The sequence below is a fragment of the Streptomyces sp. C1-1 genome (assembly GCF_050214755.1).
GTDB lineage: Bacteria > Actinomycetota > Actinomycetes > Streptomycetales > Streptomycetaceae > Streptomyces.
The window spans coordinates 4,588,923-4,817,564 of sequence record NZ_CP189826.1; the positions used below are offsets into that span (position 1 = coordinate 4,588,923).

Annotated in this window: 202 protein-coding genes, 1 tRNA gene, 3 rRNA genes and 3 pseudogenes (2 of these 209 running past the window's edge); 77 read left to right on the plus strand and 132 right to left on the minus strand. The window is 70.4% G+C overall.

Going from position 1 to position 228,642, the window contains the following annotated elements; all coding sequences use genetic code 11:
* On the plus strand, positions 1 to 1,138 hold the 3' portion of the coding sequence (argS, locus tag ACQF4J_RS20950; protein ID WP_351582642.1) for an arginine--tRNA ligase. Its footprint begins 623 nt before the window's first position; only the last 1,138 of its 1,761 coding nucleotides appear in the window; its start codon lies off the left edge, out of view; it ends in the stop codon at positions 1,136 to 1,138.
* Between the two features lie 20 nt (positions 1,139 to 1,158).
* Here the strand turns inward: argS and ACQF4J_RS20955 are convergent, their stop codons facing one another.
* Positions 1,159 to 1,566, minus strand: a complete 408-nt coding sequence (locus tag ACQF4J_RS20955; protein WP_351582644.1) for an ATP-binding protein — start codon at positions 1,564 to 1,566, stop codon at positions 1,159 to 1,161.
* Positions 1,567 to 1,679: 113 nt separating this feature from the next.
* Here ACQF4J_RS20955 and ACQF4J_RS20960 point away from each other — a divergent pair, with 113 nt between their 5' ends.
* Both ACQF4J_RS20960 and ACQF4J_RS20965 read left to right on the plus strand, forming a co-directional pair.
* A complete protein-coding gene (locus tag ACQF4J_RS20960; protein WP_427166470.1) occupies positions 1,680 to 2,507 on the plus strand; it encodes a helix-turn-helix domain-containing protein in 828 nt (275 codons plus the stop codon).
* Complete coding sequence (locus tag ACQF4J_RS20965; protein WP_427166471.1) at positions 2,504 to 2,686, plus strand: DUF397 domain-containing protein; 183 nt, start codon at positions 2,504 to 2,506, stop codon at positions 2,684 to 2,686. The genes ACQF4J_RS20960 and ACQF4J_RS20965 overlap by 4 nt, the downstream gene beginning before the upstream one ends.
* Here the strand turns inward: ACQF4J_RS20965 and ACQF4J_RS20970 are convergent.
* The gene (locus ACQF4J_RS20970; RefSeq protein ID WP_427166473.1) at positions 2,670 to 3,488 is read right to left on the minus strand and encodes a class I SAM-dependent methyltransferase; all 819 of its coding nucleotides are present in this window, start codon (positions 3,486 to 3,488) and stop codon (positions 2,670 to 2,672) included. The genes ACQF4J_RS20965 and ACQF4J_RS20970 overlap by 17 nt on opposite strands.
* A gap of 95 nt (positions 3,489 to 3,583) precedes the next feature.
* On the opposite strand from ACQF4J_RS20970, the gene ACQF4J_RS20975 reads away from it, so the two are divergent.
* Both ACQF4J_RS20975 and ACQF4J_RS20980 read left to right on the plus strand, forming a co-directional pair.
* Positions 3,584 to 4,174, plus strand: coding sequence for a TetR/AcrR family transcriptional regulator (locus ACQF4J_RS20975; RefSeq protein WP_427166475.1), 591 nt, complete (start codon positions 3,584 to 3,586; stop codon positions 4,172 to 4,174).
* Positions 4,175 to 4,231: 57 nt separating this feature from the next.
* Complete coding sequence (locus ACQF4J_RS20980) at positions 4,232 to 4,999, plus strand: DUF4253 domain-containing protein (RefSeq protein WP_351582657.1); 768 nt, start codon at positions 4,232 to 4,234, stop codon at positions 4,997 to 4,999.
* A gap of 9 nt (positions 5,000 to 5,008) precedes the next feature.
* Here ACQF4J_RS20980 and ACQF4J_RS20985 read toward each other — a convergent pair whose 3' ends face one another.
* The 3 genes from ACQF4J_RS20985 to ACQF4J_RS20995 all read right to left on the minus strand — a co-directional run bounded on the left by ACQF4J_RS20985 (position 5,009) and on the right by ACQF4J_RS20995 (position 8,120).
* A complete protein-coding gene (locus ACQF4J_RS20985; protein ID WP_351806210.1) occupies positions 5,009 to 5,857 on the minus strand; it encodes an arylamine N-acetyltransferase family protein in 849 nt (282 codons plus the stop codon).
* A 44-nt stretch (positions 5,858 to 5,901) separates the two neighbouring features.
* Positions 5,902 to 7,107, minus strand: a complete 1,206-nt coding sequence (locus ACQF4J_RS20990) for a PLP-dependent aminotransferase family protein (RefSeq protein ID WP_427166477.1) — start codon at positions 7,105 to 7,107, stop codon at positions 5,902 to 5,904.
* 110 nt (positions 7,108 to 7,217) lie between these two features.
* Positions 7,218 to 8,120, minus strand: coding sequence for an SAM-dependent methyltransferase (locus ACQF4J_RS20995; protein ID WP_351582663.1), 903 nt, complete (start codon positions 8,118 to 8,120; stop codon positions 7,218 to 7,220).
* Positions 8,121 to 8,339: 219 nt separating this feature from the next.
* Here ACQF4J_RS20995 and ACQF4J_RS21000 point away from each other — a divergent pair, with 219 nt between their 5' ends.
* Complete coding sequence (locus ACQF4J_RS21000) at positions 8,340 to 8,627, plus strand: hypothetical protein (protein WP_351582664.1); 288 nt, start codon at positions 8,340 to 8,342, stop codon at positions 8,625 to 8,627.
* On the opposite strand, the gene ACQF4J_RS21005 is transcribed toward ACQF4J_RS21000, so the two are convergent.
* The 7 genes from ACQF4J_RS21005 to ACQF4J_RS21035 form a co-directional block, all read right to left on the minus strand.
* On the minus strand, positions 8,628 to 8,999 hold the full coding sequence (locus ACQF4J_RS21005; RefSeq protein ID WP_351582666.1) for a DUF805 domain-containing protein: 372 nt from the start codon (positions 8,997 to 8,999) through the stop codon (positions 8,628 to 8,630).
* Positions 9,000 to 9,289: 290 nt separating this feature from the next.
* On the minus strand, positions 9,290 to 10,282 hold the full coding sequence (gene hemB, locus ACQF4J_RS21010; protein ID WP_427166479.1) for a porphobilinogen synthase: 993 nt from the start codon (positions 10,280 to 10,282) through the stop codon (positions 9,290 to 9,292).
* A gap of 145 nt (positions 10,283 to 10,427) precedes the next feature.
* Entirely contained in the window at positions 10,428 to 12,134 is a 1,707-nt protein-coding gene (locus tag ACQF4J_RS21015; RefSeq protein ID WP_351582670.1) for a bifunctional uroporphyrinogen-III C-methyltransferase/uroporphyrinogen-III synthase, read from the minus strand.
* Complete coding sequence (gene hemC / locus ACQF4J_RS21020) at positions 12,131 to 13,090, minus strand: hydroxymethylbilane synthase (protein ID WP_351582675.1); 960 nt, start codon at positions 13,088 to 13,090, stop codon at positions 12,131 to 12,133. Before hemC ends, ACQF4J_RS21015 begins: the two co-directional genes overlap by 4 nt.
* Positions 13,087 to 14,856 (minus strand): glutamyl-tRNA reductase, encoded by a 1,770-nt coding sequence (locus ACQF4J_RS21025; RefSeq protein ID WP_427166481.1) that lies wholly within the window; start codon positions 14,854 to 14,856, stop codon positions 13,087 to 13,089. Before ACQF4J_RS21025 ends, hemC begins: the two co-directional genes overlap by 4 nt.
* Positions 14,853 to 15,617 carry a redox-sensing transcriptional repressor Rex gene (locus ACQF4J_RS21030; RefSeq protein ID WP_351582678.1) on the minus strand — a complete coding sequence of 255 codons (765 nt, stop codon included), beginning with the start codon at positions 15,615 to 15,617 and terminating at the stop codon, positions 14,853 to 14,855. The genes ACQF4J_RS21025 and ACQF4J_RS21030 overlap by 4 nt, the downstream gene beginning before the upstream one ends.
* A 255-nt stretch (positions 15,618 to 15,872) precedes the next feature.
* A complete protein-coding gene (locus ACQF4J_RS21035; protein WP_351806204.1) occupies positions 15,873 to 16,145 on the minus strand; it encodes a glutaredoxin family protein in 273 nt (90 codons plus the stop codon).
* Between the two features lie 115 nt (positions 16,146 to 16,260).
* Between ACQF4J_RS21035 and ACQF4J_RS21040 the strand changes: the two genes are divergently transcribed.
* The 3 genes from ACQF4J_RS21040 (at position 16,261) to ACQF4J_RS21050 (ending at position 19,792) form a co-directional block, all read left to right on the plus strand.
* Positions 16,261 to 17,187 (plus strand): HAD family hydrolase, encoded by a 927-nt coding sequence (locus ACQF4J_RS21040; RefSeq protein ID WP_427166482.1) that lies wholly within the window; start codon positions 16,261 to 16,263, stop codon positions 17,185 to 17,187.
* Positions 17,188 to 17,571: 384 nt separating this feature from the next.
* Complete coding sequence (locus ACQF4J_RS21045) at positions 17,572 to 18,351, plus strand: ECF subfamily RNA polymerase sigma factor, BldN family (protein WP_351582684.1); 780 nt, start codon at positions 17,572 to 17,574, stop codon at positions 18,349 to 18,351.
* 235 nt (positions 18,352 to 18,586) lie between these two features.
* Complete coding sequence (locus tag ACQF4J_RS21050; protein ID WP_351582686.1) at positions 18,587 to 19,792, plus strand: DUF5667 domain-containing protein; 1,206 nt, start codon at positions 18,587 to 18,589, stop codon at positions 19,790 to 19,792.
* A 61-nt stretch (positions 19,793 to 19,853) separates the two neighbouring features.
* Here the strand turns inward: ACQF4J_RS21050 and ACQF4J_RS21055 are convergent.
* The 13 genes and pseudogenes from ACQF4J_RS21055 to ACQF4J_RS21115 all read right to left on the minus strand — a co-directional run.
* Positions 19,854 to 20,014 (minus strand): annotated as a pseudogene (locus tag ACQF4J_RS21055) (glycerol acyltransferase); the annotation flags it as partial.
* Between the two features lie 91 nt (positions 20,015 to 20,105).
* On the minus strand, positions 20,106 to 21,158 hold the full coding sequence (locus ACQF4J_RS21060) for a lysophospholipid acyltransferase family protein (protein WP_351806202.1): 1,053 nt from the start codon (positions 21,156 to 21,158) through the stop codon (positions 20,106 to 20,108).
* 14 nt (positions 21,159 to 21,172) lie between these two features.
* Positions 21,173 to 22,234 carry an NAD-dependent epimerase/dehydratase family protein gene (locus ACQF4J_RS21065; protein WP_351582688.1) on the minus strand — a complete coding sequence of 354 codons (1,062 nt, stop codon included), beginning with the start codon at positions 22,232 to 22,234 and terminating at the stop codon, positions 21,173 to 21,175.
* A gap of 236 nt (positions 22,235 to 22,470) precedes the next feature.
* Complete coding sequence (locus ACQF4J_RS21070) at positions 22,471 to 22,569, minus strand: 30S ribosomal protein bS22 (RefSeq protein ID WP_003948845.1); 99 nt, start codon at positions 22,567 to 22,569, stop codon at positions 22,471 to 22,473.
* 168 nt (positions 22,570 to 22,737) lie between these two features.
* Complete coding sequence (locus tag ACQF4J_RS21075) at positions 22,738 to 22,947, minus strand: helix-turn-helix domain-containing protein (RefSeq protein WP_016437488.1); 210 nt, start codon at positions 22,945 to 22,947, stop codon at positions 22,738 to 22,740.
* Positions 22,948 to 23,076: 129 nt separating this feature from the next.
* Positions 23,077 to 23,892, minus strand: coding sequence for a phosphatase (locus ACQF4J_RS21080; protein WP_351582690.1), 816 nt, complete (start codon positions 23,890 to 23,892; stop codon positions 23,077 to 23,079).
* 83 nt (positions 23,893 to 23,975) lie between these two features.
* A complete protein-coding gene (locus ACQF4J_RS21085) occupies positions 23,976 to 25,148 on the minus strand; it encodes an acetoin utilization protein AcuC (RefSeq protein ID WP_351582692.1) in 1,173 nt (390 codons plus the stop codon).
* Entirely contained in the window at positions 25,117 to 26,316 is a 1,200-nt protein-coding gene (locus tag ACQF4J_RS21090) for an MFS transporter (protein ID WP_351582693.1), read from the minus strand. Before ACQF4J_RS21090 ends, ACQF4J_RS21085 begins: the two co-directional genes overlap by 32 nt.
* 81 nt (positions 26,317 to 26,397) lie before the next feature.
* The gene (locus ACQF4J_RS21095; RefSeq protein WP_351806196.1) at positions 26,398 to 27,099 is read right to left on the minus strand and encodes a VC0807 family protein; all 702 of its coding nucleotides are present in this window, start codon (positions 27,097 to 27,099) and stop codon (positions 26,398 to 26,400) included.
* Between the two features lie 69 nt (positions 27,100 to 27,168).
* Positions 27,169 to 27,813: an HAD family hydrolase gene (locus ACQF4J_RS21100; RefSeq protein WP_351582697.1), complete on the minus strand. Its 645-nt coding sequence runs from the start codon at positions 27,811 to 27,813 to the stop codon at positions 27,169 to 27,171.
* A 60-nt stretch (positions 27,814 to 27,873) separates the two neighbouring features.
* Positions 27,874 to 27,990: ribosomal RNA gene (gene rrf, locus ACQF4J_RS21105) — 5S ribosomal RNA — on the minus strand.
* 70 nt (positions 27,991 to 28,060) lie between these two features.
* Positions 28,061 to 31,182, minus strand: a 23S ribosomal RNA gene (locus ACQF4J_RS21110).
* 302 nt (positions 31,183 to 31,484) lie between these two features.
* Positions 31,485 to 33,009, minus strand: a 16S ribosomal RNA gene (locus tag ACQF4J_RS21115).
* Together the 16S, 23S and 5S rRNA genes form the textbook arrangement of a ribosomal RNA operon.
* 756 nt (positions 33,010 to 33,765) lie before the next feature.
* Here ACQF4J_RS21115 and trpS point away from each other — a divergent pair.
* A complete protein-coding gene (trpS, locus tag ACQF4J_RS21120) occupies positions 33,766 to 34,812 on the plus strand; it encodes a tryptophan--tRNA ligase (protein ID WP_351574178.1) in 1,047 nt (348 codons plus the stop codon).
* Here the strand turns inward: trpS and ACQF4J_RS21125 are convergent.
* Positions 34,731 to 35,765, minus strand: coding sequence for a GlxA family transcriptional regulator (locus tag ACQF4J_RS21125; RefSeq protein ID WP_351801215.1), 1,035 nt, complete (start codon positions 35,763 to 35,765; stop codon positions 34,731 to 34,733). The two genes, trpS and ACQF4J_RS21125, sit on opposite strands and share 82 nt — an antisense overlap.
* Before the next feature lie 75 nt (positions 35,766 to 35,840).
* On the opposite strand from ACQF4J_RS21125, the gene ACQF4J_RS21130 reads away from it, so the two are divergent.
* On the plus strand, positions 35,841 to 36,428 hold the full coding sequence (locus ACQF4J_RS21130; RefSeq protein ID WP_351574163.1) for a cysteine hydrolase family protein: 588 nt from the start codon (positions 35,841 to 35,843) through the stop codon (positions 36,426 to 36,428).
* Positions 36,429 to 36,456: 28 nt separating this feature from the next.
* On the opposite strand, the gene proC is transcribed toward ACQF4J_RS21130, so the two are convergent.
* From proC to ACQF4J_RS21165, 7 genes are all read right to left on the minus strand, one after another.
* Complete coding sequence (proC, locus tag ACQF4J_RS21135) at positions 36,457 to 37,269, minus strand: pyrroline-5-carboxylate reductase (protein WP_351574159.1); 813 nt, start codon at positions 37,267 to 37,269, stop codon at positions 36,457 to 36,459.
* Between the two features lie 72 nt (positions 37,270 to 37,341).
* Complete coding sequence (locus ACQF4J_RS21140) at positions 37,342 to 38,079, minus strand: ABC transporter permease (protein ID WP_058923970.1); 738 nt, start codon at positions 38,077 to 38,079, stop codon at positions 37,342 to 37,344.
* Positions 38,076 to 38,888, minus strand: a complete 813-nt coding sequence (locus ACQF4J_RS21145) for an ABC transporter ATP-binding protein (protein ID WP_351574153.1) — start codon at positions 38,886 to 38,888, stop codon at positions 38,076 to 38,078. The genes ACQF4J_RS21140 and ACQF4J_RS21145 overlap by 4 nt, the downstream gene beginning before the upstream one ends.
* A complete protein-coding gene (locus tag ACQF4J_RS21150) occupies positions 38,885 to 39,742 on the minus strand; it encodes a class I SAM-dependent methyltransferase (protein ID WP_427166488.1) in 858 nt (285 codons plus the stop codon). The genes ACQF4J_RS21145 and ACQF4J_RS21150 overlap by 4 nt, the downstream gene beginning before the upstream one ends.
* A gap of 271 nt (positions 39,743 to 40,013) precedes the next feature.
* Positions 40,014 to 40,517: an EamA/RhaT family transporter gene (locus tag ACQF4J_RS21155; protein ID WP_427166489.1), complete on the minus strand. Its 504-nt coding sequence runs from the start codon at positions 40,515 to 40,517 to the stop codon at positions 40,014 to 40,016.
* Positions 40,518 to 40,560: 43 nt separating this feature from the next.
* Entirely contained in the window at positions 40,561 to 40,848 is a 288-nt protein-coding gene (locus ACQF4J_RS21160) for an SH3 domain-containing protein (RefSeq protein ID WP_351574201.1), read from the minus strand.
* 84 nt (positions 40,849 to 40,932) lie between these two features.
* The gene (locus ACQF4J_RS21165; protein ID WP_351574144.1) at positions 40,933 to 41,256 is read right to left on the minus strand and encodes an SH3 domain-containing protein; all 324 of its coding nucleotides are present in this window, start codon (positions 41,254 to 41,256) and stop codon (positions 40,933 to 40,935) included.
* A 182-nt stretch (positions 41,257 to 41,438) separates the two neighbouring features.
* Between ACQF4J_RS21165 and ACQF4J_RS21170 the strand changes: the two genes are divergently transcribed.
* Complete coding sequence (locus ACQF4J_RS21170; RefSeq protein WP_427166491.1) at positions 41,439 to 43,547, plus strand: serine/threonine-protein kinase; 2,109 nt, start codon at positions 41,439 to 41,441, stop codon at positions 43,545 to 43,547.
* A gap of 82 nt (positions 43,548 to 43,629) precedes the next feature.
* Here ACQF4J_RS21170 and ilvD read toward each other — a convergent pair whose 3' ends face one another.
* From ilvD to ACQF4J_RS21190, 4 genes are all read right to left on the minus strand, one after another.
* The gene (ilvD, locus tag ACQF4J_RS21175; RefSeq protein WP_351574138.1) at positions 43,630 to 45,483 is read right to left on the minus strand and encodes a dihydroxy-acid dehydratase; all 1,854 of its coding nucleotides are present in this window, start codon (positions 45,481 to 45,483) and stop codon (positions 43,630 to 43,632) included.
* A 177-nt stretch (positions 45,484 to 45,660) separates the two neighbouring features.
* Positions 45,661 to 46,272, minus strand: coding sequence for a TetR/AcrR family transcriptional regulator (locus ACQF4J_RS21180; RefSeq protein WP_351574135.1), 612 nt, complete (start codon positions 46,270 to 46,272; stop codon positions 45,661 to 45,663).
* A complete protein-coding gene (locus ACQF4J_RS21185) occupies positions 46,269 to 47,090 on the minus strand; it encodes a sugar phosphate isomerase/epimerase family protein (RefSeq protein WP_142154288.1) in 822 nt (273 codons plus the stop codon). Before ACQF4J_RS21185 ends, ACQF4J_RS21180 begins: the two co-directional genes overlap by 4 nt.
* Positions 47,091 to 47,211: 121 nt before the next feature.
* Positions 47,212 to 48,144, minus strand: coding sequence for a Ppx/GppA phosphatase family protein (locus ACQF4J_RS21190; RefSeq protein WP_351574129.1), 933 nt, complete (start codon positions 48,142 to 48,144; stop codon positions 47,212 to 47,214).
* 71 nt (positions 48,145 to 48,215) lie between these two features.
* On the opposite strand from ACQF4J_RS21190, the gene ACQF4J_RS21195 reads away from it, so the two are divergent.
* Positions 48,216 to 49,097, plus strand: coding sequence for a hypothetical protein (locus ACQF4J_RS21195; protein ID WP_427166494.1), 882 nt, complete (start codon positions 48,216 to 48,218; stop codon positions 49,095 to 49,097).
* Positions 49,098 to 49,148: 51 nt separating this feature from the next.
* On the opposite strand, the gene ACQF4J_RS21200 is transcribed toward ACQF4J_RS21195, so the two are convergent.
* Complete coding sequence (locus ACQF4J_RS21200; protein WP_351574123.1) at positions 49,149 to 50,846, minus strand: BACON domain-containing protein; 1,698 nt, start codon at positions 50,844 to 50,846, stop codon at positions 49,149 to 49,151.
* A gap of 218 nt (positions 50,847 to 51,064) precedes the next feature.
* On the opposite strand from ACQF4J_RS21200, the gene radA reads away from it, so the two are divergent.
* Together radA and disA are read left to right on the plus strand one after the other, a co-directional pair.
* Positions 51,065 to 52,474 carry a DNA repair protein RadA gene (radA, locus tag ACQF4J_RS21205; RefSeq protein ID WP_351574120.1) on the plus strand — a complete coding sequence of 470 codons (1,410 nt, stop codon included), beginning with the start codon at positions 51,065 to 51,067 and terminating at the stop codon, positions 52,472 to 52,474.
* Between the two features lie 80 nt (positions 52,475 to 52,554).
* The gene (gene disA / locus ACQF4J_RS21210) at positions 52,555 to 53,679 is read left to right on the plus strand and encodes a DNA integrity scanning diadenylate cyclase DisA (RefSeq protein ID WP_351574117.1); all 1,125 of its coding nucleotides are present in this window, start codon (positions 52,555 to 52,557) and stop codon (positions 53,677 to 53,679) included.
* Between the two features lie 12 nt (positions 53,680 to 53,691).
* On the opposite strand, the gene ACQF4J_RS21215 is transcribed toward disA, so the two are convergent.
* Positions 53,692 to 54,522, minus strand: coding sequence for a hypothetical protein (locus ACQF4J_RS21215; protein ID WP_351574115.1), 831 nt, complete (start codon positions 54,520 to 54,522; stop codon positions 53,692 to 53,694).
* 160 nt (positions 54,523 to 54,682) lie between these two features.
* On the opposite strand from ACQF4J_RS21215, the gene ACQF4J_RS21220 reads away from it, so the two are divergent.
* From ACQF4J_RS21220 to cseC, 5 genes are all read left to right on the plus strand, one after another.
* Positions 54,683 to 55,651, plus strand: a complete 969-nt coding sequence (locus ACQF4J_RS21220) for an A/G-specific adenine glycosylase (protein ID WP_351574113.1) — start codon at positions 54,683 to 54,685, stop codon at positions 55,649 to 55,651.
* A gap of 226 nt (positions 55,652 to 55,877) precedes the next feature.
* The gene (locus ACQF4J_RS21225) at positions 55,878 to 56,417 is read left to right on the plus strand and encodes a SigE family RNA polymerase sigma factor (RefSeq protein WP_142154274.1); all 540 of its coding nucleotides are present in this window, start codon (positions 55,878 to 55,880) and stop codon (positions 56,415 to 56,417) included.
* Positions 56,405 to 57,058, plus strand: coding sequence for a hypothetical protein (locus tag ACQF4J_RS21230; protein WP_351574111.1), 654 nt, complete (start codon positions 56,405 to 56,407; stop codon positions 57,056 to 57,058). Before ACQF4J_RS21225 ends, ACQF4J_RS21230 begins: the two co-directional genes overlap by 13 nt.
* A gap of 110 nt (positions 57,059 to 57,168) precedes the next feature.
* Positions 57,169 to 57,873, plus strand: coding sequence for a two-component system response regulator CseB (cseB, locus tag ACQF4J_RS21235; protein ID WP_427166496.1), 705 nt, complete (start codon positions 57,169 to 57,171; stop codon positions 57,871 to 57,873).
* A gap of 18 nt (positions 57,874 to 57,891) precedes the next feature.
* The gene (gene cseC, locus ACQF4J_RS21240; protein ID WP_351574106.1) at positions 57,892 to 59,229 is read left to right on the plus strand and encodes a two-component system sensor histidine kinase CseC; all 1,338 of its coding nucleotides are present in this window, start codon (positions 57,892 to 57,894) and stop codon (positions 59,227 to 59,229) included.
* 14 nt (positions 59,230 to 59,243) lie between these two features.
* On the opposite strand, the gene ACQF4J_RS21245 is transcribed toward cseC, so the two are convergent.
* The 4 genes from ACQF4J_RS21245 to ACQF4J_RS21260 form a co-directional block, all read right to left on the minus strand.
* The gene (locus ACQF4J_RS21245) at positions 59,244 to 60,095 is read right to left on the minus strand and encodes a class I SAM-dependent methyltransferase (protein WP_427166499.1); all 852 of its coding nucleotides are present in this window, start codon (positions 60,093 to 60,095) and stop codon (positions 59,244 to 59,246) included.
* Entirely contained in the window at positions 60,092 to 60,526 is a 435-nt protein-coding gene (locus ACQF4J_RS21250; protein WP_351574103.1) for a VOC family protein, read from the minus strand. Before ACQF4J_RS21250 ends, ACQF4J_RS21245 begins: the two co-directional genes overlap by 4 nt.
* A gap of 59 nt (positions 60,527 to 60,585) precedes the next feature.
* A complete protein-coding gene (locus tag ACQF4J_RS21255) occupies positions 60,586 to 61,005 on the minus strand; it encodes a helix-turn-helix transcriptional regulator (protein WP_427166501.1) in 420 nt (139 codons plus the stop codon).
* 170 nt (positions 61,006 to 61,175) lie between these two features.
* Positions 61,176 to 62,753 carry an MDR family MFS transporter gene (locus ACQF4J_RS21260; protein WP_351574100.1) on the minus strand — a complete coding sequence of 526 codons (1,578 nt, stop codon included), beginning with the start codon at positions 62,751 to 62,753 and terminating at the stop codon, positions 61,176 to 61,178.
* A 170-nt stretch (positions 62,754 to 62,923) separates the two neighbouring features.
* Between ACQF4J_RS21260 and ACQF4J_RS21265 the strand changes: the two genes are divergently transcribed.
* Positions 62,924 to 63,523, plus strand: coding sequence for a TetR/AcrR family transcriptional regulator (locus ACQF4J_RS21265; RefSeq protein ID WP_351574097.1), 600 nt, complete (start codon positions 62,924 to 62,926; stop codon positions 63,521 to 63,523).
* A gap of 4 nt (positions 63,524 to 63,527) precedes the next feature.
* Here the strand turns inward: ACQF4J_RS21265 and ACQF4J_RS21270 are convergent, their stop codons facing one another.
* The gene (locus ACQF4J_RS21270) at positions 63,528 to 64,286 is read right to left on the minus strand and encodes a M23 family metallopeptidase (RefSeq protein WP_351574094.1); all 759 of its coding nucleotides are present in this window, start codon (positions 64,284 to 64,286) and stop codon (positions 63,528 to 63,530) included.
* 360 nt (positions 64,287 to 64,646) lie between these two features.
* On the opposite strand from ACQF4J_RS21270, the gene ACQF4J_RS21275 reads away from it, so the two are divergent.
* Complete coding sequence (locus ACQF4J_RS21275; protein WP_351574091.1) at positions 64,647 to 65,246, plus strand: HAD family acid phosphatase; 600 nt, start codon at positions 64,647 to 64,649, stop codon at positions 65,244 to 65,246.
* 75 nt (positions 65,247 to 65,321) lie between these two features.
* Here ACQF4J_RS21275 and ACQF4J_RS21280 read toward each other — a convergent pair whose 3' ends face one another.
* On the minus strand, positions 65,322 to 67,847 hold the full coding sequence (locus ACQF4J_RS21280) for an ATP-dependent Clp protease ATP-binding subunit (protein WP_351574088.1): 2,526 nt from the start codon (positions 67,845 to 67,847) through the stop codon (positions 65,322 to 65,324).
* 430 nt (positions 67,848 to 68,277) lie between these two features.
* Between ACQF4J_RS21280 and ACQF4J_RS21285 the strand changes: the two genes are divergently transcribed.
* Entirely contained in the window at positions 68,278 to 68,901 is a 624-nt protein-coding gene (locus ACQF4J_RS21285) for an SCO3374 family protein (protein ID WP_351801233.1), read from the plus strand.
* Here the strand turns inward: ACQF4J_RS21285 and ACQF4J_RS21290 are convergent.
* The 10 genes from ACQF4J_RS21290 to ACQF4J_RS21335 all read right to left on the minus strand — a co-directional run bounded on the left by ACQF4J_RS21290 (position 68,880) and on the right by ACQF4J_RS21335 (position 77,192).
* Complete coding sequence (locus ACQF4J_RS21290; protein ID WP_030959275.1) at positions 68,880 to 69,215, minus strand: histone-like nucleoid-structuring protein Lsr2; 336 nt, start codon at positions 69,213 to 69,215, stop codon at positions 68,880 to 68,882. The two genes, ACQF4J_RS21285 and ACQF4J_RS21290, sit on opposite strands and share 22 nt — an antisense overlap.
* Positions 69,216 to 69,454: 239 nt before the next feature.
* A complete protein-coding gene (locus ACQF4J_RS21295) occupies positions 69,455 to 70,006 on the minus strand; it encodes an amino-acid N-acetyltransferase (protein ID WP_351574083.1) in 552 nt (183 codons plus the stop codon).
* Between the two features lie 9 nt (positions 70,007 to 70,015).
* Complete coding sequence (locus ACQF4J_RS21300; RefSeq protein WP_351574195.1) at positions 70,016 to 70,420, minus strand: BlaI/MecI/CopY family transcriptional regulator; 405 nt, start codon at positions 70,418 to 70,420, stop codon at positions 70,016 to 70,018.
* Positions 70,421 to 70,567: 147 nt separating this feature from the next.
* Positions 70,568 to 70,747, minus strand: coding sequence for a hypothetical protein (locus tag ACQF4J_RS21305; protein WP_351574080.1), 180 nt, complete (start codon positions 70,745 to 70,747; stop codon positions 70,568 to 70,570).
* Between the two features lie 71 nt (positions 70,748 to 70,818).
* On the minus strand, positions 70,819 to 71,505 hold the full coding sequence (locus ACQF4J_RS21310) for a hypothetical protein (protein WP_427168603.1): 687 nt from the start codon (positions 71,503 to 71,505) through the stop codon (positions 70,819 to 70,821).
* Positions 71,506 to 71,705: 200 nt separating this feature from the next.
* A complete protein-coding gene (locus ACQF4J_RS21315; protein WP_351574078.1) occupies positions 71,706 to 72,503 on the minus strand; it encodes a type III pantothenate kinase in 798 nt (265 codons plus the stop codon).
* A 9-nt stretch (positions 72,504 to 72,512) separates the two neighbouring features.
* Positions 72,513 to 73,496, minus strand: a complete 984-nt coding sequence (gene nadC / locus ACQF4J_RS21320) for a carboxylating nicotinate-nucleotide diphosphorylase (protein WP_351801235.1) — start codon at positions 73,494 to 73,496, stop codon at positions 72,513 to 72,515.
* Positions 73,497 to 73,501: 5 nt separating this feature from the next.
* Complete coding sequence (locus tag ACQF4J_RS21325; protein ID WP_351801237.1) at positions 73,502 to 75,235, minus strand: L-aspartate oxidase; 1,734 nt, start codon at positions 75,233 to 75,235, stop codon at positions 73,502 to 73,504.
* Positions 75,232 to 76,266, minus strand: a complete 1,035-nt coding sequence (gene panC, locus ACQF4J_RS21330; RefSeq protein ID WP_351574069.1) for a pantoate--beta-alanine ligase — start codon at positions 76,264 to 76,266, stop codon at positions 75,232 to 75,234. Before panC ends, ACQF4J_RS21325 begins: the two co-directional genes overlap by 4 nt.
* Positions 76,263 to 77,192, minus strand: coding sequence for a Rossmann-like and DUF2520 domain-containing protein (locus tag ACQF4J_RS21335; RefSeq protein WP_351574066.1), 930 nt, complete (start codon positions 77,190 to 77,192; stop codon positions 76,263 to 76,265). The genes panC and ACQF4J_RS21335 overlap by 4 nt, the downstream gene beginning before the upstream one ends.
* A 186-nt stretch (positions 77,193 to 77,378) precedes the next feature.
* Between ACQF4J_RS21335 and ACQF4J_RS21340 the strand changes: the two genes are divergently transcribed.
* Positions 77,379 to 78,719 carry a threonine aldolase family protein gene (locus ACQF4J_RS21340; RefSeq protein WP_427166506.1) on the plus strand — a complete coding sequence of 447 codons (1,341 nt, stop codon included), beginning with the start codon at positions 77,379 to 77,381 and terminating at the stop codon, positions 78,717 to 78,719.
* On the opposite strand, the gene ACQF4J_RS21345 is transcribed toward ACQF4J_RS21340, so the two are convergent.
* Positions 78,709 to 78,924 carry a hypothetical protein gene (locus ACQF4J_RS21345; RefSeq protein WP_351574060.1) on the minus strand — a complete coding sequence of 72 codons (216 nt, stop codon included), beginning with the start codon at positions 78,922 to 78,924 and terminating at the stop codon, positions 78,709 to 78,711. The two genes, ACQF4J_RS21340 and ACQF4J_RS21345, sit on opposite strands and share 11 nt — an antisense overlap.
* A gap of 157 nt (positions 78,925 to 79,081) precedes the next feature.
* On the opposite strand from ACQF4J_RS21345, the gene ACQF4J_RS21350 reads away from it, so the two are divergent.
* Entirely contained in the window at positions 79,082 to 80,182 is a 1,101-nt protein-coding gene (locus ACQF4J_RS21350; protein WP_351801241.1) for a DUF5937 family protein, read from the plus strand.
* A 30-nt stretch (positions 80,183 to 80,212) separates the two neighbouring features.
* Here the strand turns inward: ACQF4J_RS21350 and ACQF4J_RS21355 are convergent, their stop codons facing one another.
* From ACQF4J_RS21355 to ACQF4J_RS21365, 3 genes are all read right to left on the minus strand, one after another.
* Positions 80,213 to 80,845, minus strand: coding sequence for an AAA family ATPase (locus ACQF4J_RS21355; protein ID WP_351574054.1), 633 nt, complete (start codon positions 80,843 to 80,845; stop codon positions 80,213 to 80,215).
* A gap of 49 nt (positions 80,846 to 80,894) precedes the next feature.
* Positions 80,895 to 81,566, minus strand: a complete 672-nt coding sequence (locus ACQF4J_RS21360; RefSeq protein WP_427166509.1) for a response regulator — start codon at positions 81,564 to 81,566, stop codon at positions 80,895 to 80,897.
* A gap of 75 nt (positions 81,567 to 81,641) precedes the next feature.
* Positions 81,642 to 82,844, minus strand: coding sequence for a sensor histidine kinase (locus tag ACQF4J_RS21365; protein WP_351574049.1), 1,203 nt, complete (start codon positions 82,842 to 82,844; stop codon positions 81,642 to 81,644).
* A gap of 118 nt (positions 82,845 to 82,962) precedes the next feature.
* On the opposite strand from ACQF4J_RS21365, the gene ACQF4J_RS21370 reads away from it, so the two are divergent.
* On the plus strand, positions 82,963 to 84,042 hold the full coding sequence (locus tag ACQF4J_RS21370) for an SAM-dependent methyltransferase (protein WP_427166510.1): 1,080 nt from the start codon (positions 82,963 to 82,965) through the stop codon (positions 84,040 to 84,042).
* A gap of 74 nt (positions 84,043 to 84,116) precedes the next feature.
* Here ACQF4J_RS21370 and ACQF4J_RS21375 read toward each other — a convergent pair whose 3' ends face one another.
* On the minus strand, positions 84,117 to 85,268 hold the full coding sequence (locus ACQF4J_RS21375; protein ID WP_351801247.1) for an NADH-quinone oxidoreductase subunit D: 1,152 nt from the start codon (positions 85,266 to 85,268) through the stop codon (positions 84,117 to 84,119).
* 31 nt (positions 85,269 to 85,299) lie between these two features.
* Between ACQF4J_RS21375 and ACQF4J_RS21380 the strand changes: the two genes are divergently transcribed.
* Positions 85,300 to 85,812 (plus strand): PH domain-containing protein, encoded by a 513-nt coding sequence (locus tag ACQF4J_RS21380; protein ID WP_351574039.1) that lies wholly within the window; start codon positions 85,300 to 85,302, stop codon positions 85,810 to 85,812.
* Positions 85,809 to 87,143, plus strand: a complete 1,335-nt coding sequence (locus tag ACQF4J_RS21385) for a PH domain-containing protein (protein WP_427166512.1) — start codon at positions 85,809 to 85,811, stop codon at positions 87,141 to 87,143. The genes ACQF4J_RS21380 and ACQF4J_RS21385 overlap by 4 nt, the downstream gene beginning before the upstream one ends.
* Before the next feature lie 56 nt (positions 87,144 to 87,199).
* Here ACQF4J_RS21385 and ACQF4J_RS21390 read toward each other — a convergent pair whose 3' ends face one another.
* Together ACQF4J_RS21390 and ACQF4J_RS21395 are read right to left on the minus strand one after the other, a co-directional pair.
* Entirely contained in the window at positions 87,200 to 88,675 is a 1,476-nt protein-coding gene (locus ACQF4J_RS21390; RefSeq protein WP_427166513.1) for a hypothetical protein, read from the minus strand.
* 143 nt (positions 88,676 to 88,818) lie between these two features.
* Positions 88,819 to 89,946: an alpha/beta hydrolase gene (locus ACQF4J_RS21395; RefSeq protein WP_351574030.1), complete on the minus strand. Its 1,128-nt coding sequence runs from the start codon at positions 89,944 to 89,946 to the stop codon at positions 88,819 to 88,821.
* 224 nt (positions 89,947 to 90,170) lie between these two features.
* Between ACQF4J_RS21395 and ACQF4J_RS21400 the strand changes: the two genes are divergently transcribed.
* From ACQF4J_RS21400 to ACQF4J_RS21425, 6 genes are all read left to right on the plus strand, one after another.
* The gene (locus tag ACQF4J_RS21400; protein WP_351574027.1) at positions 90,171 to 91,982 is read left to right on the plus strand and encodes a phosphatidylglycerol lysyltransferase domain-containing protein; all 1,812 of its coding nucleotides are present in this window, start codon (positions 90,171 to 90,173) and stop codon (positions 91,980 to 91,982) included.
* A gap of 201 nt (positions 91,983 to 92,183) precedes the next feature.
* Positions 92,184 to 93,095 (plus strand): dihydropteroate synthase, encoded by a 912-nt coding sequence (gene folP, locus ACQF4J_RS21405; RefSeq protein WP_427166515.1) that lies wholly within the window; start codon positions 92,184 to 92,186, stop codon positions 93,093 to 93,095.
* The gene (locus tag ACQF4J_RS21410) at positions 93,092 to 93,595 is read left to right on the plus strand and encodes a nuclear transport factor 2 family protein (protein ID WP_427166517.1); all 504 of its coding nucleotides are present in this window, start codon (positions 93,092 to 93,094) and stop codon (positions 93,593 to 93,595) included. Before folP ends, ACQF4J_RS21410 begins: the two co-directional genes overlap by 4 nt.
* A gap of 292 nt (positions 93,596 to 93,887) precedes the next feature.
* A complete protein-coding gene (gene folB, locus ACQF4J_RS21415; protein ID WP_058924022.1) occupies positions 93,888 to 94,247 on the plus strand; it encodes a dihydroneopterin aldolase in 360 nt (119 codons plus the stop codon).
* Complete coding sequence (gene folK, locus ACQF4J_RS21420; protein ID WP_351574018.1) at positions 94,244 to 94,855, plus strand: 2-amino-4-hydroxy-6-hydroxymethyldihydropteridine diphosphokinase; 612 nt, start codon at positions 94,244 to 94,246, stop codon at positions 94,853 to 94,855. Before folB ends, folK begins: the two co-directional genes overlap by 4 nt.
* Before the next feature lie 105 nt (positions 94,856 to 94,960).
* On the plus strand, positions 94,961 to 95,446 hold the full coding sequence (locus tag ACQF4J_RS21425; RefSeq protein WP_351574015.1) for a DUF3180 domain-containing protein: 486 nt from the start codon (positions 94,961 to 94,963) through the stop codon (positions 95,444 to 95,446).
* 44 nt (positions 95,447 to 95,490) lie between these two features.
* Here ACQF4J_RS21425 and folE read toward each other — a convergent pair whose 3' ends face one another.
* The 6 genes from folE to dacB all read right to left on the minus strand — a co-directional run bounded on the left by folE (position 95,491) and on the right by dacB (position 103,308).
* Positions 95,491 to 96,096 (minus strand): GTP cyclohydrolase I FolE, encoded by a 606-nt coding sequence (folE, locus tag ACQF4J_RS21430; protein WP_351574012.1) that lies wholly within the window; start codon positions 96,094 to 96,096, stop codon positions 95,491 to 95,493.
* 140 nt (positions 96,097 to 96,236) lie between these two features.
* Positions 96,237 to 98,276 (minus strand): ATP-dependent zinc metalloprotease FtsH, encoded by a 2,040-nt coding sequence (gene ftsH / locus ACQF4J_RS21435; RefSeq protein ID WP_351574009.1) that lies wholly within the window; start codon positions 98,274 to 98,276, stop codon positions 96,237 to 96,239.
* Between the two features lie 195 nt (positions 98,277 to 98,471).
* The gene (gene hpt / locus ACQF4J_RS21440; protein WP_067240779.1) at positions 98,472 to 99,032 is read right to left on the minus strand and encodes a hypoxanthine phosphoribosyltransferase; all 561 of its coding nucleotides are present in this window, start codon (positions 99,030 to 99,032) and stop codon (positions 98,472 to 98,474) included.
* A gap of 69 nt (positions 99,033 to 99,101) precedes the next feature.
* Positions 99,102 to 100,193, minus strand: coding sequence for a tRNA lysidine(34) synthetase TilS (tilS, locus tag ACQF4J_RS21445; protein ID WP_351574006.1), 1,092 nt, complete (start codon positions 100,191 to 100,193; stop codon positions 99,102 to 99,104).
* A 192-nt stretch (positions 100,194 to 100,385) separates the two neighbouring features.
* The gene (locus ACQF4J_RS21450) at positions 100,386 to 101,510 is read right to left on the minus strand and encodes a zinc-dependent metalloprotease (protein ID WP_351574003.1); all 1,125 of its coding nucleotides are present in this window, start codon (positions 101,508 to 101,510) and stop codon (positions 100,386 to 100,388) included.
* Positions 101,511 to 101,622: 112 nt separating this feature from the next.
* A complete protein-coding gene (gene dacB / locus ACQF4J_RS21455) occupies positions 101,623 to 103,308 on the minus strand; it encodes a D-alanyl-D-alanine carboxypeptidase/D-alanyl-D-alanine endopeptidase (RefSeq protein ID WP_351574000.1) in 1,686 nt (561 codons plus the stop codon).
* A 79-nt stretch (positions 103,309 to 103,387) separates the two neighbouring features.
* Between dacB and ACQF4J_RS21460 the strand changes: the two genes are divergently transcribed.
* Both ACQF4J_RS21460 and ACQF4J_RS21465 read left to right on the plus strand, forming a co-directional pair.
* The gene (locus ACQF4J_RS21460; protein WP_064731883.1) at positions 103,388 to 103,879 is read left to right on the plus strand and encodes an inorganic diphosphatase; all 492 of its coding nucleotides are present in this window, start codon (positions 103,388 to 103,390) and stop codon (positions 103,877 to 103,879) included.
* 106 nt (positions 103,880 to 103,985) lie between these two features.
* Positions 103,986 to 105,647 (plus strand): threonine/serine ThrE exporter family protein, encoded by a 1,662-nt coding sequence (locus ACQF4J_RS21465; protein WP_351573996.1) that lies wholly within the window; start codon positions 103,986 to 103,988, stop codon positions 105,645 to 105,647.
* An 18-nt stretch (positions 105,648 to 105,665) separates the two neighbouring features.
* On the opposite strand, the gene ACQF4J_RS21470 is transcribed toward ACQF4J_RS21465, so the two are convergent.
* Positions 105,666 to 106,616 (minus strand): DedA family protein, encoded by a 951-nt coding sequence (locus tag ACQF4J_RS21470; RefSeq protein WP_427166521.1) that lies wholly within the window; start codon positions 106,614 to 106,616, stop codon positions 105,666 to 105,668.
* A gap of 142 nt (positions 106,617 to 106,758) precedes the next feature.
* Between ACQF4J_RS21470 and ACQF4J_RS21475 the strand changes: the two genes are divergently transcribed.
* Positions 106,759 to 107,124, plus strand: coding sequence for a YbjQ family protein (locus ACQF4J_RS21475; RefSeq protein ID WP_351573990.1), 366 nt, complete (start codon positions 106,759 to 106,761; stop codon positions 107,122 to 107,124).
* Positions 107,125 to 107,145: 21 nt separating this feature from the next.
* On the opposite strand, the gene ACQF4J_RS21480 is transcribed toward ACQF4J_RS21475, so the two are convergent.
* Complete coding sequence (locus ACQF4J_RS21480) at positions 107,146 to 107,928, minus strand: MerR family transcriptional regulator (protein WP_427166523.1); 783 nt, start codon at positions 107,926 to 107,928, stop codon at positions 107,146 to 107,148.
* 167 nt (positions 107,929 to 108,095) lie between these two features.
* Between ACQF4J_RS21480 and ACQF4J_RS21485 the strand changes: the two genes are divergently transcribed.
* Entirely contained in the window at positions 108,096 to 109,496 is a 1,401-nt protein-coding gene (locus ACQF4J_RS21485; protein WP_351573984.1) for a glutamate decarboxylase, read from the plus strand.
* A 36-nt stretch (positions 109,497 to 109,532) separates the two neighbouring features.
* On the opposite strand, the gene ACQF4J_RS21490 is transcribed toward ACQF4J_RS21485, so the two are convergent.
* The 6 genes from ACQF4J_RS21490 to ACQF4J_RS21515 all read right to left on the minus strand — a co-directional run bounded on the left by ACQF4J_RS21490 (position 109,533) and on the right by ACQF4J_RS21515 (position 115,122).
* Complete coding sequence (locus ACQF4J_RS21490; RefSeq protein ID WP_427166525.1) at positions 109,533 to 110,294, minus strand: ABC transporter permease; 762 nt, start codon at positions 110,292 to 110,294, stop codon at positions 109,533 to 109,535.
* Complete coding sequence (locus tag ACQF4J_RS21495) at positions 110,291 to 111,253, minus strand: ATP-binding cassette domain-containing protein (protein WP_351574188.1); 963 nt, start codon at positions 111,251 to 111,253, stop codon at positions 110,291 to 110,293. The genes ACQF4J_RS21490 and ACQF4J_RS21495 overlap by 4 nt, the downstream gene beginning before the upstream one ends.
* A 116-nt stretch (positions 111,254 to 111,369) precedes the next feature.
* A complete protein-coding gene (locus tag ACQF4J_RS21500) occupies positions 111,370 to 112,011 on the minus strand; it encodes a PadR family transcriptional regulator (RefSeq protein ID WP_351573978.1) in 642 nt (213 codons plus the stop codon).
* 25 nt (positions 112,012 to 112,036) lie between these two features.
* Positions 112,037 to 112,585: a DinB family protein gene (locus ACQF4J_RS21505; RefSeq protein WP_351573975.1), complete on the minus strand. Its 549-nt coding sequence runs from the start codon at positions 112,583 to 112,585 to the stop codon at positions 112,037 to 112,039.
* A 117-nt stretch (positions 112,586 to 112,702) separates the two neighbouring features.
* Positions 112,703 to 114,163 (minus strand): aldehyde dehydrogenase family protein, encoded by a 1,461-nt coding sequence (locus ACQF4J_RS21510; protein ID WP_351573972.1) that lies wholly within the window; start codon positions 114,161 to 114,163, stop codon positions 112,703 to 112,705.
* A gap of 134 nt (positions 114,164 to 114,297) precedes the next feature.
* On the minus strand, positions 114,298 to 115,122 hold the full coding sequence (locus ACQF4J_RS21515) for a helix-turn-helix domain-containing protein (RefSeq protein ID WP_351574185.1): 825 nt from the start codon (positions 115,120 to 115,122) through the stop codon (positions 114,298 to 114,300).
* Positions 115,123 to 115,483: 361 nt separating this feature from the next.
* Here ACQF4J_RS21515 and ACQF4J_RS21520 point away from each other — a divergent pair, with 361 nt between their 5' ends.
* On the plus strand, positions 115,484 to 115,975 hold the full coding sequence (locus ACQF4J_RS21520) for an ATP-binding protein (protein ID WP_351573969.1): 492 nt from the start codon (positions 115,484 to 115,486) through the stop codon (positions 115,973 to 115,975).
* A gap of 77 nt (positions 115,976 to 116,052) precedes the next feature.
* On the opposite strand, the gene ACQF4J_RS21525 is transcribed toward ACQF4J_RS21520, so the two are convergent.
* The 4 genes from ACQF4J_RS21525 to ACQF4J_RS21540 all read right to left on the minus strand — a co-directional run bounded on the left by ACQF4J_RS21525 (position 116,053) and on the right by ACQF4J_RS21540 (position 117,643).
* Entirely contained in the window at positions 116,053 to 116,268 is a 216-nt protein-coding gene (locus tag ACQF4J_RS21525; RefSeq protein WP_142154697.1) for a DUF397 domain-containing protein, read from the minus strand.
* A gap of 172 nt (positions 116,269 to 116,440) precedes the next feature.
* Positions 116,441 to 116,911, minus strand: coding sequence for an SRPBCC family protein (locus ACQF4J_RS21530; RefSeq protein ID WP_351573966.1), 471 nt, complete (start codon positions 116,909 to 116,911; stop codon positions 116,441 to 116,443).
* Entirely contained in the window at positions 116,908 to 117,261 is a 354-nt protein-coding gene (locus ACQF4J_RS21535; protein ID WP_351573963.1) for an ArsR/SmtB family transcription factor, read from the minus strand. The genes ACQF4J_RS21530 and ACQF4J_RS21535 overlap by 4 nt, the downstream gene beginning before the upstream one ends.
* A 10-nt stretch (positions 117,262 to 117,271) precedes the next feature.
* Positions 117,272 to 117,643 (minus strand): VOC family protein, encoded by a 372-nt coding sequence (locus ACQF4J_RS21540; protein ID WP_351573960.1) that lies wholly within the window; start codon positions 117,641 to 117,643, stop codon positions 117,272 to 117,274.
* A 353-nt stretch (positions 117,644 to 117,996) separates the two neighbouring features.
* On the opposite strand from ACQF4J_RS21540, the gene ACQF4J_RS21545 reads away from it, so the two are divergent.
* Both ACQF4J_RS21545 and ACQF4J_RS21550 read left to right on the plus strand, forming a co-directional pair.
* The gene (locus ACQF4J_RS21545) at positions 117,997 to 118,521 is read left to right on the plus strand and encodes a hypothetical protein (protein WP_351573957.1); all 525 of its coding nucleotides are present in this window, start codon (positions 117,997 to 117,999) and stop codon (positions 118,519 to 118,521) included.
* Between the two features lie 39 nt (positions 118,522 to 118,560).
* Complete coding sequence (locus ACQF4J_RS21550) at positions 118,561 to 119,064, plus strand: DUF4232 domain-containing protein (protein WP_351573954.1); 504 nt, start codon at positions 118,561 to 118,563, stop codon at positions 119,062 to 119,064.
* A gap of 9 nt (positions 119,065 to 119,073) precedes the next feature.
* Here ACQF4J_RS21550 and ACQF4J_RS21555 read toward each other — a convergent pair whose 3' ends face one another.
* Both ACQF4J_RS21555 and ACQF4J_RS21560 read right to left on the minus strand, forming a co-directional pair.
* On the minus strand, positions 119,074 to 120,195 hold the full coding sequence (locus ACQF4J_RS21555) for a DUF2786 domain-containing protein (protein ID WP_351573952.1): 1,122 nt from the start codon (positions 120,193 to 120,195) through the stop codon (positions 119,074 to 119,076).
* The gene (locus ACQF4J_RS21560) at positions 120,192 to 120,518 is read right to left on the minus strand and encodes a hypothetical protein (RefSeq protein WP_351573949.1); all 327 of its coding nucleotides are present in this window, start codon (positions 120,516 to 120,518) and stop codon (positions 120,192 to 120,194) included. Before ACQF4J_RS21560 ends, ACQF4J_RS21555 begins: the two co-directional genes overlap by 4 nt.
* Before the next feature lie 115 nt (positions 120,519 to 120,633).
* Here ACQF4J_RS21560 and ACQF4J_RS21565 point away from each other — a divergent pair, with 115 nt between their 5' ends.
* Genes ACQF4J_RS21565 through ACQF4J_RS21575 form a run of 3 tightly spaced genes read left to right on the plus strand, consistent with a single transcriptional unit; the run spans position 120,634 to position 123,762 of the window.
* Positions 120,634 to 121,257 (plus strand): LysE family translocator, encoded by a 624-nt coding sequence (locus ACQF4J_RS21565; RefSeq protein ID WP_351573946.1) that lies wholly within the window; start codon positions 120,634 to 120,636, stop codon positions 121,255 to 121,257.
* A gap of 31 nt (positions 121,258 to 121,288) precedes the next feature.
* Positions 121,289 to 122,023 (plus strand): Clp protease N-terminal domain-containing protein, encoded by a 735-nt coding sequence (locus ACQF4J_RS21570; RefSeq protein ID WP_351573943.1) that lies wholly within the window; start codon positions 121,289 to 121,291, stop codon positions 122,021 to 122,023.
* 35 nt (positions 122,024 to 122,058) lie between these two features.
* The gene (locus ACQF4J_RS21575; protein ID WP_427166529.1) at positions 122,059 to 123,762 is read left to right on the plus strand and encodes a bifunctional 3'-5' exonuclease/DNA polymerase; all 1,704 of its coding nucleotides are present in this window, start codon (positions 122,059 to 122,061) and stop codon (positions 123,760 to 123,762) included.
* Positions 123,763 to 123,793: 31 nt separating this feature from the next.
* On the opposite strand, the gene ACQF4J_RS21580 is transcribed toward ACQF4J_RS21575, so the two are convergent.
* From ACQF4J_RS21580 to ACQF4J_RS21595, 4 genes and pseudogenes are all read right to left on the minus strand, one after another.
* Positions 123,794 to 127,141, minus strand: a complete 3,348-nt coding sequence (locus ACQF4J_RS21580) for a BTAD domain-containing putative transcriptional regulator (RefSeq protein ID WP_427166531.1) — start codon at positions 127,139 to 127,141, stop codon at positions 123,794 to 123,796.
* Positions 127,142 to 127,544: 403 nt separating this feature from the next.
* A complete protein-coding gene (locus ACQF4J_RS21585) occupies positions 127,545 to 128,447 on the minus strand; it encodes a glycosyltransferase family 2 protein (RefSeq protein ID WP_351573934.1) in 903 nt (300 codons plus the stop codon).
* Between the two features lie 165 nt (positions 128,448 to 128,612).
* Entirely contained in the window at positions 128,613 to 129,041 is a 429-nt protein-coding gene (locus tag ACQF4J_RS21590; RefSeq protein WP_427166533.1) for a DUF3052 domain-containing protein, read from the minus strand.
* Positions 129,042 to 129,212: 171 nt separating this feature from the next.
* Positions 129,213 to 129,340: pseudogene (locus ACQF4J_RS21595) on the minus strand (IS5/IS1182 family transposase); the annotation flags it as partial.
* Between the two features lie 143 nt (positions 129,341 to 129,483).
* Here ACQF4J_RS21595 and ACQF4J_RS21600 point away from each other — a divergent pair.
* Positions 129,484 to 130,791 carry a nucleotide sugar dehydrogenase gene (locus ACQF4J_RS21600; protein ID WP_427166535.1) on the plus strand — a complete coding sequence of 436 codons (1,308 nt, stop codon included), beginning with the start codon at positions 129,484 to 129,486 and terminating at the stop codon, positions 130,789 to 130,791.
* Here the strand turns inward: ACQF4J_RS21600 and wecB are convergent.
* The 6 genes from wecB to ACQF4J_RS21630 all read right to left on the minus strand — a co-directional run bounded on the left by wecB (position 130,779) and on the right by ACQF4J_RS21630 (position 136,921).
* Positions 130,779 to 131,879, minus strand: a complete 1,101-nt coding sequence (wecB, locus tag ACQF4J_RS21605) for a non-hydrolyzing UDP-N-acetylglucosamine 2-epimerase (protein ID WP_351573926.1) — start codon at positions 131,877 to 131,879, stop codon at positions 130,779 to 130,781. The two genes, ACQF4J_RS21600 and wecB, sit on opposite strands and share 13 nt — an antisense overlap.
* Entirely contained in the window at positions 131,876 to 132,529 is a 654-nt protein-coding gene (locus tag ACQF4J_RS21610) for an acyltransferase (RefSeq protein WP_351801478.1), read from the minus strand. Before ACQF4J_RS21610 ends, wecB begins: the two co-directional genes overlap by 4 nt.
* Before the next feature lie 88 nt (positions 132,530 to 132,617).
* Positions 132,618 to 133,610 (minus strand): Gfo/Idh/MocA family protein, encoded by a 993-nt coding sequence (locus tag ACQF4J_RS21615; protein ID WP_427166536.1) that lies wholly within the window; start codon positions 133,608 to 133,610, stop codon positions 132,618 to 132,620.
* Positions 133,611 to 133,651: 41 nt separating this feature from the next.
* Entirely contained in the window at positions 133,652 to 134,749 is a 1,098-nt protein-coding gene (locus ACQF4J_RS21620) for a DegT/DnrJ/EryC1/StrS family aminotransferase (protein ID WP_351573920.1), read from the minus strand.
* Between the two features lie 160 nt (positions 134,750 to 134,909).
* Positions 134,910 to 135,443 (minus strand): low molecular weight phosphatase family protein, encoded by a 534-nt coding sequence (locus tag ACQF4J_RS21625; protein WP_351573917.1) that lies wholly within the window; start codon positions 135,441 to 135,443, stop codon positions 134,910 to 134,912.
* Positions 135,440 to 136,921, minus strand: a complete 1,482-nt coding sequence (locus ACQF4J_RS21630; RefSeq protein ID WP_427166539.1) for a polysaccharide biosynthesis tyrosine autokinase — start codon at positions 136,919 to 136,921, stop codon at positions 135,440 to 135,442. The genes ACQF4J_RS21625 and ACQF4J_RS21630 overlap by 4 nt, the downstream gene beginning before the upstream one ends.
* 307 nt (positions 136,922 to 137,228) lie before the next feature.
* Here ACQF4J_RS21630 and ACQF4J_RS21635 point away from each other — a divergent pair, with 307 nt between their 5' ends.
* Positions 137,229 to 137,903 carry a hypothetical protein gene (locus ACQF4J_RS21635; protein WP_427166541.1) on the plus strand — a complete coding sequence of 225 codons (675 nt, stop codon included), beginning with the start codon at positions 137,229 to 137,231 and terminating at the stop codon, positions 137,901 to 137,903.
* 608 nt (positions 137,904 to 138,511) lie between these two features.
* Here the strand turns inward: ACQF4J_RS21635 and ACQF4J_RS21640 are convergent.
* The 4 genes from ACQF4J_RS21640 to ACQF4J_RS21655 all read right to left on the minus strand — a co-directional run bounded on the left by ACQF4J_RS21640 (position 138,512) and on the right by ACQF4J_RS21655 (position 144,579).
* Positions 138,512 to 139,672 carry a glycosyltransferase family 4 protein gene (locus ACQF4J_RS21640; RefSeq protein WP_427166542.1) on the minus strand — a complete coding sequence of 387 codons (1,161 nt, stop codon included), beginning with the start codon at positions 139,670 to 139,672 and terminating at the stop codon, positions 138,512 to 138,514.
* Positions 139,673 to 139,694: 22 nt separating this feature from the next.
* Positions 139,695 to 140,513, minus strand: a complete 819-nt coding sequence (locus ACQF4J_RS21645; protein ID WP_351579216.1) for a D-glucuronyl C5-epimerase family protein — start codon at positions 140,511 to 140,513, stop codon at positions 139,695 to 139,697.
* Positions 140,514 to 140,665: 152 nt separating this feature from the next.
* A complete protein-coding gene (locus ACQF4J_RS21650; RefSeq protein ID WP_351579219.1) occupies positions 140,666 to 141,889 on the minus strand; it encodes a glycosyltransferase family 4 protein in 1,224 nt (407 codons plus the stop codon).
* A complete protein-coding gene (locus ACQF4J_RS21655) occupies positions 141,886 to 144,579 on the minus strand; it encodes an O-antigen ligase family protein (RefSeq protein ID WP_427166545.1) in 2,694 nt (897 codons plus the stop codon). The genes ACQF4J_RS21650 and ACQF4J_RS21655 overlap by 4 nt, the downstream gene beginning before the upstream one ends.
* Before the next feature lie 741 nt (positions 144,580 to 145,320).
* Between ACQF4J_RS21655 and ACQF4J_RS21660 the strand changes: the two genes are divergently transcribed.
* Together ACQF4J_RS21660 and ACQF4J_RS21665 are read left to right on the plus strand one after the other, a co-directional pair.
* Positions 145,321 to 146,628, plus strand: coding sequence for a glycosyltransferase family 4 protein (locus ACQF4J_RS21660; protein WP_351801277.1), 1,308 nt, complete (start codon positions 145,321 to 145,323; stop codon positions 146,626 to 146,628).
* Positions 146,625 to 147,242, plus strand: a complete 618-nt coding sequence (locus ACQF4J_RS21665; protein ID WP_351801279.1) for an acetyltransferase — start codon at positions 146,625 to 146,627, stop codon at positions 147,240 to 147,242. The genes ACQF4J_RS21660 and ACQF4J_RS21665 overlap by 4 nt, the downstream gene beginning before the upstream one ends.
* Before the next feature lie 135 nt (positions 147,243 to 147,377).
* Here ACQF4J_RS21665 and ACQF4J_RS21670 read toward each other — a convergent pair whose 3' ends face one another.
* The 10 genes from ACQF4J_RS21670 to ACQF4J_RS21715 form a co-directional block, all read right to left on the minus strand.
* Positions 147,378 to 148,541 carry a DegT/DnrJ/EryC1/StrS family aminotransferase gene (locus ACQF4J_RS21670; protein ID WP_351801281.1) on the minus strand — a complete coding sequence of 388 codons (1,164 nt, stop codon included), beginning with the start codon at positions 148,539 to 148,541 and terminating at the stop codon, positions 147,378 to 147,380.
* Positions 148,534 to 149,250, minus strand: coding sequence for a sugar transferase (locus ACQF4J_RS21675; protein WP_351801283.1), 717 nt, complete (start codon positions 149,248 to 149,250; stop codon positions 148,534 to 148,536). The genes ACQF4J_RS21670 and ACQF4J_RS21675 overlap by 8 nt, the downstream gene beginning before the upstream one ends.
* On the minus strand, positions 149,247 to 151,022 hold the full coding sequence (locus tag ACQF4J_RS21680; protein WP_351801285.1) for an SDR family NAD(P)-dependent oxidoreductase: 1,776 nt from the start codon (positions 151,020 to 151,022) through the stop codon (positions 149,247 to 149,249). The genes ACQF4J_RS21675 and ACQF4J_RS21680 overlap by 4 nt, the downstream gene beginning before the upstream one ends.
* 408 nt (positions 151,023 to 151,430) lie before the next feature.
* The gene (locus tag ACQF4J_RS21685) at positions 151,431 to 153,125 is read right to left on the minus strand and encodes a DUF4012 domain-containing protein (protein ID WP_351579238.1); all 1,695 of its coding nucleotides are present in this window, start codon (positions 153,123 to 153,125) and stop codon (positions 151,431 to 151,433) included.
* A 374-nt stretch (positions 153,126 to 153,499) separates the two neighbouring features.
* Positions 153,500 to 155,044 carry a GGDEF domain-containing protein gene (locus tag ACQF4J_RS21690; RefSeq protein ID WP_351801289.1) on the minus strand — a complete coding sequence of 515 codons (1,545 nt, stop codon included), beginning with the start codon at positions 155,042 to 155,044 and terminating at the stop codon, positions 153,500 to 153,502.
* Between the two features lie 4 nt (positions 155,045 to 155,048).
* Positions 155,049 to 157,838, minus strand: a complete 2,790-nt coding sequence (locus ACQF4J_RS21695) for a response regulator (protein WP_351579244.1) — start codon at positions 157,836 to 157,838, stop codon at positions 155,049 to 155,051.
* A 357-nt stretch (positions 157,839 to 158,195) separates the two neighbouring features.
* Positions 158,196 to 159,683, minus strand: a complete 1,488-nt coding sequence (locus tag ACQF4J_RS21700) for a glycosyltransferase family 2 protein (protein WP_351579247.1) — start codon at positions 159,681 to 159,683, stop codon at positions 158,196 to 158,198.
* Positions 159,680 to 160,780 (minus strand): HEAT repeat domain-containing protein, encoded by a 1,101-nt coding sequence (locus ACQF4J_RS21705; RefSeq protein WP_427166549.1) that lies wholly within the window; start codon positions 160,778 to 160,780, stop codon positions 159,680 to 159,682. Before ACQF4J_RS21705 ends, ACQF4J_RS21700 begins: the two co-directional genes overlap by 4 nt.
* Positions 160,777 to 161,151 carry a response regulator transcription factor gene (locus ACQF4J_RS21710; protein WP_351579252.1) on the minus strand — a complete coding sequence of 125 codons (375 nt, stop codon included), beginning with the start codon at positions 161,149 to 161,151 and terminating at the stop codon, positions 160,777 to 160,779. Before ACQF4J_RS21710 ends, ACQF4J_RS21705 begins: the two co-directional genes overlap by 4 nt.
* A gap of 166 nt (positions 161,152 to 161,317) precedes the next feature.
* Positions 161,318 to 162,508, minus strand: a complete 1,191-nt coding sequence (locus ACQF4J_RS21715) for an MFS transporter (RefSeq protein ID WP_351579255.1) — start codon at positions 162,506 to 162,508, stop codon at positions 161,318 to 161,320.
* 375 nt (positions 162,509 to 162,883) lie between these two features.
* On the opposite strand from ACQF4J_RS21715, the gene ACQF4J_RS21720 reads away from it, so the two are divergent.
* From ACQF4J_RS21720 to ACQF4J_RS21730, 3 genes are all read left to right on the plus strand, one after another.
* Positions 162,884 to 166,060, plus strand: a complete 3,177-nt coding sequence (locus tag ACQF4J_RS21720; RefSeq protein WP_351579257.1) for a putative bifunctional diguanylate cyclase/phosphodiesterase — start codon at positions 162,884 to 162,886, stop codon at positions 166,058 to 166,060.
* A 72-nt stretch (positions 166,061 to 166,132) separates the two neighbouring features.
* Positions 166,133 to 169,426, plus strand: a complete 3,294-nt coding sequence (locus ACQF4J_RS21725) for an amino acid adenylation domain-containing protein (protein WP_427166552.1) — start codon at positions 166,133 to 166,135, stop codon at positions 169,424 to 169,426.
* Entirely contained in the window at positions 169,423 to 170,211 is a 789-nt protein-coding gene (locus ACQF4J_RS21730) for a leucyl/phenylalanyl-tRNA--protein transferase (protein ID WP_351579263.1), read from the plus strand. Before ACQF4J_RS21725 ends, ACQF4J_RS21730 begins: the two co-directional genes overlap by 4 nt.
* Positions 170,212 to 170,599: 388 nt before the next feature.
* Here ACQF4J_RS21730 and ACQF4J_RS21735 read toward each other — a convergent pair whose 3' ends face one another.
* A complete protein-coding gene (locus ACQF4J_RS21735) occupies positions 170,600 to 171,655 on the minus strand; it encodes a DUF3883 domain-containing protein (RefSeq protein WP_427166553.1) in 1,056 nt (351 codons plus the stop codon).
* Between the two features lie 379 nt (positions 171,656 to 172,034).
* Between ACQF4J_RS21735 and ACQF4J_RS21740 the strand changes: the two genes are divergently transcribed.
* Positions 172,035 to 173,252 carry a hypothetical protein gene (locus ACQF4J_RS21740; RefSeq protein WP_427166555.1) on the plus strand — a complete coding sequence of 406 codons (1,218 nt, stop codon included), beginning with the start codon at positions 172,035 to 172,037 and terminating at the stop codon, positions 173,250 to 173,252.
* A 635-nt stretch (positions 173,253 to 173,887) separates the two neighbouring features.
* Positions 173,888 to 174,577, plus strand: coding sequence for a hypothetical protein (locus tag ACQF4J_RS21745; RefSeq protein ID WP_427166557.1), 690 nt, complete (start codon positions 173,888 to 173,890; stop codon positions 174,575 to 174,577).
* A gap of 320 nt (positions 174,578 to 174,897) precedes the next feature.
* Here the strand turns inward: ACQF4J_RS21745 and ACQF4J_RS21750 are convergent, their stop codons facing one another.
* On the minus strand, positions 174,898 to 175,707 hold the full coding sequence (locus tag ACQF4J_RS21750; RefSeq protein WP_427166559.1) for a class I SAM-dependent methyltransferase: 810 nt from the start codon (positions 175,705 to 175,707) through the stop codon (positions 174,898 to 174,900).
* 56 nt (positions 175,708 to 175,763) lie between these two features.
* Between ACQF4J_RS21750 and ACQF4J_RS21755 the strand changes: the two genes are divergently transcribed.
* The 14 genes from ACQF4J_RS21755 (at position 175,764) to ACQF4J_RS21820 (ending at position 186,684) form a co-directional block, all read left to right on the plus strand.
* The gene (locus ACQF4J_RS21755; protein ID WP_427166560.1) at positions 175,764 to 176,480 is read left to right on the plus strand and encodes a GntR family transcriptional regulator; all 717 of its coding nucleotides are present in this window, start codon (positions 175,764 to 175,766) and stop codon (positions 176,478 to 176,480) included.
* 398 nt (positions 176,481 to 176,878) lie between these two features.
* Entirely contained in the window at positions 176,879 to 177,259 is a 381-nt protein-coding gene (locus tag ACQF4J_RS21760; RefSeq protein WP_427166562.1) for a RapZ C-terminal domain-containing protein, read from the plus strand.
* Positions 177,260 to 177,343: 84 nt separating this feature from the next.
* A complete protein-coding gene (locus tag ACQF4J_RS21765) occupies positions 177,344 to 177,523 on the plus strand; it encodes a hypothetical protein (RefSeq protein ID WP_427166564.1) in 180 nt (59 codons plus the stop codon).
* 184 nt (positions 177,524 to 177,707) lie between these two features.
* Positions 177,708 to 177,971, plus strand: a complete 264-nt coding sequence (locus ACQF4J_RS21770; RefSeq protein WP_427166566.1) for a DUF6284 family protein — start codon at positions 177,708 to 177,710, stop codon at positions 177,969 to 177,971.
* Positions 177,968 to 178,858, plus strand: coding sequence for a DUF2637 domain-containing protein (locus ACQF4J_RS21775; protein ID WP_427166567.1), 891 nt, complete (start codon positions 177,968 to 177,970; stop codon positions 178,856 to 178,858). Before ACQF4J_RS21770 ends, ACQF4J_RS21775 begins: the two co-directional genes overlap by 4 nt.
* Positions 178,858 to 179,229: an RRQRL motif-containing zinc-binding protein gene (locus tag ACQF4J_RS21780; RefSeq protein ID WP_427166569.1), complete on the plus strand. Its 372-nt coding sequence runs from the start codon at positions 178,858 to 178,860 to the stop codon at positions 179,227 to 179,229. The genes ACQF4J_RS21775 and ACQF4J_RS21780 overlap by 1 nt, the downstream gene beginning before the upstream one ends.
* Positions 179,199 to 179,564, plus strand: a complete 366-nt coding sequence (locus ACQF4J_RS21785; protein WP_427166571.1) for a DUF6251 family protein — start codon at positions 179,199 to 179,201, stop codon at positions 179,562 to 179,564. Before ACQF4J_RS21780 ends, ACQF4J_RS21785 begins: the two co-directional genes overlap by 31 nt.
* A gap of 265 nt (positions 179,565 to 179,829) precedes the next feature.
* Positions 179,830 to 181,617 carry a MarR family transcriptional regulator gene (locus ACQF4J_RS21790; RefSeq protein WP_427166573.1) on the plus strand — a complete coding sequence of 596 codons (1,788 nt, stop codon included), beginning with the start codon at positions 179,830 to 179,832 and terminating at the stop codon, positions 181,615 to 181,617.
* Positions 181,618 to 181,713: 96 nt separating this feature from the next.
* Positions 181,714 to 182,439, plus strand: coding sequence for a DNA methylase (locus tag ACQF4J_RS21795; RefSeq protein ID WP_427166575.1), 726 nt, complete (start codon positions 181,714 to 181,716; stop codon positions 182,437 to 182,439).
* Entirely contained in the window at positions 182,436 to 183,353 is a 918-nt protein-coding gene (locus ACQF4J_RS21800) for a bifunctional DNA primase/polymerase (RefSeq protein ID WP_427166576.1), read from the plus strand. The genes ACQF4J_RS21795 and ACQF4J_RS21800 overlap by 4 nt, the downstream gene beginning before the upstream one ends.
* Positions 183,350 to 183,703 (plus strand): hypothetical protein, encoded by a 354-nt coding sequence (locus ACQF4J_RS21805; protein ID WP_427166577.1) that lies wholly within the window; start codon positions 183,350 to 183,352, stop codon positions 183,701 to 183,703. Before ACQF4J_RS21800 ends, ACQF4J_RS21805 begins: the two co-directional genes overlap by 4 nt.
* Complete coding sequence (locus ACQF4J_RS21810; RefSeq protein ID WP_427166578.1) at positions 183,700 to 184,860, plus strand: DUF3631 domain-containing protein; 1,161 nt, start codon at positions 183,700 to 183,702, stop codon at positions 184,858 to 184,860. Before ACQF4J_RS21805 ends, ACQF4J_RS21810 begins: the two co-directional genes overlap by 4 nt.
* 171 nt (positions 184,861 to 185,031) lie before the next feature.
* Positions 185,032 to 185,235 carry a helix-turn-helix domain-containing protein gene (locus ACQF4J_RS21815; protein WP_362997180.1) on the plus strand — a complete coding sequence of 68 codons (204 nt, stop codon included), beginning with the start codon at positions 185,032 to 185,034 and terminating at the stop codon, positions 185,233 to 185,235.
* A 63-nt stretch (positions 185,236 to 185,298) separates the two neighbouring features.
* Complete coding sequence (locus ACQF4J_RS21820) at positions 185,299 to 186,684, plus strand: tyrosine-type recombinase/integrase (RefSeq protein ID WP_427166579.1); 1,386 nt, start codon at positions 185,299 to 185,301, stop codon at positions 186,682 to 186,684.
* 45 nt (positions 186,685 to 186,729) lie between these two features.
* On the opposite strand, the gene ACQF4J_RS21825 is transcribed toward ACQF4J_RS21820, so the two are convergent.
* The 11 genes from ACQF4J_RS21825 to bldG all read right to left on the minus strand — a co-directional run bounded on the left by ACQF4J_RS21825 (position 186,730) and on the right by bldG (position 203,167).
* Positions 186,730 to 186,803: transfer RNA gene (locus ACQF4J_RS21825), tRNA-Thr, on the minus strand.
* A gap of 108 nt (positions 186,804 to 186,911) precedes the next feature.
* Complete coding sequence (locus ACQF4J_RS21830) at positions 186,912 to 188,495, minus strand: alpha/beta hydrolase (protein ID WP_427166580.1); 1,584 nt, start codon at positions 188,493 to 188,495, stop codon at positions 186,912 to 186,914.
* 104 nt (positions 188,496 to 188,599) lie between these two features.
* A complete protein-coding gene (locus ACQF4J_RS21835; protein WP_427166582.1) occupies positions 188,600 to 189,805 on the minus strand; it encodes a DNA polymerase III subunit delta' in 1,206 nt (401 codons plus the stop codon).
* A 141-nt stretch (positions 189,806 to 189,946) separates the two neighbouring features.
* A complete protein-coding gene (gene tmk, locus ACQF4J_RS21840) occupies positions 189,947 to 193,246 on the minus strand; it encodes a dTMP kinase (RefSeq protein WP_427166584.1) in 3,300 nt (1,099 codons plus the stop codon).
* Between the two features lie 135 nt (positions 193,247 to 193,381).
* A complete protein-coding gene (gene topA / locus ACQF4J_RS21845; protein WP_351579276.1) occupies positions 193,382 to 196,207 on the minus strand; it encodes a type I DNA topoisomerase in 2,826 nt (941 codons plus the stop codon).
* 245 nt (positions 196,208 to 196,452) lie between these two features.
* A complete protein-coding gene (locus tag ACQF4J_RS21850) occupies positions 196,453 to 196,650 on the minus strand; it encodes a hypothetical protein (protein WP_351579279.1) in 198 nt (65 codons plus the stop codon).
* 508 nt (positions 196,651 to 197,158) lie between these two features.
* Entirely contained in the window at positions 197,159 to 198,676 is a 1,518-nt protein-coding gene (locus ACQF4J_RS21855; protein WP_351579282.1) for a class I SAM-dependent methyltransferase, read from the minus strand.
* A gap of 43 nt (positions 198,677 to 198,719) precedes the next feature.
* Entirely contained in the window at positions 198,720 to 199,313 is a 594-nt protein-coding gene (locus ACQF4J_RS21860) for a small secreted protein (RefSeq protein ID WP_351579285.1), read from the minus strand.
* A 230-nt stretch (positions 199,314 to 199,543) separates the two neighbouring features.
* Positions 199,544 to 201,952, minus strand: coding sequence for a sodium-translocating pyrophosphatase (locus ACQF4J_RS21865; RefSeq protein WP_351579288.1), 2,409 nt, complete (start codon positions 201,950 to 201,952; stop codon positions 199,544 to 199,546).
* Between the two features lie 324 nt (positions 201,953 to 202,276).
* Positions 202,277 to 202,708: an ATP-binding protein gene (locus ACQF4J_RS21870; RefSeq protein ID WP_351579291.1), complete on the minus strand. Its 432-nt coding sequence runs from the start codon at positions 202,706 to 202,708 to the stop codon at positions 202,277 to 202,279.
* A gap of 117 nt (positions 202,709 to 202,825) precedes the next feature.
* Positions 202,826 to 203,167 (minus strand): anti-sigma factor antagonist BldG, encoded by a 342-nt coding sequence (gene bldG, locus ACQF4J_RS21875; RefSeq protein WP_003975386.1) that lies wholly within the window; start codon positions 203,165 to 203,167, stop codon positions 202,826 to 202,828.
* Positions 203,168 to 203,246: 79 nt separating this feature from the next.
* Between bldG and ACQF4J_RS21880 the strand changes: the two genes are divergently transcribed.
* Entirely contained in the window at positions 203,247 to 205,844 is a 2,598-nt protein-coding gene (locus tag ACQF4J_RS21880; protein ID WP_351579294.1) for a DEAD/DEAH box helicase, read from the plus strand.
* Between the two features lie 40 nt (positions 205,845 to 205,884).
* Here ACQF4J_RS21880 and ACQF4J_RS21885 read toward each other — a convergent pair.
* The 7 genes and pseudogenes from ACQF4J_RS21885 to ssd form a co-directional block, all read right to left on the minus strand.
* Positions 205,885 to 206,163 (minus strand): annotated as a pseudogene (locus ACQF4J_RS21885) (Rv3654c family TadE-like protein); the annotation flags it as partial.
* On the minus strand, positions 206,160 to 206,525 hold the full coding sequence (locus tag ACQF4J_RS21890) for a TadE family type IV pilus minor pilin (RefSeq protein WP_351579297.1): 366 nt from the start codon (positions 206,523 to 206,525) through the stop codon (positions 206,160 to 206,162). The pseudogene ACQF4J_RS21885 and the gene ACQF4J_RS21890, both read right to left, overlap by 4 nt.
* The gene (locus ACQF4J_RS21895; protein WP_142154126.1) at positions 206,512 to 206,721 is read right to left on the minus strand and encodes a DUF4244 domain-containing protein; all 210 of its coding nucleotides are present in this window, start codon (positions 206,719 to 206,721) and stop codon (positions 206,512 to 206,514) included. Before ACQF4J_RS21895 ends, ACQF4J_RS21890 begins: the two co-directional genes overlap by 14 nt.
* An 87-nt stretch (positions 206,722 to 206,808) precedes the next feature.
* Positions 206,809 to 207,600, minus strand: a complete 792-nt coding sequence (locus ACQF4J_RS21900; protein ID WP_351579313.1) for a type II secretion system F family protein — start codon at positions 207,598 to 207,600, stop codon at positions 206,809 to 206,811.
* 23 nt (positions 207,601 to 207,623) lie between these two features.
* Positions 207,624 to 208,496 (minus strand): type II secretion system F family protein, encoded by an 873-nt coding sequence (locus ACQF4J_RS21905; protein WP_427166588.1) that lies wholly within the window; start codon positions 208,494 to 208,496, stop codon positions 207,624 to 207,626.
* Positions 208,497 to 208,533: 37 nt separating this feature from the next.
* Complete coding sequence (locus tag ACQF4J_RS21910; RefSeq protein WP_427166590.1) at positions 208,534 to 209,733, minus strand: TadA family conjugal transfer-associated ATPase; 1,200 nt, start codon at positions 209,731 to 209,733, stop codon at positions 208,534 to 208,536.
* The gene (ssd, locus tag ACQF4J_RS21915; protein WP_351579307.1) at positions 209,730 to 210,842 is read right to left on the minus strand and encodes a septum site-determining protein Ssd; all 1,113 of its coding nucleotides are present in this window, start codon (positions 210,840 to 210,842) and stop codon (positions 209,730 to 209,732) included. Before ssd ends, ACQF4J_RS21910 begins: the two co-directional genes overlap by 4 nt.
* A 574-nt stretch (positions 210,843 to 211,416) precedes the next feature.
* Here ssd and ACQF4J_RS21920 point away from each other — a divergent pair.
* Entirely contained in the window at positions 211,417 to 212,250 is an 834-nt protein-coding gene (locus ACQF4J_RS21920; RefSeq protein WP_351801336.1) for an HAD family hydrolase, read from the plus strand.
* A gap of 337 nt (positions 212,251 to 212,587) precedes the next feature.
* Here the strand turns inward: ACQF4J_RS21920 and ACQF4J_RS21925 are convergent, their stop codons facing one another.
* Entirely contained in the window at positions 212,588 to 213,412 is an 825-nt protein-coding gene (locus ACQF4J_RS21925; protein ID WP_351571104.1) for an oxidoreductase, read from the minus strand.
* 101 nt (positions 213,413 to 213,513) lie between these two features.
* Here ACQF4J_RS21925 and ACQF4J_RS21930 point away from each other — a divergent pair, with 101 nt between their 5' ends.
* Positions 213,514 to 214,494: an ATP-binding protein gene (locus ACQF4J_RS21930; protein WP_351571101.1), complete on the plus strand. Its 981-nt coding sequence runs from the start codon at positions 213,514 to 213,516 to the stop codon at positions 214,492 to 214,494.
* Between the two features lie 6 nt (positions 214,495 to 214,500).
* On the opposite strand, the gene ACQF4J_RS21935 is transcribed toward ACQF4J_RS21930, so the two are convergent.
* Positions 214,501 to 215,772, minus strand: a complete 1,272-nt coding sequence (locus ACQF4J_RS21935; protein WP_351571098.1) for a hypothetical protein — start codon at positions 215,770 to 215,772, stop codon at positions 214,501 to 214,503.
* 334 nt (positions 215,773 to 216,106) lie between these two features.
* On the opposite strand from ACQF4J_RS21935, the gene ACQF4J_RS21940 reads away from it, so the two are divergent.
* The 6 genes from ACQF4J_RS21940 (at position 216,107) to ACQF4J_RS21965 (ending at position 224,084) form a co-directional block, all read left to right on the plus strand.
* Positions 216,107 to 218,500, plus strand: a complete 2,394-nt coding sequence (locus tag ACQF4J_RS21940) for a bifunctional SulP family inorganic anion transporter/carbonic anhydrase (protein ID WP_427166592.1) — start codon at positions 216,107 to 216,109, stop codon at positions 218,498 to 218,500.
* A 228-nt stretch (positions 218,501 to 218,728) separates the two neighbouring features.
* Complete coding sequence (gene acs, locus ACQF4J_RS21945) at positions 218,729 to 220,684, plus strand: acetate--CoA ligase (protein WP_351571092.1); 1,956 nt, start codon at positions 218,729 to 218,731, stop codon at positions 220,682 to 220,684.
* Between the two features lie 145 nt (positions 220,685 to 220,829).
* Positions 220,830 to 222,266 carry a Na+/H+ antiporter NhaA gene (gene nhaA / locus ACQF4J_RS21950; protein WP_351571089.1) on the plus strand — a complete coding sequence of 479 codons (1,437 nt, stop codon included), beginning with the start codon at positions 220,830 to 220,832 and terminating at the stop codon, positions 222,264 to 222,266.
* Positions 222,267 to 222,329: 63 nt separating this feature from the next.
* Entirely contained in the window at positions 222,330 to 222,824 is a 495-nt protein-coding gene (locus ACQF4J_RS21955; protein ID WP_351571086.1) for a phage holin family protein, read from the plus strand.
* Positions 222,821 to 223,774 (plus strand): alpha/beta fold hydrolase, encoded by a 954-nt coding sequence (locus tag ACQF4J_RS21960; RefSeq protein WP_351571083.1) that lies wholly within the window; start codon positions 222,821 to 222,823, stop codon positions 223,772 to 223,774. The genes ACQF4J_RS21955 and ACQF4J_RS21960 overlap by 4 nt, the downstream gene beginning before the upstream one ends.
* A gap of 127 nt (positions 223,775 to 223,901) precedes the next feature.
* Positions 223,902 to 224,084: a hypothetical protein gene (locus ACQF4J_RS21965; protein WP_351571080.1), complete on the plus strand. Its 183-nt coding sequence runs from the start codon at positions 223,902 to 223,904 to the stop codon at positions 224,082 to 224,084.
* A 33-nt stretch (positions 224,085 to 224,117) separates the two neighbouring features.
* On the opposite strand, the gene ACQF4J_RS21970 is transcribed toward ACQF4J_RS21965, so the two are convergent.
* The 3 genes from ACQF4J_RS21970 to nth form a co-directional block, all read right to left on the minus strand.
* Positions 224,118 to 225,317, minus strand: coding sequence for a MarP family serine protease (locus tag ACQF4J_RS21970; RefSeq protein WP_351571077.1), 1,200 nt, complete (start codon positions 225,315 to 225,317; stop codon positions 224,118 to 224,120).
* 13 nt (positions 225,318 to 225,330) lie between these two features.
* A complete protein-coding gene (locus ACQF4J_RS21975; RefSeq protein WP_351801342.1) occupies positions 225,331 to 226,026 on the minus strand; it encodes an NUDIX hydrolase in 696 nt (231 codons plus the stop codon).
* A gap of 124 nt (positions 226,027 to 226,150) precedes the next feature.
* Positions 226,151 to 227,155, minus strand: a complete 1,005-nt coding sequence (nth, locus tag ACQF4J_RS21980; RefSeq protein ID WP_427166594.1) for an endonuclease III — start codon at positions 227,153 to 227,155, stop codon at positions 226,151 to 226,153.
* Between the two features lie 426 nt (positions 227,156 to 227,581).
* On the opposite strand from nth, the gene ACQF4J_RS21985 reads away from it, so the two are divergent.
* Positions 227,582 to 228,256, plus strand: coding sequence for a Crp/Fnr family transcriptional regulator (locus tag ACQF4J_RS21985; protein ID WP_058924095.1), 675 nt, complete (start codon positions 227,582 to 227,584; stop codon positions 228,254 to 228,256).
* 142 nt (positions 228,257 to 228,398) lie between these two features.
* Here the strand turns inward: ACQF4J_RS21985 and ACQF4J_RS21990 are convergent, their stop codons facing one another.
* Positions 228,399 to 228,642: the end of an MBL fold metallo-hydrolase gene (locus ACQF4J_RS21990; protein ID WP_351571068.1), read on the minus strand. 587 nt of this gene lie beyond the right edge of the window; 244 of the gene's 831 nt are visible here — the last part of the coding sequence; the start codon falls outside the window, past its right edge; its stop codon occupies positions 228,399 to 228,401.

Below are 228,642 nucleotides of genomic sequence, written 5' to 3' on the forward strand. Positions count from 1 at the left end.
TGCCGTCTTCGACGCGGACGAGGAGTTCAAGGAGCGGGCGCGCAAGCGTGTCGTCGCCCTGCAGTCCGGCGACAAGGAGACGCTCGAGCTGTGGCAGCAGTTCGTGGACGAGTCGAAGGTCTACTTCTACTCCGTCTTCGAGAAGCTGGACATGGAGATCCGCGACGAGGAGATCGTCGGCGAGTCCGCGTACAACGACGGCATGCCGGAGACCGCCCGCCTCCTGGAGGAGATGGGTGTCGCGGTGCGCTCCGAGGGCGCGCTCGTCGTGTTCTTCGAGGACATCCGGGGCAAGGACGACCAGCCGGTGCCGCTGATCGTGCAGAAGGCGGACGGCGGCTTCGGCTACGCGGCCTCCGACCTGACGGCGATCCGCAACCGGGTCACCGACCTGCACGCCACCTCGCTCCTGTACGTCGTGGACGTGCGGCAGTCGCTGCACTTCAAGATGGTCTTCGAGGCGGCCCGGCGGGCCGGCTGGCTGACCGACGACGTCACCGCGCACAACATGGGCTACGGCACGGTGCTCGGCGCGGACGGCAAGCCGTTCAAGACGCGTGAGGGCGAGACCGTACGGCTGGAGGACCTGCTGGACGAGGCGGTGCAGCGGGCCGCCGAGGTCGTCCGGGAGAAGGCGCAGGACCTCACCGAGGACGAGATCCAGGAGCGGGCCGCGCAGGTCGGCATCGGCGCGGTGAAGTACGCGGACCTGTCCACGTCCCCCAACCGGGACTACAAGTTCGACCTGGACCAGATGGTCTCGCTGAACGGCGACACGTCCGTCTACCTCCAGTACGCGTACGCCCGTATCCAGTCGATCCTGCGCAAGGCGGGCGAGACGAAGCCGGCCGCGCACCCGGAGCTGGAACTGACGGCGGCGGAGCGGGCGTTGGGCCTGCACCTGGACGCGTTCGGCGACACGGTCTTCGAGGCGGCGGCGGAGTACGCCCCGCACAAGCTGGCGGCGTACCTGTACCAGCTGGCGTCCCTCTACACGTCGTTCTACGACAAGTGCCCGGTCCTCAAGGCCGACACCCCGGCGCAGGTCGAGAACCGTCTGTTCCTGTGCGACATGACGGCCCGCACCCTGCACCAGGGCATGGCCCTGCTGGGCATCAGGACGCCCGAGCGCCTCTGACGGCAGGAGCGGGCATCGGGTTAGCACAGGAACTCGCACCACACCGCCTTGCCCAACTCCCGCTCCCGCACGCCCCACTTGTCGCTCAGTGCCGCGACCAGCAGGAGTCCGCGGCCGCCCTCGGCTCCGGTGTCCCCGTCGTCCACGACGCGGGGCACACCGGGGCCGCTGTCGTGCACCTCGACGCCCAGCACCCGCCCGTCGTAGCGCAGGAGCAGCCGCGAGTGGCGGCCGGGCGGGACGCCGTGCAGCAGGGCGTTGGTCACCAGTTCGCTCACGCAGAGCAGTACGTCGTCGGCGCGGTCCGTCCCGGCGAGACCCCAGCCGGCGAGGGTCTCGGCCGTGAACCGCCGCGCGGCCTGCACGGATCGACGCTCGCGGCGCAGGAACCGCTCGCGCAGGCAGGGGAGTTGAGTCCTGTCGTTCACAGGACGAGAGTCGCGGAGAGTGACTAGCGTTGATCACTCGGTGAACCCGTACAGATTTTTTGTACGGGCTCGCACCGGGTGACGTACGCGTGTCGAGGGGGATGGAGACCTGCATGAGCGCCAGGAGGCCGCCGCGGCCGAAGAACCTCACGTCCATGAAGATGCTGGGCAAGCAGCTCGGCGCCGCGCGTCGCGCCGCGGGTCTCACCCAGAGCGCCCTCGCCGAACTCGTCAGGGTCGACGAGGAGACGATCGCGTCGATCGAGCAGGGCAGACGGGCCCTGAAGCCGGACCTGGCCACGGTGCTGGACGACGTCCTCCAGACCAAGGGGACCCTGCCGGCGGGCGTGGCCAACCTGCCGGAGATCGACCAGTTCCCGATGTGGGCGGAGCTGTACATGGAGCATGAGCGGGAGGCGATCGCGCTGTCCTGGTACGACAACGCGGTCGTCCCCGGCCTGCTGCAGACCGAGGCCCACGTCCGCGCCGTCCTGCGCAACCGCGTCCCCGCGTATGACGAGGACGAGATCGAGACGAGCACGGCCGCCCGTCTCAAGCGTCAGGAGATCCTGCACCGCAGGAACCCGCCGACGCTGAGCTTCATCGTCTGGGAGCCGGTGCTGCACATGCGCATCGGTGAGCCGGAAGTGCGGCGGGAACAGCTGCGGCATCTACGCTCTGTCGCCGAACTGCCCTGCGTGGCTCTGCAGTTCCTGCCACTGAGCAGTCCGTCTCACGCGGGGATGAATGGCCCTTTCACCCTGCTCGAAACGCCGGACCACCAGCACCTCGCGTACACCGAATCGCAGCGCGGCAGCCAGTGGGTTTCTGACGCGGATGAGGTCTCCAGGCTGGCGCGCAAGTATGCGATGCTGCGGACACAGGCCCTGACCACACAGGACTCCGGGGACCTGCTCGACCGCCTGCTAGGAGAGCAATGAGCGCCGAAGCACTTCAGTGGTTCAAGTCGTCCTACAGCGGCGACGAAGGCGGCCAGTGCCTCGAAGTCGCCCCCACCCCCCACACCATCCACGTCCGCGACTCCAAGAACCCCGCGGACACGGGCCCCGTCCTCCACGTCACCCCGGCCGCCTGGGCCGCCTTCACCGCGAGCAGGTGACGAGCGCCAGCGTCGCGTACGGCATCGTGACCGTGCCGCCACGGGCGTCGATGGCGGTGCCCACCGCGTCGAGGATCTCGGCCAGTTGGTCGGGACGGAGGCGGGTGAACGCGCCCTGGGTGGGCAGGACGTCCAGCCAGGCGTCACGGGTGTAGGTGAACTCCCAGTCGTACCGCCACTGTTCGGGCTCACCGAACCCACCGTCCGCCGCCCGGATGGCGTCGGCGGCCCGGCTGAGGAAGACCTGGTAGCCGTCGATCATGGACCGGGTGAGGATCGCCCGGAAGTCGAACGGGGAGTCCGGCATGACGCGTTCGGCGGCGTCGGCGACGGCTTCCGCGAGGTCGGGCGGGGTCTCGGCGACGTTCCAGAACGGGACCAGCAGGCCGCCCGGCCGCAGCACCCGCGCCGCCTTGCCCGCGCCCGCGGCGAGGTCGACCCAGTGCCAGGCGGTCGCGGCGGCGACGACGTCGAAGCGCCGCTCACCGGGCTCCCAGTCCTCGAACGTCGCCACCTCCGTGTCCGTGCCGAGCCGTCGCGCCAACTCGGCCATCCGCGGGTCGGGTTCGACACCGAGGACCGTGCACCCGGCCGCCTGGAACTGCCGGGCGGCGATGCCGGTTCCGCAGCCGACGTCGAGGAGGTCGGGGCCGGGGGCGGTGGCGGCGATGCGGGCGATCAGGGCCTCGGGGTAGCGGGGGCGGGCCCGGTCGTAGCGCTCGGCGTCCGTGCCGAAGGACTCGGCGATGTCGCGGCTGCGGTGGGGCTCGGGCGTGCCCTCGGGAACAGCTAAAGTGGGCATGCGCCCACTATGTGTGGGCGGTCGCCCACTCGTCAATGGGCACCCGCCCACTCGTCATCGGGCGCCCGCCCGCCCGCTTCGTACGAGAGGACCGCATGCCGACCGGAGTGGCCATCCGCGACCCCCGCCAGCAGCTCTTCGACGCCGCCGAGCGCATCCTGCTGCGGGACGGCCCCGGAGGGCTGACCAGCAGGGCGGTGACCGCGGAGGCGGGGTGCGCCAAGGGGGTGCTGCACCGGCACTTCGCGGACTTCGACGCGTTCCTGGCGGAGCTGGTGCTCGGGCGTATCGGACGGCTGGACGCGGTGGCCGAGGGGCTGCGGGCCGCCGCCGGGACCGGCTCCGTCACCGACCACCTCACCGGGGCCCTGGCCGAGGTGTTCGACGCGGTCGGGGTGGCCGTCGTGAGCCTGGTCATCGCCCGTGACGAGCTGCGTGCCCGGCTGAGGGCGGCCGGTTGCGCGGCCGGCATCCCGCTGCTGACGGAGGCGGCCGCGATGCTCGCCGCCTACCTCGCCGCCGAAAGCGACCTGGGCCGTCTCGCGCCCGGCGCCGACCCGGCCGTGCTCGCCCCCACACTGCTCGGCGCGGCGCATTTGCTGTACGCGGACCGGGAGAGCCCCGCGCCGGACGCCTCGGCCGTCCGCGCGGTGGTGACGACCGTGATGGCCGCCGCGCTGCGCTGACGGTTCAGTAGGCGGTCGGTGCGGCCGTTGTCAGTGCCGGCCCCTACAGTCTCCGGCATGGCGACACTCCCCAACCCGCTCCCCCGGCTCGACGCCCTCGGCCTCGAACTCCCGCCCGGCCGGCTGGTCGACGAGACCGACGCGGGGCCCTGGCACGAACCCCTGCTGTGGCTCGCGGACGAGCAGGCGGCGCCCGGCGGCTGGGACGCGGTGCGGCACACGGCGCCGGCGGCCGGTCTGCTGCCCGTGCTCGTGGAGGCCGGTGGTGACCTCGGGGGGCCGCGGGACTGGGAGTTGGCGCCCGGCGAGGTCTCCTACCCCGGGGACCACGATCCGCAGGACGTGCTGGCGGAGCTCTGGGAGGAGTGCGCGGCGGACGGCGAGGAGTGGCCGGGCCTGGCACCCGCCGCGGACGTCACCGCCCCCGACGCCGCCGCCTCCGCGCTCGCGGACGCCGTGGCCGCGGGCGGCACCGGCTCGTTCAAGGAACCCCGTCTCGCCCTCGTCCCGGCCCGCCGCAGCGCGGACATCCCCGCGGCGATCGGCTGGACGGGCCCGGCGAACCACGACGATGACGTGGCCCGGCTGTGCGCGGTGCTCCGCTCCTGGGAGGACCGCTACGGCGCACGGGTCGTCGCCCTAGGCTTCGCCCATCTGCTGGTCTCCGTCGCCGCGCCGCCCACCACGCTCGCCGAGGCGGAGGCCCTGGCCGCCGAGCACTTCGCGTTCTGCCCGGACAACGTCCTCCAGGGCCCCGGCACCCTCACCGCATACGCCGAACAGCAGCTCCTCGGCCGGCCGTCCTGGCACTTCTGGTGGGACTGACCGGCCGGCTCACCCGAGCAGCGCCGTCCCGTCGGGCACGACGATCCCGAACTCCTCCTCCAGCAGCCGCCGGGCCTCGTCCTCGTCCGTCAACTCCCGCTCGCGCACGGCACCGTCGGCCCGCGTCTCGGTCAGCACCCGGCCGTGCAGCAGGAGATGCCGCTCCGCGCTCACGCTCTGCACGTACAGCCGCTGCGTGAACGGCGAGCGCGGGTTGGTGCCGATGTGCCAGTTGACGACCTCGAAGTCGGCGTGCTCGAACGGCTCCAGGGTGAACGCGTACTGTGCCTGCCAGGGCCCGTCTGACGCGACGCCGCCCTTTGCCTCGCCGTACGCCTGGAGCACCCACAGCTCCAGCGGCCCCGGATGCTCCACGGTCACCAGCCGGTGCCGTCGCCCGGCGCCCTCGAACTCCGTTCCGGCGACCAGCGGCACCGGCTCCAGCAGCGCCCCGATCGCCCCGAACCCCACGTCGGCCAGATACGGCCCCGGCCGACCCGGCACCTCCACCAGCAGCGCCATATGCGTACGCGGCCGGCTCCCTACCCGGTCCGCGCCCACGACCACCCGCGCCGCCAGCCGGGTCACCCCGAACCCCAGCGCCTCCAGCGCGGCGGCGAACAGGGTGTTGTGCTCATAGCAGTAACCCCCACGCGGGCCGGCCACCAGCTTGGCCGTCAGATCGCCGAGTTCCAGCGAGGGCGCCCTCCGCCGCAGGGCATCGAGATTCTCGAACGGAATCCCCCGCAGATGCGCGAGATGCACCCCGCGCAAGGTCCCCGGATCGGCCCGCGACTCCCCCTCCCACCCGATCCTCCGAAGGTAGCCATCAAGATCGAACTTCCCCGAACACACCATGCCCCGACCCTACGAACAGCCGCCCGGCGAGGCGAAGGAACCCGTCAGACCGCCCGCAGCCCCTCCCCCAGCCTCCTCAGGCCCTCGCCGATCTCCCGCGGGGTCTGGGTCACGAAGCACAGGCGGAGGGTCGTGGGGTCGGGGGTGCCGGCGTAGAAGGGGGCTCCGGGCACGTAGGCGACGTCGTGGCGGACCACCTGGGGCAGCAGGGCCGTCGTGTCGTACGGCTCCGGGAGCCGGGCCCACAGGAACATGCCGCCCTCGGGGCGGGACCACGTCGAGCCGACCGGCAGCGCGTCCGCCAGGCCCGCCAGCATCGCGTCCCGCCGCTCGCGGTAGACCCCGGCGACCCGGGCGACATGCGCGTCCAGATCCCGCTCGGCCAGATACCTGGCCGCGGCGAGCTGGTTGACGGTCGGAGTGTGCAGGTCGGCCGCCTGCTTGGCGACCGCGCAGGCCCGGCGCAGCCCCGCGGGCGCCCGCAGCCAGCCCAGGCGCAGGCCGGGCGCCATGACCTTGGAGAAGGAGCCGAGCAGCACGACCCGCTCGGCGGCCCCCTCGTAGGAGGCGATCCACGGTGCCCGCTCACCCTCGAAGCGGAGTTCGCCGTACGGGTCGTCCTCGACGATCCACAACCCGCACCGCTCCGCCACCTCGGCGATCGCGGCCCGGCGGCCGGCGGGCATGGTGCGACCGGTCGGATTCTGGAAGGTGGGGACGGTGTAGAGCAGCTTCGGGCGTTCGCGCAGGACCAGTTCCTCCAGCGCCACGGGGTCCACGCCCTGCTCGTCGCCGGGCACCGGCACGATCCGGGCACCGGCGAGCCCGAAGGCCTGAAGTGCCGCGAGATAGCAGGGGCTTTCCACCAGGACCGTGTCGCCGGGCTCCAGCAGGGCGGCCGCGAGCAGCGACAGTGCCTGCTGGGACCCCGTGGTGACGAGGACGTCGTCGGCGTCCGTGGGCAGCCCGCGTGCCGACATACGGCCGGCCAGCGCCGCCCGCAGCAGCGGTTCGCCCTCGGTCGTGGAGTACTGCAGCGCCCGCCCGGCGTCATCGGCCAGCACCGCCCGGAACGCCTCCGCGATCCCCTCCGCGTCGAACAGCTCCGGCGCCGGCAGTCCGCCCGCGAAGTTGATCACCTCGGGGCGGGCGGTGACGGCGAGGATGTCCCGTACCGGCGAACCGCCGACCGTCCGGGCCCGCGCGGCGAGCGGCGGAAGCGGGACGGAGACGGGTGGGACGACGGTCATGATGCGGCTCCCTCTGCCAAGTTTCGTGACCGCAGCTTAGGAAGAAAGATGCCCTCTACACCCGGTGTTCCGCGATCCGGACGCCCTTGCCCGCCCCGGGGCTCGCCGACTCAGGCCTTGCGGCCGCTCGCCCCGTACACGTTGATGTCGTCGTCCGTCACGTCGTTGATGTCGCGGTAGCGGATCTTCTCGATGTCGTCGAGGGAGTCGAAGTACGCCGCCTCCACGGCCGGCGGGGCGGGCGCCGGGCCCGGGTGCCAGCGGTGGACGGGGACGACGCCCGGCTCGTCCAGGGTGACCCCCGAGGCCTCGTCGAAGAACCGCTCGACCTCGGTCCGGGAGCGGAACACGAAGGTGAACCCGCGCTCGGTGTAGGTCCGCTGGACCGCCCGGGCCGGCTCGGGGTGCATCTCGTCGGTGAGGTGACTGAGCACCAGGTGGCTGCCGGCCGGCAACGCCTCCATCAGCTCACGCACCAGCGGGTAGGCCTCCGCGTCCTCGACGAAGTGCAGGATCGCCACCAGCAGCAGCGCGACCGGCTCACCGAAGTCGATTGTCTTGGCGGCCTGTTCGAGGATCTCGTCCGGCCGGCGCAGGTCCGCGTCGACGTAGTCGGTACGGCCCTCGGGGCTGCTGGTGAGCAGCGCGCGGGCGTGCGCCAGGACCACCGGGTCGTTGTCGACGTACACGATCCGGGACTCGGGGGCGATGTCCTGGGCGATCTGGTGGACGTTCTCCGCGGTGGGCAGCCCGGTGCCGATGTCGAGGAACTGCCGGATGCCCTGCTCGCCCGCCAGCCGGGTCACCGCCCGGCGCATGAAGTCGCGGTTGTGCCGTACGTCGAGGTAGCCGCGCGGGTTGGCGGCGAGCGCCGCGGCGGCCGCGGCGCGGTCGACCGGGTAGTTGTCCTTGCCGCCGAGGAAGACGTCGTAGACGCGGGCGGGATGCGCCTTGGTGGTGTCGATACGTCCTCTGAGCAGCGCGGGGTCCTGACTCAACGCGTCACCGGGCACGGGCGTCTCCCTGAAGAGTAGGGGCGGTCGTCAACAAGCTAACTCCCGAGCGGAGTTGATGGTGCCCGACCGCACGACTCACGGCAACGGGTCGCGGGACGAGCCGGGGAAGGGCCCGGAAGCCGTCCCACGACACCCCCGCGGGACACCGCGTCCCCGCAGGTCAGAGGTGGTCCCACGGGATCGCCGTCCCGAATCCCGCGCGAGGTGTGGCGCCGCATGGAGATCACCGCTCAGGCTGGACACCGCCGGCCCCGGCACCCCCAGCACCCCCACGGAAAGGCCCGCACCGCCATGTCCGCCCGAGCCTCCCGCATCCGCCGTCTGCTCGCCGCCGCCGTCCTCGCGCTCGTCGCGCTCGGAGCGACGGGATGCAAGGACGGCACAGGAGTGCGCGACGAGGGCCCGGCGACCAGTCACGCGCAGCAACTGCGGCATCCGGTCCCCGGGCACGCGAAGAGGCCGCCCGGTCGGGAACACCGACCGGACGGCCTCGAGGCGCGGTGATCAGCCCGCATACGCGACGGGCGCTTCCTTCGGGTTCGGGCCGTACTGGTTCGGGCCCGGCTGGCTGTCGAGGCAGGTGAAGACCAGCAGCACGATGCCGCCGACGGCCGGGACGAGGCCGATCAGCAGCCACCAGCCGGAGCGGCCCGTGTCGTGCAGACGACGGACGCCGACGGCGAGGCTGGGCAGCAGGATGCCGAGGTAGAAGATGCCGAGGAGGGCGAAGAGGGCCGGGGTCTTCGACGCGGCGGCGATGCCGGCCAGAACCACGTAGATGATGCCGACGAACAGCGCGTACATCCAGTATTCCTTGCGGCGCGAGCGCCCGCTGAACACGGCGTACTTCTTCAGTGCCTCGATGAACCAGCTCACTTGTGTCCCCCAGGGATCGACGTTCGGACCATCCGGAACGGATCAGGTCAGGCGCAGAAGGTAGGGACACTGACGAGAACTCGTCAATTCGGTACGCGGACGCACCGGTTGAGCACTTTTCGGACAGATGCACTGCGGATCGGTTCCAGAATCCCCGCAGACCGGGGGAAAACGCGGGAAGGGGGACGCCAGTTCACGAATCCGAGTTGCTACCGTTGCCGAACCGAATGCGTTCCGATGCCGGTCGGTGGCCGATTCGAGGCCTGACGTATCCCCTTCCGTAGCCCGGATCAGTGCAACCTTTGCGCCACTTCGGTCGCCCAGTACGTGAGGATGTTCTGCGCGCCGGCCCGCTTGATGCCGGTGAGGGCCTCCAGGATGGCCCGGTCCCGGTCGATCCAGCCCTTCTCGGCGGCGGCCTCGATCATCGAGTACTCACCGGAGATCTGGTACGCGGCCACCGGCACGTCCACCGAGTCGGCGACCCGCGCCAGGATGTCCAGGTAGGGCCCGGCGGGCTTGACCATCACCATGTCGGCGCCCTCCTCCAGGTCCAGCGCCAGCTCCCGCAGCGACTCCCGCGCGTTGGCGGGGTCCTGCTGATACGTCTTCCGGTCCCCCCGCAGCGAGGAGCCCACGGCCTCACGGAACGGCCCGTAGAACGCGGAGGCGTACTTGGCGGTGTAGGCGAGGATCGCCACGTCCTCCCGCCCGATCTGGTCGAGCGCGTCCCGGACGACCCCGATCTGCCCGTCCATCATCCCGCTGGGGCCCACGACATGGGCGCCGGCGTCCGCCTGCACCTGGGCCATCTCGGCGTACCGCTCGAGCGTCGCGTCGTTGTCCACGCGGCCCTGCTCGTCGAGCACCCCGCAGTGACCGTGATCCGTCGTCTCGTCGAGGCACAGGTCGGACATGACGAGCAGGTCGTCACCGACCTCGGCCCGCACGTCCCGGATGGCGACCTGCAGAATTCCGTCGGGGTCGGTGCCCGGAGTACCGAGGGCGTCCTTCTTCGACCCCTCCGGCACCCCGAAGAGCATGATCCCCGAGATCCCGGCCTCCACGGCCTCGGCGGCCGCCTTCTTCAGACTGTCCCGGGTGTGCTGCACGACCCCGGGCATCGCCGCGATCGGCACGGGCTCGCTCACGCCCTCGCGCACGAACGCCGGGAGGATGAAGTCCGCCGGGTGCAGCCGCGTCTCGGCGACCATACGGCGCATGGCGGGGGTGGTGCGCAGCCGCCGCGGACGCGTACCGGGAAAGGATCCGTACTTCGTCATACCTCTACGCTACGCCCGGCCCAGGGGCCCCTTTGCCGACGGAACGTCGGCGGCATTTGAGCCCGTCCGGCGTTCGAGGACGAGGCCCGAAGGGCCGAAGCGGGGGTCTGGGGGCGCAGCCCCCAGGACCGCACCCCCACCGACCTCACGTGGTCGTCCGACGCCGCCGCGCCCCCGGCCGCCGCTCACTCGGCCGCGTCACCGCGTCACCGCTCTCCACCGCCGCGGCCCGCCGCCGCAGCCCGAAGTCGGCCAACGCCTCCGCCAGCTTGTGCACGGACGGCTCGGGAGCCATCACGTCCACCCGCAGCCCGTGCTCCTCGGCGGTCTTCGCCGTGGCGGGCCCGATGCACGCGATGACGGTCACGTTGTGCGGCTTCCCGGCGATCCCCACCAGGTTCCGCACGGTCGACGACGAGGTGAACAGAACGGCGTCGAAGCCACCGCCCTTGATCGCCTCCCGCGTCTCCGCCGGCGGCGGCGAGGCCCGCACGGTCCGATAGGCCGTGACGTCGTCGACCTCCCAGCCCAGCTCGATGAGCCCGGCGACGAGGGTCTCCGTGGCGATGTCCGCCCGTGGCAGGAACACCCGGTCGATCGGGTCGAAGACGGGGTCGTACGGCGGCCAGTCCTCCAGGAGCCCCGCGGCGGACTGCTCCCCCGACGGCACCAGGTCCGGCTTCACGCCGAAGGCGACCAGCGCCCTGGCGGTCTGTTCGCCCACCGCGGCGACCTTGATCCCCGCGAAGGCGCGCGCGTCGAGCCCGTACTCCTCGAACTTCTCCCGCACGGCCTTGACCGCGTTGACCGACGTGAAGGCGATCCACTCGTACCGCCCGGTGACGAGCCCCTTCACGGCCCGCTCCATCTGCTGGGGCGTGCGCGGCGGCTCCACGGCGATCGTCGGGACCTCGTGCGGCACGGCCCCGTAGGACCGCAGCTGGTCGGAGAGCGACGCCGCCTGCTCCTTCGTACGCGGCACGAGGACCTTCCAGCCGAACAGCGGCTTGTTCTCGAACCACGACAGCTGGTCGCGCTGGGCGGCGGCGGAACGCTCGCCGACCACGACTATCACCGGCCGGCCGCCGTCCGGCGAGGGCAGCACCTTCGCCTGCTTCAGCGTCTGCGCGATGGTGCCCAGGGTCGCCGTCCAGGTCCGCTGCCGCGTGGTCGTACCGGCCACCGTCACGGTCATCGGGGTGTCGGGCTTGCGTCCGGCGGACACCAGTTCGCCGGCGGCCGCGCCCACGGAGTCCAGCGTCGTCGAGACGACCACCGTCCCGTCGGAGGCACCGACCTCGCTCCAGCACCGGTCGGAGGCGGTACGGGCGTCCACGAACCGCACGTCCGCGCCCTCGGCGTCGCGCAGCGGGACACCGGCGTACGCGGGCACGCCCACGGCCGCTGCGACACCCGGCACGACCTCGAAGGGCACACCGGCGCGGGCGCAGGCGAGCATCTCCTCGGCGGCGTAAGCGTCCAGGCCAGGGTCCCCGGACACCGCACGGACGACCCGCCTGCCGCCCCGCGCGGCCTCCATGACAAGATGTGCGGCATCCCGTACCGCGGGGGCCCCAGCGGTTGTTGACGCACCGTCAACAACCGCCAGCTGAGGTGTGCCCGTGCCCGGAACGAGGTCCGACGAAGGACCCCCGTCCGTGTGCACCTCGGTGACGCCGTGTCGGGCGTGCTGGCGCACCACGTCGAGCACGTCGCCCTCGGCGACGAGGACGTCCGCGGTCGCGAGCGCCTCCACGGCGCGCAGAGTCAGCAGTCCCGGATCCCCGGGTCCGGCGCCCAGGAAGGTGACGTGCCCGTGATCGAGGCCGGCGGGAAGGGTGGTGGGGCTCACTGTGCTCGCTCCCCCATCAGACCGGCCGCGCCCTGGGCAAGCATCTCGGCAGCGAGTTCGCGACCGAGCGCCATTGCCTGGTCGTACGTCTCGGGCACGGGACCGGTGGTGGACAGCTGCACCGTGCGCGAGCCGTCGGTCGTGCCGACTATCCCGCGCAGGCGCATTTCGTTGACAATCTGCCCGTCGGCCAGAAGGTCGGCCAGCGCGCCCACCGGGGCGCTGCAGCCGGCCTCCAGGGCGGCGAGCAGTGACCGCTCGGCGGTCACGGCGGCCCGGGTGAACGGGTCGTCGAGCGCGCCGAGCGCGGCGATCAGGTCCGCGTTGTCCGCGGCGCACTCGATCGCCAGTGCCCCCTGGCCGGGGGCGGGCAGAACCGTGTCGACCGACAGGAAGTCGGTCACCTCGTCGATGCGGCCGATGCGGTTGAGGCCGGCGGCGGCCAGCACCACGGCGTCCAGTTCACCGTCCCGCACGTATCCGATGCGGGTGTCGACGTTCCCCCGTATCGGCACCGTCCGTATGTCGAGCCCGTGGCTGCGCGCGTACGAGTTCAGCTGGGCCATCCGCCGCGGCGAGCCGGTCCCGATCCGCGCCCCGCGGGGCAGGTCGGTGAACTTCAGCGCGTCCCGGGCGACGATGACGTCCCTGGGGTCCTCGCGCTCCGGTACGGCGGCGAGCGCCAGCCCCTCGGGCTGCGCGGTGGGCAGGTCCTTGAGCGAATGAACCGCGAAGTCGACCTCACCCCTGAGCAGCGCGTCCCGCAGCGCGGTGACGAAGACTCCCGTGCCGCCGATCTGCGCGAGGTGCTCGCGCGAGGTGTCGCCGTAGGTGGTGATCTCGACGAGCTCGACGGGCCGGCCGGTCACCTGGCTCACGGCGTCCGCGACTTGCCCGGACTGGGCCATGGCGAGTCTGCTCCGCCTGGTCCCGAGCCTCAGTGCCTTGCTACTCATGCTGGCCCTCGGTTCTTGCTGTTCTCAGAGTCGTTGTCGGCCCGGGAGACGGCGGCCACCGTCTCCTGGTCGAGGTCGAACAGGGTGCGCAGGGCATCCGCGTACCCCGCGCCGCCCGGTTCGGCGGCGAGTTGCTTGACGCGCACGGTCGGCGCGTGGAGCAGTTTGTCCACGACGCGCTTGACGGTCTGCGTGATCTCGGCGCGGTGCTTGTCGTCGAGGCCGGGCAGCCGCCCCTCCAGCCGTGCGATCTCACCGGCCACCACGTCGGCGGCCATGGTCCGCAGGGCCACGACGGTGGGCGTGATGTGCGCGGCCCTGAGCGCCGCCCCGAAGGCGGCGACCTCGTCGGCCACGATCCGTCGCACCTGGTCGACGTCGGCGGCCATCGGCGCGTCCGCGGAGGCCTCGGCGAGGGACTCGATGTCGACCAGCCGCACCCCGGTCAGGCGGTGCACGGCCGCGTCGACGTCCCGCGGCATGGCGAGGTCGAGCACGAAGAGCACGGGCGCGGGCCGTGGGGCCTCGGCGACGGGCTCGGGCTTACGGCGCTCGGGGATGCGGCCGACGGTGACGGCGAGGGCCGCGAGCGCGGCGATGGCCTCGGCCTCCTCGGCGGGGTCGAGCACGGTGGCCGGCCCGGTCGCCTGCGGCCCCGGCGCGTTGTCCACCCACGCCGCGTGCTGCTCCAGTTCGGCCGCGGGCATCCCGGCGACGGCAGCCTCACCGAGCATGGAGAAACCGGGGGCGGCCTGCACGGCGGGGAGGTCGAGCGGACAGTTCTCGTCGGCGGCCACACCCGCCGACCCACGGGAGTTCGTGCCGCCCGGGGCGGCTGCCGACCCGCGGAGGGGCGGCACCTCACCGGCGCCGAGTCGCGCGTCCGACCCCCGGCCGGCGGCAACCTCCGGCGCGCCGTCACCGACACGGCCCCGCACCGCCGTCGCCACGGTCTCAGCGGTCAGAACCAGCCCCGTGGCCCCCGTGCAGGAGACGACGACATCGGTACGTGTCAGCTCGCCCGGCACCGCGTTCATCGGTACCGCCCGGGCCAGCACGTCCGTATCGTCGCCGTCGGCGAGTATCTGCGCGAGCCGCTCCGCCCGCTCCCCGGTCCGGTTGGCGACCACGACCTCCGCCACACCGGCCCGCGCGAGCGTCGCGGCGGCCAGCGAGGACATCGAACCGGCGCCGATGACCAGCGCCCGCTTGCCCCGCGCCCAGTCCTGGACGTCCGCGCCGAAGGCCAGCTGCTGCAGCCCGAAGGTGACCAGCGACTGCCCGGCCCGGTCGATCCCGGTCTCGGAGTGGGCCCGCTTGCCGACCCGCAGCGCCTGCTGGAAGAGGTCGTTCAGCAGCCGCCCGGCGGTGTGCAGGTCCTGCGCCTTGCCCAGCGAGTCCTTTATCTGCCCGAGGATCTGCCCCTCGCCGACGACCATGGAGTCGAGCCCGCAGGCCACGGAGAACAGGTGGTGAACCGCCCGGTCCTCGTAGTGGACGTACAGATAGGGCGTGAGCTCCTCCAGCCCCACCCCGCTGTGCTGGGCGAGAAGCGTGGACAGCTCGGCGACACCGGCGTGGAACTTGTCGACGTCGGCGTACAGCTCGATGCGGTTGCAGGTGGCCAGCACCGCGGCCTCGGTGGCCGGTTCGGCGGCGACCGTGTCCTGCAACAGCTTGACCTGGGCGTCCGGGTGCAGCGCCGCCCGCTCCAGGACGCTGACCGGCGCACTGCGGTGGCTCAGCCCGACGACGAGGAGACTCATGCCGGCATCACGGCGGGGACGTCCCCGTCTGGCCCCTGGTCGGCGGACTGCTTGCGGGCGGCGGCGGCCGGGTGCGCGCCGTCACCGGCAGCGCCCTCCTCGCCGGCCTTGCGCTGCTCGTGGAAGGCGAGGATCTGCAGCTCGATCGACAGATCCACCTTGCGTACGTCGACCCCGTCCGGGACGGACAGCACGGTCGGCGCGAAGTTCAGGATGGAGGTGACGCCGGCCGCGACGAGCCGGTCGCAGACCTGCTGGGCGGCGCCGGCGGGGGTGGCGATCACGCCGATGCTCACGCCGTTGTCCTCGATGATCTTCTCGAGGTCGTCGGTGTGCTGCACGGGGATGCCCGCGACCGGCTTGCCCGCCATGGCCGGGTCGGCGTCGATGAGCGCGGCCACCCGGAAGCCACGGGAGGCGAACCCGCCGTAGTTGGCGAGCGCGGCGCCGAGGTTACCGATACCGACGATGACGACCGGCCAGTCCTGGGTGAGCCCCAGCTCGCGCGAGATCTGGTAGACGAGGTACTCGACGTCGTAGCCGACGCCCCTGGTGCCGTACGACCCCAGGTAGGAGAAGTCCTTGCGCAGCTTGGCGGAGTTGACCCCCGCGGCGGCCGCGAGCTCCTCGGAGGAGACCGTGGGTACCGAGCGCTCCGACAGTGCGGTCAGCGCTCGGAGGTACAGCGGAAGCCTGGCGACGGTGGCCTCGGGAATCCCTCGGCTACGGGTCGCCGGTCGGTGAGTTCGGCCAGTTGCCACGGTGCTCCTGCGGGTAGAGCGGGGCTGCAGGCGGTCACACGTTCCTGGACCGCCCCGTCGAATGCAGGCTATGTCTTTGTGAACGCGTGCACAAAGATGGTGTCCGATTTGCCCGGCCAACGTGACCGGGGTCACGCGCCCCCGGCGCACCGGCGCGGAACCGGCGCACGCACACACCCGTTCCTCTTTTCTTGGGGGCAAGACCGCACACGCTCCTCTTCGAATCCCCGCCCCCGAGACCAGACGCCTTCGATCCTAAGCGAGCGCCTTGCGCAGCCGCGTCTCGTCGACGCGCCAGAAGGTGTGCTGGGCGCCGTCGATCAGGACGACCGGAATCTGCTCCCAGTACTGGTCATGGAGTTGTGGATCGAGCGCGATGTCCTTCTCCTCCCACGTCACACCGAGCTCGCTGCACACCTTCTCCACCACAACTTGTGCGTCATCACACAGATGACAACCCTCCTTCCGGACCAGGGTGACCACTCGCTCCTGCGGGTCCGGCGCCTTCCGCCGAAAAATGGGACTCATACGAGCCATTGTGGCGGCGCCGGATCGCTTGTTTAACGGCCAGGCCGCCCAGAGTTCACAACCTCCAAACCTCTCGACTCCGAAGTCACCGAACAAACTGGCTATGCTCACGGGCATGGCCGCTCTAGGATGGCTCACTCCCCGTAGGCGCTCCTCCACGGCGCGGAGCGTGTTGGCAGGCGAGGCCTCGGCCGAGGCCGCCCGCAAGTCGTCGCAGGACTCGGAGACCCCCGACCTCGCCGTCGAGGAACCGGAGTTCCCGGTGCTGGGGGACGACAAGGCAGCCGCCTTCTTCGACCTGGACAACACCGTCATGCAGGGTGCCGCCCTCTTCCACTTCGGCCGCGGGCTCTACAAGCGCAAGTTCTTCGAGACCCGCGACCTCGCCAAGTTCGCCTGGCAGCAGGCATGGTTCAGGCTGGCCGGCGTCGAGGACCCGGAACACATGCAGGAGGCCCGCGACTCGGCACTGTCGATCGTCAAGGGCCACCGCGTCGCCGAACTGAAGTCCATCGGCGAGGAGATCTACGACGAGTACATGGCCGAGCGCATCTGGCCGGGCACCCGCGCCCTCGCGCAGGCCCACCTGGACGCGGGTCAGAAGGTCTGGCTGGTCACGGCCGCCCCGGTGGAGATCGCGCAGGTGATCGCCCGCCGTCTGGGCCTGACCGGCGCCCTCGGCACGGTCGCCGAATCGGTCGACGGCGTCTACACGGGCAAGCTGGTCGGCGAACCCCTGCACGGCCCGGCGAAGGCGGAGGCGGTCCGCGCGCTGGCGGGGGCGGAGGGCCTGGACCTCTCGCGCTGCGCGGCGTACAGCGACAGCCACAACGACATCCCGATGCTGTCCCTGGTCGGCCACCCGTACGCCATCAACCCCGACACCAAGCTCCGCAAGCACGCCCGCAGTCTGGACTGGCGTCTGCGGGACTACCGCACGGGCCGCAAGGCCGCGAAGGTGGGCATCCCGGCGGCGGCGGGCGTGGGCGCGGTGGCCGGCGGCACCGCCGCGGCGATCGCCATCACCCGACGGCGCCGCTGAGTTCACCCGCACCACTGTCGAAAAGAGGGGCGTCGCGTGTGCGACGCCCCTCTTTCGTTTTGCGGACCGTCCGCACAAACAAGCCAATCCGCAGGTCATCCCCCCACAGGCCGCTGTCCAGTCGCATTGGCTGCACACGGCCACAACACGCCCCGTTCCCAGCCGTAAGCCGAACCTTTTCGATCAACAAACGGTCACTCTCTGGTACTTGATCGTGCGCCAATCGGTTACGGAAGCGACGTAATCGATGATTTGAGCAACTCGGTGTAGCAGCGCCTGTACGAAGCGTTATTCTCCTCAGACGCAATCCGGTACCCCTCCGTCGCTACGACGGGTGAACGGTCCCGTACTGCACGTGATGGAAGCTCTGCCTCTGGGAGTCCCGTGTACCCACACGTCGGGGTTGACGCCTCGGGCCTGGCTACGCTGCGCGCAACGGTCCACAACCTGTTGCGCGACTTCGTCCCCACCGCGTACGCCGTCCCCGCCCTCGCGGGCGCCGCGACCGCGCCGGTCGGCCCGTGCTACGCACTGGCCGACGGCGGCGCGGCGGTCGGCAGACGAGGCCGCACGGCCGCCGCCGGCACCACCGCCCGCCGCCCCGCCGCGGACAGCGACAGCGCCCGGATGATGGACCTGGTCGAGCGCGCCCAGGCCGGCGAGGCCGACGCCTTCGGGCGCCTGTACGACCAGTACAGCGACACCGTCTACCGGTACATCTATTACCGCGTGGGCGGGAAGGCCACCGCCGAGGACCTCACCAGCGAGACGTTCCTGCGCGCCCTGCGCCGCATCGGCACGTTCACCTGGCAGGGCCGCGACTTCGGCGCCTGGCTGGTCACGATCGCCCGCAACCTGGTCGCCGACCACTTCAAGTCGAGCCGCTTCCGGCTGGAGGTGACCACCGGCGAGATGCTCGACGCCAACGAGGTCGAGCGCTCCCCGGAGGACTCCGTCCTGGAGTCCCTCTCCAACGCCGCCCTGCTCGAGGCCGTCCGCCGGCTCAACCCGCAGCAGCAGGAGTGCGTGACCCTGCGCTTCCTGCAGGGCCTCTCGGTCGCCGAGACGGCCCGCGTGATGGGCAAGAACGAGGGCGCGATCAAGACCCTGCAATACCGGGCCGTGCGGACCCTCGCCCGGCTCCTGCCGGACGACGCCCGCTGACCCCCGACACGTTCCGCGACGCCCAACTCACGTTCAGTGAAAGTCCGTTGACTTCCCGATCCGATCATCCGTCGTCCGTAACCCAAGTGCCGCGCCGCTCGTTGTGCGGGATGCAGGCTCCCTGTGGTCACTCCCTGGCCGACTCCGATCACTCGATCGTGTGGTCGCCGTCGGGGCGTGCAACCCTCAGGACCCCCTGGGGAGTCGACCGTCATGACGAGAGGAGGTGCCGCCAGTGATCGCGAACGTATCGGCGCACCGGCGGGCGAACGCCTTCGCCCAGGCCCTGGACGAGCAGCCCGACCGGGACACGGCGGCTCAGCAGTCCGATCCACCCCCACCGGCGGCGGCACGGACGGAGCAGGCCGAGCTGCTGGCCCTGGTGGTCGACCTCGGCGAGCTGCCCAAGCCGGAGCTGGACCCCGAGGTCAAGGTCGTCCAGCGGGCTCAGCTGGTGGCCGCCTTCGAGGCCATGCTGCAGGGCGCTGGTGGCGAGGCGGCGGATCCTTCGGTACCCGAGCAGCGCTCGCATCGCTCCCGGGGCACCCACCGCGCGAGCGGGCTGGGCAAGCTGCGCCCCCGGTCCAGGCTGACCAAGGGGCTCGCCGCGGGCGGGCTCGGCGTCGGCGTCGCCGCGGGAGCCTTCGGCGGAGTCGCCGCGGCCAGCTCGGACGCCCTGCCCGGAGACTCGCTCTACGGCCTCAAGCGCGGCATCGAGGACTTCAAGCTCAATTACCTCACCGAGGGCGCGGACCAGCAGGGCCAGGCCTATCTCGACCTCGCCTCGACCCGGCTGAACGAGGCACGCCGGCTGATGGACCGCGGCCGCGGCGGCCACCTCGACCACGAGTCGGTCGGCGAGATCCGTCGCGCCCTGTCCGGCATGCAGCACGACGCCTCCGAAGGCCACCGACTGCTGCACGAGGCGTACGAGAGCGACCCGCATTCCCTCGGCCCCATCCAGGCCCTCTCCGCCTTCTCCCGATCGCACCGCGAGGTCTGGGGCGCACTGCGCGACAAGCTCCCGGTTCAGCTCGGCGACGTCAGCGACGAGGTGTCCTCGGTCTTCGACGCCATAGACGAGGAGGTCGCCCCGCTGCAGTCCCTGCTCCCGCAGCCACCCGCTCGGGGCGGCGACGGCAGGCGAGGCGGTTCGAGCACGGCGTCCACGGGCCCCGGCCACGGCTCGCACTCGCCGGGCACCGGGAAGGGCTCCACGGACAGCGGCCGCTCCAGCAGCCCCAGCGGCTCGGCCACCACCGGCAGCGACGGCCTGATCGGCGGCAACACCGGCGGTCTGCTCGACCCGCCCAAGTCCAGCGGCACCGCCTCCCCGTCGGCGAGCGGTTCCCCCAGCGCCAACCCGGACGTGACCATCCCGCCCCTGCTCCCGGGCCTCCTGCCCGGCCTGGGCATCGAGGGCGACAACCAGAACTCCTAGGCGGTACGACGGTGGGGGCGCCCTTCCCTGGAAGGGCGCCCCCACCGTCGTACCGGAGCACTCAGAAGAACACCGACCGGCGCTGCACGAGCAGCTTGTAGAGCGTGTGCTGGATCTGCTCCCTGACCTGTTGGTGGGCAGGGGGATCGCACCCAGCGGGCCCAGCCACGGGAAGGTCGGCGTCAGCGGGACGTACGGGAACCCCAGGAGGCGAGCCAGCGACCCATCCACATGGCCGCACTCGCACCGCTCCGCGGGCTTCGCACGGCTGCGCCGGACTCCGTCCGTCGAGGCTCCAGACCGCGACCTCGCCTCAGAAGAACACCGACCGGCGCTGCACGAGCAGCTTGTAGAGCGTGTGCTGGATCTGTTCCCTGACCTGGTCGGTCAGGTTGAACATCAGCATCGGGTCCTCCGCCGCCTCCGGCGGGTAGCCATCGGTCGGAATCGGCTCGCCGAACTGGATCGTCCACTTGGTGGGCAGGGGAATCATGCCCAGCGGGCCCAGCCACGGGAAGGTCGGCGTCAGCGGGACGTACGGGAACCCCAGGAGGCGAGCCAGCGTCTTCGCGTTGCCGATCATCGGGTAGATCTCCTCAGCGCCCACGATCGAGCACGGGATGATCGGGGCGCCCTTGCGCAGGGCCGTCGAGACGAACCCGCCGCGCCCGAAGCGCTGGAGCTTGTAGCGCTCGGAGAAGGGCTTGCCGATGCCCTTGAAGCCCTCCGGCATCACACCGACCAACTCGCCCTGGCCGAGGAGGCGTTCGGCGTCCTCCGCGCAGGCCAGGGTGTGACCGAGCTTGCGGGCCAGCTCGTTGACGACCGGCAGCATGAAGACCAGGTCGGCGGCGAGCAGCCGCAGGTGCCGGTCGGCGGGATGGTTGTCGTGGACGGCGACCTGCAGCATCAGGCCGTCCATCGGCAGGGTGCCCGAGTGGTTGGCGACGATCAGCGCGCCGCCGTCCTTCGGGATGTTCTCGACGCCCTTCACCTCGACCCGGAAGTACTTCTCGTACACCGGCCGCAGCAGGGACATCAGGACCTGGTCGGTCAGCTCCTCGTCGTACCCGAAGTCGTCGACCTCGTAGTCGCCGGTGAGCCGGCGGCGCAGGAAGTCGAGCCCGTGCGCGATGCGCCGCTCCAGGCCGCCCTCGTCCCGTGGCCTCTCGGGCTGCTGTTCCTCACGCGTCACGGGAACATCATCCTGCGTCGGGGCCCTGCCGGGCAGGGGCTGGACCTCTCCGACCTGCGCGGGTTCCGCGGTCTTGCGCCGGCTCCCCGCGCCCCGGCGGCGCGGCGGCCGCTGTACGGCGCTCCCGCGGGAGCGGTCGTCGTCGAACGGAATGACCTTGGCATCCGCCATCGTTGATGCGCTCCTCAGTTGGCGCTTTGCGTCGGGGGGTGGCCACCGCCCGGGACGGGCAGTGCGGCGATCCGGTCGACGACCCCCGCGAGGGCCTCCGGCGGCAGGAGTCCGGGTCCGTGGCTGCGGGCGAAGTCGGCGAAGGTCTCCGCCGTGGTGTACTTCGGCCGGAAGCCGAGTGTCTCGCGCATCTGGTCCGTCGCCACGACCCGGCCGTGTGTCAGCAGCCGGATCTGCTCGGGCGAGAAGTCGGTCACTCCCAGGGTACGCACCAGCGAGCCGGCCCAGGTGACGGCCGGCAGCAGCAGGGGCACGGTGGGCTTGCCGAGCCGCCGCGAGCACTGCGACAGCAGCAGGACGCCGTCGCCGGCGATGTTGAAGGTGCCGCTGTTGAGCGTGCCCCGCTCCGGTTCGTGCGCGGCGATCCGCAGCACCTCCATCACGTCGTCCTCGTGCACGAACTGCAGCCGGGGGTCGTAGCCGAACACGGTCGGCAGCACCGGCAGCGCGAAGTAGGAGGCGAGCGGGGTGTCGGCGGCCGGGCCGAGGATGTTGGCGAAGCGCAGCACGCAGACGGCCACGTCGGGCCGCCGGCGGGCGAAGCCCCGGACGTATCCCTCGACCTCGACCGTGTCCTTCGCGAAGCCGCCGGAGGGCAGCGACTTGGGCGGGGTCGTCTCGGTGAAGACGGCCGGGTCGCGGGGCGCTGAGCCGTACACGTTCGTACTGGACTTCACCACCAGGCGTTTGACCGTCGGCGACTTCTGGCAGGCACCGAGCAGCTGCATGGTGCCGATGACGTTGGTCTCCTTGACCGTGGCCCTGCTGCCGCTGCCCAGCGCCATGGCCGTCACATCCAGGTGTACGACCGTGTCGGTGCCCGTCTCGGCGAGCACGCGCGCGATGGTGGGCTGCCGGATGTCGGCCTGGATGAAGTCTGCGCCCCCGAGATGGTGCTCGGGGGGAACCGCGTCCACGGCGACGACCCGGTCCACCCGCGGGTCACGCTGGATCCGTCGGACGAACCGACCCCCCAGCCTGCGGGCCACTCCGGTCACGAGCACGACCTTGCCCAAGATCAGCGCCTTCCTTCCAGCACATCCGGTAGTCGTAGCCTGCCGCGTTCCCCGTGTGTGGCCAACTTAGCGGGTCGATGTTGCGCTGTGATGACCGCCCAATGCATGAAGTAACCACATCCACAGACGTACCGATCGGACCAGGCCATGTGAACGTCCGCGAATCGAGAACGCATGTGGCCCCCCACCGGATGCGGTGGGGGGCCACATGACCACGCTAATGACGCCGCGTCGCCTTACTTCTTGTTGCGACGCTGAACGCGCGTGCGCTTGAGCAGCTTGCGGTGCTTCTTCTTGGCCATCCGCTTGCGCCGCTTCTTGATAACAGAGCCCACGACTACCCTCGCTCACTTCTCATCACTCGGTGTTTGGGCGCCATGGGCCCACACGACCTACGAGGGGCTAGCCTACCCGTCCGAGCGCTGAGGTCGTAATCGAGGTGTCAACGAGGGGTCCGGGGAGCTCCCTGAGTGCCCTGAGGATCTCCGTCGGACCCGTCGTCGTCAGGCGGTTTCCACCCCCACGTAGCTCTCGCGGAGGTACTCGTGAACCGCGTTCTCGGGGACGCGGAAGGACCGCCCCACCCTGATCGCGGGCAGATGACCACTGTGCACCAAGCGGTACACGGTCATCTTCGACACTCGCATCACCGAGGCGACCTCCGCCACGGTAAGGAACTGAACCTCGCTCAGAGGCCTCTGTTCAGCAGCCATGACACACCTGAACCTTCCGCACTCGACGGCCACCGGCTTCCCCTTCCGGTGACTCTTCGTCGCTGCGTGCTCACTCCCCAATGTAGGGGCGGGTGATGCGAGTGGGGAAGAGGTGCACCCATCGGCGGCCTACTGTGACAGACACGCTCGATTGAGTACGTAGCGGGTAAGCGGCCGGTAGTAATCAGACCGCACAGCGTCATCAAGTGGAACGACGACGGACACGACCCCCTCAGCCTCCCCCACAAAGAGCGCGGGGTCATCCGTATCTGCCAGACCAATGGCCTCAAACCCCAGCTGACCTGCCCCGCAGACCCAGCCGTGATCCCCGATGACGAGCTCGGGCAGCGGTCCGCCGGCCTCGGCGGCCGCGGCCAGGGCGAGGCGAACCGGCATCGGTGAATGCGTGTGCGCGCCGGTCGCACAACCGGGGCGGGGCGTCCCGGGTTCCCGGACGAACGCGACTCGCCGTACGTACTCAAGGTTGTACGTGCGTAGACCGAACCGGGTCGTTATGTCGACACAGCGACCATGCGCCGGTGTGAGGACGGTACATCCCGCCGCCGACAGCGCGTCCGCCAAGGCGGCGTAGAAGCCGAGCAGTCGGTGCGGGTGTCCGGTGCCGAGGAGCACAGGGGCGCTGCGCTGGGCCGCAGCCGCCAGACGTTCGGCGAACGCATCCAGAGCGGTCAATGTCAGTTCAGGATCGATCACGTCGTTGCCTGAGACATGATGCGGATCGGCCGAAACACCGCACTTTCGCGCCATCAATTCAATCAAATCACGCTGTTTCCATGTCCATTTGGGATCGATTCCGATCAGCACCCGGGGGTCGCGAGCCGCGAAGAGCCGGTAGCTCCGCAGGCTCTCCTCGCGCGAGGTGGCCACCGGCCCGGCGAGGCGGGCAGCCAGCAGATGAGCGCGCAGGGCTCCGGTGCTCAACACGCTTGCGATGGTGGCGGACCGGCCCGGCCACGGCCACCCGAACAGGGAAACAGCGCACAGTTGGCGTAACGGCCCTCGCGGCCCTACGCCAGCAGGCCCCGCAGCGGGAACACCGCCCGCCGGGTCGCCAGCACCGCCTGGTCGAGCCGGTCCGCGGGGTCGTATCCCGCCTCCCACTCGGCGAAGGACACCGGCCACCGCCCGTCCGTCATCCGCCCCGGCGCCAACTGCCGCGTCCGCGCGAAGACCTCCTGCCGCCAGCTCTCGGGGATCACCGTCTCCGGCGCGATCTCACGTCCCGCCGCGATCCCCACCAGATGCGTCCAGGACCGCGGCACGACCTCGACCACCGCGTATCCGCCACCGCCCAGCGCGACCCACTTCCCGTCGGCGTGGCGGTGCGCCAGGTCGTGACAGGCGACCTGCACCGCCCGCTGCGCGTCCAGCGACACGGCGAGGTGCGCCAGCGGGTCCTCGAAGTGCGTGTCGGCCCCGTGCTGCGTCACCAGCACCTGCGGCCGGAAGTCCGCGAGCAGTTCCGGCACCACGGCGTGGAACGCCCGCAGCCACCCCGCGTCCCCTGTCCCGGCGGGCAGCGCCACGTTCACGGCCGACCCCTCCGCCGAGTCGGCCCCCGTCTCCTCCGGCCACCCGGTCTGCGGGAACAGCGTCCGCGGATGCTCGTGCAACGAGATCGTCAGGACCCTCGGGTCCTCCCAGAACGCCGCCTGCACGCCGTCCCCGTGATGCACGTCCACATCGACGTACGCGACCCGCTCGGCCCCCAGCTCCAGCAGCCGCGCGATCGCGAGCGAGGCGTCGTTGTAGATGCAGAACCCGGAGGCGCCGCCCGGCATCGCGTGGTGCAGCCCGCCCGTGAAGTTCACGGCGTGCAGCGCCTCCCCGCGCCACACCGCCTCGGCCGCCCCCACGGACTGCCCGGCGATCGTCGCGGACACCTCGTGCATACCGGCGAAGGCGGGATCGTCCATGGTCCCGATCCCGTACCCCCCGTCCGCCGCGCCGGGGTCCACCGAGGCCGCCTTCACGGCGTCGATGTAGTCCTCCCGGTGGACGAGCCGCAGCGTCGACTCCCCGGCGGGCTTCGCCGCCACCACCTCGACGTCCTTGTCCAGCCCGAAGGCATCGACGAGATGCTTGGTCAGGGCGAGCCGGACCGGATCCATCGGATGGTCCGGACCGAAGTCATAGCCCGTTACTGCCTCATCCCACATCAGCTGTGCGCGGCCGCTCATGCTCGCCACCGTATCGGTCCGGCCGAGGTGCGAACGAGCGGGCGTACACGAGGGTCACCAGCACCAACACCATCGGTACGAGCATCGCCCAGCGGTAGCTCCACGTGTCGCCCAGCGCCCCCACCAGCGGCGAGCCGATCAGGAACCCCACGTAGTTGAAGACGTTGAGCCGCGCCACGGCCGCGTCGGACGCCCCCGGGAACAGCCGCCCGGCCGCCGCGAACGTCTGCGGCACCAGCACACACAGTCCCAGCCCCAGCAGCGTGAACCCGAGCATCCCGACCCACGCCCCCGGCGCCACGGCCACCACGGCGAACCCCGCGGCCGCCACCACCGCCCCCAGCCGCACGACCGCGACGGCCCCGAACCGCCGTACCCCCGCGTCCCCCAGCGTCCGGCCCAGCAGCGTGGTCACCATGTAGACGTTGTACGGCACGGTCGACAGCTGCTCCGAGCTCCCGAGCACGTCCTTCAGGTACTTCGCGCTCCAGTTGGAGACGGTCGAGTCCCCGATGTACGCGAAGGTCATCACCAGGCACAGCGGCAGCAGCAGCTTGAAGACGACGGACTGCGTCTCACCGCCCGACGCGTCCTCCGCGTCGGAGGCGGTGCCCGCGTCGACGTACCACCGGCTGCCGACCAGGACGGCGGGCAGCAGCACCGCGACGACCGGCAGATACGACACCCACAGCGCGAGATGCCAGTGCGCGCCCACCCAGGCCAGCGAGGCCCCCACGATCCCGCCGAGGCTGAACGCGGCGTGGAAGCTGAGCATGATGCTGCGCCCGTACGACCGCTGCAGGCTCACCCCGAGCATGTTCATCGAGGCGTCCAGCCCGCCCACGGCCAGCCCGAAGGCGGCCAGCGCGATCCCCAGCTCGGCCAGCCGGTCTCCCGACCCGACGCCGATCAGCGCCAGCATCACCACCGGCTGCAGACACCTCAGCAGCACACTGGGCCGTATCCGCTTCACCAGCTGCTCGGTCGTCACGCTGCCGACGCCGGCCAGGATGGGCACGGCCGCCAGGAAAGCGGGCAGCAGGGCGTCGGAGACGCCGTACCGGTCCTGGATGGCCGGGATACGGGTCACCAGAAGGGCGAAGGTGGCGCCCTGGACGAAGAAACTGAACGCCAAAGAGGCCCTGCCGCGCCGCAGCACATCTGTCATGGCGGCGAGCGTAGGGCCCCTGGCTACCTGTGGGTAGATCCAGCCAAAGATGAATTTTCCTCAGCTTTGCCTGCGGTGCTGTCAGGCGGCGACCGCGACCTCGCCCCGCACCGGCTGAGCGGTCGCGTTCACCTCGGCGGTGAGCATCCTCGCCATGGGCTCGGCGGCGGCCTTGCGGCTGACGAAGAGGGCCAGCGTGATCGCCCCGGCGAGGACGACCGACCCGAGCCAGACCATGGTGTCGACGGGCACGGTGTACGCCCCCACGATCCGCGCCGCGCACTCCGCGAGCAGTGCCACGCCCCACACCCCGGAGAAGACCCGCTCCGACCGCCGGAACGCGGCCGAGCCGACCGCCAACCGCTCCCAGGCGGCCTCCCTCGCCGCGTCACCTCGCGTCAGGAAGGGCTTGAACGCCTCCGTCATCATCGGCCGGCCCATCGCCACGGATACCAGGACGGCGATCCCGATCACGCTGCTGACGCCACTGTCCTTGGCGAGCATCAGCCGCGGGTCGCCCGAGAGGAAGCTCAGCGCCAACGACACCACGTTGACCACGAGGATGAGCGCGGCGAGCGAGTTCGCCTTCCGCTCCTTGACGGCGCTCCACACGGTGCGCACGGCCGGCACCACGCTGCTCAGTGCCAGCGCGGCGAAGGTGCCGGTACCGAAGGCCTCCTTGAAGAGGTAGTAGGACCCGACGGGCACCGCCACGTCCACGATCAGCGGCCCGAAGGTGCTCTGCTTGCTCGCCTTGCCGGTGGTGCTCGTCTTCGTCGTCATGCGTTCAGCTTCGCGGACGGCACCCGCACGGCAGTAGAAACGATCGTCCGGGGCTCGGCATGACATTTGTCAGCCGAGCAGCCCCGCCAACTCACCCATGTCGTCGAAGAGTCGGGTGGCCCGGGCGAGCTTGCCGGCCGGCGTCATCGCGGTGAAGCCGTACACGTCCATCCCGGCCGCCACGGCCGCCCGCACGCCCAGCGGACTGTCCTCGACGACCACACACCGCTCGGGTGCGACACCCATCCGCTCGGCGGCGTACAGGAACAGATCGGGAGCCGGCTTGCCCCGCCCCACGTCCTCGGAGCTGAAGATCCGCTCCTCCCCGAACCACCGGTCCAGCCCGGTCGTCCGATGCCCCACCCGAATCCGCGCATGGCTCCCGGACGAGGCCACGCAGTACGGCACCCCGTCCGCCGCCAACTTCTCCAGCACCTCGCCGACGCCCGCCACGGGCTTCAACTCCCGCTCGAAGGCCGCGAAGACGCGCGCGTGGAACACGTCGTCGAAGTCCGCGGGCAGCGCCTGCCCCGTCCGCTCCAGGACCAGCTCATGAACCCGGTGCATGGCCGAGCCCATGTAGTCCCGTATGGAGTCCTCGTACGACGTCGGGTGCCCAAGCTCGGTCAGGTAGGCGGCAAGGAGCCGGTTGGAAATGGGCTCGCTGTCGACGAGCACGCCGTCGTTGTCGAAGATGACGAGGTCATAGCGCATGGAGTCACTGTAAACGCAGAAAACCCCGCACCTGAAAGGTGCGGGGTTTTCCCACAATTTGTTCGGCGGCGTCCTACTCTCCCACAGGGTCCCCCCTGCAGTACCATCGGCGCTGTAAGGCTTAGCTTCCGGGTTCGGAATGTAACCGGGCGTTTCCCTCACGCTATAACCACCGAAACACTATGAAGTTAGACCGGAAAAAAACACGGTCGTTGCCTCAGAACTAACACAGTGGACGCGAGCAACTGAGGACAAGCCCTCGGCCTATTAGTACCGGTCACCTCCACACGTTACCGTGCTTCCAGATCCGGCCTATCAACCCAGTCGTCTACTGGGAGCCTTACCCCATCAAGTGGGTGGGAGTCCTCATCTCGAAGCAGGCTTCCCGCTTAGATGCTTTCAGCGGTTATCCCTCCCGAACGTAGCCAACCAGCCATGCCCTTGGCAGGACAACTGGCACACCAGAGGTTCGTCCGTCCCGGTCCTCTCGTACTAGGGACAGCCCTTCTCAAGACTCCTACGCGCACAGCGGATAGGGACCGAACTGTCTCACGACGTTCTAAACCCAGCTCGCGTACCGCTTTAATGGGCGAACAGCCCAACCCTTGGGACCGACTCCAGCCCCAGGATGCGACGAGCCGACATCGAGGTGCCAAACCATCCCGTCGATATGGACTCTTGGGGAAGATCAGCCTGTTATCCCCGGGGTACCTTTTATCCGTTGAGCGACGGCGCTTCCACAAGCCACCGCCGGATCACTAGTCCCGACTTTCGTCCCTGCTCGACCCGTCGGTCTCACAGTCAAGCTCCCTTGTGCACTTACACTCAACACCTGATTGCCAACCAGGCTGAGGGAACCTTTGGGCGCCTCCGTTACTCTTTAGGAGGCAACCGCCCCAGTTAAACTACCCATCAGACACTGTCCCTGATCCGGATCACGGACCCAGGTTAGACATCCAGCACGACCAGACTGGTATTTCAACGACGACTCACCGCGAACTGGCGTCCGCGTTTCAAAGTCTCCCAGCTATCCTACACAAGCCGAACCGAACACCAATATCAAACTGTAGTAAAGGTCCCGGGGTCTTTCCGTCCTGCTGCGCGAAACGAGCATCTTTACTCGTAGTGCAATTTCACCGGGCCTATGGTTGAGACAGTCGAGAAGTCGTTACGCCATTCGTGCAGGTCGGAACTTACCCGACAAGGAATTTCGCTACCTTAGGATGGTTATAGTTACCACCGCCGTTTACTGGCGCTTAAGTTCTCAGCTTCGCCCCACCGAAATGGAGCTAACCGGTCCCCTTAACGTTCCAGCACCGGGCAGGCGTCAGTCCGTATACATCGCCTTACGGCTTCGCACGGACCTGTGTTTTTAGTAAACAGTCGCTTCTCGCTGGTCTCTGCGGCCACCCCCAGCTCACCGTGTAAAACGGATCACCGAGTGTGGCCCCCCTTCTCCCGAAGTTACGGGGGCATTTTGCCGAGTTCCTTAACCATAGTTCACCCGAACGCCTCGGTATTCTCTACCTGACCACCTGAGTCGGTTTAGGGTACGGGCCGCCATGAAACTCGCTAGAGGCTTTTCTCGACAGCATAGGATCATCCACTTCACCACAATCGGCTCGGCATCAGGTCTCAGACACATGAGCGGCGGATTTGCCTACCACTCGTCCTACACCCTTACCCCGGGACAACCACCGCCCGGGATGGACTACCTTCCTGCGTCACCCCATCACTCACCTACTACCAGCTCGGGTCACCGGCTCCACCACTCCGACCTCGTCCGAAGACTCAGCCGGCGGCTTCACGGGCTTAGCATCACTGGATTCAATGTTTGACGCTTCACAGCGGGTACCGGAATATCAACCGGTTATCCATCGACTACGCCTGTCGGCCTCGCCTTAGGTCCCGACTTACCCTGGGCAGATCAGCTTGACCCAGGAACCCTTAGTCAATCGGCGCAAACGTTTCTCACGTTTGTATCGCTACTCATGCCTGCATTCTCACTCGTGAACCGTCCACAACTACCTTCCGGTGCTGCTTCACCCGGCACACGACGCTCCCCTACCCATCACAGCGGGCGTTGGCCCTCATGCTGCAATGACACGACTTCGGCGGTACGCTTGAGCCCCGCTACATTGTCGGCGCGGAATCACTAGACCAGTGAGCTATTACGCACTCTTTCAAGGGTGGCTGCTTCTAAGCCAACCTCCTGGTTGTCTCTGCGACTCCACATCCTTTCCCACTTAGCGTACGCTTAGGGGCCTTAGTCGATGCTCTGGGCTGTTTCCCTCTCGACCATGGAGCTTATCCCCCACAGTCTCACTGCCGTGCTCTCACTTACCGGCATTCGGAGTTTGGCTAAGGTCAGTAACCCGGTAGGGCCCATCGCCTATCCAGTGCTCTACCTCCGGCAAGAAACACACGACGCTGCACCTAAATGCATTTCGGGGAGAACCAGCTATCACGGAGTTTGATTGGCCTTTCACCCCTAACCACAGGTCATCCCCCAGGTTTTCAACCCTGGTGGGTTCGGTCCTCCACGAAGTCTTACCTCCGCTTCAACCTGCCCATGGCTAGATCACTCCGCTTCGGGTCTTGAGCGTGCTACTAAAACGCCCTGTTCGGACTCGCTTTCGCTACGGCTACCCCACCCGGGTTAACCTCGCAACACACCGCAAACTCGCAGGCTCATTCTTCAAAAGGCACGCAGTCACGAGATGGAAGCAAGCTTCCATCCGACGCTCCCACGGCTTGTAGGCACACGGTTTCAGGTACTATTTCACTCCGCTCCCGCGGTACTTTTCACCATTCCCTCACGGTACTATCCGCTATCGGTCACCAGGGAATATTTAGGCTTAGCGGGTGGTCCCGCCAGATTCACACGGGATTTCTCGGGCCCCGTGCTACTTGGGTGTCTCTCAAACGAGCCGCTGACGTTTCGACTACGGGGGTCTTACCCTCTACGCCGGACCTTTCGCATGTCCTTCGCCTACATCAACGGTTTCTGACTCGTCCTGCCGCCGGCAGACGACAGAAGAGAGATCCCACAACCCCCACGACGCAACCCCTGCCGGGTCTCACACGTCGTAGGTTTGGCCTCATCCGGTTTCGCTCGCCACTACTCCCGGAATCACGGTTGTTTTCTCTTCCTGCGGGTACTGAGATGTTTCACTTCCCCGCGTTCCCTCCACTTGCCCTATGTGTTCAGGCAAGGGTGACAGCCCATGACGACTGCCGGGTTTCCCCATTCGGACACCCCCGGATCAAAGCCTGGTTGACGACTCCCCGGGGCCTATCGTGGCCTCCCACGTCCTTCATCGGTTCCTGGTGCCAAGGCATCCACCGTGCGCCCTTAAAAACTTGGCCACAGATGCTCGCGTCCACTGTGCAGTTCTCAAACAACGACCAGCCACCCATCACCCTGCTCCGAAGAACAAGTTCACTGGGGCCGGCGACTGAGGAAAAACCATTCCCTCAGACACCCAACAGCGTGCCCGGCCGGCTCCCGCCCGGAGATCATGCGTTCCACGCTCTTGCGAGCAGTACTAGCAGCCTCCGACCCAGAACCCGGCCGAATAGTCAACGTTCCACCCATGAGCAACCAGCATCAGACGTTCGCCGATGTACTGGCCTCTGACCGAGCGAACTCGGTAAGAAGTGCTCCTTAGAAAGGAGGTGATCCAGCCGCACCTTCCGGTACGGCTACCTTGTTACGACTTCGTCCCAATCGCCAGTCCCACCTTCGACAGCTCCCTCCCACAAGGGGTTGGGCCACCGGCTTCGGGTGTTACCGACTTTCGTGACGTGACGGGCGGTGTGTACAAGGCCCGGGAACGTATTCACCGCAGCAATGCTGATCTGCGATTACTAGCGACTCCGACTTCATGGGGTCGAGTTGCAGACCCCAATCCGAACTGAGACCGGCTTTTTGAGATTCGCTCCACCTCACGGTATCGCAGCTCATTGTACCGGCCATTGTAGCACGTGTGCAGCCCAAGACATAAGGGGCATGATGACTTGACGTCGTCCCCACCTTCCTCCGAGTTGACCCCGGCGGTCTCCCGTGAGTCCCCAGCACCACAAGGGCCTGCTGGCAACACGGGACAAGGGTTGCGCTCGTTGCGGGACTTAACCCAACATCTCACGACACGAGCTGACGACAGCCATGCACCACCTGTACACCGACCACAAGGGGGCGCCCATCTCTGGACGTTTCCGGTGTATGTCAAGCCTTGGTAAGGTTCTTCGCGTTGCGTCGAATTAAGCCACATGCTCCGCCGCTTGTGCGGGCCCCCGTCAATTCCTTTGAGTTTTAGCCTTGCGGCCGTACTCCCCAGGCGGGGAACTTAATGCGTTAGCTGCGGCACCGACGACGTGGAATGTCGCCAACACCTAGTTCCCACCGTTTACGGCGTGGACTACCAGGGTATCTAATCCTGTTCGCTCCCCACGCTTTCGCTCCTCAGCGTCAGTAATGGCCCAGAGATCCGCCTTCGCCACCGGTGTTCCTCCTGATATCTGCGCATTTCACCGCTACACCAGGAATTCCGATCTCCCCTACCACACTCTAGCTAGCCCGTATCGACTGCAGACCCGAGGTTAAGCCTCGGGCTTTCACAATCGACGTGACAAGCCGCCTACGAGCTCTTTACGCCCAATAATTCCGGACAACGCTTGCGCCCTACGTATTACCGCGGCTGCTGGCACGTAGTTAGCCGGCGCTTCTTCTGCAGGTACCGTCACTTTCGCTTCTTCCCTGCTGAAAGAGGTTTACAACCCGAAGGCCGTCATCCCTCACGCGGCGTCGCTGCATCAGGCTTTCGCCCATTGTGCAATATTCCCCACTGCTGCCTCCCGTAGGAGTCTGGGCCGTGTCTCAGTCCCAGTGTGGCCGGTCGCCCTCTCAGGCCGGCTACCCGTCGTCGCCTTGGTGAGCCATTACCTCACCAACAAGCTGATAGGCCGCGGGCTCATCCTTCACCGCCGGAGCTTTTAACCCTCACAGATGCCTGCGAGAGTGTTATCCGGTATTAGACCCCGTTTCCAGGGCTTGTCCCAGAGTGAAGGGCAGATTGCCCACGTGTTACTCACCCGTTCGCCACTAATCCCCACCGAAGTGGTTCATCGTTCGACTTGCATGTGTTAAGCACGCCGCCAGCGTTCGTCCTGAGCCAGGATCAAACTCTCCGTGAATGTTTTCCCGTATATCGGGATGAACACCACGAGAGCGGAACAGTCGAGCGGAATAGGCCCGACCGTTCACAGCGTCCTCGCTGTGTTTTCTTCAAAGGAACCTCGCCACCAGGAAATCCCGGTGTCGGGGTATCAACATATCTGGCGTTGACTTTTGGCACGCTGTTGAGTTCTCAAGGAACGGTCGCTTCCTTTGTACTCACCCTCTCGGGCTTTCCTCCGGGCGCTTCCCTTCGGTCTTGCGTTTCCGACTCTATCAGATCCTTTCGGCGTCTGATTCCCAGTCAGAGGGGGTTGTCTTCCCGGCTGTTGGGCCGTTCCGACGAGTGAGACTTTAGCGGATTCCCGGCCCCCGCGCTAATCGGCGGCCTGCGTCCTTCGAACGCGGATTCCTCATTTCGCGAATACGCACGCCAATAAAGCGACGGCAGCCTGATCGACTGCAGTCGAGTAGTGGTTGGTACTGCGGAATGGCTGTCCGGGGACCGACCGGAGTCGGCTCTCACGTCGGACAACTCGAAGAACCCTACGGACCCGCCCGGGGCGTGTCAACTTGCGGACAGACCGCGTCCCGGAGGCGTACGCTCGGGGCCATGACTACGCGTACGTGCACCCATCAGTGGTGGGCCGCCTGACGGCGGCCGTACTCACGTATGCACAACGGCCGCCGCTTCGGCGGCCGTTCTCGTTTCTCCCTCCAGAGCTCCGGAGGGCCGGCCGCCGGAGCGGCGGCCCGACCGGAGAAGGAGTGGAGAGATGACACGGGTCTTCAGCGGGATTCAACCGACCGGGCACCTGACGCTGGGGAACTACCTGGGGGCCATGCGGCGCTGGGCCGAGGTCGACCAGCATCAGGCCGACGCACTGTTCTGTGTGGTCGATCTGCACGCGCTGACCATGGACCATGATCCGGCGCGGGTGCGCAGACTCAGTCGGCAGGCCGCGACCCTGCTGCTCGCCTCGGGGCTGGACCCCGAGCTGTGCACGCTCTTCGTACAGAGTCATGTCGACGAGCACGCGCGGCTGTCGTACCTGCTGGAGTGCGTGGCGACCGACGGTGAGATGCGGCGGATGATCCAGTACAAGGAGAAGGCCGCGAAGGAGGCCGCCCGGGGCAGAAGCGTGCGGGTGTCGCTGCTGACGTATCCGGTGCTGATGGCGGCGGACATCCTCGCGTACGGGACGGACGAGGTACCGGTGGGTGAGGACCAGGCGCAGCACGTGGAGCTGGCGCGGGATCTGGCGGTGCGGTTCAACCAGCGCTACGGGCACACGTTCCCGGTGCCGCGGGCGACGCTGCCGGCGGTGGCCGCGCGGGTGATGAACCTGCAGGAGCCGACGCGGAAGATGGGGAAGTCGGACGAGTCGGGGCTGGGGGTCGTCTATCTGCTCGACGAGCCGGACGCCGTACGGAAGAAGGTCATGCGGGCCGTGACCGACAGTGGGCGGGACGTCGTCTACGACCCCGAGGAGCGGCCGGGGCTCGCGAACCTGCTGGAGGTCCTCGCCGCTTGCACGGGCGGAGACCCGGAGGCCCTGAGCGGTGCGTACGAGTCGTACGGCGCTCTGAAGAAGGACACCGCGGAGGCCGTGGTCGAGGTACTGAGGCCCCTGCAGGCCAGGCACCGGGAGCTGTGCGCCGATCCCGGGCATGTGGAGGAGGTGCTCCGGGCCGGTGCCGGGAGGGCTCGGGCGATGGCCCGGCCGACGGTGGATGCCGCCTATCGCGCGATCGGGTTGCTGCCTGCCGTCGCCGAGGGGGCGGAGGCGGATGCCGGTGCGGTGCTGAACGCGGTGCGGTAGGCGCGCGGGCTGGTGGCGAGGCGCGACGCGAAGTGCTGGCGCATCGTGACCTCGCTGCCGAAGCCGGCGCGGCGGGCGACCTCGGGCATGGGCAGGTCGGTGCGTTCGAGGAGTCTCTGGGCGGCGGCGATGCGCTGGTCGAGGAGCCAGCGCAGGGGGGTCGTTCCCGTTTCCGCGGTGAAGTGGCGGGCGAAGCTGCGCGGCGACATGCCGGCATGGGCGGCCAGGTCGGCGACCGTGAGCGGTTCGTGGAGGTGGCGCAGGGCGTGTTCGCGTACGGCGGCGAGGGTGTCGGCGTCGCGGTCGGCGCGGGGTGTGGGGTGCTCGATGAACTGTGCCTGGGTGCCGGTGCGGAACGGGGCGGTGACCATCGAGCGGGCGATGGTGGCCGCCGCTTCGGCGCCGTGGGAGCGGCGTACGAGGTGGAGGCAGAGGTCGATGCCGGCCGCGGTGCCGGCCGCGGTCCAGATGTTGTCGTCCTCGATGAACAGGGCGTCGGGGACGACGGTGACGTGGGGGTGGTGGGCGCGCAGGAGGTCGACGAGGTTCCAGTGGGTGATGGCGCGGCGGCCGTCGAGGAGTCCTGCCTGGGCGAGGGTGAAGGCTCCGCCGCAGAGGGCGGCGATGGTGGTGCCGCGGGCGTGGGCGCGGCGGAGGGCGTCGAGGACCGGGGTGGGTGCGGGGGTGAGGTGGTCGTCGAGGCCGGGGACGACGATCAGGTCGGCTCGGGGCAGCCAGTCGAGGGTGCGGTCGGGCAGTAGGGCCATGCCGCCGCGCATCGGGATGGGGGTGGTGCTGTCGGTGGCGACTCGGCGCAGGTCGAAGGCGGGGGCGCCGCGGTCGGTGCGGTCGGTGCCCCAGACCTCGGTGATGACGGAGACGTCGAAGGCACGGATGCCGGGGAAGGCGAGGAGGGCGACGCGGTGGGCGGGGGCGTCCGGGGCACTGGCCATGGATGGCAGTAAACCATCGATCGCTGTCTTTTCACCTGCTGGGACGCGGGGGCCGGCGGCGGCAGGATCGTGGGCATGGAGATCGCGGAGAACGCAGCACTGGTGGTCGTGGACGTGCAGAAGGGCTTCGACGAGGCCGGCTTCTGGGGGCCTCGGAACAACCCGGAGGCCGATGACAACATCGCGGCGCTGATCGACGTATGGCAGTCGACGGGGCGGCCGGTCGTGTTCGTGCGGCACGACTCCTCGAAGCCGGAGTCGCCGCTGCGGCCCGGATACGAGGGCAACGAGCTGAAGGAGTACGTCGAGGAGAGGAGGGGGAGGGGGGCCGGGCCCGAGCTGTTCCTGACGAAGACCGTGAACTCGGCGTTCCTCGGGACGCCGGATCTGGGTGCCTGGCTGCGGGAGGCGGGGATCTCGCAGTTCGTGCTCGCCGGCATCCAGACGAACATGTGCGTGGAGACGACGGCTCGGATGGGCGGGAATCTCGGGTACGAGGTGGTGGTCGCGTACGACGCGACGTACACCTTCGATCTGGAGGGGCCGTTCGGCTGGCGGCGCAGTGCGGAGGAGCTGGCGCAGGCGTCGGCGGTGTCCTTGCACGGGGGCGGGTTCGCGCGGGTGGTGAACACGAAGGAGCTGGTGGACACGGCGGCGGTGTGAACTGCCGCCCCCGGCGGGCCGGTCGGGGTCAGTCCTTCTTGCCGGAGGCGAGTTCGCGGCTGCGGTCGCGGGCGGCCTCGAGGGCGGCGATGAGGGCGGCGCGCACGCCGTGGTTCTCGAGTTCGCGGATGGCGTTGATGGTCGTGCCCGCGGGTGAGGTGACGTTCTCGCGGAGCTTGACCGGGTGTTCGCCGCTGTCGCGGAGCATGGTCGCGGCGCCGATCGCGGACTGCACGATCAGGTCGTGGGCCTTGTCGCGGGGCAGGCCGAGCAGGATGCCGGCGTCCGTCATGGCCTCGACCAGGTAGAAGAAGTAGGCCGGGCCGGAGCCGGAGAGGGCGGTGCAGGCGTCCTGCTGGGACTCGGGGACGCGCAGGGTCTTGCCGACGGCGCCGAAGATCTCCTCGGCGTGGGCGAGGTGTGCGGCGGTGGCGTGGGTGCCGCCGGAGATGACGGACATGGCCTCGTCGACGAGGGCGGGGGTGTTCGTCATGACGCGGACGACGGGGGTTCCGGCGGCCAGGCGCTCCTCGAAGAAGGAGGTGGGGATGCCGGCGGCGCCGCTGATGATCAGGCGGTCGGCGGGGACGTGCGGGGCGAGCTCGTCGAGGAGGGTGCCCATGTCCTGCGGCTTGACGGTGAGGATCAGGGTGTCGGCGGTCTTGGCGGCTTCCGGGTTGGTGACCGGGGTGACTCCGTAGCGGGTGCGGAGTTCTTCGGCCCGCTCCGGGCGGCGGGCGGTGACCAGGAGGTCGGCCGGGGCCCAGCCGCCGCGGATCATCCCGCTGAGCAGAGCTTCGCCGATCTTGCCGGTGCCGAGGACTGCGACTTTCTGGCTCATGGGGTCATCCTCGCACCGGCGGTGCGGGGCCGGGGCGGCTGTCCGGCTGGCGGAACGCCGCCGCGCGGGCCGCTATGCGGTGCGCCTCCTGAGGGTGGCCGCGCCGAGACCGAGGACCAGAAGGGCGCATCCGGCGACGATGAGGGCGTCGCGTACGAAGGCGGTCGTCATGTCGGTGTGCCTGAGGACCTCGTTCATGCCGTCGACGGCGTAGGACATGGGCAGGACGTTCGAGATGCCCTCCAGGACGGGCTGCATCTTCTCCCGCGGGGTGAGCAGGCCGCAGAGGACCAGCTGAGGGAAGATCACGGCCGGCATGAACTGGACCGCCTGGAACTCGGAGGCGGCGAAGGCGGAGACGAACAGGCCGAGGGCGGTGCCGAGGAGGGCGTCGAGGAGCGCCACCAGGAGCAGCAGCCATGGCGAGCCGATGACGTCCAGGCCGAGGAACCACAGGGCCAGGCCGGTGGCGATGGCGGACTGGACGATGGCGAGGGCACCGAAGGCGAGGGCGTAGCCGGCGATCAGGTCGCCCTTGGCCAGGGGCATCGCCAGGAGGCGTTCGAGGGTGCCGGAGGTGCGTTCGCGCAGGGTGGCGATGGAGGTCACCAGGAACATGGTGATCAGCGGGAAGATGCCGAGCAGTGAGGCGCCGATGTTGTCGAAGACCTGTGGGCTGCCGTCGTAGACGAAGCGGAGCAGGAAGAGCATCAGGCAGGGCACCACGAGCAGCAGGGCGATGGTCCGGGGGTCGTGGCGCAGCTGGCGCAGGACGCGGGCGGCCGTGGCGAGGGTGCGGGAGGCGTTCATCGGACGGTCTCCTTGCGGGTGCCGGTCGCGGCCGCCTGGTCGACGAGGTGGAGGAAGGCGGCTTCGACGGTGTCGGTACGGGTGCTGCTGCGCAGGGCCTCGGGGGTGTCGTCGGCGAGGATCTCGCCGTCGCGCATCAGCAGCAGGCGGTGGCAGCGCTCGGCCTCGTCCATGACGTGGGAGGAGACGAGGAGGGTGGCGCCGCGCTCGTCGGCGATGCGGTGGAAGAGGTTCCACAGGTCGCGGCGCAGCACCGGGTCGAGGCCGACGGTCGGTTCGTCGAGGACCAGGAGTTCCGGGGTGCCGAGGAGGGCCACGGCGAGGGAGACGCGGCTGCGCTGGCCGCCGGAGAGGTTGCCGGCGAGGGCGTCGGCGTGCGAGGTGAGGTCGACGTCGGCGATGGCGCGGGTGACGTTGTCGTGGCGGCGCTCGGCGGCGGCGCGGCCGGGGTCGAGGATCGCCGCGAAGTAGTGGAGGTTCTGGCGGATGGTCAGGTCGTCGTAGACGGACGGGTCCTGGGTGACGTAGCCGATGCGGGAGCGGAGTGCGGCGTCGCCCGCGGGGCGGCCGAGGACTTCCAGGGTGCCGGTGACCTTGGCCTGGGTGCCGACGATCGAGCGCATCAGGGTGGTCTTGCCGCAGCCGGAGGGGCCGAGCAGGCCGGTGATCTGGCCGTGCGGCACGGTGAAACGGAGGTCGCGGAGGACCTGGCGTGCGCCTCGGACGACGCTCAGCGCCTCGGCCCGGACGGCGGGTTCCTCCGGGGCGGGCTCCGGGGGGTCGGTGCGCGCCGACTCGTAATTCATCATGTGCTGAATAATCCTCTCGGCCGCGTTTCGGCGTCAAGGGCTGAACGGCCCATGGCCCGCTGATTCGTGCCGGAGCCCGGGGTCGGGGAGGCGACGATCAGCAGGACGTCGTACGTCTCCTCGACCGTGCCGTCGGGGAAGGACCGCAGCAGGTGCGCGCGCTCCTGCGCGAGGAAGGCGGCCGTCGCCTCCGCGCCCTGCACCAGGAAGATCGAGTGGCTGCCGATGTTGGCCAGGTGGGTGTCGACGGAGACCGTGCGGCTCCAGCGGACGACGCGGTGGGCGTGGGCGGGGACCTCGTCGACGCCCTCGAAGGCGAGTGCCGTGCGGACGGTGGCCGCTCCCTGCTTGTTGCCGTACTCGCCGCGGAAGTGGTGCCGGATGCGGTCGGACTGCTCGGCGATCCACGGGACGTCGGACGCGTCCTGGTTCCACCACATCGCCAGCGCACCGCCGGGCCGCAGTACGCGCCGCGCCTCGGCCAGCGAGCGGGCCGGCCGCGTCCAGTGCCAGGCCTGGGCGTAGGTGACGAAGTCGACCGAGTCGTCCGCCAGCGGGAGGGCGTCGCCGTCGCCCAGGACGAGCGGAACGCCGGGCAGGGCGCGGCGGAACTCCGCCCCCATCCCCTCGCCCGGCTCCACGGCGATCACCTCGGCGCCACGGGCACGCAGCAGGCCGGTCGCGATGCCGGTCCCGGCACCCACGTCCGCGACCCGGGCGCCGTCGAGGGAACGGCCCGCCAGGTCCTCGATCGCGTCGAGGAGGGCGGGTGGATAGGAGGGCCGGTTGGCGGCGTACTGGGCCGCGGCGGCGTCGAAGGAGCGGGCACGGGCGGTGCGGGAGGGAGCCGTCATACGGCCATGGTGGCCCTCGCCGGGGGCGGGGGCGGGGGCGGCGGGATTTCGGTGTGCCGGGTTCTCGGGCTGGCGGGGTCTCGGCGTGCGGGCTTCTCGGGCTGGCGGGGTCTCGGCGTGCGGGGTTCTCGGGCTGGTGGGGTCTCGGCGTGCGGGTTTCTCGGCGTGCGGGCTTCTCGGGCTGGCGGGGTCTCGGCGTGCCGGGCCGTGGGCGTGCCGGGTCGTGGGCGTGCCGGGGGCTCGGCGTGCCGGCCCGCGGCGGCCGGGGCCGTCAGGAGCGGCGGCGCTTCTTGGACGGGTCGCCGGTGCGGCGGGTGCTGCGCTTCTCGTGCCGCTCGCGCGCCGCCTCGTACTCCTGCCGGTGGAGCTTCTCGCCGGGGGCCTCGGTGAGGGAGCGGAAGAAGTAGGCGAGGAGCGAGCCGACGAAGCCGATGGCCAGCAGGCCGCGCAGGGAGGCCTGGCGGTCGGGGTCGGGTCGGCGGGAGAAGGAGTCCCAGGTGTTGCGGAAGGCCAGCGCGCTGCACACGGCGAACATGACGACGACCAGGACCATCACGAAGACGCCGGTGTCGGCGATCCGCAGCCCCTGGAAGGCGAAGCGCAGGACCAGGCAGGAGGCGACGGCGGCGACGAGCGAGCCGACGGCCGCGGCGGCGCGGCGCAGGGGATAGCCGTTGTCGTGGTCCACCCAGGTGGTACCGAAGAAGCGCAGGGGCTCGGGCCGGGGGCCTCCGGTGGAGCCCGCCTTGTCCTGGGTGCCGGGTTCGTCGCTCACGGGACGATTATGGCGGTGGGGCGGGGGCGGGCTCCGGCCGGGCCTAGGAGCAGCGCGGTGCCACGTATCCGTCGCTGCCGGTGTTCACGTACGTGTCCGAGATGTACTCGCCGTTGTCGATGTTGTCCCAGATATCGGAGGTGCCGTAGTAGCCCGAGACCGTGGTGCCGGGCCGCTGGCAGAAGATCGGGACCGAGGCGCCCACGGGCAGGACGCGGACGATGGAGTAGCCGGTGCCCGGACCACTGCGGACGTTGACGCGGGTGTCCGGTGCGATCGGGTAGTACCGCACGGTGGCCGCCGCGGGGGTGGCCAGCGCTCCCATCGTCATGAGCAGGGCCCCGGTGGCCGCCGTGAGCAGGACGGACCGACGGCTCTTGGAGATCATGGACATCCTCCGGGTCGTGGTGTTCGGTCAGCCGCCGCAGCGGGGGCGGATGTAACCGTCGCTGCCGGTGAGGACGTAGGCGTCCGAGATGAACTCGTCGCTTCCGATGCAGTCCCAGATGCTGCTCGTGCCGTACGGGCCGGTGACGGACGTACCGGGAGACTGACAGAGGATGGCGACGCGCGAACCCTCCGGCAGAACACGGACGATGGGGTAGCTGGTACCCGGGCCGCTGCGGACGTTGAGGCGGACACCCGGTGCGATCGCATACGTCGTGGACGCCGCCGCGGCCATCGTCGACACGGCCTCCTCCTCGCCGCCCTCGACCTCTTCCACGTGGTCAACAGACATGAAAAACCTCCCCCGTTGCTCCCCATGACATCCATGGGGCCCCATTGATTCCCCTGAATCGCGCCATGAAACACACATACGCGACTCGCACGCGGAAGCTAGCACGCCGCCTCTGTCTCGTACGACCCATCGACTAGGCTCCGTGCGTCGCGCGCGCGGACGTACAGCACGGGGGTGGTTCCATGGCGCCACAGCACGACACCGGAGCGGGCGCGGAAGCGGAACTTCCCGACTACGCCGGTCACTACCGCCTGGAGTCCTGCCTCGGCTCGGGCGGCATGGGTGTGGTGCACCTGGCGCGGAGCACCTCCGGCATGAAGGTGGCGGTGAAGGTCGTCCATGCCGAGTTCGCCAAGGACCCCGAGTTCAGGGGGCGGTTCCGGCAGGAGGTGGCCGCGGCTCGGCGGGTCAGCGGGGCCTTCACCGCGCCCGTTGTCGACGCGGATCCGGAGGCCGAACGGCCCTGGATGGCCACCCTGTTCATCCCCGGGTCCACTCTCTCCGATCATGTGAAGCGGAACGGGCCCATGGACGCTGCTCAGTTGCGCCGGCTGATGGCGGGGCTGGCCGAGGCACTGCGCGACATCCACCGGGTGGGCGTCGTGCACCGGGACCTGAAGCCCAGCAATGTGCTACTCGCCGACGACGGTCCGAAGGTCATCGACTTCGGCATTTCTCGGCCAAAGGACAGCGAACTGCGGACCGAGACGGGGAAGTTGATCGGGACGCCGCCGTTCATGGCGCCCGAGCAGTTCCGGCGTCCGCGGGAGGTCGGCCCGGCGGCGGACGTCTTCGCACTGGGGTCGGTGATGGTGCACGCGGCGACGGGGCGCGGGCCGTTCGACTCCGACAGCCCGTACATCGTCGCCTACCAGGTGGTGCACGACGAGCCCGACCTGGCGGGCGTACCGGCGAATCTCGCGCCGCTGGTGCTGCGGTGCCTGGCCAAGGAACCCGAGGACCGGCCCACACCCGACGAGTTGATGCGGGAACTGCGGTCGGTGGCGGCCTCGTACGACACGCAGGCGTTCATACCGGCGCAGCGGTCGGCGGACCCGTCCGCGCCGCCCGCGCAGGACGCGGAGGAGCGGCAGGCGGAACCGGTGAGGGGGCGCCGTCGCAGGCGGGCCGTCCTCGTGGGCCTGGCGCTGGCTCTCGTCGTCGGTGGCGGGCTCGCCTGGACGCAGTTGCCGGACGACGGCAAGGCCGCCGCGCACCGGAAAGCCGCCGCTGCTCCCTCCGCCTCCCCGGAGCCCAAGTCCTGGGCGACGAAGCCGGCCCGTAAGGCGAGCGGCGTGCCCAAGTGCACCTTCGGCGTGCGGAAACTGCTGTGTGTCCAGCACGGACTGGTCTCCGCCCTCGGTCCGGCCGACGGCAGCGTGCTCTGGCGGCGCAGCCTGCCCCTGAGCGGCCCCTCCCTCCCGGCGCCGGTCGTCTCGGGTGGGCTGGTGCAGGTGCTGGCCGGTGGCGGGAAGCGTGTGGAGGCGCTCGATCCGTCGTCCGGCAGGACTCGGTGGAGTCTGGACGTCTCGGCCTACCGCGGCATTCGCTACGCGGGCGGCATGCTGCTGCTGAGCGGCGCCGACGGCAAGGTGACCGGCGTGGACAGCGCCTCGGGAGCGACGCGGTGGAGCCGGCGGATACCCGGGCTGAGCGAGCCGTACTTCCTGTCATTCCCCGGGAGTCCGCTGGCCATCGCCACGACGGTGACCGGGGACGGGACGAGGACGCGCGTCACCGCGGTCGACGCCACGACGGGAGACGTCCGCTGGGACGCGCTGCTCGACGGCAGTCTGACCCCTGTCGGCATCACGGGAGGCAGCGTCGTGTTCCTGTCCGTCGACCGGACGAGCGCCGCGTCGGACACCGTCATCCGTTACAACCCGGAGACGAAGGTGTCCCGTCGGGTGGCGCTGCGGGTTCCGCTCGGACAGGCGGGAGCCACCGTTCACAAGAACCTGGTCTTCGTCCTGGGCACCGGGGGTTCCCTGACGGTCGTCGACACCGGCGCCGGCAAGCAGCTGTGGTCTCTCGAAACCGCCGTGAGCCGGGGCTCGGCACCGGTCACCGACGGCCGACGGGTCTATTTCACCGCCGCCGACGGGCGACTGCTCGCCGTGGACGCCGCCGGGGGACGGCTCCTCGGACAGACCTCACCGCGGCTCGGCACGGACACGGCCGCTTTCACAGCCACCTTGCCCTCGCCCCAGATCTCCGGCCCCCACATCTACGCCTCCGCCCCCGACGGCACCGTCTTCTCCGTCGACTCCCGGAATCCCGCCGCCTGGTAGCGCGGGCGCCTCCGGCGCGGCGGGACGCGAAGGGGCCGCCCCCGTGGTGGAGGCGGCCCCTGAGTCGGGTTCGGGCAGGGGGTCAGCCCAGCTTGGACACGTCCCGCACCGCGCCCTTGTCCGCGCTGGTCGCCATCGCCGCGTAGGCCCGCAGCGCCGCCGACACCTTCCGCTCCCGCGACTTCGGCGCGTACGTGCCGCCCAGCGCCGCGTCCCGTCGCGCGAGCTCGGCCTCGTCGACCAGGAGCTCGATCGTGCGGTTCGGGATGTCGATGCGGATGCGGTCGCCGTCCTCGACGAGCGCGATCGTGCCGCCGGACGCGGCCTCCGGGGAGGCGTGGCCGATGGACAGGCCCGACGTGCCGCCCGAGAAGCGGCCGTCGGTGATCAGGGCGCAGGTCTTGCCGAGGCCGCGGCCCTTGAGGAAGGAGGTGGGGTAGAGCATCTCCTGCATGCCGGGGCCGCCCTTGGGGCCCTCGTAACGGATGACGACCACGTCGCCGTCCGTGACCTGCTTGTTGAGGATCTTCTCGACCGCTTCCTCCTGCGACTCGCAGACGACCGCCGGGCCCTCGAAGGTCCAGATCGACTCGTCGACGCCGGCCGTCTTGACCACGCAGCCGTCCACCGCCAGGTTGCCCTTGAGGACCGCCAGGCCGCCGTCCTTGGAGTACGCGTGCTCGGCGGAGCGGATGCAGCCCTCCGCCGCGTCCTCGTCCAGCGCCTCCCAGCGCTCGGACTGGGAGAAGGCCTCGGCGGAGCGGACGCAGCCGGGGGCCGCGTGCCACAGTTCGACCGCCTCGGGCGAGGGGGAACCGCCGCGCACGTCCCAGGTCTTCAGCCAGTCCGCGAGGGACGGGCTGTGGACCGAGTGGACGTCCTCGTTGAGCAGGCCGGCGCGGTGCAGCTCGCCGAGCAGGGCCGGGATGCCGCCGGCGCGGTGCACGTCCTCCATGTAGTACGTGCGGTTCTTCGCGACGTTCGGGGCCACCTTCGCCAGGCACGGCACCCGGCGCGAGACCTCGTTGATCTCCTCGAGGCCGAACGGGACGCCGGCCTCCTGGGCGGCGGCCAGCAGGTGCAGGATCGTGTTGGTCGAGCCGCCCATCGCGATGTCCAGGGCCATCGCGTTCTCGAAGGCGGAGAAGGTCGCGATCGAGCGGGGCAGGACCGTGTCGTCGTCCTGCTCGTAGTAGCGGCGGGTGATGTCCATGACCGTCCGCGCGGCGGCGACGTAGAGCTGCTTGCGCGCGGTGTGGGTCGCCAGCACCGAGCCGTTGCCGGGCAGGGAGAGGCCGATGGCCTCCGTCAGGCAGTTCATCGAGTTGGCGGTGAACATGCCGGAACAGCTGCCGCAGGTCGGACAGGCGTTCTCCTCGATACGGAGGATGTCCTCGTCCGAGATCTTGTCGTTCACGGCGTCGGAGATCGCATCGACCAGGTCGAGGGTGCGGACGGTGCCGTCGACGAGGGTCGCGCGGCCGGCCTCCATCGGTCCGCCGGAGACGAAGACCGTCGGGATGTTCAGGCGCAGCGCCGCGTTCAGCATGCCCGGCGTGATCTTGTCGCAGTTGGAGATGCAGACCAACGCGTCGGCGCAGTGCGCCTCGACCATGTACTCGACGGAGTCCGCGATCAGGTCGCGGGAGGGCAGCGAGTACAGCATGCCGCCGTGGCCCATCGCGATGCCGTCGTCGACGGCGATGGTGTTGAACTCGCGCGGGATGCCGCCCGCCTCGACGATCGCCTCGCTGACGATCCGGCCGACCGGCTGCAGGTGGGTGTGGCCGGGGACGAACTCGGTGAAGGAGTTGGCGACGGCGATGATCGGCTTGCGGCCGATGTCCGCACCGGGTACACCGGAGGCGCGCATAAGGGCGCGGGCGCCCGCCATGTTGCGGCCGTGGGTGACTGTGCGGGACCTCAGCTCGGGCATCGTCGCTCGCTCCTTCAGACAGATAGGGCTGCTACCGAGACTACGCCGGTCATCCAGGGGTCGGGACGCGGTGTCCGGAATGCGGGACGATCGTCTCGTAGGGCCGCGCCGCCGCCGTAGGGACTCGGTCGGGCTCGGTGGTCTTCGTCCTGGCGACCGCACCGCCGCCGTTGGGGCTCAGTACCCGGTGAGGTGTCCCTGCACCACCGGCGCCACCCGCGCGATCACCTGCTCGATGTCCGCCGAGGCCAGCGGCTCCAGCTTGATCACGTACCGCATCATCGCGCACCCCACCAGCTGCGCGGCCGCCAGCTCGGCGCGCAGCTCCGCGTCCGGCGCGTCCAGCTGGGCGGCGACGCGGCGCATCAGCTGGGAGGCGATCAGGCGGCGGAAGACGGTGGCGGCGGTCTCGTTGTTGACGGCGGAGCGCAGGATCGCCAGCAGGGGCGTACGGGTGGCGGGGTTCTCCCAGACGCCGAAGACGAAGCGGGTCAGGCGCTCGCCGACGCCGTCGAGCGGTCCGTCGGCCACCGCCTCGGGCGCGTTCAGCGCGGGCGCGAAGGCGACCTCGATGGCCGCCGCGAAGATCTGTTCCTTGGTGCCGAAGTAGTGGTGCACCAGCGCCGAGTCCACGCCGGCCGCCTTCGCGATCCCCCGTACGGACGTCTTGTCGTATCCGCGTTCGGAGAACTCCTCGCGGGCCACGGTCAGGATGCGGTCCCGGGTGCCGGCGGACTCCGTGCGGGTTCGCCGGCCCCGGCGCCGGGAGGTGACCTCGGGTCCGGTCACGGCCGGGGCACCCGCACCGCGGACGCGAGGTGGAGGCGGGTGAAGGCCAGGGCCTCCGCCAGGTCGGCCTCGCGCTCGGCGCCGGACATCGCACGACGGGTGTTGACCTCGATGACGACATGGCCGTCGAAGCCGGTCCGGGCGAGACGTTCCAGCAGCTCGGCGCAGGGCTGGGAGCCGCGGCCGGGCACCAGGTGCTCGTCCTTCGCCGAACCCTTGCCGTCCGCGAGGTGCACATGGCCGAGGCGGTCGCCCATCCGGTCGACCATCTGCAGCGCGTCGGAGCGGGCCGTCGCACTGTGGCTGAGGTCGATCGTGAAGTGGCGGTAGTCCTCCTTGGTCACGTCCCAGTCGGGGGCGTACGCCAGCATCTCTCGGTCGCGGTAGCGCCAGGGGTACATGTTCTCGACGGCGAACCGCACGTCGGTCTCGTTCGCCATGCGCCAGATCCCGGTGACGAAGTCACGGGCGTACTGGCGCTGCCAGCGGAAGGGCGGGTGGACGACGACCGTGCTCGCGCCCAGCTTCTCCGCCGCCGCCTGGGCGCGCTGGAGCTTGACCCAGGGGTCGGTGGACCACACGCGCTGCGTGATGAGCAGACAAGGGGCGTGCACCGCCAGGATCGGGATCTGGTGGTAGTCGCTGAGTCTGCGCAGCGCCTCCATGTCCTGGCTGACCGGGTCCGTCCACACCATGACCTCGACACCGTCGTACCCGAGGCGCGCGGCGATCTCGAAGGCCGTCGCCGTGGACTCCGGGTACACGGAGGCCGTGGACAGCGCGACCTTCGCATCCGGGATGCACACTGGCTCCGCCATGCCGACAGGTTACGGGGTGCGGTGGGCGGGGTGCGGGGCACCTATTCGCCGTTGTGGCGTTCACCACGGGCGCGTGCGGGTGTTTTGTGGCGTGTCGCGCGGTTCCCCGCGCCCCCGCCTCCTACTCCGACCCCATGTGATCGAGCCGACGCAGGATCACGCCCTCCCGCAGCGCCCAGGGGCAGATCTCCAGGCACTCCACGCCGAACAGGTCCATCGCACCCTCGGCGACCAGGGCACCCGCGAGCAGCTGGCCCGCCCGGCCCTCCGACACGCCGGGCAGTTCGGCCCGCCGGGCCGTCGTCATTTCCGCCAGTTTCGGGACCCAGGCCTCCAGGGTCTCCCGCTTCAGTTCACGCTGGACGTAGAGACCCTCCGTCGACCTGGCCGCGCCGGCGAGACGGGCCAGCTGCTTGAAGGTCTTCGACGTCCCCACGACGTGGTCGGGGGCGCCGAAGCGGCTGAACTCGCCGACGGTACGGGCGATCTGGGCGCGCACATGGCGGCGCAGGGCCCTTATCGGCTCCGGGCCGGGCGGGTCGCCGGGCAGCCAGGCCGCGGTGAGGCGGCCGGCGCCCAGCGGGAGGGAGACGGCGGCGTCCGGCTCCTCGTCCATGCCGTAGGCGATCTCCAGGGAGCCGCCGCCGATGTCGAGGACGAGCAGCTTGCCCGCGGACCAGCCGAACCAGCGGCGGGCCGCGAGGAAGGTGAGCCGGGCCTCCTCCGCGCCGGTGAGGACCCCCAGCTCGACGCCGGTCTCGGCCTTCACGCGCGCGAGGACGTCGTCGGCGTTGCCGGCCTCGCGGACGGCGGAGGTCGCGAAGGGCAGCATCTCCTCGACGCCCTTGTCCTCGGCGGCCTGCAGGCACTCGTGGATCACGGCGACCAGCTTCTCGATGCCCTCGGGGCCGATCGCCCCGCTGTCGTCGAGGAGTTGGGCAAGGCGCAGCTCCGTCTTGTGCGAGTGCGCGGGCAGCGGTCGCGCGCCAGGGTGCGCATCCACCACCAGCAGATGCACCGTGTTCGAACCCACGTCGAGGACACCGAGTCTCATGTACGGAACGCTACTGCCAGCGGGGCCGTACTCCGTCCTCGGTGGGGCTGCGGGAGCCTTAGGCTGGTCCTGTGCCAAAGACGAAAAAGGCAAAGGACGACAAGTCGGCGGCGGCAGCCACAGCCGCCGAGGGTCCTTTGCGGGCGAAGTCACAGAAGCCGAAGACTCCGAAGCCGGTGAAGATGTCGAAGAAAGCCCGGGAAGCCGACGAGAAGGGCCTCGACTTCGCGCGCGCGTGGGTGGAGTTCCCTGATCCGGCGGACGACGAACAGGTCTTCCGGTGCGATCTGACATGGCTGACCTCTCGCTGGAACTGCATCTTCGGCAGCGGCTGTCAGGGCATCCAGGCGGGCCGCGCGGACGACGGGTGCTGCACGCTGGGCGCCCACTTCTCCGACGAGGACGACGAGAAGCGCGTCGCCGAGCACGTGGCGAGGCTCACGCCGGACATCTGGCAGCACCATGCCGAGGGCACGGCGCAGGGCTGGATCTCCGAGGACGAGGACGGCGACCGCCAGACCCGCCCGTACCAGGGCTCCTGCATCTTCCAGAACCGGCCCGGGTTCGCGGGCGGCGCGGGCTGCTCGCTGCACATCCTCGCTCTTCGGGAGGGCCGCGAGCCGCTGGAGACCAAGCCGGACGTCTGCTGGCAGCTTCCGGTCCGGCGTACCTACGACTGGATCGACCGCCCCGACGACACCCGGGTCCTGCAGGTCTCCATCGGCGAGTACGACCGCCGGGGCTGGGGTCCGGGCGGCCACGACCTGCACTGGTGGTGCACGTCGGCGACCTCGGCGCACGGCGCGGGCGAGCCCGTGTACGTGTCCTACCGGGCGGAGCTGACCGAGCTGATGGGCAAGGCCGGCTACGACCGTCTCGTCGAGCTGTGCGAGCAGCGGCTGGCCTCGCAGCTGCCGTTGCTGGCACCGCACCCCGCCGACCCGGCGGGGTGAGCGGCCCGTCCGGGGGGTTGGGAAGCTGACTCGCCTGGCGGCCACCGAGGGCTACGACGTGGACGGGCTCGGTGTGCCGCTGTCGCCCGGCGGCGGCGTCGAGCCGCCCGGGTCGGAGGGGGCGGAGTCTGTGGGCGTGGGGTCGGGGGACGACGGCGGGTCGCTCGGGGTCGAGGGCGCCGAACCGGTCGGGTCGGGGTCGGACGGAGGCGGCGGGTCGGCCGGACCGGTGGGGCCGGGGTCGGAGGGGCCGGACGGGTCCGAGGGGCTGGGCGCGGTGCCGTAGCCGTCGATGGAGACGACGGCGCCTGCCGGTGAGATCGCCACCCGTGCGCTCCAGTGGCCGGACGGCTCGCGCAGATGGTCGACGTACACCTTGATCGTGAACGTCTCGCCCGGCGCGAGGGTCCCCGAGGACCTGCTGAAGTAGAGCCAGGAGGCGCCGGTGGTCGCCGACCAGCTCACCGGTGCGGACCCGGTCGCGGCGAGGGTGACGAGGGTGGTGTCGCCGCTGTTGCGGGCAGACACCTGCAGACGGCCGGCGCCCTTCCCGCCGGCCCCGGCGACGCCGATGACCTCGACGGAGACGTCCGTCCTGGCGGCCTTGCCGAAGCGGCCGTCGGGCTTGGCGCTGGCGTTCCCGGCGTTCTCGTAGCCGCCGGCCGCCTCGCCGCCGAGGGTGTCGGCGCCGTGCGCCTCACTCGCGCTGGCGGACCGGCCGTCCGTGCCCTCCCCCACCGGGGCGGCCCGGTAGGCGGCCCAGAGCGCCAGGACCGGGGCCGCCACGACGGTGGCCACGACCGTCGTCGTCACGGCACGCGCGCGAAGCCGGTCGCGGCGGGCGGCCCGGTCCTTGGGGTCCATGGGGAAGCCGCGCCGGTCGAAGCGGGGCAGGGTGGCGCCACGCGTGCGTGCGTGATGTGCCAGCGCGACGTGCAGGGCCGCGCGGGGCGCCTCCAGCACCGGCAGTTCGGCCGGAGTGACCATCGCGCCGGGCCACCTCCCCGGGATCGCGCGCTCGGCGGCGCGCCGGCAGACCGGGCAGTCGTCGACGTGCCGGACGAGTTCCTTGCGCACCGCCGAGCTGAGCACCAGCTGGTGGTCACCGGCGAGCCGGGCCACCGCCGGGCAGCCGCCGGTCTCCACGACCGCGAGGGCCGCGCGCGTGCGCTCGACCTCGCAGGCGGCGGAGGCGAGCAGTTCACGGGCGGCGGCGAGGTCCAGGCCGAGTACGGCGGCGACCTCGTGGGCGGCGAGGTGGTGGCGCACGGCGAGTTCGAGGGCCTCGCGCTGCTCCGGGGTGGTTCCGGCCGCCTCCGGCCAGGCGAGCTGTGCGAGTTGGCCCCGGCGCCGCTCCTGGACCTCCTCGCAGACGGGTGGGCCCGGGGGCGGCTTCTCGCCGCCGTGTCTGCCCGCCGCGTGCGTGCCCTGACGTTTCTGCTTGGCCTCGGCGAGCTTGCGCAGGCACGCCCAGCGGGCCAGGGCGTACAGCCAGGCCCGGCGGTCACCGGCCGCCTCCGGGCCGCCGCGCTTCTCGGCGAGCGCGAGGACGTCGCCGAGGGCCTCGGTGGCACTGTCGTGGTCGCACAGCACGGACAGGCAGTAGGTGAAGAGCCCGTCCAGATACGGCTCGTAGCGCGCGGGCGGTCGCTGCGCCAAGGTACGCGCGGCGGTGCGGTCACGCGCCTCTCGGCGCGCCCGGTGTGCGCCGGTGGTGCGGGTCGAGGTCTCCGGACTGCTGCTCATCATCCGTGGAAGGTAGGCGCCCGGGAGCAGGCACTTCTGCCCTCTTGAGCACATTTACTCCGTACGGGTGAAACGATCCCTCAATCGAGTACAGGAACCTTTCGTTCCATGGCCGGTTCGAGGCTGAGTGGCCGATTCATGGGGGGCGCCTTCCGCGAGGCCGGCCGGTGCTCCGGGGACGCGCCCGCCCGTTGTCAGTGCGGCGAGCTACGGTTCTCGGCATGGCTGCCCGTACCAAGACCACCAAGGACCGGCCCTCCTACCGCTGCACCGAGTGCGGCTGGCAGACGGCCAAGTGGCTCGGTCGCTGCCCCGAGTGCCAGGCGTGGGGGACGATCGAGGAGTACGGCGCGCCCGCGGTCCGTACGACGACACCCGGCCGCGTCACCACCTCCGCCGTGCCCATCGGTCAGGTCGACGGCCGCCAGGCCACCGCCCGCTCGACCGGCGTGCCCGAGCTGGACCGCGTGCTCGGCGGCGGTCTGGTGCCCGGCGCCGTCGTGCTGCTCGCGGGCGAGCCCGGCGTCGGCAAGTCGACGCTCCTGCTCGACGTGGCGGCCAAGTCGGCCAGTGACGAACACCGCACCCTCTACGTCACGGGCGAGGAGTCGGCGAGCCAGGTCCGCCTGCGCGCCGACCGCATCAAGGCCCTCGACGACCACCTCTACCTCGCCGCCGAGACCGACCTCGCCGCCGTTCTCGGCCACCTGGACGCGGTGAAGCCGTCCCTCCTCATCCTGGACTCGGTGCAGACGGTCGCCTCCCCCGAGATCGACGGCGCGCCCGGCGGCATGGCACAGGTCCGCGAGGTCGCGGGCGCCCTCATCCGCGCCTCGAAGGAGCGCGGCATGTCCACCCTCCTCGTGGGCCATGTCACCAAGGACGGGGCGATCGCCGGCCCCCGCCTCCTGGAGCACCTCGTGGACGTCGTCCTGTCCTTCGAGGGCGACCGCCACGCCCGCCTCCGCCTGGTCCGGGGCGTCAAGAACCGCTACGGCGCCACCGACGAGGTCGGCTGCTTCGAACTGCACGACGAGGGCATCACGGGCCTCGCCGACCCAAGCGGACTTTTCCTGACACGACGTGACGAACCGGTGCCTGGCACCTGTCTGACGGTGACCCTGGAGGGCCGCCGCCCCCTGGTGGCCGAAGTCCAGGCGCTCACGGTCGACTCGCAGATCCCCTCACCCCGCCGCACCACCTCCGGTCTCGAGACGTCCCGCGTCTCGATGATGCTGGCGGTCCTGGAGCAGCGCGGCCGCATCAGCGCGCTCGGCAAGCGGGACATCTACTCCGCGACGGTCGGCGGCGTGAAGCTCTCCGAGCCCGCCGCCGACCTCGCCATCGCCCTCGCCCTGGCCTCCGCCGCCAGCGACACCCCGCTGCCGAAGAACCTGGTCGCGATCGGCGAAGTCGGCCTCGCGGGCGAGGTCAGACGGGTCACGGGCGTCCAGCGCCGGCTCTCCGAGGCACACCGTCTGGGCTTCACGCACGCGCTCGTTCCGGGCGATCCCGGCAAGATCCCCGCCGGCATGAAGGTCCTGGAAGTCGCCGACATAGGAGACGCTCTGCGGGTCCTTCCGCGCTCGCGTCGGCGAGAGGCCCCACGGGAGGAGGAGGACCGCCGGTAGACTTTGCCCAGGTCTCGCCCGTCCGTACGACCGAATGTGCGACACGGGGGCGCCCCAGAACCTGCGACCGGAGGAGTGCAGTGGCAGCCAACGACCGGGCGGCAGCTCCCGGAAAGTCCGGCGGGAGTTCCGGTGCCGATGGCCTGATGCGCGCCTCGCTGAGCGCGGTGGCACCCGGCACGGCGATGCGTGACGGCTTGGAGCGCGTGCTCCGCGGCAACACCGGCGGACTCATTGTGCTCGGCTTCGACAAGACCGTCGAAGCCATGTGCACAGGCGGTTTCGTGCTGGACGTCGAGTTCGCGGCCACGCGCCTGCGCGAGCTGTGCAAGCTGGACGGCGGCATCGTGCTCTCCTCCGACCTGTCCAAGATCCTCAGGGCGGGCGTCCAGTTCGTACCGGACGCGACGATCCCCACCGAGGAGACGGGCACCCGCCACCGCACCGCCGACCGCATCTCCAAGCAGGTCGGCTACCCGGTGGTCTCCGTCTCCCAGTCGATGCGCCTGATCGCCCTCTACGTCGACGGCCAGCGCCGGGTCCTGGAGGACTCCGCGGCGATCCTCTCCCGCGCCAACCAGGCCCTGGCGACCCTGGAGCGCTACAAGCTCCGCCTGGACGAGGTGGCCGGCACGCTCTCGGCCCTCGAGATCGAGGACCTCGTCACCGTCCGGGACGTCTCCGCGGTGGCCCAGCGCCTGGAGATGGTCCGCCGCATCGCCACCGAAATCGCCGAATACGTGGTCGAACTGGGCACCGACGGCCGTCTCCTCGCCCTCCAGCTGGACGAGTTGATCGCCGGCGTCGAACCCGAGCGCGAGCTGGTGGTCCGCGACTACGTCCCCGAACCGACGGCCAAGCGCTCCCGCACCGTCGACGAGGCCCTCTACGAACTCGACGCCCTCACCCACGCCGAGCTCCTCGAGCTCACCACGGTGGCCAGGGCGTTGGGCTACACGGGTTCTCCGGAGTCCCTGGACTCGGCGGTCTCCCCGCGCGGCTTCCGGCTGCTGGCCAAGGTCCCCCGGCTCCCCGGCGCGATCATCGACCGCCTGGTGGAGCACTTCGGCGGCCTGCAGAAGCTGCTCGCCGCGAGCGTGGACGACCTCCAGACGGTGGACGGCGTGGGCGAGGCCCGCGCACGCAGCGTCCGCGAGGGCCTGTCCCGCCTGGCCGAGAGCTCGATCCTGGAACGCTACGTCTGACCGGGGTCTTCCCTAGTCGTTCTTCAGCACGAAGGACGTCTGCGTCTTGCCGTACCCCGGCGCGGCCAGTTCCACCAGGTAGGTCCCGGCCCCGGCCGAGCCCGCCGGAGGCGTCGCGCACTGCGGGGCGCTCGGCTTGCGGTCCCACTTCACGATGTAGGTGATGCTGCTCCCGGCGGGCGCCCGGAACAGCAGACTGCCCGCGGTCTTGGGACAGTCCGCCGAGGACCAGTAGTCATCGGCGCTGTCGGTCGACTTGGAGATCGCCAACACCGCGCTCTTGGGCCCGAGATCGACCTTGCAGTCGCCGGAGGCGGAGTTCTTGGCGGTCACCAGCAGCGTGACGGTGTCGCCGGGGCTGTAGGAGTTGTGCAGACTGCGCACACTCAACTTCACGGCACTGGCGGTGCAGTTGGGCAATGTGGACCCGGCGGGCACGGTGTCGCCCTGCCCGACCCCACTCCCGGAACCACCACCGCTCGTACCGCCCGCGCCCGAGGAGCCACCCGCCCCCGACCCGGAGCCGGTTCCGTCACCGCCGGAGCCAGAACTCCCCGCGGAGCCCGACCCCCCGGCATCCGAACCGGAGCCACCGCCGCTGGACTCGTCGCGCCCGCCCGGGGCTTGGCTGATCGCGGGCCCCGAACCGGACGGCCCCGCACTGATGGTGGGCGCGGGAGTCTTGCCGTTCGCCCCGTCGTCCTTCTTGCCGCCCCCGCCGCCCGAGGTCACGATCCACGTGATCAGCAGCGCCAACAGGGCCAGCACGGACAGCAGTACGACCCTCCGGCGCCAGTAGATGGTGGAGGGAAGCGGCCCGACAGGATTGCGCAGAGATCCCACGGCGCAAACTGTACGAGAGATCGGCGCCTTCTCTTGCCGTACCCGCCGCCACTGCCGCAACTTTTCCGGATCATCATCCCGGAGACGAACCCCGACCCACCACACGGCCCCGGCGCCACACCGGCCAAACCGCCACAGGCCATGGCAGGATCGAAAGGCCATGACTGCGCTCACGAACATCTCCGCGGCCACCGCCGAGCCCCCCACCCCCGCGACCGCCATCCTCGAGACCGCCACCCCGGAGACGGCCGTCGCCCCCACGGCGCTCCACTCCCCCGTCATCGACTGGTTCACCGACAACGCCCGCGACCTGCCCTGGCGCCGCCCCGAGGCCGGCCCCTGGGGCGTGATGGTCAGCGAGTTCATGCTCCAGCAGACCCCGGTCAACCGTGTCCTGCCGGTCTACGAACAGTGGCTGTCCCGCTGGCCCCGCCCCGCCGACCTCGCCGAGGAGCCCCCGGGCGAGGCCGTCCGCGCCTGGGGCCGCCTCGGCTACCCGCGCCGCGCCCTGCGGCTGCACGGCGCCGCGGTCGCCATAGCGGAACGCCACGGCGGCGACGTACCCACCGACCACGCGCAGCTCCTCGCCCTGCCCGGCATCGGCGAGTACACGGCCGCGGCGGTCGCCTCCTTCGCGTACGGCCAGCGCCACCCGGTCCTCGACACCAACGTCCGCCGTGTCTTCGCCCGAGCCGTCACCGGCGTCCAGTACCCGCCGAACGCCACCACCGCCGCCGAACGCAGGCTCGCCCGCGCCCTGTTGCCCGAGGACGAGCACACCGCCTCCCGCTGGGCGGCGGCCTCCATGGAACTCGGCGCGCTCGTCTGCACCGCCAAGAACGAGTCCTGCCACCGCTGCCCCATCGCCGCGCAGTGCGCCTGGCGCCTGGCGGGCAAGCCCGAGCACGACGGCCCGCCGCGCCGCGGCCAGACCTACGCCGGCACCGATCGCCAGGTCCGCGGCAAGCTCCTCGCCGTACTCCGGGAAGCCCACGCGCCCGTCCCGCAGTCGGCGCTGGACCGGGTGTGGCACGAGCCGGTGCAGCGGGCGCGCGCGCTGGACGGACTCGTCGCGGACGGGCTCGTGGAGCCCCTTCCCGGTGGTTTGTATCGGCTGCCGTTGACGTAGACCGCCGAAACATCACAGGCGCCACAGAGCCAAATCACCCCAAACAGCCGCCAACTGGTGTGCTGCTTTACCCCGTTCCTACGTCCGTTACACAACCGACGTACAGCTGATTGCCAGCCGAGGGCTGCCGCGCACAGCGCCGTGACAACGCCTCCGTAGCTTCATTCCCACGGAACGGACCGACGGCGAGGGGCCGACGGAAACGGGGATCAGGAGGCGGTTCGACATGGCGCAGGGCGAGGTGCTCGAGTTCGAGGAGTATGTCCGCACCCGGCAGGACGCGCTGCTGCGCAGCGCGCGCCGGCTGGTCCCGGACCCGACGGACGCCCAGGACCTCCTCCAGACGGCGCTGGTGCGGACGTACGGCCGCTGGGACGGGATCGCGGACAAGCGCCTCGCGGACGCCTACCTGCGCCGAGTCATGATCAACACGCGTACCGAGTGGTGGCGGGCGCGCAAGCTGGAGGAAGTCCCGACCGAGCAGCTGCCGGACGCGAGCGTCGACGACTCCACCGAGCAGCACGCGGACCGCGCGCTCCTCATGGACATCATGAAAGTTCTGGCACCGAAGCAGCGAAGCGTCGTGGTGCTGCGACACTGGGAGCAGATGTCCACGGAGGAGACGGCCGCCGCCCTCGGCATGTCGGCCGGCACGGTCAAGAGCACGCTGCACCGGGCGCTCGCCCGGCTCCGCGAGGAGCTGGAGAGCCGCGACCTGGACGCACGGGCGCTGGAGCATGAGGAGCGGGAGCGTTGCGCGGTCTGACCCCCGCCGGGCCCGAACCGGGCCGGGGGAACCTGCAGGCGGCGTGTACGGCGGTGGCCGTGCTCGCCGCCGTCGGCCTTTTGGCGTCCGCCTGCGCCACCGGCGGCACCGGCGCCCGTGACGAGGGCCCGGCGCACACGGATTCCGTCGCGGGCGCCGCCGCCACGCCCTCGTCCAGCCCCTCCCCGTCGAAGACCGCCAAGCAGGTGGACGCGGTCAAGCTCGTCAAGGACGACCCCGCGGTCTCGGTGGAGGTCAAGCGCGAGCTGAAACCGTGCGTGGCAGACGAGTACCCGGTCGACGTGTCGTACGGGGACCTGACCGGAGGTCCGGCCGACGACGTCGTCGTCAACGTGCTGACCTGCGGGGACGCTGTGGGAGTGGGCTCGTACGTGTATCGCGCGCAGGGCGGCCGGTACGAGAATGTGTTCCAGGCCGAGGAACCCCCGGTCTACGCGGAGATCGACCGCGGCGACCTGGTGGTGACCAAGCAGGTGTACGAGAAGGGTGACCCGGTGTCGAGCCCGTCCGGCGAGGTCGTGACGACGTACAGCTGGACCGCGGGCCGCTTCACCGAGCGGTTCCACACGCGCAACGACTACAGCAAGGCGGTCGGAGGCGGCGCGTCACCCTCGTCGTAGGGTCGGCCTCGTCACGAGGACGAGTGAACCGATCGGCCCCTGCGGAACGATTCATCTGCAGCAGGCCGTACACCTCCACCACGACCGAGACCAGAACTGAGAGCACCGGGATGGCAGACCAGACCCATGTCCTGTTCGTCGAGGACGACGACGTCATCCGCGAGGCCACCCAGCTCGCCCTGGAGCGGGACGGCTTCGCGGTCACCGCGATGCCCGACGGACTGTCGGGTCTGGAGGCGTTTCGCGCGAACCGCCCGGACATCGCGTTGTTGGACGTCATGGTGCCCGGCCTCGACGGGGTCAGCCTGTGCCGTCGTATCCGCGACGAGTCGACCGTGCCGGTGATCATGCTGTCGGCGCGCGCCGACTCGATCGACGTGGTCCTCGGCCTGGAGGCGGGCGCCGACGACTACGTGACGAAGCCGTTCGACGGCGCCGTACTGGTGGCGCGCATCCGCGCGGTGCTACGGCGCTTCGGCCACGCCGGCGGTGGCGAGAAGCCCGGCGAGGGCGCCGACGGGGTGTCCGGCGGGGTGCTGACCTTCGGCGAACTGGAGATCGACACCGAGGGCATGGAGGTGCGCCGGGCCGGGCAGCCGGTGGCGCTCACCCCGACCGAGATGCGGCTGCTCCTGGAGTTCTCCTCCGCGCCGGGCACGGTCCTGTCGCGCGACAAGCTGCTGGAGCGCGTGTGGGACTACGGCTGGGGCGGGGACACCCGCGTGGTCGACGTCCATGTGCAGCGGCTGCGTACGAAGATCGGCCAGGACCGGATCGAGACGGTCCGCGGCTTCGGCTACAAGTTGAAGGCCTGAGCGGGGACGGCGACGGACATGCGGGGGACCTTCCGAAGCCCGGGGACACACGACGCGGGCGGTATCCGTACCGGCCTGCGCTGGAAACTCAGCGCCGCCATCGCGCTGGTCGGCGCGCTGATCGCGATCACGCTGAGCCTGGTCGTGCACAACGCGGCCCGGGTGTCGATGCTGGACAACGCGCGCGACCTCGCCGACGAACGGCTGAAGATCGCCCAGCGCAACTACGAACTGTCCGGTCGGCTGAACTTCCCCAGCCTCCAGCGCGACGACCCGAACCTGCCGAGGGCGCTGCGGGAGAAGGTCGACGAGGACCGGCGGGCGACGTACGTCACCGAGCGGCCCAACGGCGTGCCGGACATCTGGGCCGCCGTCCCCGTCAAGGACGGCCATGTGCTGTCCCTGCACACGGGGTTCACCGACCGCAGCACGGACATCCTCAAGGACCTCGACCAGGCGCTGGTCATCGGGTCCATCGCGGTCGTCCTCGGCGGCAGCGCGCTCGGCGTGCTCATCGGCGGCCAGCTGTCGCGCCGGCTGCGCAAGGCGGCGGCCGCGGCGAACCAGGTCGCCAAGGGCGAGACGGACGTGCGCGTGCGGGCCGCTATCGGCGGCGTGGTCCGGGACGAGACCGACGACCTGGCCAGCGCCGTGGACGCCATGGCGGACGCGCTGCAGCAGCGCCTGGAGGCGGAGCGCCGGGTCACGGCGGACATCGCACACGAACTGCGCACGCCGGTGACGGGCCTGCTTACGGCGGCCGAGCTGCTGCCGCCCGGCCGTCCCACCGAGCTGGTCCTGGACCGCGCGAAGGCCATGCGCACCCTCGTCGAGGACGTCCTGGAGGTGGCCCGCCTGGACGGGGCCTCCGAGCGGGCCGAGCTGCAGGACCTGCTGCTGGGTGAGTTCGTCACCCGGCGGGTGGCGGCGAAGGACCCGGACATCGAGGTGCGGGTGGTGCACGAGTCGATGGTCACGACCGACCCGCGCCGCCTGGAGCGCGTCCTGTTCAACCTGCTCGCCAACGCCGCCCGGCACGGCAAGCCGCCGATCCAGGTGAGCGTCGAGGGCCGGGTGATCCGCGTCCGCGACCACGGGCCCGGATTCCCCGCAGACCTGCTGGCCGACGGCCCGAGCCGCTTCCGTACCGGCAGCAGCGACCGGTCGGGCCACGGGCACGGTCTCGGCCTGACGATCGCGGCCGGCCAGGCGCGGGTCCTGGGCGCCCGCCTGACCTTCCGCAACGTCCGCCCGGCCGGGGCCCCGGACCACGTGCCGGCGGAGGGCGCGGTGGCGGTCCTGTGGCTGCCGGAACACGCGCCGACCAACACGGGCAGCTACCCGATGCTGCCGTAGCCACTGCCGTGTCCTCAGACGGTGGCGACCAGCAGCTCCTCCCCGCGCGAGGGCCGCAGCCCGTCCGTGCGGTCGGCGAAGTACCGCTTCTCCAGGTCCGCCGCCGACACATGGCGGACCTCCTGGAAGCCCGCCTCGCGGGCCAGGGCGAGTATCCGTCCGGGCCGGTAGAAGCTGAGGAAGGGGGTGCCCGCCGCGCGGGCGCCCTCCATCGCCACCCGCAGCTGCGCCCGCTGCTCCGGCTCCACGTCCTCGACGGGCCGCAGGAACGTGGTGACCAGCGTCGACCCGGCGGCAAGGCTCGCCACGAGCCGGAAGGTGGTCTCGACGGCTTCCTGACTGAGGTACATCGTGACGCCGGCGGAGGCCACCAGCGCCGGTCGCGCCGGGTCGAGTCCGGCCGCGAGCAGCCGACCCCACCAGTCCCCCTCGAAGTCGACCGGCACGAACCGCAGCCGGTCGGGCACGTCGAGGCCGAGCTCGGCGAGTCGTCGCCGCTTCCACGCCTGCGGCCCGGCCCGATCGACCTCGAACACCCGAAGCCCGCCGACGGCGACGTCCGCCCGCCGCTGGGCGAACGTGTCCAGCCCGGCGCCGAGGACGACGTACTGACCCACCCCGTCCTGCGCCCGCTCCTCGACCAGGTCCTCGACGAACCGGGCGCGGGCGACGATGGACGCCCGGGTACGGCGCGTCGCGTCGACGTCCATGTCGGGCCGCTCCCGCCACCCCTCCCCCGGGTCCGCGATCCGCAGCCCGACCTCGTCCTCGACGACGTGCGGCGGCGCGTCGGCCCGCAGGTGCAGGGCCCGCCACAGGGCGACCCGCACTGCGGTGTGCTCGGGCCCCGGCTCCTCGGCGCTCACCCGAAGTCCTTGGAGAAGTCCAGCTCCTCGCTGCGCTCGGTCAGCGAGTACCAGTTGCCGTTGTCGTCGCGGAAGATCGCCTCGATGCCGTACGGCCGCTCCTGCGGTGCCTGCAGGAACTCGACACCTCGTGCCCTGAAGGTCTCGTAGTCGCCGCGGCAGTCGTCGGTACGGAACGCGCCGGCCCCCAGCACGCCCTTGCTGACGAGCTTCTTCAGCGCCGCGGCGGACTCGGGGTCGAGTCCGGGCCCGTCGAGGCTCATCAGGGTGAGTTCGAGGTCGGGCTGGTCCTTCGCCGCGACCGTGACCCACTTCATCTCGCCCATGGAGACCTCGCTGCGGACCTCGAAGTCCAGTTTCTCGGTGAAGAAGGCCTTGGTGCGCTGCTGGTCGAACGTCCACACGGTGCTGATGCCGAGACCGAGGATCATGACTGTGCTCTCCCTGTTCGGTGCCGTCGTCCTGGCTGTCACCGTAGGCAGGGCGGGGTTCAGGGCGCTTCTTCGGAGTTGCTCTCCCTGCGCGGGAACCCGCCGGCCCACAGCATCACGTAGCAGCCGGGTATGAGCGCGGCTCCGCGGCCGACGTGCTCGGCGCGGTACTCGCTCGGAGTCAGGCCGGTGCGGGTCTTGAAGCGGGCCGAGAACGTCCCGAGGCTGCTGAAGCCGACGAGGTGGCAGATCTCGGTCACGCTCAGGTCCGCGCTGCGCAGCATCTCCTCGGCGCGCTCGATCCGGCGATGCGTCAGGTACTGCCGGGGTGTGTCGCCGTAGGCCTCCTTGAAGGCCCGCAGGAAGTGGAAGCGGGAGTATCCGGCGTGGGCGGCGACGGCGCCGAGGTCCAGCCCTGGATCGGCCCAGTCCCGGTCCATGGCGTCCTTGGCCAGCCTGAGCTGCCGCATCTTGTCCATACCGTGATGGTGGCACGCGGCACTGACAGCGGCCCGTGGCCTGCGGCGGACATGGCGAAGGCGGCCCGTGCCAGGCCGCGGATGTGGCGCAGGCGGCCCGTGCCCGGCCGCCGACATGACGAAGGCCCCCGGGGCGGACACCTGCCGGGGGCCTTCGAGTCACTGCGGGATCAGACGGCCTCGACGACCGGCGGCTGCACCGCCGCGTCCTGAGTCGAACCCTCGCTCTTCGGTCCGGTGCCGCGCAGCGCGACCTCCTTGACGAACACCGCGGCGATCAGGGCGACCACGGCCACCACCGAGCCGAGCAGGAACGCCGAGTGGACACCGGCGGACACCGCGTGCTGGTACGCCTCGCGCGCCGCCGCCGGCAGCTTGGCCAGGCTCTTGGCGTCCAGCGACGCCGACTTCTCGGTGATCTTCGAGCCCAGTGCTCCGGCCCGCTCGGCCATCACGTGCTGGACGCGGTTGTTGAACAGGGCGCCCATGATCGCAACGCCGAAGGAGGAGCCGAGCGTACGGAACAGGGTGGTCGAGGAGGACGCGACGCCCATGTCCTTCATCTCGACGCTGTTCTGCGCGACCAGCATGGTGATCTGCATCAGGCAGCCCATGCCCAGGCCGACGACCGCCATGAACACGCCGGAGGTGAACCGCGTGGTGCCGGTGTCCATGGTGGACAGCAGGTACAGCCCGACGATCATCAGGGCGCTGCCGACGACCGGGAACAGCTTGTACCGGCCGGTGTTCGTGGTCACCCGGCCGGCGACCATCGAGGTCACCAGCATCGCGCCCAGCATCGGCAGCAGCAGCAGACCGGAGTTCGTGGCGGAGGCGCCCTGCACGGACTGCTGGTACAGCGGCAGGTACAGGGTGGCGCCGAACATCACGAAGCCCGTGATGAAGCCGATGACCGACATGAGGGTGAAGTTGCGGCTGCGGAAGATGTGCAGCGGCACCACCGGCTCGGTGGCCTTGGTCTGCCAGAACACGAACCCGATCAGCGCGGCCACGCCGATGCCGATCAGCTCCATGATCCGCGCGGAGGTCCAGGCGTACTGCGAACCGCCCCAGGTGGTGACCAGGACGATCGAGGTGATGCCGACGGTCAGCAGGATCACGCCGAGGTAGTCGATGCCGGCCTGGGCCCGCTTCTTCGGCAGGTGCAGCACCGCGCTGATCAGGCCGAGGGCGACCACGCCGAGCGGCAGGTTGATGTAGAACGCCCAGCGCCAGCCCCAGTTGTCGGTGATGGTGCCGCCGACCAGCGGTCCGCCGATCATGGCGATGGCCATGACACCGGCCATCATGCCCTGGTACTTGCCCCGCTCCCGGGGCGGGATCAGGTCGCCGATGATCGCCATGACGCCGACCATCAGACCGCCGGCGCCGAGGCCCTGCACGGCGCGGAATCCGATCAGCTGGCCCATGTTCTGTGCCATGCCGCTGAGCGCCGAGCCGATCAGGAAGATCACGATCGATGTCATGAACGTGGTCTTGCGGCCGAACATGTCGCCGAGCTTGCCCCATACCGGGGTGGCCGCCGCGGTGGCCAGCGTGTACGCCGTCACCACCCACGACAGGTGCTCGAGGCCGCCGAGCTCGCCCACGATCGTCGGCATCGCGGTGCCCACGATCATGTTGTCCAGCATCGCGAGCATCATGGTGATCATGAGCGCGAGCAGCACGACGCGCACGCTCTTCGGCTGTTTGTCCGGCTCGGTCTCTACCGTCTGTGTGTCCGCCATCGATCCCACTCCCCTACAGTCCTGCACACTTCCTCCCGGGCGGGCACTTACTTGCCGCCCGGCTAGTTGACTAGACTGAGGAAGAAAGTAGACCCGTAACTAGCCGGGCGTCAAGTAAGTTTTCTAGTCGGGCGGCAAGTAAGTTCGCAGGGGGCGTGAGGAGCGCGACAATGGGCGGCACGATGGACGGCACCAAGCGGCAGCGCCGCGGAAACACTCGCCAGCGCATCCAGGACGTGGCGCTCGAACTCTTCGCGGAACAGGGCTACGAGAAGACCTCGCTGCGCGAGATCGCCGAGAGCCTGGACGTCACCAAGGCGGCGCTCTACTACCACTTCAAGACGAAGGAAGAGATCCTCGTCAGCATCTTCGAGGACCTGTCCCAGCCGATCGAGGAACTGATCGAATGGGGAAAGCTCCAGCCGCACACGCTGGAGACCAAGCAGGAGATCATCCGCCGCTACAACGAGGCCCTGTCCGAGGCCCTCCCGCTCTTCCGCTTCATGCAGGAGAACCAGGCGACGGTGAAGGAACTGCGCATCGGCGAGATGTTCCGCAACCGCATGATGGGCATGCGCGACATCCTCATCGACCCGGACGCCGCCCTCGTCGACCAGGTCCGCTGCATCAGCGCGGTGTTCGCGATGCACGCCGGGATGTTCGCCCTCAACGACCTGCCGGGCACCGACGAGGAGAAGCGCGAGGCGGTCCTGGAGGTGGCGACGGCCCTGGTGGTACAGGCCCACCAGGGCATGCACGCCGCGGACTGACGGCTCAGACGCCCAGGCCCTTGGAGCGCAGGAAGGCCACCGGGTCGATCGCCGACCCGTAGTTGGGGGTCTTGCGGATCTCGAAGTGCAGGTGCGGCCCGCTGGAGTTGCCGGTGTTGCCGGACAGCGCGATGTGCTGGCCGGTCCGGACGACCTGGCCGACCCTGACGTCGATCCGCGAGAGGTGGGCGTACTGCGAGTACGTGCCGTTGCCGTGCCGGATGACGATGGCGTTGCCGTACGCCGGGCCGTCACCGGCGCCGTTCGAACCGGCCTTGACCACGGTGCCGCCGTGCGCGGCGAAGACCTCGGTGCCGCTGGGAACGGCGAAGTCCTGGCCGCTGTGGGTGGACTGCCACATGCCACCGGCCTGGGCGAACTTCGCGGAGAGGGTGTACTTCCGGACCGGGTGGACCCAGGAGGCGGCCTTCTTCGCGGCCGCCTCGGCCGCCGCCTTCTTCTTCGCGGCGGCCTTCTTGGCGGCCGCCTTGGCAGCCGCCTTCTTCGCGGCCGCCGCCTTGGCCTTCGCGGCCGCGGTGGCCTTGGCGGCCTTGGCCTGGGCCGCCGCCTGCGCCTCGACGGCGCTCGCCACGCCGGAGACCGAGGCGGAAGCGGAGGCGGAGGTGCCGGCGGAGGTGGCGTCGGCGGCGACCGCGACCCCGGCACCCAGCACGGCCGACATGCCGAAGCCGGCGGCCAGGACGGCCGCACGGGTGCGCAGGGCGGACGTACGGGAAGAACGGGACGTGACACGCGGGGACATCGAGACCTCAGGGGATCGGGGGCAGAGAAAAGCCATCCGGCGCGCAAGCGGCCGCCGGATGGGCAGATCCTTGGTAACCCGAGCCCCCATCAATCCCAAAATGGGACATCTACGACGCACTCTAGTATTTGAGAGCGAAACTTGATGTTCTACGACGAAAAACGCCCCGACACGGCACTATCGGCCGTAGTACCGGCCCGGCCCCCTGTGCGGCATGTCACCGGCTCCGAAAGTATCGGTCGCCCCATGTGACGTACATCTCTGGCCACTTACCGGTCGGTAACCCTACGGTTCCCCTCGCGCCACCCTTGCACCCGAACATGCACAGGACAACGACATACGGACGCGAGAGGACCCCCCATGACACGCCGACGCCCCTGGGCTCGCCGCACAGCCGTCATCACCGTCTCCGCCTCGGCCCTGGTGGGGCTGGCCGCCCCCGCGAACGCGGCGACGAGCACCGGGAGCGTCGACTACGCCACCTGGCAGAAGGACTGCCAGACCGTGATGGACCAGGCCCTCCCGTACCTCAAGGAGCGCATCGCCTCCGCCGGGGCCGGCGAGAAGCAGGCGATCGTCTTCGACATCGACAACACCACCCTGGAGACCGACTTCGGCTTCAGCTGGCCGCAGCCGGCCAACAAGCCCGTCCTGAACGTCGCCCAGTACGCCCAGCAGCACGGCGTCTCCCTGTTCTTCGTCACCGCCCGCCCCGGCATCATCTACCTGCCCACCGAGTACAACCTCGAGCACGACGGCTACCAGGTGTCCGGCCTCTACGTCCGCGGCCTCTTCGACCTCTTCAAGGACGTCGCCGCCTACAAGACCGCCCAGCGCGTCGACATCGAGAACAAGGGCTACGACATCATCGCCAACATCGGCAACAGCGCGACCGACCTGTCGGGCGGCCACGCCGACAAGACCTTCAAGCTGCCGGACTACGACGGCCAGTTGTCCTGACCTCGCCTTCCCGCAGACATGCGAAAGGGGCCGGTGCTCGAAAGCACCGGCCCCTTTCTGGCGTCGCCGTGAGGCTTACGCCTCCTTGCTCAGGTTCGGACCCGGTCCACCGGCGGCCTGCTCGATCGGCGGGACGTCCGGCAGGGCCGACTTCTCCTCGCCGCGGAAGGTGAAGGTCTTGGTCTCGCCCTCGCCCTCCGTGTCGACGACCACGATGTGGCCGGGACGCAGCTCGCCGAAGAGGATCTTCTCCGAGAGGGTGTCCTCGATCTCGCGCTGGATGGTCCGGCGCAGCGGCCGGGCGCCCAGCACGGGGTCGTAACCCTTCTGGGAGAGCAGCTCCTTGGCGGACTGGGAGAGCTCGATGCCCATGTCCCGGTCCTTCAGGCGCTCGTCCACCTTGCCGACCATCAGGTCGACGATCGCGAGGATGTCCTCCTGCGTCAGCTGCGGGAAGACGACGACATCGTCGACGCGGTTGAGGAACTCGGGGCGGAAGTGCTGCTTGAGCTCGTCCGACACCTTGTTCTTCATGCGCTCGTAGTTGGACTTCGTGTCACCCGAGGCCGCGAAGCCCAGGTTGAAGCCCTTCGAGATGTCCCGCGTGCCGAGGTTGGTCGTCATGATGATGACCGTGTTCTTGAAGTCCACGACCCGGCCCTGGGAGTCGGTCAGACGACCGTCCTCCAGGATCTGCAGCAGCGAGTTGAAGATGTCCGGGTGGGCCTTCTCGACCTCGTCGAACAGGACGACGGAGAACGGCTTGCGGCGGACCTTCTCGGTCAGCTGACCGCCCTCTTCGTAGCCCACGTAGCCGGGGGGCGAACCGAACAGCCGGGAGACCGTGTGCTTCTCGCTGAACTCCGACATGTCGAGGGAGATCAGCGCGTCCTCGTCACCGAAGAGGAACTCGGCGAGCGCCTTGGACAGCTCGGTCTTACCGACACCGGACGGGCCGGCGAAGATGAACGAACCACCGGGACGCTTCGGGTCCTTCAGACCCGCACGCGTACGACGGATCGCCTTCGACAGCGCCTTGACGGCGTCCTTCTGACCGATGACCCGCTTGTGGAGCTCGTCCTCCATGCGCAGCAGGCGGCTCGACTCCTCCTCGGTCAGCTTGAAGACCGGGATGCCGGTGGCGGTCGCGAGGACCTCGGCGATCAGCTCGCCGTCGACCTCGGCGACGACGTCCATGTCGCCGGCCTTCCACTCCTTCTCGCGCTTGGCCTTGGCGGCGAGGAGCTGCTTCTCCTTGTCGCGCAGGGAGGCGGCCTTCTCGAAGTCCTGCGAGTCGATCGCGGACTCCTTGTCGCGGCGCACGCCCGCGATCTTCTCGTCGAACTCACGCAGGTCCGGCGGAGCGGTCATCCGGCGGATGCGCATCCGGGAACCGGCCTCGTCGATCAGGTCGATCGCCTTGTCGGGGAGGAAGCGGTCCGAGATGTAGCGGTCGGCCAGGGTGGCCGCCTGGACCAGCGCCTCGTCCGTGATGGAGACGCGGTGGTGGGCCTCGTACCGGTCGCGCAGACCCTTGAGGATCTCGATCGTGTGCGGCAGGGACGGCTCGGCGACCTGGATGGGCTGGAAGCGGCGCTCGAGGGCCGCGTCCTTCTCCAGGTGCTTGCGGTACTCGTCCAGCGTGGTCGCACCGATGGTCTGCAGCTCGCCACGGGCCAGCATCGGCTTCAGGATCGAAGCGGCGTCGATGGCGCCCTCGGCGGCACCCGCACCGACCAGCGTGTGCAGCTCGTCGATGAACAGGATGATGTCGCCGCGGGTGCGGATCTCCTTGAGCACCTTCTTCAGGCGCTCCTCGAAGTCACCGCGGTAGCGGGAGCCGGCGACCAGCGCGCCGAGGTCCAGGGTGTAGAGGTGCTTGTCCTTGAGGGTCTCGGGCACCTCGCCCTTGACGATGGCCTGGGCGAGGCCCTCGACGACGGCGGTCTTGCCGACGCCGGGCTCACCGATCAGCACCGGGTTGTTCTTGGTACGGCGGGACAGCACCTGCATGACCCGCTCGATCTCCTTCTCGCGCCCGATGACCGGGTCGAGCTTGGACTCACGAGCGGCCTGGGTGAGGTTCCGGCCGAACTGGTCGAGGACCAGGGACGTCGAGGGCGTGCCCTCGGCAGGCCCGCCGGCGGTGGCGGTCTCCTTGCCCTGGTAACCGGAGAGCAGCTGGATGACCTGCTGCCGCACCCGGTTGAGGTCTGCGCCCAGCTTGACCAGGACCTGGGCGGCGACGCCCTCGCCCTCACGGATCAGGCCGAGCAGGATGTGCTCCGTGCCGATGTAGTTGTGGCCCAGCTGAAGGGCCTCGCGGAGCGACAGCTCCAGGACCTTCTTGGCACGGGGGGTGAAGGGGATGTGCCCGGACGGGGCCTGCTGGCCCTGACCGATGATCTCCTCCACCTGCTGGCGGACCGCCTCGAGCGAAATCCCGAGGCTCTCAAGGGCCTTGGCGGCGACACCCTCACCCTCGTGGATCAGGCCCAGGAGGATGTGCTCGGTGCCGATGTAGTTGTGGTTGAGCATCCGGGCTTCTTCCTGAGCCAGGACGACAACCCGCCGCGCGCGGTCGGTGAACCTCTCGAACATCGTTAATCGCTCCTCAGAGCGGTCAGGCAGTGGGGGGAACTTCCCCTCCCTGTCCTTCCGCAGCTTAGTCCCGCAAGCGGGGACCGCTCATTCCAACTGCCGACACCGTCGATGGCCTCCTGACCCCGAACGCCGACATCTGCTCCAACCCGATGGTGCGAGACGATGTTCCCGCAGGCCAGGCAGTTACCCCACTCGCCAGTACGCCGATGGCGAACGTGAGACCACCTTGCCTGCGTGTCGCCCCCTCCCACTAGGGATGTCTTACCCGCTGGGACTGACACTCCATGCCGCGCGCCCCCCGTCCCTCCGCTATGGGCGAACAACCTTGCGCCACCCCGCACCCCCGCACGCCCCCTTTTCCGGAACTCTGTGCATTCGCAAGAACACCCAGCGTAACTCGGCGGCACTTCGCACGGTTGCCATTGGCATGGTTGGCAGCGACCCCCCGGTCTCCACGGATCTCACCGTCCCACTTCCCCGCCGGCCTCTCGAGGCGGGCTCGCGAATCCGCGAGTGGTACGAGAACGAATTGGAGTGGCCGACGGTGCCCGGGCGGCCGGGTGCTCCGCTGCGGCTCTCCGTGGGCGAGCGCTTCGACGTCCTGGACGTGCCGGCGGAAGCGGGCCGTGCGGGTCTGCGCCATCTCGCGCCGTGCTCTCCGGTGGCCCTGCAGGGCGAGCGGATGCGGCTGCTGGTGGCGCCGGGCAGCGCGGAGGAGCTGCCGGGGCTGCTGGACTGGCTGGAGTGGAGCGGGCTGGTGCCCGATCTGAGGGCGATCGGCGAGGGCGGCGCCATGGACGCGCCGTCACCGCCGGACCGCGGGGACACCCTGCAGGGGGCCGCCGTATGGCTGCGGCCCCCCGAACCGGGGCGTGCGGTCGAGGCCTCGCTGCCGATGCTGTCGGCCGCGGGGGGCTTCGGTGGCGCCCCCGATCTCGTACGACTCGTGGACACGGTGGCAGCGCACTGCCACCGGTTGTGGCTGCGGCGCGTGTGCGCCCAGCCTTCGGCCGTTGCCTCGGCCAGTGATCAGGCGTTGGCCTTCTCGTAGGCCTCGCGGATGGACGCGGGAACACGGCCGCGGTCGTTGACCTCGTATCCGTTCTCCTTCGCCCATGCCCGGATCTGCGCGGTGTCCTGGCTGCCACCGGAAGCGGCACGCGCCTTTCCGCGCCCACCCGAAGCACGGCCTCCGGTACGACGACCGCCCTTCACGTAAGGGTCGAGAAGGCCGCGGAGCTTGTCCGCATTCGCCGTCGTGAGATCGATCTCGTACGTCTTGCCGTCCAACGCGAACGTAACGGTCTCGTCCGCCTCGCCGCCGTCGAGGTCGTCGACAAGAAGGACCTGAACCTTCTGTGCCACCGGATTTCCTTTCATCCATAACTTGAGGGCCTGGGGTCTGCGGCGTCCGCCGTTTCGCCGTCCCCTGTTATATGCAGTACTGCAGTACGTCGGAAAGCAAACCGCTTTTCCGGGAAAAACACAAACCCCTCGACAGCGGGACTGCCGGTCAGGCACGGTCAGGGAACATGCGCGTTTCGGACATAGGGAACGTGGGCAAGGTGAGCGGCCGAATACTTCCGGTGATCGGCGATCGGTGATCACAGATGCAGAAGCATCCGGCTGTTGCCCAAGGTGTTGGGTTTCACCCGTTCGAGACCGAGGAACTCCGCCACGCCCTCGTCATAGGAACGCAGCAGCTCCGCGTAGACATCGGTGTCCACGGGCGTCTCACCGATCTCGACGAAGCCGTGCTTGCCGAAGAAGTCCACTTCGAAGGTGAGGCAGAAAACGCGGCGAACACCCAGCCAGCGCGCGGTGTGCAGCAACTTCTCCAGCAACTGATGTCCGACACCGGCGCCCTTCAGACCCGGCTTCACCGCGAGAGTACGTACTTCCGCGAGGTCTTCCCACATGACGTGCAGGGCACCGCAGCCGACGACCTCCGCGTTGTCGTCCCGTTCGGCGACCCAGAACTCCTGGATGTCCTCGTAAAGCGTGACCGTCGCTTTGTCGAGCAGGATGCGGTCACGAACGTACGCGTCGAGGAGACGACGCACGGCCGCGACATCGCCGGTACGCGCCCGGCGGACGGTGATGGCTTTAGCGCTGACTTCAGGACCTTCGAGACCTTCGGGGCTCTCTGCTGACATGAGCGGACGCTATCGCCCGCCGTCGCCGGGTGCGGAGCCGGGGTTCTCCTGTCCGGTCGGCTCTTCCGGTCCTTGGACGATCCGCACCGCGTCTCGCAGGGCATGTCGCTGTTCCTCGCTCATCATCCCGAAGAACGCGACGAGAGCGGCCGCGGGGTTGTCGCTCTGGGACCACGCGTCGTTCATCAGCGCGGCCGCGTACGCGGCCCGTGTGGACACGGCCTCATATCGATAGGCCCGGCCTTCCGCTTCGCGGCGCACCCAGCCCTTCTGATGGAGATTGTCCAAAACGGTCATCACCGTGGTGTACGCGATGGACCGTTCCTGCTGAAGGTCTTCCAGGACTTCTCGAACGGTGACCGGGCGGTTCCACTTCCACACCCGCGTCATGACCGCGTCTTCGAGTTCTCCCAATGGGCGAGGCACAGCTCGCACAATAGTGGCAGAACTCGACATTCGCGTGCCGGACGTGCAGTTTCACTGGCAAACGGGAACAAAAAGGGCGTACGACTCGGATGCCGAGCCGTACGCCGGTGCCTGGCGCCGGGGAGCGGGCCCGCGTCAGCCCTCGGTCTTCGCGGCCTCCTGCCGCACTCCCTCGGTGCGCGCGAGCGCGGCGTCGACGGCCGCGTCCTCCTTGGCCTTGTTGGCCCCGCCCTGGGTCTTCACGATCACCCTGATCACGCCGATGAAGAACACGGCCATCACGACCGGGGGCACGAGCGCGGAGACGTAGTCCATGCCTCCAGAGTAGCCAGGGGGCGACGGACGGCCGGGGCGGGGGCGGGTGTCGGCCGTTCGGCCGCTCCCCCTCAGCCCGCGGCGAGCTGCGGTGACGGGGTCGCCGAGGTGGGGGGCGGGGTCGGCCTGCGGCGCGGGAAGACCTCGCCGGGGGTGGGGATCGGGCGGCCCGGCTTGGGATCGGCCGGGGCGGGAGCGGGGGCGGGGGCGGGCCTGGGGGGCGCCGGCTTCTCCGCGGGCTTCTTCTCGGGCTTTCGCTCGGGATCCGGGCCCGATTCGCCGCCGGAGTCCGTCCCGGCGCCGTCCAGGGCGCCCGAGAGGCCCCCCGGGAGCGCCGTGAGGCGCGTGCGGGAGGCGGGGACGGCCGGGGCCGCCGTACGGGCCGTGGCGCGCGCCAGACGGGCGCGCACGTCCTGCTCCGCGAGCGTCTGGCAGCGCCCCAGCAGAGCGGCGGCGACGGGGTTGCCCCGCAGCGCCCTGAGCGCGGCGAGGTCGTCGGGGCCCGGCCGGTACCCGGTCCCCAGTGTCTCCTCCAGCAGCGCGAGATAGCCGACGGCGGTTCCGGGCAGGGCGGCGCGGTAGCGGGCGAGGTCGGCCACCAGGAAGGCCCGCAGCCGGGCACCCTCGCGCATCGCCTCGTCGAGGGACTCGGCGAGGCGGAGGCAGTCCTGGACGTCCTCGGCCGAGGCGGGGCTGGGGTGGAGGGCGAGGGCGAGGGCGCGGCGGAGCACACGCAGCTCCTCCACGCCGAACGCCATGCCGCCTCGGGATCCGTATGGCGTGGGCATGCGGCGACGATACGCGCTAATCAGACAAATTCGACATAACGGGACGGTGTGGCGCACCCGAGCCACCCGGTTGCCCCGCGCAGACGGCGGAGCCGACCCGTCCGCGCCGCGGACACCCGCGCACGCGCCGGGACCGGACGCGTCCTCGCGCGGCCGGCCCCGGTCCGTGCTCACATCCGCGACACGTTCCGCTCGTAGACCAGGCGCAGGCCGACCAGCGTCAGCCACGGCTCGTGCTCGTCGATCACGGACGACTCCCCGAGCACCATCGGCGCCAGTCCGCCCGTCGCGATCACCGTCACCTCGTCCGGGTCGTCCGCGAGCTCGCGCGCCATCCGGCTCACCACTCCGTCGACCTGGCCGGCGAACCCGTAGACGATGCCGGACTGCATCGCCTCGACCGTGTTCTTGCCGATCACGCTGCGGGGCCGCGCCACCTCGATCTTGCGCAGCTGCGCGCCCCGGACGCCGAGCGCCTCGACGGAGATCTCGATACCGGGGGCGATGACCCCGCCGACGTACTCCCCGCGCGCGGAGACCGCGTCGAAGGTCGTCGCCGTGCCGAAGTCGACGACGATCGCCGGGCCGCCGTAGAGCTCGACGGCCGCGACGGCGTTGATGATCCGGTCGGCGCCGACCTCCTTGGGGTTGTCGGTGAGGATCGGCACGCCCGTCTTGACGCCGGGCTCGACGAGCACGGCGGGCACGTCCCCGTAGTAGCGCCGGGTCACCTCGCGCAGTTCGTGCAGCACGGAGGGGACGGTCGCGCAGATGGCGATGCCGTCGATGCCGTCGCCCAGCTCGTCGCCGAGCAGCGGGTGCATCCCCATCAGGCCCTGCAGCAGCACCGCCAGTTCGTCCGCCGTGCGGCGCGCGTCCGTGGAGATGCGCCAGTGCTCGACGATGTCCTCCCCGTCGAAGAGGCCCAGGACGGTGTGGGTGTTGCCCACGTCGATCGTCAGCAGCATGGCCTGTACCTACTCCGCCGCTCGCAGGTCGAGACCGATGTCCAGGATCGGGGAGGAGTGGGTGAGCGCGCCCACGGCGAGGTAGTCCACGCCGGTGTCCGCGTACGCGCGCGCGTTGTCCAGGGCGAGCCGTCCCGAGGCCTCCAGCGCGGCCCGGCCGTGCACGAGGGCGACGGCCTCCTCGCACTCGCCGGGCGTGAAGTTGTCGAGCAGGATCAGGTCGGCCCCCGCGTCGACGGCCTCGCGCAGCTGGTGCAGCGTGTCGACCTCGACCTCGATCGGCAGGTCCGGGAAGGCCTCCCGCACGGCCTTGAAGGCCTGCGCGACACCGCCGGCGGCGACCACGTGGTTGTCCTTGACCAGCGCCGCGTCGGACAGCGACATCCGGTGGTTGACGCCGCCGCCGCAGCGGACGGCGAACTTCTCCAGGGACCTGAGCCCCGGCGTCGTCTTGCGGGTGTCGCGGACCCGGGCCTTCGTGCCCTCCAGCACGTCCGCCCACGCGCGCGTGGCGGTCGCGATACCGGACAGGCGGCACAGGAGGTTGAGCGCGCTGCGCTCGGCGGTGAGGAGGTCACGCGTGCGCGTGGTGACCGACAGCAGCTTCTGCCCGGCCTCCACCCGCTCGCCGTCCTCCACGTGCCGCTCGACCTCGAACTCGTCCGTGCACACCACCGACAGCACCGCTTCGGCGACCCTGAGGCCGGCGGCGACGCCCGCCTCGCGCGCGGTGAAGTCGCCGGTGGCGACGGCGTCCTCTGAGATGGTCGCGACGGTGGTCGCGTCCACGCCGTGGTCGAGGTCCTCCTGGATGGCGACGTTGGCGATGTCCTCGACCTCCACGGGGTCGAGACCGGCGTCGGCCAGGAGCTGGGCGAGCGCGGGGTCGAGCCCGCACTCCAGGTATTCCGCGTCGGCGTCGGCGCCGGCGCCACAGGCGCAGCCGTCGCCGCAGCCGCCGTTCGACGCGAGGGGGAGGTCGGGGGTGCTCACTTCTGTCACTGCTCCTGAAGGGGCTGCCGGGGCTGCCGAGTCGGCCGGGTAGGGGGGAAGTCTGGGCTATCGGTGGTGTGTACGGCGAGTGTGCGGTCCGGATTCAGCCGTACGACGATGTGCCGGCGCCATGCCGTGTCGTCGCGCTCGGCGTGGTCCTCGCGCCAGTGGCAGCCCCGCGTCTCCTCGCGCAGGCGAGCCGCGGTGACCAGGACGCGGGCCACGCACAGGAGGTTGGTGGCCTCCCAGGTGTCGACGCCGGGCTCGGAGGTCTTGCCGTTCTCGTCGAGGGCGTCGCGGGCGTCCGCGTGCAGCCGCTGGAGCTGGTCGGCGGCCTTCTCCAGGGACTGCGCCGAGCGCAGGACGCCCGCTCCGTCGGTCATGATCCGCTGGATCGCGAAACGGTCCTCGGGGGCGAGGAGCGGGTGCGCGGGCCTGTCCGGGTGCTCGACCGGTTCGGGCACGCGCGCGTGGAGGCCGTCGGCCGCCTGCGCCGCCGCGATGTCGGCCACGATGCGCTCGGCGTAGACGAGGCCCTCCAGGAGGGAGTTGGACGCCAGCCGGTTGGCGCCGTGCACGCCGGTGCAGGCGACCTCGCCGCACGCGTACAGGCCCGGGACGGTGGTGCGGCCGTGGGAGTCCGTGCGGACGCCGCCGGAGGCGTAGTGCGCGGCCGGGGCGATCGGGATGGGCTCGGTGACCGGGTCGATGCCGTTCGCGCGGCAGGCGGCGAGGATCGTCGGGAAGCGGTGCTCCCACATGTCGGCGCCGAAGTGCCGGGCGTCGAGGAACATGTGCTCGGCGTCCTGCTCCTGCATGCGGCGCATGATGCCCTTGGCGACGATGTCCCGGGGCGCGAGCTCGGCCAGTTCGTGCTGTCCGACCATGAACCGCACGCCGTCGGCGTCGACCAGGTGGGCGCCCTCGCCGCGTACGGCCTCGGAGACCAGCGGCTGCTGGCCCTCGGCGTCCGGGCCGAGGAACAGCACGGTCGGGTGGAACTGCACGAACTCCAGGTCGGAGACCTCGGCGCCGGCGCGCAGGGCGAGCGCCACGCCGTCACCGGTGGACACCGAGGGGTTGGTGGTGGCGGAGAACACCTGTCCCATGCCGCCGGTCGCGAGGACGACCGCGGGGGCGTGCACGGCGCCCACGCCGTCGTGCTGGCCCTCGCCCATGACGTGCAGGCTCACGCCGGCCGTACGGCCGTCGGCGTCCGTGAGCAGGTCCAGCACGAGCGCGTTCTCGACCGTGCGCAGCCCACGCGCGCGTACCGCCTCCACGAGCGCCCGGGAGATCTCGGCGCCGGTCGCGTCACCGCCCGCGTGCGCGATACGGCGACGGTGGTGGCCGCCCTCGCGGGTGAGCTGCAGATCGCCCTCTTCGGACTCGTCGAAGTGCGCGCCGGTCGCGATGAGGCGGCGCACGGCGTCGGGGCCCTCGGTGACGAGGATGCGCACGGCCTCCTCGTCGCACAGGCCGGCGCCGGCCACCAGGGTGTCGTCCAGGTGCTGTTCGGGGGTGTCGCCCTCGCCGAGGGCCGCTGCGACGCCGCCCTGCGCCCAGCGGGTGGAGCCGTCGTCGAGGCGGGCCTTGGTGACCACGACCGTGTTCAGACCGGCGGCCTCGCAGCGCAGCGCGGCGGTCAGGCCGGCCACCCCGGAGCCGACGACCACGACGTCGGCGGAGATGGCCCAGCCCGGGGCGGGCGCGTGCAGTCGTATGCCTGTGGTGGTCACGAGGCGGCTCCGAAGGTGAGAGGGAGGTTGTCGATCAGCCGGGTCGTCCCGACCCGGGCGGCGACGGCGAGCACCGCCTCGCCGGTGAAGTCATCCCCGATCTCGGTGAAGTCGGCGGGGTCGACCAGGGCGAGGTAGTCCAGCCGGAGCGGCGGCAAGAGGCGCGCGGCGTCGTCGAGGACCTGACGGGCGGCGGCGCGTACGGCGGAGGGGGCGCCGTGGAAGCTGTGGCGCGAGGCGTCCTCGCCGAGGGCGGTGGCGGGACGGGACTTGGCGACGGCGTGCGCGTCGGCGGCCGCGCGGGACTCCCCCAGGGCGCTGAGCGCTTCGGCCCGCGCGTGGGTGGCGGGTGCCGCCAGCGCCCGCGCGCGCAGCGCCTCCTGTGCCGCGTGCCGGTCGCGGCCGGCGAACAGCGCGCGGGAGAGATTGAGCGCCGTGCGCCGTTCCGCGGGCGAGAGATAGCGGTTGCGGCTGGAGAGGGCGAGGCCGTCCTCCTCGCGCACCGTGGGAACGCCGACGATCTCGACGCCGAAGTTCAGGTCGCGTGCCATGCGGCGGATCAGGGCGAGCTGCTGGGCGTCCTTCTGCCCGTACAGGGCGACGTCCGGGCGGGTGAGGTGCAGCAGCTTGGCGACGACGGTGAGCATGCCGTCGAAGTGGCCGGGGCGGGAGGCGCCCTCCAAGCGCTCGCCCATCGGGCCGGCGCTGACGCGGACTTGGGGTTCGCCGCCCGGGTAGACCTCGTCCACGGAGGGCGCGAACACGACGTCCGCGCCGGACAGCCCGGCGAGCTTCACGTCGGCGTCCAGGGTGCGCGGATAGCGGTCGAGGTCCTCGCCCGCGCCGAACTGCAGGGGGTTGACGAAGACGGTGACGACGACCTCGCCGTCCGGGCCGGCGATCTCGCGCGCGGTGCGGATCAGGGTGGCGTGTCCCTCGTGCAGGGCGCCCATGGTCATCACGACGGCGCGACGGCCGGTACGCGCGCGTGCGTGGAGTTCTTCGGCGGTGCGCAGCAGGGTGGTGGTCATCGGGCGTCTCCCTCGGCGCCGTCGGTCCCGGTGGCGAGTACCCCGAGGAGGTCCTCGGCGAGTTCCGGCTTGAGCAGGCCGTGGGCGAGTGCCCGGTCGGCGGTCGCGCGGGCCATCGCCAGATAGCCGGCGACGGTCTGCGGGGCGTACTTGCGCAGCTCCGTGACATGGGCGGCGACCGTGCCGGCGTCCCCGCGGGCGACCGGGCCGGTCAGGGCCGCGTCGCCGGAGCGCAGGGCGTTGTCGAGGGCGGCGCCGAGCAGCGGGCCGAGCATCCGGTCGGGGGCCGAGACCCCTGCCTCGCGCAGCAGCTCCATGGACTGCGCGACCAGCGTGACCAGGTGGTTGGCACCCAGGGCGAGCGCCGCGTGGTACAGCGGGCGCATCTCCTCGGCGATCCACTCCGGCTCGCCGCCCATCTCGATGACGAGGGCCTCGGCGGCCAGTCGCAGCTCCTGGGGCGCGGTGACCCCGAAGGAGCATCCGGCGAGCCGCTGTACGTCCACGGGGGTGCCGGTGAACGTCATCGCCGGGTGCAGGGCCAGCGGCAGCGCGCCCGCGCGCAGGGCCGGGTCGAGCACCTTCGCGCCGTAGCGCCCCGAGGTGTGCACGAGCAGCTGCCCGGGCCGGACGGCGCCGGTCTCGGCGAGGCCCTCGACCAGGCCGGGCAGGGCGTCGTCCGGCACGGTCAGCAGAACCAGGTCGGCGCGCCGCAGCACTTCGGCGGGCGGGACGAGGGGCACGTCGGGCAGCATCTCGGCGGCACGCCTGCGGGAGGCGTCGGAGACGCCGGAGACGGCGACCGGGCGGTGTCCGGCGAGCTGGAGGGACGCGGCGAGTGCGGGGCCCACACGACCGGCGCCGACGACGCCGACGGTGAGCCGCGCGGGGCGGTCCCTGGGGTCTGGCTGTTGGCTTGTACTCACGCGACGGCGGCCTTCCCGTTCCAGTCCGCTCCGGGTACCGGACGATTTCTCGTCATGTTAACGCGATCGGTTCGAGGGGCGTCCGGTTGTCCACAGGCTGTGGGTTATCGCACGTTGTTCGCACGGCCCGAACGCCGGGGGAAATCCGGGTGCTCGCGCGGAGTGGGGCGGGGCATGATCCGAGCCATGAGCGATGCGGTGGAGCGGGACGGGCAGGCGGAAGAGCCCGTGCCCGAGGAGGAGCGGGTGTCCGAGGGAGAGCAGGCGCCCGCGGACGAGCGGGTGTCCGAGAAGGAGCCGGTGCGCGAGGAGGAGCCGGCTTCCGAGGAAGAGCCGGCTTCCGAGGAAGAGCGGGCCAGGCGCCGGCGCGCACGGCGCGTCGGCGCCCTTAGGGGCGCGCGGCGCATGCTCGGGCGCCCCGGTCACCTGAACACGCTCCGGGAGCGCCTGGCGCTGCTGGACGGCATCGGCGACGTCCACGACCTCGACCAGCCGTCGGACATCTACGGCGACGGTGTCGTGGAGGCCCTGGAGACGAAGGTCGCCGAGCTGCTCGGCATGGAGGCCGCCGCGTTCTTCCCGACGGGCACGATGGCCCAGCAGGTGGCCCTGCGCTGCTGGGCGGGCCGCACCGGCGACGCGACGGTCGCCCTGCACGCCCTCGCCCACCCCGAGGTGCACGAACGCGACGCGTTCAGCCGGGTCAGCGGACTGCGCCCGGTGCGGGTGACGAGCGAGCCGCGGCTGCCCACCGCCGACGAGGTACGCGACTTCGAGGAGCCCTTCGGAGCACTGATGCTCGAACTGCCCCTGCGGGACGCCGGTTTCGTGCTGCCCTCCTGGGAGGAGCTCACCTCTGTCGTGGACGCCGCGCGCGAGCGCGACGCGGTGGTCCACTTCGACGGCGCGCGCCTGTGGGAGACCACCGCGCACTTCGGCCGCCCCCTGCACGAGATCGCGTCCCTGGCCGACAGCGTCTACGTGTCGTTCTACAAGTCCCTCGGCGGCTACGGGGGTGCCGCCATCGCCGGCCCGAAGCCCCTGGTCGACGAGGCGAAGGCCTGGCGGCACCGCTACGGCGGCCAGATCTTCCAGCAGTTCCCGACCGTGCTGTCGGCCCTCGCCGGCCTGGAGCGCGAGCTGCCCCGGCTGCCCGAGTACGTGGCCCACGCGCGCGTGGTGGCCGCCGCGCTCCGCGAGGGGTTCGCGGCGGCCGGCGTGCCGTGGGCGCGCGTGCACCCCGGGACACCGCACACGCACGAGTTCCAGGTCTGGCTGCCGTACGACGTCGACGTGCTCTCGGAGGCGGCGATCCGGCAGGGCGAGGAGACGAAGACGGTCCTCTTCGCAGGCGCCTGGGCCGAGAAGGGCCCGGGCCTGGCCGCCACCGAGGTGAGCGTGCGCGCCGAGGCCCTGGAGTGGACGGCCGACGACGTGCGCGCGGCGGTCGCGGAGTTCGTCTCCCGCCTCACCGAGGAGACCGGCGAGACGGGAACGGCCGGTGCGACCGGAGGCGTCAGCGGGTAGAGCACTGCCGCCGATGCAGCCACCGGCCCAGTGCGAGCCGCATGGGCCCGTGGGCCCGGCGGCCGACGACGAGCGCGCGGAACTCGCGCTCGTCGCGCCACTCGCGCACGACCTGCCAGTCGTTCGCGCCCGGCGCCGGCGGGGCGGGCTCGCCGACCTGCCGGGCACGGTAGGCGTCGAGGAAGTACTGCTGCGTGATGCTCATGGCCGATGGCCCTCTCGGGACGTGGAGACGGGATTGCGTGGGCTCCGCGGCTGCCCCGGAGTCCCAGGCTGCGCCGCGCCGGCCGCGAAGTCGTGCCGATTGACGGGCGCCGTCAATCGGGGTCGGCGTTGTCAGTGGCGGGGTGCACCATGAGGTCATGAGCGTGCGCATCGACATCGCGGGGCTGCGGCCGGAGAGGGTCGCCGTCGTCCCCTCACCCCTGGCCGAGCTCTGCATGGCGCTGCACGCGCTGTCGGAGCCGGGTCACCACCCCGGGCTGCAGGGCTGGGTGACCGGCGTGAGCGCCCGGCTGGACTCGCACCTGGCCGACCGGTTGTGCGAGGCCGACTTCCTGTGGCGGACGACGTTCTCGGACCTCTTCCTGCCGTACGCGGGCATCACGGGCGCCCTGCCCGGCGCGACCCTCGCCGAGGAACTGGACCTGCTGGACAAGCTGTCGGACGAGCAGTTCGTGGACGCGGCCCTGGAGTTCTCGTGCGCCCTCCCCTACGGCCTGCCGGGCCCCGGACCGCTGTCCGACATGGACCTGCGGCGCCGCGCTCTGGAACTGGCCGCCGCGCGGGGCCCGCGGCAACTGCGGTTCGGCGAACGGCTGCTGACCGACCCACCCCGCATCCGGGCCTGGCTCAGGCAGTTCCTGCAGGACTGCGACGAGGCGTTCTTCGCGGAGACCTGGTCCCGGCTGCGCCACCAACTCACGGCCGACGCACGCCACAAGACGGATCTGCTGCGCCGCAGGGGTCTCACCGAGGCACTGGCCTCGGTGTCCCCGGCCGTGACCGTGGACGAGACGGCCGGCCTGATCACGATCGACAAACTGGGCAGCGGCCGTACCGCCACGGCGGGCCGCGACCTGCTGCTGGTGCCGACGAGCCTGGGCTGGCCGCACCTGATGGTCCTGCACCGGTACGGCTGGCAGCCGGTGCTGCACTACCCGGTCGGCTCTCCCGAGCTCGCCGCCCCGCCCTCGGTGGAGCAGCTCACCCTGCGGATGACCGCGCTGTCCCACCCGGTGCGGATGAGGCTGTGCCGCAGCCTCGCCCGCAGCGCCTTCACGACGAGCGAGCTGGCGCAGATCCACGGCATGACGGCCCCCGAGATATCCCGGCATCTGGGCGTCCTGAAGAAGGCGGGCCTGATCACCACCCGCCGCCGCGGACGGTACGTCCAGCACCAGCTGGACGTGACGGTGGTGGCCCGCCTGGGCAGCGACTTCCTGGAAGGCGTTCTCAGATAGTGCCGGGGGCTGACACCCCCAGGCGGCCCGTCAGTCGAACCGGATGTGCCGGACGCCCACCCGAGCCTGCCGCAGCCTCGTGCGCAACGCGCCCTCGTTGTTGGGCCGCAGCGTCAGGCCGGCGAGCACCGCGATACGGTCCGCCGTCTTCGGGACCGTCGAGTGGTCCGTCCACAGGTGCTCGGCGAACTCCGGTTCCTGCAGCCGCTCCAGACAGTGGTCGAGCTGCCGCACGGCCCAGGTCTCGCGCCCCAGACCGCGGTTCTTCCCGCCCACGAACTGAAGGAGGTGCCCCAGGCCGCGCTCACGCAGCCGCCTGATGACGGTCTCGCGCTGGGCCAGCAGCGTGAAGTGCCTTACGTCGTGGCCGAGTTCGCGCAACCGGCCGACGGTCTCCCCGAAATAGCCGGAGTCCGTGATCGTCATGGGGACGATGACGACCCCCTCGTGCCGGGTGAGGGCGAGGTCCAGCACTTCCACCACCCCCTGCCGCCAGGCCGTCAAGTCCTGGAAATCGCCGCGCAGTTCGGGAGGCAGCATCCGGCGCAGACCGAAACCGGCGTGCTCGGGGTCGCAGATGACGCTGCCCCGCAGGCGCCGCTGGATCTCGTGCGCGGTCTGGGTCTTGCCGCCCCCGAAAGGGCCGTTGATCCACAGGAGCATGCGCAGACCCTAGTGGCCGCCGGTCACACGAGGATCACGCTTGCGTGGATCACCCGTGCCCGCCCGCGCGCACCAGCCCCGTCTCGTACGCCAGCACCACCACCTGCACCCGGTCCCTGAGCCCCAACTTGGTCAGGATGCGGCCGACATGGGTCTTCACGGTCGCCTCGGACAGCACGAGCCGGGCCGCGATCTCACCGTTCGACAGACCCTGCGCGACCAGCACCATCACCTCGCGCTCGCGGTCGGTGAGCCGCTCCAGCTCCTTGTGCTGGGGCTCCTTGCCGGCGCTCGGCAGCATCGGCGCGAACCGGTCGAGCAGCCGGCGCGTGGTCGACGGCGCGACCACCGCGTCACCGCTGTGCACGGCACGGATGGCGTGCAGGAGCTCACCGGGCGGCACGTCCTTGAGCATGAACCCGGAGGCGCCCGCCTTCAGCCCGGAGAAGGCGTACTCGTCGAGGTCGAAGGTGGTCAGGATCAGCACCTTCGGCGGGTTCGCCTCCTGGCAGATACGGTGGGTCGTCTCCACCCCGTCGAGCTTGGGCATCCGGACGTCCATCAGGACGACGTCCACGGCCGTCGAACGCAGCACCTGAAGCGCCTCCACACCGTCCCCCGCCTCGGCGACGACCTCCATGTCCGGCTGCGCGGCGAGCACCATCCGGAACCCGGTGCGCAGCAGCACCTGGTCGTCGACGAGCATCACGCGGATCGTCATCGGGGCCTCTTCCGTTCGCGTCGGCTGGGTCGTTCCATGGGTGTTACAGGTGTCAACGGCGTGCGTACGCGCATGTCAGTGTGCGGATTTCAGCGGCAACAGGGCACTGATGCGGAAGCCGCCGCCCGGGCGCGGGCCCGCGTCCAGGGTGCCGCCGACCATACCGACCCGCTCACGCATCCCGATCAGGCCGTGCCCCTGTCCGTCGGCGCCGCCCTCCTCGTACAGCTCGTGCGGGGCGCCCTTGCCGTCGTCCTCGACGAGCAGTCCCAGACCGTCGTCGAAGTACACCAGCCGCACGCTCGCGCCCGCGTTGGGCCCGCCGTGCTTACGGGTGTTGGTCAGGGCCTCCTGGACGATGCGGTACGCGGTCAGCTCGACGCCGCTGGGCAGCGGGCGCGGGGTGCCCTCCACCTTGAAGTCGACGGGCAGGCCGGAGGTGCGGCACTGCTCGATCAGCTCGTCGATCTGCTCGACGTCGGGCTGCGGGACGTACTCACCGACCTCCTTGTGCTCGCCGGTGCGCAGTACGCCCAGCAGGCGGCGCATCTCGGCGAGCGCCTGGCGACCGGTGGAGGAGATGGTCTCCAGGGCCTTCTTCGCCTGGTCGGGGGCGGTGTCGAGGACGTAGGCGGCGCCGTCGGCCTGCACCACCATCACCGACACGTTGTGCGCGACCACGTCGTGGAGCTCGCGAGCGATCCGGGCACGTTCGGCCGCCACCGCGACCTTGGCCTGCGCCTCGCGCTCCTTCTCCAGCCGGGCGTTGCGCTCCTCCAGCTGCGCGAAGTAGGCGCGCCGGGTGCGGATCGAGTCACCGAGCACCCAGGCCAGCGCGAACGGCACCGTCTGGAAGATCACCACCGCCACATGGCCCAGGGTGCCGGAGTGCTCCACGGGCCAGCGGATCTCCGCCGCGGTCGCCGCGGACAGGCCCACGGCCAGCGCGATCCGGGAGGCCCAGCGGGCACCCATCACGGCCACGGTATAGACGATCACCAGCATCGCGAAGTCGGCGGGCATCGTCGCGACGTCCAGCGCGAGCTGGGCCATGCCGAGGCCGATCGTCAGCAGCAGCATCTTCTCCGGCATACGCCGCCGCAGGGCGATCACCAGGCACAGCAGCAGCGAGATCGGAACGATCAGGGCCGGCGACACCGTGCCCCGGGTGTCCGGGTGGCCGACCCCGCTGACCAGCGAGATCCCGAACAGGATGACGGCCCAGAAGGTGTCGACCCCGGTCGGGTGTCTGCGGAGGAAGTCATAGAGGCGCTGCACGTAACCCAGCGTAGGGAAGCGAGATGCGTGCAGGGGTCAACCGGAGGGCCGATCCGCGCCGGGCGCGCATACTCCGCAAGGTGGAGGCTCCGTTCGCCTGTGCGCTTAGCCTGGGCCGGTGACGGAAGTGGCGGCGGGCGAGTGGCACGGCTGGCGGGCGGCGACGGAGGCGGCCCTGTACGGGCCGGAGGGCTTCTACCGCCGGTCCGAGGGACCGGCGGGTCACTTTCGTACGTCCGTCCACGCGTCGCCGCTGTTCGCCGAGGCCGTGGCGAGGCTGCTGTGCCGGGTCGACGAGGCTCTGGGCCGGCCCGCCCGGCTGGACTTCGTCGACATGGCGGCGGGACGGGGCGAACTGTCCGCCGGCGTCCTGACCGCCCTGCCCGCCGACGTGGCCGCACGCACGCGCGTGTACGCCGTCGAAGTCGCCGACCGCCCCGCCGGCCTGGACGAACGCGTGCAGTGGCTCCCCGAGCCGCCGCACGGCGTCACCGGTCTGCTGTTCGCCAACGAGTGGCTCGACAACGTGCCGCTCGACATCGCCGAGGTGGACGGCGACGGCGTGCCGCGCCGGGTCCTCGTACGCCGGGACGGGACCGAACGTCTCGGAGAGAAGGTCGACGGGGCCGAGGCGGAGTGGCTGGCGCGGTGGTGGCCGCCGGGCGGTGCGGAAGGGCTGCGGGCCGAGGTCGGGCTTCCACGGGACGAGGCCTGGGCGGGGGCGGTCGCCGCGGTCGAGCGGGGGCTCGCGGTCGCCGTGGACTACGCGCACACCGTGGACGCGCGCCCCCTGTTCGGGACGCTGACCGGGTTTCACGCGGGGCGCGAGACGGCGCCCGTGCCGGACGGGTCGTGCGACATCACGGCGCACGTCGCGCTGGACGCGTGCGCGGCGCACGGAGAGGCGACGGTGGGGGCGCGCGCAGCGCGCGATACGGAAGTCAGGGAAGCACGCGCGGCGCACTCACCGGCGCATACCGTCCCCCGCGCGCTCCTCCTGCGTCAGCGCGACGCCCTGCGCGCCCTCGGCATCACCGGCGCACGCCCCCCGCTCACACTGGCGTCCACGCAACCCGCGGCCTACGTACGCGCCCTCGCGAGCGCCGGCGAGGCCGCCGAACTCACAGCTCCGGGCGGCCTCGGCGACTTCGGCTGGCTGCTGCAGCCGGTGGGAATCCCGACCGCGCCGATCGACTGACCGACCGACCGCCGCGCCAACCGGCCCGCCCCCTCGACCAGCCCGGCCCCGCGACCGACCCCGTCCCGCGACCGCTACTTGTCGATGTCCCCGACCACGAAGAACAGCGACCCCAGGATCGCCACCATGTCCGCGACCAGCGTCCCGGGCAGCAGCTCCACGAGGGCCTGGATGTTGTTGTACGACGCGGAGCGGAGCTTGAGCCGGTACGGGGTCTTCTCGCCCTTGCTGACGAGGTAGTAGCCGTTGATGCCGAGGGGGTTCTCGGTCCAGGCGTAGGTGTGGCCCTCGGGCGCCTTGAGGACCTTCGGGAGCCGCTGGTTGATCGGCCCGGGTGGGAGGTCGGCGAGCCGGTCGAGGCAGGCGTCGGCGAGGTCGAGGGAGTTGTGGGTCTGCTCCAGAAGCACCTCGAAGCGGGCGAGGCAGTCGCCCTCCTGCCGGGTGACGACCCTCAGGGTGTCCTGCAGCTCGCCGTAGGCGAGGTAGGGCTCGTCGCGGCGCAGGTCGAAGTCCACGCCCGAGGCGCGCGCGATCGGCCCGCTCACGCCGTAGGCGTGCACCGCGCCGGGCGAGAGCGGCCCCACGCCCCGCGTGCGTCCCCGGAAGATCTCGTTGCCGAGCACCAGGTCGTCGAAGCGGTCCATGCGCGAGCGCACGTCGGCGACGGCGGCACGCGCGCGGGCGGCCCAGCCGGCCGGCAGGTCCTCCTTCAGGCCGCCGACGCGGTTGAACATGTAGTGCATGCGGCCGCCGGAGACCTCCTCCATGACGTTCTGGAGGACCTCACGCTCCCGGAACGCGTAGAAGACCGGCGTGATGCCGCCGAGCTCCAGCGGATAGGAGCCGAGGAACATCAGGTGGTTGAGCACCCGGTTCAGCTCCGCGAGCAGGGTGCGCGTCCACACCGCGCGCGTGGGCACCTCCATGCCGAGCATGCGCTCCACGGCGAGGACCACGCCCAGTTCGTTCGAGAAGGCCGACAGCCAGTCGTGGCGGTTGGCGAGCATGATGATCTGGCGGTAGTCGCGCGCCTCGAAGAGCTTCTCCGCGCCGCGGTGCATGTAGCCGATCACCGGCTCCGCGTGCATGATCCGCTCGCCGTCCAGCACCAGCCGCAGGCGCAGCACGCCGTGCGTGGACGGGTGCTGCGGTCCGATGTTGAGCACCATGTCGGTGCTCTCCGCGGCGCCGCCGATACCGACCATGGTCTCCGTCGTGGGAGTCATGGACACAGTCTCTCCTACGTACGCTGGCCGTATGGAAACGGGGAGCCCGGGCGACACGGGCACGCGGGGGGACGGGACGACGGAGCCGGTGTGGCGCGGACTGCCGCCCGGCCTGCTGCGGATGCGGCGCCTGCTGCTGGTGGTGTGGCTGGGGCTGATCGCCCTCGTCCTGGGGGTACTGCTGAACCTGTTCGCCGGGCCGGCCTGGGCGGCCCTCGCCCTGCTGCCACTCGCGCTGATGGCCTGGGGCTGGGTGCTGCTCGGCCGCAACTGGCGCTCCTGGCGGTACGCCGAACGCGCCGACGACCTGCTGATCAGCCGGGGCGTGCTGTGGCGCGAGGAGACCGTCGTGCCGTACGGGCGCATGCAGCTGGTGGAGGTGACCTCCGGGCCGGTCGAGCGGCACTTCGGGCTGGCCAGCGTGCAACTGCACACGGCGGCCGCGGCGACCGACGCGACCATCCCGGGCCTCGACCCGGAGGAGGCGGAACGCCTGCGCGACCGGCTCACCGAGCTCGGCGAGGCCCGATCGGCGGGCCTGTGACCACGCAGGGCGTCGACGACGCCGTGCGGGAGAGGAATCCGGTCGTCGAGCGGCGGCTGCATCCCGTGACGCCCCTCAGGCGCGCGTGGGCCCCGGTCGCGGTGGTCATCGGGTGGGCCCTGCACGACCCCGACCAGGCTCAGCGCCAGTTGACCAGGCTGACGACCACCGTCCTGCTGATCGGGCTCGCCGTCCTCGTGCCCGTCGCCGCCCTCTACGGCTTCCTCAGCTGGTGGTTCACGCACTTCGCCGTGACGGAGAGCGAACTGCGCATCCGCACCGGGCTGTTGTTCCGGCGCACCGCGCACATCCGGCTCGAGCGCGTCCAGGCCATCGACGTCACCCAGCCGCTCCTCGCGCGCGTGGCGGGCGTCGCGAAGCTGAAACTCGACGTCATAGGGACCGACAAGAAGGACGAACTCGCCTTTCTCGGGGAGCGCGAGGCGCGTGCGCTCCGCGCGGAACTCCTGGCGCGCGCCGCCGGTTTCGCGCCCGAGACGGCGCACGAAGTCGGAGAAGCGCCGGCGCGCGAGCTGCTGCGCACGCCTCCGTTCCAGCTCGCGATCTCCCTCCTGCTGACGGGCTCCACCTGGGGCGCCCTCGCCGCCGCGCTCGTCGTACCGCCCGTGCTGTGGCTGGCCACCCACAGTGTGTGGACGGTCCTCGCGACCGGCGTGCCCCTGCTCGGCGCGGCCGCCACGAGCAGCGTGGGGCGTTTCGTCGGCGAGTACGACTGGACGGTGGGCGAGTCGCCGGACGGGCTGCGCATCGACCACGGCCTGCTGGACCGTACGCACGAGACGGTGCCGCCCGGCCGTGTGCAGGCCGTGCGGATCGTGGAGCCGCTGCTGTGGCGGCGGCGCGGCTGGGTCCGGGTGGAGCTGGACGTGGCCGGGTCGTCCAACTCCGTGCTCGTGCCGGTCGCTCCGCGCGAGCTGGCCGAGGACGTCATCGTGCGCGTGCTGCCCGGGGTGAGCGTGCCGGCGGCCGCGGCGCTGTCGCGACCGCCGCGCCGGGCCTGGCGGTGCGTGCCGGTGTGGTGGCGCGGGTACGGACTGGCCGTCACCGAGGCGGTGTTCGCCGCCCGGCACGGCCTGCTGCGACGGCGCCTGACGCTCGTCCCGCACGCGAAGGTGCAGAGTGTGCGGCTGACGCAAGGGCCGTGGAAGCGGCTGTGGCGGCTCGCCGACGTGCACGTGGACACCGGGGCCAACAAGTCCGTCACGGCCCGGCTGAGGGACGCACAGGAGGCGGCGGAGCTGCTGCGGGCGCAGGCGGAGCGGTCACGGACGGGACGGCGCGACGCCCTGCCGGACCGGTGGATGGCCTGACCGGCCGGCGCCCGGGTGGCCATCCCCGCCCGGGTCACCGCCGCGAGGCCACGCCTTCAGGAAACCGCGCTCCGTATGCTCCGCAGCCCCTGCAGGTCGATCTGTTCCGTCTCGTCGTGCGCCGTCAGGTCGATCACCTGGCCGACACCGCGCGACTCCTCGTCGGCGGGCTTGAAGTCCGCCTCGGCCTCGGCCTTGTGGAGAGCGAGGGCCTCCTGGCCGACCACGTCGGCGAGGTCCTCGTTCTGCACGGACTCCAGGTCGCCCGGCGAGGGCTCCGTCTTGGTGCCGAAGAAGTCGAAGCCGCCCTCGACCGACGGGCGCCGCATGGGCGTGCCCGGTACGACGGCCACCGCGGTCGGCTCGACGAAGTGCCCTGAGGGCTGCTGAGCGGGCTGCGCGGGCGTCCGGGCCGGAGTGGTGGCGGCCGCGCGCTCATGCCCGTCGGCCGCCTCGGGCTGCCCCTGCGCCTCGTCCTCCCGCGCCGCGGCCTCCGTGTCGTCCTCGGCGGCCCCGGTCACCGTGGCGACCGGCTCAGCGGCGCCCTTCGCGGCGGTCTCGGCCGCGCGGGCCTCGGAACCGGCCCTGGCCCGCGCCGTCCCGCCCTTCGCGGCCCTGTTCTTCCCCGGACCGTCACCCTTCCCGGGACCGTCACCCCTGCCGGGACCGTCGCCCTTCGGGGAACCGTCGTCCTCGGGGCCGGTGCCGTCCTCGGCACCGGCCTCACCACTCACCTCGTCGTGGCCCTCCGGGGAACCGTCGCCGCCCTCCCCGAAGTCCTCGTCGTCCTCCTCGAAGCCCTCGTCGAAGTCCTCGTCGAAGCCCTCTTCGAGGTCCTCCTCGGAGTCCTCACCGGAGTCCTCACCGGAGTCCTCGTCGAACTTCTCCAGCGCCGCCTTCGCCCGAAGGAACAGCTGCGACCCCTCGGGTGAGAAGACGGCGGGGGTCTGCGCCTTGTCTTCGGCGTCGGCCGCCGCCTCGCCGTCGGCCGCGGAGGCAGCCACAGCCTCGGCGTCCGTGGGGGACTGCGCCTCCTGCGCCGGCACCGCCGGCAACGCGCGCGCGGGGGTGGGCTCCCCCGCCTCTATCTCGAGCAGCCGGCGGCCCTCCAGCGCGCTCGCGCGCTCGGTCTCCGCCGTGGCGTACCGCCGCAGCAGGGCCGCGTGCTCGTTGCGCAGGCCCGCCAGTTCCGCCCGCTTTGCCCGCAGCCGCTGCTCCAGCTTGGTGCGCAGCTCGCGCGACTCGTCGAGGTCGGCCTCCAGCTCCGCGACCCGCTCCTCGTGCCGCCACTCGTCGCTCGCACGCGCGCGCGTGAGGTCGGCCACCTGTTTGCCAGCCTGCGCGTCCCACCGTCGCATGAAGGCCGCGCCGACGACGGCCGTGGCGGCGGCGACCGCGGCGACGACACGGAGCGTGGCCGGTGAGGAGAAGACCCAGGGACCGAAGGCGCAGACAAGGGAGACGCCTGCTATCGCCGACGGAGGCAACAGCCTGTGCAGAGGCGGGGAATGGCGGTGACGTCCACGTGGCATGGCCAGAAACTTACCGCGCGTAGGCGACCCATGGCGCCCCGCCCCGCAAAAACACAGCCATAACGAAACGTTCACAGGACATCAGGAAATGGATCCCGTCAATTCGGCAAGATCATCATCTGCCGAACCCGCCGAATCCCCTGTCACCGGTCGCTCAGCCGCCCACTGATCCACTGCAGTGTCGCCGGAATCTCGCGCCGCCAGGTGTTGAAGTTGTGACCTCCGCTGTCGAGGATGATCGACGAGATCCGCGTCAACCGGGTGGTCCGCACACGCTCTATGAACTTCAGGGTGTCCTTGTAGTTGGATTCCCCGATCCGGCTGCTGGTGACGAGCAGTGAAGTGTCGGGCGCGGGCAGGTGCTTGAGGCACCACCACAGATCCGCCCGGTCGCGCAGATTCCTGTTGCCCTGGAAGAGATCACCCGTGGTCGGGTCCAGGGGCGCCTTGTAGTACGGCGACAGCCCCGCTCCGGCCGCGTAGGAGCCGGGATGGTGCATGGCGAGTTTCAGCGCGCAGTACCCGCCCGTGGAGTCGCCGATGATCCCCCAGCCTCCCGGTTTTCTGCCCACCCTGTAGTGCGCGATTACGGCATCGGGCAGATCCTTGGCGAAAAACGTCTCCGTCTGCGGGCCGCCCGGGATGTCCACGCACTCGGTGTCCCGCGGCGGCGCGACCGTCGGCCGCAACATCACCAGGATCATCGGCTGCATACGGCCGTTCTTCGCGAGCGCCTCCGCCGTGCTCGGATAGCGCAGTTTGTCCACGAGCGCCTGCGCTGTGCCCGGATATCCGGTGAGAACGACGGTCGCGGGAAACGTACGGGTCCGGTACTGCGGCTGGAAGTACTCCGGCGGCAGATACACGTACGCGGGCGTGGCGATGTGAGTGCGGCGGCCGACGATGTCGACCTTCTGGATCTGCCCTCCGGACTGCGGCGGGGCTCCGCCGGCTCCACGCACGTGTGCCGTGTCGATCACCTCCAGCGGTCCGCCCGAACCGCCGAGCGCCGTGTGGTTGACCACCACGCCCTGGTCCTTCTCCTGACCGAACAAGTCGGCCCAGCTGGCGTAGAAACCGAAGGCCTGGTTGGCGGCGAGACCCAGGGAGGCGAAGAGGGCCAACTGGGTGCCGAGCAGCAGGCACACCCGCCCGCTGACGGCGCGCCAGTGACGCCGCGCCAGACGTGGCCACAGCCACACCGTGCCGACGAACAGCAGCACGGCGAACGCGACCGCCAGCCACAGCACCTTGTTGCTCGTAAGACCCATGACCTGCTTCCTGCCTGCGGTTCTCAACCGGCTTCCCCGCGCCTTCGCAAGGGCTTGTCCGGGACTTTCCATGGCCTTTGGACCGGCTTTGAGGAGAGGTTGGAACCTTGCTCCCCGAGACACCGTCCTAGAGGGCGCAATGTCGCCGGATGCCCCGATCGGCACCGGATTCAAGGTCTCTCGCAGAACTACGGGATGCGATGTCTGTCAGGACAGATGAGGAAATGTCGGGCGGGGTTCCCTCTCGATCACGCAACGCTCGGCGCGTACTGCGAGGTCCGCGCCCCGAGGCCGTCCCCGTCCTCGTCGCCAGAGCCTGTGCGCTCGTGGGCGTCCTGGACATCGCCGCGGGCGTCTTCCCGCGCTTCCGGCACAGCCGTATGCACACCATCGCCGAGGTGCTGCCGGGAGCGTTCGGGCCGTTCGCGGCCGCGCTCTCGCTCAGCGCCGGCGTGCTGTTGCTGCTGCTCGCGCACGGACTGAGGCGGGGCAAGCGGCGCGCGTGGCGGGCCGCGGTGGCGCTGTTGCCGGCAGGTGCCGTCGCGCAGTTCACGTACCGCCACTCCCTGATCGGAGTGGTCATCTCGCTGGCGCTGCTGGCTCCGCTGCTGCGCCACCGCGACCAGTTCAACGCGCTGCCCGACCCGCGCAGCCGGTGGCGCGCGCTCGCCAACTTCGTCCTCATGGGCGCCGGATCCCTCGTTCTCGGGTTGATCATCGTCAGCGTCCACCCGAATCGCATGGTCGGCGACCCGAGCCTGGCCGATCGCATTACGCACGTCCTCTACGGCCTCTTCGGCTTCGAGGGCCCGGTCGATTACCAGGGCAACACCTCCTGGACCGTCGGCTTCTCCCTCGGCGCCCTGGGGCTGCTCACCGCGGTGACGACGATCTACCTCGCGTTCCGCCCCGAGCACCCGGCGGCCCGTCTGACCGCGGAGGACGAGGAACGCCTGCGCTGCCTGCTGGAGAAGCACGGCCGGCGGGACTCCCTCGGCCACTTCGCCCTGCGGCGCGACAAGGCCGTCGTCTTCTCGCCCAGCGGCAAGGCTGCGGTGACGTACCGCGTCGTCTCCGGTGTGATGCTCGCCAGTGGCGACCCCATCGGTGACGTGGAGGCCTGGCCGGGCGCCATCGAGCGCTTCATGGACGAGGCCAAGGCCCACTCCTGGACGCCCGCCGTGATGGGCTGTTCGGAGACGGGCGGTGAGGTGTGGACCCGCGAGACCGGCCTCGACGCCCTGGAACTGGGCGACGAGGCGGTGGTGGACGTCGCGGATTTCTCCCTCGCCGGCCGCGCGATGCGCAACGTGCGCCAGATGGTCAAGCGCATCGAGCGCGCCGGTTACGAAACCCGGGTACGACGTGTACGTGACCTCGGCGACACCGAGCTGGCGCGGATCCGGCAGGCCGCCGAGGACTGGCGGGGCACCGACACCGAGCGCGGCTTCTCCATGGCCCTGGGCCGTATCGGCGACGCCGCCGACGGCGACTGCCTGATCGCCACCGCCCACAAGGCGGACGACCAGCCGGGCGAGTACGGCGACCTGAAGGCGATCCTGCACTTCGTCCCCTGGGGCGAGGACGGCGCCTCCCTGGACCTGATGCGCCGCGACCGCTCGGCCGACCCCGGCATGAACGAACTCCTCATCGTCGCCGCCCTCCAGGCGGCCCCGAAGTTCGGCATCACGCGCGTGTCGCTCAACTTCGCGATGTTCCGCTCGGCACTCGCGCGGGGCGAGAAGATCGGCGCGGGCCCGGTGCTGCGCGCCTGGCGCGGGCTGCTGGTCTTCCTCTCCCGCTGGTTCCAGATCGAGTCGCTGTACAAGTTCAACGCGAAGTTCCAGCCCCGCTGGGAGCCGCGCTTCGTCGTCTACCGCGCCTCGGCGGACCTGCCGCGCATCGGCTTCGCCGCCATGCAGGCGGAGGGCTTCGTCAACCTCGCCCTGCCGCTGCCGCGCTTCCTGCGCCGCCGCAGGTCGGCCCCGCGCGTGTGCGCCCACTCCGTCGCGGAGCGCGACGTACGCGCCGCGTGAGGGACCCCGAGCGCGTGGCGTGACCGACGGCCGGACGGGACGACCGGACGGCCGTACGCCTCGAAGGACAGGCCGTAGGCCGCGAAGGACAGGCCCGGACGCAAGCCCTCCCCTCCAGCCCGGGGGGCTTGCGTCCGGGCCGTCGCGTTCCGCGGCCGACCATGGCGTCTTCCGGTCCGGTCCGGGGCCTAGGCTGAACGTATGAGCAAGCAGAGCGGACGCGGGCGCGTCGCGGGCCTTCCCGAGTGGGACCGCTGCGCGGTCATGGGAGTCGTGAACGTCACCCCCGATTCCTTCTCCGACGGCGGCCGTTTCTTCGACACCACGGCGGCCGTCAAGCACGGGCTCGAACTGGTCGCCGAGGGCGCGGACCTGGTCGACGTCGGCGGCGAGTCCACCCGCCCGGGCGCCACCCGCGTCGACGAGGCCGAGGAACTCAAGCGCGTCATCCCCGTGGTGCGTGGCCTCGCCTCCGAGGGTGTCGCCGTCTCCGTCGACACCATGCGCGCGTCCGTCGCCGAGCGCGCCCTCGCCGCCGGCGCCCGCCTCGTCAACGACGTCAGCGGCGGGCTCGCCGACCCGGCGATGATCCCGGTCGTCGCCGCCTCCGGCGCCCCCTTCGTCGTCATGCACTGGCGCGGCTTCCTGGAGGGCGGCAACGTCAAGGGCGCGTACGACGACGTCGTCACCGAGGTCGTCGACGAACTCCGCGCGCGCGTGGAGGCCGTCCTGGCCGGCGGCATCGCCCCCGACCGCGTCGTCGTCGACCCCGGCCTCGGCTTCTCCAAGGACGCCGGACACGACCTCACCCTCCTGGCCCACCTCGACCGTCTGCTCGTGCTCGGCCACCCGCTCCTCGTCGCCGCCTCTCGCAAGCGGTTCCTCGGGCGCGTCCTCGCGGGGCCGGAGGGCGCGCCGCCGCCCGCGCGCGAGCGCGACGCCGCGACGGCCGCCGTCTCCGCGCTCGCGGCGCACGCCGGCGCGTGGGCGGTGCGTGTGCACGAGGTGCGCGCCACGGCGGACGCAGTACGCGTCGCGCGCGCCGTGGAGGAGGCGCGCACCGCCGAGCACGCGCCCCGCTCGGCCGCCCCCGGCGCAGAAGGAGCCCGGTGAGCGCCGCCCACACGGACGTCGAGCAGGTCGAGGCCGCCAACACCGCCTTCTACGAGGCCCTGGAACGCGGCGATTTCGAGGAACTGTCCTCCCTCTGGCTCGCCCCCGGCGACCTGGGCATCGACGAGGAGTACCACGACCCGGCGGACGCCGGCGTGGTCTCCTGCGTGCACCCCGGCTGGCCCGTGCTGACCGGCCGCGGCGAGGTCCTGCGGTCGTACGCCCTGATCATGGCGAACACCGACTACATCCAGTTCTTCCTCACCGACGTGCACGTCTCCGTCACCGGCGACACCGCCCTGGTCACCTGCACCGAGAACATCCTCAGCGGCGGGCCCGCGCCCGAGGGCGGCGAGGAGCTCGGCCCGCTCGTCGGCCAGCTGGTGGTCGCCACGAACGTGTTCCGCCGCACACCCGACGGCTGGAAGATGTGGTCGCACCACGCCTCCCCCGTTCTGTCCGAGAACGACGAGGCCGAGGACGAGGACACCCCCTCCTGACGGGGTAGGCGGTCCTGCGAGGAGACCCGTCGGCACCCTCACGGGTCACATCGGCACCCGCCGGGTGCAAGAAGTGGTTGGAATCACGACGTGCCGGGTAGGGGCGGCTACCAACCCGTGAGCCGCCGGGTTCCCCAGGGGAAACACACGATGAAACCTCCTGGTCCCGGCACTGGCCCGCGCCCCCGTGGCCGGGGGCTGTCAGTGCCCGCGGGTAGATTCGTTCGAGGCCGGTGTGCCGCCCGCACACGGCAGTGACCGGCCGTCACCGACGATTGCAGGAGTGATTCGCGTGGATCGTGTCGCGCTGCGCGGCCTGAAGGCCCGCGGGCACCACGGTGTGTTCCCCAAGGAACGCGAGGAGGGCCAGACCTTCATCGTGGACCTCGTCCTCGGGCTGGACACCCGGCCGGCCGCGGCCGACGACGACCTGGCGAAGACCGTGCACTACGGCATCGTGGCGGAGGAGGTCGTGGCCGTGGTGGAGGGCGAGCCCGTCAACCTCATCGAGACGCTCGCCGAGCGCATCGCCCAGGCCTGTCTGAAGCACGACGGGGTCCAGGAGGTCGAAGTACGCGTCCACAAGCCGGACGCGCCGATCACGGTGCCCTTCGACGACGTGACCGTCACCATCACCCGGAGCCGAGTATGACCGCGTTCTTCACCGAGGGTCACAGCGACCCGACCGTACAGCCGGTGCCCGCCTCCGTCGTGCAGCAGGTGGACGCCGCCGACACCACCCTCCACAACCCCAAACGCGCCGTGATCTCCCTGGGCTCGAACCTCGGCAACCGCCTGGAGACCCTCCAGGGCGCCATCGACGCCCTGGAGGACACCCCGGGCGTCCGGGTCAAGGCCGTGTCGCGGGTATACGAGACGGAGCCGTGGGGCGTCGAGCCGGGCAGCCAGCCCTCGTACTTCAACGCGGTGGTACTGCTGAAGACGACCCTGCCCCCGTCCTCGCTCCTGGAGCGGGCGCACGCGGTCGAGGAGGCCTTCCACCGCGTCCGCGACGAGCGCTGGGGCGCGCGCACCCTCGACGTCGACATCGTCGCCTACGACGGTGTCCTCTCCGACGACCCGCTGCTGACCCTCCCGCACCCCCGCGCCCACGAACGCGCCTTCGTCCTCGCCCCCTGGCACGACGTCGACCCCGACGCCCAGCTGCCCGGCCGCGGCCCGGTCGCGGGCCTCCTGGGCACCGTCACCCGGCACGGCGTGGAGCCCCGTGAGGACCTGGAACTCCACCTGCCCGAGTAGTCGTTAAGGTCAAGACGACAAAGCCGGGACGACCGCCGTCCGCGGGCGCGGGACGACCACGGTCCACGGGTCTGACCCGTCAACCGGGGGAGCTGAAGGGACACCGTGAGAGAGCTGCGCATCAGGGTGCTGGCAGGCGTGTTCGTCGTGGCCGGGCTCCTGTCCTGGGCGGGCGCCCGCCTCTGGAACTCGATCGGGACGCTCCCCAGCGTCCCCCTGGCCGCCCCCATCGTCCTCGCCCTGATCGCCGTGGTCCTGCTGGCCACGGCGCTCTCGATCCGCGGCCGCCTCAAGGCCCAGCGTGAGCGCCGGCCCGAGGCCAAGGGCGTCGACCCCCTGATGGCGGCCCGCGCGGTCGTCTTCGGCCAGGCCAGCGCGTTGGTCGCGGCCCTGGTCTCCGGCATGTACGGAGGCACCGGCGTCTTCCTGCTGGAGCTGCTGGACATCCCGGCCCGCCGCGACCAGGCCATCTACGCCGGCTTCTCGGTCGTGGCGGGCATCGCGGTCATAGCGGCGGCCATCTTCCTGGAGCGTGTGTGCAAGCTCCCGGACGACGACGAGACCGACAACGGCGCGGCGTCTCCGGCCTGAAAGGCAACAGGACACGGGCGCCGAGGCCCTGAGGGGCCCCGGCCCTACTTCGCCATGATCAGGCTCATGGCCTCGTTGCGGGTGGCGGGATCGCGCAGCTGGCCGCGCACCGCCGACGTTATGGTCTTGGCGCCGGGCTTGCGGACACCGCGCATGGACATGCACATGTGCTCGCACTCGACGACCACGATGACACCGCGCGGCTCCAGGATCTTCATCAGCGAGTCGGCGATCTGCGTGGTGAGACGTTCCTGCACCTGTGGACGGCGGGCGTAGACGTCCACGAGCCGGGCCAGTTTCGACAGCCCCGTGATCTTGCCGTCCGACGACGGGATGTACCCGACGTGGGCGACGCCGACGAACGGCACGAGGTGGTGCTCGCACGAGCTGAGCACCTCGATGTCCTTCACCAGGACCATCTCGTCGTGCCCCAGGTCGAACGTCGTCGTCAGCACGTCCTCGGGCTTCTGCCACAGCCCCGCGAAGATCTCCTTGTACGCCCGCGCCACCCGCGCCGGCGTCTCCTTCAGACCCTCCCGCTCCGGGTCCTCCCCGACCGCGATCAGCAGCTCACGGACGGCGTTCTCGGCGCGCTTCTCGTCGAACTCGCCGATGCTGCCTTCGCCGTCCAGCGTCACGGGGTCGGTCATGTGGATTCTCGTTCCTGTGCGGGTCACGCGTGCGGGCCACGCGCCTCGTCTGCGGCCTGGCTGAAAACGCCGCGCCCCCCAGGCTAAAACCTGGGGGGCGCGCACAGCCATTCCGGTCCCGACGGGCGGAAGGAGGTGATTCAGCTCTCGGGCCGGTCCTCCGGGATCGCCTCGGTCGCCGGAGCGTGCTCCGTCGCCGTGGACTTGGCGGTGGAGATCGCCGGGGTCGCGCCGTTGGCGCCGTTCGTCAGTGCGAGCTCCTTCGGGGAGAGCACCGGCGGACGGGTGGACGGCGTGCGGCGGGAGGAGCCGGTCCAGGCCGGACGCGGGGGGCGCTTGACGATGGGAGCGAAGATCTCGGCGATCTGCTCCTTGCCCAGCGTCTCCTTCTCCAGCAGCTGCAGGACGAGGTTGTCGAGGACGTCGCGGTTCTCGACCAGGATCTCCCAGGCCTCGTTGTGCGCGTTCTCGATGAGCTTCTTGACTTCCTCGTCCACCAGCGCGGCGACCTCTTCCGAGTAGTCGCGCTGGTGAGCCATCTCACGTCCCAGGAACGGCTCGGTGTTGTCGCCGCCGAACTTGATGGCGCCCAGCCGCTCGGTCATGCCGTACTGGGTGACCATCGCGCGGGCCGTGGCGGTGGCCTTCTCGATGTCGTTCGCCGCGCCTGTGGTCGGGTCGTGGAAGACCAGTTCCTCGGCCGCCCGGCCGCCCAGCATGTAGGCGAGCTGGTCGAGCATCTCGTTGCGGGTGGTCGAGTACTTGTCCTCGTCCGGGAGCACCATCGTGTAGCCCAGCGCGCGGCCGCGGCTCAGGATCGTGATCTTGTGGACCGGGTCGGAGTTCGGGGAGGCCGCCGCGACCAGGGCGTGTCCGCCCTCGTGGTACGCGGTGATCTTCTTCTCCTTGTCCGACATGATCCGGGTCCGCTTCTGCGGGCCCGCGACCACACGGTCGATGGCCTCGTCGAGCATCGAGTTGTCGATGAGCTTCCGGTCGCTGCGGGCCGTGAGCAGAGCCGCCTCGTTGAGGACGTTGCTCAGGTCCGCACCGGTGAAGCCCGGCGTACGGCGGGCGACCGCCGCGAGGTCGACGTCGGGCGCGACCGGCTTGCCCTTCTGGTGGACCTTGAGGATCTCCAGACGGCCCTGCAGGTCCGGCGGGTCGACCGCGATCTGGCGGTCGAAGCGGCCGGGGCGCAGCAGCGCCGGGTCGAGGATGTCCGGACGGTTGGTGGCCGCGATGAGAATCACACCACCCTTGACGTCGAAGCCGTCCATCTCGACGAGCAGCTGGTTCAGCGTCTGCTCGCGCTCGTCGTGACCGCCGCCGAGGCCGGCGCCGCGGTGGCGGCCGACCGCGTCGATCTCGTCGACGAAGACGATCGCCGGAGCGTTCGCCTTGGCCTGCTCGAACAGGTCACGGACTCGGGAGGCACCGACACCGACGAACATCTCGACGAAGTCGGAACCGGAGATCGAGTAGAACGGGACCCCCGCCTCACCGGCGACGGCACGCGCGAGCAGCGTCTTGCCGGTACCGGGGCGGCCGTAGAGCAGCACGCCCTTGGGGATCTTGGCGCCGACGGCCTGGAACTTCGCCGGCTCCTGCAGGAACTCCTTGATCTCGTGGAGCTCCTCGACGGCCTCGTCACAGCCCGCGACGTCGGAGAACGTCGTCTTCGGCGTGTCCTTGGTGATGAGCTTGGCCTTGGACTTCCCGAAGTTCATGACCCGGGAGCCGCCGCCCTGCATCTGGTTCATCAGGAACAGGAAGACGACCACGATCAGAACGAAGGGAAGCAGGGAGAGCAGGATTCCCAGGAAGGGGTTCTGCTTGGACGGCGACACGGTGTAGCCGTCCGGGATCTGCTTGTCCTGGTATTTGGTCTGCAGCGTGTTGGCGATGGCCACGCCCTGGTCGCCGATGTAGCTCGCCTGGATCTTCGAGCTGCCCTCGACCTTTTCGCCAGACTTGAGCTGGACCTTGACGGTCTGCTCGTCACCGGTGGTCAGCTTGGCCGATTCCACCTTGTTGTCGTTGATCGCTGCGACGACCTGGCCGGTGTCCACCGTCTTGTAGCCGCCGGACGAACCGACGACCTGCATCAACACGACCACGGCAAGGACGGCCAGCACGATCCACATGACCGGCCCACGGAAGTATCGCTTCACGTCCATCCATACGGAGCGGTGCCGCCCCGTCCCTCCTGCCATAGTGAGTTTGATAAGACAGTTCTTCTGACGGTACCCCAGCATTGTCGCCCGAAGCCGCACGGGCGGGCTGGCTAACCCGTCTGCATGCTCCAACGGCGCGAAACCCGCTGGGGTTCCCGATCGTCCTACAAAGACGGCTCTCTTGGCCCCATGGGCCACTCAGCCGCCGTAGACGTGGGGCGCGAGCGTACCGACGAACGGGAGGTTGCGGTACTTCTCGGCGTAGTCGAGGCCGTAACCGACGACGAATTCGTTGGGAATGTCGAAACCCACCCACTCGACGTCGATGGCGACCTTGGCGGCGTCCGGCTTGCGCAGCAGGGTGCAGATCTTCAGGGACTCGGGCTCGCGGGAGCCGAGGTTGTTGATCAGCCAGGACAGCGTCAGTCCGGAGTCGATGATGTCCTCGACGATCAGGACGTGCCTGCCCTTGATGTCGGTGTCGAGGTCCTTGAGGATCCGCACCACTCCGGAGGACTGGGTGCCCGCGCCGTACGACGACACGGCCATCCAGTCCATGGTGACGGGGGTGGACAGCGCCCGCGCGAGGTCGGCCATGACCATCACCGCGCCCTTGAGGACACCGACGATGAGCAGGTCCTTGCCCGCGTACTCCGCGTCGATCTTCGCGGCCAGCTCGGCCAGTTTCGCGTCGATCTCTTCTTTGGTGATGAGCACCTGCTGGAGGTCGGCACCCATGTCTTTCGCGTCCACCCGCATCACTTTCGGTCGTCCCACCGGCTGCCCGGGCCCCGGGAGGGGTCCGGATCCCCACGAAAGGGATGAGATTCAGCCTTGCCGAATCACCAGTCTGCCACCCTGGCGCTGGGCGACGACTTTGCCGGGCAGGTTGATGGCCCCCTGGCCTCGCCAGCCGGTGATCAGCCGGTCGACTTCCTCGATGTGGCGGGCGAACAGGGAACCCGCGGGAGCGCCGGCCTCGATGGCGGCCTGGCGCAGGATGCGGCGGCGCACGGCGGGCGGCAGGGCATAGAGCTTGGCGCACTCCAGCAGACCGGCGGCGTCCCGTACGGAGGCCTCGGCCTGGCGCGCCCAGGTGTCGAGGGCGTCGGCGTCGTCGCGGGAGAGCTGGGCCGTCCGGGCGAGAGCCTCGACGACGCCCTTGCCGAGCGCCTTCTCCAGGGCGGGCAGGCCCTCGTGGCGCAGCCGGGAGCGGGTGTAGGCGGGGTCGGCGTTGTGGGGGTCGTCCCAGACGGGCAGGGACTGGACCATGCAGGCCTTGCGGGCGGTCTGCCGGTCGAGCTGGAGGAAGGGGCGGCGGTAACGGCCGCCGGCCCCCGAGACCGCGGCCATTCCCGACAGGGAGCGGATGCCGGAGCCGCGGGCGAGGCCGAGCAGGACGGTCTCGGCCTGGTCGTCGCGGGTGTGGCCGAGCAGGATCGCGTCGGCGCCGTGGCGGGCGGCGGCGGCGTCGAGGGCGGCGTAGCGGGCATCGCGGGCGGCTGCTTCCGGGCCGCCTTCGCGGCCGACGGTCACGGCGACGGAGTCGACCGGGTCCAGGCCCAACTCGCGCAGGCGCAGGGCGACTTCCTCGGCGCGCAGGTCGGAGCCGGACTGCAGGCCGTGGTCGACGGTGACGCCGCCGGCGCGGATGCCGAGTTTGGGGGCCTCGAAGGCGAGGGCGGAGGCGAGGGCCATCGAGTCGGCGCCGCCGGAGCAGGCCACGAGCACGAGCGGCGCGCACGGGCGCTCGTACGGGCGCTGCTCGGAGACCGCGGTCCGCCCGGAGAGCACGGGAGGCCCGGAGACCGCGGAAGACCCGAAGACCGCGGACGGCTCGGAGCTCAGGTCGTTGAGGATGTCGTGTAGGACGCGGCGGACCGCCAGGCGTATCGCCGCGACCGCAGGATGGGGACCCATGTCCGGTTCCCTTCATGAAGTTTTCGGGGGGTGAGCCCGAGGCCGGTCACTCAGAGTGTGTTGATGGTGACAGAACCGGGGCGTTCCCCGAGCATCGCACGCCTACCCATGGCTCACGGTCCCTCGGACGGGTGATTGGAGGGGCGTTCGCCTGCCGTCGGCCGGATTCGTTTCACGACCCTTCCGTGACGCTCACGACTCGGTCTTGCGGTGCACCCGCGCGACCCAGTCCGCCGGTTTGGCGATCTCCGCCTTCGTGGGGAGGGTGTTGGGGGAGGTCCACACGCGGTTGAAGCCGTCCATGCCGACCTCCTCGACGACGGCCCGTACGAACCGCTCGCCGTCCCGGTACTGCCGGAGCTTGGCGTCCAGGCCCAGCAGCTTGCGCAGGGCCATGTCCAGCCGCGAGGCGCCCTTGGCGCGGCGCTGCTGGAACTTCTCGCGGATCTCGGAGACGGTCGGCACGACGTCCGGGCCCACGCCGTCCATCACGAAGTCGGCGTGGCCCTCCAGCAGGGACATCACGGCGGTGAGCCGCCCGAGGATCTCCCGCTGGGCGGGGGTCTGCACGATCTCCACGAAGGACCGGCCGCCGTCGTCCTCCTCACCCTCCGGGCGTCCCCCGGCGAGCGACTGGGCGGCCTCCCGGACGCGCTCCAGGACGGTCATCGGGTCGACGTCCGTCTCCCCGAGAAAAGACTGGATCTCGCCCTCGAGGTGGTCGCGCAGCCAGGGCACCGCGGTGAACTGCGTGCGGTGCGTCTCCTCGTGCAGACAGACCCACATGCGGAAGTCGTGGGGCTGGACGTCGAGTTCGCGCTCCACGTGCACGATGTTGGGCGCCACCAGGAGCAGTCGGCCGCCGCCGTTCTCGCCGGCCGGGAGGTCGCGGGTGGACGGGGCGAAGGTCTCGTACTGGCCGAGGACGCGGGAGGCCAGGAAGGACAGCAGCATGCCCAGTTCGACGCCGGTGACCTTGCCGCCGACCGCGCCGAGGACCGCGCCGCCCGGCGTGTTGCTGCGCCGCTCCTGCATCTTGTCCAGCAGCGGCTTGAGGATCTCCCGGAAGCCGGCGACGTTCGCCCGGACCCAGCCGGGGCGGTCGACGACGAGGACCGGGGTGTCGTGCGTCCCCTCCGTCCCCAGACGAGTGAAGCCCCGCACGTGTTCCTCCGAGGCCTTGGCATGCTTGCGCAGTTCCGCGACGACCGCTCGGGCCTCGTCACGGCTCACGTCGGGGCCCGGCCGCACGAGCCGGGTCGCGGTCGCGACCGCGAGATTCCAGTCGACCATCTCGGCACCACCGATGCTCGTCATGCGTCAACCGTACGTGAGCGTTCCCACTTGGGGCAGGGCGTGGAGGTCGGCCGGGTGAGGGCGTGCTCCTGGGCCGACCGGTGTGGCGCCTGGGGTGCGCGGGCCCACGCGGTCAGCGGCAGCCGCACGCCGCCAGCGCCGTGGCGGTTCGGTCCAGTGCCGACTGCGCCGCCGTCGGACTGGTGGTGTCCGACGCCAGGAACGCGAACGCCAGCAGGCGTCCGTCCTGGTCGACGACCGTTCCCGCCAGGGTGTTCACGCCCGTCAGCGTCCCCGTCTTGGCCCGCACGACGCCTGCCGCGCCATCCGTGTAGCGGCTGGTCAGGGTGCCGGTGAAGCCGGCCACCGGGAGGCCGGTGAGGATCGGGCGGAGTTCGGGGTGGGCGGGGGCGCCCGCCTTCACCAGCAGGGCCGTCAGGAGGTCCGCGGTGAGCCGGTCGTCACGGTTCAGGCCGCTGCCGTCGTGGAACTGGGCGCCGCGCGACGGCAGTCGGAGCTTCTTCAGTTCGGCGGCGATCGCGTCGGCGCCGCCGTCGAAGCTCGCCCGGCCGCCCGTCGCCACCGCCGTCTGGCGGGCCAGGGCCTCGGCGATGTCGTTGTCGGAGTTGGTCAGCATCCGTTCGACGAGCGCCGAGAGCGGGGGTGAGGAGACGGCGGCCAGCGACTGCGCGCGCGTGGTCGCCTTGGACGGTCCCGGAGGTGTCGTCCTGATGCCCCGCGCGGCCAGGAAGCCGGCGAACTTCGCCGCCGCGTCCGCCGCCGGGTCCGTCACGCGCGGGGCCGGGCCACTGGCGGAGTCGTCCGTGCGGCCCTCGTCGGCCATGAGGGCGCTGACGGGCGCGAGGTTGTCGTTGACGCCGATGGGGTGCAGTTCGGGGCCGGCGTAGAGGGTGGTGTCGTAGGAGAGCGTCACCTCGGACAGGCCGCGCTTCTTCAGGGCCTTCGCGGTGGCGACGGCAAGATCGCGCAGGCTCGCCCAGCCCTGCGCGTCCTTGTGGGCCGTCAGGGTCGGGTCGCCGCCGCCGATCAGGACGAGTTCCCCGGTGTCGGGCTCCAGGGCCGTGCGGGTGGTCAGGCGGTGGTCCCCGCCCATCGCCGACAGGGCCGCGACGGCCGTGGCGATCTTCGTCGTGGAGGCGGGGGTGAGGGCGTCGTCGGCCCCGGTGCCGTAGAGGCGCTTGCCGGTGGCGACGTCGACGACGGCGGCGGTGCGGTGGGCGCCGAGCGCCGGGTCCCCGAGGAGGGGCCGCAGGACGTCGGCGAGGGCCGGCCCGGCCGGAGCCGACTTCACGGTGTTCGTGGAGCCTCCGAGGCCCACCAGGACCGACGCCGCGCTCGGGGCGGGACGGGGCGCCCCCGCCGTCGTATCGGACGATCCGGATGTATCGGAATTACGGCCGTGATCTGCGCCACCCGTGCGTTCCAGGGCGACCGCGCGGTCGCGCTCGGCCGTACGCTGACCGTTGGCGTCCCAGGGGCCGGCGGCGGTCACCACCCCACTGGCCAGCACCAGCCCGAGGGTCGTCGCGCCGGCTGTGTACTGCCAGGTCTTGACCGACCGCGGACGCGGAGCCCGCAGCGCCGCGAGTCGTGGTCCCACGGCCCGTCGCGCTCGCGCGAGCCGCGGCTTCGCGACGGCCACGGCTCGTTCCAGACGTGGCCGTGCGGCGTTCGCGGCTCGTTCGAGCTGGGGGCGTACGGTCCCGGCGGCCCGTGCCAGAAGCGGCCGTACGGCGTTCGCGGCCCGCGCCACGTGCGGTCTCGCGGCCCGCCAAGGCCTCAGTTCAGGCACGACCACCAGCCCCTTTCGCGATCACACACCTGCGTGAGGGACACTTAACCACCAGAACTATGTGTTGATCATGGAGGAGCCACCGGTGGAGTTCGACGTCACGATCGAGATTCCGAAGGGTTCGCGGAACAAGTACGAGGTGGACCACGAGACCGGTCGGATCCGCCTGGACCGTCGACTCTTCACCTCGACCGCCTACCCGACCGACTACGGCTTCGTCGAGAACACCCTCGGCGAGGACGGCGACCCGCTGGACGCGCTCGTCATCCTGGACGAGCCGACGTTCCCGGGCTGTCTGATCCGCTGCCGCGCGATCGGCATGTTCCGGATGACGGACGAGGCCGGCGGCGACGACAAGCTGCTGTGCGTCCCCTCGACGGACCCGCGCGTGGAGCACCTGCGTGACATTCACCACGTGTCGGAGTTCGACCGTCTGGAGATCCAGCACTTCTTCGAGGTCTACAAGGACCTGGAGCCCGGCAAGTCCGTCGAGGGCGCCAACTGGGTGGGCCGCACCGACGCCGAGATCGAGATCGAGCGCTCCTACAAGCGGTTCAAGGAGCAGGGCGGTCACTGAACCCCCGGCAGTGTTCCCGGGCCGCACGCGTACGCGTGCGGCCCGTTTGTCATTCTGTGCGCATACTGGCCATTGCCGTACGCGTCGTACAGGGAGCGTTACTCACGTGACGGAGGCGGAGGACCGCAAGCCGCAGACGGACGAGGCCAGGGGCACGTTCGACCCCGAGATCACATCCGAGTTCGCGATTCCCGCGGGACTCGTCGCCCCCGGAGTCGCCGTCGAACCGGAGACCACCTCCGAGTTCGCCGTCCCGGACGGGCTGGAGGTCCCACAGCCGCAGGGTGTGGACTCCGAGGGGTCGGCGTTCAGCATGCCGAGCACCTACAGCTCCAAGCAGGCGCCCGTCGCCTTCACCCCGGCGACCGGCGTGCCGGTCGTCAGCCTGACCAAGGACGTGCCCTGGCAGGACCGGATGCGCACCATGCTGCGCATGCCGGTGGCCGAGCGGCCCGCGCCGGAGCCGCCGCCCAAGGCGGAGGACGGCGGTCCGGCCGTCCCGCGGGTGCTCGACCTGACGCTGCGCATCGGCGAGCTGCTGCTGGCCGGCGGCGAGGGCGCGGAGGACGTCGAGGCCGCGATGTTCGCGGTCTGCCGGTCCTACGGGCTGGACCGCTGCGAGCCGAACGTCACCTTCACGCTGCTGTCGATCTCCTACCAGCCGTCCCTGGTCGACGACCCGGTGACCGCGTCGCGGACCGTGCGGCGCCGGGCGACGGACTACACCCGCCTGGCGGCCGTCTACCGGCTGGTGGACGACCTGAGCGACGTGGAGACCCACATCTCCCTGGAGGAGGCCTACCGCAGGCTGGCGGAGATCCGCCGCAACCGGCACCCGTACCCCACCTGGGTGCTGACCGGCGCGAGCGGGCTGCTCGCCGGGGCCGCCTCCGTGCTGGTCGGCGGTGACGTGGTGGTGTTCCTCGCGGCCATGCTCGGCGCGATGCTCGGCGACCGGCTCGCGTGGCTGTGCGCGGGGCGCGGGCTGCCGGAGTTCTACCAGTTCACCGTCGCCGCGATGCCGCCGGCCGCGATAGGGGTCGCGCTGACCGTCGCCCATGTGGACGTGAAGGCGTCCGCGGTCATCACCGGTGGGCTGTTCGCGCTGCTGCCGGGGCGGGCCCTGGTGGCGGGCGTGCAGGACGGGCTGACCGGGTTCTACATCACCGCGTCGGCGCGCCTGCTGGAGGTCGTCTACCTGTTCGTCGGCATCGTCACGGGCGTGCTGGTCGTCCTGTACTTCGGAGTGAACCTGGGGGCCAAGCTCAACCCCGACGCTGGCCTGCGGATCGCCGAGCGGCCGCTGTGGCAGATCGCCGCGTCGATGCTGCTGTCGCTGACGTTCGCGGTGCTCTTGCAGCAGGAGCGCTCGACGGTGGCGTGGGTGACGCTGAACGGCGGCGTGGCGTGGTGCGTGTACGGCGCGCTGCACTATCCCGGCGGGCTGTCGCCGGTCGCCTCCACGGCGGTGGCGGCGGGGCTCGTCGGGCTGTTCGGGCAGCTGCTGTCGCGCTACCGGTTCGCGTCCGCCCTGCCGTACACGACGGCGGCGATCGGGCCGCTGCTGCCGGGTTCCTCGACGTACTTCGGGCTGTTGTCGATCGCGCAGAACGACGTCGACAAGGGGCTGGTGTCGTTGGCCACGGCGGCCTCGCTCGCCATGGCCATCGCCATCGGGGTCAACCTCGGATCGGAGATCTCCCGGCTGTTCCTGCGGATCGGCTCCGCGGAGAAGCGGCGGGCCGCGAAGCGGACGCGGGGTTTCTGAGCCTTCCGCCGCGCCGGCTCAGTAGCCCTGGTTCTGGTTGTCGTACGGGTACTGCCCGCCGCCGTACTGCTGCTGCGGGTACTGCTGCTGCGGGTACCCCTGTTGGGGGTACTGCTGCTGCGAGTACTCCTGTTGGGGGTACTGGGGCTGCGCGTAGTGCTGGTCGGGGTCGTACGGCTGCTGGTACTGCTGCTGCTGGTGCTGCTGCTGGTGCTGGTGCTGGTGCTGCTGGGAGTGGTCCTGGTCCGCCGACGGGATGCGGCGCAGCTGGGTCGTCGCGTCGTCCATGACCACCGGGAAGGGCTGCGTCTGCTCCTGGACGGGTTCGGACGCCTCGGGCCCGGCCTTCCGGTTCTTGGAGCGGGCCCGCAGGAACTCGATGATGATCGGGACCACCGAGACGAGGACGATCAGGATCAGGATCGCCTCGATGTTGTTGTTGACGAAGTCGATCTTGCCGAGCCAGGAGCCGAGCAGGGTGACGCCGGCGCCCCACAGCACGCCGCCGATGACGTTGAAGGTCAGGAACGAGCGGTACTTCATGCCGCTGACGCCGGCGATGATCGGCGTGAACGTGCGCACGATGGGCACGAAGCGGGCCAGGACCAGGGACTTGGGGCCGTACTTCTCGAAGAACTCGTGCGCCTTGACCACGTTCTCCTGCTTGAACAGGCGGGAGTCGGGGCGGTTGAACAGGGACGGGCCGACCTTCTTGCCGAACATGTAGCCCGCCTGGTCGCCGAGGATCGCGGCGAGGCAGATCAGCGCGATCGCTCCCCACAGGGGGAAGTTCAGCTGGTTCGAGGTGATCAGCAGACCGCAGGTGAACAGGAGCGAGTCGCCGGGCAGGAAGAAACCGATGAGCAGGCCGGACTCGGCGAAGACGATAAGGAGCAGCCCCCAGATGCCGAACGTGTCGAGGAGGTAGTTCGGATCCAGCCAGCTCGGGCCGAGGGCAAGCGTCGTCACGGTTCCGGGCTCCTGAGGGGGTGGGGGAAGGTACGGCGTCCTTCTGCGGGCGCTCAAAGCTATCAACGTTATGTGTCCGCCCCAGGTTCCACCGGTGTCTCCAGGATGCACTGTGCGCCGAGTGGGAGAAAGCTGTGAGGTCATGGGAATCGATGAATACGGCGGCGGGCAGGAGCCCCGCCCGGACGTACTGGTAGTCACGACGAACGACGTACCCGGCCACCGGGTCATGGAGGTGCTCGGCGAGGTCTTCGGGCTGACGGTCCGGTCCCGGCACGTGGGCAGCCAGATCGGGGCGGGACTGAAGTCGATGGTCGGCGGGGAGCTGCGGGGGCTGACCAAGACGCTCGTGGAGACCCGGAACCAGGCCATGGAACGGCTGGTGGAGCAGGCACGCGCGCGTGGTGCGAACGCGGTGCTGATGTTCCGCTTCGACGTCACCGAGGCGGCGGGCGTGGGGACGGAGGTGTGCGCGTACGGGACGGCCGTCGTCCTGGCCCGGGAGTGATCCCCCGGGCCACGACGACTCTCACGCCTCGTGGCGGGCGGCGTTCGCCGTGATCGCGTCCCTGAGGTGCTCGGCGAGGCCGGGGTGCATGGCGTCGTAGTACGCCTTGAAACGCTCGTCGGAGACGTACATCTCCGCGAAGCACCGGTGCATGTCGTACGAGACGTCGAAGAACCAGCGGCTGACGTGCTGCCGGTGCTCCTCGGCCAGGTCCATCGCCGCCTCGCCGGCGGCGGGGGCGCCGGCGGCGACCAGGGCCGCGTACCGCTCGCTCCAGTCGTCGACCTCGGCCTGCAGGCGTTTCCAGTCCTCCTTGCCGTAGGACGCGGCCCGGCGCTGCGACTCCGCGTACGCCTCGGTGCCGCCCCAGCGTGCCTCGGCCTCCTCCGCGTACTGGTCGGGGTCCTTGTCGCCGAAGACCTCGAAGCGTTCCTCGGGGGTGAGGTTGATGCCCATCTTGCGTGCCTCCATGGCGTGCTCCACGGCCTCGGCCATCTTCTGCAGCTTCTCGATCCGGGCGGTCAGCAGCTCGTGCTGGCGGCGCAGGTGCGCGCGCGGGTCCGTGTCCGGGTCGTCGAGCAGGGCCGCGACCTCGTCGAGCGGGAAGCCGAGCTCCCGGTAGAACAGGATCTGCTGCAGCCGGTCGAGGTCGGCCTCGCTGTAGCGCCGGTGGCCCGCGTGGCTGCGCCCGCTCGGGACGAGCAGCCCGATGGCGTCGTAGTGGTGCAGCGTGCGCACCGTGACACCGGCGAAGCCCGCGACCTCGCCGACCGGATAGCCGTCCCGTCCTGACCAGTGGCTCACTTCGTCCGCTCCCTTCTGGGTACGCGCTCCACGGTGGCTCCTCACGTCGCGTGAGGTGCAAGCCCGATTCTCCCGGGGATGTTCGGGTGCGACTGCCCGATCAGGGTGGGTGTGGGAACTCCGTTCCGACGGCACTCGTTGATCGACTGACGCGAGGAGACACGCCCATGCCGCTCCACAAAGGTTCCGACCAGCCCGACGAGCGCGCGCTGTCCGTCAACCCCTTCTTCGGGGAGGCGAATCCGGTCGGCGGAATGGCCGAGGCCCCGCCCCGGCACCGGCTGCCGGAGGCGCCCATGGCCCCGACGGCCGCCTACCAGCTGGTGCACGACGAGCTGATGCTGGACGGCAACTCCCGGCTGAACCTGGCCACTTTCGTCACCACCTGGATGGAGCCGCAGGCCGGCGTCCTGATGGCGGAGTGCCGGGACAAGAACATGATCGACAAGGACGAGTACCCGCGCACGGCCGAACTGGAGCGGCGCTGCGTGGCGATGCTGGCCGACCTGTGGAACGCGCCGGACCCGTCGGCCGCCGTGGGCTGTTCGACGACCGGTTCGAGCGAGGCGTGCATGCTCGCCGGCATGGCGCTCAAGCGCCGCTGGAGCCGGCGGAATCCGGCGCCGGGCGCCCGGCCCAACCTGGTCATGGGCGTCAACGTCCAGGTCTGCTGGGAGAAGTTCTGCAACTTCTGGGAGGTGGAGGCCCGCCAGGTCCCCATGGAGGGCGACCGGTTCCACCTCGACCCGCAGGCCGCGGCCGAGCTGTGCGACGAGAACACCATCGGCGTCGTCGGCATCCTCGGTTCCACCTTCGACGGCTCCTACGAGCCCGTCGCCGACCTCTGCGCGGCCCTGGACGCCCTGCAGGAGCGCACGGGCCTGGACATTCCGGTGCACGTCGACGCCGCGTCCGGCGGCATGATCGCCCCCTTCCTCGACGAGGACCTGGTGTGGGACTTCCGCCTCCCGCGCGTGGCGTCCATCAACACCTCGGGGCACAAGTACGGGCTGGTCTACCCGGGCGTCGGCTGGGCTCTGTGGCGCGACAAGGAGGCGCTGCCCGAGGAGCTCGTCTTCCGGGTCAACTACCTGGGCGGCGACATGCCGACCTTCGCCCTGAACTTCTCCCGGCCCGGCGCCCAGGTGGTCGCCCAGTACTACACGTTCCTGCGCCTCGGGCGGGAGGGCTACCGCGCCGTGCAGCAGACGACGCGCGACGTGGCCCGGTCCATCGCCGAGCGGGTGGCGGCGCTCGGCGACTTCCGGCTGCTGACCCGGGGCGACGAGCTGCCGGTCCTCGCCTTCACGACGGCGCCCGGAGTGGAGGCGTACGACGTCTTCGACGTCTCCCGGCGGCTGCGCGAGAGCGGCTGGCTGGTGCCCGCGTACACCTTCCCGCCCCACCGCGAGGATCTGTCGGTGCTGCGGATCGTGTGCCGCAACGGCTTCTCGGCGGACCTGGCCGACCTGTTCGTGGAGGACCTCACCCGCCTGCTGCCGGAACTGCGCAGGCAGCCGCACCCGTTCACCCGCGACAAGGAGGCGGCCACCGGCTTCCACCACTAGCGGTCCGAGCGCCCTCTCTGCGTTCCGGGCGCCCTCTCAGCGGTCCATGCGCGTGAAGCGGCGTACAGCCGCCGGGAAGAACACCGCCAGGAGTGCCAACGGCCATACGACCGCCGCCCACACGTGTCCCGGCTCGCCGCCGGGGCCGCCCAGTAGGTCGCGTATGGCCGTCGCGGTCTGGGACATGGGGTTGAACTCGACGACCGTGCCCAGCCAGCCGGGCATGGAGTCGGGGGCGGCGAGGGCGTTGGACAGGAAGCCGACCGGCCAGACCAGGATCTGCACGGCCTGCACCATCTCCGGCCTCCCGGCGATCATCGCCAGGTGGATGCCGATCCACAGCATGGCGAAGCGGAGCAGCAGCAACAGGCCCATCGCGCCCAGGAACCCGGCCGCGGACGCGTGGGGCCGCCAGCCGAGGGCGAGTCCGACGCCGATCAGGATCGCCAGCCCCAGCGCCGACTGGAGCATGTCGGCCGCCGAACGGCCCACCAGGACCGCGCCGTTGGCCATGGGCAGCGAGCGGAAGCGGTCGATCACGCCCTTCTCGAGGTCCTGGGTGACGGCGAGCATCGTGCCCTCCAGGCCGAAGGCCATGGTGAGCGCGAGCATGCCGGGGACCAGGTAGTCGCGGTAGTGGCCGCTCACCCCGCGGCCGCCGCCGATCAGGTAGGCGAACATCAGCAGCAGCATCACCGGGAAGACCAGCCCCACGGCCAGCCGACCGGGCCTGCGGGCCCAGTGGGCGAGTTCGCGGCGGGTCATGGTCCAGGAATCGGTCAGGGCGTACGCGCTCACGCCGCCTCCTTCGCCCGGTGGCCGCCGGTGAGGTGCAGGAACACCTCGTCCAGCGTGGGGCGCCGCAGCGCCACGTCCTCGGCCTCGACGCCGGCCTCCTCCAGCGCGCGTACGACACCGGAGAGCGCCGCCATGCGGTCGGCGACCGGAGCGCTGAGCATGCGGCGGTCGGGGTCGACCGAGACGTCGGCCGCGGGCAGGGGCAACAGGGCGACCGCGGCACCGAGCAGACCGGCGTCGCGCACCACGACGTCGATGCGGTCACCGCCGGTCAGCGCCTTCAGCTCGTCCGCCGTGCCGTCGGCGATCACCCGGCCGGCGTCGACGACGGAGATGCGGTCGGCGAGCTGGTCGGCCTCCTCCAGGTACTGGGTGGTCAGCAGGACCGTCGTACCGCCGCCGACCAGGGAGCGGACCGACTGCCACACCTCGGCGCGGCCGCGCGGGTCGAGTCCCGTGGTCGGCTCGTCCAGGAACAGCACCTCCGGGTCGCGGATCAGGGAGGCGGCCAGGTCGAGGCGGCGGCGCATGCCGCCGCTGTAGGCGCGCACCGGTTTGCGGCCGGTGCCGGCCAGGCCGAACCGCTCCAGCAGTTCGTCGGCCCGCACGCGCGCGTGGTGTGCGCCCAGGTGGTGGAGGCGGCCGAACATCTCCAGGTTCTGCCGGCCGCCCAGCTCCTCGTCGAGGGCCGCGTGCTGGCCCAGCAGGCCGATGCGCGGGCGCACCGCGCGGGGCTCGGTCACGACGTCATGGCCGGCCACCTCGATCCGGCCCGCGTCGGGCCGCAGCAGGGTGGACAGGATGCGGACCAGGGTGGTCTTGCCCGCGCCGTTGGGACCCAGGACCGCGTGCACCGTGCCCCGGGCGACCGTGAGGTCGAGCCCGTCCAGTGCGGGTCCGCCGCCTTTTCCGCCGTACCTCTTGCGTGCTTCGTCGACGGTGATCGCCGCGTCGGCCACTGTCACTCCCTCACCCTCATCACGCTAATCAAACTTGACTACTGATTCGAAGCTAACGCCGGAATGCCGATTGGTCAAACTTGATCAGTGGTGGATTTGATCAGCGGTCGCCCTGATCAGCGGTCGTCCTCCGGATGCCGCTCCCCCGTCGCGTACGGGTTCTCCTGCCCGTCCACGAGGACGCCGACGAACGGCTCGCCCTCCCCGGCGAAGGTGTAGGCGCCGTCCTCGATCCGGCCGATCAGCCCCTGGGTCCACTCGGCCTCGCCGTCGGCCGTGTGGACCCAGAGGTTCATGATCTCGCCGATGTGGCCGAGCTGTTCGGGGCCGTCCTCGGGGACGTAGTGCTCGGTGACGGCCGTACGCCACTCCTCGATGCGCCGGACGCGCTCCTTCAGCAGGGACACCACTTCGGCACGCGGCAGGTCGACCATGAAGCCGATGGCCGCCGACTTCACGTCCATCTTCTGGTCGTAGGCCGTCAGCGCCTCGCGCAGCAGCCTGAGGAACTCCTCCGTGCCCCGGTCGGTGATCTCGTACTCCGTGCGCGGCGGGCCGCCGGCCGTGGAGGGCGCGATCTCGTGCGCGTGCAGAAGCCCCTGCTTCGCCATCTGCTTCAGCGCGTGGTAGATCGAGCCGGGCTTGGCGTTGGACCACTCGTGCGCGCCCCAGTACTCCAGGTCGTTGCGCACCTGGTAGCCGTGGGCCCGCCCGTGCTGGCGGACCGCGCCGAGCACGAGAAGACGGATCGCTGACATGGGGCCAGCGTAGGACCCCGGTAGGTCACCCCCAGCTCTCACCCCGCTCCAGGGCGACCAGCTCGAACGCCGTCTTGCCGTCCAGCGACTCGCGGATGATGTCGGCGTGGCCCGCGTGCCGGGCGATCTCGCGGATGAGGTGCAGACAGACCCAGCGCACGGAGACACGGGCGTCCGGCGGGAACCACGGGTCGTTCGGGAGCGGGAAGGTGTCGTCCAGGCTGGGCACGGAGCGGACGTAGGCCTCGGTCTCGGCGGCGACCTTCTCCCAGTACGCGAGCTGGGACTCGACGCTCTCGCCGTCCACCAGCTGGAAGGTCTCGTGCCAGTTGGACTGGTCCCGCTGGATCGCCGGCGGCTCCTGCTTGGCGCGCGCGATCCAGCCCTGCTCGACCTCGGCGACGTGCTTGAGCAGACCGGACAGCGACAGCTCGCTCGCGCTGGGGCGGGACGCCGCCTGCTCCTCCGTCAGCCCGAGCAGCGCCCTGCGGATGCCGCCGCGCTGCTCCTCGATGAACGCGAGCAGCGCTCCCCGCTCGTCGCCCTTCGCCTCCGCGGGAACGTGAGTGACCATGAGGGCCGCCTTTCGCCGGTGGCAGGTGGTCCGTCCCCCTGCCGACACCGACGAAGCTACGGGCCATCGAGGACAGATTCTGTCCTCGATGGCCCGTGGCGACGAAATGAGCCGGGCCTAGAAGGGGAACCCGCTCCTTCCATGCTGCACCGAAATCCACTTCAGCGTGGTGAAGGAGTCGATCGTGGTCTCGCCGTTCAGACGGCCGACGCCGGAGCTCTTCTCGCCGCCGAACGGGACCAGCGGCTCGTCGTGGACCGTGCCGTCGTTCACGTGGAACATGCCGGTGTCGATCTGCTTGGCGAAGTTCACGCCCCGCTCGATGTCACCGGTGTGCACGGCGCCGCTCAGGCCGTAGGGCGTGTCGTTGACGATGCGCACCGCCTCCTCCTCGCCGTCGAACGGGATGAGGAAGGCGACCGGGCCGAAGACCTCCTGGCGCAGCAGCGCCGAGTCGGCGGGGACGCCGGTCAGGACGGACGGCTCGACCAGGTTCTCGTTGGTCGTGCCGCGCAGCAGTACCGTCGCGCCCTCGGCGATCGCCTGCTCGACGGTGCCCGTGAGGGCTTCCGCCTGCGAGGAGTTGATGACCGGGCCGATGACGGTCTGCGGGTCGCTCGGGTCGCCGACCTTGAGCGTCCTGACCTTGGCGACGAACTTCTCGGTGAACTCGTCGGCGATCGAGCGGTCCACCAGCACGCGGTTGGCGGCCATGCAGACCTGCCCCTGGTGGACGTAGCGGCTGAAGACCGCCGCGTCGACCGCGTAGTCGAGGTCGGCGTCGTCGAGGACCACGATGGCGCTGTTGCCGCCGAGTTCGAGGACCGAGCGCTTGAAGTGCGAGGCGCAGACGGTGGCCACGTGGCGGCCGACCTTGTCGGAGCCGGTGAAGGAGATGACCTTCGGGACCGGGTGCTCGATGAAGGCGTCGCCGATCTCGGCGATGTCCGTGATGACGACGTTGAGGAGACCGCCGGGGAGACCCGCGTCCTCGAAGATCTTCGCGACCAGGGACCCGCCGGTGATCGGGGTGTTCTGGTGGGGCTTGAGGACCACGGCGTTGCCGAGCGCCAGGGCCGGGGCGACCGACTTGATCGACAGCAGGAAGGGGAAGTTGAAGGGGCTGATCACGCCGACCACGCCGACGGGCACCCGGTAGAGGCGGTTCTCCTTGCCGTCGACCGGTGAGGGAAGGATCCTGCCCTCGGGCCGCAGCGCCCACTGGATCGACTCGCGCAGGAACTCCTTGGCGAGGTGGAGCTCGAAGCCGGCCTTCAGATGCGTGCCGCCGAGCTCGGCGATGATCACCTCGGTGATCTCCTGCTCGCGCTCCTCGATCAGGCGCAGCGCCTTCTCGAAGACGGCGCGGCGCGCGTACGGGTTGGTCGCGGCCCACTTCTTCTGCGCGCGGGCGGCCGCGCGGTAGGCCTCATCCACCTCGTCGACCGTGGCGATGGTGATGGACGCCAGCTTCTCGCCGTCGTACGGGTTGAAGTCGATGATGTCCCAGGAGCCCGTGCCCGGGCGCCACTCACCGTCGATGTACTGCTGGGCCAGGTCGGTGAAGTACGACGACATGTGATCCCCAAATCACTAGCAGACACACGATCAACGTCACGGTCTGATCTGGTGTCATCGTACTTGTGGCACAAGTGAGTTGGGGACACTGAGCGAAGTTCTGGGGAGAACCCGGGGAGAACCCGGGCAGATCCTCAGGAAAGCTGGAGGAGACCCCGTAGAAGGTCGCGGCTCTCGTCCGGTCCGGGGCTGTCCTGCTGGAGCTCCTTGAGGGCCTTCTCGTACTGGGCGACGTCCTCGGCCTTGTCCAGGTAGAGCGCGCTGGTGAGCTGCTCCAGGTAGACGACGTCCGTCAGGTCCGACTCCGTGAAGGACAGGATCGTGAACGCGCCGCTCTCGCCGGAGTGGCCGCCGAAGCTGAACGGCATGATCTGCAGCCGCACGTTCGGGTGCTCGGAGACGTCGATCAGGTGCTGGAGCTGACCGCGCATCACCTCGCGGTCGCCGTACGGCCGGCGCAGGGCGGCCTCGTCGAGCACGATGTGGACGTCGGGCGCGTTCTCGGAGACGAGGTACTTCTGCCGCTCCAGGCGCACCGCCACCCGCTTTTCGACCTCGGCCTCGCTCGCGCCCTTCATGCCGCGCCGGACGACCGCACGCGCATACGCCTCCGTCTGCAGCAGCCCGTGCACGAACTGCACCTCGTACGCGCGGATGAGGGACGCGGCGCCCTCCAGGCCCACATAGGTGGGGAACCAGCTCGGCAGGACGTCGGAGTAGCTGTGCCACCAACCCGCCACGTTGGCCTCCCGGGCGAGGGACACGAGCTGGGTGCGCTCCGCCTCGTCGGTGATGCCGTACAGCGTCAACAGGTCTTCCACGTCACGCGTCTTGAAGCTCACCCGGCCCAGCTCCATCCGGCTGATCTTCGACTCCGAGGCGCGGATCGAGTAACCCGCGGCCTCGCGCGTGATCCCCCGCGCCTCGCGCAGTCGCCTCAGTTGCGAGCCGAGCAGCATGCGCCGCACCACCGATCCGGGCTCTCCCACGCTCACGTTCGCCAGCCTCCCCAACCGCCTTCAGGGGCCGCAGTCTGCCACTAAATCACTCCGAGCAGTACTCGTCCGATTACAGAGAAGCAAAGAAGCCAAAGATTCTGCACAGGAAGAGGGAGGGAGTTGGCAAGTACGGGGAGAGAAGATGGCGGAAAAAATGGCCAACAAGCGGTACGGGAGCGTCCAATTCGGTCACGTGCACGTGCATCTGCACCTTGCATCTGCACCACACATCCGAAACCATGGTCTCGCGCAACCGCTGCATCGTGCACGCTTGGACCGCGAATTCCCGGGAGTGCCTCGCATGGGGACGAATGGATCGACCATGCTCGAGCCGTTACGGCAGGGCCTTCCGCCGCTGGATCCCGCGGCCGTGTCCAACGCCGCCTCCTGCGCCCTTCCCCCTCGCTACGAAGCGGTGCGCGAGGCGAGAGGCTTCACCCGCAGAACGCTGGACCAGTGGGAGATAGGCGACCGCTTCGACGACGTCTGCCTGGTGGTCTCCGAACTCGTCACCAACGCGCTGCGCCACGCCCTGCCGGCCGGTGCGGTGCGTTCCGCGGAGCCGACCCCCTGCGTACGGCTGCACCTGCTGCGCTGGACCGAGCGGCTGGTGTGCGCGGTACGCGACCCGAGCCAGGACAGCCCGGTCGAGCGCGAGACGGAGGACTTCTCGGCGGAGTCCGGGCGCGGACTGTTCCTGGTCGACTCCTTCGCCGACGGCTGGGGCTGGCACCCGCTCGCGGGCACGCTCGGCGGCAAGGTCGTCTGGGCGCTGTTCCAACTGCCCGAGTCTCACTCGGAGTTGGCCGAGTGAGGCCCCGCGGCGTTTTCTGACGCCACGGTTCTACGCGCGTCGCGACGCCCGGCCCCGACCGTCACCGACGGTCGGGGTCAGCCCACGAGGTGGTCGAACTCGCCGTCCTTGATGCCCAGGAGCATCGCCTCGATCTCCGCCCGCGTGTAGACGAGCGCGGGTCCGTCGGGGAAGCGGGAGTTGCGCACGGCCACGTCGCCGCCGGGCAAGCGGGCGAACTCCACGCAGGAACCCTGCGAGTTGCTGTGCCGGCTCTTCTGCCAGGCCACCCCGTTCAGCTCCGTGGCTGCCATGCCGTTGTACACGTCGCGGTCCACAGGTCGCTCCCCGGTGGTGCGGTGGCCCTGGGGCCATTGATGCAATGGTCAACTGCTTGGGATCATAGCTCTGTTCACGTGCAGATGCATGAGCATATGCACGTGCACGCGGGGTGTTCCTGTGGTTACGGATGTGAAGTACGAGGTGCTACATCCGTTCCAGCGCTTGCCCCAGACTCGGCATCACATGCGTCCGCCAGCCCCCGCCCATGATCGTGCGGGCCATCAGCTGGGCGGGATCGTCGGGGTCGAATCCCTCGTGCACAAGGAAGAGACGCGTTCCGCGGCCTTCCTGTTCCAGTGTCCACGTGATGGTCCAGTCGGCCGGGTTGGCCGGATCGGCGTCCGCCCAGCGGAGCGAGAGCGTCCGCTCGACGTCGTACCCGACAACCATCACGTCGACGACGCCGGAGAAGTTCACGTTGGGCCGGGGTACCGAGGTCAGGCGGTAGCGGTGACCGACCTCCAGCCGGAAGTCCTCGCTTCCCTGCATCTGCCACTGCACGAGCAGAGCGGGGTCGGTCAGGGCCCGCCAGACCTTGGCCGGCGGGTGCGGGAAGAAGCGGTCGACGCGGACGACGGTGAGGTCGTCGTCGGGTTCGGCATCGGGGCCGGTCATGCCGGATCACCGTCGGGCATGCGGTCCAGGAGGTCGCCGAGGTCGTTCAGGCGGTCGCGCCAGAAGCGCTCGTAGGGGTGGAGCCAGTCCTGCACGTCGGCGAGCGGGGCCGCCTCCAGGCGGTAGATGCGCCGGCGCCCCGAGCGCTGCTCGGAGACCAGCCCGGCCTCGCGCAGCACCCGGAGGTGCTCCGACAGGCTCGGGCGGCGCATGTCGAAGTGTTCGGCCAGTGTCTGCACCGGCTGCGGTCCGCCGTCGCGGAGGAGCCGCAGCACCTCGCGGCGGGTGGCGTTGGCCAGCGCGGCGAAGACGCGGTCCGCGTCGGCCTCGACGGCCCTGGCTGCAGTCATCCCGGCCTTCCTAGTGGTGTGCCTCCGTCAGCAGCATCAGACCGTTGCCGTCGGGGTCCGCGAAGGAGGCCATGCGGCCCCACGGCTGGTCGCCGGGCCCGTCCACAGCGATCCCGGCCTCCGTGAGCCGCGCGCAGTCCGCGTCGACATCGGTCGTCACCAACATGATCCCCCGCGCCGAGCCGGGCTCGAAGCCACCCATGCCGGGGCCGGCGAGCGTGAAGACGGTCTGGGCGCCCTTCGGGGCCACCTGGAGCCAGCGCCCCTGCGGCAGGTCCAGGTCGGCGACGACCTCGAAGCCGAGGACGTCCACGTAGAAGCGCAGGGCGCGGTCCTGGTCGGAGACGGGGAGGGTCACGAAGGAGGCGTGCGTGATGTTCATGGCAGCACAATAGGTAGGCGATTCCCTACGCGTCAACCGTAGGGAATCGCCTACGTATGCCACTCCACCAGCGGAAGTCCGGGTCGGTTCGTCGTTCGGTGGGAGTTGCCGTGTCGGTCGAGCGGCGTGAGTGTGACGCGCGAGTGGAACCGCATGGCCGGTGTCGCGGCGTGAGCGGCGTGACGAGCGCGGGGAACCGCATGGCCGGTGTCGCGGCGGCCGCGTGGGAGGTCTCGTGAATCTCACAGCCGCTCCCCATGGGACGGACGGACGTCCCTGATAGCTTGCTGCGGGCGCCGCGGCCACCCGGCCCATCGCCCGGCCACCGCCCGCTAACAGCTTGGGAGCTACCAGTGACTTCGGCGACCTTCACGCGTCCCGCCCGTACGCTGTCGCGCCGACGGCTGCGGATCGCGGCCGCGGGACTGACGGGCGCGCTCGCGCTGACCGCGTGCAGCAGCGGCGGCGGCTCCAAGGACTCCTCCTCCAGCCCCAGTTCGTCGGCCTCCTCGGCCACGAGCTCGGCCACGGGCGGCGGCAGCGGTGCGGCGACGAGCTCGTCCGACGAACTGCAGGGCAGCTGGCTGGCCACGAAGAACGGCAAGGCCGTGGCCCTGGTGATCACGGGCAAGCAGGCCGGTCTCTTCTCGACCGGCGGTTCCGTGTGCAGCGGGACCGCGGGCAAGGAGGCCGGCATGGAGATGATCCATCTGACGTGCACGGACGGCAGCAAGCAGCGAGCGACCGGGATGGTCGACTCCGCTTCGAAGAAGTCGCTGAACATCACGTGGTCGGGGAGCCTGGGCAAGGAGACCTACACCAAGGCGGAAGGTGGCAAGCTGCCGTCCGGGCTGCCGACGGCCGGTCTGGGGCAGTAGGTTCGGCGGCACCACTCCCCTGAGCACCAGAGGAACCACATGCGCACCACCCCGCTCGCCGTCGCCGCCCTCGCGGCGGCCCTGCTCCTGACCGCCTGTGACAGCAACGGCGGTGACGACGGCGACAAGAACAAGGCCGATGCCGGGTGCACGCTCGGCGTGGACGTCGCCGCCAGTGCGGCCCCGGCCGCCGGGGACACCGGGAACGTCACCGTCACGGTCACCAACCGCGACGCCAAGTGCGTCCTGAACGGATTCCCCGCCGTCGACCTCGTCGCGGGCGGCGCCTCGAAGTCCGTCCCCGTCGACAAGTCCGCGAAGCCGCAGAAGCTGACCCTGGCGAAGGACGCGACGGCCTCCTTCACGATCACCTACACCCGCGGCGGCACGGGCGGGAAGCAGAGCCTGCCGGTGAAGACGGCCAAGTTCACCCTGCCCGGCTCCACCGCCGGTCACCGCTTCAAGTGGTCGTACGGCGACGTCGCCCTCCAGGGGGACGCGCCGAACGCCTCCGTCACGCCCTTCACCCAGGCGGGTGACTGACGCGCCGTCTCACGGCAGCCGCGGCCGGGACGCCACCTGCGCCCGGTCGGCGGCCTCCGCCCCCTCCGTCCAGCCCTCGGCATCACTCACCCCGCGCATCCGGGTCGTGGTCGTCCGCGGGAACATCCGGTCCGTGTGCGCCGTGACGGCGACCTCACGGGAGGCCAGGACCGGAAGCAGGTCGTCGGTCACCTGGGTCTCGGCGGCAGCGGTGAGGCGTATGCCCATCCGGTGGGCGTAGGCCGCGAGGAAGGACTGCCGGAAGGTCTTGGTGCGCTTGCGGCCGCCCGCCCGCTGTGCCGCCTCGGCCTTCGTCATCGCGTGCGTGGCCTGCACGAGCAGCGAGGTGTACAGAAGCTCGGCCACCTCCAGGTCGGCCTCGAAGCCGACGACCGTGGAGAAACCCAGCGGTTCGTTCCACACGGCCCGGCAGTGGTTGGCACTGGCCACCACGTCCAGCAGGACCGCCTTGGCCTGCTCGTACGGCGCCTCGACACCGATGCGGCAGGCGCCCGGGGTGTCCGCGGCCGGCGCGCGGGCCGCGAGCAGCGCCTCGTCGATGCTGTAACGGGCGGTCAGCTCCTGCGCCTTGGCGGTCAGCGCCTCCGCCTCCTCGGGGAACCCGGTCGCCTCCGCCTTGGCGAGCAGCGCGCGGATCCGGGCGAGCATGCGGGACTCGGGTCCGCTGCGGTGGGCGGTTCCGGAGCCGTGCTCGCGGTCTTCGAGGGGTTCGAGCGTCGGCAGGCGCAGCAGCAGGCGGTACAGCTCCAGAACCGTGGTCGCGTGCGTGAACCGGTCGGTGCGGGCGGGAGCGTCCGTCGTGAGTTCGTCCAGCTGCGCCGTCCAGCGCGGGCCGCGCGGGCGGTCGTCCGGCACCTGCTCGCGGATCAGCGCCGACACCAGACGGACGTGTACGTCGTCCAGCTCGCGCCGCACGACGCGGACCAGGTCGGCCGGCTGCCAGCCGCGGTGCCACGCCGACGCCACGAACTCCCGGCCGCGCCGCGCCAGTTCCCCGTCCCCGGCGGGGTCGGCCGCGAGAAGGGACGCGCCGGTGTCGAGGGCGGAGTCGGAATCTGCGTAGAGGGCGGCGCGGAGGGCCCGGTCGACGGTGCTGGAGGTGCTGCTCACTCTTCGATCGTGACATGCGGGACTGACAACCGGGGGCCGCCGGGGTGGTACGTGAGGGTCGGGAGCCGGTCACCGCCGAGGGAGCGTACGTCGGCGGTGACCAGCTGGCCGAGTTCCGCGGCGCTCTCCACGTCGTACGCCCCCTCCGCCAGCCGCCGGCGCAGCAGCACCGCCAGTTGTTCGGCGACGTCCGGGAAGGCGTCGTGCCCGGTGAGGAGGCGGACCGTCTCGTCGACGAGCCCGCGAACGTCCGCGAGGGAGAGGGAGACCGGGGCCGCGGCGGGGGAAGGGCCCGTTGCCGAACGCGTGGTGGACGTGGTCACGGAAGGTGAGTCAATCACCGTTTCCACACCCGCCACACGGCGTTCGCCGGACTCGTCCCGTCTCACTCCGCGAAACTCGCTCGCCCCCGGGGAGGGCGGTTTCGACCATGGCGACATGGTGGACATGTCTTCGTACGCTGCCTTCCTGGTCGCCGCCTTCGCCCTGTGCGTCACCCCCGGCCCCGACATGATGTTCATCGTGGCGATGGGCGGCCGGGGCGGCCCACGGACCGGCGTGCTGGCCGCGGCCGGCGTGGCCTGCGCGATGTTCGTGCACACGGTGGCCGCCGCGCTCGGGCTGTCGGCGCTGTTCCTGTCGCTGCCGGCGCTTTATCACGCGCTGCGCTGGGCGGGTGCGGCCTATCTGGTGTACCTCGCGGTGAAGGCGTTCCGGGACCGTGGAGTGGCGGTCGAGGAGGGTGGAGCGGCGGAGCCCGGACGGCGGCGCGCCTTCTGGCAGGGCGCCGTGACCAATCTCCTCAACCCCAAGGTGATCCTCTTCAACGTCGCCTTCCTGCCGCAGTTCGTGGACCCCGGCCTGGGTCATGTGCGCGAGCAGTTCCTGGTCCTGGGGCTGACGATCACGGTCATGGGGTTCGTGGTGGACGGCTCGGTGGGACTGCTGTCCGGCAAGCTCTCCTCCCTGCTGCGTCGCAGTCGGCGGGTGGCGCGCGGGCTGAACATCTTCACCGGGACGGTCTTCGCGGGCCTCGCCGTCCGACTGTCAACTCAGGGTTGACGCCCGTCGGCTGTCAACCTACGGTTGACACATGTCGACGAATCCGACCGTCACGTCATCCGTACGTCTCGACGACCTCATCGCGGCGATCAAGAGGGTCCACTCCGAGCCCCTCGACCAGCTCCAGGACGCGGTGATCGCCGCCGATCACCTCGGCGAGGTGGCCGACCACCTGATCGGCCACTTCGTGGACCAGGCCCGGCGCTCCGGTGCCTCCTGGACGGACATCGGCCAGAGCATGGGCGTCACCCGGCAGGCCGCGCAGAAGCGGTTCGTGCCCAAGGAGTCGACCGACCTCGACCCCAACCAGGGCTTCGGCCGCTACACCCTGCGGGCCCGCAACGTGGTGATGACCGCGCACAACGAGGCCAAGGCCGCGCCGCACACCGAGGTCGTGCCGGCCCACCTGGTCCTCGGCCTGCTCGCCGAACCGGAGGGCCTGGGCGCCAAGGCGATCGCCGCACAGGGCGTCACCCTCGACGCGGTGCGGCAGGCCGCGACCGCCGCCCTGCCGCCGGCCGCCGAGGCGGCCCCCGAGCTGGTCCCCTACGCCTCCGACGCCAAGAAGGTCCTGGAGCTCACCTTCCGCGAGGCCCTCCGCCTCGGCCACAACTACATCGGCACCGAACACATCCTGCTGGCCCTGCTGGAGTTCGAGAACGGCACCGGGGTCCTGTCCGGACTCGGCATCGGCAAGACGGCCGTGGAGGCCGAGCTGGCCAAGGCCCTGGAGAAGTACCTGCAGGCCCCGCCGCAGTCGAGCTGAGGCCGTTGTCAGACCCTCCTGCCACACTCGGCATCATGACCGATCGCTGGGCTCTCGCCCCGGCCGAGGACGGCGGCGTGGAGATCGCCCCCCTCGGCCCGGACGCGCTGCTCGCCGGACCGGTCCTGTGGGAACCCGACCTCGCCACCGCGGTGCGGGCCCGGCCGGAGGTCGCACGCTGGGTCTGGCGGTCCACGGCGGAGGTGTATCCGCGCCTGCTCGCCGCGGGGGTGCGAGTGGAGCGGTGCTACGACGTCGAGGACGCCGAGACCCTGCTGCTCGGACACGAGGGACGGTCCGGCGAACCCCGGTCGGCGGCCGCCGCCCTGGCCCGGCTGCGCGGCGGTCCCGTACCGCCCGACCCGCCCCAGCGTGCCGCCGTACCCGGCTCGCAGTCCTCCCTCTTCGAGCCCCGCGCCGTCCCCGTGCCGCTGCCCGACCTGGTCGACGTGTACGCCGAACAGCAGCGCAGGCACGACGCGACCGCCCACCCGGAGCGGATGCGGCTGCTGACCGCGGCCGAGTCGGCGGGCATGCTGGTCGCCGCCGAGATGAACCGCGCCGGACTGCCGTGGAGCGCCGAGGTCCACCGCCGCGTCCTGCACGAACTGCTCGGCGAGCGGTACGCGGGCGGCGGTGAGCCAAGGCGGCTGGCCGAACTCGCGGACGAGGTTTCGGCCGCCTTCGGCCGCCGGGTGCGCCCCGACCTGCCCGCCGATGTCGTCAAGGCGTTCGCGCAGGCCGGCATCAAGGTGCGCTCCACCCGGCGGTGGGAGATCCAGTCCATCGACCATCCGGCCGTGAAGCCGCTGGTCGAGTACAAGAAGCTGTACCGCATCTGGGTCGCCCACGGCTGGTCGTGGCTGCAGGACTGGGTGCGCGACGGGCGGTTCCGCCCGGAGTTCCAGGCGGGCGGGACGGTCACGGGCAGATGGGTCACCAACGGCGGGGGCGCCCTGCAGATCCCCAAGGTGATCCGGCGCGCGGTCGTCGCCGACCCGGGCTGGCGGCTGGTCGTCGCGGACGCCGACCAGATGGAACCGCGGGTCCTGGCGGCCATCTCCCGCGACCCCGGGCTGATGGAGGTGGCGGGACGGGAGACGGACCTGTACCAGTCCGTCTCCGACCGGGCCTTCTCCGGCGACCGCGACCAGGCCAAGATCGCGGTGCTGGGCGCGGTGTACGGGCAGACCTCCGGCGACGGCCTGAAGAACCTCGCCGCCCTCAGACGCCGCTTCCCCAAAGCGGTGGCGTACGTCGACGACGCCGCGCGCGCCGGCGAGGAGGGGCGGCTGGTGCGGACCTGGCTGGGGCGGACCTGCCCGCCGGCGGCGCGGACGGGCGAGGACGCGGCGGAGGAGGCGGGCATCCCGCAGGACGACCCCGCCGAGGCCGGTCCCGGCTCCGGCTCGGGCTCCGAATGGGTGCCGGGTTACGCCTCGACGAACGCCCGCGCCCGCGGCCGGTTCGCCCGCAACTTCGTGGTGCAGGGCAGCGCGGCCGACTGGGCTCTGCTGCTGCTCGCCGGACTGCGGCAGGCCTGCGCGGGCATGGCCGCCGAGCTGGTCTTCTTCCAGCACGACGAGGTGATCGTGCACTGTCCCGAGGAGGAGGCGGAGACGGTCGTGGCGGCGATCCGGGAGGCGGCCGAGACGGCGGGACGGCTGACCTTCGGGCAGACGCCGGTGCGGTTCCCGTTCACCACGGCGGTGGTGGAGTGCTACGCGGACGCCAAGTGAGCGGACGCCGGGCCGGCCGCTCGGCCGACGGTCACCGGTGCAGCAGCTCCCGCAGTTCCGCCGCCACCGTCTGCTCGTCCGTGCCGTCCAGGGCGTCGAGGGCCACACGCCACTCGGCCAGCGCCTCCTCCACACGGCCCCGTTCCCGCAGCAGGAGCCCGTACTGGTGGCGGGCGAGACCGCCGGAGTAGCGGTCGGCGCGGGCGTCGGCCCGGCGCAGGAGTTCGGCGCACTCGCGCTCGGCCCGTTCGGTACGGCCCAGCAGGCGCAGCGCACGCACCAGGCCGAGCCGGGTCTGGGACTCGCCGTGCCAGTCGCCGTGGCCGCCGAGGATGCGCAGGCTCTCCTCGAAGTGCGGCAGGGCGGCGTCCGGTTCGCCGAGGGTGAGATGCGCGTACCCGATGTTGCAGTGCGCGGAGTGCTGCACGATCACGGCACCGATCTCCTCACCGATCACGAGCGAGCGCCGGTGCTGCTCGATGGCGGCGCGCGGATCGGTGTGCTCGTACAGATTGCCGAGGTGGCTGTGGGTCACGGCCTCGCCGTAGGGGTCGTTCAACTGCCGTGAGTACTCCAGGCTCCGGCGCAGCGCCCGCTCGGACTCCGGGTACCGGCCGAGACCTTCCAGCAGCAGGCCCCGGTTGTTGAGGCAGCGGCGCATCCAGGAGACCCGGCCGAGCCGGCGCCAGATCGTCAGGGCACGGTCGTTGAGGGCGAGGGCCTCGCTCTGCCGGCCCGTCAGGAAGTGCACTCCGCCCAGGTCGCCCAGCGCGTACGCCTCGGCCGCCTCGTCGCCGAGCCGCCGGGCCAGCCGGAGGGCGGTACGGCCGAGGAACTCCATCTCGGCTACCCGGCCGCTTCGCTGGACGTAGGGGAAGAGCAGACGGATGAGGCAGGAGACGCGGGCCATCAGCCGGTGGTCGGCGTCGGCCGACGCGTCGGCGTACCGCTCGACCAGCGTGACCACGTTCTCCAGCTCCATGTCGCCCCAGGCGAAGGCCTGTTCGCCGGACTCGAAGGGAGGCAGGGCGTCGATCTCCGTCGCGTGGTCCGGGGGCTGGGCGGCGGTCGGGCGTCGGCGGTCGTCGCGGTCGAGACCGGGTTCGACGATCGCGGTCAGGGCGAGTTCGGCGACGGCCGCGTACCAGCGCAGGGCGACGTCGGCGGCGGCCGCGGTCGAAGGAGCGGCGGCCCCGGCCGCAGAGGCGGCGGCCCCGGCCGAAGGCGTGCCCGTCACGGTCGAAGGAGCGGCAGCCCCGGCCGAAGGCGTGCCCGTCACGGTCGAAGGAGCGGCGGCCCCGGCCGCAGGGGCGGCAGTCGCGGTCGCAGAGGCGGCAGCCCCGGTCGCAGAGGCGGCGGCCCCGGTCGCAGGGGTGCCGGATTCGTCGGCGGCCTCGGCGAGTTCGCGGGCGAAGTCACGGACCAGGTCGTGCGGCGCGTACCGGCCGTACGCCGTCTCCTCGAGGAGGGCCACGTCGATGAGCCGGTCCAGGGCCGCCTCGGCGCGGTGTGCGTCGATGCCGGCGAGGCGGGCGAGCAGCGGGGCGCCGTACGCGGGCAGGTCGAGGGTGCCGATCCCGCGCAGCACGAGGGCGGCGTCCCGGTCGGCCTCCCGGTGCGACGCGGCGAGCGCGTCGTGGGCGACGGCGAGCGAACGGCGGACGCTGAGGTCGTCGTACTCGAGGTGGTGCAACCGCCCTTCGGTGGCGGCCAGTTGTCCGGCCAGCACGTCCGGGGTGAGCGCGCGGCGGGCGGCGAGGCGGGCCGCGACGATCCGCAGGGCGAGCGGGAGCCGGCCGGTGAGTTCGACGAGGGGGTGGGCCGCGTCGAGACCGTCCCGGCCGGAGACCGCCCGCAGCAGTGCCGCGCTCTCCTCGCCGGTCAGGGGGGTGAGCGGGTGGCGGCGGGCTCCGTCGAGGACGGTGAGGGACGAACGGCTGGTGACGATCACCGCGCATCCGGCGCCGGCCGGCAGCAGCGGCCGTACCTGCGCGGCGTTCGCGGCGTCGTCCAGCACCATCAGGGTGCGGGTCGGGGCGAGCAGGGAGCGGAACAACGCGGCCGCCGCATCGGGGTGTTCGGGAATGTGGCGGGGCTCGGTGCCCAGGTCGCGCAACAGGGCGGCGAGGGACTGGGCGGGGGTGAGGGGCGTCATGCCGGGCGTGGCGCCGTGCAGGTTGACGTAGAGCTGACCGTCGGGGAAACGTTCCCGCAGTTCATGGGCGACGTGCAGCGCGAGGGCGCTCTTCCCGACGCCGGGCATGCCGCTGATGACGGCCACGGCGGGGGCGTCACCGGCGCCGAAGGCGGCGCGCAGGTCGTCGAGGACGGCGGCGCGGCCGGTGAAGTGAGCGGGAGGAGGCGGGAGTTGGGCGGGCGGCGGGAAGGGCTGCGCGGGTCGCGGCGCCGGGGGCGGAGCCGCCGACGCGGCGCCTTCTTCGCTCGTTGCGGTGGGGGCGGGCCGCGGCGGGGCGGCTCGGCCTTCGGTAGGGGTACCGGCATCAGCATGGGTTCCGGCATCAGCATGGGTACCGGGATCGACATCGGCATCGACACCGATGTCGGCCTCTCCGTCGGCGGCGGCCCGCAGCACCTCCACGTGGGCCTCGCGCACCAGCGGGCCCGGTTCCACGCCGAGCTCCTCGACCAGGCGGGTCCGCAGGTCGCGGTGGACGGCGAGGGCCTCGGCGCGGCGGCCGGTGCGGTGGAGGGCGAGCATGAGCTGGCGGTGGTAGGACTCACGGAGCGGATACTCGGCGGCGAGCGCGGCCAACTCCGGGAGGAGACTGTCGAGTCGGGCGCCGCCGACGGCGAGCTCGGCGTCGTAGTGCCACTCCAGGAGGAGCAGCCGGGCCTCGGCCAGGCGCTGCACGTAGGCGTAGCCGCCCAGGTCGGCCGGCAGGCCGTCGAGCGGTGTGCCGCGCCACAGGGCGAGCGCCGAGACGCACTCGCGCACCACCCGCTCCCAGTTGCGCGCGGCGTGCGCTCCCCGGGCCGCCGCGACGTGGCGTTCGAAGACCTGGACGTCCAACTCTCCCTGCTCGACCCGCAGGACGTAGCCGGGCGGCACGGTCCGCAGGCGTTCGGGGTCGTCCAGCAGCCGTCGCAGCCGTGCCACGTGGTTGTGCAGCGAGGCGTGCGCGGAGGCGGGCGGCGCGAGACCCCACAGCGCGTCCTTGAGCAAGTCGACGGAGACGACCCGGCCGGCCTCCAGGAGCAGCGCGGCCAGCAGGGTGCGGACCTTTGGACTGCCGATCGCCGTGACGCCGGTGTGGTCGGCGGAGCGGGTCCCGTCGGCGTCGGACTGGGCGGCGGCGCCCTGGACGTCGTAGAGGACCGGTGGTCCCAGCAGCCCGAACCGCAGCTCGTGCCGACTCACGCCGCCCACCGCCCACCGTTCTTGGCGGAAATCCGCCCTCTTCCCGGCGGTTTCCCGCCACCCGTTCCACGACCGGTCCCCGTCGGAATCCGCTACGGTCCCGCCGCAGCGACCCTGACGGCCGACCGCTTCGCGCCAGTCGGCCGAGGACGGCACGGAGGACCGTTGGCCACATGTTAGCGATCCGTTGGCGCGACCTGATGTGATCATTTCATCGGAACCGGCCCGGGGGTGCGCGCGTAGAACGCGTTGCTCGGGGGAGTGTCGCCGCCGCGGCCGGGTCCGGGGGACGTCAGAGGGTCCCGGTCGGCGGAGGTGAACGACCGGGACCCTCGTCCCCTCCCCCTCGGATCCTTTGGGAATCCTTTTCGAACCCCTCGGGCCCGTCAGCTCTCGTGCGCGCTCAGATCACCGGCGGACGCCCCAGACGCGCCAGGCGCCACACCGTCCGCCATCGCATGGGCCGTCGTTCGCCAGCCGGTTCGCGTACGCCCTCCAGGAAGCCGCCGAACCAGGCGCGCAGCCCGGCCCGCGACCGGGTGCGCAGGAGGGTGAGGAGCACCCAGACGCCCAGGTGGACGGGGATGAGCGGCAGCGGCAGCCGACGGCGCACGAGCCACACCCTGTTGCGGGCGTTCACGCGGTAGTAGATGGCGTGCCGGGCCGGCGAGGTCTTCGGGTGCTGGAGCAGCAGTTCGGGTGCGTACAGGATGCGCCAGCCCGCGTCGGCCGCCCGCCAGGCCAGGTCGGTCTCCTCGTGGGCGAAGAAGAACTCCGCGGGCCAGTGGCCGATCTCGTCGAGCATGGCCGTACGGAAGGCGTGCCCGCCGCCGAGGAACCCGGTGACGTATCCGCCGCGCATCGGATCGGAGGCGCCGACCCTCGGCACGTGCCGCTGCTGGGTCTCGCCGTGCTCGTCCGCGATGCGGAAGCCGATGATGCCGAGCCGGGGGTCGGCCGTGAACAGCTCCCCCACGCGCCGCAGCACATCGGCGTCGACGAGCAGTCCGTCGTCGTCCAGTTCGACGACGACGTCCACGTCCCCGAACTCCCCCAGGCTCTCCAGGGCCGCGTTGCGCCCGCCGGGGCAGCCGAGGTTCTCGTCGAGTTCGAGGAGGGTGACCTCGCCGGGCAGCGACAGCCGCTGGGCGAAGTCGGGCAGCGGGCAGCCGTTGCCGACGATCACGATCCGCGTCGGGGCGAGGTCCTGCTTGGCCACGGACTCCAGCAGCGCGTCGATCTCGGCGGGCCGATTGCCCATGGTCACGACGGCGACGGCGATCCGCGGCGCTTCCCTGTCCCGCATGCCCTCACCCCGTCCGGCCGTCGTCAACATCGGCCGCGATGCTAGCCGTTCACGGTAAGGACTTCCTGAGTACGCCGTTTCGTATGCCAAGTCTTGGGACGAACCGCGCTGCTGTCACCCGTTCATACGTCGGCCGACGAGTACCGCGAGCGGACGCGAGGACGACTACGCCTTCGTACGACGGTTCTCCCTGCGCCGCACGAACTTCAGCCCCGACCAGTCGTCCCCCAGCGCGGCCACCTTCACGTCGACCACGCCGAGCGGGAGGAACAGCTCCCGCAGGTCGTTCTCGGCGATGTCGCTGACGTGCCCGGCGGCCTTGCGCGGCCAGGCGATCCAGAGCATGGCGTCATCGGCGAGCTCCCCGACGAGCGCCGGGGCCTCCGCCGCGAGCGCGCGGTGCTCCCGGTAGAACGCGACGGTGACGTCCGCCCCGCCGGGACCGGCCCCGACGAGTTCGACGCCGTCGGGCAGACCGGGGATGTCGAAGCCGTCCGGTGCGTACCGGAGGGCAAGGCGATGACCGGCGTTGACGCCGAGCTTCCTGGCGAGGGGGGTACCGGAGTAGCCGCCCGCAGCACCCGATCCACCCATGCCCACCCTCCACTCACCCGGGCCCGACGCACTCATCCGTAAGGGAACATGAGAAAACCCAGGCCGACAACCTCTGACCTGGGGTTCGCCGGACCGCCTTCGGGATTCGAACCCGAGACCTACGCATGACGAGCTCGCGAGATCATTTGCCCCCAGCCAGCAGGCTGACGGTCATGCGGTGGGGCTGATGCGGGATCTACGGAAGATCTGCCGGGACTTCAACCGTGCCATGCCGCGTTCGGCCGGTGTCCTCGCCGCGGCCAGGGCACGTTGACGGTGCGCTGGGTGAGGGTGAGTTCAACCTCCCAGTGGCCGATCGTTCGACCCTTCGTGTCGGCTCACTGAATTGAAATTGCGGAGATAAGGTGCGTAGTGCCTTGTCAATGCGTGTCGGCTCTCTTCGGTCGCCTGCGCAGTTGGTTGCCGCTCGGAGGAAGTAGCCGTGCAGATCTGTGTAGTGGCGCTCGGAAAGATCGGCCTGCCGCTGGCTGTCCAGTTCGCGGCAAAAGGCCACTACGTCATCGGCGCCGACGTGGACGAACGAGTCGTGCACCTGGTCAATGAGGGCGTTGAGCCTTTCCCCGGCGAGGCTGAACTCGCTGAGAGGCTGAAGAGCGTCGTCGCGGCGGGGCGGCTGCTGGCCACCACCGACACGACCGCGGCGGTCCGGGACGCCGAGGCGGTCGTCCTGGTCGTTCCGGTATACGTCGACGCCCAGGGCACGCCCGACTTCGGCTGGATGGATGCGGCGACGCAGGCGGTGGCGCGCGGACTGCGGCCGGGCACACTCGTGTCCTACGAGACGACACTGCCCGTCGGTACCACTCGAGGGCGCTGGGCGCCCATGCTCGAGCAGGGCAGCGGACTGACCGCGGGCCGGGACTTCGCTCTCGTCTTCAGCCCCGAAAGGGTGCTGACCGGACGCGTATTCGCCGACCTGCGCCGCTACCCCAAGCTGCTCGGCGGCATCGACGTGGCCTCCGCCCGCCGAGGTGTCGAGTTCTACGAGTCCCTCCTCGACTTCGACGTACGCGACGAACTGCCTCGTCCCAACGGCGTCTGGGACCTCGGCTCGGCGGAGGCCGCGGAGTTCGCGAAGCTGGCCGAGACGACCTACCGTGACGTGAACATCGGGCTGGCGAACCAGTTCGCACGGTTCGCGGACCGCATCGGCATCGACGTGGAGCTGGTGATCGACGGCTGCAACTCGCAGCCCTACAGCCACATCCACAGGCCCGGCATCGCCGTAGGCGGTCACTGCATTCCCGTCTATCCGCGGATGTATCTGTGGAACGACTCGGACGCGACGGTCGTACAAGAGGCCCGCGCGGCCAATGCCTCGATGCCCGAGTACGCGGTACGGCGGCTTGCGGAGGTGTACGGCGACCTGACCGGCGCAGGCGTGCTGGTATTGGGCGCGGCCTATCGGGGTGGCGTCAAGGAGACGGCATTCTCCGGGGTGTTCCCCGTCGTCGAGGCGCTGCGGGCGCGCGGCGCCGAGCCGTATGTGTCCGACCCGCTGTACACGGCCGATGATCTGAGGGCACTCGGCCTGCCGCCGTACAGCGGCCAGACAGTCACCGCCGCTGTCGTCCAAGCCGATCACGGCGAGTACCGAGAGCTCGGGTCCGACCGGTTCCCGGAGGTGCGGGTCGTGGTCGACGGGCGGCGGATCACTGACCCCGATCGATGGGCCGGGGCCGAGGTGATCCTGCTCGGTGCGCCGACCCGGACGGCTCAGCGGGCTTGAGATCCGCTCAGGTGATCTTCCAGCGCCCGCACCACACGGGGTGCTGCTTTGCCGTCGCCGTACGGCACGCCGCGTGAGCTCTTGGGCGCGGGACGCAGGACGGTGTCACGCCATGCCTGGGAGCCCAGTTCACAAGGATCCGGCACGAGTGCGTTCCAGCCCCCCCGGAGCGTCTCGGGCCATTCCGTCTCCGTACGGAGTGTCGTGCAGACGCGTTCCAATAGGAACGCCTCTTTCTGGAGTCCTCCCGAGTCGGTGATCACGCCGCGCGAGCCGAGCACCGTGCGGATCAGCTCGGCGTAGGGAAGGGGGCGGCTGATATGGAGAGAGCCGCCGTCGAGCTTGATGCCGAAGTCCTCTGCACGTGCGAGCAGCCGGGGGTGGGCGGCCAAGGCGACGGGAACCGGCAGACTGGCCAGGGCATCCACGAGAGCGGCCAGGCGATCGGGACGATCCGTGTTCTCGGCCCGGTGCAATGTGGCGAAGAGGTAGGGCTCCTGGGCGTTGGCGAAGGCCGGAGGTGCGGCGGTGGCTTTGTCCCTCAGCACCTTGTCCCTGATGCGCAGGCACACGTCGACCATGACGTCCCCGGTCAGGACCACACGGTCGGCCAGGCCCTCGGCCGCCAGGTGGTGCACCGCCTCCTCGGTGGGTGCGAGCAGCAGATCGGCGGCGTGGTCCGTGAGGACGCGGTTGTGCTCCTCGGGCATCCGCCGGTTGAAAGAGCGCAGGCCCGCTTCCAGGTGGGCGACGGGGATGTGCTGTTTGGCAGCGGAAAGGGCGCCGGCAAGAGTGGAGTTGGTGTCTCCGTAAACCAACACCCATTCGGGGTGTGCGGCGGCGATGACGGGATCGAGAGCCGCCAGGATGGTACCGGTCTGCACGCCGTGGGTGCCTGAGCCGACGCCCAGGTGCACGTGGGGCTCGGGGATGGAGAGGCCGGTGAAGAAGACGTCGGACAGATCGGCGTCGTAGTGCTGACCGGTGTGGACGATCACATGATCGTGCTCCGTGTTGCCGAAAGCTGCGGCGACTGCGGCAAGCTTGACGAATTGGGGCCGCGCCCCGACTACGCTCATGACCTTCACGGGCTCGACTTTTCTCGGTATTGAGCTGAAAGCTCCGTCAGAATTCCGTCGTTCTCCGAGTAGAGATTCCCATTACTCGGGCACTCCCAGAGTCCGACCCGATCCGGCAGTGCGCGCAGACGCTCGCCGGCAGGTCCCACCCATCCGATCTGATGGGCCGGGACACCGGCAACGAGGGCGAAATCCGGCACGTCCTCGGTGACGACGGCCCCCGCGGCGACCATCGCCCAGCGGCCGATGCCGACCGGAGCCACACACACTGAGCGCGCGCCGAGTGACGCGCCCTCAGCGACCCGGACGCCGACCGCTTCCCAGTCACCGGCGCGCTTCAGACGTCCGTCCGCGCCGACGGCGCGAGGATTGCGGTCGTTCGTGAGGACGACCGCAGGCCCGACGAAGACGCCGTCGGCCAGCTCGGCAGGCTCATACACCAGCGCATGGTTCTGAATCTTGACCCTGTGGCCGATCTTCACCCCGGGTCCCACATAGACGCCCCGGCCCACGACGCAGTCACAGCCGAGCACGGCTTCCTCGCGAATCTGCGCGAGTTCCCACACGGTCGTACCCGGGCTCAGCACGGCCGACTCGTCGACCTGCGCACCGGGTGCGATCCGCACCTGCGCAAACGCCACCTCACCGCTTTGGTTCATGTGCTGAGCAACGAGCACTGACTGCTCCGGGTACTGCTCTCCGGGTAACCTCGCCAGGCTGGTGCCTGGCCCTCGGCAGGGGTGCTCGTCATGACCGCTGGGGGACCACCGTCAGGGTCGGCGTGCGCGGGCTTCGCAGGCTCACGGACGCCTTCCGCCGTGCCGAGTCGAGGACCGCCTCCGCCACCTCCACCGTCCTCAGCCCCTGATCGAGCGTGACGATGTCCGTGGCCTTCCCGTCCACGGCATCACGGAACAGCTCGTGCTCGACGAGGAGCGGCTCACGCTTGGGGATGGCGTAGCGGACCATGTCGCCCTCGGCCACGCCGCGGAAGGCGCGCAGGGCCTCCCACTCGGTGGCCACCGCTCCGTTGGCGTGGAAGGTCAGGTCTGCCGTGAGAGTGTCGGCGACGAGGCAGCCACGCTCGCCGGTCACCGCGGTGTAGCGCTCCTTGTGGGGGCTGAGCCAGTTGACGAGGTGGCTGACCAGGGTGCCGTCGCTGAGGTCGCCGACCACGGAGACCATGTCCTCGTGGAGTCGGCCGCTCTTGGACACCGTGCGCGCGGAGAGCGAGACGTAGTCGTGGCCGGTGACCCAACTGGTGAGGTCGATGTCGTGGGTGGCCAGGTCCTTGACGACCCCGACGTCGGCGATGCGGTGCGGGAAGGGTCCCTGGCGGCGCGTGACCACTTGGAAGACGTCCCCGAGTTCTCCCGCCTCGAGTCGGGAACGCAGGCTCTGCAGTGCCGGGTTGAACCGCTCGATGTGTCCGACACCGGCAACCAATCCCGCTCTGTCGAAGGCGTCGACCAGTCGTTGTGCGGCCGTCGCCGAGTGGGCGAGCGGCTTCTCGATCAGCGCGGGCACGCCGTTGTCGGCCAAGGCCAGGCCGACGTCCTCGTGCAACGCCGTGGGACAGGCGACCACCGCGTAGTCGAGTCCACGCGCGAGCAGCTCGTGCAGGGTGGCGACGACAAGGGTGTTCCGGCCGGCACCCGTGGTATCGCCCGCCGGGTCCATGACGCCCACCAGCTCGACGCCGTCAAGCGACGACAACACCCGGGCATGGTTGCGTCCCATGGCTCCAAGGCCGATGAGCCCGGCCCGCAGGGTGCGCCGGCTCACCCGACTCTTCCGGCGTCGCTCACGGCCTGTGCGATCCGCTCCAACTCGGCCTGCCGCAGGGTCGGGTGAACCGGGAGGGAAAGAACCTCCGCGGCTGCCCGATCGGTCTCGGGCAGGGGCGGGCTGCCCTGGTCCTGATAGGGCCTGAGTCGGTGGATCGGGGTCGGGTAGTACACCGTGCTGCCGATGCCCTGTCGCGCCAGGTCCCGCTGCACGGAATCCCGGAGACCGCCCGGGATGCGGACCGTGTACTGGTGGTAGACGTGCCGCGCACCGTCGGCCTCATGCGGAATGGACAGCGCCTCGATGCGGGAGTCGAGTACCTTGGCATTGGATCTCCGCCGCTCCGTCCAGGCTGGTAGCTGCTTCAGCTGCTCACGGCCGATGGCCGCCGCGACGTCGGTCATCCGCATGTTGGCCCCGACGATCTCGTTCTCGTAGCGCTGCTCCATGCCTTGGTTCCGCAAGAGCCGAAGGGTGCGGGCGAGGTGCGGATCGGCGGTCGAAATGATGCCGCCCTCGAGAGCGTGCATGTTTTTCGTGGGATAGAAGCTGAAGCATCCCGCCTCACCGAAGGTGCCGACGGGGCGTCCGTGCAGCGTGGCTCCGTGCGCCTGACAGGCGTCCTCCAGTACGGCGAGCCCATGGCGTTCGGCAAGTTGCATCAGCTGGTCCATGGGCGCGGGGTGCCCATACAGATGCACCGGCATGAGGGCGGCGGTGCGCGGACCGATCATCGCTGATGCGGCGAGCGGGTCGAGGCAGTAGGTGCTGGACGTGATGTCGGCGAAGACTGGATCGGCGCCTACCAGGCGTACTGCGTTGGCGGTCGCCGCGAACGAGAACGAGGGCACCACGACCTCGTCTCCCGGTCCGATGCCCAGAGCCATGAGGCTCAGCTGCAGGGCGGAGGTTCCCGAGTTGACCGCTACGCAGGCGCGGCCGGCGACCAATTCGGAGAACGCGTCTTCAAACGCGGCCACTTCCGGGCCCTGGACGACACGGCCACTGCGCAGAACGCGTACGGCCGCAGCGATCTCGGCTTCTCCGATCACGGGTCTGGCCGCCGGGATCGATGGAAGGGAGCGGGTCACTGGACTTCTCCGTTCGGGGGGCGAAAGAGAGTCGACCCACGTTCAACTTCTGCTCGCCCCGTCCGGTTTTCCTGCGCGTCGCGTATCCACCCTTATGGACGATCGCGACAGGACCAGCTCCACCGCCCGAAGCGAAACGCCGACATCGATGACGCATCGCTCACAGCCGGACCAGTCCGCTCACCTCCCTGTCGATCTCCAGGGCACATTCGTACAGCTCCTCACGAGGCCCGCCCCAGGGGTCCGAGATGTCGTCCTCGGCCTGCGGGACCGGGGCCGCGGTACCGCGACGGGTGGCAGCCGCTGCCACCACGGCCTCGAATCCGCCCCCGCCCTCCCCCGCGGCTCCCCCATTCGCGAGCCGCACGAACTCCTTCAGGGTGAAGCAGCGCCGCATCGACGCCGGCGCGAGGCGGACGGCCGCCTCGCGGTGCTCGCGCGCGAGTCCGAGGACCAGTGGGGCACCCGCCATGAGCTGTGCGGTGAGCGGGCGGGAGATGAATCCGGAGCCGTCGCCGCCCAGCTGTTCCAGGACCGCCCGGGTGGTGTCCTCCATGCGGGGACGGTGACACGCCTCCGTACCGGCGCTCTCCGGCCGCAGGGCCGAGCCTGGCGGCAGCCTCGCCGCCAGAAGGCGCTCGGCGAGCACGGAGCGGTACACGTTGCCCGTGCAGACGAACAGGATCCGGGTCATGTCCCGTCCGTGGTACGCGTCACCGCCGAGGCGGCCGCCCCCTCCGGCGTGGCCGACGTACGCGGAGCGGGCAGCTCGCCGTACTGCCCGTAGGCGCCGTAACGGCCGTAACGGCCGCCCTTGGGAACCGGAGCCATGCTGAACACGGTGCCGAGCACGCGCGCGCCCACGCGCTCCAGCGATTCCTTGGCGGTGCGCACCTGGTCCCGGTTGGTCTTCCCGGCCCGTACGACGAGCAGCGCGCCCTGGGTGAGAGAGGCGAGCCCCGCGGTGTCGGCGACCGGCAGCAGCGGCGCCGTGTCGATGATCACGACGTCGTACATGTCCGCGAGCTCGCGCAGCACCTCTTCCATACGCGCCGAGGCGAGCAGTTCCGCGGGGTTCGGCGGCACAGCGCCGCTGGCGAGCACCGAGAGCCCGCCGGCGACCTGCTGCATCACATCCTCGACACGGGCTTGTCCGATGAGCACCGTGGTCAGACCCCCGTCCTGGACGAGGCCGAAAGCCGGTGCCACGCACGGTCGGCGGAGGTCGGCGTCCACAAGGCAGGTGGAGACGTCGGCCTCGGCGAGGGACCGGGCGAGGTTCATCGCGATGTTCGTCTTGCCCTCACCGGGCACCGAGCTCGTCACCAGGATGATCCGCGGCGGATCGTCGACCTGTGAGAACTGCAGGTTGGTCCGTAGCTTGCGGAACGCCTCGGCACGCCCGGAGTGCCCGTCGGTACTGATCAGCGGCTGCCTCGGGGCGTTCTTGTCGTACGGGATGGTAGCGAGGCCGGGCATAGCGGTGAATGCGCCCAGTGCCTCGCTCGTCTTGAACGTGGTGTCGAGCGTCTCACGGAGGGCGACCAGCCCGGCGGCGAGCAGCAGGCCGCCCACCACACCCGCGGCCAGGTTGAGCAACGGGCGGGGCTCTGTGGGAGAGGTCGGGGCGACGGCTGCCTCGGTGACGCCCATGGAGACCGGGGAGACCGGTCGTACGGGCGCGTCGTCCTCGGACCCCTTGCCCGTCTTGGATGTCGAGGAGACCAGCCCCTTGGGGGTCTCCAACTGCTCGACGACCGAACTGAACCGCTTTGCCACGGCGTTGGCGATGCGCGCCGCGCGCCGGGGGGCGGTGTCCCGGACGGTGATGTCGATGAGCACGGTCTTGAGGGGAACGCCGGCGGTGATCCGGGACGCCAGCTCCTCCGGAGTGGTGTGCAGCCGCAGCTGTTTCACCACCGGAGCGGTGACCTGACGGGTCCTCACAATTTCGGCGTACGACTGCACGCGCGCCTGCGAGAACGTCTGCCCCTGGTTCAGATCGATGGTGTTCTCACCGGCGCGGGTGGCGACGAAGAGCTGCGTCCTCGCCTCGTAGACGGGGGTGCTCGCGCTTGTCACGGCGAGCGCCGTCCCGACCGCGAGAACCAGACAGACCACGACCGTCGGCCATCGTCTGGCAAGAGCCTTCAGGAATCCTTGGAGATCCAAGCTGCACCCCTCACGGGACTGAGGGAACCACCCGAATCGGGGCTTTCTGTTCCCTATGGACGATGTCGACCATAGGGACTCGGACTCTTCGAAAGAGGGAGCCACCCCCCTGTGTCACCCCCTCGAACGACGCGTGCGACGCGCGCCGCGTGAGCCGGGACTGGGCCAATCCGGTGACTTCTCGCGCCATCAGACTAACGAGTGTCGTTATGTTCTCTTTGCGCCATGTATCCAGGTCTTGGTGTCCACACCGAATGACGGCCGCCGCAGGACCAGGCCCGGACCCAAGTCGAGGAGATTGAAGAAGATGACAGCAACGCGCAGATGGCGGGCCGCTCTGGTGTCGGCGGCATCGACCGCCATTCTCATCGGGGCGCCGCTGATCGGGGCGCAGGCCGCCTCGGCGCAGCCGTACCCGCCGCCGCCCCCGCCGCTTTCCGTCAGTACCACGACGGTGACAGCCGGGGATTCCTTGGACTTCAGCACCGTCGCCGGGGTGTTCGCCCCGAGGTCGGGCGTCACGGCGCTGCTGGAATCCACGCCGGTCGTGCTCGGCCACTTCCGGGCCCGGGCCGACGGATCGGTTTCGGGGACCGTGACCATCCCGGCGAACACCATCACCGGCTGGCACGTGTTCCGGCTCACCTCGAAGCACCCCGACCCGAGTGTCGGCGTCAGCATCTACGTGCAGGGCAGTGTGAGGCCCACCCCGCCCCCCAAGCCGCCCCACCACCCGGGCAAGCCCGGGCACCACGGCGCGCCGGGACACGGTGGCCACAACGGAGGTGGCGTCGGACGCAGCGACTCCCACGAACTCGCCGCAGCCGTCGACCCGGTGAGCTACCCGGACGTGAACCGGAACGCCGAGAAGCTCGCGGCGACGGGCAGTGACAAGGCCCTGGTGATCGGCGGCACCGCGACCGCTCTCCTCATGGCCGGTGGTGGCACGATGCTGGCCGTGCGCCGTCGTCGCAGCTCCTGACGGATCAGGGCGTGCCCACAGCAGGACCACGGCGTCCCGGCCCCGGCCGGGACGCCGTCCGCCTGCCCGGAACCAGCCGTCCCGGCCCCGGCCGGGACGCCGTCCGCCTGCCCGGAACCAGCCGTTCCGGGCAGGCGGACGGCGCGCCGTCGCCCGGTTGCCGGAATGCGCCCTGCCGGACATGGCGGTGCTCCTGTCCACCGCTCCCTCTGAACCGGAGCCACCACGCTGCTCACCCGATCCGAGCCGGTCGCGGCCCGGGGGCGTCGCAGCAGTGTCCGACGTTCCGGCCTGCCGAAGCCACACTCACCGACGGCAGGCCGGCCCCCACCAGGTCGAACACGAGGACTGGTCCCGGGGCGTGGGGGAGGGTTTCGAGGACCTTCGCGCGCAGGCTTCGGCGCGGGGACCACCCCGATGGGCCGGCCTCGCCTCGGGCCTCCTGCGTGCCGGCGAAGTCGCCCCGGCTCCACCCTGAACGGCATCGCGGCCGTCCTCGGAACGGACCAGTTCCTCCTCAAGGGCAGGATCTGGCCCAAGGTGTTCCACGCCGCCCTGGTTCCGGCAGCGGGTACCCCTCGCGGCCCCTGGGCATCATCGGGGCCTGATCACATCGTCCCCGCACGGGCCACATCCCTGTACAGCCGCTCGAGTTCGGCGACCTTCAGGGAACCACGCTCGGTCTGGCCGATCAGCTGGTTGTTGGCAAGGCGATCGGCGGCATCCAGCGGCCCCGTACCTGAGAGGGCATTAGCCAACGTACTGACCAGCGGATCGGGAAGCAGGTCCGCCAGCAGGCCGTCCGCCAGCAGTTCCCGGTAGGGCGCGATGTCGGAGAGCAGCAGCCGGCACCCGGCAGCCGCGGCCTCGAGCACCGAAGAGCTTCGCTGGTCGGACCGGGGGACCGAAATCGCCACATCGCTCGCGCGCATCAGGCCGAACATCTCGGCCTGGCCGAGTGGCTGATCGACGAGGGCGACCCGGCCGGACAGGTCCTGTGCCCGGGCGCGCAACAGCCCGAGATACTCCTGCTGCGCCTGTCTGGCGGCCGCGTGAACCGGCTGGTGACCCGCCACCAGCAGGAGGAACAGGTCCGGCCGGACCCGCGCGGCGCGGGAGAAGGCCGCGAGGATCTCGTGTGTCCGGTAGACCTCCGACGTGCTGCGGACCGACAGCGCGACCGTGGCTTCGGCCGGAATGCCGTACTTCGCGCGTGTCAACCGGGGATCGGCGTCGTGTCCGGCATCCAGCAGCACGTCCGGTACCCCCCAGGACAGGACCGTGATCCGTGAGCGGAGGACCCGGTACCGGCTCGCGACCAGCTCAGCCACCTCCCGGGAGGTCGGTACCACGCGCGCGGCCCGCCGCAGCGCCAGCCGGGCGACCAGCGCCCGGCCGGGATGCCGGTCCGCCGCGCGCAGTTCGGAACCCCACGGCGTGACAAGGAGCGGCACTGCCGGGCGGGCCGGCAGCAGAAGGGAGAGCGCCCCGTGGGCACCGAGCGAATGCACGTGGATGACATCCGGCCGCGCCCCGCGCACCTCGCGGCGCAGCCAGTGCCCCGCGCGCAGCACCCGTAACGGCCGGCGCCCTCCGGCGGGGGCGGATGCGGCTCGCCAGCCATCGGGAGACAGGCACGGCTCATGCCAGCTGCAGACCGTCACCTGATGGCCCCGCACGGCCAGGTCGTCCGCCCAACGCCGGGTGTGCGCCGACGTGGCCGGCGCGAGCAGGACGACGCGCAGCGGAGCGGCCGGCGCATCGTCCATGCCCCGCCGTAGCGGGACGTGATCACGATCCCGCACGGTGCTCCCTGAGTACGAAACGGCCCTTGCCCGCCGCTGCTCGCAGCCGCCTGGTCGGGCTCCTCGTGTAGCGGTCCCACGCGGCGCCCACCGCCAGCCATCGCGGGTCGGCGAGCGCGCGTCCGGCCGCGGTCAGCAAAGCGGTGTGCAGGCAGTGGTAGGCGAAACTGGCGGGCGCGTGGTGCCGCAGGTCGTATCTGGTCCAGTACCCCAGGTCGAACTCGGGCAGCGAGTCGCGCAGCCGGTCCGCCACGCGCTCGTGGACAGACCCGCCCTGATGCCCACTCAGCTCGCGGAGACCGAAGAGGGCGAAGACCGCACCGTTGAGAATGTGACTGACCGGGTCCGACGGGCACTCCTCGGGAAAGGGGCGCCCCAGTTGGTCGTAGTGCGAACAGCCGCCGGCCTCCAGCGGCCGAAGCATCAGTTCCACCGCACCCTCGCTCGCATCGAGAAAGGACCGCTCGCCGGTCGTGGCGTATGCACGCAGCATCACGGACACCGCCAGGCCCTGAGCCATGGCGGAGTACCACCCCGGGCGTACGCCGTACCGCGGCACCGGTACCGGATAGCGCCAGCCGCCATTGCTGTCCTGGCCGGCACGCAGCCATCCGGCCTGGGTCAGCAGAGCCTGGATGCCCGGCGGCCGTTCGTCCGCAGTGGCCGGGGACCATCCGGCGGCGAGCGCGCGGGTGTGCTGGGCGAGCGCATACAGGCTGACCGAGACCGGGTTCCGGTACGTTGCGCCGGTCACGGCACGCGTCACCACGACGTGCTCGTGGTCGAGCATGCTCCCGGCGGTCATCGGCCGCAGGTCGAGCGGGTATCTACCCGGTTGGTCGGTCGGCGTGTCACCTGGCGGTGTCGTCACGTCGACCGGGAAGCTCGGCCGCCGCAGATCGCGTACCGCCTTCCCCGCCATGCCGACAAGGGTTGCTGTGGGCCACGTCCTGTCCTTCACGCCTTCCTCCAGCGGAGCGGCCGGCGTCGCCCCCGCGCGGCCAGCGCCTGGTGGTACAGCTCGTCCACCTGGCTCACTGTCCCGGCGATGTCGAACTGCCGGAGCGCGAGTTCGCGGCCGCGGCCGGCCATGCGGAGACGTGCTGCGGGATCGGCGACCAGTGCGTTCACGGCCTGTGCCAGTGCTGCCGCGTCGGCGGGTGGGACCAACAGGCCGGTACGGCCGTGCTGGACGGTGTCCGGCAGGCCACCGACCTCAGTCGCCACCACGCCCTTACGCATGAGCAGCGCCTCCACCACGGTGTAGCAGGCGGACTCGTCCATGGAGGGGTTCACCAGTACGTCCAGCCCGGCCATGACCGAGCTGATGTCGGACCGGAAGCCGGTGAACCGGATCCGGTCGGCGACGCCGAGCCGGGCGGCGCGGCGTTCCAGCTCTCTCCGGTACTCTCCGTCGCCGACCAGCTCGTCGCCGATCACGAAGAACCTGGCGTCGGAGTTCTGCCGCAGAATCAGCGGGACGGCGTCAATGAAGACTTCATGCCCCTTGACGCCGACCTGGCGGAACTCGCGCAACTTGCTCGGATACATGTAGGCGACCATGCCGATGGCCGGCGTGTCGCCGCCGAGCCCGAACTCCCGGCGGAACGGCCCCGGCGGCGTTGCCGGATCGAACCGGTGCACGTCGCAGCCGTAGTAGCTGACCGCGACCGACCGCGCTCCCATGGCCTGGTAGCGGTGCGCGATCGCCCGGCACGACCCGAGCACGAGGTCATCCCTACGCAGCGAGAGCCATTCCAGGATCCGGAAGGGAGCCATCCGTAGATGCACCAGTCCTGGAACCTGCGACACGACCAGCGCCGGCCGATGGGCAAACGACGCCACTCGTGCGGCGAGCATCGCGATGATCAGATGCGAGTGGATGACATCCGGCTTGTACTCCCTGACGAACTTCATCAGCCGCCACTGCGCGGCCATCAGCCCGGGCAACTGCCTGATACGACGGGACAGTCCGAACCCGATGATCTCCACCCGGACGCCCCCGATCCTGCGCAGCCGGTCGGCGAGCGGGCCTTCGCGGGGCAGCACCGCGCAGACCTCGTGGCCCAACTCGGCCAGCCCCCGCACCTGATCGTGGAACCAGCTCCCACCGACGGCGGTCGAGGTGATCTGGAGGATGCGCAGCCGCCGCGGGGGCTTCCCGCTCCCGAACGTACTCATCGCGCCACCGGCGCAGGCGCCGACGCCAGTACCGGTGCTGATTCCGGCACCGGTGCTGGTGCCGGGCCCCGTGATGGGCCGACCGGAACCGGCTTCGCAGCCAGAATGATCAGCATCAGGCCGGCCAGCAGAGGAGGCACCAGCAGGACCTCACCGAACAGCGAGCAGACCCCGGCACCGACCATGGCCAGCAGCGCCGCCTCACCCGCAGGATCACCGGCGCGGATCGCACTCCGGGCCCGGCGGGCGCCGAGCACGGCAAGTGCGCCGACCCCGAGCGCGCCCACAAGCCCCGTCTGCGAGAGCACGGTCAGGTAGGTGTTGTGCGCGAATTCCAGGAGCGGGAACTGTAGGAACATGACCTCGTAATCACCGGTGGCTTGGTAATAGGTGGGCAACTGGGCGGCGAAGTTCAGGTATCCGACGCCGAAAGCCGGGTGCGCCTCGAACATCCGCAGGGCGCTGCTCCACAGATCGAGCCGTACAGCAGAGTTGGCGTCCGGAGCGCCGCCGAGGATCGAGTCGAACCGGGCCGCGATCGCCGCGGGCAGCAGCGGCAGCATGCAGGCCGCGCCGGCACCCAGGGCCAGGGCGCCGCGCAGTGATCTGCGGGCGGCATAGAGCGCGATCATCGCGATGCCCGCCAGATAGGCCGCGCGGCTCAGCGAGTACGCAACTCCCAGGGCGAGCACGACGACCGCGGCGGCGGTTGCCAGTCGCGCCAGGCGCCCCCGGACGGCCGGGCAGCGTCTGAGCAGGACTGCGGCCGCCATGACGAACAGGGCCCCCACGGCGTTGTGGTTGGCTGTGCCCTCTTGGGTGATGGCCAGAACAGCAGTGTCGGCAGGGGTGAGGTCCGCCTTCATGGCGAAGATGGACCCGGCTTGGGCGATTTCGATCACGGCCAGAATCACACTGCCGCAGCAGAACACGGTGAGCGCCCGGTCAAGAGCGGGTCCCGGTGGGGCGATCAGTGGTACGAGCAACAGCGGCGCGCACGTCAGCAGCAGGTACTGCCAGTTTCCGGTTCCCTGCAGCCCGGTGTCGCCGACCACGGCGCTGGCGGCCGCCATATAACCGACCGTGCCGGCGGTGATCAGGGCGCCGATCAGCTTCGGCCATGCGATCCCCGTGCCGGCGACGACGCGACCCAGCAGGCAGACGAGCATCAGGGCGACCAGCCGTCTCGGGCTGATCAGCGATGTCCCGACGTCCGACTGCGAGAGCGGGATCGCGGCTGCGAGCACATACAGACCCGCGTCCGGGATCAGTAGGCAGGCCACGGCGACGACCGCAAGCCCGACGGCGGCGCCGACCAAGCTGACGGCGGGGCCGTACGCCATCGCGAGGTAGCCGACACCTGCCGCGATCACAAACCCCGCCGCGACCAGGTGGGCTCGCCTGAACATCATGGACCTCACATACCTCGGATACACGGCCTGCCGGCGGTCGCCGCCCCACTTGGCCACCAGTCGACCGACCGGTCGGCGCGCGGGGGCGGGCTGCCCGCGCTCGGTAGCAGGCCGAGCCAGAGGGTGCTGCCCGGCCCGGACGCCCCACAGCACACCCCGGCCGATCAGCACCGCGAACACCAGGTATCCGGCCGAGTCGGCCACGCCGGCACCGACTGCCGCATGGTGGGGGGTCAGGACTCCGAGCAAAGCGACGTTGACCATCCCACCGATCACGGTGGCCGCGATCACCGGCCGAAGCAGGTCGGTGGCCGCCAGATAGGCCTGGAGCGAGCGGCCCGTGCTGAACAGCACAAGACCCGGGAGCATCGCCCAGATCACCTGCACGGCACCGGAGTACGGCCGCCCGTAGACCGCCGGGATCAGGACGGGGGCAGCTGCCGCCACCACGGCGGCCGACACGGCGGCGGCAGCGAACACGGTCCGGGCAATCCTGACCGCCGCCCGCGCGTCGACGGCACCCGACGTGACCGCGGGAAACATCACCAGCGCGACCGCCGTCGGAAGCAGGAACATCGCCTCGGCCACGGGCAGTGCCACGGCGTACATGGCCACGGCCGTCGCCCCGGCCAGCAACTGGATCACCGGCACATCGAGACGCAGCATTCCGTAGTGGATGAGATTCGGGAGATAGGCCCTGAGGGCGAAGCTGCCGAAGGTCCGGGCGGACACCCGTTCACCATCGTCGTGGACCCGGGCCCTGGTCGCGATCAGCAGCACCCCGGCGCAGAGCAGTTGCCCGGCCAGCGCGGACAGAAAGCAACTAGTGGGGGTCAGTGATCTTGCGGCGAACAGGCCGCAGACTCCGACGAGGTGGCAGACCGCGGGGACGGTGCTCGCGAGGTTGTACGTCCTGACCCGGCCGCGGCCGATCTCGGCCGTGCCGAGCAGCGTGGTCAGCAGGGTCACCGGGCACATGGTGGCCGCGACCAGAGCAAGCCGGAACGGCACACCGAGCAGCACGACCGGCAAGAGATGACCGAGCAGCAGCCACAGCCCCGCCAGTGCCGAACCGGGAACCAGGGAGAACGCCACGCTCCACCGGACGATCTGACGGTATGCGGTGTGCGAGGTTCCGGCGAACCGGGCGTTGGCGTTGTCCATGCCCAGGACCGTGACGATGCTCAGCACAGTGGGGACCGAGATCATGACCGCGAACGTGGCCCGGCCGTGCACCCCCAGGTCCCGCGCCGCGATGACGCCCGCCGCGAAGCTCATCGCCGTGGCGAGCAGTCGCGCGGTCAGTGTGCCTCCGATGGCGGCCGGGCTTACTCCCGGCAGTCGGACGCGGAGACCTTTCATGATCGACTGCACCACGAAAACGGCCTCCGGAGTCGCGAAACGGGATCGGTACCGCAGGGACGGCGGATGTCGTCACCGCCTCGGCACGCGCACAATGTAGCGGCATGAGTAACTCAAAGTGGCGAGTTGGGCACGCAGAGTAGTAGCGTTTCTCGGCGTCGAGCCGGTCACCGCTGGCGCATGCAGACGCCGGACAGGGCTGTTCCGGCGTGAAAGACCCGGCCGGACAGGGGAACGCCGTTGTGAAAGTGTTCAGTGCGGACCACCCGCTGGCCCAGTCCTTCTTCGACGAGCTCGGCATCCCGCGTCCGGACGTACCGGAGAGTGATCGCCGAGCCGGGCGGGGCCGACGGACTGATCACCGACTCCGGCGACCTGCAGAAGGAGGGGCCGGCGCTCGGTGCCCCGCGCGGCACCCTGTGCGCCGAGACGGAATGGCCGGAGACGCCGCAAGACGGCTGGACGTGCTGGTGCCCGACCCCCGGGAACTGCCGGCGGCCGCGGCCAGGCCGCGGTCGGCCGGCGAACCGCCCACACCCTTCGGTGACGGTGGGACCGCCGTCCGGATCATCGACGTACTGGCGTCATGGGCCACGACGAGCCTGTTGCCCAACACGCCGTCGACCACGGCAGGGCGGCTTCGGCGGAGGTGAGGACATGAGGATCTGGATCTTCAACCACTACGCGGCGCCGCCTGACTGCGCCGCCGGCACCCGGCATTACGAGCTGGGACGGGTGCTGGCGGCGAAGGGGCACGAGGTCACCGTCTTCGCCAGCAGCTTCAGCCATTTCAGCAGGCGCGAGGAGCGGCTCGCGCCCGGCGAGAAGGTGGCCAGCCGGACCATCGACGGCGTCCGCTTCGTCTGGGTCCGCACGCCGCCGTACACCGGCAACGGACACCGCCGCGTGTTGAACATGGCCCACTACACGGCCCGGGTGCTCTCGGTGCAGCTCGGCCTGAACCGGCCGGACGTGATCGTCGGCTCCTCAGTGCACCTGCCCGCGGTGCTCGCCGCCTGGCTGGTGGCCCGCGGCCGCCGGGCGCGCTTCGTCTTCGAGGTGCGCGATCTGTGGCCGCAGACCCTGATCGACATGGGTGCGCTGCGCGCGAACGGGCTGCCTGCCCGGCTGCTCCGGCTGGCCGAGTCCTTCTGCTGCCGGCAGGCCTCCGCGGTCATCTGCCTCCTGCCCGGGGCCACCGACTACCTACAGGCCCGCGGCGTCCCGGCCGACAAGATCCAGTATGTGCCGAACGGGATCCCCGACCTCCCGCCGCCGGGGGATCCGGGCCTGCCTGCCGGCCTGGACGGTGCGGACTCCGCGGACCAGGCCGCCGACCTGATCGACCGGATCAGGCGCTTGCGCAAGGACGGCTTTCTCACCGCCGGCTACATCGGCTCGCACGGTCCGGCCAACGGGGTGGCGACCATTGTCGCGGCCGCGGCGGAGTTGCGGACCGCCGGCCATCCGCGGGTCGCTGTGGTGCTGGTCGGCGACGGCCAGGAGAAGGCCGCGTGCCAGGAGCTCGCGCACCGGCACGGCCTGGACAACGTGCTGTTCTGGCCGCCGGTGCCGAAACGGGCCGTGCCGGCGGTGCTGGCCGAGCTGGACGTGACGCTGTTCTGCCTGCGCGATGTCGCGGTCTTCAAGTACGGCCTGAGCAGCAACAAGCTGTTCGACTACTTGGCGTCCGGCAAGCCGGTGCTGTTCGCGAGCAACGCGCCCGGCGGCCCCGTACGCGAGTCCGGCGGCGGCGTGTGCGTGCCCGCCGAATCACCGGCGGACTTGGCGGCCGGGTTGGCCGGGCTGGCCGGGATGAGCCAGTCCGAACGGAAGCGGATGGGTGAGCGCGGCCGCCGCTGGGTGTACCGGCACCACGGCATGACCGCCCTGGCGGGCGCGTTCCTCGACGCGGTCTCGGCACCGGCGCGGCGCGAGGAGCCGGTGACGGAGGTGCGGCCGTGACGCTGTACATCGTGGGTGCGGGCGGCTTCGGCAGGGAGACGCTGGACGCGGTGCGCGCGATGGCCGCGGCGCCCGAGGTGGTCTTCGTGGACGAGCACCCGGCAGCCGCTGCGGTGGAGGGCTGTCCGGTGCTCATTCCCGGGCAGTTGGCCGCGCCCGACGGACAGCGCAACGAGTTCGTCGTGGCGATCGCCGATGCCGACGCGCGCAGAAGGCTGGCCCTGGAGTTCGAGGATCGTGGCATGCGAGCGGCAACCGTGATCGACCCACGGGCGGTGGTCTCCCCCGGCGCACGGATCGGGCGCGGCTGTGTTGTGCTCGGCCAGGCGTTCATCTCCACCGGCACCGTCATCGGCGCACACGTCCAGGTCAACTACCAGGCCAGCATCGGTCACGACACGGTGCTCGATGATTTCGTGACGATCCTGCCGGGGGCCAACATCGCCGGGAACGTCACCGTCGGCACCGGGTCCACGGTGGGCAGCAACGCCGCCGTGCTGCAGGGCCGGCGGATCGGGCCGTCCGCGATGGTCGGCGCCGCGGCACTGGTGACCCGCGATGTCACATCGGGTCAGGTGGTCGTGGGCGTGCCCGCCAGGGCCCGGGAGCCCTGACCGTCCGGTTCGATCAAGGGCTCCCGGGCATCCGGCGCCGACGCGACCGGGCCCACCCCGAGCATCGTGGCCGGGACCCGGGCGCGGTTGTGGCCCCCGCGCCCAAGTCGTGCGGGGGCGCACACAATTGCGCGGTCAGCGGGCACCGACCGGCATCGGCCGGTCCATTGCGTTCGGCGCCGTGGTCGCCCGCTCTACGGCGGTGCTCACCGCGTCGGCGATCTCCGCCACCTCCGCCTCGGTCAGCCGGTGATGAACCGGAAGCGAGAGCATCGCCTGGGCGACGGCCTCGGTCACCGGCAGTTCCGCGGCGAGCCCGGTGCCGCCGTCCCGCCGGGCGAAGAGCGGCTGCCGATGAACGGGCGGGAAGTAGATCCGTGCTTCGATTCCCCGGTCCAGCAGGTCGGCGAGCACTTGGTCCCGGATGCCGGGAAGCAGGCAGGTGTAGAGCGCCCAGGTGCCCCTGGCGTCGGATACCTCATGGGGCGTGGTCAGGCCCGGCAGCCCGGTCAGCCGCCGGGTCAGCGATCGAACGATCTGCTGTTTGCGCCCGAGGATGCCGTCCAGCTTGCGCAGCTGCACCCGGCCGATCGCGGCCTGCATCTCGGTCAACCGCCAGTTGTAGCCGAGGCTTTCATGCTGGTACAGACCGGTCTGACCATGGTTGCGGAGCAGTCTCAGCCGCTCCGCGACGCCCGGGTCGTCGGTCAGCACGATGCCACCCTCACCAGTGGTGATGTTCTTGGCCGGGGTGAAGCTGAACATGGCAGACCGGCCGACGGTGCCGACCGGTCTGCCGCGGTACTGGGCGCCGGCCGCCTGTGCGGCGTCCTCCAGCAACGGCACGCCGGCCGCGGCGCACACCCGCGCCAGCCCATCGAGGTCCCCGGGCTGCCCGGCGTAGTGCACGGTCATGACGGCCCGGGTGGCCCCGGTGATGCGGGCCGCGACCGATACCGGGTCGAGGTTGAAGGTCCGGGGATCGATGTCGGCGAACACCGGGGTGGCCCCGACGTGGCACACCGATGTCGCGGTGGCGACGAAGGTCATCGACGGGACGATCACCTCGTCGCCGGGACCGATGCCCTCGGCGAGCAGCATCGCCTGCAGCGCGGCCGTGCCGGTGCAGAACGTCACACCGAACCGCGCCTGATGCCGGTCGGCGAACTCCTGCGCGAAGGCTTCGTTCTCCGCGCCGTTGGTGAGAACACCGCTGTACAGGACCCTGCGCACCGCCTCCGCCTCCTCCTCACCGAGGTCGGGACTGGCAAGCCGGATCCGGACGTTGCTGTCAGGCACCTGAGAGCATCCTTTCTGGACTGCGGGCGATCGGATCTTTGTCGTGGCTGGCGGTGGCTCCACCCCCGGCCAGGACCGTCCAGACGGTGAGGAACATGATGGCCAGGTCGAGCCGGAAGCTCTGGCGCAGGACGTACCGCAGATCCCACTCGATGCGCTCCGGCCAGCTCAGCCGCTGCCGCCCGTGCACTTGCGCCAGGCCGGTCAGGCCCGGGGTGGCCAGCAGCCGCAGCTGCTGACGATCGGTGTACCGGCGTACCTGGTAGGGCAGCGTCGGCCGGGGCCCGACCAGGCTCATCTGGCCGCGCAGCACATTGACCAGCTGGGGCAACTCGTCGAGAGACGTGCGGCGCAGTACCCGTCCGACTGCGGTCACCCGGGTGACATCGGCGTCACCCGGTGTGTCCGGTCCGTCCGGGACGTTCCGCATCGTGCGCAGTTTCAGCAGGACGAACGGGCGGCCGCCGCGGCCGACGCGCTGCTGCCGGAACAGGACGGGTCTGCCGTGCGCGAGCAGGTGCGCCAGCGCGGCGATCGCGCAGAGCAGCACGGCCGGCACGATGATCAGGGCGAGCACGACCAGGTCCAGCAGTCGCTTGCCGCGGTACGGCCTGCGGTGAGGCACCTGGTTGCTGCCGGGGCGTGCGGTGGACGCCTCCGCAATCGCCCAGCCTGCCCGGTGCCGGCCCGGTACGGGCGGGGCGGTCACCTGCTGGCCTCCGCTCTTCCGGGCTGGCCGGGCAGCACGGCCTGGTCGGCCGGCTCCTCGGGACCGGCCGCCGTGGCGAGGAGCGCCAGGGCGGCGCGTACCTCTTCGGGATCGGTGAGGTGAGCGATGCCGGTGACCTCACCGGCATCGAGTGCGGGCACCGGCACCTGTCTGACCAGCGGATGCCTCGGCCGGTGGTCACGTTCCCCGGCGCCCAGCAGGTCCTCGGTCAGCTTTTCGCCGGGCCGCAGCCCCGTGAAGACGATCTCCACGCGTCGTGACGCCGCGGCGGCCATCCGGCGGGCGAGGTCGACGATGCGGACCTGGTCTCCCATGTCGAGGACGAGGACCTCGCCGCTCTCCCCGACCGTCACGGCCTGCAGCACCAGCTGGACGGCTTCGGTGGCCGTCATGAAGTAGCGGGCGACGTGCGGATGAGTGACGGTGACGGGGCCGCCCGCGGCGATCTGCGCGGACAGCGAGCCGAGCAGCGAACCCCGGCTGCCCAGGACGTTGCCGAATCTGACCGACACCCAGGTCCCGGGAAACTCACCGGCCATGTGCGCGGTGAGCCGCTCGGTGATCCGCTTGGAGGTGCCGAGGACGCTCACCGGGTCGGCCGCCTTGTCCGTGGAGACGTTCACGAACGACCGCACACCGCAGTCCGCTGCCGCTCGCAGCACGTTCAGCGTGCCGGTCACGTTCGTCTTCAGCGCCTCGGCCGGATACCGCTCGAGCAGCGGCAGATGTTTCACGGCCGCCGTATGGAACACGATCTCGGGGCGGGCCTGCGCGAAGACATCGCGGATGCGGGAGGCATCCGTGATGTCGGCCAGCACGACCTCGTCGGAGTCGAGCAGCGCACGGCCGTGCAGCGCGAGCTGGATCGCGTGCAGAGCTGATTCGTCCCGGTCGAGCATCACCAGCGAGGCGGGATCCAGACGGTGCAACTGGCGGCACAGCTCCGAGCCGATCGAGCCACCGGCGCCCGTGACGAGGATGCGGCGTCCGGCGAATTGAGCGGCAGCCGACTTCAGGTCCAGGCGGACCGGATCGCGACCCAGCAGCTGGGTGATCCGCGGGTCGCGGACGTCGTCGATCCGCGCCGGTCCGGCGACCAGTTCCTCGATGCGCGGAATCACCTTGGCGACCAGACCGACCGACTCGGCCAGGGTGATCAGCTCGCGGATCACCTGGCCGTCCCGGCACCCGCCGGCGATCGCGATCACCATGACCGTCGCCCCGGTCTCCGCGGCGACCTCCGCCAACCGCTCCCGCCCGCCGCGCACTCGGATCCCACAGATCCGCAGCCGGCGCTTGGCCGGGTCGTCATCCAGCAGGGCGACCGGTTGGTACTGCGCGCCAGGCTGACCGATGAGCCGCTGCACCAGTTGCGCTCCGGCACTGCCCGCGCCGAACACGATCACCTTGATGGCGGTCGGCGCGGGCCGTCGAGGCCTGCGCCGGACGGTCGCCGCCGCGACCCTGACGGTGATCATGGCGAGCACGCCGACCAGAGCGGCCAGTCCGGCCACGGCCGGCCTGTCGCCCACCAGGGGCAGTCCCGCCCGGCAAATACCCAGCAGAAGGAGCCCGGTCAGCCCCGCGGAGACCAGTACCGCGCTCAGTTCCGGGCCGGTCTCCGCCTGATAGCGCCCGGAGTAGAGCCCGCACACGGCCCCGGCCAGCACCGCTGCCGCCCCCGTGACAGCGCAGACGACGACCAGATCGCCGGGTCCGACGAGCAGGTCGGAAGCGCCGCTGCTGGTCATGCCCGCGATCAGGAGGCCGCATGTCCAGGCGACCGCGTCTATGGCGGCCTGCATCGCCGGTCGGCGACACCGGGCGGCAACGCCGGACCAGCCACCCGGCCGGGCTCGGCTTCCCTGTGCGGTGTGGAGCACCGCAGGATGAACCGCTGTCAGCTTGTCTTTGCCCGCGCATTCCCCACGCAAGGTGAACCCCGATCAGCAGGACGTCAATTGCCAAAGACCTATTTCGGCACTTCGCTGACGGCATGTCCACGGACGCTGCCGCGTCCTTCTGGGTGGATCAGAATGTTTTTTGCGATCTCGCGGACTTGATTTTCCGTGGGTACGATTTCGCCGCGCTTCTGAACGACTCCCGCTGCACCCGTCTTGAGCGGGCGTGGCCCCTTGAGATTCACTCGATCGGCCCGACTACTTCACGCACGGCTGCATACGCACCTTGGTGATCTGCGGCCGTGCCAACGGCTGCGAGGGCACCACGGGGGGCCGATCCGAAGCCGGTTCCAGCAGACGAACGTCCACTTCTCGCGTCTGACCGGGCAAGAGTTCCACCTGCGTCCCGAGCACCGGGTGACCTCGCTCCTCGGTCGACGACAACAGAAGTCGCCGCCCGTCCAGCGTCGCACCGGTGAACCGCGCACCGGAACTGGCGTACAACGAAAGCCAGATGCTTGTGGATCCCGGGGGGTGTGAGTGCCGGGGATCGTCGGAACGGAGAGCGACGAGGGGAGGCAGGCCCACAGCGGGAGCACCGTTCGTCAGCCTGATCCGCACCACGCTGGAACGGGTACCGGCCTCGCAAGGACCAAGCTCGTAGGCCAGCGACCGCCCCAGGTAGTAGTCCATTTTATTGCCCGCGGAATTGTTGACCACGAGATAGGCGAACGGCCCTGTTCTCTCCGGGACGTCGCCGGCCAGCCCGGCTTTCCCGAGTGCCGACTCGGTGGAGGCATCTCTGCTCCACACACGCAGTCGGCCATCGCTGGCGTTCTGCCCCAGTGCGTGGAGGAGGGCCACCGAATCGTGCCCGTGGCGCAGCAAGGCAGCAGCGACTGACTGCGCGACCTGTACCAGGAAACGCTTTCGCTCGATATTGCTGTACGACGCGTAAAGGGTGCTCTCGGTGAGCTCGACGGTGTTCTCCGCCGTCAGCAGCTTTCCGTCCGGAAGTCGGACCGGGCCCGTGGCTTTGAGGACACGGGCGAGTCCTACAGGATCGGTTGCGATGGCCCCATCGAGACGTTGCCCCGTACGTCGCTGCCACAGGCCCACCCAGATCTGCGCCGCATACGGAAAATGAGCGGACAGATTGGAATTGGCCAGCCCCTGGGTACTCTCGGTACCGCTGTACCGACGGTCGAACGCCGGTCCGAAGTTCGCCACGGGGGTGGTGGTACGCGGCAGCGTGTCATCCGACGCGAAGTCGTGCAAAGTGATGCCACCACGGTCGACAGTCAAGACACCGAAGGCGCCTACGAGGCCACCGGTGCCCCGGGCCTCGGCATTGTTCTGGAAGGCAAGAAAGTAGGAGCGTGGCGCCGTGCCACCCAGAACAGGCATCAGCAGCCGCGTCGTCGACTCCGCCTCGGAGACCGAGTCGGAAAGGCGCGCCACCCGGTCGGACAGCCGCTGCCGTGCCAGGTCGAGGCGACTGACCAACGTCGAGCCGGGCAAGCCATTCAAAGTCGCCCGGACTCCGGCCAGTTGACGGTGCACGCCCCCCAGCAGGTCCGTGACAGCCGAAAGCCGGCGGAGGTCGACGCGCCCCTGGTACACCATCTGGCCGGACGCGAGCATCTGCTGCAGTCGCACAGCCTCCGGCAGCACCCCGGTGACCATCTCGTCGGCGGCGACACTCAGCCCCCGGGCAGAACGGAGCGGGGGTCCCATCAGTGGAAGACTCTCGGCTGCGCTCCACACCGGCGTGCTGGCCGCGCTCCGGGCGGCCGCTGTGTGTTTCCGGATGTCGCCCAGCACCTCGGCCGAGGGCTGACGATGACCGGTCATCTCCGTTTGCAGTCGGTCAGTGGCCACCTGAGCCGCGGCGAGATTGTTCTGGACCGCGCGGACCTCCCACACCAGGAACCCGGCCAACGCGACGGACAACAGACCGACAGCTCCGGCGCCCCAGAGGAAGGTTCGGTGGCGGCGCCGTAGCATCACGGCCGCGGCTGCCCGCGCCCTCGCCACAGCGCCCTTCCGGCTGCATCCCGGATCCTTTCCTGCCTCCCCTGCCTTCTCTGCCTCCCCTGCCTTCCCTGCCTTCATCGCCTACCCATGCATCGAAGGGGCCACCGGAACCAAGCACTTGGATTGGATCAGTAATGACAGTCACTGAGACCGTTGCAAACTTCACCGCGCCACGTGGTGGGAAAGTCGGTCCGAATGGCCTATCAGGTTGACTCGTGAAGTCCGGCACTCTCCCCAAAGGCCCGGACGCCAGGAGTCCGGGCCTCCACCGTGCCCGGGGATGAGAGTGACTACTGCGTGGATTCGAAGAACGCGGCCTGGTTCTTGCCTGCCGTCTTGGCTCTGTAGAGAGCGGTGTCGGCGTCCCGCAACGCTTCCGCGGGCGTGATCGGTCTGGTGAAGGTCCTGACTCCGATGCTCGTCGTCACGTGCACCGAATGGCCGTGGGCGAGGGTGAAGGGGGCCGTGATGGAGTCGAGAATGCGCGTGGTGTATTCCTGCAGCGTGCTCGCGTCCACGCCTTCCACGAGGAGCGCGAACTCGTCGCCGCCGAGTCTGGCCACCAGGTCCTGCTCGCGGACCCTGCCCGTCAGCCGCCGTGCGATGTCCACCAGCAGTTCGTCTCCGACCGAGTGTCCCAGCGTGTCGTTGACGTCCTTGAAGCCGTCGAGATCGAGCATCAGCAGTCCTGCGCAGGCAGTGGTGGAGCACTGCTCGAGGGCGGTCTCCAGACGTTCGTTCAGGAGCGCTCGATTGGCCAGGCCCGTCAACGGATCGTGGGTCGCCTGATGACTCAGAAGCTTCTGGAGCTCCGCCTGCTCCTGCAGCGAGGCGGCGAGGGCCAAGGCCCGCGTCCTCGCGGCAGTGGCCGTCTCCTGGGCGTACTGGGCCAGGAACGCGACGCGCAGCACCAGCAGCAGCGACAGACCCGCCATCATGCCGACGATCACGGTGACGTGCATCGGGTGATCCCGAATGCCACCGACGTCGACGAGCACGATCAACGGCCCCATCAGAATGAGCGCGATCAGGATCGAGAGTCGCCGCCGGGGCATCCTCTCCTGGGTCTCGGCGAGTTGCGGCGGTCGGGCGACGGAGGAGTGCAGCGCCGCCGACCCCAGCAGGAGGGACGAGACCATCCACCCCACTTCGGACACGTTCTCCGCGAGCGCGGTCCCGTGCGTCGCCTCGGTCCCGTAGTAGAGGCCGTCGGAGGCGAGCAGGACGAGCAGCCATCCGATGCACATCAGGAACGACGGTGTGCGCGTGCCGGTGGTGAACATCAGCCGCGCGGCCAGGGACAACAGCACCAGGTCGGTGACGGGATAGGCGATGGACACCGCCATCGGCCACGCGGCAAGCCGGCTGCGCAGGTAGGGGGCGATGATGAACGCCCATGCCAGAGTGGCGAATCCCAACGTGACGATTCCCGCGTCCAGCAGCCCCGCCCAGTGCAGCCGGCCCGCGTGCTTCCGGGCCAGGATCACCAGACCGGCGGTGAACAACACGTAGCTGCCGAGGTAAAGCAGGTCCGCCACGCCGGGGAACGGAACGTCGGCGCCGCGGACCTGGTAGAGACCCCAGATCGTGTCCGCCACCGCGTACGGTGCCATGGCCGCCGCGAACAGATACCACGGAAGGGCCGAGGGCGGCCTGTTCCTGGCCACGCCCACCAGGATCGCGAAGACGACCGAGGCAGATATCAGCACGGCCAGCATGTAACGCGCCGAGGAGGAGGTGAGCAGGAAGGTGATGATCACTGCGGTCCCTGTTGCCGCGTACGTCCAGGCCGCAGCCTCACGGCCGGCGAGCAGCCCGGCCTGAACCTTGACCACGTCCTCATCCCGGTCCGCGTCGGCGAGGACGGGAGCGGAGCGTCTCCAGGGTGCGGCAGGCTCGGTCGAGCTCCTCCTGAAGGCGGGGGGCGGCCTGAGTCAGTGGGGCCGGGTCTCCGGCCTCGGCGTACTGTTCCAACTCCGTGCAGCAGTCGGCGAGGCCCCGGGCTCCGATGTTGCCGGCAGCGCCTCTGAGACTGTGTGCCACCTCTGCGATCTCCTCGCTGTCGTGGCGGTCCAGTGCGTGGAAGAGTGCGCTGGTCATCTCGGGGGCGCGGACGAGGAAGTGGTCCACCAGCCGGTCCACCAGTTCGTTCTCGCCCGGGGAGCCGTCGCCGCGCAGTTCGTTCAGCCGCTGCTCGATGGAGTCGCGCGGCGCCTCGTCGTCTGTCTGCTGGTCGGCCGGGTTGACCCAGCGGGCGAGGGTTTCTTCCAGCTCGTCCGCAGCGACGGGTTTGGAGACGTAGTCGTCCATGCCCGCGGCCAGGCATCTCTCGCGGTCCTCGGCGAGAGCGCTGGCGGTCATCGCGACAACCGGCAGGTGCGTGTCTCCCCGTGCTTCGCGGCGGCGCAGTTCCCGGGTGGTGGCGTAACCGTCCATCCGGGGCATCTGACAGTCCATCAGCACGGCCTGGTAGGTGTGTTCCTCGACCATCCGCAGGGCCTCGATGCCGTCGGCAGCGGTATCCGTGCTGTAGCCGAGGCGGGCGAGCATGCCCTGGGCCACCAACTGGTTGATCTCGTTGTCCTCGACCAGCAGCAGATGGCCGCGCCGGGGTGGCCGGGGGGTGGTGGGAGCGGGCGCCGTTGCTGCGGTCGTCACGGGAAGTGTCCGGGTGGTGAGTTCGACCAGGGCATCCATGAGCTGGGACTGCTGGACGGGCTTGGCCAGACTGCGGGCGATGCCGGCAGCCTGCAGTTCGGCAGCGGGCAGTTGGGCGCCGGAGCTGAGCAACAGCAGCCGTACACGGGCGAAGGTCCGATCGGTGGTGATCCGGCGGGCCAGTTCCAGGCCGTCCATCCCAGGCATGTGCATGTCCAGGAGGGCCAGGGTGAAGGGGCGGCCCGCAGCCGCTGATTCGTGCAGGGCCACCAGGGCCTGGGGGCCGCTGGAGACCGTCGTCGGCTGCATGTGCCATCTGCGCAGCTGAGCGTCAAGGATCAGCCTGTTGGTGTCGTTGTCATCGACGACCAGGACCCGCAGTCCACGAAGCGTGCCGCGGTCCAGAGGGGCCGGGGATGGTTCGGGGGTGTCCGGTGTGCGCACGGGTACGTCGAAGAAGAACTTGCTGCCCTGGCCGGGCCGGCTGCTGACGCCGATGGAGCCGCCCATCGCCTCGGTGAGCCTCCGGCAGATGGCCAGGCCAAGACCGGTGCCTCCGTAGCGGCGGGTGGTTGAGGCATCGGCCTGGGAGAAGGCGTCGAACATCCGCTCCTGATCCGCCTCGGCGATGCCGATGCCGGTGTCGGCCACCTCGAAGCGCAGCCATGGCACGTGCCCTGTGGATGGCCGGGGCCGGTCCGGGCGGACGCTGAGTACGACCTCGCCGGCTTCGGTGAACTTCACCGCGTTGGATGCCAGGTTGAGCAGTATCTGCCGCAGTCGGCCGGCATCCCCGAGCACCGTCGCGGGCAGTTCGGGATGGCAGTCGCTGAGCAGTTCCAGGCCCTGGGCCTGGGCGGTCTGCGCCACCAGCGAGACGACCTCCTCCACCAGCGCCTGGGGGCTGAAGGCGACGCTGTCCAGTTGGATCTTGCCCGCCTCCAGCTTGGAGAAGTCCAGAATGTCGTTGATGAGCGACAGCAATGCCGAGCCGGCGGCCTGAATGCCCTCGGCATAGCGGCGCTGCTCGGCATCCAGCGTGGTCCCCAGCAGCAGGTCGCTCAGCCCGATGACGCCGTTCATGGGGGTACGGATCTCATGGCTCATGGAGGCGACGAACTGAGACTTCGCCTGGGACGCGGCGATCGCCTGGTCGCGCGCCTCGGCCAGGGCGGCTTCGGCCTGCTTGCGCTCGCTGATGTCACGGACGAAGGCGTTGAAGCAGCGCGCCTTCGCCGACTTCATCCGCCACACCGTCAGTTCGACCGGGATCTCGTGGCCGTCGTGGTGCAGGGCGCTGAGCTCGATGCGGCGGCCCAGCACATGAGTCTCACCACCGGCCAGCACCCGCTTCAGACCTGCGGTGTGCGCGGCGCGGTACCGTTCAGGGAGAATCGTCTCGCCCAGCGGACGCCCCATCACCTCGCGATGGCTTAACCCGAACAACTGCTCGGCGCTGCGGTTCCAGTCGATGACCAAGCCGTCCTCGTCGATGGAGACGAAGGCGTCCCGGGCGGTCTCGATGACCGAGCGGGCCTGCTCCTGCAACAACCGCAGGGCTTCCTCCCTGCGCCGCTGGCCCTCCGCCTCACGGACGAACCCGCGCACTTCGAGGGGCTCGCCCGAGGCGTCCCGCACCACCCAGGACGTCGTCTCGGTCCAGATCCAATGCCCGTCGGCGCGCCGCAGCCGCAGACACACCACCACCCGGCCGTCGCGCAGCAGATCCCGCTCAGCCCACTCGAAGTCCTCCACGTCGCCCGGATGCACCCAGGAGGCGACCGTCGTCCCCACGATCTCCTCCGTCGGCCGCCCGAACAACGCCGACGCCGACGCGGACACCTCCTGGTAGACGCCCGGGACCGTGCGGCGGAAGACCATGTCCGCGGAGTTCTTCACCAGAATCCGAAACCGCTCCTCGTCGTCGGCCGCGTATTGCCCTGGCGCGTCCGGGGGCTTGGGTTCCATCATCCGCCTCCACATGTCGTGCACGACCGCAAGCTGCGGCCGGGACTGCCGAAAGACCGGTCACGGTCTCGTCGGTACGGCGTCTGCGAGCGACGTATGACCAGCAGCGTCCGCTCACGGTGGACGACCCCGAACCACAAGGTCAGCCGCCTGCCCAGCGGTTGCGTCGAACTCTTCAAGCGAAGGACGAACGAGGGAAGATCGCAAATCGAGTCACGGGCCGCGCCCTTGACCGGAGTGGGCGGGCCTGGCCAGGACTTACCGGCGGGCTGCGGCATTCGGGTGACTGGTTGCCCGTCACCCCTTGCCCGCGGCGTCATGGACCAGTTCCCTGACGGTGATTCAGTTCCGTTGGACCGCTCACGCACGATCGCCTCCGCGCTCCTCCACGTCACCGGAGGTGTCGAATCCGGAGCGGGTCATCGAGCCCCACACCTGGGGAGTCCCGTACAGCGCGTCCCACAGGCCGCGCAACCGCCACCACGCCGTCAGCTGGCGGTATCCGATGTTCTCCACGACCACCCCGACGAGGGCGCCCCAGACGTCCCGCCATCGTGTGAAACGGTGGAAGGCGCACTCCTCCACCGCGACCGAGACCAGACTGACCACGACGGCGTAGGCGTAGGCGGCGAGCAGGAAGCGCCACAGGAAGCCCACGTCGACCGCGCCGATCAGCACGCCGAGCGGGACCAGGACGAGGCTCGCGAGCTCCACCACCGGGGCCAGCAGTTCGAAGACCACGTAGAAGGGCAGGGCCACCAGGCCGATGCGGCCGTAGCGCGGGTTGCAGATCATGCCACGGTGCTTGAGCAGGATCTCCGTCAGGCCCCGGTGCCACCGCCGCCGCTGGTGGCCCAGAACCTTCAGCGTCGAGGGCGCCTCGCTCCAGGAGATCGGCTCGGTGACGAAGACGATGCGGTAGTCGCGGCCCTGCTCGCGCATGTACCGGTGGAGACGGATGACCAGTTCGGCGTCCTCCCCGATGCAGTCCCCGTCCATCCCGCCGACCGCCACGACCGCGTCCCGGCGGAAGAGACCGAAGGCGCCGGCGATGATCAGCAGGCTGCCGACCTTGGACCATCCGGTGCGGCCGAGGAAGAAGGCGCGCAGATACTCGACGACCTGCACCCGTCCGAGGAGGTCCGGGGGCACATGCGGCTCGACGACCCGTCCGGCCACGACGGTGCAGCCGTTGGCGAGGCCCACTACACCGCCCGTGGCCACCACCCGCATGGGGTCGTCGCTGAAGGGTCTGGCAACCGCGAGCAGCGCCTGTGAGTCGAGGATCGAGTCGGCGTCCACCATGCACAGCAGCGGATAGCGTGCCAGGTTGATCCCCACGTTGAGCGCGTCGGACTTGCCTCCGTTCTCCTTGCGGGCCACCACCAGGGGCACCGGCCCGCCTCTGGGCAGATGAACCGAGGTGATCCTGCCGCGTACGGGGACGTCGTCGGGCACCACGTACTCCACCTCGACCAGGTCGAAGGCGTCCCGCAAGGCATCCAGCGTGCCGTCGGTGGAACCGTCGTCGACCACGACGACCTCGAACATGGGGTAGCGCAGCAGCAGCATGGCCCGGATCGCTTCGACGATGCCGACCGCCTCGTTGTGGGCGGGCACGATCACGGACACGGGCGGGGTGAAGGGGCTGCTGGATGCGTCGTCGTACCCGGCGAAGGACGCCCGCCGCAGCCGTCTGACGAACTCCACGACTGCGATCAGGATCAGCACCAGGTAGGAGGTGTTGATGGCCAGGAAGTAGACGATCACTACTTCGTCGCAGATGGCGATCAGGCTGTGCGCCGGGCCGCTCAGCCACGCCCACAGGTCCCCGGCCACCGTACTCACAGCGCCACCTCCGCACGGACGTCGTTGTGTGCCCCACCGACCGCCGATTCGGCCAGCACGGCCCTGGCCTGGGCGGATGCCGGACCACCGGATGGATCGTCCGCCGCCGCTTGCAGCGCCGCACGACCCGTCGGGCCGAGCCGTAGCAGCGCTCGGGCTGCGGTGCCCGCCACATGTGGGTCGGGGTCGTCGAGCAGGTCCGCGAGCGGGCCGGTCGCGGCGACGGCACCCAGATTGCCGAGTGCCCCGGCGGCCACCATGCGCAGGGCGACCGGCCGTCCCGGCCGGACGGCCGCGAGCAGCGGCTCCAGGCCCTCGGGCATGCCCAGCCTGCCCAACGCCCGTGCAGCCTTGATCCGCACCTCGATGGAGGGGTCCTGGTGCTGCGCTCGGGCGATCCGGGAGGTGTGGGAAACCGCGCCGGTCGCGCCGAGAACCTCGATCGCCACGGCCCTGACGAGCGGCTCCCGGTGCTCCAGTCCAGCCGCGACATTCGGCTGTGCCTCCGGTCCCAGGGAGACCAGCGCCATGGTGATCACACCGGGGGGTTGCCTCCGCGCTCCGCAGAGGGACTCCAGAAGGTGCGGGACGGCCATCGGTCCCCCGCACCGGCCCAGCGCCCGTGCGGCGGCCAGGCGTACATCCGGGTCACGGTCGGTCAGCAGTCGGCACAGCGACTCGGCCGCCGGGCGGTGGGAGAGTTGCCCGAGCACCTGTGCTGCGCGCCCCCGCCGAACCGCGCTGCGGCTTCCCAGGTCGGCGACTGCGTCCACGGCGGCCCCACGCAGCTCGTACAGCCCGATCAGCGCGGTGCGGGCTCCTCCGGAGACCTTTTCCAGCAGCGCCGTCAAAGTCGGCTCCAGAGCGATCCAAGTCCTTTTGTCGATCTCCGCCAGCTGGTGCAGCAGCTCGGTCTGCTCGTCCTCCTCGGCACACAGGAGCCGCAGCAGGAGACCGCGCACAGGTGCCACGATCCGCTGGCGTCTGGCCTGCCGGTGCTTGCGGATGCCACGGGCACAGACGATCAGCAGGCACATCGTCAGGATGACGGCCGTGAGGCACAGCAGCGCCCTGATGACGAAACCCGCGGGGATCATCGCTCAACCCGGCTGAGCACTGCGATGACCCGGCTGGACAACTCCCGTGGGCTGAACGGCTTGATGATGTAGTCGTCGGCGCCCGCCGCGAATCCGACCTCGACGTCTCCTTCCTGGGACCGGGCGGTGATCATGATGACGGGGAGCGAGGCGGTCTCGGGCGTGGCGCGCAGTTCCCTGCAGACGTCCAGACCTGACATCCCCGGCATGCGTATGTCGAGCAGGGCCAGTTCAACCGGCTGTTCGCGCACCGCGCGGAGCGCGGCCATGCCGTCCTCCACGGCCGTGACCCGGTGACCGTTCTGCGTCAGCTTGAAGGCCACCAGATCCCGGATGTCCGCGTCGTCGTCGGCTATCAGGACATGCGCCATTGTTCTCCCTGGGGCTCCTGGGCCACGGAACTCCGGTACGACCCCGGGGGGCGCACGGCGGCCGGCAGCCGGAAAGGGCAGGACCAGATCGTCATAGACAAATTAGAGTCAATTGTCGACTTCCACCACATATGCCGCATCGTCCGAGGGGCCGTGCTCGGCCTGCTCACCGTGCGCCTGCGCGGGTCAGCCGTGGCAGGGCGAGACACACCGTCGAGGCGGCGAGCAGAGCCGCCGCGCACGGCACCCGATAGCCCGCCGCGGTCCCCGCGGCGTCGACCACCCACCCCGCCGTGGCGTAGCCCAGCGCCACACCGACGGAGAGCCCGGAGACGATCCAGGTGATACTCTCGGTGAGTTGGGCGGCCGACGCCAGGTGGTCCACCAGACCCATGGTGGTGATCAGGGTCGGTGCGACGGCCATGCCCGCCACGAAGAGCATCCCCGCCAGGGCCGCGAGACCCGGCGCGAACAGCAGCGGTGCCGTCGTCGCCACCATCGCGCCGACACTGAGCAGCAGCCGCCGCGTGAGCGCCCCCCGCGGCCCGATCGCGCCGACGACCGCGCCTGCCAGGCCCGAGCCGAGTGCGTACAGGCCCAGCAACAGTCCGGAGAGCGCCTTGTGGTGGTGTGCGCCGGCGAACGCCACCGTCGCGACGTCCACCGAACCGTAGGACGCACCCACCGACGTAAGCGTCAGCACCAGCAGGCCGAGGCCCGGAGTGCGCAGCGCCGAGCCCCTGGTGTGTCGCGGTACGGAGCGCACCGGCGGTTCCGTACGCCGCTGGACGGCGAACAGCAGCACGCCGACGGCGAGCAGGACCGCGGCCGCCAGCGGCCCGGCCCCGGCACGGACCCTGGTGGACAGTGTGATCGCCAGGATCGGGCCGACGACGTAGATCAACTCGTCGAGAACCGACTCCAGCGAGAACGCGGTGTGCAGTAGCCGCGGTGAGTCCCGGTGGATCTCCGCCCAGCGGGACCTGACGAGCGCGCCCATGCTGGGCATGCAGCCCGCCATCGCCGCCGCCACGAACAGCGTCCAGTCCGGGGCGGCGAAACGGGCACACAGCAAGAGCGCACAGATGGCGGCGACCGTCACGGCCGTGGCCGGGAGGACGACGCGACGCTGACCATGCCGGTCGACGAGCCGGGAGATCTGAGGTCCGACAGCGGCGGCGGCGAGCGCCTGCGTGGCCGAGACGGAGCCGGCGAGCCAGTACTCACCGCCGAGTTGCGACAGCATGGTGACGATGCCGACGCCGATCATCGACAACGGAAGGCGTGAAATGAAGCCCGCGGCAGAGAAGAGAAGACTGCCCGCAGGAGAGAAGATCCGACGGTAATCGGAGAGCATGAGACTCCACGCTCCGTCAGGAGCCGATCGTCACTGAGGGATCCGGTGCGGTTTCTCCGCCCTCCATCTTCACGCATGCGGCGGTGACTCGCGACGCGACCCGGAATCCGGCCGTCCCGGTGCGCGTGAGAATGCGTGAAATGGCGAGCCGGGTTAGCTTGATGGAAGACACGTCGATGTCTCGGCGAGAAGGAGCCCGCATCAACCGGCGCCCGTGATACAGGCGCCCGCGATTCGCAGGCGGCACGTACTAATTCCCGGACCCGGAGAATTCTCAATAGCCAGCTGGTCCCACGGGTTTCTCCGTCGCAGCCGGGTGCTGTTCGCCCAGCTCCATCCGCCCCGTCACGTTGCCCTACCGGGAGGTGAGTTGGGGTGAACCCGCGATTGCGAGGCCAGGCCGTGACGGCCGTGGTCTGCGCATCCATCGTCACGCTGACCGCGTTCTACTACGCATTTCCCGGGCAACGGATGATCTTCGTCGCCATAGGCGCGACCGGTGTCATCGGCATTATTCTCGGGATCGTCATCAACGATCCCCCGCATCGACTCCCCTGGCTGCTGCTCGCCGTGGGAAACCTCGCATTCGCCGCGGGCGAGGCCACCCAGATCATTCTCATCCAGCTCAAGCGGACCGCGTTCCCGTCGGTCGCCGACGGCTTCTATCTCGCGGCATATCCGCTCTATGCGGCCGGGCTGCTGGGCTTCGTCCACTGGCGCACGGGGCGGCGCGACCGCGGGAGCCTCGTCGACGCGCTGACGCTGACCATCGGCCTGGCACTGCTGTCGTGGCTCTTCCTCATCGAGCCGTACGCCCACGCGGCAGGCCTCACCTGGGTGCAGAAGGCGTTCTCCATGGCCTATCCGCTGGGCGACATCCTCGTCCTGGCGATGCTGCTGCGCCTGCTCGCCAGCCGGGGCGGCAAGAGCACCTCACTCATGCTCCTGACCGCGGGCACCGTCGGTCTGCTCACCGCGGACGTGCTGTACGGCCTGATTCAGCTGCACGGGACGTGGCGCACGGGTACCGCGGTCGAACTCGGCTGGGTCGTCCTGTACGGCGCCTGGGCGGCCGCCGCGCTCCATCCTTCCATGCGGTCGGTGACGCAGTACGTGCCATGGCGGGCCGAGACCGGCGCGGGCGGCCGACTCAGCCTGCTCACGCTGGCATCGCTCATCGCGCCGGCCATCCTCCTGGTCGAGGCGGTGCGCGAGGGGAGCGCCAACATCGGCGTCATCGGGGTGTTCTCCGCAGTGCTCTTCCTTCTCGTGCTCTACCGTCTGGCAGGCGTGGCGACGACCCACCGGCAGGCGGTCGGCCGGGAGAAGGTACTGCGTATCACGGTGTCGTCGCTGGGCGGCGCGAGCGATCTGGGCGAGGTGGCAGCCGTCGTCCACTCCGCGGTGACGGAACTGGTGCCGCACGGTCCGCCGCGTTCGGCGCTCCTCATCGTGCCGGACGACGCCCTCTGGGTGAACGGGGAGCACGGCGGCGCAGCCGGGCCAGCGTCCGAGCAGGTGACCGCGGCCATACGCGAACTGACCGCGTCCGGCGAGAGCCGCCTGGTGGCCCTGGACGGTGTGGGGCCCGATCTCGCCGCCCGCCTCACGGATCTGGGCGATGAGCCGCCCCACACGGTCCCCGCGCTCGTCTGCCCGCTCATCTCGCAGGATCACCCTTCGGGAGATCCGCTGATCGGGGCGCTCATCCTGGCCGCGCCCGAGCAGAACCTGCTCGTCGTCCGTCAGACGCTGGCCACTCTCGCCGCTCAGGCGGCACTTGCCGTGGCACGGATCTCCCTCGCCGAGGAGGTCAACCAGCGCAACAGCGAGGCGTACTTCCGCACGCTGGTGCAGAACGCCTCTGACGTCATCCTGATCCTCGACGACGACGACCGGGTCCGCTACGCCAGTCCTTCCGCCGACCAGATGCTCGGCGTTCCGGAGCTGGAGGGCACCCACCTCATCGGCCTGGTACCGCCGCAGGACAGCCGCAGGGTGGTCGAGACGCTCGGCCGGATACGCAGCGGCGAGTACCAGACCAGGCGCGAGCACTGGCGCATGATCCGCGTCGACCGGGCGTCCATCGAGGTCGAGGTGAGGTGGAGCGACCTGCGCGAGGAGGCGACCGTAGGCGGGGTGGTGCTCACCCTGCGGGACGTGACCGAACAGCGCAAGCTCGAACGGCAGCTCACCCATCAGGCCTTCCATGACTCGCTCACCGGCCTGGCCAACCGCGTGCTCTTCCAGGATCGGGTCAACCACGCCCTGGTACAGGCTCAGCGCGATGGCACGGTGGTCGGCGTACTCTTCCTCGACGTGGACGACTTCAAGGTCGTCAACGACATACACGGCCACAGTGTGGGCGACGAGCTCCTGGTCGCGCTGTCGCTCCGGCTGCAGACCGCCGTCCGTGCCTCCGACACCGCCGCGCGCATCGGCGGAGACGAGTTCGCACTCCTGGTGGAGGGTTCCGCCTCACAGGACGGCGTGGAGCGGTTCACCGAAAACCTGATGTCCGTGTTCGTCGAGCCGTTCCGGCTCAGCGTGGGGCCGGTGAGCACCTACGCCAGCGTCGGCGTGGCGACGACGGAGGACAGCGTCGACTCGGTCGAACTGCTCACCCACGCCGATCTCGCGCTGTACGCGGCGAAGACAGCAGGCAAACGCCAATGGCGTCACTACCGCCCGGAACTGCAGAGCGGCATGGCCGAGCGGGCCATGTTGCAGGAAGGGCTGGACAGTTCGTCGATCGAGACGTCGTTCATGGTGCTTTACCAGCCCATCGTGGAACTGACCAGCGGTCGGATCGCCGGCTTCGAGGCGCTCGTTCGCTGGCCCCACTCCCCGCACGGCATGATATTGCCGGAGCAGTTCATCACGCTGGCCGAGGAGAGCGGGCAGATCGTCCCGCTGGGCGCCTGGGTGCTCGATCAGGCCGCGACCGAGGCTGTCCGGTGGCGGGGCTCCGTGCGACGCGAACTGACAGCCGACCGCAAGGAACCCTACGTCAGCGTGAATGTGTCGCCGCGTCAGTTCCGGGACCAGGAGTTCTACAACGTGGTCCGGCGCGCCCTGGATCTCTCCGGCATCGAACCGTCGTCCCTGGTACTGGAACTGACGGAGAGTGTACTGCTGTACAACGACGAACGTATCCTGCGTGAGATGAGTTCGCTCACCGACCTCGGGATCCGCATCGCGATCGACGACTTCGGAACCGGCTACTCGTCGCTGAGCTATCTGCGTGAGTTCCCCATCTCGATCCTCAAGATCGACAAGTCGTTCGTGGACGAACTGGGGCACTCGCCCGAACACTACGCCCTGGTCGAGGGCATCACGCATCTCGCGGACTCGCTCGGCCTGACGGTGATCGCCGAAGGAGTGGAGGACGTGAGACAGCAGGAGCTGTTGATCTCCATGGGCTGCCCGCTCGGCCAGGGGTACCTCTTCGCCGAGCCGATCAGCGCCGAGGAGGCGGAACAGCTCATCCTCGCACCGCCGCTCGGCCGCCTGGCCGCGCTGCCCGCGGTGCCCGAGGAACGGAACCCGTGATGGCGTGGGGCCCCTCCTGCGAGGGGTTCGGGTCGTGCTCAGCAGAACGCCGTGCGAGGCAGGAGACCCAAGGTGCTGAAACCTGAGGACCCGTCGGCAGAGCTGGCTGAGCTGTGCCTCGTGCTGCGCAACGACGAGGACCAGTACGCGATCTGGCCCGCCGGGCGTCGTATTCCGGCCGGATGGTGCCAGATCGACGAACCGGCGTCCGCCGCGAGATGTGGGCACCTGGTCGAGCGCCTGTGGACCGACATGCGGCCCGTAAGCGCCCGCACCGAGCGGCAGCCCCCGGAATCCGGGCCGGCTACGGTGCCCGAGCTGGTCCGGGAGCGGGCGCGGCGAGCCCCGTCCGATCTCGCCGTGCTCTCGGACGAGGGCCGGCTCACCTACCTCGAACTGACCGACCGCGCCGACCGACTGGCCCACGAACTGCGGGAGTCCGGCGTCGAGGCGGAGTCCGTCGTCACCGTGTGCCTCGACCGCGTGCCCGAGCTGATCGTCGCGCTGCTGGCGGTGCTGAGCTCCGGCGGCGCGTTCCTGCCCCTCGACCCGGCGACTCCGCGGCAACGGATCGTCGGGCTGGTAGGGGAGACCGGTTCGCGTCTCATCGTCTCGAGCCACGAGCACGCCCCGATGTTCGCCGGCTGCGAGGCCCGGATCCTCGACCCCGGGGCCGCCGGGGAACCGGCCACGCGAACCCCGCCGCGGGGAGCCCGAACGGCACACGGTCCCCGCCCGGACGACCTCGCCTACGTGATCTACACCTCCGGATCCACCGGCCCTCCCAAAGGAGTGATGATCACCCACCGGTCGCTTGCCCACTCCCTCACGGCGGTGGCCAGGGCATACCAACTGAGGCCCGGCGACCGGGTGCTGCACGCCGCGGCGCTCGGCTTCGACACCTCCCTGGAGCAGATCTTCGCCACGCTCATCAGCGGCGCGACGCTGGTCCTCGCGGGCACCCGGACATGGGCGCCCACCGAACTGCTGCACCGCTTCCCGGAGTACGGGATCAGCGTCGCCGACCTCACCCCCGCCTACTGGCAGCAGACCGTCTCCGTAGCGGACCGTGGCGAGAGCCTCGCTTCGCTGAGGCTCGCCATCGTCGGCGGCGAGATCGTCACAGCGAAGGACTGCCGCGCCGTTCTGCGCCGGATCCCCGGCGCGCGGCTCGTCAACGCCTACGGGCTCACCGAGACCACCATCACCTCCACGCTCTGCGAACTGAACGAGGAGGTGCTCGCGGCGCCGGACAGCGCGGTCGCCCCGGTCGGCAGGCCCCTGGAGGGGACTCACATCCATCTGCTCGACGCCGAACTGCACCCTGTGCGGCTGGGCGAGCGCGGCGAGATCTACCTCGGCGGCCCGGGGCTGGCGCGCGGTGTCTGGCGGCAACCCGCCCTGACCGCACAGCAGTTCCTCCCCGACCCGCACGGCTCCGCGCCGGGCGACCGGATGTACAGGACCGGGGACCTGGGCCGCCTGCGCTCGGACGGCAACCTGGAAATCCTGGGCCGGGTCGACGACCAGATGAAGATCCGCGGGTTCCGGGTCGACCCGGCCGAGATCGAGGCCGCGCTCGTCTCCCGCCCGGAGATCGGCCAGGCGATGGTGGTGGCCCGGGCGCGGGACCACGGCGAGCCGGAGCTCATCGCGTACTACACGCCGGCCTCGCCGTCGTCGGGCTGCGAGACGGCGCTGCCCGCACGGCTGCGGTCGGCACTCGCCGAGGTCCTGCCGGGATACATGATCCCGGCAGCCTTCCGCCTGATGGAACGGCTGCCCGTCGCGCCCAGCGGAAAGCTCGACCGCAGGGCCGTGCCGGAACCCGGAACCGCGGCGACCGCGGCCGCCGCGGACACCGACACCAGCGAGCGTCCGGTGCCGCAGGGAATGGCGCAGTTGTGGTGTCAGATCCTGGGTGTGGACTACGTCCGTCCGCACGACGACTTCTTCGAACTGGGCGGCAACTCGCTGCTGGCCATGGAGATGCTCGCCCGGACCCGCGTCATCTTCGGAATCGGCGTCACACAGATCCGCGACCTGACCCGGTCACTGCTGCGGCAACCGATGCTCGCAGCGTTCGCCGAGTCGGTGCGCCAGGCGCGCGCCGGCACGCTGGCGTACCCGGACGGCGGGAGTGTCGACTTCGCCGCCGAGACCGCTCGGCCCGTGCCGGCCGTCGGCAGCGACGCGCCGACTCCGCATCACCAGCGCCCCGGGGACGTACTCCTCACGGGGGCGACGGGGTTCTGCGGCGCCTACATGATCGACGAACTGCTGCGCACGACGACGGGACGGGTCCTTTGTCTGGTCAGGGCCTCCGACGAGCAGGAAGGAATGAAGAGGATCCGCGCGAGCCACCAGCGGTACGTCCTCAGCGACCTGTCCAGCCCGCGCGTCCAGCCGGTCGTCGGCGACCTGGCCAAGCCCGGACTGGGGCTGTCTTCGGGCCGGTTCGAGGAGCTGGCAGCGACCATCGACGCTGTCTACCACTTCGGCGGCCAGGTCAACTTCATCTACCCGTACCACGAGTTGCGCGCGTCCAATGTCGACGGCACATACGAGATCATCCGCCTCGCCGCCCGCCGGGCAGTCCCCGTCCACTTCACCTCCAGCATGGCCGTGCTCGCCGGCTTCGGGCCGGCCGGGGTGCGCGAGGTGACAGAGAACACGCCGTTGCGCTTCCCGGAGTACCTGTCGGTGGGATACGTGGAGACCAAATGGGTGGGTGAGGCGCTGCTCAAGAAGGCCTCCGACGCGGGCCTGCCGGTCACCGTCTACCGCCTGATGGACATCACGGGCAGCAGCGGAACCGGCGTGATGAACACCAGCAGCGAGATGGCCGCCCTCATCGACTTCATCGCGCGAACCGGGCTGTGCCCCGACATCCGGCTGCCGCTGGACTTCCTGCCGGCCGACTGCCTCGCCCGCGCCATCGGACACATCTCCACCCGGCATCCCGCGTGCGGCGAGGTATACCACCTCACCAACCCCCGTTCCACGCTGCTGGCCTCGCTCGCCGAGCGCCTGCGCGGACGGGGTTACCCGATCCAGGAGATCCCGTATGCCGAGTGGATCGCCATGCTGGTGAGGTACGCGGCGGGGCACCCCACCGACCCGATGACCGCGTTCGTCCCGCTCTTCGTCGACCGCTGCGCGCGCGCCGACATCACCGTGAGCGAGATGTACTTCCAGGACGTCTTCCCTGAGTTCACCCGCGACAACGCGGAACGGGGGCTGAAGGACGCCGGGATCGACATTCCTCCGGTGGACGCGGAGATGCTGGACCGCTACGTCGACTTCCTGCAACACGAAGACGTCCAGCCGGTGCAGAGGCGAGAAAGCGGAGGGCCACGTTGGTGAGCCGATGCCCCGACTGGGAGGCGCTGGACGTACTGGAAGCAGCGCCCGACGGTCCGGTGGCCTTCTCCGCCGATCTCAGTCCCACCGGCCTCCTGGCGGCCTACCGCGCCGGGGTCTATCCGTTCCCGGCGGCCGACGAATACACCCGCGCGCTCAACGAGGTGCTGTTCGACGATCAGGTCCAGGCGGGCCGTATCCGGCTGGTGGGGGCGGATTCGGCCGATCCCTACGCCGTCTCCTGGTGGTCTCCCGACCCCAGGCCACTGCTGCCCGTCTCGGCCACTCACCTCGGTCGCAGCCTCGCCCGACGGCTGCGCAACCGGCTGCCGTGGTCGACCAGCGTGGACCGGAGCTTCGAGCGGGTCGTCCGCGAATGCCGCGCCGGCCGCGCCCCCCTGTGGCTCACCGACGAGCTGATCGAAAGCCTGGTCCGCCTGCACGATCTGGGGCATGCTCACAGCGTCGAGGTGTGGGAGGACGGCGATCTGATCGGCGGCGTCTTCGGCCTCCAGATCGGAACGGTCTTCAGCATGGACTCGATGTTCTTCCACCGTTCCGATGCCTCGAAGGTCGCGGTGAGCGACCTCGCGGCGCGCTTTGCACAGGCCGGCGGTGTACTGCTCGACGCACAGCGGGACAGCCCGCACGTCCGCGGCCTGGGCGGCATTCTCGTACCGCGAGAGCAGTACGTGCGAAACCTGCGCGGCACCCGGCGCGACAGCCTCCCGATGTCCACCGCCACCTTGCCCGCTCGCCGCCTCGCCCAGCCGACGGGATCACGCTGACCGCCTTCGTCGAAGCGGCGCGGCGCAGGGCTTTGTCGGATATCCGCATGGCCCCGAACGGGGGTTGCAGTGTCATCCAATAGCGTCGAAGAACGCCCGCAGCGGGCGTGGCGGCGCCGACGACGGCGATCGATCCGACAAAGGAATGATAAAAGGCCAGGTCACTGACTACGTGACCTGGCCATCACCGGAGCCGCCTTCGGGATTCGAACCCGAGACCTACGCATTACGAGTTGTCCGATCTTGGTCCGCGACCGTCCACAGCCGTTCGCCGTGCTGGTTGCACAGCTGGTCAGACGGGCTGCTGGACTACAACGGATGCGGACGGCTCACCTCGGAGTCAACTACGAACGAGACCAGGACTGAGACCGCAACCTCCGACGGCTGACTAAGCAGAGGGTCGACCCCCGTGGCCTCCCGCTGGCAGCGGGTAGCGGTAAGCGGTGGCAACAAGTTCCTCGCGTGCTGGTGCCCAGTCGTCCCACGAACGCCAACGTCCCCCACGGCAGTGGAGATCGTCACCGAGTTCGATTTGGTCTATCACTACGAGGCAGGTGGGAATGCCTTCAGCGTGGCGAACCTCTCCTTCGGTCAGGTCGATAGCCTCGCGGGTGGTGGTGCTTCCCTTCACCTCCACGTGGAGCTCGGTCTCGTTCTTGCGTGCGGTGATGTCCCATGGCGAGTGATCACCCACGTCCTCAACCTGGTAGCCCAGCGTGCGGTAGTGATTGAGGACGAGATCCATCGCATATCGCTCTACGGCTTGCCGGCGTTCTGCATCGCGCTGCCGGCCGTAGCCCGCGGACCTGCGCGGCTTGGGTAGCGGAGAAGGGGGCAGGTCGGGAGCTTCCGGCTCGTGGGGCTCAGAGATGGCGGTCTGGCGCAACTCCCTCAGTTCCGGGAGTGATTCGACTAGCGCCCGTGGGAGCTTGGTGAGGTAACCCTGCGCAGCGCGAAGGGGCCGTGTGTCTGACAGCGCGAAGGGGAAGTAGAGCGGCCCTGCGACTACCTCCGTGAGGTGATCCCGCAGAGCTCGGACTGTGGGCTCGATCTCGCGGAGGCGCGCCTGAGTGACAGGGTGCTTCAACCTTCGATATCCGCCGAGAGCAGCTTCCCAAGCGGGCTCCGGGCCGGACGCGCTCCGCTGCCGACCGTAGGTCCCCCGGCTCTGCCAGGTGATCGTGGATGCGAAGGCCCCCCCACGAGCGTGGGAGTACCCCACCACGCCAGGACCGTGGTTCTTGTCCCAGTGCAAAACGAGATCACCGGGGCGTACCTCGCGTACGAGCGCATAGGACCAGTACTCCTCACCCCGATCGTTGGCTTGGGGCGCGAGCAGGTTGGTACCGATGTCCTCGCGGTTCGTGATCTCCAGCCAGAAGCGCTCTTTCGGATCATGTCTCCACCACGTGTTTATGACCATGGTCCCCCTGACTCTCAACATCGGGCCGTCGATGATCCTGCCAGGTCAAGGTGGAGCCAGTGATTGGAACGTGCGCCTCTCTCACAGCGTCCGGGGAACCGACCTCTTCCGTCCCGAACTCGACGAGCCCGCTGTGACCTTCGTAGGAGGCCACCTGGCCAGCGCCGCCACCGCTTGCAGGTCGGTTCACTACCGTCTGGGAGCGTCTCTTGGCGTGGTTGACTTGCTTGGCCCCCGGTACCCGCACCACCAGACCAGATCTTGTCAAGGGGAGGGTTGATTCATGTTGTCATGGACCGCCTTCGAGCTACTCCAATCGCTGGAGCTCATTCCGCGCCACACGGTGTGAATGAGTCGTTGACGGCTAGACTTCGGGCCCATAACGCAGGGAGGTCGCCGCATGGCAGGAAATTCAGCCCTCGAAGACGCAGTCGCGCTAGAAATCCAGCACGTGCACCAACTGACGCGCTCCATGCTTGATGAATACGCAGGATGGGGCTCCAAGATCTCAATTGGCGATATTCAGCAGGGCATGTACGACGAAGTGCTGGATTTCCTCAACTTTCGCATTGAGACGGCGGACACCTGTCTCTTGCTGCTGAAAAATAACAGAGTTGCCGACTCTCTCGGGCTCAGCCGGTCACTGCTGGAGCACTATCTTCTTTTCATGCTGATGTGTCGCGGAAAGAAGTACTTTAAACTACTTGATTTGTCCGGAACCCTAACCGAGGGTCAATTCAAGGTACGACTCCAAGAGGAGCGACAGGAGATCGAGGAGCTGAGAACACGCGGAAAAACAAACTACCTTGAGGTGCGGAAGTATCCACGAGGAAAGCGTCACCTAATGTACATCCTCGAAGGGCTCACCAACTCAGAAGAACCTGATTTCTTTGTGCCATTGCACTACTTCCAGTTTCAGCAGTTCCGCCCTGAAACCATGCGTCTGGACGAGAGAAAGTACTTTCAGTACTACACGCGAGACACAGACACCGATAAGGCTCGCCGCGAGTACCGCGATGAGGCCACTCTCAGTTACAGGCACTACCTCTCGTACGATGCACTGCTCCAGTGTCTCGAATTGAATGACCTCACAGACGAGCTGGTCGCGCTCCGAATCGAAGCCCATTACACCTTTCTAGGCAAGTTTCTTCATCCCACCCACGATGCAGCTCGCCAACTCCATGAGCAGAACAACGTCCATCATGGCGGCACTGTAATCGGGATGCGTCAGCCGTATTCGAAGACGGCAGAATTGCTGGCATCCCTGTACCTCTGCTACATCCTGGCAGGTCTCCTGCTTGAGGCCGCCAGCCTGATCGAACGAGCGCCAAGCCGTTTCATCAGCAATGCTGGAACAGCGACGTTGCGGGAACTAGCGGAAAGCGTGGAGCGTCGATTTCCGTATTTCTGGTTCCTTTTCAACGATCCGCCACTATATGACCGCTTCAACTACTGCTCCAGTAATGCAACTAGCGAAGACTGGGCGAAGTGGGGAAGTTACGAAAATGCACCGAAGGAAAGAATCCCCTTCAATCAGCATATTTTCAGTAACTTTGAGAGGTCTCTCGGGAGCTGGTCTAATGCGCGCTGCGGCACATACCAGTCACCGATTCTCTAGCCCCGATTCAGTCAACCTCAGCCATACTTGGCGTTCTTGCGGGTGAGAATCACTTAATCCCACTGGAAATACTCCCGGCAGGATTCGAACCTGCGACACCCGCTCTAGGAGATCATCCGGGCGTTCCGTTGGTCAGCGGTGAGCTTGCTCGTCTCCTGTGAATGGTGCGCGGTCGGTCCTCCCAGTACGGCAACGTGCGCTGGTGTTGCCGTCATAGACTGCCGTCACTCCACTGCTTCCATGACCCGTTTCAACGTTGGGTACGTCACCGGTCATTGCCACAGCCTGATACGGGGCACTGACACTTCCGCAGCAGCTTCCAGGAGGGTTGCGCACGCAGGGGCACCCTGACCATTGCTAACGCCTTGCTCGGTCCGCCGGCGCTGGCATCTTGGCCCACCAACCCGCACCTGTAACCCAGATGGTCGTGATCAGCGTGCGCGCCCACAGACACGTGGGCAGGGTTCTTGGCCAGCGGCATCATAGCCTCACACACACGCGGGTCAGTGCGCCTGGCACGCTTCCCGTGAGGCGGTAGGTGGTGCCATGGAGTGAAATCCGAGTGGGATCGAGTCACGTCCCGGAATCTCGACACCATTTTTTGGATACTTCAAGCGAGATCTAGGGAGACGACAGTGACTCATCCCCGCCATTCTGGTCGCATCAGACCCGTTGCGTCGAGCATCCTTCAGTCACTGCGCCCAGCACCGAATGTGCGCCGACGCGCGGCCTCCTTGATGCTAGATGTCGGTCCACCCGATTTCCCGTACGTCTCGATCGAGATCACATCGACAGATGCAGCCATTTCACTGGAAGAGGAACACGAACTACATAATCGCCGCAGCAGACGCTACAGAGATATGCCTTACGGATTCCGAGATCGCCTACTCGCGGGCGGGGTCAAAAGGACCACTTGTTGGTACACGAATGACTACGAAGCGGCCGTGCAGGACTTTTGTGAACTCGTCACCGAATATTCAGCGTGGCGTGCACAGCTACAAAATCTGCTACTCTCTGAAGAGGCCGCTGTTCCTGAATTTGGCTCACCGATTCGGGACTGGAAGCCTCTTTCGGAGGCTCTCCAGCAGAGTCCCGGCCTGGGAATTACCTGGGGGCAGATCGAGGCTGGCCAGAATAACCTGTGGGTTCTAGCTGGCTGGTACATGGGAACGCTCTTTATGGTCAAGGTGATTACGCCATTGATGACCTCTACGGGCGAGGCGCTCGCCGAAAGCGCGGGCTATAAAATCCGCAAAGCGTTGGGCGTTCCGCCTCGGCCCGAAACCGCAGAGAAAGATCCTGCAGGCGGGGGTGAGGGCGGATAGAGGGCAGACGAGTTCACACGCTACTGTCTACATGAACGCCTGATCGGGCCTCGTGGCATGTCGCGAGCCGAGTGCAAAGTTGTCAGTCAGTTGGCAGCGCGGGGTCGGCTGGTCCTCATCCATGGGTGATCATCTGCTCCCGATTTGCCACGCAACGGAATCCGTTGTCGTCGTCCTGCATCGCTTCGTTCGCATCGTTACGGATGGCTGGTGCTCCCCGGAACAGGGGACTTGTAAAGGGCTTCCCTTGCCGTCAAAGACCGCCGTCACTCCACTGCTTCCCCTCGCCTGCTTCAACGTGGTAGGTCACCGACCAGCGCCTAATCGGGAGCCCTGCCCACGGCCAGGAGGTGTGAACTGGCAGCAAGCAATTCCGGGTACGGCTCTGCCATGCGCGCCGCCTCCATGGCGGAGGCGATCAGCTCGTCCGTGGGCCCCTCACCCGGCTGCTGCTCGGCAGCCTTCACGAGCGACCACGCGGGCCCCTCGATCCCGAAGACCTGGACATCCGTCACTCCGGACGCCGCCAACTCCGCCACAAGCTCTTCAGCCCGGTGGAAGTAGGACAAGGTGAAGCCTCGGACACCGTCATATACGGCCGTCTCAAGAATCTTGGAAACGGAGTCACGAATCCGTTCGGTGTGCAGGTGGGCGTACGTGACGTGCTCAAAGAGCGACGCGTAACGGTTGATTGCAGCCGCAGCGACCAGTCCGCCCGGCTTCACCACGCGGCAGGCTTCCGCCAGCGCCAGGCGCCGATCGTCAGGGTCGGGAAGGTGGTACAGCGGCCCAAGGAGCTGCACAACGTCGAAACTGTCGTCCGGCTCATGCAGATCGCGAGCGTCACCCACGATCGCCCGGCACACGGCCGCCGCGTGCTCGACATGACGGGGCACGGGGTCCACGAGCGTGACGTCGTAGCCGTCCTTCACCAGCCATTCAGCGTGAATCCCGGTCCCTCCTCCCACGTCGAGCACGCGTGCCGGCGCGGGAGGCAGGAAGCGTCGGAGAAGCTCTTGAGTCCTCAACAACTCCATACGTCCGTCTGCCGAGCTGCGCAGGCGGCTGTCCTCGTTCACTGTCTCGCCGTAGAACCGCATCACGGAGGGAGCCAATTCGAGATTCGACATGGCCGAAGTATCCTGTGTACCGGTGGACCAGTCCAGCGTGCGGAGAAGGGGAAGCCATGGCCGTTCTGAAGTACGAAGAGATCGCCGAGTCCCTGCGCGCCCGCATCGCCGCTGGTGAGTACGCCCCAGGTGCCACCATCCCATCTGGCCGCGATCTGGCCGAGCAATGGGGCGTGTCACGGGCCACCGCCATCAAGGCCGTGGACGTGCTCCGCAACGATGGCGTGGTGGTGGCCAAGCAGGGCACCGGTTTCGTCGTCACGGATACACCTGTAGCCCGCCCTGCCGGCGCTCGCCGGGCCGGGTCGGCTCGCATCTTGGGCGGAATGCCGTTCCTGCGGATCGGTACGCCCGACTGGGCGGAACCTCCTACCCGCGTCGCCAATGCGCTTGGGATCTCCTCCGGAGTGCAGGCACTGCGACGCATCCGAGTCCTGCAGCTCCCGGACGGAACGCCGAATAGCTGCGTGGAGGCGTGGTTCCCCCCAGAGATCGCGGAGGCATCACCTCGCCTCGCCGACACTGCTCCCATCGCCGAGGGCACGACGCGCTACGTGCGTCGGCAGACCGGCCGGTTCCCGGTCGAGGGAGTGGACATCACCACAGTCCGCCTCGCTACGGAGGCGGAGGCTGACCGCTTGCAGGTACCGCCGGGCACTGCGGTCGCCGTGCTACTCCACACGGCATACGACGGGGACGGACGTCCGTTGGTCTGCGAGGAAGGCGTCACGCCGTCCTCGCTTTTCGAGCAGGTGGACACCTACGCCATGTAGGCAAGTCGCCTGAACAAGCTGGACCGGTCCGCCGGTCCAGCTTTTTTGATGCATCGTCACGGCCTCTGAGCTGCAGAAACCTCGATTATGGTCATCCAACTCTGATTTCAGTGGTTGACTGGACCGGTCCACCGGTCCAGTCTGTAAATGCGACGCCGTTCCTCCTCTGCGAGGAGCGGTTCCGGATCGGGATGGCTCGTGCAGTTGGGGCCCCGCGCTGGTGGTCGCTTGAGAACTGCATAGGTGGGCCCCGTCTCCCCGAGTCGAAAAGGCGGACCGCGTGACTGATCACGCATCGACCTTCGCGGTCCTCGCCGCGCCGGTTGCCTCCGCTGCTCGTCTCGTACGAGCAGCGCCGAGGGGAGCCGGAACACCCCTTCGCTTCTTCGGAGGTCCTCATGGCTGTTGTCGAGATCGTCAGCTTCGGCTACCTGCACGACGCGCCGCCTACCGCGCATCTCACGATCGATCTGCGTCACCACTTTCGTGACCCGCACGTCTCGCCGCAGCTGCGGCACATGACCGCGAACGACGAGCCGGTACGCGCCGCCGTGATGGGCACGCCCGGTATCACGGACCTGGTGGAGGCCACCGCCGTGGCGGTCGATGCGTTTGCGTCCGGCCCGAGTGCCGGAACGGTGACCGTCGCCGACGGGTGCGCTGGCGGTCGGCATCGGGCCCCGACGTTCGCAGGCGCGCTGGCAGAGCGGCTGACGGCCGCCGGCCACCAGGTGAGCGTCTGTCACCGCGATCTGGACAAGGACGTCGTCGAGCGCTGAACGGCTGCCCGATCCGCCCGTCACGCGCGGGCGGTAAGAGGAACCGTTCAGCGTTCCGCCACCACTGAGCAGGGAGAAAACGTCATGGCTTGGTTCAACAAGGCTTCGGACGCCGACCTCGTACAGAGCATGGAACTGGTCTCCGCCGCTGCGGAAGAGGCCCGTCAGAACGGCGACAAGAAGCGCGAGGCGGCGTTCCACCGGGACCTGAACGGGATGCTCGATGAGTCCGAGCGGCGCGGTTTCCCTCGGTGGGGCCGCTGAACACCCAGCCCTGGATTCGGCGTGAGGCTGCCGGATCGAATCCGGCCCGGGGCACCGGCCGCCACCATCGCGGCCCACCGCACCGAATGTGTGCGGCTTTCACCTTCAACGGCGCGCGGCCCCGGTGCGGGAACACCGGGGCCGCTGTTCGGGCCGTTGCCACCTGCTAGGGAGAACACGACCCATGGATCACATCGTGACTGTTCAGGACGCTGTTACCGCGTTCGAGCCGTGGATGGAGCCCACGGACGCGGAGCTGGACGCCATCGACGCGGAGATGCCCGTCATCCGCGCGGAGATGGAGCTGCTGGACGCGCAGATCATCGTCATCGACCGCACGCCGTGCGAGCTGGACGAGCGGCGCATCCGCCGGGCACGCCGACGCGTGCTCGCAGCCCACCGCGACCACGTCAACGGCTCGAACGGCCAGACCGGCGGTGCCGCATGAACCTGCACCGCAAGGGCCGCGCCGCCCTCGTGCTCGCCCTGGTCGCCGTGGTCGCCATGGCCTTCCGGGTGTCCTGGAACGCCCTGCGCGACATCGCAGGCGCCATCGGCGCCGACGCCACCGCCGCGACGCTGTACCCGTTCGTCGTCGACGGCCTGATGGCACTCGCGCTGATCGCCACGCTCGTGCTCGCCGGTCGGGACCGCAGGTTCGCGCTGCGGGTGCTGGCCGCCTACACGATCGCCTCGCTCGTGCTGAATTACGTGCACGGCCTGGTCCCGGAGCTGCACGGCCACTTGGTCGACTGGGGGCGACTGGCCGACTGGGACCCGGCGAACTGGGCGCTCGTGCTGCTCGCCACGTCGCTGCCGGTCGGGTCGATCTACTTCGGCTCGGACCTCGTGGCCAAAGTGCTGCACCACCGCCCCACCCCGATCACAGCCCCGACCACGAATGCGGAGGAATCGACCGCAACCGAGAGGAATCGGTCTAGTTCTGACCTCACGGTATCGACCCCCGCGCCGATCACGCCGAACGTCACGGCACTGCCCCGAGCGGTGGCCGTCGGCTTCCTGAAGTCGAACATCCCCGCCAAGCCGGTCGGGGCGATCGAGCAGCCGATTGTGACGCCGATCGAGCGGCGCGCGGTGGCCTCCGAGTCGACGCGACCGCGCCGGGCGACGGGTCGTGTGCCCGAGGTCGCCCGCACCCCGCGCGTGAAGCGCAGCCCGGACGAGTTGCTGGACGAGGCGCGGAAGGCGACGGCCGATTGGCCGGACGCCAGGCTGACCGCCGAGGGCATCCGCCGTGAGGTCCGCACCTCCCCGGCCAACGCCCGCACCCTGCGCGACACCCTGCGCGCCGAACGCGGCCTCCAGGTCGCCTGATGGCCACGCTGCCGGTCTACCGGTGGCGGCTCGCCCCGGACGGCTACGCCACTTACCGCCAGCTCCGCGCCCTCGGACTACGCCCCGGCGGCCAGGGCGTCGCGGCGCAGCTTGAACGCCCCCGGCGGCGCCGGGGCCCGCTGGTCGCCTACCTGTACCGCATCGACCTGGCAAAGCCGGTCCGGCCGATGACGGCGGCCCGGCGGGCGGCCCTGTCCAGGGCCAACGCCGCCCGCCGCATCTGCCCCGAGTGCCGCCGGGATGCGGGATACGTCATCCCCGCCTCGCTCGGCATGTGTCCTGCCTGCGCCTTTCCCGACAACGCCCCGGAGGGTGCGTCATGGAACAGCTCCCCGCACACCGCCCCCTGACCGTCGTCCAACTCCCCGACGGCCAGCATGTGTACGCCGACCCCACCGCCCTGCCCGCACAGCAGCCCGCCGGACCGCAGGTGGTGCACATCCACCAGGCTCCGCCGGACCGCACGGTGCAGCGCGTCGCGCTTGGCTCCGGGGTCGGTGCCGGGGCGGTTGCGGCCGGCGTCTACTTCGGCCCGCTGCTCGTCGGCGCGCTGACCGCCATCGCCGCGAACCTGGCCATGCTCGCGTTCATCGCGCTCGTGCTGGGCTGGTCGGTCGTCACTGTCGTCCGGGCCGTCGGCGACAGCGGCAAGAGCACCGGCAGGCGCGGCCGCAGGGGTCGCTGAACCACTCCGAAGCCGTGGGCGGCCCGCAGGGCGCCTGAAGGGTCTTCCGGGTGGGGTTTGACCCCCGGATGGCCGTTCGGCCGCCAGAGGCCCCGTAGCGACGCAGGGTGACGGAAGTTTCCGTTCTCGCGCGCGCACGCGTAGGGGCCGTCTCGGAAACCAGGAAACCGGAAACACGCTCACTCCGCGTAACACACGCGTGTGGTGACGGGCCGTCGCAGGGCCCGTCACCACCAACCCACCGATCCCGGAAATGAGGACACCCGTGAGTCACGGACAAGTCTGGCGCACCCACCGCCAGTACGCCGCCACCGCCGCCCGCTGGACCGCCGACCACTGGCGCAAGGAAGCCGAACGCCGCCGCGCCCTGCGCGCCGAGCGCAGGCCGCTGGTGCGCGATGCTCGCCGCGCTCTGGCCACCGCACGCGCCATCGACCCCGAGGGCGTCACTCCCATCCGCCACCGCGCGGAACGGGAGTTGCGTACCGCCAAGCGGCGGGTGCCGGACCCGATGTGGTTGTTCGCCACCAAGACCGCTGCCGCGCTCGGTGTTGCCGGGTACGTGTGGCTGCCGCAGGTCTCGACCCGCGCGTGGGTGTGGTCGGCCATCGCCGTCGTCGCGGCGGTCACCGCCCTGTCGGTGTGGATCGCCGTGCGCGAGCGCGACACCAGCGGCCTCAAGCCCAACGCCGAAGAGTCGGCGCTGCTCAAGCGCCTTCAGCCGCAGCACTGGAAGGAGCACGCCGAACAACGCGGCCTCGCCGGGACCCTGACCGGACGGCCCAAGCTGACCGAAGCCGGGATCGTGTGCGCCGTCCGGCTCGACGGCACGTGGACCGCGACCAAGCTGCGTAGTGCCGAGGAGCACGTCCGCAACCTGCTCGGGGCCCGCACGAGCCTGCGCATCCAGATCAAGGCGGGCAAGCAGGGCGGCTGGGCCGAACTGACCTTGCGCACCCGCAGCGCGGCCGACGGCGACGACCTGACGTGGACGCCCGAACGGCGCTCCCTGGGCATCGACACCGTCACCGGCGAGCAGGTGAGCGTGCCGCTCGGGGAACGGCTGCTCATCGCCGGCCGCTCGGGCGCCGGTAAGTCGGTCGCCTCCCGGCCGCTGCTGTTCGACGCGTCCGAGGGCGCCACGAACGCGCTCGTCATCATCGACCTCAAGCGCGTGGAAGGCCGCCTATGGGACCACCGCGCCCGCGTCGCCTCCACCCCGCGCGAAGTCGTCGACGTCGTCGACGAGTTGGAGACGGAGATGCTGGAACGGCTCGCCATCCTGCCCAAGGGACAGGACACCTGGACCCCCACCGCCCACCGGCCGCGCATCACGGTCGTCGTCGACGAGGGCGCCGAGGTCATGACGGCCGCCGACAAGGTCCCCTACGAAACCGAGACCGCCGACGGCAAGACCCGCACCGTCAACCGCTCCGCCCTGCCGGGCCTGGAGTCCATCGCGCGGATGGGCCGCGCGGCGTGCATCGACCTGTGGTGGATGACGCAGAAGCCCACCATCGGCGACGGCATCCCCAAGCAGATCGCCCCGCAGATCGGCGTCTCCATCTGCCTCGCGGTCCGCACGCCGGCCGAAGCCCGCGTGGTCCTGGGCGAGGACGCTCAGGCCAAGGGATGGAACGCCGACGAACTGCCCGTGCCCGGTGTGGCGCTGATCCGCGACGGCAAGCGCAAGCCCGACCCGGTCAAGGTCCGCTACATGGACAAGAGCGTGGTCATCGCCCTGCCCGACCGCACCCCGTGGTCCCGCACGGCCGCACCCAACGTGGAAGCCGCGGGCGCCCCGACGCTCACCCTCGTCAAGGACACCGCAACCGAGACGGCACCCGCCACGGACAACGCCGTCGCCCGCGTGCTGAAGGCCATCGAGACCGCCACCGAACCGGTCGCACAGAAGGACTTGGTCACGATCACGGGCCTGTCCAAGGGCGCCGTGTCCAAGGCCGTCAAAACCCTCACCAACGGCGGCACGGTCGTCCGCACCCTGGACGGCCGCCTGAGCGCCACGCGCGGCGACGAAACCGCCGCCGCCTGACCCATCTCCACCACGACGACGGCGGCCCCCTTCCGCCAAGAACCGGGGCCGCCGCCTTCCACCGGACCGTCAACAGACCTGTGGAGGTCTCCCAGCATGACCCAAGCGACCGACATCCGGCGAGACGGCGAGCGGCCGTTACTGCTGGACCTGTTCTCCTGCGCCGGCGGCGCCGCCGTGGGCTACGCCCGCGCCAGGTTCACCGTGCACGGCTGCGACATCGCCCACCGACCCAACTACCCCTTCCCCTACCACCAGGGCGACGCGCTGGAATACCTCGCCCACCTGATCGCGTCGGGCGAGATCCGTCGGTACGCGTTCGTCCACGCCTCCCCGCCCTGCCAGCACGGATGCGCGCTGACCGTGGGCACGAACGCCTCGCAGGGCTGGGGACGTGCGCACGTCGATCTCGTGGCACCCATCCGTGAGCTGCTGGAGGCCACCGGCCTGCCCTATGTCATCGAGCAGCCCAACGGCCGCGCGAAGATCCGCAAAGACCTCACCCTGTGTGGCGAGATGTTCGGGCTCGGGGTCATCCGGCACCGCAACTTCGAGTTGGGCGGCTGGAGCATCGAGCAGCCAGCGCACGTCCCGCACCGGGGCCGCGTGCGCGGCTACCGCCACGGCCGCTTCTACGACGGCCCCTACGTCGCGGCGTACGGCAACGGTGGGGGCAAGCCGTCCGTCCCGGAGCTGCAAGCCGCACTCGGCATCGACTGGACCGACGTGCGCGAGGAACTGACCGAGGCCATCCCGCCCACCTACAGCGAGCACATCGGCACCGCCTTCCTGGCCACGGCCCTGTTGGCGGTGGCGGTATGACCGACGTCCCGACGGCATCGCTGGAGTGTCTGCCGCTGCTTGCGTCCGCCCTCACGGCGGCCGAACGCGGCTGGCCGGTGATCCCGCTCCACCCCGGCAGCAAGCGCCCGGCGGGACACGCCGAACGCGCCTGCCCCGGCACCGGGCGCTGCACGGGCGGGCATCGCACCCCGGAGGAGCGCGCCACCGCAGACCCGGACCTGATCCGGGCTGCGTGGGCGCACCGCCCGTACAACGTCGGGATTGCGACCGGCCCGGCCGGACTGCTCGTCATCGACCTGGACCCGGTCAAGGCAGACGAGCCGAAAGGAGCGCCTGACGGCGCCACTTCATTGCAGGCGCTCTGCGAGCGCGCCGGACAGGTCCTCCCCGACACCTACCGGGTGCGGACCGCGCGCGGTGAACACCTCTACTTCACCGCCCCCACCGGGGTCAGGTTGAAGTGCAGCGTCGACCGGCTCGGACCGCACATCGACACCCGCGCATGGGGCGGCTACGTCGTCGCCCCCGCCAGCACCACCCCCGACGGCACATACGAGGTCGCCCACGACGCGCCCGTAGCCGAACTGCCCGACTGGCTCACCGCGTTACTCACAGAGCCTGACAGGCCCGCTCCGGTGCCCGTGCGGGTCCACGACGGCACCCGCGCCGCACGCGTAGCGCTGGAACGCGAGTGCGCCGTCATCGCCTCCGCGACCGAGGGCGGGCCGAACGGCCGCAACGTCACCCTGCACCGAAGCGCCTGCAAGGTGGGGCGCTTCGTGGCATGGGGCGACATCCCCCGGCACGTGGTGGAGCAGGCAATCCAGGGGGCGGGGGAGGCTACGGGACTGCCGCCGGCCGAGTGCCGCACCACCATCCGCAGCGCCCTGGACTGGGTCATCGCCCACGCCACCCCGAGGGAGGCGGCATGACGGCCCCCACTCCCCCCGCCCTGGATTGCCCCACCAACACCACCACCGGCCCGCACGCCGCTCCACCGCCTGTGGACACGACGGCCGTGGGCGAGCCGAAAGGCGCCGCCCGCAAGGGCGTCCGAACTGCTTGTGGTCCTGACCCGCACGGCGACGACGGCCGCCGCCCCATCGCGTGGCTGCACATCGTTGCCCCGCGCGCCGTCCTCACCGCCACCTTGAGGTGCGCGTGCGGACACGACCGTTCGGCCATCGGCAAGCCGCACGTGCTCGCCCTCATCGACGACCACACCGCGCACCGCGACGCATGCCCCCTGCGCAACCCCCAGGAAGGAAGGCCCGCCGCATGACCGACTCTATCGACGGCGCCGCGCTGCTCCACGAGGTGGAAGCCTTCCACCGCCGCTTCAACGTCTTTCCCACCGACGCCGCATACGTGGCCGTCGCCCTGTGGGATGCACATGCCCACCTGCTCGACTGCTTCGACTCGACCCCGCGTCTCGCCTTCCTGTCCCCCGAGCCCGGCTCGGGGAAGTCGCGGGCACTGGAGATCGTGGAAACGCTCGTGCCACACCCGATGGTGGCCGTGAACGCGTCCGCCGCCGCCCTCTTCCGCGCCGTGTCCGGCGTGGACGGACGGCCCACCATCCTGTTCGACGAGATCGACACCATCTTCGGCCCCAAAGCCGGGGACAACGAGGACCTGCGCGGCTTCCTCAACGCAGGCCACCGCCGCACCGGCGTCACCTACCGGTGCATCGGAGATGGCGGCAACCAGACCGTGCAAGCCTTCCCCTCGTACTGCGCGGTCGCCGTCGCCGGACTCGGCTCCCTACCCGACACGATCCTGACCCGCTCCATCGTCATCCGCATGCGCCGGCGAGCCCGCAACGAACGCGTGGAGCCCTTTCGCGCCCGCATCCACGAAGCCGAGGGCCACAAGCTCCGTGACCGGCTGGCCGAATGGGCAGAGAAGGCCCGCGGATTCGTGCTCGGCGCATGGCCCGAGATGCCCGACGGGGTCACCGACCGCCCCGCCGACGTGTGGGAACCCCTCTTGGCCATCGCGGACGCCGTCGGCGGTCAGTGGCCCGAGCGGGCCCGCCAAGCGTGCGTGACGCTCGTCAAGGCCGCGCAGACAACCGACAAACACAGCCTCGGTATCCGGCTGTTGACCGACCTGCGCGACCACGTCCTCATCGGCGTGGACAAGCTGCCCACCATCGCCATCCTCGACCGGCTCAACGCCCTCGACGACGCCCCCTGGGCCGACCTGGACGGCAAGCCGCTCGACAACCGGCGCCTGGCCCGGATGCTCGGCGAGTACATGACCGCCGACAACTCCCCCGTCCGATCCCGCAACATCCGCACCGCCGGCGGAGTCCTCAAAGGCTTCCACGCCGAGGACCTGGCGGACGCGTGGGCGCGCTACTGCCCTCCCCCTGCTCAGGACTCCGCTACATCCGCTACACCGCTACAGCCCAGCTCAGAGCCCCTGAATCTGTAGCGGCACCCCAGCGTGTAGCGGCTATGCCCGCAACAACGCAGCGCATGCGTAGCCGCTACACGCCACCCTTCCGCTACAAAAACACCCCCGCTGACCTGCGATGTAGCGGCGTAGCGGATGTAGCGGACTTTCCAGAAGGGCCCCGAGACGCCTGCCGAGGAGGCACCCCGGATGAGCACCGCGATTGCTGCCCCCGTCGACCGACTTCTGTACAAGCCCGAGGAAGCTGCCGAAGCGCTCGCCATCGGCCGCTCCACCGTTTACGAGCTGATGGCCGAAGGCGCCCTGAAGTACATCAAGTTGGGGCGCACGCGCCGGATTCGGCGCGCAGACCTCGAAGCCTTTGTGGCGACCCTCAATCCGCTGCCTAACTAACCAGCGCACGCCCTGCGGCGCCCCGAGCACTCCGCTCGGGGCGCCTCGCGCATGGAGGAGCACATGAGCCCCCGCAAACCCAACATGGAGTCATCCATCTACTTCGGCGCCGACGGCTGGTGGCACGGCCGCGTCACAATGGGCGTGAACAGTGACGGCGGCCCTGACCGACGTCACCGTCGAGCCAGGACTGAGCCTGAGATCAAGCGCAAGGTCAAGGAGCTGGAGCGCCTGCGCGACCATGGGCGAGCGCCGGCCGCCGGGCGGAAGCCGACCGTCGCCGCTTGGATGGAGACCTACCTCACCAACATCGCGAGCCTGAAGCTCAAGCCACGCTCTCTCGACGATTACTGGTCGAAGACCCGCAACGACATCATCCCCGGCGTCGGCAGGCACCACATAGACAAGTTGCAGCCCGAGCACCTGGAGCGGATGTACCGGGCCATGCTCGACGCTGGCCGCGCCCCGTCGCACGTCGTGAAGGTGCACCGCATCCTTTCCCGCGCCCTGAAGATTGCCCACCGCCGCCGCATCGTCGGGGAAAATGTCGCCACGCTCGTGGACCCTCCTAGCGTCGACGAGACCGAGGCAAATCCCTTCACCAAGGAGGAGGCGAAGGCATTCCTCGAAGCTGCCGCAAAGCGACCCACCTTCATGCGGTGGATCGTCGGCGTCGGCATGGGGTTCCGGCAGGGCGAAACCCTCGGCCTCCGATGGCCGTACGTCGACATGGAGGCGGAGCTGTTCCGCCCCGAATGGCAGCTACAGCGCCTCACGTGGCGGCACGGCTGCCGCGACTCGCACGCCTGCGGAGCGCGGCTGCACCGCTTCGAGCCGTGCCCACCGGGCTGCACCACACACAAGGGCTACAAGCGCGGCTGCCCGAAGCCGTGCCTCAAGACGTGCACGCGGCACGCAAGCGCCTGCCCCGAGCGCAAGGAGGGCGGGCTGGTCTTCACTCGGCCCAAGACCAAGAAGAGCCGGAACGCCGTCCCGATCCCGCCCGTCTTCATCCCGTTCCTTCACGACCACAAGGCCCGACAGGAAGAGATGCGAACGGCAGCTGGGGACCTGTGGGTGGAACACCATGTGGTGTTCTCGCGCCCGGACGGACGCCCACTCGATCCGCGCGCGGACTACGAGGAGTTCAAGGAGCTGCTGAAGGAGGCCGGGATCGACGATCGCCGCCTGTACGACGGGAGCCGTCACACGGCCGGCACGATTCTGAACGAGCTGGGCGTAGACATGCCCACGATCATGGAGATCCTGCGGCACACGCAGATCAGCCAGACCCGGAGGTACGTCAAGGGCCGATCCCACCTGTCGAAGGACGCGATGCGGCGCATGGGTGAGTTCTTCGTACCGGCTCCCCAGGCCCCGACTGAGACCAGGACTGAGACCGCTGACACCCGCGCAGCACGCGCACAACGCCGCCGCCGTATCCGCTGAACGCAAAAGCCCAGCTCAGACAGTGTCTGGGCTGGGCTTAGAAAGAGCCGCCTTCGGGATTCGAACCCGAGACCTACGCATTACGAGTGCGTTGCTCTGGCCATCTGAGCTAAGGCGGCGCGCTGTCCGCACTATGGTGCGATCAGCAACGTCGGTAAGTCTACACAGTTTCCAGGGGTGCTCGGACCACGCCCCGGAGGCGGGGGTTCCGGGGCGTGGTCCAAGGGTTATGAGCAGCGTTTTCCCCTGGTCGGCGGGGTTCCGTGGAGCAGGTAGGCGTTGATCGCGGAGTCGATGCAGGCGCTGCCGCGGCCGTAGGCGGTGTGACCGTCGCCCTCGTAGGTGAGGAGGCGGCCGGAGGTGAGCTGGGCGGCCAGGGAGCGGGCCCAGCGGTACGGGGTCGCCGGGTCGCGGGTGGTGCCGACCACGACGATGGGGGCCGCGCCCTTCGCCTCGATGCGGTGCGGCTCGCCCCTGGCCTTCACCGGCCAGTACGCGCAGTTCAGGGAGGCCCAGGCGAGACCCTCGCCGAAGACGGGGGACGCCTTCTCGAAGGACGGCAGCGCCTTCTCGACCTGCTCGGGCGAGGAGAACGCGGCCGGCAGGTCCAGGCAGTTCACGGCGGCGTTGGCGAACATCAGGTTCGAGTAGCGGCCCTGCCCGTCGCGCTCGTAGTAGCTGTCGGACAGCACCAGCAGGCCCGCTCCGTCGCCCTCCTTCATCGCCGACGTCAGCGCCTCCCGCAGCTGCGCCCACGATGCCTCGTCGTACATCGCCGCGATCACACCGGTGGTCCCGAGGGCCTCGCCGAGCTTGCGGCCGTCCGCGTCGCCGGTGGCGAGGGGGTGCGCGTCCAGCTTCTTGAAGAAGGCGCTGAGGTTGTGGCCCACCTGGGCGGGAGTGGTCCCCTTGCGGCCCAGCGGGCAGTCCGGCTGCCGCACGCAGTCCTTCGCGAAGGACTGGAACGCCGTCTCGAAGCCCGCGGTCTGGTCGAGGTTCAGCCGCCGCGCGGGCAGCCTGGGGTCCATCGCGCCGTCCAGCACCAGCCGGCCCACCCGCTCCGGGAACAGCCCGGCGTACGTCGCCCCGAGGAACGTCCCGTACGACGCCCCCACGTATGTCAGCTTCCGGTCCCCGAGCGCCGCGCGCAGGATGTCCATGTCCCGGGCGGCCTCGACGGTCGAGACGTGCCGCAGCAACCCCGCCGAGTGCGCCCCGCAGCCCTCCGCGAACTTCTTGTAGACGTCGACGAGTTGACCGGTCTCCCGCTGGTCGTCGGGGGTCGTGTCGGTCTGCGTGAACGCGTCCATCTGACGGCCGTCGAGGCATTCGACGGGCTCGCTGCGGGCGACTCCGCGCGGGTCGACGGCGACCATGTCGTAGCGGGCGCGCACCTCGGCCGGGTAGCCGATGCCCGCGTACTGCTGCAGATAGCCGATCGCCGAGCCACCGGGCCCGCCGGGGTTCACCAGCAGCGACCCCAGCGGCTTGCCCTTGCCCGTGGCCCTCTTGCGGGCGACGGCCAGCTTCACGTCTTTGCCGTCCGGGTGGGCGTAGTCGAGCGGTGCCTTCATCGTGGCGCACTGGAAGCCGGGGACTCCGCAGCCGCGCCAGTTCAGCTTCTGCCCGTAGTACGGGGCCAGCACGGACGGCGTCGAGCGGGGCAGCGCGGCCAGCGCCGCCTCCGCCGCGCCACCGGCGGAGCGGGCCGGTCCCGAGGTGGAGCAGGCGGAGACGAGCAGGGCGGCGGTGGCGAGGAGGAGGGCGGCGTTTCGGGGCCGACCGGTACGGATGCTGCGCCTGAGGTGCATCAGGCGAGCGTAACCGTGCGCAGCGAATCGGATGCGGTGCGTTTGGATCGTGGCTCGTACGAATTACTCGGTCAACTTCATGTTGATCGGTAGGCAGGTGGTGCTCAGCCGGCTCTGAGCGCCATCGTCATGGCCTCCACCGCGAGCAGCGGGGCCACGTTGCGGTCGAGGGCCTCGCGGCAGGCGGCGATCGCCTCGATGCGGCGGAGCGTGGACTCGGGTCTGCTTGCGCGGGCGATGCGCTGCAGGGCGTCCTCGGCCTCCGCGTTGGCGATGGCGACGCGCGAGCCGAACTGGAGGGCGAGGACGTCGCGGTAGAAGGCGGTGAGGTCGGTCAGCGCGAGGTCGAGGCTGTCGCGCTGGGTGCGGGTCCGGCGGCGCTTCTGCTTGTCCTCGAGGTCCTTCATGACACCGGCCGTACCGCGCGGCATCCGGCCCCCCTGCGCCGCGCCCAGCGCCGCCTTCAGTTCCTCGGTCTCCTTGCCGTCCATCTCCTCGGCGAGCTGCTTGGCGTCCTCGGCGGCCGCGTCGACGAGCTCCTGGGCGGCCCTGAGCGCGCCGCCGATGTCCTCGACCCGCAGCGGCAGCTTCAGGACGGAGGCGCGGCGCTCGCGGGCGGCCGGGTCTGTCGCGAGGCGGCGGGCCCGGTCGACGTGTCCCTGGGTGGCGCGGGCCACGGCGGCGGCGACGGCCGGTTCGATCCCCTCACGGCGTACGAGCATGTCGGCGACGGCGTCCACCGACGGCGTCAGCAGGTTCAGGTGGCGGCAGCGGGAGCGGATGGTGGGCAGGACGTCCTCGACGGAGGGCGCGCACAGCAGCCAGACCGTGCGCGGGGCGGGCTCCTCCACGGCCTTGAGCACGGCGTTGGCCGACTTCTCGTTCAGCCGCTCGGCGTCCTCGACGAGGATGACCTGCCAGCGGCCGGTCGCCGGCGACGTGTACGACTTCCGTACGGTGTCCCGCATGTCCTCGGCGAGGATCTGCGTGCCGACGGCGGCGACGGTGGTGACGTCGGCGTGTGTGCCGATCAGGGCCGTGTGACAGCCGTCGCAGAATCCGCAGCCGGGGGATCCGCCGAGTGCGCGGTCGGGCGACACGCACTGCAGGGCGGCGGCGAAGGCCCGCGCCGCCTGGTTGCGTCCCGCGCCGGGCGGGCCGGTGAACAGCCAGGCGTGCGTCATCTTGGACGCCTCGGGAAGCGGCGTGTCGGCGGCGACGGCGGTGACGAGGGCGTCGGCGTCCCGAGCGGCCGCGTCCAGCTGCGCGGCCACCTTCTCCTGGCCGACGAGGTCGTCCCAGACGGTCATACGTCCCCCGTCCTTTCGTCACGGATCGTGTTGCGGCTTCCATTGTGCGGGCCGCCACTGACAACGGGCCGACGACGCCGTAGGGACGGCCGCCACACAGGTCGGCCGCCCCTACGGTGCCCCAGTTCCCGGGGGTGTGCCTCAGCGCCCCCGGCCTCGACGCCGGCCCCGGCCCGCGTCGTCGTCGTGGCCGTCCTGATGCGGCCCGAGCAGTTCGTCGGCCAGCGAGGGCAGGTCGTCCAGCGGCGTCTCCTCGGCCCAGTCGGACCGGGCCCTCCGCCGCGGCGCGCCCTCAGCGTCGACCTGGGGCATCTCGCGGGTACGGTCCTCGGTCCCGTCCGGCCGGGCAGGCCCAGCCGGCTCGTCCCGGAAGTACCCGGGCGGCACCCGGTCCGACGGGTCCGCACCCCGCACGGGAGGCAGCACGGCCGTCTCGTCGGCGGCACCGGGGGCGACCGGCGGCAGCACAGCGGTCTCGTCCGCCGCGCCCGGAGGAACCGGCGGGAGTACGGCCGTCTCGTCCGCCGCGCCCGGAGGAACCGGCGGGAGTACGGCCGTCTCGTCCGCCGCGCCCGGAGGAACCGGCGGGAGTACGGCCGTCTCGTCCGCCGCGCCCGAGGGAGCCGGCGGCTGCGGCAGCTGGGCCGTCACCTCGGAGTCGGACTCGCCCCCGCGGCGCGCGCCCCGCGGCTCCTCGTCCCGCACCGGCCGCAGTACGGCGGTCTCCTCGACGGGTCCACCGGAGGCGTTCGTCGGCGTCACCACCGGCGTCGGCGTGGTCGGTGCCTCCGGCGGCACCACGGGCGCGGCCGGCTGCTTGGGACCCACCTCCGCGGCGGCCGCGGCCTGCTCGGCGAGCCGGCGGGCCTCCTCGGCGCGCAGCAGGGCCTCCTCGGCCTTGCGCTGCTTCTCCAGCCGCCGTGCCTCGGCCTCGGCGTTCAGCCGGGCCTCCTCCTCGGCCTGCCTGCGCCGGCGCTCCTCCTCGGCCTTGCGGCGCGCCTCCTCCTCGGCGCGCGCCTTCTCCTCGGCGAGCAGCCGCTGACGCTCCTCCTCCGCACGCCGGGCGGCCTCCTCGGCCCGGCGCCGGGCCTCCTCCGCCTGCCGTTCGGCCTCGCGCCGCTGCGCCTCCTCCAGCTCGCGCCGCTTGCGCTCCTCCTCCTCGGCGCGCAGCTTGGCGAGCTGCTCCTGGCGCTCGCGCTCCAGCCGCTCCTCCTCGGCCTTGCGGGCGGCCTCCTCCTCGGCCTTGCGGCGGGCTTCCTCCTCGGCCTTCTTCCGCGCCTCCTCCTGCTCCCGGATCTCCTGCTCGGACAGCGGCAGCAGCTGGTCGAGCCGGTGGCGTACGACGGTGGTGACGGCCTCGGGCTCCTGGCCGGCGTCCACCACCAGGTACCGCCCGGGGTCGGCCGCGGCGAGCGTGAGGAAGCCGGAGCGCACGCGCGCGTGGAACTCGGCCGGCTCCGACTCCAGCCGGTCCGGCGCCTCGGTGAACCGCTCGCGGGCGCTCTCCGGGGAGATGTCCAGCAGCACGGTGAGGTGGGGGACGAGGCCGTTCGTCGCCCACCGGTTGATGCGGGCGATCTCCGTCGGGGACAGGTATCGGCCCGCTCCCTGATAGGCCACCGAGGAGTCGATGTACCGGTCGGAGATCACGACGGCGCCCCGCTCCAGTGCGGGCCGTACCACCGTGTCGACGTGCTCGGCACGGTCCGCCGCGTACAGCAGGGCCTCGGCCCGGTGCGACAGTCCGGCGCTGGAGACGTCCAGCAGGATCGAGCGCAGCCGCTTGCCGACCGGCGTCGCGCCCGGCTCGCGGGTCACCACGACCTCGTGGCCCTTGGCCCGGATCCATTCGGCGAGTGCTTCGGCCTGCGTGGACTTGCCTGCGCCGTCGCCGCCCTCCAGGGCGAGGAAGAAGCCGCCGCCGGCGGGCGCCGTCACCGGGTCGTCGCCGCCGAGGAGGGCGTCCCGCAGGTCGTGCCGCAGCGGCACGCCGGAGCGGTCGTCGACCTTGGCCAGCACCAGCGCTGCCACCGGCAGCAGCAGCGCGCCGACCAGCATGAGGGTGAAGGCGGCGCCGCCGTGGGCGAAGACGAACTTGCCGTTCTCCAGCCGGTGCGGGCCGATCCCGGCCGCCACGACCGGGGCGATCACCGCGCCGAGGGCCACGGTGACCCGGACGACCGCGTGCAGGTGCTCGGTCGTCCGTGCGCGCCGGTGGTCCTCGGCCTCCTGGTCGAGGAGGGTGTGCCCGGTGTTGGCGGCGACGCCCGCGCCGATGCCGGCGAGCGTGACGATCAGCAGGACGGTGGTGACGTCCGGGACGAGCCCGGCGGCCAGCAGCGCGATGCCGGTGAAGGCGATGGCCAGCGCGAGCAGACGGCGACGCGACAGCGACACCAGCACCTTCGGCGCCGTACGGATGCCGACGACGACACCGCCGGTCAGTCCGAGGACGAGGAGGCCGTAGGTCACCGGGCCGCCGTGCAGGTCCTTGGCGTGCAGCACGCACACCGCGACGGCCGCGGCGATCGCGCCCGCGACGGCGGCGCCGGAGAGCACCAGCAGCGGGATGGCTCCCGTACGGCCCTTGTCGACGCCCGTGGCCCCCTTGGGCCGGCGCAGTCCCTCGAGCGGCGAACGCGCGCGCGGGGTGCGCGTGTCGGGCAGTTCCAGGAAGGTCACGACGGACAGCGAGGCGGCGAAGAGCCCGGCCGCCACGTACGAGGCGAGGGCGGCCTGGTGCTGGGCGAACCAGTCGAGGCCGGTGCCCAGCAGGTTGTTGAGCAGCCCCGCCACGACGAGGGCCGCGGCCGCGAGCGGGATCGCCACGAAGGTCGTGCGCAGCGACAGGCGGCGCAGGGCGTCCATGTGGTCCGGCAGGGGTCGTACCGTCGCGCCCTCCGGGGGCGGGGCCGGCAGCAGCGCGGGCGCCGCGCTCTCGCGGCACACCGTCCAGAAGCGCTCGGCCACGCCGGTCACGAAGGCGGTCACCAGCAGGATCGCCAGCGCGTTGTCCGGGGTCCAGTCGATCCACAGCGGGGCGACGATGAGCGCGAGGACCCGGACGGTGTCGGCGCCGACCATCGTCCAACGGCGGTCGAGCGGGCCGTCGTGGGAGGTGAGCGAGGTGAGCGGGCCGAGAAGGACGGCGCCGAAGAGCAGCGTCGCGAGGATGCGTACCGCGAAGACGGTCGCCACTGCGAACGCCACGCCCCGGTAGTTCCCGCCGAACGAGCCTTCGCTGATGGCCGCTTGGAGGGCCAGGAGCACCAGCACGAGGAGGGCGAGGGTGTCACCCATCGATCCCACGAGCTGTGCGCTCCACAACCGCCTCAGCTGCGGACGGTGCAACAGGGCGCGGACGGCGCGCTCGCGGGAGTCCGCGACAAGGGCGTCGTCGGGGGCCGGGTTGGGGGCCGTTGGCTGCTCGGCTCGCGTCATGCTTTCAGCCTATCGGGACCGACCGACAACCCAGGGGGCGCGCCCGAACGTGCGCACGCCCCGACACCAAAGCGATATCGGGGCGTTCGTTTTGCGAAGTCTCCGTGGGGAAAGCCCGCGTGAGTCGGTCGCCGCTCAGTCGTCCGACGGCGCCTTCGAAGCGGTCGTCGTCTTCGCGGCCGTCGTCGTCTTCTTGGCGGCCGTCTTCTTCGCCGTCGTCGTCTTCTTCGCGGCGGTCTTCTTGGCGGCCGTCGCCTTCTTGGCCGGGGCCTTCTTGGCGGGAGCCTTCTTCGCCGTCTTCTTGGCGGGGCCCTTCGCCCGCTTCTCGGCGAGGAGTTCGAAGCCGCGCTCCGGTGTGATCGTCTCGACGCTGTCGCCGGAGCGCAGGGTCGCGTTGGTCTCCCCGTCGGTCACGTACGGTCCGAATCGGCCGTCCTTGACCACGACCGGCTTCTCGCTGACCGGGTCGGTGCCCAGCTCCTTCAGCGGCGGCTTGGCGGCCGAGCGTCCGCGCTGCTTGGGCTGCGCGTAGATCTGCAGCGCCTCTTCGAGGGTGATCGTGAAGAGCTGCTCCTCGGAGGTGAGCGAGCGCGAGTCCGTGCCCTTCTTCAGGTACGGGCCGTAGCGGCCGTTCTGCGCGGTGATCTCCTGGCCCTCGGTGTCGGTGCCGACGACACGCGGCAGCGACATCAGCTTGAGGGCGTCCTCGAGGGTCACCGTGTCCAGCGACATCGACTTGAACAGCGAGGCCGTACGCGGCTTGACGGCGTTCTTGCCGGTCTTCGGGGTGCCCTCGGGAAGCACCTCGGTGACGTACGGGCCGTAGCGGCCGTCCCGGGCGATGATCTGGTGGCCCGTCTCCGGGTCGGCGCCGAGCTCGAAGTCGCCGCTCGGCTTGGCGAGCAACTCCTCCGCGAGCTCGACGGACAGCTCGTCCGGTGCCAGGTCCTCGGGCACGTCCGCCCGCTGGTGGCCCTCGGAGTCCTTCTCGCCGCGCTCGATGTACGGGCCGTAGCGGCCGACCCGCAGCACGATGCCGTTGCCCACGGGGAACGACGACACCTCGCGCGCGTCGATCGCTCCCAGGTCGGTCACCAGCTCCTTGAGGCCGCCGAGGTGGTCCCCGTCGCCGTTGCCGGCGTCCGCCGCGGTGCCGTTGGTCACGCCCTCGCCGAAGTAGAACCGCTTCAGCCACGGCACGGCCTGCGCCTCACCGCGGGCGATGCGGTCGAGGTCGTCCTCCATCTTGGCGGTGAAGTCGTAGTCGACGAGCCGCCCGAAGTGCTTCTCCAGGAGGTTGACCACGGCGAAGGACAGGAAGGACGGGACGAGCGCCGTGCCCTTCTTGAACACATAGCCGCGGTCCAGGATCGTGCCGATGATCGACGCGTACGTCGACGGGCGGCCGATCTCGCGCTCTTCGAGCTCCTTGACGAGGCTGGCCTCGGTGTAGCGGGCCGGGGGCTTGGTGGCGTGCCCGTCGACCGTGATCTCCTCGGCGGTGAGCCGGTCGCCCTCGGCGACCTGCGGCAGCCGGCGCTCGCGGTCGTCCAGCTCGGCGTTCGGGTCGTCGGCGCCCTCGACGTACGCCTTCAGGAAGCCGTGGAAGGTGATCGTCTTGCCGGAGGCCGTGAACTCGACGTCCCGGCCGTCGGCGGCGGTGCCACCGATCTTGACCGTGACGGAGTTGCCGGTGGCGTCCTTCATCTGGGAGGCGACGGTGCGCTTCCAGATCAGCTCGTACAGCTTGAACTGGTCGCCGGTCAGACCGGTCTCGGCGGGCGTGCGGAAACGATCACCCGAGGGGCGGATCGCCTCGTGCGCCTCCTGCGCGTTCTTGACCTTCCCGGCGTACGTCCGCGGGCTCGACGGCAGGTAGTCGGCGCCGTAGAGCTGCGTCACCTGGGCGCGGGCGGCGGCCACGGCGGTGTCGCTGAGGGTCGTGGAGTCCGTACGCATGTAGGTGATGAAGCCGTTCTCGTACAGCTTCTGGGCCACCTGCATGGTCGCCTTGGCGCCGAAGCCGAGCTTGCGGCTCGCCTCCTGCTGCAGCGTCGTCGTACGGAACGGGGCGTACGGCGAGCGGCGGTACGGCTTCGACTCGACGGAGCGGACCGCGAACTGCGTCTGCTCCAGGGCGGCGGCCAGCGCGCGGGCGTTCGCCTCGTCGAGGTGGAGGACCTGCTCGCTCTTGAGTTGTCCCAGGGAGTCGAAGTCGCGGCCCTGCGCGACGCGCCTGCCGTCGACGGTCTGCAGGCGGGCGACCAGCGACGACGGGTCCGACGGATCCCCGGCGCGGCCGGTCGCGAAGGTGCCCGTCAGGTCCCAGTACTCCGCAGAACGAAAAGCGATGCGCTCGCGTTCCCGCTCCACCACGAGACGCGTCGCGACGGACTGGACACGGCCGGCCGACAGGCGCGGCATGACCTTCTTCCACAGGACCGGCGAGACCTCGTAGCCGTAGAGACGGTCGAGGATGCGGCGGGTCTCCTGGGCGTCGACCATGCGCTGGTTGAGATCGCGCGGGTTGGCGACGGCCGCGCGGATCGCGTCCTTGGTGATCTCGTGGAAGACCATCCGCTTGACCGGGACCTTGGGCTTGAGCACCTCCAGGAGGTGCCACGCGATGGCCTCGCCCTCGCGGTCCTCATCGGTGGCGAGGAAGAGCTCGTCGGAATCCTTCAGCAGGTCCTTGAGCTTCTTGACCTGGGCCCTCTTGTCGGCGTTGACCACATAGATGGGCTGGAAGTCATGGTCGACGTCCACACCGAGGCGACGGACCTCGCCGGTGTACTTCTCCGGCACCTCCGCGGCGCCGTTCGGAAGGTCGCGGATGTGCCCGACGCTCGCCTCGACGGTGTAGCCGGGGCCGAGGTAGCCCTTGATCGTCTTCGCCTTGGCAGGCGACTCGACGATGACGAGTCGGCGGCCGCCGTGTGCGGTCTCGCTGGTCGGGGACAACTTCGCTCTTCTCTCCGGTCGATGCTGGGGCCTCCCCAGGCGTTCCTCCCGGGGCCGTGTCATGGTGACGCTGCGGAGTGTGACGGTACATCCCGCCCCCGTGTCAAACGGGAAAAGCTCGCAACGGCCACTCGAACGGTAACCCGAGTCGCGCCATTCCTGCCGCCCGGAGTGCTCAGCCGTCTTTTCGAGACGAACCGGAGGATCACCTCCCGATTACCTCGTCCGCAGCTCCGGGGCCGCTTTCAGACGCGGGTGAGGCACCAGGCCGCGAGGATCAGCGCGATCACCGACGCGAGGCTCGCGAGAGCCGCCGATGCGACCGGGTTCACACCGTGCGCGACGGGCTGACCGTGCCGCACCCGGGCCACGGTCCACACCAGCAGCGCTCCGCCGAACAGCGCGAACACCACTCCAGCGAAGATCGCCGGTCCGCTCTCCATGGCTCCCCGTGCCCCTTTTCCACCAGTCCGCGCGTGCCCCGTCGGGGGAGACTGACACGCGCGGGAGACGGCCGGGCGAACCCGAGGTGAACGCGGAGCCGACACGCCTGGGGATCATCGTCCGTCGTCGCCCCGGCCGGGACCGGTCACCGCTGAGGCCGTAGGTCTCCGTGTTCGGCCACCCGATCGCGCACGGCGGCCCGGTCCCGGCGAGCGGGCCGCCTCGAATTCGCCGCAGCGCTCTTTGCCGGCGTTGCCGAGGCCCTTCTCCGCACTCGATTCGGCGGAGCCCCGCAGCGCCTATGACCTGGCGGGCGCGCGGTTTCACGGGGCTTCTGAACGGATCTTTCCCGGCGCTCCGCCGGCCGGTTCGGCGGACTCGGCGGAAGGGGAATCCGCCGAGGCGTCGGGCAATAGGAAATCTTGGCCGGTTTCATATGCCATTGGAGAATGCCGCCATGGGCGGCCCCCGGCCCGGCCATCGGGCGCCTCCCGCCCGGCGCGGCGCTCAGGCCGGCTCCAGGAACCCCTGCTCCACCAGCAGCCTGATCTGAGCCGGCGTCCGGTCGCGCAGCAACACCGGGTCCTCGCCGACCAGTTGCGCGATGGCGTCCAGGATGCGGCCCGCGCTCAGCGAGCCGTCGCACACGCCGGCGAAGCCCGCGCCGACCGTGTCGACCTTCGTGGCCCGGCGCATGCCGCGGTGCTGACGCAGCACCACATGTTCCGGGTCCTCGGCGCCGGGCAGCCCGACCTGCTCCTGGACGACCTCGGCGACGAGCCTGAAGTGCCCCTCCAGCAAGGCCGCGTCGTCGTGCGCGCGCAGGTAGTCCACCCGCTCGAAGTGCGCCCGCACCACGTCGCCGAGCGGCTGCTCGATCGAGTGCGGCCACTCCTCCACGGTGATCGACGGCTCGGCGGCCGTCGTCCGGCGCAGGGTGATCCAGCCGAAGCCGACCGCCTTCACCTTGCGCGCCTCGAACTCGTCCAGCCAGGCGTCGTACCGGGCCTGGTACTCGACCGGGTCCCCTCGGTGGTCACCGGCGTCCCTGAGCCACAACTCGGCGTACTGCGTGACGTCCTGGACCTCACGCTGCACGATCCACGCGTCGCACCCGCGCGGCACCCACGACCTGAGCCTGTCCTGCCAGTCCTCCCCTTCCACGTGCTGCCAGTTGGCGAGGAACTGCGCGAAACCGCCCTCCCGCAGCCGCTCCCCCGACTGCTGAACGAGCGAGCGGCACAGATCGTCCCCGCCCATTCCACCGTCGCGGTACGTCAGCCGGGCGCCCGGCGAGATGACGAAGGGCGGGTTGGAGACGATCAGGTCGTACGTCTCGTCGTCTCGGACCGGTTCGAAGAGCGAGCCCTCGCGCAGGTCGGCCGCCGGCGCGCCGGAGAGGGCCAGCGTGAGCGCGGTGATGTGCAGGGCGCGCGGGTTGACGTCGGTCGCCGTCACGCGCGTGGCGTGCTGGGCGGCGTGCAGTGCCTGGATGCCGGAGCCCGTGCCGAGGTCGAGGGCCGACGCCACGGGCGTACGGACGGTGATGCCGGCGAGGGTGGTCGAGGCGCCGCCGACGCCGAGGACGACGCCCTCGTCCCGGTGGCCGATCCCGCCGGCCCCGCCGACCGCGCAGCCCAGGTCGGACACGATGAACCAGTCCTCGCCGTCGGGGCCGCCGTACGGTCGTACGTCCACGGTGGCGGCGACCTCGTCGTCCCCGGCCGGCACCAGCCATCCGCTCTCCAGGCAGGCGTCCAGGGGCAGAACGCCCGCCGCGCGCGCGTGCGGCACCGGCTGCTGCAGCAGGAACAGCCGGACCAGCAGTTCCAGCGGCGTGTCCCCGCGGGTCGCGCGGAGCGCGGGCACGATCTCGCTGCGCGCCAGCGCCGCGTACGCGGGGGCACCGAGCAGGTCGAGCAGCCCGTCGGCGGTGAAGGACCGCGCGAGCAGGGCGTCCCGCAGCCGGGCGGCCACGTCGGGGCGGTCGGAGACGGGCAGGGCGGGGAGGCTGGAGGTACTCACGCCCCCATTGTGGCCGGGACGGGCGGCCGCCCGCAGCTTCGCGTCAGCTCGCCGTCGACGAGGCCGAGGCGGACGCCGACTTGCAGCTGGTCTGCTTGGCCATCGCCTTGCCGACCTCGCCCTCCTCCAGGGTCTTCAGCGCGTCGTTCCCGCTCTGGCTCAGCTTGTCCAGCGAGGTCGCGATGTTCTTGAGGCCGTCGGCGAACTTCGCCTGGTCCTTGGTGTCGAGCTTGTCGACCTGCGTCTTCAGCGTGGCGTAGGACGTGCCGATGCCGTTGAGCTCCTTGACCGCGTCCTGCTGCTTCTTCGCGCCGTTGTCGACGTCGGGCGCCCCGGCCTTCTGCACAGCGGCACCGATCGCCTGGTAGGCGTCGGACATGTCCTGGAAGGCCTGCGCGTCGGTCTTGCGCACCTCTTCCGGCGTGCTGTTGTCCGAGGTCTCCTTCTGGATCGCGGCGTTGGCGGCCTCGATCTTCTTGGCCTGCGGCTGTACGGCGTCGCAGACCTGCTTGGCCCAGGCATCCAGCTTGTCGTTGCCCTTGTCGCTGCTGCTGCAACCCGACAGCGCCACTACCAGTACCGCACCGCCGGACAGTGCGGCAGCGAGCTTCTTGTTCACCGGATTGGTCCCTTCCATGGCTCTCGGCCCCGGAACATACACGCCGCACGGACGACACCCCCATTCCGGGCGCCCGCTTAGGTGTCTTTTAGGACCATTTACACCAGGCGAGAGAAGGCTCACCGTGAGGCTGCACACATAGGACGGGCACAGCCGGGCACACGGGGCGCACACATGCGAAGACGGGCGGGCGACGCGTCAACACGCGCCTCCCGCCCGTCCCTTGGAGCCGGGTCCCGTAAGACCGTCTACGAAACCACCGCGGGGTCGGTGGGCTTGGCCACCTGCTCGGACTTGCCCTCCTCGTCGCCCATGGCGATCCCGCGCCGCTTGGAGACGTAGACGGCCCCGACGATGACGATGAGCGCCAGGACCGCGATCCCGATCCGGACCCCGAGGCTCTTGTCGCTGCCGTAGGAGAACTTGATCACCGCGGGCGCGATGAGCAGCGACACCAGGTTCATCACCTTCAGCAGCGGGTTGATCGCGGGACCCGCGGTGTCCTTGAAGGGGTCGCCGACCGTGTCGCCGATCACGGTGGCGGCGTGGGCCTCACTGCCCTTGCCGCCGTGGTGGCCGTCCTCGACGAGCTTCTTGGCGTTGTCCCAGGCGCCACCGGAGTTGGCGAGGAACACCGCCATCAGCGTGCCCGCTCCGATCGCGCCGGCCAGGTACGAGCCGAGCGCGCCGACGCCGAGCGTGAACCCGATGAAGATGGGCGCCATCACGGCCAGCAGACCTGGCGTGGCCAGCTCCCTGAGGGCGTCCTTGGTGCAGATGTCGACGACGCGTCCGTACTCGGGCTTCTCGCTGTAGTCCATGATCCCGGGGTGCTCGCGGAACTGCCGCCGCACCTCGTACACCACCGAACCCGCCGACCGCGACACCGCGTTGATCGCCAGCCCCGAGAAGAGGAAGACGACCGCCGCGCCGGCGATCAGGCCGACCAGGTTGTTCGGCTGCGAGATGTCCATCGACAGGGTCAGCGGGGCGCCCGCGCCGCTCAGCTTCTCGCCCACGTCCGCCACGTTCGTGGTGATCGCGTCGCGGTACGACCCGAAGAGCGCCGACGCCGCCAGGACGGCGGTGGCGATGGCGATGCCCTTGGTGATGGCCTTCGTCGTGTTGCCGACGGCGTCCAGGTTGGTGAGCACCTGGGCGCCGGCGCCCTCGACGTCGCCGGACATCTCCGCGATGCCCTGCGCGTTGTCGGAGACCGGGCCGAAGGTGTCCATGGCGACGATCACGCCGACCGTGGTGAGCAGGCCGGTGCCGGCCAGCGCCACCGCGAACAGCGCGAGCATGATCGACGTGCCGCCGAGCAGGAAGGCGCCGTAGACGCTGAGTCCGATCAGCAGGGCGGTGTAGACGGCCGACTCGAGTCCCACCGAGATGCCGGCGAGGACGACGGTGGCCGGGCCGGTCAGCGAGGACTTGCCGATGTCCATGACAGGACGTCGGTTGGTCTCGGTGAAGTAGCCGGTCAGCTGCTGGATGACGGCTGCCAGCAGGATGCCGATGCCCACCGCGACCACCGCGAGGATCCGCGGGTCGCCGTCCTTGGCCCTGATGGCGGCGTCGGTGACGCCATCGAGGTCCGAGTACTTGGACGGGAGGTAGATGAAGACGGCCACCGCCACGAGCGCGAGCGAGATCACCGCGGAGATGAAGAAGCCGCGGTTGATGGCCGACATCCCGCTGCGGTCCGCGCGGCGCGGCGCCACGGCGAAGATGCCGATCATGGCGGTGATGACGCCGATCGCGGGCACGATCAGCGGGAAGGCCAGCCCGGAGTCGCCGAAGGCCGCCTTGCCGAGGATCAGCGCGGCGACCAGGGTCACGGCGTACGACTCGAACAGGTCGGCCGCCATGCCCGCGCAGTCGCCGACGTTGTCGCCCACGTTGTCGGCGATGGTCGCGGCATTGCGCGGGTCGTCCTCCGGAATGCCCTTCTCGACCTTTCCGACCAGGTCGGCGCCGACGTCGGCGGCCTTGGTGAAGATGCCGCCGCCGACACGCATGAACATGGCGATCAGCGCGGCCCCGAGACCGAAGCCCTCGAGCACCTTCGGCGCGTCGGCCGCGTACACCAGCACCACACAGGAGGCGCCCAGCAGACCGAGCCCCACTGTGAACATGCCGACGACGCCGCCCGTGCGGAAAGCGATCTTCATGGCTTTGTGCGAGACGGCGGTGAGATCCTTTTCGGGTTCACCCGCCGCCGGGGTCGCTTCCCGGGCCGCCGCGGCAACGCGCACATTGCTGCGTACCGCCAGCCACATGCCGATATAGCCGGTGGCCGCCGAGAACGCGGCGCCGATCAAGAAGAACACCGATCGGCCGGCGCGCTGATTCCAGTCGTCCGCGGGCAGCAGCATGAGCAGGAAGAACACGACCACGGCGAATACGCCGAGCGTGCGCAGCTGGCGTCCCAGATAGGCGTTGGCGCCTTCCTGGACCGCTTCCGCGATCTTCTTCATGCTGTCGGTGCCCTCGCCCGCGGCCAGCACCTGTCGTACCAGGATGCCCGCGACCACGAGCGCGGCCAGTGCGACGACCCCGATGACCATCACGATGATCCGGTTGCCGTCGGTCAGGACTGCGGCTGCGAAGGTTGTGGGGTGGTCAAGCTGATGAGGGGTAGAAAGCCCCGCCATTCGTCCTCCTTGACGCTTGGGCTGAGCTCAAGATGTGGACGGATTCTAGGTACCCGCACCTGATCAAAACAGAGCACGGGAAACGGAATTAGCCTTCACATGCTCTTCAGCAAATGATCGACATCTCGCCATGGAACCCGAAAGTGGTAACGCCCCAAAGGCATTGACGCCGCCATTTACTTGATCGAATTATCTCCTGATTGATCGTGAAGGAATTCACGAAATACATCTTGCCTGACCACTGTAGGCACGATCACCGCGCGCGGACATGCCGAAGGGCCCTACGCCGTAGGGCCCTTCGGTACAGAAACGGTGGGACGGGACTCAGGGGAGCACAGCGACGGGTGGTGTGGTCGGCCAGGTCATCCGGATCGACCCGCCGTGCTCTCCGGCGCTCACCTCGACGTCGTCGACGAGACCGCTGATGACCGCGAGGCCCATTTCGTCCTCCTCGGTCTCCACGTCGTCGCCCCCGGCGCCGGGCGCCCGGTCTCCCGGGGTCGCACGCGGCGCCTCGTCGCCGACCTCGATGGAGAACTGCTTCTCCTCCTCGACCAGCTTCACCTGCACGGGTGAGGTGATGCCGGCGCTCTGGTGCAGTCCGACGGCTCGGCTGCAGGCCTCGCCGACGGCGAGCCTGACCTCGTCGAGGACGGCCTCGTCCACTCCGGCCCTGCGCGCCACCGCTGCCGCCACCAGTCGGGCGGTCCTGACGTGCTCGGGCAGCGCGCTGAAACGGAGTTCAACGGTGGCCATGCATCCCCCTCGGAACTACGGGCGTGCGGTCGGGGGACCGGGCCGCCGATTGCCCGGACCCCCTGATGGAACTTCATCCGCCTGGGAGCGGTCACTTCCCGCCCCATGGGGCGGTGGTCAGTCGGTCGCCGCCACCGCTTCCTCGACCGAGGTGTGGATCGGGAACACCTTGGTGAGTCCGGTGATGCGGAAGATCTTCAGAATGCGCTCCTGGTTGCAGACCAGGCGCAGCGAGCCCTCATGGGCTCGTACCCGCTTCAGGCCGCCGACCAGCACGCCGAGCCCGGTGGAGTCGAGGAAGTCGACGCCCTCCATGTCAACGACGAGGTGGAAACTCCCGTCGTTCACCAGCTCGACCAGCTGCTCGCGCAGCTTGGGCGCGGTATATACGTCGATTTCGCCACCGACCTCGACGACCGTACGATCGCCGACGGTACGGGTCGACAGGGACAGGTCCACGGATCCTCCAGCACCTTGCTATCGAGCGGTCGCCCCTCGGGACGTTCGGCCTCAGCCCCCGGACGGTTCGCCAGCCGCGATGGCATTCAATCACTTACCGGCAGGCGTGCACGACGCCTTGGTCCCATTGTCCGTCAAGCCGGTGACACACTCGGTGCCGATGGCCAAGAATCACCGATCCGATCGATCCCCGACGGACACCGTCTCCCGGCCCGCGCCGGGCACGGTCCTGGACCGGCTCGCCTCCGGGCCGAGCCGGGCTTCGCGCATCACTCATACGGAGCACTTGCCCCCGCGCGAGGGTCGCCATGCCGTCTGGCCTGACCGGATTCGTTCGGAGGTGATCGCCGCCGTGCGGGCCTGCGGCATCGAGCACCCCTGGGCCCACCAGGCACTCGCCGCCGAGCACGCCCTGGACGGCGACTCGGTGGTCGTCGCCACCGGCACGGCGTCCGGCAAGTCCCTGGCGTACCTCGCGCCCGTCCTGTCCACACTCCTGGACGGCTCCGAGGCCCCGAACGGCCGCGGCACCACCGCCCTCTACCTGGCTCCCACGAAAGCTCTTGCGGCCGATCAGTGCCGATCCGTGAAGGAACTTTCACAACCTCTGGGAAATGCCGTACGTCCCGCGGTGTACGACGGCGACACCCCGTTCGAGGAACGCGAGTGGGTCCGCCAGTACGCCAACTACGTCCTGACCAACCCGGACATGCTGCACCGCGGCATACTCCCGTCCCACCCCCGCTGGTCCTCCTTCCTGAAGTCGCTGAGGTACGTCGTCATCGACGAGTGCCACACCTACCGGGGCGTCTTCGGCTCCCACGTCGCCCAGGTCCTGCGGCGCCTGCGCCGCCTGTGCGCCCGCTACGGCTCCTCCCCCGTCTTCCTGCTGGCCTCCGCGACCGCCGCCGAGCCCGCCGTCGCCGCCCGCCGGCTGACCGGCCTGCCGGTGGTCGAGGTGGCCGACGACGCCTCCCCGCGCGGTGAACTGGTGTTCGCCCTGTGGGAGCCCCCGCTCACCGAGCTGCAGGGCGAGAAGGGCGCCCCGGTCCGCCGTACCGCCACCGCCGAGACGGCCGACCTGCTGACGGACCTGGCGGTGCAGGGCGTCCGCTCGGTCGCCTTCATCCGCTCCCGGCGCGGCGCCGAACTGATCTCCGTCATCGCCCAGGAACGCCTCGCCGAGGTCGACCGGTCGCTGGCCAGACGCGTGGCGGCGTACCGGGGCGGCTACCTCCCGGAGGAGCGGCGCGCCCTGGAACAGGCCCTGCACTCGGGCGAGCTGCTGGGCCTGGCCGCGACGACGGCCCTGGAACTCGGCATCGACGTCTCGGGCCTGGACGCCGTCGTGATCGCCGGCTATCCGGGCACCCGCGCGTCCCTGTGGCAGCAGGCGGGCCGCGCCGGGCGCGCCGGGCAGGGGGCGCTGGCCATCCTGGTCGCCCGCGACGACCCCCTGGACACCTTCCTCGTCCACCACCCCGAGGCCCTCTTCGACCGGCCCGTGGAGTCCACGGTCCTCGACCCCGACAACCCCTACGTCCTCGCCCCGCACCTGTGCGCGGCCGCCGCGGAGATCCCCCTGACCGACGAGGACATGGACCTCTTCGGCCCGGAGGCCGAGGGCCTGCTGCCCCAGCTGGAGGCCGCGAAGCTCCTGCGGCGGCGCACCAAGGCATGGCACTGGACCCGCCGGGAACGCGCCGCCGACCTGACCGACATCCGCGGCGGGGGCGGGCGGCCGGTCCAGATCGTCGAGGCCGGCACGGGCCGCCTGCTCGGCACGGTCGACGCGGGCGCCGCCCACTCGACCGTCCACGAGGGCGCGGTCCACCTCCACCAGGGCCGCACGTACCTGGTCCGCTCACTGGACCTGGAGGACTCGGTGGCGCTCGTCACCGAGGCGAACCCCCCGTACTCGACGGTCGCCCGGGACACGACGTCCATCTCCGTGCTGGAGACGGACACCGAGGTCCCCTGGGGCGAGGGCCGCCTGTGCTACGGCTCCGTCGAAGTCACCAACCAGGTCGTCTCCTTCCTGCGCCGCCGCGTCATCACCGGCGAAGTGCTCGGCGAGACCAAACTCGACCTCCCTCCTCGTACGCTGCGCACCCGCGCGGTGTGGTGGACGGTCACCGAGGACCAGCTCGACGAGGCCCGGATCAGCCCCGAGATCCTCGGCGGCGCCCTGCACGCCGCCGAGCACGCGTCGATCGGCATGCTGCCCCTGTTCGCGACCTGCGACCGCTGGGACATCGGCGGGGTCTCGATCCCGCTGCACCCGGACACCCTGCTGCCGACGGTCTTCGTCTACGACGGCCACCCCGGCGGGGCGGGTTTCGCCGAGCGCGCCTTCCACACCGCCCGCGCCTGGCTCACCGCCACCCGCGAGGCCATCGCCTCCTGCGAGTGCGAGGCCGGCTGCCCGTCCTGCATCCAGTCCCCCAAGTGCGGCAACGGCAACGACCCGCTGCACAAACGAGGGGCGGTACGGCTCCTCACGACGCTGTTGCGCGGGGCACCGGAGGAGAAACCGGAGGGGCGGGAAGGGCAGCCGGGGGACGGGGAGGAGCAAACGGAGGTGCCGGAAGGACAGCCCGGGGGCCGGGAGGAGAAGCCGGAGATGCGGGCAGAGGCGCCGTCGGCTCCGGCTCCGCAGGCCCCGCCCGGGCCCTGACCTCGGCCGCGAACGGCCCTCTTCCCGAGGCCGCCGTCACGTCCGAGACCTGGCCCACGACCACGCACCGCACGAGCCGCGCGCCCTCCGCCCGGGCCACCCGGTCGGCCCGGGCACAGGCCGCCGCGGTGCCCTCCGCCCACCGGTCCGCCGCCGCGAGCGCCGCAAGGTCGGCCCCGCCGGCCGCCCGGTGCCGGACCACGACGGCCTGCCCCAGAGCCAGTACGACGCCGAAGACCACGCACAGGGCCGCGATGGCCCCGAGGCTCCAGACGGTGGCGGAGCCGCGGTCGGAGCGCCACGCCGTGCTGTTTGTCATCGCCCGGCTCCCATCGTCTCCTCGGCCGCCGCCACGGCCTCCTCGCGTACCTCGAAGGGCAGCCCCCGCAGGGCCGGTGGCTTCGCCACGACGACGACCCTCACCTGGTCTCCCTCCCGGCCCACCGTGACCCGCGCACCGCGCGGCGCCGCCTCCCGGGCCACCCGCAGGACCGCGTCGGCCGGGTCCTGGCGGGCCGCGGCACGCGCCCCGGTCCGCGCCGCGTCCACGCACTGGATCTGCGCGGCCACCACCAGCAGCCCCCAGACCAGTGCCATCGCGAACATCACCAGCACGGGCAGCACGACGGCCGACTCAGCCGTCACGAACCCCTCGTCGGCCTTGCGCCTACATCCGCGCATCGAGCGCCCGCTTCACGATGCCCTGCAACTCCGCGCTGACGGCCCCGCTCGTCACCACCTTGTAGAGCACCGCCGCGAACGCCACCGCCGCCACGATGCCCATCGCGTACTCGGAGGTGACCATCCCCGCGTCCCTCCGCGCCGCCCGCGCCCTGCACACCAGGGCGCGCAGCCGCGCCCGAACCACCTTGCACATCTCAACCCCCGTGAGGATCCGTTCCATTGGTCGGCGACCGCTTCGTCGCCACCGCCTCGTCGTCGCGTCGTCGTCACCGCACTCGCGTCACCCGCCACCACCTCCTCCCAGCACCCCGCCCGCGAACCCGATCACCACCGGCAGTACGCCGATCGCGATGAACGCGGGCAGGAAGCACAGGCCCACCGGCGCGGTCACCATCACGGCCGCCCGCCGGGCCCGGCCCGTCGCGGCACGCGCCCGCTCCGCGCGGACCTCTCCCGCCAGGCGGGCCACCGGTCCGGCGGCCGGCAGCCCGGACACATCGGCCCGTTCCAGCAACCGGGCCAGGGCCCCGGCACCCGGCAGCGCCGCGAGCCGCAGCCAGGCCCCGGACGGTTCCCCGCCGAGCCGTACCTCCGCCGCACCGCGCGCCAACGCGTCCCCGACGGGGCCGCCCAGGGCCTCGCCCACGGCCTGCGCCGCGACCACCGGACCGGCACCGGCCGCGATGCATGCGGCCAGCAGATCGGAGGCGAGCGGCAGTTGCCGGGCCGCCTCGACCGGGTCGAAAGCGTCGGCGCCGACGGTCCCCTCCTGCCTACGACGCCACCACCACAGCCCGGCCGCCACGAACAGCCCCACCACGACTCCGGCGACGCCGCCGACCAGCACCCACCCGGCGCACACCGCCCCCACCGCCGGCCCGCATCCGCGCACGGCCACCCGCACGTCGAGCCGGGGCCCGGCAGCTGCCGCCTCCACGGCGGCCACCAGCCCGGCCAGCCTCCGTCGCACTCTCCGCTCCCGCCGTACCGACTCCAGCCACCGCAGAGCCCACACGACGGCCAGCACGATCCCCACGACCACCAACAGCCTGTGGAAAACCTCCGAACTCACCACACCGGTCCCGCTCTCGCTCGTCACGCCGCCTCAGCTCCCCGTACGATCCGCAGCGCCCACCACATCCCCAGGCCCTCCAGCAGGCCCCCGACCAGCAGGCAGCCCAGGCCGGCCCCGGTGTGCAGCAGGACGTGCAGGGGATCGGCCCCCAGCGCGGAGCCCAGGGCGAGACCCAGCACCGGCAGTCCCGCGAGCATCAGTGCCGTGGACCGGGCGCCCGCCAACTGGGCCCGCAGGTCGGCACGTTGGTCCCGTTCGGCTCGCAACGCCGCTTCGAGCCGGTCGAGTCCGGCGGCGAGGCCGGCTCCCTGGTCCACGGCGACCCGCCAGCACGCGGCGAGTCCCGACAGCCCCTCGGCCCCCGGTTGCCGCGCCGCGACCGCCAGCGCTCCCGACACGTCACCGCCGAACCGCGCCGCGGCCAGCACCGTCGCCTGCGCATCCCCGAGTCCGCCGGAGTCACGGGCGGCGTGCAGCAGTGCTTCTCCCGGCTGCCGTCCGGCCCGCACCTCCCCGGCGAGCGCCCCGCACAGCCCGATCACCGCGTCCCCGCGGCGCTCGTGTGCCCGCCGGTCCCGGCCCGCCAGCCGCGCCCGTCGCACCAACGGCACCCCGGCCGCCCCCGCGACGACCGGCACAACCGACGCACCCACCACGGCCAGCGCCAACCCGACGGCCAGCGCCCACCACTCGGCCCCCAGCCGACCGCGGACACGCCGCAGTTTCCCAGCCATCGCCCGCCACGACGGCGGTCCCGTCCCCACCACCCCGCCACCGGCGAGCAACAGCTGCGCCCGCCGCGCCCCGGAGTGCCATCCACCCAGCAGCAGGGCCATCACCGCTACGCACAACACCGCCGCCCCCATTGCGAACCCGCCCGTTCCCGTCACCATGTCGTCCCGCTCCCGTCCTCGTTCTCGCCCATCCCCATCACCACGTCCTCCCGCTCCCGTCCTCGCACTCGCGCTTTCGACCGTCCTCCCGGCCGCCGAGCAGCTCCCGCAGCCGCCCCCATCCCCGCTCGCGCACGAACGCCTCCACGCCCCACCGCAGCGCGGGCACCGTCCGCACCAGACCCGAGGCGTCCCGTTCGAGAACGTGCACCTCGGCGATGCGCCGCCGGCCGGTCCGATCCCGTACGAGATGCAGGACCACCGACAGCGCGGCCGCCAACTGGCTGTGCAGCGCGGCCCGGTCGAGTCCCGCCGCCGTACCGAGGGCCTCCAGCCGGGCGGGGACGTCGCCGGCGGCGTTCGCGTGGACGGTGCCGCAGCCGCCCTCGTGCCCGGTGTTCAACGCGGCCAGCAGATGCACCACTTCGGGGCCGCGTACCTCCCCCACCACGAGCCGGTCCGGGCGCATCCGCAGCGCCTGCCGCACCAGGTCGTCAAGGGCGACCAGCCCCGCGCCCTCCTGGTTGGCGGGCCTGGTCTCCAGCCGTACGACGTGCGGGTGGTCCGGTCGCAGCTCCGCCGAGTCCTCGGCGAGCACGATCCGCTCACCGGCCCCGACGAGCCCCAACAGCGCGCTCAGCAGCGTCGTCTTGCCGCTTCCGGTGCCCCCGCTGACGAGGAAGGACAGCCGTGCCTCGACCAGGGCCCGCAGCACGCGCTCCCCGCCCGGCGGCACGGTGCCCGCCGCGACCAGTTCGTCCAGCGTGAACGCCCGCGGCCGTACGACCCGCAGCGACAGACAGGCGCAGCCCACGGCCACGGGAGGCAGCACCGCGTGCAGCCGGGTCCCGTCGGGCAGGCGGGCGTCGACCCACGGCCGGGCGTCGTCGAGGCGCCGCCCGGCCACCGCGGCCAGCCGCTGCGCCAGCCGCCGTACGGCAGCGGGGTCGGCGAAGGAGACCGCCGTCCGTTCCAGTCCGCCGCCCCGGTCCACCCAGACCCGGTCGGGGGCCGACACCAGCACGTCGGTCACCGAGGGATCGGCGAGCAGCGGCTCCAGCGGCCCGCTGCCGACCAGTTCGGAGCGCAGTCGCTCGGCCGCCCCGAGGACCTCGGCGTCCCCGAGGACCCGCCCCTGCTCCCGCAGTGCCTGTGCCACTCGCGCGGGCGTCGGCTCGGCCCCGCTCTCGACGAGCCACTGCCGTACGCCGTCCAGCAGTCCCGGTGCCGCGGTCATGCCGCACCCGCCTCGACCAGCGCCCGCTCCCAGAACTGTCGGCAGAACCGGGCGAGCGGCCCGCGCCCGCCGGCGCCTGGCGGGGCCTTGCCCTCGCCGGGGCGTACCAGGCCGGCCTCGACCGGCACCTCGCCGGCCAGGGGCAGGCCGAGCAGTCGGGCCACCTCGCGGTCGTCGAGTCCGGGCGCGTACGGTCCGCGGACCGCCACGCGCAGGTCGCGCAGGACCATGCCCGCCGCGGAGGCCACCCGTCCGGCCGCGGCGACGGCGCGCAGTTCCGCCGGAACGACGAGGAGCCCGAGGTCGAGCTGGGAGAGTGCCTCGGCGACCCCGTCGTCGACGCGGCGCGGGAGGTCGACGACGACCGTGCCGCCGCGGCGCCGGGCCGCGGCGAGGACCGCCCGTATGGCCTGCGCCGGAACGGCCACACAGTCGCCGCGGTCCCAGCTGAGCACCCTCAGGGAGTGCAGCTGCGGCAGCGACTCCTCCAGCGCGCCGCCGCCGACCCGGCCGCGGGATGCGGCGAAGGCGGGCCAGCGCAGGCCCTCGGCGGTCTCGCCGCCCAGGAGTACGTCGAGTCCGCCGCCGAGCGGATCGGCGTCCACGAGAAGGGTGCGCAGCCCCTCGCGCGCGGAGGTTACGGCGAGGGCGCAGGCGAGCGTGGACGCTCCGGCCCCGCCGCGGCCGCCGATGACGCCCACGGTGAGGGCGGGCCTGCCGACCCCCTCGGCGACGTCGGCGATGCGGTCGACGAGCCACTGCTCGCCGTCGGGCAGCATCAGCACGTGGTCGGCGCCGATCTCGACAGCCCGGCGCCAGACCCCGGAGTCGTCCTGGTCGCGGCCGACCAGCACCACCCCTCGTCGGCGGGCGGCCCCGCGCAGCCGTCGGGCCGCGTCGTCGCCGACCAGGACGAGGGGTGCGGCCTCCCAGCCGCCCGTGTGTTCCGGCACACCGTGGTGGACCTCCGGTGTCGCCCCGGCCGCGGCGCACAGCCGCAGCAGGTCGTCCAGCAGGTCGACGTCCTCCGTGACGATCAGTGGTCCGGCCTGCCGCCCCGAGGCGGCGGGCGGTGGTTCATGAGTGACGGCTCCGGCCACGGTCTCCATCCCCCTTCGCTGCTTCTCTCGCGCGGCCCCTGCGGCCCCGCCATTCCCATACGTGTGAAGAACCGGCAACCGGCCTCCATATGAACGACCGACAGAAACCGGCCGAAGCCGCCCGACAAACCGGAACCGGTCATGAACTCGGCCCGAGCGGGACGCGCTGGAATCACGGTGCAGCGATGCCGGAAATCGTGTGGATCTTGGTGGATAACTGTGGACAACTCAGCGGTTGTGAATATCGCCATCACCCATACAGGCGAGTCCGGTACCGAACCTTCTGCGACTTCCACAGAGGAGCCTCGCGGCTACACAGCGTGACGAATCATGCGCATGCAAAAGAGGTGGTCGCAGCCGCCTCGGCGCGGCGGTACAACCACCTCAATAAAGGAAAAACCCACCCGGACATGCGACGACCCCCGCCGGGGGGGAGAGCGGGGGTCGTCTCCACGGCCGACTCGGGGGGGGAGGAGCCGGACCGGGTTAGCACGGTCGCGAACGATCCGTGACTTCCATGGTGTACCCGAGAGCCCTCTCAGGCAAACCCACGCGCCGACCTTACGCCGAATGGGCTCCCCCTATGCTCGGGGTTGTGGAAAACCAGTCGTTGCCCCGCACAGCGGCCTTCTTTGACCTGGACAAGACGGTCATTGCGAAGTCGAGCACGCTCACGTTCGGCAAGTCCTTCTACCAAGGTGGGCTGATCAACCGCCGAGCCGCCTTGCGCACCGCATACGCCCAGTTCGTCTTCCTCCTGGGCGGCGCCGACCACGACCAGATGGAGCGCATGCGGGAGTACCTCTCCGCCATGTGCCGGGGCTGGAACGTCCAGCAGGTCAGGGAGATCGTCGCCGAGACGCTGCACGACCTGATCGACCCGATCATCTACGACGAGGCGGCCTCCCTCATCGAGGAGCATCACACCGCCGGCCGCGACGTCGTCATCGTGTCGACCTCGGGCGCCGAAGTCGTCGAGCCCATCGGCGAGTTGCTCGGCGCGGACCGTGTGGTCGCGACCCGCATGATCGTGGGGGACGACGGCTGCTACACGGGCGAGGTGGAGTACTACGCGTACGGCCCCACCAAGGCGGAGGCGGTCAGGGAACTGGCCGAGTCCGAGGGGTACGACCTGGAGCGCTGCTACGCCTACAGCGACTCGGCGACCGACGTGCCGATGCTGGAGTCGGTCGGCCACCCGCACGCCGTGAACCCGGACCGCGCGCTGCGCCGCGAGGCCCTCGCGCGCGGGTGGCCGATTCTCGACTTCCACCGCCCGGTCCGGCTGAAGCAGCGGATCCCCACGTTCTCCGTGCCGCCCCGTCCGGCCCTCGTCGCGGCCGCCGCCATAGGTGCGGCGGCCGCGACCGCCGGCCTCGTCTGGTACGCGAACAGACGCCGGACAACCGCCATGTGAACCCATTTGGCCCTGTTTGCGGGTAAAAGTAAAGAAGCGCAGGCAGGGGTTTCGCTTCCTCCGGTCCTGGAGTACAAAGGGGTTAACGGCCCGCGAGACCAAGGACATCCGCGAGGATCACCTTAATAACGCATTTGGCCCCACGGACCGAGCATGAACACCGGGCACCCACGCGACGTCGACCCGTCGATTACGGGCCAGCCGCACCAGGGACGGGCAAAGTTCCCGACCTGATGGGCAATATATCGAGGACGCTTGGTAACCCGGTGGACATGCCAGCGGCGGTACGAATTCCTCGTACCGCCGCAACCCTTTCAGGGAAGTCCCGGCGCCTTTTCTATGCCGCCCCGCGCTGCAGCGCCTCGCACACTGCCGTCGACTCCCGGGCCCCCAGTCCGACCGCCTTGCCGCAGTGCGCGATCCAGGCGGCCATGCCGTCCGGGGTACCGGAGACATAGCCGTCGAGCGCCGCCAGATAGGCCGCTCGGCCCAGTTCGGCGTGACCGACCTCGGCGGGGCAGACGGACTTCGGATCCAGACCGCTGCCCACCAGGACGATGCGCTCGGCCGTGCGCGCGACGAGGCCGTTGTGCGAGGCGAAGGGGCGCAGCGCGAGGAGTTCGCCGTGGACGACGGCGGCCGTGACCAGGGCGGGGGCGGAACTGCCCGCGATGACCAGCTCGGCGAGACCCTCGAGCCGGCCGTGCACCTCGTCGGCGCCCGGCAGCGGCAGCTCGATCAGTGGCTCGTCGACGGGCTCGCCCGCCTGTCGCGGCCGCCCGACCTCGTCGCCGTTGGTCGCCGCGGCCACCAGGTGCAGCCGGGCCAGCACCCGCAGGGGCGACTGCCGCCAGATGGAGAGCAACTGGCCCGCCTCGGCGGTGAGCCTGAGCGCCGCGCCCATCACGCGCGCGTCGTCGTCACCGCTGAAGTCGGTCCGTCGGCGCACCTCCTCCAGCGCCCAGTCGGCACCGGACAGGGCCGCCGAGCCGCGGGCGCCGCGCAGGGCCGCCTCGGAGGTGATCTCGTTGCTGCGGCGCCGCATGACCCGGTGCCCGTAGACCCGGTCCACGGCCTTGCGCACGGACTCCACTGACTCGTCCACACCGGGCAGCGAAGCCAGGGCGGCGAGCGGATCGGCGGTAGCGCCTGTCGTACTCATGAGTACGACACTAGCCACCTTGGGAGCGAACCCCACGAACGAGTGGTCTTCTTCACGCACGCCTGCCACGTACAGCTATCAAACGACTACTCTTCGTGAACATGAAAATTGCTTTCGTCGGGAAGGGCGGCAGCGGCAAGACGACGCTGTCCTCCCTGTTCATCCGCCACCTCGCGGCCGCCGGCGCGCCCGTCGTCGCGGTCGACGCCGACATCAACCAGCACCTGGGCGCCGCACTCGGCCTCGACGAGGCGGAGGCCGCCGCACTCCCCGCGATGGGCGACCGGCTGCCGCTGATCAAGGAGTACCTGCGCGGCTCCAACCCGCGTATCGCCTCCGCCGAGACGATGATCAAGACCACCCCGCCCGGCGAGGGCTCACGACTGCTGCGGGTGTGCGAGGACAACCCGGTCTACGACGCCTGCGCCCGGCCGGTGGAACTCGACGGCGGCGCCGTCCGTTTGATGGTCACCGGCCCCTTCACCGACGCCGACCTGGGGGTCGCCTGCTACCACTCCAAGACGGGAGCGGTGGAGCTGTGCCTGAACCACCTGGTGGACGGGCGCGGCGAGTACGTCGTGGTGGACATGACGGCGGGCTCGGACTCCTTCGCCTCCGGGATGTTCACCCGCTTCGACATCACGTTCCTCGTCGCCGAACCCACCCGGAAGGGGGTCTCCGTCTATCGCCAGTACAAGGAGTACGCCCGTGACTACGGCGTCGTCCTGAAGGTCGTCGGCAACAAGGTGCAGGGCCGGGACGACCTCGACTTCCTGCGCGCCGAGGTGGGGGACGACCTCCTGGGTGCCTTCGGGCACTCCGACTGGGTGCGCGCCATGGAGAGGGGCCGCCCGCCCCGGTTCGAGCTCCTGGAGGACGCCAACCGCCGCGCCCTGCGCGTCCTTCGGGTCGCCGCGGACGCGACGTACGAGCTGCGTGACGCGGGGCGCTACACGCGCCAGATGGTGCACTTCCATCTGAAGAACGCCGACGCGTGGGGCAACGCCCGCACGGGGGCCGACCTGGCGGCGCAGGTCGACCCCGCCTTCGTGCTGGGCGAGGGGGTCGTAACCCCCGTGTGACGAGGGCTACCGCTTGGCGGCCGGCGCCCCGGGTGCGCCCTTCGGTGCCGGGGCCGGGTGGTCCGCCAGGAAGGACGCCCAGCCCTGCTTCGGGGCCTCGCCGACGTTCAGGGTGCGCAGCTTCTCCAGGACCTGCGGGTCCTGGGCGTCCAGCCAGTCGGCCAGTTGATGGAAGGACACACAGCGGACGTCGGGCTTGTTGCACACCTGCTCGATGACCTCGTCGACGGCCCGCATGTAGGTGCGGCCGTTCCAGGACTCGAAGTGGTTGCCGATGACCAGGGGCGCGCGGTTGCCGTCATAGGCGCGGTCGAAGCCGGCGAGCAGACCGTCGCGCATCTGGTCGCCCCAGTAGCCGAACTTGGCGGGGTCGCCCTGGGTCAGCGTGCCGGACTGGTTGACCATGAAGTTGTAGTCCATGGTGAGCTGCTCGTAGCGGTGACCGGGGAACGGCACGAGCTGCATGGACAGGTCCCACAGGCCGTAGCGCTTCTTCGGCCAGATCTGGTCGTTGACGCCGCTGGTGTCGTAGCGGAAGCCGAGCTGGCCGGCGGCCTTCATGAAGTTCTGCTGGCCCTCGAGGCAGGGTGTGCGCGCCCCGATGAGTTCCTTGTCGTAGTCGAAGGGCAGCGGAGCGGCCTTCTTCATCCCGGAGTTGGTCTTCCAGGACTTCACGAACTGCTTCGCCTGGGCGATCTCGTCCTTCCACTCGTCGACCGACCACTCGCCGACGCCGCCGTTCCTGCCGCAGAAGTGGCCGTTGAAGTGGGTGCCGATCTCGTTGCCCTCCAGCCACGCCAGGCGCAGCTGCTTCACGGTGTCGGCGATGCCCTTCTCGTCGTTGAAGCCGATGTCGGAGCGGCCCGGTGAGTGCTGCGGCGGCCGGTAGAGGTCCCGCTTGTCCTCCGGCAGCATGTACACGCCGCTGAGGAAGTACGTCATCGTCGCGTTGTTGGCCTTGGCCACCTTGCGGAAGTGGGAGAACAGCTTCTGGCTGTCCTCGCCCGCGCCGTCCCAGGAGAAGACGACGAACTGCGGCGGCTTCTGACCCGGCTTGAGACGTTCGGGTCTCGGAAGGTGCGGCTGGGCCCCCGTGTAAGCGGTGGAGCCGTCGCCGATCAGGCGGAAGGCGTGCTGGGGGGCCTGGCCCGGCTTGGCCTTCTGCGGGCCGGCGGCACCTCCCTTGGAACCGTTGGAGCCGATCGCGCAACCGGCGAGTGAGGCGGCACACGCCGCGGCGATCACAGCGCCCGCGGCGATCCTCTGGGTGGCGGCCATCTTCCGCCCACCTTCTTCCTTCTCTCAGGCAAACGCCGACAAGGGCGTTCTCTGGTGATGTGCCGGGCAGGCCCGACAGCGCCGCCAAGGTCGCACGGGGCCGAGAAGGAATTAGTACGACAAGCCGATGAAATAACCGCTTCACCCATTCAAGTGATTGAATGCTCCATTTGCCAGAAAAGTCTATGCCTGACCTTTACTCTGAATTACGATTCGTTTACCGAGCGTTGAATCGTCCCGCCGCTGTGCGCCGTGACCCACGGCCGCGACCCGAGCCCCGCCATCGACGGGGACCACCTGATCCGCGACCGCTGCCCCGGAGGAGACGGGAACCATGTCAGCCTGCGCACCCACCCGCGCCACCGACCCCACTCGGCCCGAGCGCACGAACCAGTCCCACAGCCCGCCCACGCCCCCGCACCGCCGCTTCCACATCGACGGTGCCGATGTGTCCGCGTCCGTCGCGGTCTTTCTGATCGCACTGCCCCTGTCCCTCGGCATCGCCCTCGCCACCGGCGCTCCGCTCCAGGCCGGCCTGGTCGCCGCCGCGGTCGGCGGACTCGTCGCCGGCCGGCTCGGCGGCTCCCCCCTGCAGGTCAGCGGCCCTGCCGCCGGCCTCACGGTGGTCACCGCCGACCTCATCCACCGCTACGGCTGGCGCACGACCTGCGCCATCACGGTCCTGGCGGGCGTCGCCCAACTGGGCCTCGGCTGCCTGCGCGTGGCCCGCGGCGCCCTCGCCGTCAGCCCGGCCATCGTGCACGGCATGCTCGCCGGCATCGGCGTCACCATCGCCGTCGCCCAGCTGCACATCGTCCTCGGCGGCACCCCGCAGAGCTCCGTCCTCGCCAACCTCCGCGCCCTGCCGGCCCAGCTGGCGAACATGCACCCGGCCGCGGTGGCCGTCAGCCTGCTCACCCTCGCCCTGCTCCTGCTCTGGCCCCGGATCCCCGGCCGGGCGGGACGGCTTGTGCGCCGGGTCCCGGCCGCGCTGATCGCCGTCACCGGTGCCACCACGGCCGCCTCCCTCACCGGCCTGCGCCTGCCCAGGGTGGATCTGCCGTCCTGGAGCAGCCATGCCCTGGCCGGACTTCCCCAGGGCCCGGCGCTCGGCCTGGCGACCGCCGTGCTCACCACCACCCTCGTCTGCAGCGTGCAGTCACTGCTCGGCGCCGTCGCCGTCGACAAGCTCGCCGCCGCCCGGCCGGGACCGACGGTCCGGAGCGGGCGCTCCGACCTGGACCGCGAGCTGCTCGGGCAGGGCGCCGCCAACATCGTCTCCGGCGCGCTCGGCGGACTGCCGGTCGCCGGAGTGGCGGTGCGGAGTTCGGCGAACGTCAACGCGGGCGCCGTGAGCCGGAACTCCACGATGCTGCACGGCGTTCTCGTGGTGATCGCCGCGCTGCTGCTGGTCCCGCTCCTGCAGCTCATCCCGCTCGCCTCGCTCGCCGCCCTGGTGATGGCCGTCGGCATCCAGATGGTGTCCCTGCACCACATCCGCACGGTGACCCGTCACCGAGAGGTGCTGGTGTACGCCGTCACCACGCTCGGCGTGGTGGTCCTCGGCGTCCTTGAGGGCGTGCTGCTCGGGATCGCCGTGGCCGTCGCCGTCTCCATGCACCGCCTCGCCCGCACCCGCATCACCCACGACGAGGAGGAGGGAGTCCACCATGTACGGGTCCGGGGCCAGTTGACGTTCCTCGCGGTGCCCCGGCTCAGCCGGGCCCTGCATCTCGTGCCCCGAGGCGCTCACGCCGTCGTGGAGTTGGACGGGTCGTTCATGGACCACGCGGCGTACGAGTCGTTGCAGGACTGGCGGAACACCCACACGGCCCAGGGCGGCACGGTGGAACTGACCGGCCGCCGGACCGGTCTGAGCACCGGCGGGACGGGCCTTGGAACCGACGGTGCCGCCGAGCCCGGGACCACCCGCGAGCCCGGCGATGCGACCGCCGCCGTCGGCTGCCGCTGCCACCCCTGGACGCCCTGGCGCAACCACCAGTGCGAGCGCCCCCGGCCCGCCCCGGCCACCGCTCACCACGCTCCGGCGGCCGGCCGCAGCCGGCACCAACTGGCGCGCGGCATCAGCGCGTTCCAGCACAACACCGCACCGCTGGTGCGGGGCGAGCTGGCGAGGCTCGCCCGGGAAGGACAACGTCCCTCCCAGCTCTTCCTCACCTGCGCGGACTCCCGGCTGGTCACGTCGATGATCACCTCCAGCGGTCCGGGCGACCTGTTCGTGGTGCGCAACGTCGGCAATCTCGTACCGCCGCCGGGCGAGGAGAGCGGCGACGACTCGGTGGCGGCGGCCATCGAGTACGCGGTGGACGTGCTGAAGGTGCGGTCCGTCACCGTGTGCGGGCACTCCGGGTGCGGGGCGATGCAGGCGCTGCTCGACTCCGAGCCCGGGCGCGGGCGGACGCCGCTCGAGCGATGGCTGCGCAACGGGCTGCCGAGCCTGGAGCGCATGGCCGACTCCGACCGGCCCTGGGCCCGGCTGGCGGGCCGGGCGCCCGCCGACGCGGCGGAGCAGCTGTGCCTGACCAATGTGGTCCAGCAACTGGAGCACCTGCGCGCGCACGAGTCGGTGGCGCGGGCCCTGCGGGAGGGGAGGCTGGAGCTGCACGGGATGTACTTCCACGTGGGCGAGGCACAGGCGTATCTGCTGACGGGGGCGCGGGAGGAGCAGGTGTTCGGCCATGTGGGGGTGGCCGATGTGACCTCGTGACCGCCGCGACGGCGACGACCGGGCCGGTGTGAAGGGCGTTACACCGCTGAACCCCGCCCGGTCGGCCTCCGTGGGTACGAATGACCCCAGGCCACCGCAACCGAGCCGACCCGACCCGCACTCCATGACAGGTCTAAACCAATTTTCCGACGACCCTTGTCATCGGCCCCTCGGGTCTGATGAGCTGTGGCCTGGGACACAACGGACACCCTGGGAAAGGCAGATGCCGTGAGCAACGAGAGCCTGGCCAACCTGCTCAAGGAAGAGCGCAGGTTCGAGCCCCCCGCCGACCTGGCAGCCAACGCCAACGTCACGGCGGAGGCATACGAACAGGCCAAGGCTGACAGGCTCGGCTTCTGGGCCGAGCAGGCCCGTCGGCTGACCTGGGCCAAGGAGCCGACCGAGACGCTGGACTGGTCGAACCCGCCGTTCGCCAAGTGGTTCAAAGACGGCGAGCTCAACGTCGCCTACAACTGCGTCGACCGCCATGTCGAGGCCGGCAACGGCGACCGGGTCGCCATCCACTTCGAGGGCGAGCCGGGCGACGGCCGCGCCATCACCTACGCCGAGCTCAAGGACGAGGTGAGCAAGGCCGCCAACGCCCTGCTGGAGCTGGGGGTCCAGGCCGGCGACCGCGTCGCGATCTACATGCCGATGATCCCGGAGACGGCGGTCGCGATGCTGGCGTGCGCCCGGATCGGCGCCGCGCACTCCGTGGTCTTCGGCGGCTTCTCCGCCGACGCGCTCGCCACCCGCATCCAGGACGCCGACGCGCGCGTCGTCATCACCTCCGACGGCGGCTACCGGCGCGGCAAGCCGTCGGCGCTGAAACCTGCCGTGGACGAGGCGGTCGGCAAGGCCGGCAACGTCGAGCACGTGCTCGTGGTCCGCCGTACCGGGCAGGAGGTCGCCTGGAGCGAGGACCGGGACGTGTGGTGGCACGAGATCGTCGACCGCCAGCCGGCCGAGCACACGCCGGAGCCCTTCGACGCCGAGCACCCGCTGTTCATCCTGTACACGTCCGGTACGACGGGTAAGCCGAAGGGCATCCTGCACACCTCCGGCGGCTACCTGACCCAGACGGCGTACACCCACCACGCCGTCTTCGACCTCAAGCCGGAGACGGACGTGTACTGGTGCACGGCCGACGTCGGCTGGGTCACCGGGCACTCCTACATCGTCTACGGGCCGCTCGCCAACGGCGCCACTCAGGTCATGTACGAGGGCACCCCGGACACCCCGCACCAGGGCCGCTTCTGGGAGATCGTGCAGAAGTACGGCGTGACGATCCTGTACACCGCGCCGACCGCGATCCGGACGTTCATGAAGTGGGGCGACGACATCCCCGCGAAGTTCGACCTGACCAGCCTGCGGGTCCTGGGGTCCGTCGGTGAGCCGATCAACCCCGAGGCCTGGATCTGGTACCGGAAGAACATCGGCGCCGACGCCACGCCGGTCGTGGACACCTGGTGGCAGACCGAGACCGGCGCGATGATGATCTCGCCGCTGCCGGGCGTCACCGCCGCCAAGCCCGGTTCCGCGCAGACCCCGCTGCCCGGCATCTCCGCCACCGTCGTCGACGACGAGGCGAACGAGGTGCCGAACGGCGGCGGTGGCTACCTGGTCCTGACCGAGCCGTGGCCGTCGATGCTGCGCACCATCTGGGGCGACGACCAGCGCTTCCTCGACACCTACTGGTCCCGCTTCGAGGGCAAGTACTTCGCCGGCGACGGCGCGAAGAAGGACGACGACGGCGACATCTGGCTGCTGGGCCGGGTCGACGACGTGATGCTCGTGTCCGGGCACAACATCTCCACCACCGAGGTGGAGTCGGCGCTGGTGTCCCACCCGTCGGTCGCCGAGGCGGCCGTCGTCGGCGCGACGGACGAGACGACCGGACAGGCCATCGTGGCCTTCGTCATCCTGCGCGGCACCGCCGCCGAGACCGAGGACCTGGTCGCCGAGCTGCGCAACCACGTCGGCGCCACGCTCGGCCCGATCGCCAAGCCCAAGCGGATTCTGCCGGTGGCCGAGCTGCCCAAGACCCGCTCCGGCAAGATCATGCGCCGCCTGCTGCGCGACGTCGCCGAGAACCGCCAGCTCGGGGACGTCACCACGCTCACGGACTCCACCGTCATGGACCTCATCCAGTCCAAGCTTCCGGCGGCGTCGAGCGAGGACTGAGGCCCTTCGTCCTGACAGGGGCGTCCGGCACAGCGCGCCGGACGCCCCTATTAGGTAAACTAAACAAAGAACGTGATCCTCCAGGTGTGCCGGGAAGTCTGGTCGGCAAAGAGCCCTGCCCTGCCCACCGACCGGAGGTCTCCCCGTGTCCGCCGCCCGCAGCAGCACTCCCCGCAAGGTCCTCGGACGCCTCTCCCTGCCCGAGCGGACCTACGTCGCGGACGCGCTGCGCACCGAGACCGTCGGTGGCGTGCTGCTGCTCGCGGCCGCGGTCACGGCACTGATCTGGGCGAACATCCCCGCGCTGCACGACAGTTACGAGAGCGTCAGCCACTTCCACTTCGGCCCCGGAGCGATCGGGCTGCACCTCTCCGTCGCCCACTGGGCCGCCGACGGCCTCCTCGCCGTCTTCTTCTTCGTGGCCGGCATCGAGCTCAAACGCGAACTCGTCGCCGGCGACCTGCGCGACCCCAGGGCCGCCGCCCTGCCGGTGGTCGCGGCCCTGTGCGGCATGGCCGTACCGGCGCTCGTCTACACCCTCACCAACATCACCGGTGGCGGCTCGCTCCAGGGCTGGGCGGTGCCGACCGCCACCGACATCGCCTTCGCGCTCGCGGTGCTCGCCGTCATCGGCACATCCCTGCCGAGCGCCCTGCGGGCCTTCCTGCTCACCCTCGCCGTCGTCGACGACCTCTTCGCGATCCTGATCATCGCCGTCTTCTTCACCAGCTCCATCGACTTCGCCGCGCTCGGCGGCGCCGTCCTGGGTCTCGCGGTCTTCTGGCTGCTGCTGAGGAAGGGCGTGCGCGGCTGGTACGTGTACGTCCCCCTCGCGCTCGTCGTCTGGGGGCTGATGTACAACAGCGGGGTCCACGCCACCATCGCGGGCGTAGCCATGGGCCTGATGCTGCGCTGCCACCGCCACGAGGGCGAGGCGCACTCCCCCGGCGAGCAGATCGAACACCTGGTGCGCCCTCTGTCGGCGGGCCTCGCCGTCCCCCTGTTCGCGCTGTTCAGCGCGGGTGTCGCCGTATCGGGCGGGGCGCTGGGCGATGTGTTCACCAAGCCGGAGACGCTGGGCGTGGTGCTCGGGCTCGTGGTCGGCAAGGCGGTCGGGATCTTCGGCGGCACCTGGCTGACGGCACGTTTCACCAGGGCCTCGCTGAGCGGGGACCTCGCGTGGGCGGACGTGTTCGCGGTGGCCACCCTGGCCGGCATCGGCTTCACCGTGTCGCTGCTCATCGGGGAGCTGGCCTTCGACGGCGACGCCGTACTGACCGACGAGGTCAAGACCGCCGTACTGGCCGGGTCCCTCATCGCGGCGACCCTGGCGACCGTGCTGCTGAAGATCCGCAACGCCAGGTACCGCAGGCTGTGCGAGGCCGAGGAGCGGGACGAGGACGCCGACGGCATCCCGGACATCTACGAGGAGGACGACCCGGCGTACCACCTGCGGATGGCGGCGATCTACGACAAGAAGGCCGCCGAGCACCGCCGGATCGCCGAGGAGAAGGCCGCCGAGCGGCGCGCGGTTGCCCAAGTGCCGGGCGGGGCAGGCGATGAGGACGGCCGTCCGGCATGATCTGACGGGACGGTACAAAAGTTCCGTGGGAACACAGACGGTAGGCAGAAGAGGGAGATCGCGATGAGCGCACCCGACGGCAGCCCGGTCGGCGCCGAACGCAGCATCGGCCAGTTGTTCGCCTCGGCGACGACCGAATTGTCGGCGCTGGTGCACGACGAGATCGCGCTGGCCAAGGCGCAGCTGAAGCAGGACGTCAAGCGCGGCGCGACGAGCGGCGGCGCGTTCACCGGGGCCGGCGCGGTCCTGGTGTTCTCGCTGCCGATGCTGAACTTCGCGCTGGCGTACGGGATCCGCACCTGGAGCGACTGGAACCTCGCGATCTGCTTCCTGCTGTCGTTCGCGGCGAACGTGCTGGTCGCGGCCGTGCTCGCGCTCATCGGCGTGGTCTTCGCCAAGAAGGCGAAGAAGAGCCAGGGCCCGCAGAAGGTCGCCGCGTCCATGAAGGAGACCGCGGGCGTCCTGCAGAAGGCCAAGCCGCACCCGCGGCCGGAGCCCCCGGCGATCGAGGACCGCGCCCCCGCGGCCATCGAGGCTGTGGCACGCTCGTCCTCATGACGGATCCCGCCACACCATCGGCGCAACCCACCTCGGTCGTACGGCCGGACGCCCTCCCCGACGGGACGAAGGTGACGCATCGCGACGTCGCCGCGAACGGCGCCCGCTTCCACATCGCCGAGGCCGGCGACGGCCCGCTGGTGCTGCTGCTGCACGGCTTCCCGCAGTTCTGGTGGACCTGGCGGCACCAGCTGACCGCGCTGGCCGACGCGGGCTTCCGGGCCGTCGCCATGGACCTGCGGGGCGTCGGCGGCAGCGACCGCACCCCGCGCGGGTACGACCCGACGAACCTCGTCCTCGACATCACCGGCGTCGTCCGCTCCCTCGGTGAGCCGGACGCCGCGCTGGTCGGCCACGACCTGGGCGGATACCTGGCGTGGACGGCCGCGGTGATGCGCCCGAAGCTGGTACGGCGGCTCGCTGTCACGTCCATGCCGCATCCGCGACGCTGGCGCTCGGCGATGGTCACCGACGTCAAGCAGACCCGCGCCGGTTCCTACATCTGGGGGTTCCAGCGGCCCTGGCTCCCCGAGCGGCAGCTCACCGCCGACGACGGGGCGCAGGTGGCCGAGCTGATCCGGGAGTGGTCCGGCCCCAACCAGCCGGACGACGAGACTCTGGACACCTACCGCCGCGCGATGTGCATCCCGTCCACGGCCCACTGCTCGGTGGAGCCGTACCGCTGGATGGTGCGCTCCATGGCCCGGCCGGACGGCATCCAGTTCAACCGCCGGATGAAGCGGCCGCTGCGGGTGCCGACCCTGCATCTGCACGGCTCGCTGGACCCGGTGATGCGCACGCGCAGTGCGGCCGGCTCCGGCGAGTATGTCGAAGCGCCGTACCGCTGGCGGCTGTTCGACGGGCTCGGGCACTTCCCGCACGAGGAGGATCCCGCCGCCTTCTCGGCCGAGCTGATCAACTGGCTCAAGGATCCCGAGCCCGATCGGTGACCGTGCCGTCGCGCCCGGTATCCGGACCTGAACACCTGTCCTACGAACAGCCAATTGCCTGGCGCATAGGCCAATTGGGGGCCGTGGGGGCGGTTATCGACCTTGGGGCAGGGGCAGACGTCGGGGTATGGGCTGGACGCACGACTACAGTGACGCAGCACGCACTCGCCGCTCGGCCGCTGGCCTGAGCCCCCACCAGCGAGGAGGCGCCCCGCAGATGCAGGGCACGGACCTCCGGGTGGGCATTCCGCGCATCCTGCGCCGCCGGGCCCGCTGGGTCTCGGTACGGCTGCGTCACCCGCGCGGCTGACGCCTCTTCCTTCACCGGGTTCCCGTACGACGTCTACAGCGCGCAACTGTCGCTGTCGACCTGCTGGTTCGCGCTGCGCCCCTGGGCGATGTCCTCCTGGATCTCGTCCGCGGTGAGCGCGTAGCCGGTGTCGGCGTCGTCGAGGGACTTCGCGAACACCACGCCGTACACCTCCCCCCGGGGGGTGAGCAGCGGTCCGCCGGAGTTGCCCTGGCGGACGGTCGCGTACAGGGAGTACACGTCCCTGCGCACGGTGCCGCGGTGGTAGATGTCCGGGCCGTTGGCCGGGATGCGGCCACGCACGCGTGCGGCGCGGACGTCGTACGAGCCGTTCTCGGGGAAGCCCGCGATGATCGCGCCGTCGCCGCTCCTGGCGTCGGTGGCCGAGAACTTCAGGGCGGGCGCCTTGAGGTCGGGCACGTCGAGGACGGCGATGTCGCGGTGCCAGTCGTAGAGGACGACCGTGGCGTCGTACTTCCTGCCCTCGCCGCCTATCTGCACGGTGGGCTCGTCGACGCCGCCGACCACGTGCGCGTTGGTCATGACGCGGCGGTCGCCGAAGACGAAGCCGGAGCCCTCCAGGACCTTGCCGCAGCTCGTGGCGGTGCCCATGACCTTGACGATGGAGTTCTTCGCGCGCGTGGCCACGGGGCTGTTGGCCAGGGCCGGGTCCGGGGGCCTGACGTCGGTGATCGGCTCGTTCGAGAACGGGCTGAAGACCTGCGGGAAGCCGTTCTGCGCGAGGACCGAGGAGAAGTCGGCGAACCAGGTGTCGGCCTGGTTGGGCAGCGCCCGGGAGACTCCGAGGAGCACCTTGGAGCTGCGCACCTCCTTGCCGAGCGTCGGCAGGGTCGTGCCGGCGAGCGCGGAGCCGATCAGCCAGGCCACGAGGAGCATCGCGACGACGTTGACGAGGGCGCCGCCGGTGGCGTCCAGGGCGCGGGCCGGGGACCAGGTGATGTACCGGCGCAGCTTGTTGCCCAGGTGGGTGGTCAGGGCCTGGCCGACGGAGGCGCAGACGATCACGACGACGACCGCGACCACGGCGGCGGTGGTGCTCACCTCGGCGTTGTCGGTCAGCGCGTCCCAGATGACGGGCAGTGTGTAGACCGCTACGAGACCGCCGCCCAGGAAGCCGATCACCGACAGGATGCCGACGACGAAGCCCTGGCGATAGCCGACGATCGCGAACCACACGGCGGCGACCAGCAACAGGATGTCCAGCACATTCACGGTGGACACCCTGTCATGACCGCCAGTCGAGCGGGACCTGCTTCTCCCGGTCCCAGGGGCGCTCCCACCCGGAGTAGTGCAGCAGACGGTCGATGATCCCGGCCGTGAAGCCCCATACGAGGGCCGATTCGACCAGGAATGCCGGACCTCGGTGCCCGCTCGGGTGAACGGTGGTGGCGCGGTTGTCCGGGTTCGTGAGATCCGCCACGGGGACGGTGAAGACCCTCGCCGTCTCGTTCGGATCGACCGCGGCGACCGGGCTCGGCTCGCGCCACCACCCCATCACCGGGGTCACGACGAAGCCGCTGACCGGGATGTACAGCTTGGGCAGCACGCCGAAGAGCTGCACGCCGGACGGGTCGAGTCCGGTCTCCTCCTCGGCCTCGCGCAGAGCGGCCCACAGGGGCCCGTCGGTGTGCGGGTCGCCGTCCTCGGGGTCGAGGGCGCCGCCGGGGAAGGACGGCTGTCCCGCGTGCGACCTGAGGGAGCCCGCCCGCTCCATGAGCAGCAGCTCGGGACCGCGCTCGCCCTCGCCGAACAGCACGAGCACCGCCGACTGCCGGCCTGCCCCGTCCTCGGGCGGCAGGAAGCGGCTCAGCTGCAGCGGCTGCACCGTCTCCACGGCCCGCACCACCGGGCCGAGCCAGTCGGGCAGGCCCTCCTTGCTGAGTGTCACCGGCCCGCCCTGCGTATCGCTCGCTCGTGTCATCGCCACCCCCGTCGTCCTGCCCGTTCCAACGCCAGACAGACCTTTGATCGTTCCTGGCGCCGCCCCTGAGATCGCTTCGCGGACCGTCCCTCGGACGGTCCGCGGGGCGGACGCGTCCGGTCCGTCATCCGGCGCCCAGCGGCGGCGCGGCCCTGCCGCCGGCGTCCAGGTAGGCCTGCGGCGGGTTGAGGCGCTGGCCCGGGAAGCCGCCCTTCTCGTACTTAAGGAGCTTCTTCGCCTTCTCGGGGTCCGTCTCGCCCTCGCCGTAGGCCGGGCAGAGCGGGGCGATGGGGCAGGCTCCGCAGGCGGGCTTGCGGGCGTGGCAGATGCGGCGGCCGTGCCAGATGACGTGGTGCGAGAGGTCCGTCCAGTCGCTCTTCGGGAAGAGCGCTCCGACGGCCGCCTCGATCTTGTCCGGATCGGTCTCCGCGGTCCACTGCCAGCGCCGCACGAGCCGCTGGAAGTGCGTGTCCACCGTGATACCGGGGCGCCCGAAGGCGTTGCCGAGCACCACGAAGGCGGTCTTGCGGCCGACGCCGGGCAGCTTGACGAGGTCCTCGAGCCTGCCGGGCACCTCACCGCCGAACTGCTCCGCCAGCGCCTTCGACAGCCCTATCACCGATTTGGTCTTGGCCCGGAAGAAGCCGGTCGGGCGGAGGATCTCCTCGACCTCCTCGGGGTTGGCGGCGGCCAGGTCCTCGGGGGTGGGGTACTTGGCGAACAGCGCCGGGGTCGTCTGATTCACCCTCAGGTCGGTGGTCTGGGCGGACAGGACCGTGGCGACGACGAGCTGGAAGGGGTTTTCGAAGTCCAACTCCGGGTGGGCGTACGGGAACACCTCGGCGAGCTCGCGGTTGATCCGGCGGGCGCGGCGCACGAGCGCGGTCTGGGACTCGCCCTTGGGCGGCGCCGCGACGGACTTGGCGGCGGGGGCGCCCTTGACGGCGGCAGCGGCCTTCTTCGGGGCGACGGTCACCTTTTTGACGGGCGCGGATTTCTTGACGGCGGCGGATTTCGTGGTGGCGGCGGTCTTCTTCACGGCGGTGGACTTCGTGGCGGCGGCGGTCTTCTTCACGGCGGTGGACTTCGTGGCGGCTGCGGACTTCGTGGCGGCTGCGGTCTTCTTCACGGGCGTCTGGTTCCCCGTCGGCTTTTTCGCAGCCGCCTTCTTCGCAGCCGCCTTCTTCGCAGTCACCTTCTTCGCCACGGCCTTCCCGCCCGCCACACTCCCTGTCTCTTTTGCCGGTTTCCTTCCGCTGCCGGGGCTCTGTTCGCCCACAGCGGAATCACGACGTGCAGCCACCCGTCCAGCCCCCTTGGCCTGTGCTCTCACCGGCGATTTGGACACCCGGCCAGCCTAGAGCCCGCCACTGACATCCGCCCCGGACCCAGAAGATCGGCCCCCAATTGGACCCCTGCCGCTTACCTCAGGACACCAGTGCGGCATCCTTGTGACAGATCACACTGTTTGGACCGTCCGGCAAGATGGGGAACACGGTCCCCTGGTACCAAGGGGGAGAAAGATCCCCTGAGCAGGTCGACAAGGAGAGAACTCGTGGACGACGTTCTGCGGCGGAACCCGCTCTTCGCGGCGCTCGACGACGAGCAGGCCGCGGAGCTCCGCGCCTCCATGAGTGAGGTGACCCTCGCGCGCGGGGACTCGCTCTTCCACGAGGGCGACCCCGGTGACCGGCTCTATGTGGTCACCGAGGGCAAGGTCAAGCTCCACCGCACCTCCCCCGACGGCCGCGAGAACATGCTCGCCGTCGTCGGCCCCGGCGAACTGATCGGCGAGCTGTCGCTGTTCGACCCGGGCCCGCGCACCGCGACGGCCACCGCGCTGACCGAGGTCAAGCTGCTGGGTCTCGGCCACGGCGACCTCCAGCCCTGGCTGAACGTCCGCCCGGAGGTGGCCGGCGCCCTGCTGCGCGCCGTCGCGCGGCGTCTGCGCAAGACCAACGACCAGATGTCCGACCTGGTCTTCTCGGACGTCCCCGGCCGTGTCGCCCGTGCCCTGCTGGACCTCTCGCGTCGCTTCGGCGTGCAGTCCGAGGAGGGCATCCACGTCGTGCACGACCTCACCCAGGAGGAGCTGGCCCAGCTGGTCGGCGCGTCCCGGGAGACGGTCAACAAGGCGCTGGCCGACTTCGCGCAGCGGGGCTGGCTCCGCCTGGAGGCGCGTGCGGTGATTCTGCTGGACGTGGAGCGGCTGGCGAAGCGGTCCCGCTGACGCCGGTCTCGGCCGGAGTGGCTGGGGGCTCCGCGCCCAGACCCCCGTTCGGCCTGAACGGCCTCGTCCTCAAACGCCGGACGGGCTGTTTCAGTACGCCCATGTCCGAAGACGCGTCGACCGGCTGTTTCAGGCTGCAGGGCTAGATCAGGCCGTGTTCCTCCAGGTAGTCCATCTGGGCCCGTACCGACAGCTCCGCCGCCGGCCACAGGGAGCGGTCCACGTCCGCGTAGACGTGTGCGACGACCTGGGACGGGGTGTCGTAGCCGTCCTCGACCGCGGTCTCGACCTGGGCGAGGCGGTGGGCGCGGTGGGCCAGGTAGAACTCGACGGCGCCCTGGGCGTCCTCCAGCACGGGGCCGTGGCCCGGCAGGACGGTGTGGACC

Coding starts and splice junctions, on each gene's coding strand:
- ACQF4J_RS21735 (WP_427166553.1), bottom strand. CDS start 171,655: ATGTTGAGAGTCAGGGGGACCATGGTCATAAACACGTGGTGGAGACAT.
- ACQF4J_RS21260 (WP_351574100.1), bottom strand. CDS start 62,753: ATGGCGGACACACAGACGGTAGAGACCGAGCCGGACAAACAGCCGAAG.
- ACQF4J_RS21960 (WP_351571083.1), top strand. CDS start 222,821: ATGACGGATCCCGCCACACCATCGGCGCAACCCACCTCGGTCGTACGG.
- ACQF4J_RS21810 (WP_427166578.1), top strand. CDS start 183,700: ATGACCGACTCTATCGACGGCGCCGCGCTGCTCCACGAGGTGGAAGCC.
- ACQF4J_RS21870 (WP_351579291.1), bottom strand. CDS start 202,708: ATGGCCACCGTTGAACTCCGTTTCAGCGCGCTGCCCGAGCACGTCAGG.
- ACQF4J_RS21190 (WP_351574129.1), bottom strand. CDS start 48,144: ATGAGACTCGGTGTCCTCGACGTGGGTTCGAACACGGTGCATCTGCTG.
- ACQF4J_RS21860 (WP_351579285.1), bottom strand. CDS start 199,313: ATGGAAGGGACCAATCCGGTGAACAAGAAGCTCGCTGCCGCACTGTCC.
- ACQF4J_RS21540 (WP_351573960.1), bottom strand. CDS start 117,643: ATGAACATCACGCACGCCTCCTTCGTGACCCTCCCCGTCTCCGACCAG.
- ACQF4J_RS21075 (WP_016437488.1), bottom strand. CDS start 22,947: ATGGCTGCTGAACAGAGGCCTCTGAGCGAGGTTCAGTTCCTTACCGTG.
- ACQF4J_RS21270 (WP_351574094.1), bottom strand. CDS start 64,286: ATGTCCCCGCGTGTCACGTCCCGTTCTTCCCGTACGTCCGCCCTGCGC.
- ACQF4J_RS21805 (WP_427166577.1), top strand. CDS start 183,350: ATGACGGCCCCCACTCCCCCCGCCCTGGATTGCCCCACCAACACCACC.
- ACQF4J_RS21510 (WP_351573972.1), bottom strand. CDS start 114,163: ATGTCGTCGTACTTCACCGACCTGGCCCAGCAGTACATCGACGGTGAG.
- ACQF4J_RS21310 (WP_427168603.1), bottom strand. CDS start 71,505: ATGGCGTTCGGCGTGGAGGAGCTGCGTGTGCTCCGCCGCGCCCTCGCC.
- hemB (WP_427166479.1), bottom strand. CDS start 10,282: ATGACGAAGTACGGATCCTTTCCCGGTACGCGTCCGCGGCGGCTGCGC.
- ACQF4J_RS21715 (WP_351579255.1), bottom strand. CDS start 162,508: ATGCTCTCCGATTACCGTCGGATCTTCTCTCCTGCGGGCAGTCTTCTC.
- ftsH (WP_351574009.1), bottom strand. CDS start 98,276: ATGGACGTGAAGCGATACTTCCGTGGGCCGGTCATGTGGATCGTGCTG.
- ACQF4J_RS21935 (WP_351571098.1), bottom strand. CDS start 215,772: ATGGCCGCCACCCAGAGGATCGCCGCGGGCGCTGTGATCGCCGCGGCG.
- ACQF4J_RS21680 (WP_351801285.1), bottom strand. CDS start 151,022: ATGACCAGCAGCGGCGCTTCCGACCTGCTCGTCGGACCCGGCGATCTG.
- folK (WP_351574018.1), top strand. CDS start 94,244: ATGACCGCGTTCTTCACCGAGGGTCACAGCGACCCGACCGTACAGCCG.
- ACQF4J_RS21095 (WP_351806196.1), bottom strand. CDS start 27,099: ATGACGACGAAGACGAGCACCACCGGCAAGGCGAGCAAGCAGAGCACC.
- ACQF4J_RS21910 (WP_427166590.1), bottom strand. CDS start 209,733: ATGACCGCGGCACCGGGACTGCTGGACGGCGTACGGCAGTGGCTCGTC.
- ilvD (WP_351574138.1), bottom strand. CDS start 45,483: ATGCCCGAGCTGAGGTCCCGCACAGTCACCCACGGCCGCAACATGGCG.
- ACQF4J_RS21475 (WP_351573990.1), top strand. CDS start 106,759: ATGGGAATCGATGAATACGGCGGCGGGCAGGAGCCCCGCCCGGACGTA.
- ACQF4J_RS21655 (WP_427166545.1), bottom strand. CDS start 144,579: ATGAGCTTCGCGGCGGGCGTCATCGCGGCGCGGGACCTGGGGGTGCAC.
- ACQF4J_RS21925 (WP_351571104.1), bottom strand. CDS start 213,412: ATGAGTACGACAGGCGCTACCGCCGATCCGCTCGCCGCCCTGGCTTCG.
- ACQF4J_RS21165 (WP_351574144.1), bottom strand. CDS start 41,256: ATGTCTGTTGACCACGTGGAAGAGGTCGAGGGCGGCGAGGAGGAGGCC.
- ACQF4J_RS20980 (WP_351582657.1), top strand. CDS start 4,232: ATGGCGACACTCCCCAACCCGCTCCCCCGGCTCGACGCCCTCGGCCTC.
- ACQF4J_RS21550 (WP_351573954.1), top strand. CDS start 118,561: ATGCGCACCACCCCGCTCGCCGTCGCCGCCCTCGCGGCGGCCCTGCTC.
- ACQF4J_RS21740 (WP_427166555.1), top strand. CDS start 172,035: ATGGCAGGAAATTCAGCCCTCGAAGACGCAGTCGCGCTAGAAATCCAG.
- ACQF4J_RS21975 (WP_351801342.1), bottom strand. CDS start 226,026: ATGACACGAGCGAGCGATACGCAGGGCGGGCCGGTGACACTCAGCAAG.
- ACQF4J_RS21035 (WP_351806204.1), bottom strand. CDS start 16,145: ATGAGTCCCATTTTTCGGCGGAAGGCGCCGGACCCGCAGGAGCGAGTG.
- ACQF4J_RS21305 (WP_351574080.1), bottom strand. CDS start 70,747: ATGGACTACGTCTCCGCGCTCGTGCCCCCGGTCGTGATGGCCGTGTTC.
- ACQF4J_RS21590 (WP_427166533.1), bottom strand. CDS start 129,041: ATGGGTGGATCGGGTGCTGCGGGCGGCTACTCCGGTACCCCCCTCGCC.
- ACQF4J_RS21660 (WP_351801277.1), top strand. CDS start 145,321: ATGAGGATCTGGATCTTCAACCACTACGCGGCGCCGCCTGACTGCGCC.
- ACQF4J_RS21795 (WP_427166575.1), top strand. CDS start 181,714: ATGACCCAAGCGACCGACATCCGGCGAGACGGCGAGCGGCCGTTACTG.
- ACQF4J_RS21610 (WP_351801478.1), bottom strand. CDS start 132,529: ATGAACCAAAGCGGTGAGGTGGCGTTTGCGCAGGTGCGGATCGCACCC.
- ACQF4J_RS21265 (WP_351574097.1), top strand. CDS start 62,924: ATGGGCGGCACGATGGACGGCACCAAGCGGCAGCGCCGCGGAAACACT.
- ACQF4J_RS21160 (WP_351574201.1), bottom strand. CDS start 40,848: ATGACGATGGGAGCGCTGGCCACCCCCGCGGCGGCCACCGTGCGGTAC.
- ACQF4J_RS21775 (WP_427166567.1), top strand. CDS start 177,968: ATGAACCTGCACCGCAAGGGCCGCGCCGCCCTCGTGCTCGCCCTGGTC.
- ACQF4J_RS21225 (WP_142154274.1), top strand. CDS start 55,878: ATGGCGCAGGGCGAGGTGCTCGAGTTCGAGGAGTATGTCCGCACCCGG.
- ACQF4J_RS21145 (WP_351574153.1), bottom strand. CDS start 38,888: ATGATGAATTACGAGTCGGCGCGCACCGACCCCCCGGAGCCCGCCCCG.
- ACQF4J_RS21350 (WP_351801241.1), top strand. CDS start 79,082: ATGAGCGTGCGCATCGACATCGCGGGGCTGCGGCCGGAGAGGGTCGCC.
- proC (WP_351574159.1), bottom strand. CDS start 37,269: ATGAGCCAGAAAGTCGCAGTCCTCGGCACCGGCAAGATCGGCGAAGCT.
- ACQF4J_RS21360 (WP_427166509.1), bottom strand. CDS start 81,566: ATGACGATCCGCGTGATGCTCGTCGACGACCAGGTGCTGCTGCGCACC.
- ACQF4J_RS20970 (WP_427166473.1), bottom strand. CDS start 3,488: ATGCCCACTTTAGCTGTTCCCGAGGGCACGCCCGAGCCCCACCGCAGC.
- ACQF4J_RS21535 (WP_351573963.1), bottom strand. CDS start 117,261: ATGACTGCAGCCAGGGCCGTCGAGGCCGACGCGGACCGCGTCTTCGCC.
- ACQF4J_RS21380 (WP_351574039.1), top strand. CDS start 85,300: ATGGAAACGGGGAGCCCGGGCGACACGGGCACGCGGGGGGACGGGACG.
- ACQF4J_RS21185 (WP_142154288.1), bottom strand. CDS start 47,090: ATGGCGGAGCCAGTGTGCATCCCGGATGCGAAGGTCGCGCTGTCCACG.
- tilS (WP_351574006.1), bottom strand. CDS start 100,193: ATGGGTCCCCATCCTGCGGTCGCGGCGATACGCCTGGCGGTCCGCCGC.
- ACQF4J_RS21530 (WP_351573966.1), bottom strand. CDS start 116,911: ATGACCGGCCCCGATGCCGAACCCGACGACGACCTCACCGTCGTCCGC.
- radA (WP_351574120.1), top strand. CDS start 51,065: ATGGCTGCCCGTACCAAGACCACCAAGGACCGGCCCTCCTACCGCTGC.
- ACQF4J_RS20975 (WP_427166475.1), top strand. CDS start 3,584: ATGCCGACCGGAGTGGCCATCCGCGACCCCCGCCAGCAGCTCTTCGAC.
- ACQF4J_RS21255 (WP_427166501.1), bottom strand. CDS start 61,005: ATGGACAAGATGCGGCAGCTCAGGCTGGCCAAGGACGCCATGGACCGG.
- folE (WP_351574012.1), bottom strand. CDS start 96,096: ATGACCGACCCCGTGACGCTGGACGGCGAAGGCAGCATCGGCGAGTTC.
- ACQF4J_RS21705 (WP_427166549.1), bottom strand. CDS start 160,780: ATGATCCCCGCGGGTTTCGTCATCAGGGCGCTGCTGTGCCTCACGGCC.
- ACQF4J_RS21520 (WP_351573969.1), top strand. CDS start 115,484: ATGCTCGAGCCGTTACGGCAGGGCCTTCCGCCGCTGGATCCCGCGGCC.
- ACQF4J_RS21150 (WP_427166488.1), bottom strand. CDS start 39,742: ATGACGGCTCCCTCCCGCACCGCCCGTGCCCGCTCCTTCGACGCCGCC.
- ACQF4J_RS21965 (WP_351571080.1), top strand. CDS start 223,902: ATGGGCTGGACGCACGACTACAGTGACGCAGCACGCACTCGCCGCTCG.
- ACQF4J_RS21820 (WP_427166579.1), top strand. CDS start 185,299: ATGAGCCCCCGCAAACCCAACATGGAGTCATCCATCTACTTCGGCGCC.
- ACQF4J_RS21930 (WP_351571101.1), top strand. CDS start 213,514: ATGAAAATTGCTTTCGTCGGGAAGGGCGGCAGCGGCAAGACGACGCTG.
- ACQF4J_RS21940 (WP_427166592.1), top strand. CDS start 216,107: ATGTCAGCCTGCGCACCCACCCGCGCCACCGACCCCACTCGGCCCGAG.
- ACQF4J_RS21355 (WP_351574054.1), bottom strand. CDS start 80,845: ATGCTCCTGTGGATCAACGGCCCTTTCGGGGGCGGCAAGACCCAGACC.
- ACQF4J_RS21340 (WP_427166506.1), top strand. CDS start 77,379: ATGAGCGATGCGGTGGAGCGGGACGGGCAGGCGGAAGAGCCCGTGCCC.
- ACQF4J_RS20965 (WP_427166471.1), top strand. CDS start 2,504: ATGAGCGCCGAAGCACTTCAGTGGTTCAAGTCGTCCTACAGCGGCGAC.
- ACQF4J_RS21375 (WP_351801247.1), bottom strand. CDS start 85,268: ATGACTCCCACGACGGAGACCATGGTCGGTATCGGCGGCGCCGCGGAG.
- ACQF4J_RS21815 (WP_362997180.1), top strand. CDS start 185,032: ATGAGCACCGCGATTGCTGCCCCCGTCGACCGACTTCTGTACAAGCCC.
- ACQF4J_RS21780 (WP_427166569.1), top strand. CDS start 178,858: ATGGCCACGCTGCCGGTCTACCGGTGGCGGCTCGCCCCGGACGGCTAC.
- ACQF4J_RS21500 (WP_351573978.1), bottom strand. CDS start 112,011: ATGTCAGCGATCCGTCTTCTCGTGCTCGGCGCGGTCCGCCAGCACGGG.
- ACQF4J_RS21890 (WP_351579297.1), bottom strand. CDS start 206,525: ATGCGCGGATGTAGGCGCAAGGCCGACGAGGGGTTCGTGACGGCTGAG.
- ACQF4J_RS21645 (WP_351579216.1), bottom strand. CDS start 140,513: ATGACCGCCGGGAGCATGCTCGACCACGAGCACGTCGTGGTGACGCGT.
- ACQF4J_RS20990 (WP_427166477.1), bottom strand. CDS start 7,107: ATGACCGTCGTCCCACCCGTCTCCGTCCCGCTTCCGCCGCTCGCCGCG.
- ACQF4J_RS21785 (WP_427166571.1), top strand. CDS start 179,199: ATGGAACAGCTCCCCGCACACCGCCCCCTGACCGTCGTCCAACTCCCC.
- ACQF4J_RS20985 (WP_351806210.1), bottom strand. CDS start 5,857: ATGGTGTGTTCGGGGAAGTTCGATCTTGATGGCTACCTTCGGAGGATC.
- ACQF4J_RS21345 (WP_351574060.1), bottom strand. CDS start 78,924: ATGAGCATCACGCAGCAGTACTTCCTCGACGCCTACCGTGCCCGGCAG.
- ACQF4J_RS21570 (WP_351573943.1), top strand. CDS start 121,289: ATGTCGACGAATCCGACCGTCACGTCATCCGTACGTCTCGACGACCTC.
- ACQF4J_RS21315 (WP_351574078.1), bottom strand. CDS start 72,503: ATGCTGCTGACGATCGACGTGGGCAACACCCACACCGTCCTGGGCCTC.
- ACQF4J_RS21200 (WP_351574123.1), bottom strand. CDS start 50,846: ATGATGAGCAGCAGTCCGGAGACCTCGACCCGCACCACCGGCGCACAC.
- ACQF4J_RS21905 (WP_427166588.1), bottom strand. CDS start 208,496: ATGGTGACGGGAACGGGCGGGTTCGCAATGGGGGCGGCGGTGTTGTGC.
- ACQF4J_RS21565 (WP_351573946.1), top strand. CDS start 120,634: ATGGTGGACATGTCTTCGTACGCTGCCTTCCTGGTCGCCGCCTTCGCC.
- ACQF4J_RS21880 (WP_351579294.1), top strand. CDS start 203,247: ATGGCATTCAATCACTTACCGGCAGGCGTGCACGACGCCTTGGTCCCA.
- ACQF4J_RS21390 (WP_427166513.1), bottom strand. CDS start 88,675: ATGCCACGTGGACGTCACCGCCATTCCCCGCCTCTGCACAGGCTGTTG.
- ACQF4J_RS21140 (WP_058923970.1), bottom strand. CDS start 38,079: ATGAACGCCTCCCGCACCCTCGCCACGGCCGCCCGCGTCCTGCGCCAG.
- ACQF4J_RS21865 (WP_351579288.1), bottom strand. CDS start 201,952: ATGGCGGGGCTTTCTACCCCTCATCAGCTTGACCACCCCACAACCTTC.
- ACQF4J_RS21755 (WP_427166560.1), top strand. CDS start 175,764: ATGGCCGTTCTGAAGTACGAAGAGATCGCCGAGTCCCTGCGCGCCCGC.
- ACQF4J_RS21130 (WP_351574163.1), top strand. CDS start 35,841: ATGGAGATCGCGGAGAACGCAGCACTGGTGGTCGTGGACGTGCAGAAG.
- ACQF4J_RS21920 (WP_351801336.1), top strand. CDS start 211,417: ATGCTCGGGGTTGTGGAAAACCAGTCGTTGCCCCGCACAGCGGCCTTC.
- ACQF4J_RS21395 (WP_351574030.1), bottom strand. CDS start 89,946: ATGGGTCTTACGAGCAACAAGGTGCTGTGGCTGGCGGTCGCGTTCGCC.
- ACQF4J_RS21710 (WP_351579252.1), bottom strand. CDS start 161,151: ATGGCGCATGTCCTGATAGCCGACGACGACGCGGACATCCGGGATCTG.
- ACQF4J_RS21505 (WP_351573975.1), bottom strand. CDS start 112,585: ATGGTCACTCACGTTCCCGCGGAGGCGAAGGGCGACGAGCGGGGAGCG.
- ACQF4J_RS21000 (WP_351582664.1), top strand. CDS start 8,340: ATGGAGATCACCGCTCAGGCTGGACACCGCCGGCCCCGGCACCCCCAG.
- ACQF4J_RS21025 (WP_427166481.1), bottom strand. CDS start 14,856: ATGAGTCTCCTCGTCGTCGGGCTGAGCCACCGCAGTGCGCCGGTCAGC.
- ACQF4J_RS21770 (WP_427166566.1), top strand. CDS start 177,708: ATGGATCACATCGTGACTGTTCAGGACGCTGTTACCGCGTTCGAGCCG.
- ACQF4J_RS21765 (WP_427166564.1), top strand. CDS start 177,344: ATGGCTTGGTTCAACAAGGCTTCGGACGCCGACCTCGTACAGAGCATG.
- folP (WP_427166515.1), top strand. CDS start 92,184: ATGAGCAAGCAGAGCGGACGCGGGCGCGTCGCGGGCCTTCCCGAGTGG.
- ACQF4J_RS21220 (WP_351574113.1), top strand. CDS start 54,683: ATGACTGCGCTCACGAACATCTCCGCGGCCACCGCCGAGCCCCCCACC.
- ACQF4J_RS21450 (WP_351574003.1), bottom strand. CDS start 101,510: ATGACGAGCATCGGTGGTGCCGAGATGGTCGACTGGAATCTCGCGGTC.
- ACQF4J_RS21830 (WP_427166580.1), bottom strand. CDS start 188,495: ATGCACCTCAGGCGCAGCATCCGTACCGGTCGGCCCCGAAACGCCGCC.
- ACQF4J_RS21650 (WP_351579219.1), bottom strand. CDS start 141,889: ATGAGTACGTTCGGGAGCGGGAAGCCCCCGCGGCGGCTGCGCATCCTC.
- tmk (WP_427166584.1), bottom strand. CDS start 193,246: ATGACGCGAGCCGAGCAGCCAACGGCCCCCAACCCGGCCCCCGACGAC.
- ACQF4J_RS21695 (WP_351579244.1), bottom strand. CDS start 157,838: ATGATGGAACCCAAGCCCCCGGACGCGCCAGGGCAATACGCGGCCGAC.
- ssd (WP_351579307.1), bottom strand. CDS start 210,842: ATGGAGACCGTGGCCGGAGCCGTCACTCATGAACCACCGCCCGCCGCC.
- ACQF4J_RS21400 (WP_351574027.1), top strand. CDS start 90,171: ATGTCGGGCGGGGTTCCCTCTCGATCACGCAACGCTCGGCGCGTACTG.
- hemC (WP_351582675.1), bottom strand. CDS start 13,090: ATGAGTAGCAAGGCACTGAGGCTCGGGACCAGGCGGAGCAGACTCGCC.
- panC (WP_351574069.1), bottom strand. CDS start 76,266: ATGACCACCACCCTGCTGCGCACCGCCGAAGAACTCCACGCACGCGCG.
- trpS (WP_351574178.1), top strand. CDS start 33,766: ATGACACGGGTCTTCAGCGGGATTCAACCGACCGGGCACCTGACGCTG.
- ACQF4J_RS21295 (WP_351574083.1), bottom strand. CDS start 70,006: ATGTCAGCAGAGAGCCCCGAAGGTCTCGAAGGTCCTGAAGTCAGCGCT.
- ACQF4J_RS21625 (WP_351573917.1), bottom strand. CDS start 135,443: ATGACCCGGATCCTGTTCGTCTGCACGGGCAACGTGTACCGCTCCGTG.
- ACQF4J_RS21615 (WP_427166536.1), bottom strand. CDS start 133,610: ATGGGACGCAACCATGCCCGGGTGTTGTCGTCGCTTGACGGCGTCGAG.
- ACQF4J_RS21485 (WP_351573984.1), top strand. CDS start 108,096: ATGCCGCTCCACAAAGGTTCCGACCAGCCCGACGAGCGCGCGCTGTCC.
- ACQF4J_RS21760 (WP_427166562.1), top strand. CDS start 176,879: ATGGCTGTTGTCGAGATCGTCAGCTTCGGCTACCTGCACGACGCGCCG.
- ACQF4J_RS21585 (WP_351573934.1), bottom strand. CDS start 128,447: ATGCGGGACAGGGAAGCGCCGCGGATCGCCGTCGCCGTCGTGACCATG.
- ACQF4J_RS21525 (WP_142154697.1), bottom strand. CDS start 116,268: ATGGCAGCCACGGAGCTGAACGGGGTGGCCTGGCAGAAGAGCCGGCAC.
- ACQF4J_RS21090 (WP_351582693.1), bottom strand. CDS start 26,316: ATGACAGATGTGCTGCGGCGCGGCAGGGCCTCTTTGGCGTTCAGTTTC.
- ACQF4J_RS21280 (WP_351574088.1), bottom strand. CDS start 67,847: ATGTTCGAGAGGTTCACCGACCGCGCGCGGCGGGTTGTCGTCCTGGCT.
- ACQF4J_RS21275 (WP_351574091.1), top strand. CDS start 64,647: ATGACACGCCGACGCCCCTGGGCTCGCCGCACAGCCGTCATCACCGTC.
- ACQF4J_RS21060 (WP_351806202.1), bottom strand. CDS start 21,158: ATGGCGGATGCCAAGGTCATTCCGTTCGACGACGACCGCTCCCGCGGG.
- ACQF4J_RS21955 (WP_351571086.1), top strand. CDS start 222,330: ATGAGCGCACCCGACGGCAGCCCGGTCGGCGCCGAACGCAGCATCGGC.
- ACQF4J_RS21085 (WP_351582692.1), bottom strand. CDS start 25,148: ATGAGCGGCCGCGCACAGCTGATGTGGGATGAGGCAGTAACGGGCTAT.
- ACQF4J_RS21100 (WP_351582697.1), bottom strand. CDS start 27,813: ATGCGCTATGACCTCGTCATCTTCGACAACGACGGCGTGCTCGTCGAC.
- hpt (WP_067240779.1), bottom strand. CDS start 99,032: ATGCGGGTGGACGCGAAAGACATGGGTGCCGACCTCCAGCAGGTGCTC.
- ACQF4J_RS21835 (WP_427166582.1), bottom strand. CDS start 189,805: ATGACCGTCTGGGACGACCTCGTCGGCCAGGAGAAGGTGGCCGCGCAG.
- ACQF4J_RS21125 (WP_351801215.1), bottom strand. CDS start 35,765: ATGGCCAGTGCCCCGGACGCCCCCGCCCACCGCGTCGCCCTCCTCGCC.
- ACQF4J_RS21800 (WP_427166576.1), top strand. CDS start 182,436: ATGACCGACGTCCCGACGGCATCGCTGGAGTGTCTGCCGCTGCTTGCG.
- ACQF4J_RS21515 (WP_351574185.1), bottom strand. CDS start 115,122: ATGCTGCTCGGCTCGCAACTGAGGCGACTGCGCGAGGCGCGGGGGATC.
- ACQF4J_RS21040 (WP_427166482.1), top strand. CDS start 16,261: ATGGCCGCTCTAGGATGGCTCACTCCCCGTAGGCGCTCCTCCACGGCG.
- cseC (WP_351574106.1), top strand. CDS start 57,892: ATGCGGGGGACCTTCCGAAGCCCGGGGACACACGACGCGGGCGGTATC.
- ACQF4J_RS21575 (WP_427166529.1), top strand. CDS start 122,059: ATGACCGATCGCTGGGCTCTCGCCCCGGCCGAGGACGGCGGCGTGGAG.
- ACQF4J_RS21635 (WP_427166541.1), top strand. CDS start 137,229: ATGACAGCAACGCGCAGATGGCGGGCCGCTCTGGTGTCGGCGGCATCG.
- ACQF4J_RS21170 (WP_427166491.1), top strand. CDS start 41,439: ATGGCGCCACAGCACGACACCGGAGCGGGCGCGGAAGCGGAACTTCCC.
- ACQF4J_RS21895 (WP_142154126.1), bottom strand. CDS start 206,721: ATGTGCAAGGTGGTTCGGGCGCGGCTGCGCGCCCTGGTGTGCAGGGCG.
- ACQF4J_RS21285 (WP_351801233.1), top strand. CDS start 68,278: ATGGTTGGCAGCGACCCCCCGGTCTCCACGGATCTCACCGTCCCACTT.
- ACQF4J_RS21750 (WP_427166559.1), bottom strand. CDS start 175,707: ATGTCGAATCTCGAATTGGCTCCCTCCGTGATGCGGTTCTACGGCGAG.
- ACQF4J_RS20960 (WP_427166470.1), top strand. CDS start 1,680: ATGAGCGCCAGGAGGCCGCCGCGGCCGAAGAACCTCACGTCCATGAAG.
- cseB (WP_427166496.1), top strand. CDS start 57,169: ATGGCAGACCAGACCCATGTCCTGTTCGTCGAGGACGACGACGTCATC.
- ACQF4J_RS21850 (WP_351579279.1), bottom strand. CDS start 196,650: ATGGAGAGCGGACCGGCGATCTTCGCTGGAGTGGTGTTCGCGCTGTTC.
- ACQF4J_RS21250 (WP_351574103.1), bottom strand. CDS start 60,526: ATGATCCTCGGTCTCGGCATCAGCACCGTGTGGACGTTCGACCAGCAG.
- ACQF4J_RS21640 (WP_427166542.1), bottom strand. CDS start 139,672: ATGGACGATGCGCCGGCCGCTCCGCTGCGCGTCGTCCTGCTCGCGCCG.